General features: G+C 53.3%; 264 protein-coding genes, 5 tRNA genes, 1 rRNA gene and 2 CRISPR repeat arrays (1 of these 272 cut by a window edge). Of the genes, 128 read left to right on the top strand and 142 right to left on the bottom strand.

The window, feature by feature from the left end; translation table 11 throughout:
- Window positions 1-7 precede the first annotated feature (7 nt).
- The 3 genes from GAH_RS04800 to GAH_RS04790 are packed head-to-tail and all read right to left on the bottom strand — an operon-like array spanning window position 8 to window position 1,265.
- Window positions 8-406 carry a 30S ribosomal protein S9 gene (locus GAH_RS04800; protein WP_048095006.1) on the bottom strand — a complete coding sequence of 133 codons (399 nt, stop codon included), beginning with the start codon at window positions 404-406 and terminating at the stop codon, window positions 8-10.
- Window positions 403-876: a 50S ribosomal protein L13 gene (rplM, locus tag GAH_RS04795; protein ID WP_048095005.1), complete on the bottom strand. Its 474-nt coding sequence runs from the start codon at window positions 874-876 to the stop codon at window positions 403-405. Before rplM ends, GAH_RS04800 begins: the two co-directional genes overlap by 4 nt.
- An 11-nt stretch (window positions 877-887) precedes the next feature.
- Complete coding sequence (locus tag GAH_RS04790) at window positions 888-1,265, bottom strand: 50S ribosomal protein L18e (RefSeq protein WP_048095004.1); 378 nt, start codon at window positions 1,263-1,265, stop codon at window positions 888-890.
- Between the two features lie 149 nt (window positions 1,266-1,414).
- Here GAH_RS04790 and GAH_RS04785 point away from each other — a divergent pair, with 149 nt between their 5' ends.
- Entirely contained in the window at window positions 1,415-2,290 is an 876-nt protein-coding gene (locus GAH_RS04785) for a carbohydrate kinase family protein (protein ID WP_048095003.1), read from the top strand.
- On the opposite strand, the gene GAH_RS04780 is transcribed toward GAH_RS04785, so the two are convergent.
- The 4 genes from GAH_RS04780 to GAH_RS04765 all read right to left on the bottom strand — a co-directional run bounded on the left by GAH_RS04780 (window position 2,278) and on the right by GAH_RS04765 (window position 5,568).
- Complete coding sequence (locus GAH_RS04780; RefSeq protein ID WP_048095002.1) at window positions 2,278-3,513, bottom strand: ORC1-type DNA replication protein; 1,236 nt, start codon at window positions 3,511-3,513, stop codon at window positions 2,278-2,280. The two genes, GAH_RS04785 and GAH_RS04780, sit on opposite strands and share 13 nt — an antisense overlap.
- 110 nt (window positions 3,514-3,623) lie before the next feature.
- Window positions 3,624-4,385 (bottom strand): NAD-dependent protein deacetylase, encoded by a 762-nt coding sequence (gene cobB / locus GAH_RS04775; RefSeq protein WP_048095001.1) that lies wholly within the window; start codon window positions 4,383-4,385, stop codon window positions 3,624-3,626.
- A 23-nt stretch (window positions 4,386-4,408) separates the two neighbouring features.
- Complete coding sequence (cgi121, locus tag GAH_RS04770) at window positions 4,409-4,876, bottom strand: KEOPS complex subunit Cgi121 (RefSeq protein ID WP_048095000.1); 468 nt, start codon at window positions 4,874-4,876, stop codon at window positions 4,409-4,411.
- Window positions 4,873-5,568 carry an RAD55 family ATPase gene (locus GAH_RS04765; RefSeq protein ID WP_048094999.1) on the bottom strand — a complete coding sequence of 232 codons (696 nt, stop codon included), beginning with the start codon at window positions 5,566-5,568 and terminating at the stop codon, window positions 4,873-4,875. The genes cgi121 and GAH_RS04765 overlap by 4 nt, the downstream gene beginning before the upstream one ends.
- A 62-nt stretch (window positions 5,569-5,630) precedes the next feature.
- On the opposite strand from GAH_RS04765, the gene hisI reads away from it, so the two are divergent.
- From hisI to GAH_RS04750, 3 genes are read left to right on the top strand one after another with little or no spacing between them, the layout of a single operon-like run.
- A complete protein-coding gene (gene hisI, locus GAH_RS04760) occupies window positions 5,631-5,948 on the top strand; it encodes a phosphoribosyl-AMP cyclohydrolase (protein WP_048094997.1) in 318 nt (105 codons plus the stop codon).
- On the top strand, window positions 5,945-7,726 hold the full coding sequence (locus tag GAH_RS04755; RefSeq protein WP_048094996.1) for a PINc/VapC family ATPase: 1,782 nt from the start codon (window positions 5,945-5,947) through the stop codon (window positions 7,724-7,726). Before hisI ends, GAH_RS04755 begins: the two co-directional genes overlap by 4 nt.
- Entirely contained in the window at window positions 7,726-8,493 is a 768-nt protein-coding gene (locus GAH_RS04750) for a presenilin family intramembrane aspartyl protease PSH (RefSeq protein ID WP_048094995.1), read from the top strand. Before GAH_RS04755 ends, GAH_RS04750 begins: the two co-directional genes overlap by 1 nt.
- Here the strand turns inward: GAH_RS04750 and GAH_RS04745 are convergent.
- Window positions 8,446-9,402 carry an NOG1 family protein gene (locus GAH_RS04745; RefSeq protein WP_048094994.1) on the bottom strand — a complete coding sequence of 319 codons (957 nt, stop codon included), beginning with the start codon at window positions 9,400-9,402 and terminating at the stop codon, window positions 8,446-8,448. The genes GAH_RS04750 and GAH_RS04745 overlap by 48 nt on opposite strands.
- 129 nt (window positions 9,403-9,531) lie before the next feature.
- Here GAH_RS04745 and GAH_RS04740 point away from each other — a divergent pair, with 129 nt between their 5' ends.
- Window positions 9,532-10,434, top strand: coding sequence for a CBS domain-containing protein (locus tag GAH_RS04740; RefSeq protein WP_048094992.1), 903 nt, complete (start codon window positions 9,532-9,534; stop codon window positions 10,432-10,434).
- On the opposite strand, the gene GAH_RS04735 is transcribed toward GAH_RS04740, so the two are convergent.
- From GAH_RS04735 to GAH_RS04695, 10 genes are read right to left on the bottom strand one after another with little or no spacing between them, the layout of a single operon-like run.
- Window positions 10,431-11,432: an AI-2E family transporter gene (locus GAH_RS04735; protein ID WP_048094991.1), complete on the bottom strand. Its 1,002-nt coding sequence runs from the start codon at window positions 11,430-11,432 to the stop codon at window positions 10,431-10,433. The genes GAH_RS04740 and GAH_RS04735 overlap by 4 nt on opposite strands.
- A complete protein-coding gene (locus tag GAH_RS04730; RefSeq protein WP_048094990.1) occupies window positions 11,419-12,117 on the bottom strand; it encodes an RNA methyltransferase in 699 nt (232 codons plus the stop codon). Before GAH_RS04730 ends, GAH_RS04735 begins: the two co-directional genes overlap by 14 nt.
- Window positions 12,114-12,743, bottom strand: coding sequence for an MBL fold metallo-hydrolase (locus GAH_RS04725; RefSeq protein ID WP_048094989.1), 630 nt, complete (start codon window positions 12,741-12,743; stop codon window positions 12,114-12,116). The genes GAH_RS04730 and GAH_RS04725 overlap by 4 nt, the downstream gene beginning before the upstream one ends.
- The gene (locus GAH_RS04720) at window positions 12,740-13,006 is read right to left on the bottom strand and encodes an elongation factor 1-beta (protein WP_048096759.1); all 267 of its coding nucleotides are present in this window, start codon (window positions 13,004-13,006) and stop codon (window positions 12,740-12,742) included. The genes GAH_RS04725 and GAH_RS04720 overlap by 4 nt, the downstream gene beginning before the upstream one ends.
- A gap of 10 nt (window positions 13,007-13,016) precedes the next feature.
- Complete coding sequence (locus GAH_RS10550) at window positions 13,017-13,178, bottom strand: zinc finger domain-containing protein (protein WP_084632287.1); 162 nt, start codon at window positions 13,176-13,178, stop codon at window positions 13,017-13,019.
- A gap of 4 nt (window positions 13,179-13,182) precedes the next feature.
- A complete protein-coding gene (locus GAH_RS04715; RefSeq protein WP_048094987.1) occupies window positions 13,183-13,776 on the bottom strand; it encodes an amino acid kinase family protein in 594 nt (197 codons plus the stop codon).
- On the bottom strand, window positions 13,763-14,710 hold the full coding sequence (locus GAH_RS04710; protein ID WP_048094986.1) for a hydantoinase/oxoprolinase family protein: 948 nt from the start codon (window positions 14,708-14,710) through the stop codon (window positions 13,763-13,765). The genes GAH_RS04715 and GAH_RS04710 overlap by 14 nt, the downstream gene beginning before the upstream one ends.
- Complete coding sequence (locus GAH_RS04705) at window positions 14,694-15,446, bottom strand: MBL fold metallo-hydrolase (RefSeq protein WP_048094985.1); 753 nt, start codon at window positions 15,444-15,446, stop codon at window positions 14,694-14,696. The genes GAH_RS04710 and GAH_RS04705 overlap by 17 nt, the downstream gene beginning before the upstream one ends.
- 2 nt (window positions 15,447-15,448) lie before the next feature.
- A complete protein-coding gene (locus GAH_RS04700; RefSeq protein ID WP_048096758.1) occupies window positions 15,449-16,684 on the bottom strand; it encodes an AAA family ATPase in 1,236 nt (411 codons plus the stop codon).
- Between the two features lie 42 nt (window positions 16,685-16,726).
- The gene (locus tag GAH_RS04695; RefSeq protein WP_048094984.1) at window positions 16,727-17,506 is read right to left on the bottom strand and encodes a DUF7839 domain-containing protein; all 780 of its coding nucleotides are present in this window, start codon (window positions 17,504-17,506) and stop codon (window positions 16,727-16,729) included.
- Window positions 17,507-17,681: 175 nt separating this feature from the next.
- Here GAH_RS04695 and GAH_RS04690 point away from each other — a divergent pair, with 175 nt between their 5' ends.
- Window positions 17,682-17,957 (top strand): UPF0058 family protein, encoded by a 276-nt coding sequence (locus tag GAH_RS04690; RefSeq protein ID WP_048094982.1) that lies wholly within the window; start codon window positions 17,682-17,684, stop codon window positions 17,955-17,957.
- Here the strand turns inward: GAH_RS04690 and rimI are convergent.
- Window positions 17,916-18,374 carry a ribosomal protein S18-alanine N-acetyltransferase gene (gene rimI, locus GAH_RS04685; protein ID WP_052747767.1) on the bottom strand — a complete coding sequence of 153 codons (459 nt, stop codon included), beginning with the start codon at window positions 18,372-18,374 and terminating at the stop codon, window positions 17,916-17,918. The genes GAH_RS04690 and rimI overlap by 42 nt on opposite strands.
- Window positions 18,375-18,411: 37 nt before the next feature.
- Here rimI and GAH_RS04680 point away from each other — a divergent pair, with 37 nt between their 5' ends.
- The gene (locus GAH_RS04680; protein WP_048096757.1) at window positions 18,412-18,804 is read left to right on the top strand and encodes a UPF0146 family protein; all 393 of its coding nucleotides are present in this window, start codon (window positions 18,412-18,414) and stop codon (window positions 18,802-18,804) included.
- Here the strand turns inward: GAH_RS04680 and dph5 are convergent.
- From dph5 to GAH_RS04665, 3 genes are all read right to left on the bottom strand, one after another.
- Window positions 18,767-19,534 (bottom strand): diphthine synthase, encoded by a 768-nt coding sequence (dph5, locus tag GAH_RS04675; protein ID WP_048094978.1) that lies wholly within the window; start codon window positions 19,532-19,534, stop codon window positions 18,767-18,769. The genes GAH_RS04680 and dph5 overlap by 38 nt on opposite strands.
- Window positions 19,535-19,608: 74 nt before the next feature.
- Window positions 19,609-20,412: a hypothetical protein gene (locus tag GAH_RS10680; protein WP_218915481.1), complete on the bottom strand. Its 804-nt coding sequence runs from the start codon at window positions 20,410-20,412 to the stop codon at window positions 19,609-19,611.
- A gap of 219 nt (window positions 20,413-20,631) precedes the next feature.
- Window positions 20,632-22,076: direct repeats of the CRISPR family, unit length 30 nt; unit sequence CTTTCAATCCTATTTTAGTCTGATTTTAAC.
- Between the two features lie 232 nt (window positions 22,077-22,308).
- Window positions 22,309-23,571 carry a tryptophan--tRNA ligase gene (locus GAH_RS04665; protein ID WP_048094977.1) on the bottom strand — a complete coding sequence of 421 codons (1,263 nt, stop codon included), beginning with the start codon at window positions 23,569-23,571 and terminating at the stop codon, window positions 22,309-22,311.
- 78 nt (window positions 23,572-23,649) lie between these two features.
- On the opposite strand from GAH_RS04665, the gene GAH_RS04660 reads away from it, so the two are divergent.
- Window positions 23,650-23,973, top strand: coding sequence for a DUF4870 domain-containing protein (locus GAH_RS04660; protein ID WP_048094975.1), 324 nt, complete (start codon window positions 23,650-23,652; stop codon window positions 23,971-23,973).
- A gap of 53 nt (window positions 23,974-24,026) precedes the next feature.
- The gene (locus tag GAH_RS04655; protein WP_048094974.1) at window positions 24,027-24,314 is read left to right on the top strand and encodes a TM2 domain-containing protein; all 288 of its coding nucleotides are present in this window, start codon (window positions 24,027-24,029) and stop codon (window positions 24,312-24,314) included.
- A 51-nt stretch (window positions 24,315-24,365) separates the two neighbouring features.
- Here GAH_RS04655 and GAH_RS04650 read toward each other — a convergent pair.
- Window positions 24,366-24,436, bottom strand: a tRNA-Gly gene (locus GAH_RS04650).
- 47 nt (window positions 24,437-24,483) lie between these two features.
- Complete coding sequence (locus GAH_RS04645; RefSeq protein ID WP_048094972.1) at window positions 24,484-25,179, bottom strand: carbon-nitrogen hydrolase family protein; 696 nt, start codon at window positions 25,177-25,179, stop codon at window positions 24,484-24,486.
- Window positions 25,180-25,244: 65 nt separating this feature from the next.
- On the opposite strand from GAH_RS04645, the gene cobN reads away from it, so the two are divergent.
- The 5 genes from cobN to GAH_RS04620 are packed head-to-tail and all read left to right on the top strand — an operon-like array spanning window position 25,245 to window position 33,414.
- Window positions 25,245-28,715, top strand: a complete 3,471-nt coding sequence (cobN, locus tag GAH_RS10775; RefSeq protein WP_048094970.1) for a cobaltochelatase subunit CobN — start codon at window positions 25,245-25,247, stop codon at window positions 28,713-28,715.
- A complete protein-coding gene (locus GAH_RS04635) occupies window positions 28,712-29,491 on the top strand; it encodes a radical SAM protein (RefSeq protein ID WP_052747766.1) in 780 nt (259 codons plus the stop codon). Before cobN ends, GAH_RS04635 begins: the two co-directional genes overlap by 4 nt.
- A 25-nt stretch (window positions 29,492-29,516) precedes the next feature.
- A complete protein-coding gene (locus tag GAH_RS04630; protein ID WP_048094969.1) occupies window positions 29,517-30,416 on the top strand; it encodes a nucleoside recognition domain-containing protein in 900 nt (299 codons plus the stop codon).
- Entirely contained in the window at window positions 30,365-31,564 is a 1,200-nt protein-coding gene (locus tag GAH_RS04625; RefSeq protein ID WP_342667806.1) for an ABC transporter ATP-binding protein, read from the top strand. The genes GAH_RS04630 and GAH_RS04625 overlap by 52 nt, the downstream gene beginning before the upstream one ends.
- A 5-nt stretch (window positions 31,565-31,569) precedes the next feature.
- The gene (locus GAH_RS04620; protein WP_218915479.1) at window positions 31,570-33,414 is read left to right on the top strand and encodes a VWA domain-containing protein; all 1,845 of its coding nucleotides are present in this window, start codon (window positions 31,570-31,572) and stop codon (window positions 33,412-33,414) included.
- Between the two features lies 1 nt (window position 33,415).
- On the opposite strand, the gene GAH_RS04615 is transcribed toward GAH_RS04620, so the two are convergent.
- A complete protein-coding gene (locus tag GAH_RS04615; RefSeq protein WP_245604093.1) occupies window positions 33,416-34,378 on the bottom strand; it encodes a FecCD family ABC transporter permease in 963 nt (320 codons plus the stop codon).
- A 17-nt stretch (window positions 34,379-34,395) separates the two neighbouring features.
- Entirely contained in the window at window positions 34,396-35,481 is a 1,086-nt protein-coding gene (locus tag GAH_RS04610) for an ABC transporter substrate-binding protein (protein ID WP_048094968.1), read from the bottom strand.
- 71 nt (window positions 35,482-35,552) lie between these two features.
- Here GAH_RS04610 and GAH_RS04605 point away from each other — a divergent pair, with 71 nt between their 5' ends.
- The 7 genes from GAH_RS04605 to GAH_RS04575 all read left to right on the top strand — a co-directional run bounded on the left by GAH_RS04605 (window position 35,553) and on the right by GAH_RS04575 (window position 38,675).
- A complete protein-coding gene (locus GAH_RS04605) occupies window positions 35,553-36,230 on the top strand; it encodes a hypothetical protein (RefSeq protein ID WP_156967392.1) in 678 nt (225 codons plus the stop codon).
- 85 nt (window positions 36,231-36,315) lie between these two features.
- Window positions 36,316-36,576 (top strand): thioredoxin family protein, encoded by a 261-nt coding sequence (locus GAH_RS04600; protein WP_048094965.1) that lies wholly within the window; start codon window positions 36,316-36,318, stop codon window positions 36,574-36,576.
- A 13-nt stretch (window positions 36,577-36,589) separates the two neighbouring features.
- Window positions 36,590-36,913 carry a thioredoxin gene (trxA, locus tag GAH_RS04595; RefSeq protein WP_048094964.1) on the top strand — a complete coding sequence of 108 codons (324 nt, stop codon included), beginning with the start codon at window positions 36,590-36,592 and terminating at the stop codon, window positions 36,911-36,913.
- Window positions 36,910-37,578, top strand: coding sequence for a radical SAM protein (locus tag GAH_RS04590; protein WP_048094963.1), 669 nt, complete (start codon window positions 36,910-36,912; stop codon window positions 37,576-37,578). The genes trxA and GAH_RS04590 overlap by 4 nt, the downstream gene beginning before the upstream one ends.
- Window positions 37,575-37,952 carry a helix-turn-helix domain-containing protein gene (locus GAH_RS04585; protein ID WP_048094962.1) on the top strand — a complete coding sequence of 126 codons (378 nt, stop codon included), beginning with the start codon at window positions 37,575-37,577 and terminating at the stop codon, window positions 37,950-37,952. Before GAH_RS04590 ends, GAH_RS04585 begins: the two co-directional genes overlap by 4 nt.
- A gap of 4 nt (window positions 37,953-37,956) precedes the next feature.
- Window positions 37,957-38,130: a 4Fe-4S binding protein gene (locus GAH_RS04580; RefSeq protein ID WP_048094960.1), complete on the top strand. Its 174-nt coding sequence runs from the start codon at window positions 37,957-37,959 to the stop codon at window positions 38,128-38,130.
- Between the two features lie 5 nt (window positions 38,131-38,135).
- Entirely contained in the window at window positions 38,136-38,675 is a 540-nt protein-coding gene (locus tag GAH_RS04575) for a hypothetical protein (protein WP_048094959.1), read from the top strand.
- Here the strand turns inward: GAH_RS04575 and GAH_RS04570 are convergent.
- From GAH_RS04570 to GAH_RS04560, 3 genes are read right to left on the bottom strand one after another with little or no spacing between them, the layout of a single operon-like run.
- Complete coding sequence (locus GAH_RS04570) at window positions 38,668-39,921, bottom strand: coiled-coil domain-containing protein (RefSeq protein WP_048094958.1); 1,254 nt, start codon at window positions 39,919-39,921, stop codon at window positions 38,668-38,670. The genes GAH_RS04575 and GAH_RS04570 overlap by 8 nt on opposite strands.
- Before the next feature lie 34 nt (window positions 39,922-39,955).
- On the bottom strand, window positions 39,956-40,354 hold the full coding sequence (locus GAH_RS04565) for a secondary thiamine-phosphate synthase enzyme YjbQ (protein ID WP_048094957.1): 399 nt from the start codon (window positions 40,352-40,354) through the stop codon (window positions 39,956-39,958).
- On the bottom strand, window positions 40,351-40,797 hold the full coding sequence (locus GAH_RS04560) for a TIGR00725 family protein (RefSeq protein WP_048094956.1): 447 nt from the start codon (window positions 40,795-40,797) through the stop codon (window positions 40,351-40,353). Before GAH_RS04560 ends, GAH_RS04565 begins: the two co-directional genes overlap by 4 nt.
- A gap of 69 nt (window positions 40,798-40,866) precedes the next feature.
- Between GAH_RS04560 and GAH_RS04555 the strand changes: the two genes are divergently transcribed.
- Complete coding sequence (locus tag GAH_RS04555) at window positions 40,867-41,961, top strand: hypothetical protein (protein ID WP_048094954.1); 1,095 nt, start codon at window positions 40,867-40,869, stop codon at window positions 41,959-41,961.
- On the opposite strand, the gene GAH_RS04550 is transcribed toward GAH_RS04555, so the two are convergent.
- The 3 genes from GAH_RS04550 to GAH_RS04540 are packed head-to-tail and all read right to left on the bottom strand — an operon-like array spanning window position 41,958 to window position 44,546.
- The gene (locus tag GAH_RS04550) at window positions 41,958-42,986 is read right to left on the bottom strand and encodes an ABC transporter ATP-binding protein (RefSeq protein WP_048094953.1); all 1,029 of its coding nucleotides are present in this window, start codon (window positions 42,984-42,986) and stop codon (window positions 41,958-41,960) included. The genes GAH_RS04555 and GAH_RS04550 overlap by 4 nt on opposite strands.
- On the bottom strand, window positions 42,979-43,719 hold the full coding sequence (locus GAH_RS04545; protein ID WP_048094952.1) for a molybdate ABC transporter permease subunit: 741 nt from the start codon (window positions 43,717-43,719) through the stop codon (window positions 42,979-42,981). The genes GAH_RS04550 and GAH_RS04545 overlap by 8 nt, the downstream gene beginning before the upstream one ends.
- A complete protein-coding gene (locus tag GAH_RS04540; protein WP_052747762.1) occupies window positions 43,716-44,546 on the bottom strand; it encodes an extracellular solute-binding protein in 831 nt (276 codons plus the stop codon). Before GAH_RS04540 ends, GAH_RS04545 begins: the two co-directional genes overlap by 4 nt.
- 42 nt (window positions 44,547-44,588) lie before the next feature.
- Between GAH_RS04540 and GAH_RS04535 the strand changes: the two genes are divergently transcribed.
- On the top strand, window positions 44,589-44,999 hold the full coding sequence (locus GAH_RS04535; protein ID WP_048094951.1) for a Tfx family DNA-binding protein: 411 nt from the start codon (window positions 44,589-44,591) through the stop codon (window positions 44,997-44,999).
- On the opposite strand, the gene GAH_RS04530 is transcribed toward GAH_RS04535, so the two are convergent.
- On the bottom strand, window positions 45,000-45,917 hold the full coding sequence (locus GAH_RS04530) for a calcium/sodium antiporter (protein ID WP_156967391.1): 918 nt from the start codon (window positions 45,915-45,917) through the stop codon (window positions 45,000-45,002).
- A gap of 80 nt (window positions 45,918-45,997) precedes the next feature.
- Here GAH_RS04530 and rtcA point away from each other — a divergent pair, with 80 nt between their 5' ends.
- The 4 genes from rtcA (at window position 45,998) to GAH_RS10330 (ending at window position 50,396) form a co-directional block, all read left to right on the top strand.
- Window positions 45,998-46,999, top strand: a complete 1,002-nt coding sequence (rtcA, locus tag GAH_RS04525) for an RNA 3'-terminal phosphate cyclase (RefSeq protein WP_052747867.1) — start codon at window positions 45,998-46,000, stop codon at window positions 46,997-46,999.
- 118 nt (window positions 47,000-47,117) lie between these two features.
- Complete coding sequence (locus GAH_RS04520; protein ID WP_084632279.1) at window positions 47,118-48,185, top strand: hydrogenase small subunit; 1,068 nt, start codon at window positions 47,118-47,120, stop codon at window positions 48,183-48,185.
- The gene (locus GAH_RS04515; protein WP_048094948.1) at window positions 48,182-48,838 is read left to right on the top strand and encodes a formate dehydrogenase subunit gamma; all 657 of its coding nucleotides are present in this window, start codon (window positions 48,182-48,184) and stop codon (window positions 48,836-48,838) included. Before GAH_RS04520 ends, GAH_RS04515 begins: the two co-directional genes overlap by 4 nt.
- Window positions 48,822-50,396, top strand: coding sequence for a nickel-dependent hydrogenase large subunit (locus GAH_RS10330; RefSeq protein WP_052747761.1), 1,575 nt, complete (start codon window positions 48,822-48,824; stop codon window positions 50,394-50,396). Before GAH_RS04515 ends, GAH_RS10330 begins: the two co-directional genes overlap by 17 nt.
- A 9-nt stretch (window positions 50,397-50,405) precedes the next feature.
- Here GAH_RS10330 and GAH_RS04505 read toward each other — a convergent pair whose 3' ends face one another.
- From GAH_RS04505 to GAH_RS04420, 19 genes are all read right to left on the bottom strand, one after another.
- Window positions 50,406-50,954: an endonuclease dU gene (locus GAH_RS04505; protein WP_048094947.1), complete on the bottom strand. Its 549-nt coding sequence runs from the start codon at window positions 50,952-50,954 to the stop codon at window positions 50,406-50,408.
- Window positions 50,955-50,956: 2 nt separating this feature from the next.
- On the bottom strand, window positions 50,957-51,139 hold the full coding sequence (locus tag GAH_RS04500) for a hypothetical protein (RefSeq protein ID WP_048094946.1): 183 nt from the start codon (window positions 51,137-51,139) through the stop codon (window positions 50,957-50,959).
- A 3-nt stretch (window positions 51,140-51,142) separates the two neighbouring features.
- Complete coding sequence (locus GAH_RS10675; protein ID WP_156967390.1) at window positions 51,143-51,301, bottom strand: hypothetical protein; 159 nt, start codon at window positions 51,299-51,301, stop codon at window positions 51,143-51,145.
- Window positions 51,298-51,927 (bottom strand): V-type ATP synthase subunit D, encoded by a 630-nt coding sequence (locus GAH_RS04495; RefSeq protein ID WP_048094945.1) that lies wholly within the window; start codon window positions 51,925-51,927, stop codon window positions 51,298-51,300. Before GAH_RS04495 ends, GAH_RS10675 begins: the two co-directional genes overlap by 4 nt.
- Window positions 51,928-51,956: 29 nt before the next feature.
- Window positions 51,957-53,339 (bottom strand): ATP synthase subunit B, encoded by a 1,383-nt coding sequence (locus GAH_RS04490; protein WP_048094944.1) that lies wholly within the window; start codon window positions 53,337-53,339, stop codon window positions 51,957-51,959.
- Entirely contained in the window at window positions 53,340-55,076 is a 1,737-nt protein-coding gene (locus tag GAH_RS04485) for an ATP synthase subunit A (protein ID WP_048094942.1), read from the bottom strand.
- Window positions 55,067-55,372, bottom strand: coding sequence for a V-type ATP synthase subunit F (locus GAH_RS04480; RefSeq protein WP_048094941.1), 306 nt, complete (start codon window positions 55,370-55,372; stop codon window positions 55,067-55,069). Before GAH_RS04480 ends, GAH_RS04485 begins: the two co-directional genes overlap by 10 nt.
- Window positions 55,369-56,412, bottom strand: a complete 1,044-nt coding sequence (locus GAH_RS04475) for a V-type ATP synthase subunit C (RefSeq protein WP_048094939.1) — start codon at window positions 56,410-56,412, stop codon at window positions 55,369-55,371. Before GAH_RS04475 ends, GAH_RS04480 begins: the two co-directional genes overlap by 4 nt.
- A 6-nt stretch (window positions 56,413-56,418) precedes the next feature.
- Complete coding sequence (locus GAH_RS04470) at window positions 56,419-56,970, bottom strand: V-type ATP synthase subunit E (RefSeq protein WP_048094937.1); 552 nt, start codon at window positions 56,968-56,970, stop codon at window positions 56,419-56,421.
- A gap of 34 nt (window positions 56,971-57,004) precedes the next feature.
- Window positions 57,005-57,217 (bottom strand): ATPase, encoded by a 213-nt coding sequence (locus tag GAH_RS04465; RefSeq protein WP_048094935.1) that lies wholly within the window; start codon window positions 57,215-57,217, stop codon window positions 57,005-57,007.
- 17 nt (window positions 57,218-57,234) lie between these two features.
- Entirely contained in the window at window positions 57,235-59,181 is a 1,947-nt protein-coding gene (locus GAH_RS04460; protein WP_048094933.1) for a V-type ATP synthase subunit I, read from the bottom strand.
- The gene (gene ahaH / locus GAH_RS04455) at window positions 59,174-59,503 is read right to left on the bottom strand and encodes an ATP synthase archaeal subunit H (protein ID WP_048094932.1); all 330 of its coding nucleotides are present in this window, start codon (window positions 59,501-59,503) and stop codon (window positions 59,174-59,176) included. Before ahaH ends, GAH_RS04460 begins: the two co-directional genes overlap by 8 nt.
- Before the next feature lie 96 nt (window positions 59,504-59,599).
- Window positions 59,600-60,766: a molybdopterin molybdotransferase MoeA gene (locus tag GAH_RS04450; RefSeq protein ID WP_048096748.1), complete on the bottom strand. Its 1,167-nt coding sequence runs from the start codon at window positions 60,764-60,766 to the stop codon at window positions 59,600-59,602.
- Between the two features lies 1 nt (window position 60,767).
- A complete protein-coding gene (locus GAH_RS04445; RefSeq protein WP_245604092.1) occupies window positions 60,768-61,001 on the bottom strand; it encodes a MoaD/ThiS family protein in 234 nt (77 codons plus the stop codon).
- 13 nt (window positions 61,002-61,014) lie between these two features.
- Window positions 61,015-61,425 (bottom strand): hypothetical protein, encoded by a 411-nt coding sequence (locus tag GAH_RS04440; RefSeq protein WP_048094928.1) that lies wholly within the window; start codon window positions 61,423-61,425, stop codon window positions 61,015-61,017.
- Window positions 61,426-61,462: 37 nt separating this feature from the next.
- On the bottom strand, window positions 61,463-62,311 hold the full coding sequence (locus GAH_RS04435) for an SDH family Clp fold serine proteinase (protein ID WP_048094927.1): 849 nt from the start codon (window positions 62,309-62,311) through the stop codon (window positions 61,463-61,465).
- A 54-nt stretch (window positions 62,312-62,365) separates the two neighbouring features.
- A complete protein-coding gene (locus tag GAH_RS04430; protein ID WP_048094925.1) occupies window positions 62,366-62,773 on the bottom strand; it encodes a DUF61 family protein in 408 nt (135 codons plus the stop codon).
- Window positions 62,770-63,537, bottom strand: a complete 768-nt coding sequence (locus tag GAH_RS04425) for an SAM hydrolase/SAM-dependent halogenase family protein (RefSeq protein WP_048094924.1) — start codon at window positions 63,535-63,537, stop codon at window positions 62,770-62,772. The genes GAH_RS04430 and GAH_RS04425 overlap by 4 nt, the downstream gene beginning before the upstream one ends.
- A complete protein-coding gene (locus GAH_RS04420; RefSeq protein WP_048094922.1) occupies window positions 63,531-64,049 on the bottom strand; it encodes a nitroreductase family protein in 519 nt (172 codons plus the stop codon). Before GAH_RS04420 ends, GAH_RS04425 begins: the two co-directional genes overlap by 7 nt.
- Before the next feature lie 328 nt (window positions 64,050-64,377).
- Here GAH_RS04420 and GAH_RS04415 point away from each other — a divergent pair, with 328 nt between their 5' ends.
- The gene (locus GAH_RS04415; protein ID WP_048092726.1) at window positions 64,378-64,581 is read left to right on the top strand and encodes a histone family protein; all 204 of its coding nucleotides are present in this window, start codon (window positions 64,378-64,380) and stop codon (window positions 64,579-64,581) included.
- Window positions 64,582-64,622: 41 nt separating this feature from the next.
- Here GAH_RS04415 and GAH_RS04410 read toward each other — a convergent pair whose 3' ends face one another.
- Complete coding sequence (locus GAH_RS04410) at window positions 64,623-65,507, bottom strand: prohibitin family protein (protein ID WP_048094920.1); 885 nt, start codon at window positions 65,505-65,507, stop codon at window positions 64,623-64,625.
- A gap of 101 nt (window positions 65,508-65,608) precedes the next feature.
- Here GAH_RS04410 and GAH_RS04405 point away from each other — a divergent pair, with 101 nt between their 5' ends.
- The 12 genes from GAH_RS04405 to GAH_RS04350 all read left to right on the top strand — a co-directional run bounded on the left by GAH_RS04405 (window position 65,609) and on the right by GAH_RS04350 (window position 76,004).
- Window positions 65,609-66,826 carry an adenosylhomocysteinase gene (locus GAH_RS04405; protein ID WP_048094919.1) on the top strand — a complete coding sequence of 406 codons (1,218 nt, stop codon included), beginning with the start codon at window positions 65,609-65,611 and terminating at the stop codon, window positions 66,824-66,826.
- Entirely contained in the window at window positions 66,823-67,215 is a 393-nt protein-coding gene (locus tag GAH_RS04400; protein WP_048094917.1) for a hypothetical protein, read from the top strand. The genes GAH_RS04405 and GAH_RS04400 overlap by 4 nt, the downstream gene beginning before the upstream one ends.
- Window positions 67,216-67,241: 26 nt before the next feature.
- A complete protein-coding gene (locus tag GAH_RS04395) occupies window positions 67,242-68,114 on the top strand; it encodes a radical SAM protein (protein ID WP_048094916.1) in 873 nt (290 codons plus the stop codon).
- A 69-nt stretch (window positions 68,115-68,183) separates the two neighbouring features.
- On the top strand, window positions 68,184-69,440 hold the full coding sequence (locus tag GAH_RS04390; RefSeq protein ID WP_048094915.1) for a phenylacetate--CoA ligase family protein: 1,257 nt from the start codon (window positions 68,184-68,186) through the stop codon (window positions 69,438-69,440).
- A 93-nt stretch (window positions 69,441-69,533) separates the two neighbouring features.
- Window positions 69,534-70,955 (top strand): sodium:solute symporter family transporter, encoded by a 1,422-nt coding sequence (locus tag GAH_RS04385; RefSeq protein WP_048094914.1) that lies wholly within the window; start codon window positions 69,534-69,536, stop codon window positions 70,953-70,955.
- Window positions 70,956-70,974: 19 nt separating this feature from the next.
- Entirely contained in the window at window positions 70,975-71,439 is a 465-nt protein-coding gene (locus tag GAH_RS04380; protein WP_052747759.1) for an Lrp/AsnC family transcriptional regulator, read from the top strand.
- A 75-nt stretch (window positions 71,440-71,514) separates the two neighbouring features.
- On the top strand, window positions 71,515-72,549 hold the full coding sequence (gene radA, locus GAH_RS04375) for a DNA repair and recombination protein RadA (protein ID WP_169745339.1): 1,035 nt from the start codon (window positions 71,515-71,517) through the stop codon (window positions 72,547-72,549).
- A 50-nt stretch (window positions 72,550-72,599) separates the two neighbouring features.
- Window positions 72,600-73,574: a tyrosine--tRNA ligase gene (locus tag GAH_RS04370; protein ID WP_048094913.1), complete on the top strand. Its 975-nt coding sequence runs from the start codon at window positions 72,600-72,602 to the stop codon at window positions 73,572-73,574.
- A 1-nt stretch (window position 73,575) separates the two neighbouring features.
- The gene (gene eif1A, locus GAH_RS04365) at window positions 73,576-73,869 is read left to right on the top strand and encodes a translation initiation factor eIF-1A (protein WP_245604091.1); all 294 of its coding nucleotides are present in this window, start codon (window positions 73,576-73,578) and stop codon (window positions 73,867-73,869) included.
- 1 nt (window position 73,870) lies between these two features.
- Entirely contained in the window at window positions 73,871-74,653 is a 783-nt protein-coding gene (locus GAH_RS04360) for a serine protein kinase RIO (protein ID WP_048094911.1), read from the top strand.
- Window positions 74,654-74,658: 5 nt separating this feature from the next.
- The gene (locus GAH_RS04355) at window positions 74,659-75,207 is read left to right on the top strand and encodes a KH domain-containing protein (RefSeq protein ID WP_048096745.1); all 549 of its coding nucleotides are present in this window, start codon (window positions 74,659-74,661) and stop codon (window positions 75,205-75,207) included.
- 32 nt (window positions 75,208-75,239) lie between these two features.
- Window positions 75,240-76,004, top strand: coding sequence for an Mrp/NBP35 family ATP-binding protein (locus GAH_RS04350; RefSeq protein ID WP_048094910.1), 765 nt, complete (start codon window positions 75,240-75,242; stop codon window positions 76,002-76,004).
- Here the strand turns inward: GAH_RS04350 and GAH_RS04345 are convergent.
- Window positions 75,980-76,780: an HAD-IIA family hydrolase gene (locus GAH_RS04345; RefSeq protein WP_048094909.1), complete on the bottom strand. Its 801-nt coding sequence runs from the start codon at window positions 76,778-76,780 to the stop codon at window positions 75,980-75,982. The two genes, GAH_RS04350 and GAH_RS04345, sit on opposite strands and share 25 nt — an antisense overlap.
- A gap of 81 nt (window positions 76,781-76,861) precedes the next feature.
- On the opposite strand from GAH_RS04345, the gene GAH_RS04340 reads away from it, so the two are divergent.
- Window positions 76,862-77,344, top strand: coding sequence for a cation:proton antiporter regulatory subunit (locus GAH_RS04340; protein WP_048094907.1), 483 nt, complete (start codon window positions 76,862-76,864; stop codon window positions 77,342-77,344).
- 1 nt (window position 77,345) lies between these two features.
- Window positions 77,346-78,452: a cation:proton antiporter gene (locus GAH_RS04335; RefSeq protein WP_048094906.1), complete on the top strand. Its 1,107-nt coding sequence runs from the start codon at window positions 77,346-77,348 to the stop codon at window positions 78,450-78,452.
- Here the strand turns inward: GAH_RS04335 and mqnC are convergent.
- From mqnC to GAH_RS04305, 6 genes are read right to left on the bottom strand one after another with little or no spacing between them, the layout of a single operon-like run.
- Window positions 78,446-79,528 (bottom strand): cyclic dehypoxanthinyl futalosine synthase, encoded by a 1,083-nt coding sequence (gene mqnC / locus GAH_RS04330; protein ID WP_245604090.1) that lies wholly within the window; start codon window positions 79,526-79,528, stop codon window positions 78,446-78,448. The genes GAH_RS04335 and mqnC overlap by 7 nt on opposite strands.
- Window positions 79,488-80,231: a menaquinone biosynthetic enzyme MqnA/MqnD family protein gene (locus GAH_RS04325; RefSeq protein ID WP_048094901.1), complete on the bottom strand. Its 744-nt coding sequence runs from the start codon at window positions 80,229-80,231 to the stop codon at window positions 79,488-79,490. Before GAH_RS04325 ends, mqnC begins: the two co-directional genes overlap by 41 nt.
- Window positions 80,228-81,235, bottom strand: coding sequence for a radical SAM protein (locus tag GAH_RS04320; protein WP_048094899.1), 1,008 nt, complete (start codon window positions 81,233-81,235; stop codon window positions 80,228-80,230). The genes GAH_RS04325 and GAH_RS04320 overlap by 4 nt, the downstream gene beginning before the upstream one ends.
- Window positions 81,216-82,139, bottom strand: coding sequence for an S-layer glycoprotein N-glycosyltransferase AglJ (aglJ, locus tag GAH_RS04315; RefSeq protein WP_048094898.1), 924 nt, complete (start codon window positions 82,137-82,139; stop codon window positions 81,216-81,218). The genes GAH_RS04320 and aglJ overlap by 20 nt, the downstream gene beginning before the upstream one ends.
- A 1-nt stretch (window position 82,140) precedes the next feature.
- Entirely contained in the window at window positions 82,141-82,731 is a 591-nt protein-coding gene (locus GAH_RS04310; protein WP_048094897.1) for an orotate phosphoribosyltransferase-like protein, read from the bottom strand.
- The gene (locus tag GAH_RS04305; protein WP_048096744.1) at window positions 82,728-83,180 is read right to left on the bottom strand and encodes an NOB1 family endonuclease; all 453 of its coding nucleotides are present in this window, start codon (window positions 83,178-83,180) and stop codon (window positions 82,728-82,730) included. Before GAH_RS04305 ends, GAH_RS04310 begins: the two co-directional genes overlap by 4 nt.
- Window positions 83,181-83,279: 99 nt before the next feature.
- Between GAH_RS04305 and GAH_RS04300 the strand changes: the two genes are divergently transcribed.
- Window positions 83,280-83,423: a cupin domain-containing protein gene (locus GAH_RS04300; RefSeq protein WP_218915478.1), complete on the top strand. Its 144-nt coding sequence runs from the start codon at window positions 83,280-83,282 to the stop codon at window positions 83,421-83,423.
- Window positions 83,424-83,436: 13 nt separating this feature from the next.
- Complete coding sequence (locus GAH_RS10670) at window positions 83,437-83,595, top strand: hypothetical protein (RefSeq protein WP_156967389.1); 159 nt, start codon at window positions 83,437-83,439, stop codon at window positions 83,593-83,595.
- Window positions 83,596-83,876: 281 nt separating this feature from the next.
- Here the strand turns inward: GAH_RS10670 and GAH_RS10325 are convergent, their stop codons facing one another.
- Together GAH_RS10325 and GAH_RS04290 are read right to left on the bottom strand one after the other, a co-directional pair.
- Entirely contained in the window at window positions 83,877-85,673 is a 1,797-nt protein-coding gene (locus GAH_RS10325) for a protein kinase domain-containing protein (protein WP_052747757.1), read from the bottom strand.
- A gap of 1,564 nt (window positions 85,674-87,237) precedes the next feature.
- Window positions 87,238-87,311 (bottom strand) — tRNA-Lys (locus tag GAH_RS04290).
- Window positions 87,312-87,492: 181 nt separating this feature from the next.
- Between GAH_RS04290 and GAH_RS04285 the strand changes: the two genes are divergently transcribed.
- Window positions 87,493-88,599: a M24 family metallopeptidase gene (locus GAH_RS04285; RefSeq protein ID WP_048094896.1), complete on the top strand. Its 1,107-nt coding sequence runs from the start codon at window positions 87,493-87,495 to the stop codon at window positions 88,597-88,599.
- Window positions 88,596-89,453: a type II methionyl aminopeptidase gene (gene map / locus GAH_RS04280; RefSeq protein ID WP_048094894.1), complete on the top strand. Its 858-nt coding sequence runs from the start codon at window positions 88,596-88,598 to the stop codon at window positions 89,451-89,453. Before GAH_RS04285 ends, map begins: the two co-directional genes overlap by 4 nt.
- On the opposite strand, the gene GAH_RS04275 is transcribed toward map, so the two are convergent.
- From GAH_RS04275 to GAH_RS04255, 5 genes are read right to left on the bottom strand one after another with little or no spacing between them, the layout of a single operon-like run.
- Entirely contained in the window at window positions 89,443-90,384 is a 942-nt protein-coding gene (locus GAH_RS04275) for an FtsZ/tubulin family protein (RefSeq protein ID WP_048094892.1), read from the bottom strand. The genes map and GAH_RS04275 overlap by 11 nt on opposite strands.
- A 48-nt stretch (window positions 90,385-90,432) precedes the next feature.
- Complete coding sequence (locus GAH_RS04270) at window positions 90,433-90,981, bottom strand: NUDIX hydrolase (protein WP_245604089.1); 549 nt, start codon at window positions 90,979-90,981, stop codon at window positions 90,433-90,435.
- A gap of 26 nt (window positions 90,982-91,007) precedes the next feature.
- A complete protein-coding gene (locus tag GAH_RS04265) occupies window positions 91,008-92,033 on the bottom strand; it encodes a site-2 protease family protein (protein WP_245604088.1) in 1,026 nt (341 codons plus the stop codon).
- The gene (locus GAH_RS04260; RefSeq protein ID WP_048096740.1) at window positions 92,014-92,421 is read right to left on the bottom strand and encodes an aconitase X swivel domain-containing protein; all 408 of its coding nucleotides are present in this window, start codon (window positions 92,419-92,421) and stop codon (window positions 92,014-92,016) included. Before GAH_RS04260 ends, GAH_RS04265 begins: the two co-directional genes overlap by 20 nt.
- The gene (locus GAH_RS04255; protein ID WP_048094889.1) at window positions 92,418-93,548 is read right to left on the bottom strand and encodes an aconitase X catalytic domain-containing protein; all 1,131 of its coding nucleotides are present in this window, start codon (window positions 93,546-93,548) and stop codon (window positions 92,418-92,420) included. The genes GAH_RS04260 and GAH_RS04255 overlap by 4 nt, the downstream gene beginning before the upstream one ends.
- Window positions 93,549-93,631: 83 nt before the next feature.
- On the opposite strand from GAH_RS04255, the gene tatC reads away from it, so the two are divergent.
- Genes tatC through GAH_RS04240 form a run of 3 tightly spaced genes read left to right on the top strand, consistent with a single transcriptional unit; the run spans window position 93,632 to window position 97,079 of the window.
- Complete coding sequence (gene tatC / locus GAH_RS04250; RefSeq protein ID WP_048094888.1) at window positions 93,632-94,351, top strand: twin-arginine translocase subunit TatC; 720 nt, start codon at window positions 93,632-93,634, stop codon at window positions 94,349-94,351.
- The gene (gene trkA / locus GAH_RS04245) at window positions 94,348-95,649 is read left to right on the top strand and encodes a Trk system potassium transporter TrkA (protein ID WP_048094887.1); all 1,302 of its coding nucleotides are present in this window, start codon (window positions 94,348-94,350) and stop codon (window positions 95,647-95,649) included. The genes tatC and trkA overlap by 4 nt, the downstream gene beginning before the upstream one ends.
- Window positions 95,646-97,079, top strand: coding sequence for a TrkH family potassium uptake protein (locus GAH_RS04240; RefSeq protein WP_048094886.1), 1,434 nt, complete (start codon window positions 95,646-95,648; stop codon window positions 97,077-97,079). Before trkA ends, GAH_RS04240 begins: the two co-directional genes overlap by 4 nt.
- Here the strand turns inward: GAH_RS04240 and GAH_RS04235 are convergent, their stop codons facing one another.
- From GAH_RS04235 to psmB, 7 genes are read right to left on the bottom strand one after another with little or no spacing between them, the layout of a single operon-like run.
- Window positions 97,080-97,577: an ACT domain-containing protein gene (locus GAH_RS04235; protein WP_048094884.1), complete on the bottom strand. Its 498-nt coding sequence runs from the start codon at window positions 97,575-97,577 to the stop codon at window positions 97,080-97,082.
- Between the two features lie 2 nt (window positions 97,578-97,579).
- On the bottom strand, window positions 97,580-98,041 hold the full coding sequence (pyrI, locus tag GAH_RS04230; protein WP_048094882.1) for an aspartate carbamoyltransferase regulatory subunit: 462 nt from the start codon (window positions 98,039-98,041) through the stop codon (window positions 97,580-97,582).
- On the bottom strand, window positions 98,038-98,931 hold the full coding sequence (gene pyrB / locus GAH_RS04225; RefSeq protein WP_048094880.1) for an aspartate carbamoyltransferase: 894 nt from the start codon (window positions 98,929-98,931) through the stop codon (window positions 98,038-98,040). The genes pyrI and pyrB overlap by 4 nt, the downstream gene beginning before the upstream one ends.
- Window positions 98,932-98,956: 25 nt before the next feature.
- The gene (locus GAH_RS04220; protein ID WP_048094878.1) at window positions 98,957-99,658 is read right to left on the bottom strand and encodes a uroporphyrinogen-III synthase; all 702 of its coding nucleotides are present in this window, start codon (window positions 99,656-99,658) and stop codon (window positions 98,957-98,959) included.
- Window positions 99,655-100,137: a molybdopterin-guanine dinucleotide biosynthesis protein B gene (gene mobB / locus GAH_RS04215; RefSeq protein ID WP_048094876.1), complete on the bottom strand. Its 483-nt coding sequence runs from the start codon at window positions 100,135-100,137 to the stop codon at window positions 99,655-99,657. Before mobB ends, GAH_RS04220 begins: the two co-directional genes overlap by 4 nt.
- Window positions 100,134-102,044: a beta-CASP ribonuclease aCPSF1 gene (locus tag GAH_RS04210; protein ID WP_048094874.1), complete on the bottom strand. Its 1,911-nt coding sequence runs from the start codon at window positions 102,042-102,044 to the stop codon at window positions 100,134-100,136. Before GAH_RS04210 ends, mobB begins: the two co-directional genes overlap by 4 nt.
- Before the next feature lie 24 nt (window positions 102,045-102,068).
- On the bottom strand, window positions 102,069-102,704 hold the full coding sequence (psmB, locus tag GAH_RS04205) for an archaeal proteasome endopeptidase complex subunit beta (RefSeq protein ID WP_048094873.1): 636 nt from the start codon (window positions 102,702-102,704) through the stop codon (window positions 102,069-102,071).
- Between the two features lie 157 nt (window positions 102,705-102,861).
- Here psmB and GAH_RS04200 point away from each other — a divergent pair, with 157 nt between their 5' ends.
- The 3 genes from GAH_RS04200 to GAH_RS04190 are packed head-to-tail and all read left to right on the top strand — an operon-like array spanning window position 102,862 to window position 104,791.
- Entirely contained in the window at window positions 102,862-104,139 is a 1,278-nt protein-coding gene (locus GAH_RS04200; RefSeq protein WP_048094871.1) for a cobyrinate a,c-diamide synthase, read from the top strand.
- 35 nt (window positions 104,140-104,174) lie between these two features.
- Window positions 104,175-104,360: a ferredoxin gene (locus GAH_RS04195; protein WP_048094869.1), complete on the top strand. Its 186-nt coding sequence runs from the start codon at window positions 104,175-104,177 to the stop codon at window positions 104,358-104,360.
- Between the two features lie 59 nt (window positions 104,361-104,419).
- The gene (locus tag GAH_RS04190; protein ID WP_048094867.1) at window positions 104,420-104,791 is read left to right on the top strand and encodes a hypothetical protein; all 372 of its coding nucleotides are present in this window, start codon (window positions 104,420-104,422) and stop codon (window positions 104,789-104,791) included.
- On the opposite strand, the gene GAH_RS04185 is transcribed toward GAH_RS04190, so the two are convergent.
- Genes GAH_RS04185 through GAH_RS04170 form a run of 4 tightly spaced genes read right to left on the bottom strand, consistent with a single transcriptional unit; the run spans window position 104,781 to window position 106,878 of the window.
- Window positions 104,781-105,416: an RNA 2'-phosphotransferase gene (locus tag GAH_RS04185; protein WP_048094865.1), complete on the bottom strand. Its 636-nt coding sequence runs from the start codon at window positions 105,414-105,416 to the stop codon at window positions 104,781-104,783. The genes GAH_RS04190 and GAH_RS04185 overlap by 11 nt on opposite strands.
- Window positions 105,391-105,903 carry a DUF531 family protein gene (locus tag GAH_RS04180; protein ID WP_048094863.1) on the bottom strand — a complete coding sequence of 171 codons (513 nt, stop codon included), beginning with the start codon at window positions 105,901-105,903 and terminating at the stop codon, window positions 105,391-105,393. The genes GAH_RS04185 and GAH_RS04180 overlap by 26 nt, the downstream gene beginning before the upstream one ends.
- Window positions 105,900-106,370 carry a Mut7-C RNAse domain-containing protein gene (locus GAH_RS04175; protein WP_245604086.1) on the bottom strand — a complete coding sequence of 157 codons (471 nt, stop codon included), beginning with the start codon at window positions 106,368-106,370 and terminating at the stop codon, window positions 105,900-105,902. The genes GAH_RS04180 and GAH_RS04175 overlap by 4 nt, the downstream gene beginning before the upstream one ends.
- Window positions 106,354-106,878 (bottom strand): HD domain-containing protein, encoded by a 525-nt coding sequence (locus GAH_RS04170; protein WP_048094862.1) that lies wholly within the window; start codon window positions 106,876-106,878, stop codon window positions 106,354-106,356. The genes GAH_RS04175 and GAH_RS04170 overlap by 17 nt, the downstream gene beginning before the upstream one ends.
- 51 nt (window positions 106,879-106,929) lie before the next feature.
- Here GAH_RS04170 and GAH_RS04165 point away from each other — a divergent pair, with 51 nt between their 5' ends.
- Both GAH_RS04165 and GAH_RS04160 read left to right on the top strand, forming a co-directional pair.
- Entirely contained in the window at window positions 106,930-107,859 is a 930-nt protein-coding gene (locus GAH_RS04165; RefSeq protein ID WP_052747755.1) for a biotin--[acetyl-CoA-carboxylase] ligase, read from the top strand.
- Window positions 107,860-107,901: 42 nt separating this feature from the next.
- Window positions 107,902-108,333, top strand: a complete 432-nt coding sequence (locus GAH_RS04160; protein ID WP_048094860.1) for a GNAT family N-acetyltransferase — start codon at window positions 107,902-107,904, stop codon at window positions 108,331-108,333.
- On the opposite strand, the gene GAH_RS04155 is transcribed toward GAH_RS04160, so the two are convergent.
- Genes GAH_RS04155 through GAH_RS04150 form a run of 3 tightly spaced genes read right to left on the bottom strand, consistent with a single transcriptional unit; the run spans window position 108,311 to window position 110,270 of the window.
- Entirely contained in the window at window positions 108,311-109,054 is a 744-nt protein-coding gene (locus tag GAH_RS04155) for a branched-chain amino acid ABC transporter permease (protein ID WP_281173938.1), read from the bottom strand. The two genes, GAH_RS04160 and GAH_RS04155, sit on opposite strands and share 23 nt — an antisense overlap.
- On the bottom strand, window positions 109,051-109,371 hold the full coding sequence (locus GAH_RS11020; RefSeq protein ID WP_281173937.1) for an ABC transporter permease subunit: 321 nt from the start codon (window positions 109,369-109,371) through the stop codon (window positions 109,051-109,053). The genes GAH_RS04155 and GAH_RS11020 overlap by 4 nt, the downstream gene beginning before the upstream one ends.
- Window positions 109,353-110,270 carry a branched-chain amino acid ABC transporter permease gene (locus tag GAH_RS04150; protein WP_048094859.1) on the bottom strand — a complete coding sequence of 306 codons (918 nt, stop codon included), beginning with the start codon at window positions 110,268-110,270 and terminating at the stop codon, window positions 109,353-109,355. Before GAH_RS04150 ends, GAH_RS11020 begins: the two co-directional genes overlap by 19 nt.
- A gap of 49 nt (window positions 110,271-110,319) precedes the next feature.
- Here GAH_RS04150 and GAH_RS04145 point away from each other — a divergent pair, with 49 nt between their 5' ends.
- The 4 genes from GAH_RS04145 to GAH_RS04130 all read left to right on the top strand — a co-directional run bounded on the left by GAH_RS04145 (window position 110,320) and on the right by GAH_RS04130 (window position 114,201).
- Window positions 110,320-111,732, top strand: a complete 1,413-nt coding sequence (locus GAH_RS04145) for an ABC transporter substrate-binding protein (RefSeq protein ID WP_048094858.1) — start codon at window positions 110,320-110,322, stop codon at window positions 111,730-111,732.
- Window positions 111,729-112,469 carry an ABC transporter ATP-binding protein gene (locus tag GAH_RS04140; RefSeq protein ID WP_048094856.1) on the top strand — a complete coding sequence of 247 codons (741 nt, stop codon included), beginning with the start codon at window positions 111,729-111,731 and terminating at the stop codon, window positions 112,467-112,469. The genes GAH_RS04145 and GAH_RS04140 overlap by 4 nt, the downstream gene beginning before the upstream one ends.
- On the top strand, window positions 112,462-113,172 hold the full coding sequence (locus GAH_RS04135; RefSeq protein ID WP_048096736.1) for a branched-chain amino acid ABC transporter ATP-binding protein: 711 nt from the start codon (window positions 112,462-112,464) through the stop codon (window positions 113,170-113,172). Before GAH_RS04140 ends, GAH_RS04135 begins: the two co-directional genes overlap by 8 nt.
- Before the next feature lie 84 nt (window positions 113,173-113,256).
- Complete coding sequence (locus tag GAH_RS04130; protein WP_048094854.1) at window positions 113,257-114,201, top strand: transcriptional regulator; 945 nt, start codon at window positions 113,257-113,259, stop codon at window positions 114,199-114,201.
- Here the strand turns inward: GAH_RS04130 and GAH_RS04125 are convergent.
- Genes GAH_RS04125 through GAH_RS04100 form a run of 7 tightly spaced genes read right to left on the bottom strand, consistent with a single transcriptional unit; the run spans window position 114,116 to window position 118,230 of the window.
- Entirely contained in the window at window positions 114,116-115,009 is an 894-nt protein-coding gene (locus GAH_RS04125) for a hypothetical protein (protein ID WP_048094853.1), read from the bottom strand. The genes GAH_RS04130 and GAH_RS04125 overlap by 86 nt on opposite strands.
- Window positions 115,010-115,765 carry a hypothetical protein gene (locus GAH_RS04120; RefSeq protein ID WP_156967388.1) on the bottom strand — a complete coding sequence of 252 codons (756 nt, stop codon included), beginning with the start codon at window positions 115,763-115,765 and terminating at the stop codon, window positions 115,010-115,012.
- Entirely contained in the window at window positions 115,765-116,214 is a 450-nt protein-coding gene (locus GAH_RS04115; RefSeq protein ID WP_048094850.1) for a DUF6884 domain-containing protein, read from the bottom strand. Before GAH_RS04115 ends, GAH_RS04120 begins: the two co-directional genes overlap by 1 nt.
- Window positions 116,211-116,669, bottom strand: a complete 459-nt coding sequence (locus tag GAH_RS10320) for an N-glycosylase/DNA lyase (RefSeq protein WP_169745338.1) — start codon at window positions 116,667-116,669, stop codon at window positions 116,211-116,213. Before GAH_RS10320 ends, GAH_RS04115 begins: the two co-directional genes overlap by 4 nt.
- 12 nt (window positions 116,670-116,681) lie before the next feature.
- Window positions 116,682-117,014, bottom strand: a complete 333-nt coding sequence (locus tag GAH_RS10315; protein WP_052747753.1) for a hypothetical protein — start codon at window positions 117,012-117,014, stop codon at window positions 116,682-116,684.
- A 38-nt stretch (window positions 117,015-117,052) separates the two neighbouring features.
- A complete protein-coding gene (locus tag GAH_RS04105) occupies window positions 117,053-117,607 on the bottom strand; it encodes a DUF4352 domain-containing protein (RefSeq protein ID WP_048094848.1) in 555 nt (184 codons plus the stop codon).
- Between the two features lie 23 nt (window positions 117,608-117,630).
- The gene (locus GAH_RS04100) at window positions 117,631-118,230 is read right to left on the bottom strand and encodes a hypothetical protein (RefSeq protein WP_048094847.1); all 600 of its coding nucleotides are present in this window, start codon (window positions 118,228-118,230) and stop codon (window positions 117,631-117,633) included.
- A 55-nt stretch (window positions 118,231-118,285) separates the two neighbouring features.
- Between GAH_RS04100 and GAH_RS04095 the strand changes: the two genes are divergently transcribed.
- The gene (locus GAH_RS04095) at window positions 118,286-119,074 is read left to right on the top strand and encodes an HFX_2341 family transcriptional regulator domain-containing protein (RefSeq protein ID WP_048094846.1); all 789 of its coding nucleotides are present in this window, start codon (window positions 118,286-118,288) and stop codon (window positions 119,072-119,074) included.
- Between the two features lie 13 nt (window positions 119,075-119,087).
- Here the strand turns inward: GAH_RS04095 and GAH_RS04090 are convergent, their stop codons facing one another.
- Window positions 119,088-120,110, bottom strand: coding sequence for a (Fe-S)-binding protein (locus GAH_RS04090; protein WP_048094845.1), 1,023 nt, complete (start codon window positions 120,108-120,110; stop codon window positions 119,088-119,090).
- Between the two features lie 158 nt (window positions 120,111-120,268).
- Between GAH_RS04090 and thsB the strand changes: the two genes are divergently transcribed.
- The gene (thsB, locus tag GAH_RS04085) at window positions 120,269-121,915 is read left to right on the top strand and encodes a thermosome subunit beta (protein ID WP_048094844.1); all 1,647 of its coding nucleotides are present in this window, start codon (window positions 120,269-120,271) and stop codon (window positions 121,913-121,915) included.
- Window positions 121,916-121,918: 3 nt separating this feature from the next.
- On the opposite strand, the gene GAH_RS04080 is transcribed toward thsB, so the two are convergent.
- From GAH_RS04080 to GAH_RS04070, 3 genes are read right to left on the bottom strand one after another with little or no spacing between them, the layout of a single operon-like run.
- The gene (locus tag GAH_RS04080) at window positions 121,919-122,809 is read right to left on the bottom strand and encodes an LLM class oxidoreductase (RefSeq protein ID WP_156967387.1); all 891 of its coding nucleotides are present in this window, start codon (window positions 122,807-122,809) and stop codon (window positions 121,919-121,921) included.
- Window positions 122,778-123,290 (bottom strand): hypothetical protein, encoded by a 513-nt coding sequence (locus GAH_RS04075; RefSeq protein ID WP_048094839.1) that lies wholly within the window; start codon window positions 123,288-123,290, stop codon window positions 122,778-122,780. Before GAH_RS04075 ends, GAH_RS04080 begins: the two co-directional genes overlap by 32 nt.
- Window positions 123,287-124,288, bottom strand: coding sequence for a rod shape-determining protein (locus GAH_RS04070; RefSeq protein ID WP_048094838.1), 1,002 nt, complete (start codon window positions 124,286-124,288; stop codon window positions 123,287-123,289). The genes GAH_RS04075 and GAH_RS04070 overlap by 4 nt, the downstream gene beginning before the upstream one ends.
- 108 nt (window positions 124,289-124,396) lie before the next feature.
- On the opposite strand from GAH_RS04070, the gene GAH_RS04065 reads away from it, so the two are divergent.
- Complete coding sequence (locus GAH_RS04065; RefSeq protein WP_048094836.1) at window positions 124,397-125,734, top strand: multiheme c-type cytochrome; 1,338 nt, start codon at window positions 124,397-124,399, stop codon at window positions 125,732-125,734.
- Window positions 125,735-125,806: 72 nt separating this feature from the next.
- Entirely contained in the window at window positions 125,807-126,031 is a 225-nt protein-coding gene (locus GAH_RS04060; RefSeq protein ID WP_048094835.1) for a hypothetical protein, read from the top strand.
- Here the strand turns inward: GAH_RS04060 and GAH_RS04055 are convergent, their stop codons facing one another.
- Together GAH_RS04055 and GAH_RS04050 are read right to left on the bottom strand one after the other, a co-directional pair.
- Window positions 126,032-127,012 carry an isocitrate/isopropylmalate family dehydrogenase gene (locus tag GAH_RS04055; protein WP_048094834.1) on the bottom strand — a complete coding sequence of 327 codons (981 nt, stop codon included), beginning with the start codon at window positions 127,010-127,012 and terminating at the stop codon, window positions 126,032-126,034. It abuts the gene before it with no gap.
- Window positions 127,009-127,497 (bottom strand): 3-isopropylmalate dehydratase small subunit, encoded by a 489-nt coding sequence (locus GAH_RS04050; RefSeq protein ID WP_048094833.1) that lies wholly within the window; start codon window positions 127,495-127,497, stop codon window positions 127,009-127,011. Before GAH_RS04050 ends, GAH_RS04055 begins: the two co-directional genes overlap by 4 nt.
- 84 nt (window positions 127,498-127,581) lie before the next feature.
- Here GAH_RS04050 and GAH_RS04045 point away from each other — a divergent pair, with 84 nt between their 5' ends.
- From GAH_RS04045 to GAH_RS04020, 6 genes are read left to right on the top strand one after another with little or no spacing between them, the layout of a single operon-like run.
- Window positions 127,582-128,448 (top strand): MBL fold metallo-hydrolase, encoded by an 867-nt coding sequence (locus GAH_RS04045; RefSeq protein ID WP_052747752.1) that lies wholly within the window; start codon window positions 127,582-127,584, stop codon window positions 128,446-128,448.
- 20 nt (window positions 128,449-128,468) lie between these two features.
- A complete protein-coding gene (locus GAH_RS04040; protein ID WP_048096732.1) occupies window positions 128,469-129,014 on the top strand; it encodes an XTP/dITP diphosphatase in 546 nt (181 codons plus the stop codon).
- A 36-nt stretch (window positions 129,015-129,050) separates the two neighbouring features.
- Window positions 129,051-129,509, top strand: a complete 459-nt coding sequence (locus GAH_RS04035) for a 30S ribosomal protein S15 (RefSeq protein WP_048096730.1) — start codon at window positions 129,051-129,053, stop codon at window positions 129,507-129,509.
- Window positions 129,509-129,889, top strand: a complete 381-nt coding sequence (locus GAH_RS04030; protein ID WP_048094831.1) for a DUF1284 domain-containing protein — start codon at window positions 129,509-129,511, stop codon at window positions 129,887-129,889. The genes GAH_RS04035 and GAH_RS04030 overlap by 1 nt, the downstream gene beginning before the upstream one ends.
- Window positions 129,867-130,298, top strand: a complete 432-nt coding sequence (locus GAH_RS04025; RefSeq protein ID WP_048094830.1) for a DUF371 domain-containing protein — start codon at window positions 129,867-129,869, stop codon at window positions 130,296-130,298. The genes GAH_RS04030 and GAH_RS04025 overlap by 23 nt, the downstream gene beginning before the upstream one ends.
- A 35-nt stretch (window positions 130,299-130,333) precedes the next feature.
- Entirely contained in the window at window positions 130,334-130,747 is a 414-nt protein-coding gene (locus tag GAH_RS04020; RefSeq protein WP_048094828.1) for a hypothetical protein, read from the top strand.
- A 38-nt stretch (window positions 130,748-130,785) separates the two neighbouring features.
- On the opposite strand, the gene GAH_RS04015 is transcribed toward GAH_RS04020, so the two are convergent.
- The 7 genes from GAH_RS04015 to GAH_RS03985 form a co-directional block, all read right to left on the bottom strand.
- On the bottom strand, window positions 130,786-131,646 hold the full coding sequence (locus GAH_RS04015; protein ID WP_052747751.1) for a coiled-coil protein: 861 nt from the start codon (window positions 131,644-131,646) through the stop codon (window positions 130,786-130,788).
- A gap of 169 nt (window positions 131,647-131,815) precedes the next feature.
- The gene (gene glyA, locus GAH_RS04010; protein WP_048094826.1) at window positions 131,816-133,081 is read right to left on the bottom strand and encodes a serine hydroxymethyltransferase; all 1,266 of its coding nucleotides are present in this window, start codon (window positions 133,079-133,081) and stop codon (window positions 131,816-131,818) included.
- Window positions 133,082-133,150: 69 nt separating this feature from the next.
- Entirely contained in the window at window positions 133,151-133,918 is a 768-nt protein-coding gene (locus GAH_RS04005; protein ID WP_156967386.1) for a DUF1648 domain-containing protein, read from the bottom strand.
- Complete coding sequence (locus GAH_RS04000; protein ID WP_048094824.1) at window positions 133,902-134,243, bottom strand: PadR family transcriptional regulator; 342 nt, start codon at window positions 134,241-134,243, stop codon at window positions 133,902-133,904. Before GAH_RS04000 ends, GAH_RS04005 begins: the two co-directional genes overlap by 17 nt.
- A gap of 166 nt (window positions 134,244-134,409) precedes the next feature.
- Window positions 134,410-135,112: direct repeats of the CRISPR family, unit length 30 nt; unit sequence CTTTCAATCCTATTTTAGTCTGATTTTAAC.
- Window positions 135,113-135,348: 236 nt separating this feature from the next.
- A complete protein-coding gene (argC, locus tag GAH_RS03995) occupies window positions 135,349-136,350 on the bottom strand; it encodes an N-acetyl-gamma-glutamyl-phosphate reductase (protein WP_048096727.1) in 1,002 nt (333 codons plus the stop codon).
- Window positions 136,351-136,355: 5 nt separating this feature from the next.
- A complete protein-coding gene (locus tag GAH_RS03990) occupies window positions 136,356-137,009 on the bottom strand; it encodes an enoyl-CoA hydratase/isomerase family protein (protein ID WP_052747750.1) in 654 nt (217 codons plus the stop codon).
- Between the two features lie 39 nt (window positions 137,010-137,048).
- Window positions 137,049-138,827: an ASKHA domain-containing protein gene (locus GAH_RS03985; RefSeq protein WP_048094823.1), complete on the bottom strand. Its 1,779-nt coding sequence runs from the start codon at window positions 138,825-138,827 to the stop codon at window positions 137,049-137,051.
- 52 nt (window positions 138,828-138,879) lie between these two features.
- Here GAH_RS03985 and GAH_RS03980 point away from each other — a divergent pair, with 52 nt between their 5' ends.
- From GAH_RS03980 to ribB, 3 genes are all read left to right on the top strand, one after another.
- Window positions 138,880-139,629 carry an arginase family protein gene (locus GAH_RS03980; protein ID WP_169745337.1) on the top strand — a complete coding sequence of 250 codons (750 nt, stop codon included), beginning with the start codon at window positions 138,880-138,882 and terminating at the stop codon, window positions 139,627-139,629.
- Window positions 139,630-139,701: 72 nt separating this feature from the next.
- Window positions 139,702-140,349, top strand: coding sequence for a winged helix-turn-helix domain-containing protein/riboflavin kinase (locus tag GAH_RS03975; protein WP_048094821.1), 648 nt, complete (start codon window positions 139,702-139,704; stop codon window positions 140,347-140,349).
- A complete protein-coding gene (ribB, locus tag GAH_RS03970; RefSeq protein WP_048094820.1) occupies window positions 140,346-141,047 on the top strand; it encodes a 3,4-dihydroxy-2-butanone-4-phosphate synthase in 702 nt (233 codons plus the stop codon). Before GAH_RS03975 ends, ribB begins: the two co-directional genes overlap by 4 nt.
- Here the strand turns inward: ribB and rplJ are convergent.
- The 3 genes from rplJ to GAH_RS03955 all read right to left on the bottom strand — a co-directional run bounded on the left by rplJ (window position 141,044) and on the right by GAH_RS03955 (window position 143,222).
- The gene (gene rplJ, locus GAH_RS03965) at window positions 141,044-141,568 is read right to left on the bottom strand and encodes a 50S ribosomal protein L16 (RefSeq protein ID WP_048094819.1); all 525 of its coding nucleotides are present in this window, start codon (window positions 141,566-141,568) and stop codon (window positions 141,044-141,046) included. The two genes, ribB and rplJ, sit on opposite strands and share 4 nt — an antisense overlap.
- A 185-nt stretch (window positions 141,569-141,753) precedes the next feature.
- On the bottom strand, window positions 141,754-142,326 hold the full coding sequence (locus GAH_RS10310) for a class I SAM-dependent methyltransferase (RefSeq protein ID WP_052747749.1): 573 nt from the start codon (window positions 142,324-142,326) through the stop codon (window positions 141,754-141,756).
- Window positions 142,327-142,370: 44 nt separating this feature from the next.
- A complete protein-coding gene (locus GAH_RS03955) occupies window positions 142,371-143,222 on the bottom strand; it encodes a CAP domain-containing protein (RefSeq protein WP_048094818.1) in 852 nt (283 codons plus the stop codon).
- Window positions 143,223-143,270: 48 nt separating this feature from the next.
- On the opposite strand from GAH_RS03955, the gene GAH_RS03950 reads away from it, so the two are divergent.
- Complete coding sequence (locus GAH_RS03950; RefSeq protein WP_048090177.1) at window positions 143,271-143,420, top strand: 50S ribosomal protein L40e; 150 nt, start codon at window positions 143,271-143,273, stop codon at window positions 143,418-143,420.
- Here GAH_RS03950 and GAH_RS03945 read toward each other — a convergent pair whose 3' ends face one another.
- Window positions 143,421-144,320, bottom strand: a complete 900-nt coding sequence (locus tag GAH_RS03945; protein WP_048094817.1) for an MBL fold metallo-hydrolase — start codon at window positions 144,318-144,320, stop codon at window positions 143,421-143,423.
- Window positions 144,321-144,408: 88 nt separating this feature from the next.
- Between GAH_RS03945 and aroA the strand changes: the two genes are divergently transcribed.
- A complete protein-coding gene (gene aroA, locus GAH_RS03940; protein ID WP_048094816.1) occupies window positions 144,409-145,644 on the top strand; it encodes a 3-phosphoshikimate 1-carboxyvinyltransferase in 1,236 nt (411 codons plus the stop codon).
- Window positions 145,641-146,732, top strand: a complete 1,092-nt coding sequence (gene aroC / locus GAH_RS03935; RefSeq protein WP_048094815.1) for a chorismate synthase — start codon at window positions 145,641-145,643, stop codon at window positions 146,730-146,732. Before aroA ends, aroC begins: the two co-directional genes overlap by 4 nt.
- Here the strand turns inward: aroC and GAH_RS03930 are convergent.
- The 4 genes from GAH_RS03930 to GAH_RS03915 form a co-directional block, all read right to left on the bottom strand.
- On the bottom strand, window positions 146,729-147,208 hold the full coding sequence (locus GAH_RS03930; RefSeq protein WP_048094813.1) for a hypothetical protein: 480 nt from the start codon (window positions 147,206-147,208) through the stop codon (window positions 146,729-146,731). The genes aroC and GAH_RS03930 overlap by 4 nt on opposite strands.
- Window positions 147,209-147,305: 97 nt before the next feature.
- Window positions 147,306-147,629, bottom strand: coding sequence for a transporter permease (locus GAH_RS03925; protein WP_156967385.1), 324 nt, complete (start codon window positions 147,627-147,629; stop codon window positions 147,306-147,308).
- Window positions 147,629-148,357 carry an SLC13 family permease gene (locus GAH_RS03920; RefSeq protein ID WP_048094810.1) on the bottom strand — a complete coding sequence of 243 codons (729 nt, stop codon included), beginning with the start codon at window positions 148,355-148,357 and terminating at the stop codon, window positions 147,629-147,631. The genes GAH_RS03925 and GAH_RS03920 overlap by 1 nt, the downstream gene beginning before the upstream one ends.
- A 65-nt stretch (window positions 148,358-148,422) precedes the next feature.
- A tRNA-Glu gene (locus GAH_RS03915) sits at window positions 148,423-148,497 on the bottom strand.
- A 143-nt stretch (window positions 148,498-148,640) separates the two neighbouring features.
- Between GAH_RS03915 and GAH_RS03910 the strand changes: the two genes are divergently transcribed.
- The 9 genes from GAH_RS03910 (at window position 148,641) to GAH_RS10305 (ending at window position 156,324) form a co-directional block, all read left to right on the top strand.
- Complete coding sequence (locus GAH_RS03910; protein ID WP_048094808.1) at window positions 148,641-148,985, top strand: SCP2 sterol-binding domain-containing protein; 345 nt, start codon at window positions 148,641-148,643, stop codon at window positions 148,983-148,985.
- A gap of 145 nt (window positions 148,986-149,130) precedes the next feature.
- Entirely contained in the window at window positions 149,131-150,324 is a 1,194-nt protein-coding gene (locus GAH_RS03905) for an acyl-CoA dehydrogenase family protein (RefSeq protein WP_048094807.1), read from the top strand.
- A gap of 213 nt (window positions 150,325-150,537) precedes the next feature.
- Window positions 150,538-151,695 carry an ADP-forming succinate--CoA ligase subunit beta gene (gene sucC, locus GAH_RS03900; RefSeq protein ID WP_048094806.1) on the top strand — a complete coding sequence of 386 codons (1,158 nt, stop codon included), beginning with the start codon at window positions 150,538-150,540 and terminating at the stop codon, window positions 151,693-151,695.
- 3 nt (window positions 151,696-151,698) lie between these two features.
- Window positions 151,699-152,571, top strand: coding sequence for a succinate--CoA ligase subunit alpha (gene sucD / locus GAH_RS03895; RefSeq protein WP_048094805.1), 873 nt, complete (start codon window positions 151,699-151,701; stop codon window positions 152,569-152,571).
- 2 nt (window positions 152,572-152,573) lie between these two features.
- Window positions 152,574-154,280 carry a succinate dehydrogenase/fumarate reductase flavoprotein subunit gene (locus GAH_RS03890; RefSeq protein ID WP_048094804.1) on the top strand — a complete coding sequence of 569 codons (1,707 nt, stop codon included), beginning with the start codon at window positions 152,574-152,576 and terminating at the stop codon, window positions 154,278-154,280.
- A gap of 9 nt (window positions 154,281-154,289) precedes the next feature.
- Window positions 154,290-155,006 carry a succinate dehydrogenase/fumarate reductase iron-sulfur subunit gene (locus GAH_RS03885; protein WP_048094802.1) on the top strand — a complete coding sequence of 239 codons (717 nt, stop codon included), beginning with the start codon at window positions 154,290-154,292 and terminating at the stop codon, window positions 155,004-155,006.
- 5 nt (window positions 155,007-155,011) lie between these two features.
- Window positions 155,012-155,386: a succinate dehydrogenase gene (locus tag GAH_RS03880; protein ID WP_048096722.1), complete on the top strand. Its 375-nt coding sequence runs from the start codon at window positions 155,012-155,014 to the stop codon at window positions 155,384-155,386.
- 4 nt (window positions 155,387-155,390) lie between these two features.
- Window positions 155,391-155,741, top strand: a complete 351-nt coding sequence (sdhC, locus tag GAH_RS03875; protein ID WP_048094801.1) for a succinate dehydrogenase, cytochrome b556 subunit — start codon at window positions 155,391-155,393, stop codon at window positions 155,739-155,741.
- Between the two features lie 118 nt (window positions 155,742-155,859).
- The gene (locus GAH_RS10305) at window positions 155,860-156,324 is read left to right on the top strand and encodes an ArsR/SmtB family transcription factor (protein ID WP_052747748.1); all 465 of its coding nucleotides are present in this window, start codon (window positions 155,860-155,862) and stop codon (window positions 156,322-156,324) included.
- On the opposite strand, the gene GAH_RS10665 is transcribed toward GAH_RS10305, so the two are convergent.
- Window positions 156,321-156,482 carry a hypothetical protein gene (locus GAH_RS10665; RefSeq protein WP_156967384.1) on the bottom strand — a complete coding sequence of 54 codons (162 nt, stop codon included), beginning with the start codon at window positions 156,480-156,482 and terminating at the stop codon, window positions 156,321-156,323. The two genes, GAH_RS10305 and GAH_RS10665, sit on opposite strands and share 4 nt — an antisense overlap.
- A gap of 276 nt (window positions 156,483-156,758) precedes the next feature.
- Between GAH_RS10665 and GAH_RS03860 the strand changes: the two genes are divergently transcribed.
- The 7 genes from GAH_RS03860 to GAH_RS03835 all read left to right on the top strand — a co-directional run bounded on the left by GAH_RS03860 (window position 156,759) and on the right by GAH_RS03835 (window position 161,134).
- Window positions 156,759-157,583 carry a radical SAM protein gene (locus GAH_RS03860; protein ID WP_052747747.1) on the top strand — a complete coding sequence of 275 codons (825 nt, stop codon included), beginning with the start codon at window positions 156,759-156,761 and terminating at the stop codon, window positions 157,581-157,583.
- Window positions 157,583-158,050, top strand: a complete 468-nt coding sequence (locus GAH_RS03855; RefSeq protein ID WP_048094799.1) for a flavodoxin family protein — start codon at window positions 157,583-157,585, stop codon at window positions 158,048-158,050. Before GAH_RS03860 ends, GAH_RS03855 begins: the two co-directional genes overlap by 1 nt.
- Before the next feature lie 17 nt (window positions 158,051-158,067).
- A complete protein-coding gene (sfsA, locus tag GAH_RS03850) occupies window positions 158,068-158,742 on the top strand; it encodes a DNA/RNA nuclease SfsA (RefSeq protein WP_048096719.1) in 675 nt (224 codons plus the stop codon).
- A 55-nt stretch (window positions 158,743-158,797) separates the two neighbouring features.
- Window positions 158,798-158,870: transfer RNA gene (locus GAH_RS03845), tRNA-Gln, on the top strand.
- A 262-nt stretch (window positions 158,871-159,132) separates the two neighbouring features.
- A complete protein-coding gene (locus GAH_RS03840; protein ID WP_048094798.1) occupies window positions 159,133-159,672 on the top strand; it encodes a helix-turn-helix domain-containing protein in 540 nt (179 codons plus the stop codon).
- 36 nt (window positions 159,673-159,708) lie between these two features.
- Window positions 159,709-159,936, top strand: coding sequence for a hypothetical protein (locus GAH_RS10660; RefSeq protein WP_156967383.1), 228 nt, complete (start codon window positions 159,709-159,711; stop codon window positions 159,934-159,936).
- Window positions 159,929-161,134 (top strand): hypothetical protein, encoded by a 1,206-nt coding sequence (locus tag GAH_RS03835; protein WP_156967382.1) that lies wholly within the window; start codon window positions 159,929-159,931, stop codon window positions 161,132-161,134. Before GAH_RS10660 ends, GAH_RS03835 begins: the two co-directional genes overlap by 8 nt.
- An 87-nt stretch (window positions 161,135-161,221) precedes the next feature.
- On the opposite strand, the gene GAH_RS03830 is transcribed toward GAH_RS03835, so the two are convergent.
- The 9 genes from GAH_RS03830 to GAH_RS03790 form a co-directional block, all read right to left on the bottom strand.
- Entirely contained in the window at window positions 161,222-161,515 is a 294-nt protein-coding gene (locus GAH_RS03830) for a transcriptional regulator (RefSeq protein WP_048094796.1), read from the bottom strand.
- On the bottom strand, window positions 161,516-162,109 hold the full coding sequence (locus GAH_RS03825) for a hypothetical protein (protein ID WP_048094794.1): 594 nt from the start codon (window positions 162,107-162,109) through the stop codon (window positions 161,516-161,518).
- Window positions 162,110-162,208: 99 nt separating this feature from the next.
- Complete coding sequence (gene serS, locus GAH_RS03820) at window positions 162,209-163,564, bottom strand: serine--tRNA ligase (protein WP_048096718.1); 1,356 nt, start codon at window positions 163,562-163,564, stop codon at window positions 162,209-162,211.
- A gap of 2 nt (window positions 163,565-163,566) precedes the next feature.
- Window positions 163,567-164,613 carry a hypothetical protein gene (locus tag GAH_RS03815; protein WP_048094793.1) on the bottom strand — a complete coding sequence of 349 codons (1,047 nt, stop codon included), beginning with the start codon at window positions 164,611-164,613 and terminating at the stop codon, window positions 163,567-163,569.
- Window positions 164,610-165,722 carry a SufB/SufD family protein gene (locus GAH_RS03810; protein WP_048094792.1) on the bottom strand — a complete coding sequence of 371 codons (1,113 nt, stop codon included), beginning with the start codon at window positions 165,720-165,722 and terminating at the stop codon, window positions 164,610-164,612. The genes GAH_RS03815 and GAH_RS03810 overlap by 4 nt, the downstream gene beginning before the upstream one ends.
- Window positions 165,683-166,462: an ABC transporter ATP-binding protein gene (locus GAH_RS03805; RefSeq protein WP_245604100.1), complete on the bottom strand. Its 780-nt coding sequence runs from the start codon at window positions 166,460-166,462 to the stop codon at window positions 165,683-165,685. The genes GAH_RS03810 and GAH_RS03805 overlap by 40 nt, the downstream gene beginning before the upstream one ends.
- Before the next feature lie 53 nt (window positions 166,463-166,515).
- Window positions 166,516-166,980 (bottom strand): metallophosphoesterase, encoded by a 465-nt coding sequence (locus tag GAH_RS03800; protein WP_048094790.1) that lies wholly within the window; start codon window positions 166,978-166,980, stop codon window positions 166,516-166,518.
- Window positions 166,981-167,010: 30 nt separating this feature from the next.
- Complete coding sequence (locus GAH_RS03795; protein ID WP_048094789.1) at window positions 167,011-167,655, bottom strand: 16S rRNA methyltransferase; 645 nt, start codon at window positions 167,653-167,655, stop codon at window positions 167,011-167,013.
- A gap of 31 nt (window positions 167,656-167,686) precedes the next feature.
- Window positions 167,687-167,917 (bottom strand): 4Fe-4S dicluster domain-containing protein, encoded by a 231-nt coding sequence (locus tag GAH_RS03790; protein WP_048094787.1) that lies wholly within the window; start codon window positions 167,915-167,917, stop codon window positions 167,687-167,689.
- 46 nt (window positions 167,918-167,963) lie between these two features.
- Between GAH_RS03790 and GAH_RS03785 the strand changes: the two genes are divergently transcribed.
- Window positions 167,964-168,911 (top strand): AIR synthase related protein, encoded by a 948-nt coding sequence (locus GAH_RS03785; protein WP_048094786.1) that lies wholly within the window; start codon window positions 167,964-167,966, stop codon window positions 168,909-168,911.
- Here the strand turns inward: GAH_RS03785 and GAH_RS03780 are convergent.
- From GAH_RS03780 to ilvE, 4 genes are read right to left on the bottom strand one after another with little or no spacing between them, the layout of a single operon-like run.
- Window positions 168,903-169,643, bottom strand: a complete 741-nt coding sequence (locus tag GAH_RS03780) for an A24 family peptidase C-terminal domain-containing protein (protein ID WP_048094784.1) — start codon at window positions 169,641-169,643, stop codon at window positions 168,903-168,905. The two genes, GAH_RS03785 and GAH_RS03780, sit on opposite strands and share 9 nt — an antisense overlap.
- Window positions 169,618-170,616, bottom strand: coding sequence for a homoserine dehydrogenase (locus GAH_RS03775; protein WP_048094783.1), 999 nt, complete (start codon window positions 170,614-170,616; stop codon window positions 169,618-169,620). The genes GAH_RS03780 and GAH_RS03775 overlap by 26 nt, the downstream gene beginning before the upstream one ends.
- Window positions 170,613-171,119 (bottom strand): ACT domain-containing protein, encoded by a 507-nt coding sequence (locus tag GAH_RS03770; protein WP_048094781.1) that lies wholly within the window; start codon window positions 171,117-171,119, stop codon window positions 170,613-170,615. Before GAH_RS03770 ends, GAH_RS03775 begins: the two co-directional genes overlap by 4 nt.
- A 6-nt stretch (window positions 171,120-171,125) precedes the next feature.
- On the bottom strand, window positions 171,126-172,004 hold the full coding sequence (ilvE, locus tag GAH_RS03765; protein WP_048094780.1) for a branched-chain-amino-acid transaminase: 879 nt from the start codon (window positions 172,002-172,004) through the stop codon (window positions 171,126-171,128).
- Window positions 172,005-172,090: 86 nt separating this feature from the next.
- Here ilvE and GAH_RS03760 point away from each other — a divergent pair, with 86 nt between their 5' ends.
- The 7 genes from GAH_RS03760 (at window position 172,091) to GAH_RS03730 (ending at window position 177,472) form a co-directional block, all read left to right on the top strand.
- Window positions 172,091-172,579 carry an adenosine-specific kinase gene (locus GAH_RS03760; protein ID WP_048094779.1) on the top strand — a complete coding sequence of 163 codons (489 nt, stop codon included), beginning with the start codon at window positions 172,091-172,093 and terminating at the stop codon, window positions 172,577-172,579.
- Between the two features lie 88 nt (window positions 172,580-172,667).
- Window positions 172,668-173,474: a DNA integrity scanning protein DisA nucleotide-binding domain protein gene (locus GAH_RS03755; protein ID WP_048094778.1), complete on the top strand. Its 807-nt coding sequence runs from the start codon at window positions 172,668-172,670 to the stop codon at window positions 173,472-173,474.
- A gap of 52 nt (window positions 173,475-173,526) precedes the next feature.
- Window positions 173,527-174,759 carry an FAD-binding oxidoreductase gene (locus GAH_RS03750; protein ID WP_048094777.1) on the top strand — a complete coding sequence of 411 codons (1,233 nt, stop codon included), beginning with the start codon at window positions 173,527-173,529 and terminating at the stop codon, window positions 174,757-174,759.
- The gene (locus GAH_RS03745) at window positions 174,756-175,931 is read left to right on the top strand and encodes a (Fe-S)-binding protein (RefSeq protein ID WP_048094776.1); all 1,176 of its coding nucleotides are present in this window, start codon (window positions 174,756-174,758) and stop codon (window positions 175,929-175,931) included. The genes GAH_RS03750 and GAH_RS03745 overlap by 4 nt, the downstream gene beginning before the upstream one ends.
- A 2-nt stretch (window positions 175,932-175,933) precedes the next feature.
- Window positions 175,934-176,188 (top strand): SpoVG family protein, encoded by a 255-nt coding sequence (locus GAH_RS03740; protein ID WP_048094775.1) that lies wholly within the window; start codon window positions 175,934-175,936, stop codon window positions 176,186-176,188.
- A gap of 67 nt (window positions 176,189-176,255) precedes the next feature.
- On the top strand, window positions 176,256-176,669 hold the full coding sequence (nikR, locus tag GAH_RS03735) for a nickel-responsive transcriptional regulator NikR (protein ID WP_048094774.1): 414 nt from the start codon (window positions 176,256-176,258) through the stop codon (window positions 176,667-176,669).
- Window positions 176,666-177,472: a DMT family transporter gene (locus GAH_RS03730; RefSeq protein ID WP_048094772.1), complete on the top strand. Its 807-nt coding sequence runs from the start codon at window positions 176,666-176,668 to the stop codon at window positions 177,470-177,472. Before nikR ends, GAH_RS03730 begins: the two co-directional genes overlap by 4 nt.
- Here GAH_RS03730 and GAH_RS03725 read toward each other — a convergent pair.
- Window positions 177,460-178,014: a CDP-alcohol phosphatidyltransferase family protein gene (locus tag GAH_RS03725; RefSeq protein WP_048094771.1), complete on the bottom strand. Its 555-nt coding sequence runs from the start codon at window positions 178,012-178,014 to the stop codon at window positions 177,460-177,462. The two genes, GAH_RS03730 and GAH_RS03725, sit on opposite strands and share 13 nt — an antisense overlap.
- Complete coding sequence (locus GAH_RS03720) at window positions 177,998-178,306, bottom strand: transcriptional regulator (protein WP_048094768.1); 309 nt, start codon at window positions 178,304-178,306, stop codon at window positions 177,998-178,000. The genes GAH_RS03725 and GAH_RS03720 overlap by 17 nt, the downstream gene beginning before the upstream one ends.
- A 202-nt stretch (window positions 178,307-178,508) precedes the next feature.
- Here GAH_RS03720 and GAH_RS03715 point away from each other — a divergent pair, with 202 nt between their 5' ends.
- The gene (locus GAH_RS03715) at window positions 178,509-178,769 is read left to right on the top strand and encodes a hypothetical protein (RefSeq protein ID WP_156967380.1); all 261 of its coding nucleotides are present in this window, start codon (window positions 178,509-178,511) and stop codon (window positions 178,767-178,769) included.
- A gap of 68 nt (window positions 178,770-178,837) precedes the next feature.
- Complete coding sequence (locus tag GAH_RS03710) at window positions 178,838-180,034, top strand: potassium channel family protein (protein WP_048094764.1); 1,197 nt, start codon at window positions 178,838-178,840, stop codon at window positions 180,032-180,034.
- Here GAH_RS03710 and GAH_RS03705 read toward each other — a convergent pair.
- A complete protein-coding gene (locus GAH_RS03705; RefSeq protein ID WP_048094762.1) occupies window positions 180,009-180,713 on the bottom strand; it encodes a (5-formylfuran-3-yl)methyl phosphate synthase in 705 nt (234 codons plus the stop codon). The two genes, GAH_RS03710 and GAH_RS03705, sit on opposite strands and share 26 nt — an antisense overlap.
- Window positions 180,714-180,760: 47 nt before the next feature.
- Between GAH_RS03705 and GAH_RS03700 the strand changes: the two genes are divergently transcribed.
- Genes GAH_RS03700 through GAH_RS03675 form a run of 6 tightly spaced genes read left to right on the top strand, consistent with a single transcriptional unit; the run spans window position 180,761 to window position 185,518 of the window.
- Window positions 180,761-181,435 (top strand): HisA/HisF family protein, encoded by a 675-nt coding sequence (locus tag GAH_RS03700; RefSeq protein ID WP_048094760.1) that lies wholly within the window; start codon window positions 180,761-180,763, stop codon window positions 181,433-181,435.
- A 34-nt stretch (window positions 181,436-181,469) separates the two neighbouring features.
- Window positions 181,470-182,297, top strand: a complete 828-nt coding sequence (locus GAH_RS03695) for a ribose-phosphate diphosphokinase (RefSeq protein ID WP_048096715.1) — start codon at window positions 181,470-181,472, stop codon at window positions 182,295-182,297.
- 1 nt (window position 182,298) lies between these two features.
- Window positions 182,299-182,691 (top strand): acyl-CoA thioesterase, encoded by a 393-nt coding sequence (locus GAH_RS03690; RefSeq protein ID WP_048094759.1) that lies wholly within the window; start codon window positions 182,299-182,301, stop codon window positions 182,689-182,691.
- The gene (locus tag GAH_RS03685; protein ID WP_048094756.1) at window positions 182,688-183,695 is read left to right on the top strand and encodes an inorganic phosphate transporter; all 1,008 of its coding nucleotides are present in this window, start codon (window positions 182,688-182,690) and stop codon (window positions 183,693-183,695) included. Before GAH_RS03690 ends, GAH_RS03685 begins: the two co-directional genes overlap by 4 nt.
- On the top strand, window positions 183,692-184,372 hold the full coding sequence (locus tag GAH_RS03680; protein ID WP_048094754.1) for a TIGR00153 family protein: 681 nt from the start codon (window positions 183,692-183,694) through the stop codon (window positions 184,370-184,372). Before GAH_RS03685 ends, GAH_RS03680 begins: the two co-directional genes overlap by 4 nt.
- 3 nt (window positions 184,373-184,375) lie before the next feature.
- On the top strand, window positions 184,376-185,518 hold the full coding sequence (locus GAH_RS03675) for a cofactor-independent phosphoglycerate mutase (protein ID WP_048094753.1): 1,143 nt from the start codon (window positions 184,376-184,378) through the stop codon (window positions 185,516-185,518).
- Window positions 185,519-185,631: 113 nt separating this feature from the next.
- On the opposite strand, the gene GAH_RS03670 is transcribed toward GAH_RS03675, so the two are convergent.
- Complete coding sequence (locus GAH_RS03670) at window positions 185,632-187,578, bottom strand: beta-propeller domain-containing protein (protein WP_048094752.1); 1,947 nt, start codon at window positions 187,576-187,578, stop codon at window positions 185,632-185,634.
- Between the two features lie 107 nt (window positions 187,579-187,685).
- Between GAH_RS03670 and rbcL the strand changes: the two genes are divergently transcribed.
- The 3 genes from rbcL to speB all read left to right on the top strand — a co-directional run bounded on the left by rbcL (window position 187,686) and on the right by speB (window position 190,316).
- Entirely contained in the window at window positions 187,686-189,020 is a 1,335-nt protein-coding gene (rbcL, locus tag GAH_RS03665; protein ID WP_048094751.1) for a type III ribulose-bisphosphate carboxylase, read from the top strand.
- Window positions 189,021-189,099: 79 nt separating this feature from the next.
- Window positions 189,100-189,483: a translation initiation factor IF-5A gene (eif5A, locus tag GAH_RS03660; protein WP_048096714.1), complete on the top strand. Its 384-nt coding sequence runs from the start codon at window positions 189,100-189,102 to the stop codon at window positions 189,481-189,483.
- 2 nt (window positions 189,484-189,485) lie between these two features.
- Window positions 189,486-190,316 (top strand): agmatinase, encoded by an 831-nt coding sequence (gene speB, locus GAH_RS03655; protein WP_048094750.1) that lies wholly within the window; start codon window positions 189,486-189,488, stop codon window positions 190,314-190,316.
- Here the strand turns inward: speB and GAH_RS03650 are convergent.
- Window positions 190,294-191,481: a sodium:calcium antiporter gene (locus tag GAH_RS03650; RefSeq protein ID WP_048094749.1), complete on the bottom strand. Its 1,188-nt coding sequence runs from the start codon at window positions 191,479-191,481 to the stop codon at window positions 190,294-190,296. The genes speB and GAH_RS03650 overlap by 23 nt on opposite strands.
- A gap of 91 nt (window positions 191,482-191,572) precedes the next feature.
- On the opposite strand from GAH_RS03650, the gene purD reads away from it, so the two are divergent.
- Window positions 191,573-193,009: a phosphoribosylamine--glycine ligase gene (gene purD, locus GAH_RS03645; protein ID WP_048094747.1), complete on the top strand. Its 1,437-nt coding sequence runs from the start codon at window positions 191,573-191,575 to the stop codon at window positions 193,007-193,009.
- Between the two features lie 4 nt (window positions 193,010-193,013).
- Window positions 193,014-193,511 (top strand): orotate phosphoribosyltransferase, encoded by a 498-nt coding sequence (gene pyrE, locus GAH_RS03640; RefSeq protein WP_048094745.1) that lies wholly within the window; start codon window positions 193,014-193,016, stop codon window positions 193,509-193,511.
- Here the strand turns inward: pyrE and GAH_RS03635 are convergent.
- Complete coding sequence (locus GAH_RS03635) at window positions 193,488-194,408, bottom strand: MarR family transcriptional regulator (RefSeq protein ID WP_048094743.1); 921 nt, start codon at window positions 194,406-194,408, stop codon at window positions 193,488-193,490. The two genes, pyrE and GAH_RS03635, sit on opposite strands and share 24 nt — an antisense overlap.
- Window positions 194,409-194,471: 63 nt before the next feature.
- Here GAH_RS03635 and GAH_RS03630 point away from each other — a divergent pair, with 63 nt between their 5' ends.
- Entirely contained in the window at window positions 194,472-194,921 is a 450-nt protein-coding gene (locus GAH_RS03630) for a UPF0179 family protein (protein ID WP_048094740.1), read from the top strand.
- Window positions 194,870-195,502, top strand: coding sequence for a tRNA sulfurtransferase (locus GAH_RS03625; protein WP_084632267.1), 633 nt, complete (start codon window positions 194,870-194,872; stop codon window positions 195,500-195,502). The genes GAH_RS03630 and GAH_RS03625 overlap by 52 nt, the downstream gene beginning before the upstream one ends.
- A gap of 19 nt (window positions 195,503-195,521) precedes the next feature.
- On the opposite strand, the gene GAH_RS03620 is transcribed toward GAH_RS03625, so the two are convergent.
- Window positions 195,522-195,788, bottom strand: coding sequence for a type II toxin-antitoxin system RelE family toxin (locus tag GAH_RS03620; RefSeq protein WP_048094738.1), 267 nt, complete (start codon window positions 195,786-195,788; stop codon window positions 195,522-195,524).
- Window positions 195,789-196,079: a DUF7557 family protein gene (locus tag GAH_RS03615; RefSeq protein ID WP_048094736.1), complete on the bottom strand. Its 291-nt coding sequence runs from the start codon at window positions 196,077-196,079 to the stop codon at window positions 195,789-195,791.
- A 45-nt stretch (window positions 196,080-196,124) separates the two neighbouring features.
- Here GAH_RS03615 and GAH_RS03610 point away from each other — a divergent pair, with 45 nt between their 5' ends.
- From GAH_RS03610 to GAH_RS03600, 3 genes are all read left to right on the top strand, one after another.
- Complete coding sequence (locus GAH_RS03610) at window positions 196,125-196,637, top strand: hypothetical protein (protein WP_048094733.1); 513 nt, start codon at window positions 196,125-196,127, stop codon at window positions 196,635-196,637.
- 75 nt (window positions 196,638-196,712) lie between these two features.
- Window positions 196,713-197,123, top strand: a complete 411-nt coding sequence (locus GAH_RS03605; protein WP_048094731.1) for a hypothetical protein — start codon at window positions 196,713-196,715, stop codon at window positions 197,121-197,123.
- 1 nt (window position 197,124) lies between these two features.
- The gene (locus GAH_RS03600; RefSeq protein WP_048094730.1) at window positions 197,125-197,397 is read left to right on the top strand and encodes a hypothetical protein; all 273 of its coding nucleotides are present in this window, start codon (window positions 197,125-197,127) and stop codon (window positions 197,395-197,397) included.
- On the opposite strand, the gene GAH_RS10300 is transcribed toward GAH_RS03600, so the two are convergent.
- On the bottom strand, window positions 197,394-198,020 hold the full coding sequence (locus GAH_RS10300; RefSeq protein ID WP_052747744.1) for an ArsR/SmtB family transcription factor: 627 nt from the start codon (window positions 198,018-198,020) through the stop codon (window positions 197,394-197,396). The two genes, GAH_RS03600 and GAH_RS10300, sit on opposite strands and share 4 nt — an antisense overlap.
- Window positions 198,021-198,140: 120 nt before the next feature.
- On the opposite strand from GAH_RS10300, the gene GAH_RS03590 reads away from it, so the two are divergent.
- From GAH_RS03590 to GAH_RS03570, 5 genes are all read left to right on the top strand, one after another.
- Entirely contained in the window at window positions 198,141-200,069 is a 1,929-nt protein-coding gene (locus tag GAH_RS03590; RefSeq protein WP_048094728.1) for a PPC domain-containing protein, read from the top strand.
- A 29-nt stretch (window positions 200,070-200,098) separates the two neighbouring features.
- Complete coding sequence (locus tag GAH_RS03585; RefSeq protein WP_048094726.1) at window positions 200,099-200,650, top strand: hypothetical protein; 552 nt, start codon at window positions 200,099-200,101, stop codon at window positions 200,648-200,650.
- A gap of 179 nt (window positions 200,651-200,829) precedes the next feature.
- Window positions 200,830-201,873, top strand: a complete 1,044-nt coding sequence (locus GAH_RS10295) for a zinc metalloprotease (RefSeq protein WP_169745336.1) — start codon at window positions 200,830-200,832, stop codon at window positions 201,871-201,873.
- Between the two features lie 48 nt (window positions 201,874-201,921).
- Entirely contained in the window at window positions 201,922-202,338 is a 417-nt protein-coding gene (locus tag GAH_RS03575) for a hypothetical protein (protein WP_048094724.1), read from the top strand.
- A gap of 107 nt (window positions 202,339-202,445) precedes the next feature.
- Window positions 202,446-203,129: an ArsR/SmtB family transcription factor gene (locus GAH_RS03570; RefSeq protein ID WP_052747742.1), complete on the top strand. Its 684-nt coding sequence runs from the start codon at window positions 202,446-202,448 to the stop codon at window positions 203,127-203,129.
- Here GAH_RS03570 and GAH_RS03565 read toward each other — a convergent pair.
- Entirely contained in the window at window positions 203,126-204,253 is a 1,128-nt protein-coding gene (locus tag GAH_RS03565; protein WP_048094722.1) for a formate--phosphoribosylaminoimidazolecarboxamide ligase family protein, read from the bottom strand. The two genes, GAH_RS03570 and GAH_RS03565, sit on opposite strands and share 4 nt — an antisense overlap.
- Window positions 204,250-205,653, bottom strand: a complete 1,404-nt coding sequence (locus GAH_RS03560; protein WP_048094721.1) for an NAD(P)/FAD-dependent oxidoreductase — start codon at window positions 205,651-205,653, stop codon at window positions 204,250-204,252. The genes GAH_RS03565 and GAH_RS03560 overlap by 4 nt, the downstream gene beginning before the upstream one ends.
- An 88-nt stretch (window positions 205,654-205,741) precedes the next feature.
- Between GAH_RS03560 and GAH_RS03555 the strand changes: the two genes are divergently transcribed.
- On the top strand, window positions 205,742-206,497 hold the full coding sequence (locus tag GAH_RS03555; RefSeq protein WP_245604084.1) for a heparan-alpha-glucosaminide N-acetyltransferase: 756 nt from the start codon (window positions 205,742-205,744) through the stop codon (window positions 206,495-206,497).
- A 4-nt stretch (window positions 206,498-206,501) separates the two neighbouring features.
- Window positions 206,502-206,939, top strand: a complete 438-nt coding sequence (locus tag GAH_RS03550; RefSeq protein WP_048094720.1) for a Mov34/MPN/PAD-1 family protein — start codon at window positions 206,502-206,504, stop codon at window positions 206,937-206,939.
- Here GAH_RS03550 and GAH_RS03545 read toward each other — a convergent pair.
- From GAH_RS03545 to GAH_RS03525, 5 genes are all read right to left on the bottom strand, one after another.
- Window positions 206,896-207,165, bottom strand: a complete 270-nt coding sequence (locus GAH_RS03545) for a PRC-barrel domain-containing protein (protein WP_048096707.1) — start codon at window positions 207,163-207,165, stop codon at window positions 206,896-206,898. The genes GAH_RS03550 and GAH_RS03545 overlap by 44 nt on opposite strands.
- A 58-nt stretch (window positions 207,166-207,223) precedes the next feature.
- A complete protein-coding gene (gene cbpB, locus GAH_RS03540; protein WP_048094719.1) occupies window positions 207,224-208,459 on the bottom strand; it encodes a peptide-modifying radical SAM enzyme CbpB in 1,236 nt (411 codons plus the stop codon).
- Window positions 208,460-208,619: 160 nt separating this feature from the next.
- Window positions 208,620-209,234, bottom strand: a complete 615-nt coding sequence (locus GAH_RS03535) for an MBL fold metallo-hydrolase (protein WP_048094718.1) — start codon at window positions 209,232-209,234, stop codon at window positions 208,620-208,622.
- Window positions 209,231-209,995 (bottom strand): exodeoxyribonuclease III, encoded by a 765-nt coding sequence (gene xth, locus GAH_RS03530; RefSeq protein ID WP_048094717.1) that lies wholly within the window; start codon window positions 209,993-209,995, stop codon window positions 209,231-209,233. The genes GAH_RS03535 and xth overlap by 4 nt, the downstream gene beginning before the upstream one ends.
- Complete coding sequence (locus GAH_RS03525) at window positions 209,992-210,639, bottom strand: hypothetical protein (RefSeq protein WP_048094716.1); 648 nt, start codon at window positions 210,637-210,639, stop codon at window positions 209,992-209,994. Before GAH_RS03525 ends, xth begins: the two co-directional genes overlap by 4 nt.
- A 99-nt stretch (window positions 210,640-210,738) precedes the next feature.
- Here GAH_RS03525 and GAH_RS03520 point away from each other — a divergent pair, with 99 nt between their 5' ends.
- Genes GAH_RS03520 through GAH_RS03510 form a run of 3 tightly spaced genes read left to right on the top strand, consistent with a single transcriptional unit; the run spans window position 210,739 to window position 214,261 of the window.
- Window positions 210,739-212,277, top strand: a complete 1,539-nt coding sequence (locus tag GAH_RS03520) for a transporter substrate-binding domain-containing protein (RefSeq protein WP_048094715.1) — start codon at window positions 210,739-210,741, stop codon at window positions 212,275-212,277.
- A 37-nt stretch (window positions 212,278-212,314) separates the two neighbouring features.
- Window positions 212,315-212,935: a hypothetical protein gene (locus tag GAH_RS03515; protein WP_048094714.1), complete on the top strand. Its 621-nt coding sequence runs from the start codon at window positions 212,315-212,317 to the stop codon at window positions 212,933-212,935.
- A gap of 24 nt (window positions 212,936-212,959) precedes the next feature.
- Window positions 212,960-214,261 carry a phenylacetate--CoA ligase family protein gene (locus GAH_RS03510; protein WP_048094713.1) on the top strand — a complete coding sequence of 434 codons (1,302 nt, stop codon included), beginning with the start codon at window positions 212,960-212,962 and terminating at the stop codon, window positions 214,259-214,261.
- A 116-nt stretch (window positions 214,262-214,377) separates the two neighbouring features.
- Here the strand turns inward: GAH_RS03510 and rrf are convergent.
- Window positions 214,378-214,499 (bottom strand): 5S ribosomal RNA (gene rrf / locus GAH_RS03505).
- 78 nt (window positions 214,500-214,577) lie between these two features.
- Window positions 214,578-214,787 carry a hypothetical protein gene (locus tag GAH_RS03500; RefSeq protein WP_048094712.1) on the bottom strand — a complete coding sequence of 70 codons (210 nt, stop codon included), beginning with the start codon at window positions 214,785-214,787 and terminating at the stop codon, window positions 214,578-214,580.
- A 147-nt stretch (window positions 214,788-214,934) separates the two neighbouring features.
- Between GAH_RS03500 and GAH_RS03495 the strand changes: the two genes are divergently transcribed.
- Window positions 214,935-215,007: transfer RNA gene (locus GAH_RS03495), tRNA-Thr, on the top strand.
- Window positions 215,008-215,095: 88 nt separating this feature from the next.
- Here GAH_RS03495 and GAH_RS03490 read toward each other — a convergent pair.
- Complete coding sequence (locus tag GAH_RS03490) at window positions 215,096-215,434, bottom strand: hypothetical protein (protein ID WP_048094711.1); 339 nt, start codon at window positions 215,432-215,434, stop codon at window positions 215,096-215,098.
- A gap of 125 nt (window positions 215,435-215,559) precedes the next feature.
- Between GAH_RS03490 and GAH_RS03485 the strand changes: the two genes are divergently transcribed.
- Window positions 215,560-215,562 carry the start of a DUF488 domain-containing protein gene (locus GAH_RS03485; RefSeq protein WP_048094710.1) on the top strand. 522 nt of this gene lie beyond the right edge of the window, so only the first 3 of its 525 coding nucleotides appear in the window; it begins with the start codon at window positions 215,560-215,562; the stop codon falls past the right edge of the window.

Below are 215,562 nucleotides of genomic sequence, written 5' to 3'. Positions count from 1 at the left end.
GAAAAAATCACCTGTATGAGGTCTGCCTCCTCTTTCTCGCTCCCCTGCCTCCCTGTTTCTTCGGCTCCTTCCTTCTAACGTCGTTGACGAGCAGGGTTCTGTCGTACTCGAGGAATGCCCTCTTGAGCTCCGGATCTCCAGAGAACTCGAGCAGAGCCCTTGCGATTGCTGTTCTCGCTGCCTCTGCCTGCCCCATCACTCCGCCGCCCTCAACCTTGACATCGATGTCAACCTGATTGACGAGATCCTTGGCGATCATGATGGGCTCCATTATCTTGAGTCTGATCATCTCGGGCTGAATTATCTCCACAGGAACCTTGTTTATTCTTATCCTGCCCTTTCCGGGCCTTGCAGTTGCCCTCGCTATTGCTGTCTTCCTCTTTCCGCTCGTAACCACTACCTTCACGCTCTCACCTCGTAGCCCAGATACCTGCTGACGTCCTCAAGGTATACGTACTTCTCGGTTTTTGAAACCTTCTCATACAGCGCGACATCAACCTTCTCGAACTCCCTGTCCTTGAGCTGCTCGGGCACGCCCATGAACACCCTGAGCCTTCTGTAAGCCTCTCTACCCCTCCTGCTCTTCCAGGGGAGCATCCCCCTGACGGTTCTCTTGAAGATCTTCTCCGGGTGCCTCGGGAAGTACGGGCCCTTCTCCTTGCTGCCCCTGTCGTACTTCTCCTTGTACCTCTCGAACACGTTCTCCGGGCTGCCCGTGATTATCGCCTTCTCCGCGTTCACCACCACTATTCTCTCACCCTCAAGAAGCCTCTTGGCTATGTAGCTGGAAAGCCTGCCGAGAATGTGCCCCGAGGCATCTATAACCCTGTAATCATCACCAAGAGTTCTGAGAACCCTCTCCACATTAACGCTCATTAAGGTTCACCTCACACCATTATCCTGACCTTCTTACCCTCAGGATTTTCCTTTAAAGCCTCGTGAAGGGATATGCACCTGCCACCAGCGGCCTCTATCTTCCTCCTCGCAGACTCGCTGAACCTCCAGGCAGCAACAGTCAGAGCCTTGCTGATCTCTCCGCCTCCGAGCACCTTGCCGGGAATGATGACCATCTCGTCCTCCCTCGCATACCTCTCGAGCTTGCCCACGTTCACCTCAGCGTAGTTCCTGAGTGGCTTCGCAAGCCTCTCTGCGATGTCCTTCCACACCTTGGCCTCCTTTTCTGCCGATGTCTTCAGCAGGTCGTCTATCAGCCTGACGAGATTCGGGTTGCTCTTCCTCCTCTGCAATCTCCTAATCCTGCTCATCTTCTATCACCATTACTGCCAGCTTTTCAGCGTGAGAGCAAGGTTATTTAAAAGTATCTGCTCAGACAAGCTTTCGAAATATAAGGATTTTGATGGGCAGAAGCGTGAGGTGATAAAAAGTTTTAAAGGTCTGAAGCAAGAGTTCCGCGATGATCTCCGGCGTTGGGCCAGCCCTCGTGGACAGGATATGCCTGATAGACGATTTTCCCCCGAGAGGTGGGCAGGCGATAGTGAGGAGGTCTGAGAAGCACGCAGGGGGCGCTGCAGGGAACGTGATCTACGGCCTGTCCCTCTTTGGTGTCAGAACCAGATTTTTCTCGACCATAGGGGATGACGAGGACGGAGAGTTCTACAGGACGGAGATGGAGAGGGCTGGGGTTGAGTGCGTTTTCGAGGTTCTGGAGTGCGAGACCGGCAGGGTGGACGTGTACGTTGACAGGCATGGAGAGAGGACGTTCTTCGTCTTCCCAAATGCAGCCGGGAGGTTTTATCCCTACCTAAGGGACGAGCACTACAGCTGGGGTGAGTACTTCTACCTCGACCCGTTCCCGTTCGAGGGTAGCCTAAACGCGCACATCACAATAGCTGAGAGGGCAAAGGAGCACGGGAAGACTGTTGTGCTGAACCCGGGCTACCCCTACTCAAAGCTCGGGCTTGAGGCGCTCTCACCTCTCCTGAAAAACACGGACATCGTCTTCCTCTCAAGGGACGAGTACGAGATGCTCAGAGGGATAGAGCAGATGGTTGAGCTAACGGTCATAACGCTCGGCAAGGAGGGAAGCATGGCGATTCGCAATGGTGAGAGAACAAGGGTTCCAGCGCTCGAGTGTGAGGTCGTGGACACAACAGGGGCTGGGGATGCGTTTGCAGCCGGATTTCTCTACGCCATGATGTCCGGGCACGGGCTGGAAGTCTGCCTTGCAGCGGGGAACTTCACGGCCTGCCACAACATACAGAGGCTGGGGGCGAGGAACTTCCCAAAAAAAGAGGATCTGGATGAATTCATTGAGAGCTACCCGAAGTAGTCGAGGGAGGAGTTCGCGAACGCCCCCTCGTACCTCCTAAGCACCTCAAACCTGTAGTCGTCCAGAATTACCTCCCTGACCGCGTCGATGGGGATGTCGAGCTTTATCTCCCTCGTCCTGCCGTACCTCCCCTTTGAGATTATTATGGAGTTTATTATGCCGAGCATGTCAAGCTCAGATATGAGGTCGCTCACCCTCCTCTGGGTCAGCACGTCCATCCCGATCTTTCTGCAGAGAGACTTGTAAACCGCGTAGACCTCTCCCGTCGTGAACTTCCTCTTTCCGCTCGTGTGCAGGACTATCATGGCGTAGAGGACGAGCTTGCTCTGGTTGGGGAGGGTCTTGACCGCCTCGATTATGTGGTCACACTCCATCTTCCTGACTGCCTCCTTGACGTGCTCCTTGGTCACCACGCTGTCGTTGTTCGCTTCAGCGATCTCTCCGCTTATCCTTAGCAGGTCGAGGGCTTTCCTCGCGTCTCCATGCTCCTGCGCGGCAAGAGCGGCGCAGTATGGGATGACTCCTTCATCAAGAACACCCTCGTGAAAAGCAAGCTCTGCCCTCTGGGCAAGTATGTCCTCAAGCTGGGTGGCGTTGTATGGTGGAAAAACGATCTCCTCCTCGCTGAGGGAGCTCAGAACTCTCGGATCCAGAAAGTTCTTGAACTTCAGGTCGTTTGATATGCCTATCAGACTTACCCTCGCGTTCTCGAGCTCTGAGTTTATCCTCGACAGGTTGTAGAGAACGTCATCGCCCTTCTTCACGAGCTTGTCTATCTCGTCCAGCACAATGATGATGGTCTGATCCCTCGCGTCTATCGCCTCCTTGAGCTCCTCGTAAACTTGATCCGTCGGCCATCCGGTCATGGGCACGCTCTTACCGAGAACCTTCGCGAGTGTGGCGAGGACTCGGTACTGCGTGTCAATGATCTCGCAGTTGAGGTAGTGCACGTAGCAGTGCACATTCATCTTCCTGCTCGCTTCCTCCAGCTGCCTCCCCACAAACTTTACAGTCGCGGTCTTTCCGGTTCCGGTCTTACCGTAAATCAGAATGTTTGAGGGTGTTTCGCCGTGAAGGGCCGGGAGAAGAATGGAAGCTATCGCCTCTATCTGCTCCTTCCTGTGGGGCAGATACTCGGGGGTGTAAGAGTGCCTCAGCACATCCCTGTTTTTGAAAATCCTCGTTTTTCTGAGCATCTTCTCGAAAATATTACTGTCAATCATAGGCACACCTCTTGAAACAGAAGTGTTTCAAGTTTGAGAGCATAATTTATGAACTTTGTGATTGCAGAGTGATAAATTTTTAAAAAACTTTAATTTTTCTCAATCTATTTCTAATCCCCATTTAATCCCCTCAGCCTCCTGACCTCCTCCACCACCTTCGGCAGGATTTTGCCAGCCATGCCGTGTATGACCACGTCGAAGAGGTGGTCAGCGTGGGTTTCCTCAGCATTAATAATGATGAGCCTAGCGCCGCTGCTCTTAGCGTAGACAGGGAGGTGTGCCGCAGGATAGACCACGAGGGAGGAGCCCACGACCACGAAAACGTCGCTCCTCTTGCTCTCCTCTATTGCAGCGCTTAGAGTGGCTGCCGGAAGCTGCTCCCCGAACAGCACAACCCTCGGCTTGAGATAGAGGCTGCCGCACTCGCACCTCACCTCTCCCTCGACGAGCATCCCCTCGATGTCGTCCCACCTGTAAACTCTCCCGCAGTCGAGGCAGTCAACAAGCTCCATCGAGCCGTGAAGCTCGTACACCCTGCTGCTTCCAGCCCTCTGGTGGAGCATGTCTATGTTCTGGGTTATAACAGCCTTCACAATGCCCATCCTCTCCAGCTCAGCTATAGCGTGGTGAGCTGGATTCGGCTCAGCCTTCACCTTAACCATCAGCTCCCTTGCAAAGTCCCAGAACGCCTTGGGGTTCCTCTTGAAGCCGTAGATTGACGCGACCTCTTCCGAATCGTACCTCGACCAGAGCCCGTCGCTCCCCCGGAACGTCGGAATCCCGCTTTCAGCACTCACTCCAGCTCCTGTGAACACGACCGCATGCTTTGCCCTCGCAAGGAGCTCCGCGGCCCTCCTGATGGAGTCCTCCATTGAGATCACCTCAAAAGAAAAGATTACTTCGAAATTGCGAAAAGCGCCATCCTCTCCCTCACCAGCAGCCCGAGTTTCTCCACTCCGGCTATCTCAAGCTCCTCATCGCCAATGTCGTAGAACTCGCATACTCTCCTGACCTTCTCCTCGTCAAGCTCGAGAACGTCCTCCTCTCTAAAGCCAAGCCCCTCAAGAGATGCCCTGCACCCGGAAACGTCCACGACCACGACCCTGTTCTCTCCCTCCCTCAGCCCGAGTTCGAGGGCCTGATTTATCTGCCTCGTGGCCGCAACGTGGAGGAGAATCTCCATTGAGAGCGTCTTGGCGACCCTCTTTCCAGCCTCCCACATCTTCAGCGCCTTTTCCGCAGCAAACCTGACTGAGTCGAGGTCGACAACGTAGTCAGCGTTTACCAGCACGCACCCGTCCGGGAGCTTTGATAGGAATTCCCTCACGTTCTCGACTTTCACCCTGCCCTGATAGACCCTCATAGGACTCTCGTCACCGACTCCATCCTGATTCCCCTGTCGGTTATGTCGTACCTGAACACAGCCTTCGGCACGAGGGTTCTCTTCAGCTTTATAATCTTCATCCTCCTCTGAATCTCCGTCTCGGCCTCCCTTATGCTCAGCTCAATCACGCCATCAACAACCTGCTTCACAGCAGTCTCAAATGTCGATTCGAACATTCCCTTCGTGAAGAGGACGAGGATAACGGAGCTGTTCTTTCTCGCGCTCACCGCCATTGACTCGAGCATCCCGATTACTGCCTTCCTGTCGTAATCCTCGGCAAAGTACCAGAGGTTGTTGAGAACCACCCTCTTGTAGTCCTTCGAGCACTCGGTGATTACCCTGTTGTACGGGTCGCCGGAGAGGGTGATGCTCTCCCTCAGGCCAAGAGTTCCGACCCTCGCCCCCATGAAGTCGATGAACTTGACCTTCTCCAGATCCTCGTCGGTCAGGTTCAGGTACAGCTTCATGCTCTCCTTTACCTCGTCGCTGGTGTCGTTCGTGGAGATGTAGAGGGACTTCTCACCCCTCTTTATCCCCTCGTGAATGAAGTGGTACGAGAACACCTCCGCTCCCGCACCGGGATCTTCGAGAATGAGTATGACGCTTCCCGCAGGAAAACCGCCGCCGAGCTGAGAATCAAGGTTGAGTATGCCCGTGGAAACTCTCTCCATAACTCCCACCTGAAGATTAATGTCCAACTAAATTTATAAACATTTCCTGTTAAAAGTGGGTGATGGAGCTGAAGTTCGACGAAAGGGGGCTCATTCCCGTGATAGCTCAGGACGCGGAAACAAAGGAGGTGCTCATGCTGGCCTACGCAAATGCAGAGGCCGTGAGAAAGACCCTTGAGACAGGGAGAGCTCACTATTACAGCAGGAGCAGAAAGAGGCTGTGGATGAAGGGGGAGGAGAGCGGAAACGTTCAAGAGGTAGTTGAGATCAGGGTTGACTGCGACGGGGATGCGCTCCTGTATGTTGTGAGGCAGAATGGTGTTGCCTGCCACACCGGGAACTACTCATGCTTCTTCAGAAAACTGGAGGGTTATGAATGAAGTACGTTGTTGATACAAGCGTCATAATTGACGGAAGAGTTTCGAAGATGATTGAGAGTGGAGAGATAAAGGGCACGATAATAATACCCGAGGCCGTTCTGGCAGAGCTGGAGGCTCAGGCCAACTTCGGCAGGATGACCGGATTTCAGGGCCTCGAAGAGGTCAGAAGAATAAGGGAGCTTGCCGAGAGGGCTGGGTTCGACGTGCTGTTTCTCGGAGAGAGGCCGAGCCTCGAGCACGTGAGACTTGCGAGGGGTGGAGAGATAGATAACCTCATCCGCAAGGTCGCTGAAGAGGAGAGGGCCGTGCTCATAACCGGGGACAGGGTTCAATACACCGTGGCGGTATCGAAGGGAATAGAGGCGATATACGTCAGGAAGGAGACCATAAGGCCCGAGGAGACGAGGATAGTGAAGTTCTTCACTGAAGACACTGCCAGCGTCCACCTGAGAGAGGGCGTTCCAGCTTACGCAAAGAGGGGCAAGATAGGCCAGCTTGAACTCGTGAAGATCACGGAAGAGCCCCTGAGCCTCGAGGAGTTGAAGGAAATAGCCCACGAGATCTTAGAGGCCGCAAGTCAGGACGAGGAGAGCAGCATAGAGATCGAGAGGAAGGGCGTAACAGTCGTTCAGATGAGAGATCTGAGGATAGCCATAGCAGAGAGGCCATTCGCCGACAGGATGGAGATCACTGCGGTGAGGCCGATAGCGAAGGCCACGCTCGACGACTACGGGATAAGCGAGGAGCTGAAGAAGAGGTTCATAGAGAGGCAGAGAGGGATTCTGATATCCGGGCCTCCCGGAGCCGGTAAGTCCACATTCGCGGCGAGTGTTGCCAACTACCTGATGGAGAACGGGTATATGGTCAAGACGATGGAGAGCCCGAGAGACCTGATGGTCAGGGACGAGATCACGCAGTACGCTCCCCTCGAAGGGGACATGGGGCTGACTGCTGACGTGCTGCTGCTCGTCAGGCCAGACTACACGATCTACGACGAGGTCAGGAAGACCTCTGACTTTCAGGTGTTCGCCGACATGAGGCTGGCAGGAGTGGGGATGATCGGCGTCACTCACGCGACAAGGCCGATAGATGCGATACAGAGGATGATAGGCAGAGTGGAGCTTGGAGTTATACCGCAGGTAGTGGACACGGTGATATTCATAGACGCCGGAAGGGTCGAGAAGGTCTACGAGCTGAGCTTCACGGTCAAAGTCCCATACGGAATGACCGAGGCGGATCTGGCGAGGCCTGTGATTGAGGTCGTGGACTTCGAGACAAAGAAGCTTGAGTACGAGATATACACCTACGGTGAGCAGGTAGTCGTGATGCCCGTTGAGGAGACGTCAGAGAACAAGCTGCTCGTCTATGCCATAGAGAGCAAGATAAAGGACCTCGTCTCTGTCTACGAGATAGTCCCGGTGAGCGACAGGAAGGCAATCGTCAGAGTGGCTGAGGACGAGATCCCGTACCTGATAGGAAGGAAGGGGAAGAGGATAAAGCTGATTGAAGAGGAGCTGGGAGTGAGCATAGAGGTCGAGCCGCTGAAGGTTGAGAAAGGAAGCGAGGTGGAGACGTACGTGGAGGAGAAGGGCAAGCACTACGTGATACACGCGGAAGGGCTTGAGGGCAAGAAGGTGGATGTGTACGCTGGCAGTAAGTACCTCTTCACGGCTGAAGTGGGCAGGAAGGGCGTCATAAGGGTCAGGAAGGACAGAGATGCTGGAAAGGAGATAAAGCTCGCGCTGGCAAAGGGAGAGAGAATAAGGTTGAGATACTGATGAAAAGCAGATACCTGCTCTCAATATTTTACCTGCTGACCGGCGTTCTCGCCCTCGCTCTCGCACCATACTACGCGAGCGCCGGGATGCAGGCCTTCGAGGACACGGGCAGCGTCTCCAACTCGGTCTACTACATGGGCATGATCCTCGGGTTTACCGCTGTTGTGCTCGTGCTGGCAAAGATGAGGAAGAATCTCCTGAAGTTCATCTTCTACGCCTTACTCGCAGTCACGTACTTCTACGCGTTTCTCCCGTTCCTCGGAATTCTTTCAGCCATCCCTTCACTAATCCTGCTCGCAGCACTCGTGAAGAGCAGACACTGGATCGTCGTGAACATTTCCGCGATTCTCGTTGGCGCTGCCATAACCGCGATATTCGGGATAAGCATGGAGCCCCTGCCTGTCATCGTGCTCCTCGTCGCTCTGGCCGTTTACGACTACATAGCAGTCTACAAAACCGGCCACATGGTCACCCTCGCAGACAGCGTCTCGGAGATGAACATACCTGTGGTCTTCATCATACCCGGGAAGGAGAGGGATGCGGTCATGGGGGTTGGAGATGCGGTGATGCCCAACATACTCGCCGTCTCAGCTCTAACCTTCAACGGCTGCATTTACCAAGCTGCCCTGACTTTTGCTGCCGGCTATATTGGCCTGCTAATCCTGCTCAGGATGGTCGAGAAAAAGAAGGGGGCACATCCGGGCCTGCCGATACTCAATTCACTCGCCATTGCCGGATTTCTCGCCGGACTTCTGCTCTGCAAGTGATTTTATTGTATCTACAAGCTCCTCGATCCCCTCTCCTGTAACAACCGAGACCGCACGCCTGTCCCTGAAGCTGTGGAGATCTGCCTTGCTGTAAATCTCGATTACTGGCAGATCGAATTCCTCTCTCACCTCCTCAAGCAGGGAAAGCTGCTTTTCGAGCTCGAAGCCACATGACTCCGTCGGATCTATCACGAACACCACAACATCCGCCAGATGCCTGAGGGCAAGCACAGCCCTCCTCTCTATCTTGTTCCTCTTCTCGAACGGCCTGTCAAGGAGACCGGGGGTGTCTATGACCTGAATTCTCCCAGCTGGAGAGTCAAGGTACCCCACGAATATCTTCTTGGTCGTGAACGGGTAGCTCGCCACCTCCGGCTTGACGGTCGAGATTCTCGAGATTATGCTTGATTTGCCAACATTCGGATAGCCTGCGAAAACAACCGTGAAATCGTTTGTGAGGGACGGGATCTCCCTCAGCCTCATCTTGGCCTCATTCAAGAACCTCAGCTCATCATCTATCTGCTCGATAATCGAGGCAACCCTTCCATAAACCTCCTTAAGCGTCCTCTCAGGATCCCTTCCACCCTTTATCCTCCTGATCCCTTGAGTTATGACCCTCTGGGTCATCGAGTCCGCCCACGACAGAGCTGCGAGGCTCTTCTTGATTCTCCTCAGCCCGACGACTATGTCAACCATCTCCCTGTAGAAGTCGTCGAGGTTGTCGTAAGACGGGTGAGAGGTTATGATCCTCGTGAAGTAATCCCTCAGGACGTTGGACATCGTGGAAAGCTTGTTCAGCGCCTTCTCCCTTCTGTTTCTCCCGGTGACCTTGGAGGCCCTCCTGAAGGCCTTCTCAATCAGCTCCTCTGCGGTCAGGACGGTCGGGAGTCTTCTGGCATCAAACGTCATCCCGGAAGTTGGATGCCAAAGTTTTTAAAATCTACCTGCCTACGGACTAATCTGGTGGATTTTGCAATTTAAATGTAGGAAAAATATATAAACTAAGCAAGGCGAGAATTTAAAAAGGAGGGGTGAAAAATGGAACTTGAACTCACACAGATCCAGAAAGACATCCTGTACGCGCTGATAACAATCTACAAGAACAAGGGAGGAGGCTCGGTCAAGGGAGAGGAGATTGCCGAGCTGATAAACAGGAATCCGGGAACCGTCAGGAATCAGATGCAGGCTCTAAGATCACTGGGCCTCGTTGAGGGTGTGCCGGGGCCGAAGGGAGGATACAGGCCGACTTCAAAGGCGTACGAACTCCTCGCGATCACCAAGTATGATGAGGCCGTTAAGGTTCCCGTAATCGTTAATGGGGAGATTCAGGAGGATCTCTCAGCTGAGGAGATAGTTTTCCCGACTCTTTCCCACCCGAAGGTCTGTCAGGCCAGAATCAGGATTCTCGGAAACATAAAGAAGATCTCACCAAACGACAGGATAATTGTTGGCCCCACGCCCGTTAACGAGCTGCTGGTTTACGGAAAGGTCGTGGGGAGGGACGACACGGACAACATGGTCGTCATAGACATCGAGAAGATCGTGGCCCTGCCGAAGGACAAGGTTGGGGAGCACATGTCGAGCCCCATAATAACCGTTGATGCTGACGAGGTCGTTGAGAACGCTGCCAAAGAGCTTGCGAAGAGGGGAATTTACTGCATGCCCGTCGTGAAGGGAGATGAGTTCGTCGGGATATTCACCCTCGATCACGTTGCAAAGGCTGTGGAAGAGGGGAAGCTGAAAGCCAAAGTGAGCGACGTCATGAGGCCGAAGATCGTCTCGGTAGAGAAGGACATCTCTCTCGGCGAAGCGCTGAGGATAATGAACGATGAGGACGTGAGGATTCTCGTTGTAAAGGACTCAGGAAAGCCTGTTGGAGTCATAACGGATCAGAAGATTTTGAAGCTGCTCGCACCCGAGCACATAAAGATGGAGCACTAAGCTCCATCCTCTGTCTCTTTTCTCTCCCCTGCGTAGTAGTTGTAGAGAGCAGTCAGCACCGCAGCAAGCATCGGCGTGAGGAAGAAGCCGCTAACACCTGCAACAAGACCCCCACCTATGAAGGAGAGCATCAGGACGAGGGGGTGAACCTTGGAGGTGTAGCCAACAAAGTATGGCCTTAGAATCAGCTCAGGGATTATGTAGAGGAAGAACGCCCCTATTGCCAGGAACCACGCGGCCTTTATCCCGTCTATGAAGAAGAGATAAACCGCGACTGGTAGGATGACCATCCACTCTGCAAAAACAGGAATCAGCGCTGCAAGGAACATTAGCCCGCTGAGGAGGGGGGCATAGGGGATCTCGAAGTACAGGAAGTAGGGTATGCTTGCCATGCCTATGAGCAGCGCCGCCACGAAGTTTCCGAACCAGAGCCCGGTGAATGTTCTGTCCAGCTCATCGAAGAAGCCCCTCGCATCCCTGCTGGAGAATACGGCGTCTATTATCCTGTCGGCCACCCTCTTGCCGTCGAGAATCGCGTAGAAGCAGACGATCGACGAGATGAAGAAGTTCATTATGAAGAACACGAACTTGGTCGTCACGTTGATGGCCATATCCCCTATGCTCGTATTCACGAAGTCCGTGAACTGTGTCAGGATGGAGCGGACGATGCTCGCGGTTTCAGGATCAAGGCTCGAGATGAAGGTGTGTATCTGGCTCATGTACCCCTGATAGTTCCTGAGAAGGAAGATCAGCTGGGTTATTCCCTGAAATATTCCGTAGAAGAGGAAGAAGAAGAGGGGTATGGCAATTATCATCGTCGAGAGGAAGGCCGAGGGTGCATCTCCGATACGGGTTTTGAGCCGGGAGTGAATTGGCCTCGCGACGTAGGCAAGAACAATCCCGAGTATTATGCCGTCAAGGAGCGGTGAGAGCAGGTAGAGGAACGTGAAGATGAGCGTGATTACCACTGCGAACAGCAGCAACTTACTTCGCTCCATGCTCCTCTTTCAGGTGCTTTATGTATAATACTGTTTTCCTTATAATGCCAGCGATGTGGTTCATCTCGTATTTGCTCATTCCGGCCCTTCCAAAGGCCCGTTTGAGCAGCACCCTCGATTTCTGTATCCTGTGCCTCGGATACCAGACCTCGTGCATCAGCTGGTCAAAGTAGTCCACAAGCACGTCGACATCCCTCTGGGTTGCCCAGTCACCTCTCTCGGGCTCGGTCTTCGACAGCTCGTACAGGATTACCGCCGCTGCGTGGCTCACGTTCATCACCGGGTACTCCTCGCTTGTCGGTATGCTGACAACCACGTTGCACAGCCTGAGCTCCTCGTCAAAGAGCCCGAAGTCCTCCCTCCCGAAGAGTATGGCCGCGTTGCTTCGCATGATTTTCCTGAGCTCCTCAGGAGTGACCGTCTTTCGAATGTAGCTGCCCACGTTCCTGCTCCTTATTCCGGTCGTCCCGATTACGAGGCTCTTCTCCCCCAGATAGTCCTCGAGGGAGTCGATGATTCTCGCGTTCTCGATTAGATCCCTCGCGTGAGAGGCGGTTATGAGGCTCACCCTTCCAACGTTGCAGTTGTAGAGAACGAGGTTTCTGAAGCCGAAGTTCTTCATTACCCTCGCTATGAAGCCTATGTTCTCGGGTATCTTGAGCTCGACAAGAACCACATCAATCATAAGAACATTCTCGCGAGCCTGTATGCGGTGCTTATGTGGTCTCTCGCGTTCCTCACCGGTTCATCATGCCCGGGGTACATCCACTCGACCTCGATCTCGGTGAGCCTCCTGAGGGAGTTCAGGAGCTGTATCGCGTTACCTCCAGGAAAGTCAACCCTCCCAAAACCGCCGTTGGGAAAGACTGTGTCTCCGGTGAAGATTAAGCTCTCCTGCCTGTCGTACAGGCAGATGCTCCCCGGCGTGTGGCCGGGAGTGTGGATGACCCTGAGCTCGAGCTTTCCGAGCTTTAAAACATCTCCCTCCTCGACGAGCACATCCGGCTCGAATGGAGGGAAGTGTATTCCGAAGAAGCTCGCAGAAAAGTTCTGCTCCCTCGCGAACTCGTACTCCCTCGAATGGATAACAACCTCTGCACCCGTCACCTTCTTCAGATCTGCCGTCGCGGAGGCGTGGTCGAAGTGGGTGTGGGTCAGGATTATGTAGTCCAGACTCTCAGGGTCTGCGTGCCTCGAGATTGCGTCGTAAATGAACCTAAAATCCCCGCCAACATCAATCAGCGCCGTCTTTTTATCCAAAATAAGGTATGCGTTCGCCCCGAGGGGCGGGGTAACAATCCTCTCAATCATACAAGCTCCTGAGCCTCGATCTCCACACTCTCAACGTCCTCGAGGCCCTGAATTGCCTCAACAAGCCTGTCGCCAATACCCTCCTCGTCGGGCATCACCGCTGCGACAAGGAGTGCCTTAAGGCCAAAGGCGATCGGCTGAATTCCGAAATCGGCGATCTCAACCTTCTCAGGTGCAGCCTCTTTAACCTTCTCTTTCAATGCCTCCAGATCGACCTCAACATCCTTCGGCATCACCCTGAGCCTCATGTACACCTTACCCATCTCAACCACCTCATGGTCCCTCAAACCCGCAGTTCTCACATACGTACGGGTTACCGAGCTTCCTGCACTTCTTACACCTGTAGATCGTCTCCCCACATGACGGACACGGGAACGCGACGTAATTCGTACCGATCAGATTTGCGTTGCACGTGATGCACCTGTAGATCTCCATTTCATCACCTCCCGATTACTGCGGTGCCCTTAGCTCGGCCTTTCATTATATAATCTTTTACCCTTCCCTCTGCCAGCCCGTTGCATATAAACATGTCCCTGCCATAATCCTGAAGGAGCCTTGGGGCGTAGGGGTCAAGGCACGTCTGACCCTCAATCTCGCTCGCCCTTATCCTCTCCACAAGCCTCCCGTTGACGAATATCCCGTCAACGTCCGTGACCTTCACAATCTCCTCCGCTCCGGTTCTCTCCGCAACCCAGATAGCAATGCTGTCTGACGTAACGTCCCAAGAGTGGGGCAGCTCGTCGTTTCTTCTCATAAGCAGATAAGGGAGGAGTATCCTCACCCCATCGACCTCGAAGTCAAAGCTCTCCGGCTCTATAACCTGTGCGAACCTCGAGAGGTAGAACCCGTACATGTTCATCCCGAGAACCGCCATCCAGTGCGCCTCATCCCCGTCGAGAGACAGCTCCCTGACCGCATCGGCGAACCTCCAGCCTCCGGGGACGATGAGCACGTCTTTCCCCGTCTCCTTGAGCTCCGCGATTACTCTGCCAGCAGAGAAGGCAACGCTGCCTCCGAGCTTAACCACTATCATACCTCTCTACCAGCCTGGCTATCGCGTAAGCCGGAAACGCCTTTGAGACCTCCCCGAATTCCTTTGAGACAGAGACGTAATCCAGCCCGGCTCTTTCTGCTGCCATCTCGAGAACCGCCTCACCAATCCCGCAGCCCACAACCAGATCAACGCCGTACTCTGAGCTCTTCTCCTCGAAAGCTGCTGAAACCCTCCTGACCATCTCCTCTACAACCTCTCCAGTCTTCTGCCTCACAAAATCCTCACCAAGCTCCTCCAGATCTGCGCAGAACTGCCTTGCGATCCTCTGCATGCACTCCCTCTCGCTCCTCCCCCTCCCGTCGGGCGTGTCACAGGTGTAATCACTCTCCCTTATCAGGCCCGCAACAAGCGTTACATCAGCGGTTATCGAAAAAAGCTCGGAGGAGCAGTTATCCTTAAGAAGGAAGAACGTGGGCGTTCTGAGCATTCCGAAGTAGAGCAGCTCGTTTCTCCTTAGCCTCTCGTAGTCCGTCCTTCCGGCCATGATCTGCCCGTCCACCACTGGAACGATGTCTGTTGTTGTCGAGCCCATGTCGGCGAATATGAAGCTTTCGTAGGACTCCGAGAGGAGCTTCACGCTGGCAACCCAGTTGTTTGCCGCAAACCTCTCAGGCTCGTCCACATCCCTCCTCAAGTTTCCGTCAACGTCTATGAACACCACATCCCCAAAAGCCCTCTTCGCAGCGTTTGCCACGTATTCAACTCCCTCTGCTTTTGAAGAGAAGGAGTCTGCAAGCTCGGCCGTAAGAACCACGCCCACCCTGCCACCTATCCCAAGGCTGGAGAGGAAGCCCTCCAGCTCCCTCCACCTTCTCCACATGGGAAAGTAGTGTATCTCAACCTCTCCAGAGTCTCCCCTGTAGACCTTCACGTTCGCCCCGCCAACGTCAACCCCGCTATATGAAGTCCTCAAGGCTCACACCCCTGAACTCAAAGCTCTCGAAATCCTTCGCAAGGGGATACTTGGAGCTTGGCTGGTAGAAGTGGCCCACGTGCACGAACAGCGTCTTCCTCGCGTTAACCTTCCTCGCGAAGCTAAGCGCGTCCCCAGCGTTCATGTGCTTCCTCAGCCTGTAGCCCTCGGGGGCTATGGCATCCACGAGCAGCAGATCCGGGCGAAGCATCTCGTCAACGCTCCTTTCCGGAATTCTTGGGTTCGTGTCTCCGGTTATCACGACCTTGGAGCCACCATATTTAAGCACAACGCCATGCGCCCTCCTCATCGGAGGGTGGGTGACGTCAACCAGCGTTATCTCCACCCCGAAGAGCTTGAAGGGCTCGTAGGGTTCGACCTGCCTCTCCCTGTACTTCATGAAGTACATGAAGCGCCCAACGTCCTCAAGCACCTCGCCGGAGCTGTAAACGTTAACCCCGCTCTGCACCCTGTAGAAGTCCCCGAAGCCCGCGAAGTGGTCGTAGTGAGCGTGAGTCCATATAACCGCATCCACCCTGTCAACCCCGGCTCTGAGAAGCTGCCTCCTCATGTCCGGTGAGGTGTCTATCAGTATGTTCTTGCCCTCATTCTGGACGAGAATCGAGAACCTGAGCCTCTCCCACCCGTTCTTCCTCGCGTTCTCACACGTCCTGCAGTGGCATCCGATCACCGGGGTGCCGGGAGAGTCCCCTGTGCCGAGTATGGTCACCCTCATGCTCAGTAGGAGTTCTTAAGGTCGAGCCTGCCCTTCACATCCTGCACGGCCTTCACGAGATCGTCCATCGTCAGCTCCTTCCTGCCCTCAACCAGAGCGGAGAGCACGGCCTCCCTCACAACGAGCTTTACCTCAGCACCGGTGAAGCCGGACGTCATCTCGACAAGCCTGTCTATGTCGTAGTTCCCCGGAATCTTGCTCAGGGTGATCTCGAATATCCTCCTCCTCACGCTCTCAGAGGGCTCGGGGAACTCAACGATCTTGTCGAACCTCCTCCACACGGCCGAGTCGAGAAGGCTCGGGTGATTTGTGGCGGCTATGAGAAGCACACCATCATCAACGAGGTTGATCTCGTCTATGGACTTCAGGAGGGTGTTCACCGCCCTCTTAACCGCAGCGTGCTCATCACTCGTTCTCGTCTTAGCGACGTAGTCGAACTCGTCTATGAACAGTATGCACGGAGTGAGCTTCTTCGCTATTTCGAACACCTTCTCGATGTTCTTGGATGTCTCGCCGAGAAACTGGCTGGTTATCATGGACAGCTTGACCTCCACAAGCGGCATGGACAGCTTCTTGCTGAGCGCCCTCGCCGTCGTGGTCTTGCCGGTCCCTGGAGGGCCTATGAAGAGGAGCTTGCCCACCTCCCTCAGCCCGACCTTCCTCAGCCACTCCCTCTCCTCTATCGCGGTCTCAATCTTCCTTATCTCGTTGAGCTGGTACTCCTCGAGCACCACCTGACTGAAGTTATCCTCTATCTCCTCAGGAGAGAAGATCCTGACGAGGTCGAGCATCTCCGCCGTGCTCTCGTCCTTCCTCAGCTCCTCGATCATGCTCTTCAGCCATTCGGCATCGCTGTGCTTCGGTTTGTTGTACTTCCTCGCCTCGCTGTATGAGACGCCGAGAGAATCGTAATTCTCGTAAAAGTAAGCGAGAACGGGATTTCTCCTTATCAGCTCCACCCCGTTTTTCGCCATCCACTTGACGGCGAGGTCAAACGAGGTGATCTTGATCTGCCTGTTGAAGTTGTTTATATCGACGAACGGGAGCTTCTTGAGTTCCCTGTCGTCATAGTTGACCGCAGCCTTCAGCAGGTTCTCCCTGACGACGAGTGGCCTCCTTATCCCCCCATTGGTGTAGAAAATCTTCCTGATCTCCTTGGGGATGTCGTCCTCTGTGAGGTTCTCGTTTCTGTTGAATATCTCTGCGGTAAGCAGGAGCTCGACTACCTTGGCAATCATCGGCAACACCTCACAATCCCTACCCTTCGGCGGAGAAGATTTTTAACTTTTTTGGATTATTCCCTCTATCACGTCGAAGCTCAGGCCCTCGTCAACGAGAGTTCTGATCAGATCCTCTGAGAGGGTTTCAGTAACCACAGCTATTACCCCGCTCCCGTGATGGGCTGCCTCGACGCAGACGTTCTTGGCTCCGAAGAATATCGGCTCGACACCTGCCTTTCTGCACGACACTAAAGCTTCGATGCCAAGGGCCACGACTATGTGCCTCCTCTTCTCCTTCAGGAGCCTCTTCAGAAGCTCTATGTCTGTGCTTCTGCTGCCACCCCTCTCGATCATCGGCACCCTGAATATCACGATCTCCCCTTTGCCCGGAGGGTTGAACATGCCCGTCGGCTTCACCAGCACGTCCTCGCCATCCTCTGCAGATGTCAGAGCCACTCCGTTCCCACCCTCCTTCTCCCTCGCGAATATGTAGCCGTCCTCGAACCAGTACTCCACCTCGCTGCCCTCCGAGATTCTGCCCTTGGCTATCACAACTATCGATGAGGAGTAGATCTTGCTAAGAAGCTCCTCGGTAAACAGGTGCAGGTCAAGCAGGTTCTGGTTCAGCCACTCCCTGCCCTTCTCGGTAACCTCGTAGAACCCCTTGTGAAGAACCCTGACGTATTCTTCAGCTATGAGCTCCTTGAAATGCTCCGAAACTGCCTGCGGGGTTATCTTGAGCTTTCTCGCTATGTCCCGCTGGTTGCACTCGGGATTCCTCATGAGCTCGGAAAGAATTAATAGCTTCACGGTATCTTTCCTGCTCAGGAGCACTTTCATCCCACCTAAATCTCCTGAAAAGTATTAAAAATTTGCCCGAAATCGCTGATCATTCAAGATTTGTTTTATCTAATCGTTGAAAATCTGCCAGTTTGTATTGATACGAATCCAGCTTTATTAATGATAAATAAAACTTTTATAGTGTATGATGATGAGAAATAATTGGTGGTGCTGAATGCACAAAGAAGAGCTGGTCTTTCTGCATTTAACCCTGTTTCACGTCAAGAGATTTCTCGAAGAAGCTGGATTGACCAACGGTTATTTCAAGGAGTATGAGGACCTTGGCGTGCAGCCTGTACACATACATAAAAGCAAGAACGACCACAAGAAGGCAATATTCCTCCTCTGCAGGGGGCTCAACGAGTTGCTTAGTGAGAAGGATCACGGAGACCTGCTTGCAAACCCCAGGCTAAGAGAAGTCATCAGCTTGGTTGAGGTCCAGGCTCATTAAATACGCGGACTCCCCGTCGCTGTAGTAGGAGTCAAGGACTCCTACCACACTGAACCCAAATTTTTTGTACAGCTCCTGTGCGGCAACGTTCGAGACCCTCACCTCGAGGAGGAGTCTCTTTGTCCCCTTCTCCTTTGCCCTCTTTATCGCCTCTCTGAGGAGCATCGAGCCTATTCCCTTCCTCCTGAACTCCTTCTTGACAGCTATGGACATGATCTTGGCCTCGTCCTCCCGGTAAACGAGCACCACGTAGCCCACGACCATTGCACCGATGTCGGCCACAAATATCTCGCTTCCGTAGGCCAGGTAGACGAAGAGGTCGTAGGTGGGGTTCTGGGTGCTGAACGACTCGGCGTCTATCCGTATTATGTCTGAGGAGTCCCGTGGCTCGAAGGGCCTTATCAGCACTGAATACACAGAAGGCTTATAACCAAGCTTGTTTATAAAGAAAACTGTGGAGGGGCTCACGGACTACATAGCCAGAAACTACTCGGGAAAGGTCGTAGAGGTGGGAGTTGGCTGGAACTTCTCGACTTCTGACGAGCTCGAGGCGAGGAGTCTGGAGGTCGTGAGAACTGATGTCAGGAGAACGAGAGAGGATGTTCTTGTGGACGACATATGCAACCCGAGGCTTGAGGTGTACAGCGGCGCTTCGCTCATATACTCCATCCGCCCCCCTTACGAGGTTCAGATCTGCATCCTGAGGGTTGCAGAGGCTGTTGGGTGCGATGCAATAATTTTGCCCCTGAAGGGTGAGATCGTGGAGGGAGGGAGGCTTGTCAGCTGGAAGGGGTCGAGCTTTTACATCTTCACTCCACGATCTCGTAAAGCTCCTCGGGAGCGTTAGCAAACTCCCTCAGGAACTCGTACTCGGTTATGTGGATGGTTTTGGCCAGAAACACGATGGAGTGAAGCGGGTCACCAAAGTCGTGATGTTTCAGCCTGTAAAATTTGTCACAGATTGTGACCGAATCTCCTCCGACCCTCGCAACTCCAACGGCGAAGTGGTCGAGGGTGCCGTCATCAACCCTCTCAAGCAGCTCCACAGCGTAGCCAATCGTCATGGGCTCTGGGTTCAGGTCGAGCAAGAGGAGGGTGTGAGCGTTTATTGAGAGGTTCTGCTTGATGACATCTAGGGGCGTTCTCGAGACTACATTTCCGTAGGGGTAGCTGACCGTCGCTATCTTCCCGAACCTGTAGATGTGGAGGCCAGTAACTCCAGCGATTGCCGAGACGATGCTGGCGTTGTGGACAATCTCAACCTCAACACCCCTCGCCTTGGCCTCGACCATTATGCTGGAGTGTGTTGTTGCGATCATTGGATCTCCGGCAACAAGGACCACAATGTTCTTTTCCTTGGCCTCCTCCACCAGCCTTCTGCTCTCCTCCTCAAGGTGCTTCCTCTCCAGAACCCGGATTTCCTTCCCGAGAACCCGTTCAAGCCTCTCAACGCTGGTGGAGAGTCTGGAGGTGTAGAACTCGGCGTAAACGACATCTGCATTCCTGACAGCCTCAATCCCCCTGAGTGTGATGTCCTTCTCATCCCACAGGCCGAGGCCGACAAACGTCAGCGTCATTCAGACCTGCTGCCAGAGGGAACAATTTAACCATTTCGCTGTGAGAGAGCAGAAAGTGAATCTCACGTGACCTGCTAAAGCTCAAGGAATTCGAGGATCCTGTCCCTGACCAGCTCCCTATCCATCAGGGCGATCCCCCTGAGGCTGAATTCCGTCTCGAGCCACTCAACGAATCGGTAGCCAAGGTAGTACCCCAAAAACCGCCTTCCAAAAACCCGGTACCACGAACCGAAGAAGCGATTCAGTGGCTCGTTCGCCCTGAGCCTCCTGAGGAACTCCTTCTTTATGAGCCTCTCGTTTTCCACGCACCACTCAAACCAGCCCTCTGATTCGAGGTGCCACGGCCTTCCGGTTACGATGTCCTCGATCCTCTGGGCAAAGCCCTCTGTGTATAGCCACATGATCTCCTCATTCTCAAGTTCCTCTATGCTCCCACCCCTTACGACCCAGTGAACGAGGTGGCCGAATTCGTGAGCTACCAGCCCTCTCACGTTATCATGCCAGCCGAGCTCAGCTATGGCCTCGAGGCCGAAGAGGATCGAGGGCTTCCCCATGAACTCGGTTACCCAGCCAGCTCCGTTTTCGAGACCCACGTAAATCACAATATTGTAATCCTCCTGCTCAACACAAAAAAGCTCCTCAATCCTCACCCCAACTTCCGGAATGGCCTCCACAAGACGTTCGTGTGCCCTTTTCAGCTCTGGCAACTCCCTCTTGCTTAGAAGCCTGAGGTAATCCCTCCAGTCGTTCCCGTATTTTTCGTAATCCATCCTGATTTTCTCGAAAAGCTCGGGAAAGTCCCTGATGTACTCGAGCCAGCTTTCTTCATCGCCATTCCAGCGCTCCAGAAATGCCGGAAACGTGTCTACCAGCACCACATCCACCCACTCCATAGAGCCAAGCGGCCAGTGACAACAATTCCTGTTCAAGTTCAGATTAGGAAGTTTGTAAAGAGAACGAGGGTGATAAAGGTTTTGTCATGAGTTTTAGGGGTGAAGTCCGTACTTTGAGGGTCGAATCTTTACAATTGAGGATGCAACACCTTAGTCTGATTTTAACCTGTTCAATCTGCTTTTGCTTCTCCTCCTCAGCTTCCTCTTTCAATCCTATTTTAGTCTGATTTTAACAAACTTGTAATCAGCAGTTATTGCAGCACCACTTGCCTTTCAATCCTATTTTAGTCTGATTTTAACCCAGTCTTCGTTTACCTTGCCATGAACGATGATACCGGCTTTCAATCCTATTTTAGTCTGATTTTAACCTCTCGACGTTGAACGTAGCCGAAGCACCGTTTATCTCTTTCAATCCTATTTTAGTCTGATTTTAACACTACGCTGAGTACAGCAGGGACGAGCCAAGATGGGGACTTTCAATCCTATTTTAGTCTGATTTTAACTCCTTCATTGATATGAAGTCCCAGATTTCCATTACTATCTTTCAATCCTATTTTAGTCTGATTTTAACTCGACCTCTACGCTCCTGACGAGATAAAAAACAAGCTGCTTTCAATCCTATTTTAGTCTGATTTTAACAACTCTTCTCTCATCTCCGAATACCTCAGCTCTTTCTGCTTTCAATCCTATTTTAGTCTGATTTTAACCGGCATAGCCTTCGCAATCGCCCTCCTCGACATCGTCACTTTCAATCCTATTTTAGTCTGATTTTAACGAGTAGCAAGTCGTAGTGCACGTCATCACCGTCTCTTCTTTCAATCCTATTTTAGTCTGATTTTAACGTCCTTGACGTTGAGCAGGAAGCCCCTGACATTCATCCTTTCAATCCTATTTTAGTCTGATTTTAACTGCTGCCATGAAGCTGTCAGCCTCCTGTGACATGACGCTTTCAATCCTATTTTAGTCTGATTTTAACGACGCTGAAGTGTTGGCAAAAGAGATAATGAGGAGACTTTCAATCCTATTTTAGTCTGATTTTAACCCGGCTCGACGTTCAAGTAGTACCTGTCGAAGTAAACCTTTCAATCCTATTTTAGTCTGATTTTAACCGGCAATGGTTTTAACCGCCGACGTAGAGTAACACACACTTTCAATCCTATTTTAGTCTGATTTTAACTCTGTCAGGAGAGGGTCTGTGACAATCCGGAGTGCACTTTCAATCCTATTTTAGTCTGATTTTAACTCATGCTCTCTGCGAGAATCGTCATCGTCTTATCATCTTTCAATCCTATTTTAGTCTGATTTTAACGCGTTGTGCACGCAGCGCTGAACAAGAGCAACGACTCAAACTTTCAATCCTATTTTAGTCTGATTTTAACGATATTGCCAAGTCAATCACACCGTACGTCATAGAGGCTCTTTCAATCCTATTTTAGTCTGATTTTAACACCACTTCAAATACTCTTCTGCAATCTCAATAATATCTTTCAATCCTATTTTAGTCTGATTTTAACTTGTACGGATTCCATCCGCTGTAGAGGTACTCCCCGCTTTCAATCCTATTTTAGTCTGATTTTAACTACCAAATCTCTCAGCCTCCCAGACGAGCTCTATTACGGCTTTCAATCCTATTTTAGTCTGATTTTAACTACCACTAATATTCCTCCCAATCCCTATAAAACGCTTTCTCCCGCCTTTTTCAGTTTAAATACTGCAGCGAAAGTTGAGTAATGCATGGAGTATATAAAGGTGCGCGGAGACCCACCATAACCTGAGAAGAGACAATGTCAGAAAATAAAACACCACAGCCCTGCAAATCCATCTGCAAAGACCGTAAACAAACCTCACAGGTTCTGCAGATTGACGAAAGAAAAATACAAACTACGAGATTATATTGTACATATCCAGCCTGCCCTCCACCTCGTCCATTCTCTCCTGAAGCTCTCTGAGGAAGCTCTCTACCCTCTCCACTGCCATCTTCTTGCACTTCCCGCAGAGGAGCCTGCCCTCCCTGCAGTCCCCCTCAACCTCCTCGAGCTCCCTGTCGTCCAGCAGGTGTATCGTGTAGAGCTCGAAGATCACGCACTTCTCCGGCTGTCCACCAAGCCTCCTCTGCTCCTCGGCCGTTGCCCTTCCACCAGTCAGAGCGCGCTTAACCTTCTCGCCAGCGACTTCCGGAGGGTCGAGAAGAGATATGAAGCTCTCAGGCTTTGACGAGCTCATCTTCCCGCCCTGCAGGCCGGTGATGAAGCGGTGGTATGTGGAGGAGGGAGGAACGAACGCATAGCCACCGATGCTGACCTCCAGCTCCCTCACCCTGCTCTCGACCTCATCCGGAGGGGCAAACACGTCCACATGCTCCTCGTAGAACTTCATCTCAAAGTCCAGATCTTTCAGCCTCTCCAGATACTCCCTCCCCTTCCTGCTCCTTATCCTGACCCCGTTATCCAGCCTCTCGAAAGCGAATATGGACACCCTCGCCGCCAGATCCCTCGTCAGCCTGATGTGGGGATCCTGATCTGCTCCGACGGGGACAACAGTAGGCTTGGGGCCACCATAAAACGCCAGCTGAGGGAGGAGAATGTCGCCCGCCTGAACAGATGTGACGAACATCTTTGCGAGAGTTGTTTCTCCATCAAACCCGTAGATGGCCTTCAGCTCGCTCCAGTTGACCTCCTCGGCCAGCTCGAAGGCGAGGTTCTTAACCCTCTCGTTGGCGCTCTGGAAGTAGATGACAGAGTTCTCGTCGAGACCGAGGGCGATTATTGCCTTGATGTACTCCATTCCAATCTCCCTCGTCTTCTTCCAGCTCAACCGCCTTACGGCATGAGCCTCCATATCTGCTATGCCAACGAACGCCATGCCCCCCATGCGGTTGTGCCACACGATCTCATCCATGGTCATCTTGTGGCCAAAGTGAGGTAAGCCGGAGGGCATGAAGCCGGACATGACTGCGAATTTATCGCCATTCCTCATCGCCTCGACAATCCTGTGGTAATCGCGATGCCCGAAGATTATGCCCCTTTTCATGAGGTGCATGGGATTGTCAATCTGATCGAGAAGGGGTTTGAACGGCTCAATCCCGAATTCCTGAATGAGCCTGTCGTAATCAACCTCTCCGCTTACCTCCCAGGGAGTGATCATGGCAGGAGATTTTCGTGGCTTAATAAAAATTTGTCCCCGCGGCAAAAACTATTTATCTGCCCGGGAGAGTAGGAAGTTATGACGAAAACATCCCTTGGTCTTGAGGAGAATGTAGAGGCCGCTTTGAGCTACGTTCTCGGATTTCTAACCGGAATCGTGTTTTACCTGCTTGAAAAAGACAGCGAGTTCGTAAGGTTTCACGCGATGCAGTCAATAGTCGTATTTTTTTCAATTACAATAATCCAAGGAGTGCTGATGTTCATTCCATTTCTTGGTTGGATACTCTCATGGCTTTTATGGATATTCAGCATTGCGTTGTGGATAGTTCTAATAATCAAAGCATATAATGGTGAAAAATTTAAAATACCATTTGTGGGAGAGCTTTCGGAAAAATATATTTGAATCAACAAATACTTTAAATAAAGGCTAATTTAGAATAAAGATAGGGTGATACAATGGATAGAGCAGAGATGACGCAAATTAAAGAATTTGTAAGAGACATGGATAAAAATCAAAAAGTAATGTATTTTGAGCAAAAAAGAAAAAGTGTTGGGATGGCAGTAGCGCTTAGTATTTTAATTCCAGAATTAGGTCAAATGTATCTGGGAAAAGTTGGAAAAGGAATATTAATACTTCTGTTTTCATGGCTAATTATACCATGGATATATGGAATCTATGACGCATACAAATATTCTAAAGACTACAACGCACTGCTTTATACAATAATTTTTGATAGCAACTAAACCATAATTTAAATTTAATACACTACATATTTTCACAAGAAAAAATGTCAGTGCGGCCGCCGGGATTCGAACCCGGGCAACGGGCTCGGGAGGCCCGTGTCCTACCGCTAGACTACGACCGCACCCTCACCAAAGTAGTGGGTCGGGTAATATATCCCTTTCGCTGGGTTCAGATTTCGACGACGAAGAGCTCTTCCCGGCAGCAGCTTGACGCCTCCCGGACTATCCCCTCAGGTGACATGACCACACTCTTCACGCCCAGATTCCTCGCAACTCTGGACACCTTGACGACGAAGACACCGTATTCTCTTGCAATCCTTTCCGAGACCGGGTGACCCTCCACCTTCGGGTGAGACGGATCCGTGAGGGATATGGGCAGGAACAGCACGTCGCACTTTCTGGCGACCCTGTCAACCACGCTCTCGCTGAGGCAGTCCGCACATATTATGACTCCAATATTTCCGAATTCGGTTTTCAGAACGGTGATCTCCCTTCTCGGGCGTATGCCCATCTCCAGCTCCTCCTCAACAGGGCTGATTTTTCGATATTTGCCAACAACGCTCCCCTTCCTGAATATGTAGCAGGTGTTGTAGTACCCATCCGGCCCCCTCTCCACGACCGAGCCGCCTATCACGTAGCCGTCGAAAAACAGGGACTCCTCGGCAATCATGCTCAGCGTGGGCAGGCTGATCTCCCTCCACGCGTCCTCGACGGTTTTACCGAACCTCTTGTAATCCGCAGGTATCGTGAAAAACTCCGGGAAGCATATGAAGTCCGCATTTACACTCCTTATGGCCACTCTGGCAGCCTCTATGTTGCCACCCACACTTCCCCTATCCTCTATCTGGTAAAGGGCGATCCGCATGAGTTACGCTCAGCTTCAAAGAATTTAAAGTTAACTTTAAATTTCATCAAGATTATTTGACTACAATGGCTCGAATAGGATTCATCACGAACGTGTCTGCAGATGTGCTGATGCTCGAGAAGGCCAGAGAGCCCCTGAAAAACATAGGTCTGTTCATTTACGATCTGAAGAGCGAGGTGGACGAGCTCAGGGAGTTCTGCGCCAACGCTGACATCGTTGTGGCCAAGCTCATGGGTGGAAAGGACGTGTTTCCTGTTGAGGAGTTTCACAGGTTTCTTGTAGAGAATGGTGTGCACTTCTGCCCATTCCCCACGCTCTACGAGGAGCGCAGTGAACTGGAGGAGTACTCCACGGTCAGCAGAGAGGACAGAGAGATCATATCGAGGTACCTCGCGTTCGAGGGTGTGGAGAACTACAGAAACCTGCTGCTGTTTCTGGCGAACAGGTTCGGTGGAGAAGATGTGCGCTTTGAGCCCCCAAAACCCGTTCCGTGGCAGGGAATATATCACCGCGGGAAGGTTTATGGCAGGGAGTATCTGAGCAGGCTGAACCCGGAAAGACCAACTGTGGGCGTGCTGTTCTACAGGAACTGGTGGGTGAGCGGAGACATCAGACACGTGGATGCCTTTGTTGAGGAGGTGGAGAGGTACGCCAATGTCATACCTGTATTCACCGAGAGAAACCCCAATGACCTCGGATCGTGGGGAGTGGAGAGGAGCGTGAAGGAGTTTTTCGCGAGAGACGGCGAGGTGGTGATAGACGTCCTCGTCAACATGACGATGTTCTCGATAACCTCGGGCCCCCTCGGAAAAAACAGGGAGAGCTTCCTCAGGTGGCTGGACGTTCCCGTGCTTCAGGCGATAGTCGGCCTCGTGGAGGTCGAGGAATGGGAGAAATCGAAGCAGGGGCTGAGTCCGGTTGATGTGATAATCAGCGCCGCGATGCCCGAATTTGATTCGGCCATCATACACTTCCCCATAGCGTGCAAGAAAAGAGTCAGGGTAGGCGAGACAGAGATTACTGTCATAGAGCCAATACCCGACAGGGTCGCCAAGCTCGCGAGAGTGGCAGCGAGGTACGCCGAGCTCAGGAGGAAGAAGAACGATGAGAAGAGGGTGGCGATAGTCCTCCACAACTACCCGCCCAGAAACGACAGAGTGGCATCGGCATTCGGCCTCGATTCTGCAGAGAGCGTGGCGAGAATTCTGAGGAGGATGAGAGAAGAGGGATATGCGATCGACTGGGTTCCTGAGAATGGGAACGAGCTGATAGACAGGATTCTGTCTGAGGTAACGAACGACCAGAGGCACATGACACTCAGGCATGCGGAGAGGATGAGGAAGGAGGTCGAGCTCAACATTCCGGAGAAGGCGAGGGAGGAGATGCTGAGGCACTGGGGAGAGGAGCCCGGGAATGCGTACGTACTGGACGGCAGCTACCTCCTTCCGGTTGTGCAGAACGGCAACGTCCTGATCGGCCTGCAGCCGGCGAGAGGGTTTGGCGAGAACGTGGACAGCGCTTACCACAGCCCGGATCTGCCACCCACATACCAGTACATAGCATTCTACAGGTACATTTCCGAGGTCTTTAGAGCTGACGCGATAATTCACGTCGGAAAGCACGGAACGCTGGAGTGGCTTCCCGGAAAGGGATTCGGGCTCTCGGAGAACTGCTTTCCGGACATATGCATGGACGTTCCTCACTTCTACATATACATAGTCAACAACCCGGGAGAGGGGACGCAGGCCAAGAGGAGGAGCTATTCCTGCATCATCGACCACCTGCCTCCCACCTTCACCACCTCCGACCTGTACGAGGACTATCTCAGGCTCGAGAAGCTGATAGACGAGTACTACGAGGCCACGAGGTACGGCAGGGGAGAGCAGTACAGGAAGGAGATCCTGAGGCTTGCGAAAGAGCTCAGGCTGTCGAAGGGTAATGAGGATGTGGAGGAGATACACAACGCCCTGCTTGAGCTCAAGACGTCCATGATAAACCTTGGACTCCACGTCTTCGGAGAGGGTCTCAGCGGTGATGAACTCGTGGAAACGATAGTCTCCATACTCAGGATAAGGCATGGAGACAGCAGGTCGATTCTCGAAGTTGCTGCGGAAAGGCTCGGGTATGATTTGAGCCTCGACAACGAGCGGTGCGTGGAGGTGTACGGAAAGACGAGGTCGCGGATCGTGGAGGAGGTGATGGACGCCTGCAGAGAGTTCGTGAGGAGCGCAATAAACGGTGAGGGAGGAGGTGAGCTCGAAGACAGGATTCTCGACCTGAAGGAGAAGCTTGAGATCAGCGAGGAGATGGACTGGCTGATGAAAGCCCTTAGCGGGAGGTACGTGATACCGGGAATGAGCGGGGCCATTACGAGGAACCCCAGAGCACTGCCGACGGGCAAGAACTTCTACTCCTGCAACCCGTGGGAAATCCCGACGCCACAGGCCTACGAGACGGGGAAGAGGCTCGCTGAAGAGCTGCTCGACAGGTACGTCAGGGAGGAGGGGAAGTTTCCGGAGACCGTGGCGATGGTCATCTGGGCCTCACCGACCATGAGAACTCATGGAGAAGATGTTGCGCAGTTCCTTTATCTGCTCGGGGTGAGGCCGAAGTACGACTCAATAGGCCGCGTTTCCGGGCTCGAGGTGATCCCGCTGGAGGAGCTGGGAAGACCGAGGATAGATGTGGTGGTCAGGATCAGCGGGATGTTCAGGGACTCCTTCTACAACCTCGTGGAGCTGATGGACGATGCCGTGAGGCTCGTCTCATCTCTCGACGAACCCGAAGACATGAACTACGTCAGAAAGCACTCAGGCGACGGGGAGGTGCTCAGGGTGTTCGGAGACATGCCCGGAGCGCATGGGGCGGGAGTGAGCCACGTGCTGGAGAACGGGAACTGGGAAAGCATAGACGATTTGGCAAGAGCCTACGTAAAGTGGGGCGGCTACGCTTACGGACGTGGGAAGTACGGTGTGGAGGCTGAGGAGGAGTTCAAGAGGGTGCTGCGGATGGTAGAGGTTACGGTGAAGAACGAGGACAGTCAGGAGTGGGACATTTTCGAGGGGGATGACTTCAACAACTACCACGGCGGCCTCATAGCCACGATAAGGTCACTCGGCGGCAATCCCAAGTCCTACGTTGGTGACTCCTCAGACCCTGATAACCTGAAGGTAAGAAGCCTCGAGGAGGAGGGGAAGAGGATATACCGGGCCAAGGTGATGAACCCGAAGTGGATAGAGGGCATGAAGAGGCACGGGTACAAGGGAGGCGAGTACTTCTCCAAGTATGTCGACCACATCTACCAGTGGGACGCGACGTCCGACATTATAGAGGACTGGATGTACGAGGGAATAGCGGAAAGATACGTGTTCGACGAGGAGATGAGGGAGTTCTTCAGGAAGAACAACCCCTACGCCCTCATGAACATCGCGGAAAGGCTTATGGAGGCTGCGGAGCGCGGAATGTGGAACGCCAGCGAGGAGACGAGGGAGAGGCTGAGGAGGATATACCTCGAAATGGAGGCCGAGCTGGAGTGAGGCTGCTGATTCTCGCCCTCACCGAGGACTGCAACCTCAGGTGCGTATACTGCTACGCACGCGGAGGGGAGAGGAAGAGGTACATGAGCTACTCCACCGCCAAGAGGGCCATCGAGAGGCACTACCACCCCGGCATGAAGGTTCAGTTAACCGGCGGAGAGCCGCTGCTCAACTACAAGGTGGTGAGGAGGGTTGCCGGGAGGTATGATGTGAAGTTCTCCATCCAGACGAACGGCACGCTCCTGGATCACGAGAAGGCAGAGGAGCTGCACGATCTCGGAGTGAGGATCGGGATCAGCATAGACGGCCCACCAGAAGTGAACGATGTGCTTAGGCCATACCCGAGCGGCAGAGGGTCGACGAGAGACGTGCTTAGGGCGATGATGGTGCTGAAGAGTCTGGGGATACCTTACGGCATAACGTGCGTCGTCACGAGAGTGAACCAGAGCAGACTGAGGGATCTCGTCGACATTGCCTGCGCTTTCGGGGCGAGGAGCATCAGCTTCGACCTGCTGAAGAGGGTGGGAAGGGGCAGATACCTCAGCCCGCCAGACCCGTCGAGCGTTAGAGATGCAGTACTCTACGCCGAGAGGATGGGATACCCTATCAGGTTCAGGAATGTCCTTCAGCAGACCCTCAACCTCAGGTGCGCCGCTCTCGAGGGAAAGAGTGTATTCGTTTTCCCGGACGGAAGGGAGATGTCTGCATGCGCCACCCTTGCATCAGCGGAGATCGAAAATCCGGAAAGCTGTCCGTTCAGATCGCAAGGTTTATAATCAAGTAAATTGGACAAAAAGTAAGATGGATTTGAACATTGACGCTGCGGTGATGTCAACAGCAAGGTTCCTCATCCACACCCTGCCAGTGGTGGCAGCGGCGAGCATAGCCACCTCGCTCATGATCAGAAAGGGAATCATGAGCAGGATCTCTAGGGCAGCAAGGCCTGTTCTCAGGAGGCTCAGCCTGAGTGAGGTGACGGCAACCTCAGTTGCGGTTTGCTTTGTGAGCGCGACCGCATCGTACTCCATGCTCGCCCAGGCACACAGAGACGGAATTGTGGACGAGAGGGAGGTTATAGCCGCATCGTTCGTGAATTCCTTCCCGTCCGCGATCTCGCACACCTACAGATTCTTCATTCCCTACGTCATACCTGTTCTCGGCTGGACAGGGGTTATCTACACCTCACTTCGCATGCTGGTGGCAGTCGTCAAGTCGGCGATGGGTGTGGCGATGGCCAGAGCGTGGAGGACTGAGATTTCCGAAGAGCCAGAAGCGATTGAGCCCGTTCTGCACTCGTCCGGGTCACTCCTGTGGAGGGTTGCGCTGATTATGGCCGTCACATACTTTCTCGTTCAGATAGCATCTCAGCTCGGCGTGTTCAGAGTGGTGTCTGATCTCCTCTCGTTTCTGCCGGTCAGCTCGTCCGTCATTGCGGTAACCGCGACTGAAATGATAAGCACGAAAGCAGCAATCGCCATGGGGGCGGGAATGCTGGAGAGCGGGGAGATCAGCGCAAAGTGGCTCCTGATAGCGCTCATGCTCGGAAACGTCATAACCCTCTCCACGAGTTATGTGAAACACTCCCTTCCATTCCACGTTTCCCTTTTCGGGAGGCTCGGAGTGAAAATAGTCGCGCTGAACGCGCTGGCATCGCTTGTGCTCGATATAATCGTAATTGCGGGGGTGATAGCGTTCCTCTGAAGACCAGAAACCTGAGTGTCGGCTACTCCTTCCCGATTCTGAGTGACATCACTTTAGAGGTGCAGAGGGGAGAGATACTGGGCATACTCGGGCCCAACGGCAGCGGGAAGAGTACGCTGCTGAAAACGCTCATGGGGGCGCTTAAGCCGATTGACGGCGCTGCCTACATAGACTCGCTCGACGTGTTCTCGCTGAAGCCCGGTGAGCTCGCAAAGAAGATGTCGGTCATGCTGACCGAGAGGAGCGACGCCGGATTCCTGACGGGGTTCGAGATCGCGGGGCTCGGGAGGTACCCGTACGTCGATGCATTCGGACGGCTGAGGGAGGAGGACGAGCGAGTTGTGATGGAGTGTCTTAGGATGGTAAACGCAGAGTACCTTGCCAGCAAGCTGTTCTCCGAGATGAGCGACGGGGAGAAGCAGAAGATTCTGATAGCGAGGGCCCTCGCTCAGGAGCCCGAGGTGATACTGATGGACGAGCCGACGAGTTTCCTCGACGCCAGGCACAAGATAGAGATAATGCTCCTGCTGAGGAGAATCGCGAACGAGAAGAACGTGGCGATAATACTGACAACCCACGACATAGAGCTCGCCCTCCGAATCTGCGACAGGGTCGTGCTCGTCAAGGAGGGCAGAATCGTTGCCGAGGGGATTCCCGAGGAGGTTCTGACTCCAGACGTGCTGTCTGAAGTGTATGAGGTGGAGAACGCGAGGTTCGAGTCGGAGCTCGGATCCTTCGAGGTCATGGGCAGGAGCGCTGAGGCCAAGGTGCACGTTGTCTGCGGTGGAGGGACGGGAGCGAACATAATGAGGTTTCTGGCAAAGAAGGGCGTGCCGTTCACAGCCGGAGTCGTGCACAAGAACGACGTTGACTACGTCGTTGCGCGGAGCACCTCATGCGGGGTGGTGGGTGAGGCTGCATACAGGAGCATATCAGATGAGAGCCTTGAAGCTGCGCTGAGGCTCATTGAAGGCAAAGCCGTGATCGACTCCGGGTTTCCGATTGGGGAGATCAACCGGAGAAATCTGGAGATTCTGAGGCTTGCAGAAGAGGTCATCAGCTTCAGAAGTCGTGAGGAGCTTCAGAAACTTGGGATAAGATCCACATCTGTGAGAAGCCTTTCCGAGATTCTGGAGGTGGTTTTCTGAATCACGTGTATCCGTTCTCCGCGATAGTCGGGCAGGAAAAGATGAAGAAGGCCCTGATCCTCAACGCAATAAACCCGCAGATTGGCGGTGTGCTGCTCAGGGGTGACAAGGGCACGGGGAAGTCGACAGCGGTCAGGGCCCTCGCAGAGGTTCTGCCCGAGATCGAGGTATCCGGCTGTGCGTTCAGCTGCACCCCGGACAGGCTGTGCCAGGAATGTACTGAGAAAGCCAGGAAAGGGGAGCTGAGCTTCACGAAGAGGAGGATGCGGGTGGTGGAGCTCCCTCTCTCGGCCACCGAGGACATGGTGGTCGGGACAGTTGACGTGGAGTCGGCCCTGAAGGAGGGTGTGGTCTCCTTCCGCCCCGGGATTCTGGCCGAGGCCAACAACAGCATACTCTACATAGACGAGGTCAACCTGCTCGACGACCACCTTGTTGACACGCTGCTTGACGTTGCCGCGAGCGGGTGGAACGTTGTGGAGAGGGAAGGAGTTTCGGTGCGCCACCCGTCAAGGTTCATCCTCGTGGGCACAATGAACCCGGAGGAGGGCGAGCTCAGGCCCCAGCTGCTGGACAGGTTCGGCATGGTGGTGGATGTCAGGGCAATAACCGATCCCGAGCTCAGGGCGGAGGTTGTAAAAAGGGCCGAGGAGTTCTCTGAGGATCCGGAGGGGTTCAGGAGAAAGTTCGAGGGGGAGCAGGAGGCACTCAGGAGAAGGATACAGATGGCCAGAGAGCTACTCAGGGAGGTCGAGGCTGGAGACGAGATCGTCATGGCCATATCTAAGCTCTGCGGTGAGCTCGGCATAGAGACCCACAGGGCCGACATAACAACCCTCAGAGCCGCCAAGGCCATCGCAGCCTACAACGGGCGGAGGAGGGTGGAGGTCAGGGACGTTGTTGAGGCGGCAGAGCTCACACTTCCCCACAGGGTCAAGTCGAAGCCCTTCGAGAGCCCCCGGATCGAGTTCGACAGGGTTGAGGAGCTCCTGAACGAGTTCCTTGATGGAGAGGATGACGGGGGTGAGGGGGACTCAGACCGCGAGGTACCCGGGAGGAGCGAGAGGAGATTCGACGCCTCGAACGCGAGCATCCCGAAGTTCGAGGTCAGAAGCAGGAGAGCGGGCTGGAAGGGAAAGAGGGTGAAGTCGCCGTCACCGAGCGGCAGGTACGTGAGGTTTGGCCTTGTTGGCGAGAGCCTGGCGATTATCCCAACCCTCAGAGCCGCATTCTCAAGGGGGAGACGTGCGGTGCTCCCCCACGACTTCAGGTACTGGAGGTGCTCCGGTAAGTCGGTGGCCAGCATAGCTCTCGTCGTTGACGCGAGCGGGTCGATGGCAGCGCTCAGGAGGATGCAGATAGCAAAGGGCGTGCTGATGAGCCTCCTTCGAGACTCCTACGTCAGGAGGGACAGGGTCTCCCTAATCGTGTTTCGGAACGGCTCGGCCGAACTCGTTGTCCCTCCCACGACTTCTCCGCAGCTTGCAGCCAGCAAAGTGGATGAGATGCCGGCCGGCGGGAAGACTCCACTGTCCGCAGGGCTGTACAGGGCATACGAGCTGCTCAAGATGGAAAAGAGAAGGGGCTACGTCCCCATTCTCGTTCTGATCAGCGACGGAAGGGCAAACGTGTCCCTTTCCGGTGGAGACATCAAGGAGGAGGTTGTGAGCATCTGCGAGGCGATAGCCAGAGAGGACATCTCAACCGTCTTGGTGGACGCTGACGATCACGTCTCCCTCGGATTCGCGAGAGAGATAGCCGCGATAACCGGCGCCGTTCACCACAGGCTCAGGGATCTCGATGCCGAGAGCATTGCCAGAGTGGTAAATGATGTGAGAAGGGCTGTGTGAATCAGCCAACACGTCTTCGTTTCATTATCAGCAGCACGACTATCGGTGCTCCGAAGAGGGAGGTCACAACGCTTATTGGAAGTTCCACGGGAGATGCAATTGTCCTCGCCACGATGTCACAGATTACGGTTATCAGGGCACCGCACACGGAAACTGCGGGAATTAAAACCCTGTGGTCTGAAGTCCTGAAGAGCATGCGGACGATGTGGGGAACTGCAAGCCCTATGAACGCGACTATTCCTGCAAATGCCGTAACCAGAGCGGCCAGAAAGCTCGACATGGTGACAACAGCCACCCTCACGGCCCTAACGTCAACACCCATGCTCCTCGCGTATTCCTCCCCGAGAAGCATGGCATTGAGCGGCTTTGCGAGAGCCACAGAGAGCATTAGGGAGACGAGAACGAGTGCCGAGAATATCCTCAGATCGTCCCACGTCACCCCGGAAAAGCTGCCAAAAGTCCAGAGAACGAACTCGTGAACCTGCCGGCTCTCGGCAAAGGTTATCAGTATCCTCTCCACCGCCCCGAAGACGTACCCGAACATCAGTCCGGCTATGAGCAGGGTTACCGCGCTCCTGACCCTGCTCGCAAGGACGAGGACGAAGAGTATCGCGACGAGAGAGCCGAGCATCGAAGAACCCACAAGGCCGTAGTAGCTCCAGCCCACCCCCGCGAGCACGTAAAGCGCGACGCCGAGAGATGCTGCAGAGGATATCCCGAGCACATATGGGCCGGCAAGGGGGTTTCTGAAGTACGTCTGGAGCATCAGACCACTCAGAGCGAGGGCCGCACCTCCAATGTAAGCCCCAAGCGTCCTCGGAACTCTGACGTTGAGAATTATGTAGCCCTTTATGTTGTCTTTCCCGCTGATGGCATCGAGGAGATCCTCAAGTGACGCGGCAACCGACCCGAGCATGAAGCCCGCGAGCACTGAGGCGAGAGAGGCAAAAAATAGGAAGAGCAACAGCGCTGATCTCATACCTACTCGAGCTTTACAAAGAACCTCGGCTCGTAGTCCGGGAACTTCTCCGGATGAGCTATCGCCGCGAGGTCTTTAACCACAACGTCGGTGTACAGCAGGCCAAGCTGCCAGTAGTCATCGGAGATCCTGTAAACGTTTCCGTTCTTCACGGCCTTTATTTCCGAGAGCCTGCTGTCCACGCCGAGCAGGTCATCGATGCTCTTCACCCTGTACGAGGAGTAAACCATGAGGTCCGCCTCACTTCCCCTCAGCAGCAGCTCCTCGAGAGTTACCGTTGCACTCCCAGTCCCAGAGACGTCCTTGAAGAGGTAATCGGCGTTTGCGTACTCTGCCATCCTGGCCACATAGCTCTCACCCTTGGGAACGTACACCTTGCCCTTGTAAATCGAGCACCAGAGGAGCTTAGGACTGTCGAGACCCTCTACAGCCTTCTTAACACTCAGGACGTTCTCCTCCACCCTGTCAAAGTACCTGTCGGCCTGCCCCTCCTTATCCATGAGGGCTGCAAAGAACTTCACCCACTCTGCCCTCCCGAGGGGGTCGTTCTCGAGCCACTCGCTGTCTATGACATACGGAGTGCCAAGCTCGTCAAGCTTCTTTTTGACCTCCTCGTTGTACGGGGTCACGTATATCACAACCAGATCTGGCTTCAGCTCGAGGATCTTCTCGTAGTCCGGCGCCCTTGAAGAGCCCACGTCCACGATCCTGCCGTCCTCGAGGGCCCTCTTCACATCCTCGAAGTAGATGCTGTACCTGCCACCCCACATGAACCCCACAATGCTGTCTGTGGCGTTTATCGCCTCAAGCTGGGCGATGTGGGTGGAGGACATCACAACCAGTCGCTTCACTGGGATTTTCACCGGAATTCCCTCAACGTCCGGCTTTTTGTCCCTGTACAGAACGTACGTCACCCATTCGTTCCCCTGCTTCACCTTCAGTATCTTGTACCCGTCGTGGTACTCGAGCTGGAAGTTCTTGGCGTACTTCACGGTCGTCTGCAGCGCGGGTTTCTCTTCCTGCTGCGCGCAACCCGTGAGGAGGAGCGCAGCAGCGATAACCAGCACCAACATTAAATTCGACTTCATTGACAAAAAGTCAAATAAATTTGATTTAAAAACGTTTCGAATGGAAACGCTTATTGAGATCTACACAGAAGATGAACGTGAACCTGCTGAACGAGCTGGAGCGCATCGAGACTGAGCTGAAGGAGGGAAAAGAGGTCAGGAGAGAATTCTGGAGAGTTGTCGGCAGGATAAAACGAGAAAGCGTTAGGGATGAGGAGGTGCTCCGCAAAGCTGCTGAGATAAGAGACAGGATCTTTGGAAGGAGAATTATAATTGGATTCTGGCCCGGATTTCTCGCGTTCCTGTTCCTCTTCACCCTCTCAAACATCCTGCTCTACACCATTGCGACCAGCCCCGTGTCTGAAGGTCTGAAGCTCGCGGGGATTGTTGTTGCAGAACTTCTAACGCTGTACTTCACCTTCCTCGTGGGCAGGTGCATCTCCGCGCTTCTCGCGGGCATAAAGGTGGAGGGGTTCTACAGGTACTCCCCGCTGGAGTTTGGAGTCAAGGTGGACTACCTGAGCTACCTGAAGGCCACCCAGGAGAGGAGGGTTCTGCTGTACTCCGGGGCAATAGTCCTCGAGCATCTTGTGATGCTCATTCACGCCGTCTTCCTGTACGGGGTCGGATCTTACTGGATTGTTCCGGCACTTTTGCTCCTCGCAAACCTGCCGTTCTCCTACGTAATCCACAGAACTGCCAATACGGGAGAGCTCCACAGGCTGATCAGGGAGCTCAGGATAATGAGGGAGATAAAAGCTAACGAATAATCATTTGGTTTTTACCACATTTGTCAAAACCACTCTCAGCTTAAATACCACATTGGAGATAAAGGAGTACTGGAGGTGATGTGGTGTGATCACGATAAAGCTCCTCACGTCCCCAACCTGTCCGTACTGCCCGAGAGCGAGGGAAGTCGTCAGGAGGTTTGTTGAGGAGGAAAAGGACGTCATGGCGCTCGAGCTGAGCGTCACGACAGATGAGGGATTGAGAGAGGCGATGAGGTTCGGGATCTCGGGAGTGCCAGCCCTGATAATAAACGACAGGGACGTGCTCCTTGGAGTCCCGAGCATCTCCGAGCTGAGAAGGCTCGTTAGCAGGTACAAATACAACTGAGGAGGTGTTGTGTGTGAAGGTGCTGAATGAGAACACGTTCGATGAGGAGATAAACAAGGACAAGCTCGTGATCGTGGACTTCTGGGCCGAGTGGTGCATGCCCTGCAGGATGCTCACCCCGATACTCGAGAAGCTGGAGAAGGAGTTCACGGATGTTGAGTTCGCGAAGCTCAACACCGACGAGAACCCGAACGTGGCGTTCAAGTACGGGATATTCAGCATACCGACCGTGCTGATGTTCTACAAGGGCGAGGTCGTCAACAGCTTCGTCGGGGCTATGCCGGAAAGCGTGGTCAGGAGAGAAATAGAGAAGGCCATTGAGAAGATTAAGGCATGAGGGTCATCAGCTACGGGGGTTGCAGGGTTGATGTGGGGCTCTGCAACCTCCGGTGCCCCTACTGCGTCCACCTGAGCGAGGAGACCGAGGAAGTTGACGTTGAGAGGATAGCCAGAGCCCTGAAAGGCTGCAGGCACGTTTACGTTGGTGGGGCCGAGCCAACAGTCCACGGAGACCTCGTGGATCTGCTCAGGCTGCTCAAGGAGAACGGCTCTGAAGTTACGCTCAAGACGAACGGCCTCCTGCCGAGGAGAGTGGAGGAGACGTTGCCATTCGTGGACAGGTACGTGTTCGAGCTCAAGGGAGACTTTGACGACGTGAGGTCAGTGGCGCTGCTGTCCGGGCTGAGCGAGGAGAGGGCAAGGAGATACGTGGAGAGCCTGATGAAGAGCATCGAGATCGCAAGGAGTGCAGGGAAGAAGATCAGAATCTGGTTCAGGGCCATACCGGAGTACATTGACGAGAACAGGTTCAGGAAGATGATGGGCAGGATAGGGAAGGTGGACGAGGTTCTCGTTTACCAGTTCCTGTCGAAACCAGAGTGGGACAAGCCCTTTGACGATGCAGAGATGCCGAGCTACGAGTTCGTGAGGAGACTTGGAGAGATAGCGAGGGAGTATGCCGACAGGGTCATAATGGTGGGAGAGAGGAGGGAGGAGCTGTGAGGGGCCTCAAGGAGTCGATATCCAACCTAAGCTGCGAGAACATCCTCGAGTGCTTCTATGGACTCAACGAGAGTGACATTCAGACCTACAAGCTCCTGATAAGCAGAGGGGAGCTGAGGATAGAGGAGATAAGCAGGGAATCTGGGAAGAGCGAGAACACCGTGTACAAGTCCCTTCAGAAGCTCATGATAGCAGGAATAGTGCTGAGGGACAAGAAGGTCATCAGAGGCGGGGGGTACTACTACACCTACAAGGCCCTCTCTCCACCTGAAGTGGCTGACGACATGGAGAGAATCCTGAGAGAGTGGTGTGTCAAGGTCAGAAACACGATTGAGGAGTTCAGAAGCAAGTATGGTGAGGTTGTGAGGAGGTGATGTCATGCCGCCGGCAGTTCTCGGCTGTCAGGGGTGTGGAAGGTGCATACAGGTCTGCCCCACCGGAGCCCTGATAACCGAGGGGGGCAAGGTCGTCAGGGTGGATGCGAGCAAGTGCCTCGAGTGCTACAAGTGCGTTGAGGTATGTCCGTACGGTGCGCTCATCAAGATGGACTGAAGGATTTGTTCGAGGACGAGGTTGCTCAGCGAGCTTTCTCGCTCCTCGAGAGGTATGCAGATAGCGGTATCATCCCGAAGGAGGAGCTCGACGAGGAGCTCGTTCTGTTTTTTGACTCCGAAAAGCTCGCCTTTCCTGTATCATCAAGCAGAGATTCGCTATCCTGGGGAACCCGGCTGATAGGCGTTCAGGATCTCGAGATTCCCTACATAATAAGGGTTCTGTTCAAAAGCGGGTGCGACTGGCAGGTGGCGGTGAGAGAGTACTTCACCGCGATCGGCGAGGAGAGGGTCGAGGATTTCGTTGAGATCGCGAGGGAGATTGTGAAGAGAAGACACAAGTTCCTGATCTCAGGAGACGAGATCGTCGAGATATGCGAGAGGTACGGGAGGGATGGAGGGGTCGTGATAGCAGAGCTGAAGGGGGCGGGGATAATAAGCCCCTACGCGGGATGTGGCAGAGCTGCCTCAAAGCTCGAAAAAATTTACGGTTCTCCCCTGTACGAGGTCAACAGGTTCTTTGCGAGGCTCGTTGAGGCTACTTGAGTTCGTCCCACTTCCTCCTCCTCATGTAGGCCTTAACACCCCTGTAACCGACGAAGCCGAGCAGCGCGAGGACGACAACCCCTCCCCCGTACAGCAGTATCCTGTCCCTGTTCTCAGAAAGCCAGCTGGCTATTCCGGAGAAGAACTCCGATACCCTCTCACCTATGCCCGGGCCCTGAGGTGTCTCGGTTTCCTGAGGTGTGGGAGTCTCCTCGACCTGTGGGGCCACCTCATCTATCAGGCTATTTATTTCCGAGGTTCTCTCGTCAATCTGCTTTATCGCATCGTTTACGGTGTTTTCTGCGTCATCGTAAAGGCCGTTGTTGAGGTAGTCCTCCGCCTGCGAGATCTTCTTGGCTATTTCAGAGTAGCTCTGCTTGAACTCCTCAAGCTTTACCTCGTAGTTCAGCGTGCTCTTGTCCTTTGACTTGAGCTTCTGAATGAGCAGCTCAAGCTCAGTCATTTTGTTGAACATTATGTCAAGCTTATCCTTCGCAGTTTCGATGAGCAACTCAACCTCAGTCTTTCGAATCAGGTTCTCAGCCTCGTTGAGGTATTCCTCAGCCTGTGCAAGGGACGTGTTCGCCTCTCCGTACTTGCCCTCGTTGAAGTAGGTCTTCCCGTCGTCTATCCTCGTTTTCGCAGAGTTGAGTTTGACTATTATGTCCGCAACCGCCACACCCTTGCTCTCCAGCTCGGTGGCCTTTGCGCTGAGGTTGTCGTACCTCTTCTCCAGCGAGGAGATGTACTCAGAAAACAGAGCGGTGTTGACCACATTTATGACAACGGGGCTGATTGCGTCGCCCTCGGCATCCTGAATATCGACACCGATCACGACGATCCTTGCAATCCTCTGGCTGACCTCCGGAACCTTTCCGCTCACTTCCACCACGATCCTGCTCAGCCCGCCCTCCCAGTCCTTGACGTCCACCTTCACATAGTCCTTTCCGGGTGTGACGATGCCTCCTCCACCGAAGCCGGCGTACTCCACCGTAACGAGCATGGAGGGATCGTCAAGAGACGTGTTGAACTCGTACACCCTGCCATCGATGATTTCCGCATCGTCACTCGTCTTGGGCTCTATGGTCATGTTGACTGACAGGCTTTCGCCGGGCAGGTAGTAGTCCTTGAGCTTGGGCTCTATGACGGGTTCCGCGTAGTTGTCCTTGGTCACCGTCTGAGCAGCATGGGAGATTCCGATGAGAGTGAGCAGCGTGATGACGAGAATGAGCAGTTTCCTTGACATGGTTAAAAAAACGAAGCGTGAAATTTAAAGTTTGCTAAAGAACCTGCAAAACCACCTTCCTCTTCCTCCTTCTCGTGTCAAAGTTTATCAGAACGATCTGCTGCCACGTTCCGAGCAGCAGCCTTCCGTCCCTGAAGGGAACCACAACACTGGGGCCGATTATCGCAGCCTTGACGTGGGAGGAGCCGTTGTCGTCGTTCCACGTGAGGTGGTGGTCGTAGTGGTCGGAGTAGGGGGCGATCCTGTCCATGATTCTGGGAAGATCCTTTTTCAGCCCCGGCTCGTACTCCAGGGTGGTCACGGCACCGGTAGAGCCGACTGAGAAGACGAGGACCGCTCCCTCCCTTTCACCGCTCTCCTCCACGAACCTCTGCACGTGAGGTGTCAGGTCGAGCACCTCATCCCTGTCCATCTCGAACTCGAGCACCTTCATTCCAGACCCTCCAGAGCCTTGCTTACCGCCTCCTCCGGAGTTTTCACCACAATCAGGCCTTCAAGCTTTACCGCAGGTTTGTAGGCCACGACCCTCTTCCCCTCCTTGAGGGCTATCGCCATCTCGGATACCGTACCGTACCCCCCGCCCACAGCCACCAGAACGTCGCTGGAGTGGACGATTATCATGTTCCTCGCGTGGCCCATGTTGGTGGCTATCACGTACTTGCAGTACGGGTTAGCGTCCCTCCTGTCCTTTCCGGGAACGATGCCGATTGCAACACCTCCCCTGCTCGACACCCCCCTGCTGACCGCCTCCATCACACCTCCGAGCCCTCCGTTGATCACAACACACCCTCTCTCCGCGAGCAGCTGTCCCAGCCGGAACGCAAACTCGCAGACGTCGTCATAGCACGAACCGCTGCCGATAACGCCAACCTGCATGACACCACCTCTGACGGGCTGTGCAAAAACCCGGTCAGATATTTATCGGGCTGACACAACTTAAATGATATGATCGAGAGGTTTGTGGATCCGGACAAGATTGACGTTCACGCTGACTGCATCGAGATGGATGAGCTGTTCTCAGGAGAGAGAGTCAGGGAAGGCAGGGAGCTGAAGGGGTTTGAGCTCGTGGAGGTAGGAGAGGTTGAGAGCGAGGGGATAGAGGTCGTCGGGGAGTGCAGCGATCTCCTCGGCATCCACGTGATCGTCTCTGGGGTTAGCGATGACGCGGCTCAGGCGATAGAGAGCATATTCTCCGAGGTAATAAACAGAATGAAGGGTGTGGAGTACAGGTTCAGGAAGGAGAACGTGAGGATCATTGTTTCGAGGGATGCGGAAGGCAGGTTCACCCCCGACTGCGTGGGCAAGGTTGTATTCGACGCGGTAAAGGCAATACCCGCCGTGGAGAGGGTGAGGGTAAGGATAGTGTGCGACGAGGAGGAGTTCGAGCGCGTCTTGAGCAGGAGCTCGAGAGTGCATGCAGAAAGGGAGGAGAGGGCGAGCAGGCTGAGAGAAAGGGACGTGGACACGTTCTACGGCTGCATCTCGTGTCAGGTCTACCTTCCGAACCACGTCTGCATAATCACGCCCGAAAGACCTTCGCCGTGCGGCACGCTCTACAATGAGGCGAAGTCTGCTGAGGAACTCAAGCTCGTCCACTACTACTTCCCGGTGGAGAAAGGCGAGGAGATAGACGGGGAGAAGGGAGAATACGAGGGCGTGAACAGAACCGTTCAGGAGAAGAGCGACTTCAGGATAGAGAGGGTGAAACTCCACTCTGCCCTTGAGAACCCGCCGTCAACTGGCAACTACGCCGAGGCGATAGTCTTCTACATCCCGGAGGAGAACGGCTTCGGAATCGTTGACCGCGGGTATAAAAAGAAGACGCCCATAGGCCTGACGTTCGACGAGATGGAAAAGCTGATAGTGGGGCAGCAGGTGGAGGGGTTCGTTGGTGTGAGCTTCGCCTACATGAAGTCCAAGAGCTTTCTGAAGGGAGATGGCGGATGGGAGAAGGTCAGGTGGGTCTCGCCCAACGTTTACGACTTCATAATGGAGTTCCTGCCGGATGATGTTCTGAGGAGGATAAGGACGTCGAGCTAAGGCCTGAACACCCTGATCCTGTTCCTCTTGAACCCTATTTTTATCTCCTCCCTCCTCTCGATTTCGAGCCTGTGATAGGCGTGATCGGGGATCACCACGACAACCCTCTCCTTCCCCAGGCTCACGAGAACCTCGTGGGCCGGGCCCACCTTCATCCTCGAGACTATCCTCCCCGGGAACACGTTGCCCTCGAGGTTTCTCCCGAGCTCCTTGCCCTCCCTGATCACCATCACGTATTCGGGTCGTACAGCGAAGAACACCTCCTCCCCCTCCTCGAACTCACACTTTCCAGCATGCACCACGCCCTCGCTCCACTCTATGACCGTCCCATCGCTCCCCTTCTCGGCAATCTTCCCTCTGAAAACGTTTTCGAAGCCCGTGAACTCCGCAACAAACCTGTTTCTCGGATACTCGTAGACCTCCTCCGTCCTTCCCTTCTGAACTACCTCCCCAGATCTCATGACGGCTATTTCGTCCGCCACCACAAGCGCCTCCCTGATGCTGTGGGTGACGTAGATCACAGGGACGTCGAGGGTTCTCAGCACCGCCGACAGCTCAAGAGTGAGCCTCTTTCTGAGGAACTCGTCCACGCTGCTCATGGGCTCGTCCAGAAGGAGAACTTCAGGGTTTCCGGCGAGTGCTCTTGCGAGGGCCGTTCGCTGCTTCTCCCCGCCGCTGAGCTCGTGAACCTTTCTGTCGAGGAGGTGGTCTATCCCCAGCATCTCCGCGACCTCCAGATTGTCCCCGGCGTAGAGTATGTTCTCCCTTACGGTCATGTGCGGGAAGAGGGCGTAGTCCTGAAAGACGTACCCGACTCTCCTCTTCTCCGGCGGAAGGCCGGTTATGTCCCTTCCGTTGAGGATTACCCTGCCCTTCTCGGGCCTGACGAGTCCGGCGATGATGTTGAGGAGCGTCGTCTTTCCGGAGCCGCTGGGTCCTATGAGGGCGGTGATCCCGTCAAACACCTCATCCACGCTTACTGTGAACTCTCCGAGCCTCTTCTCAATGCCCCTGAGCTCAAGCAACTCTACCACCCTCCCTGCGAAGCATCAGTACGAAGAGGAGCGAGACGAACCAGAACACAACCGCGACCGCAGAGGCCTTCTCCACTCCGCCGGAGAGGAAGTAGGTGTAGAGCTCTATTGGGAGCGTCTTCGGGTGGTAGGCGAGCATGAACGTGGCGCCAAACTCCCCGAAGCTCCTCACAAAGCACATCATCACTCCGGCGATTATGCTCCTCCTCGCGAGTGGAACCGAGACCCTCAGAAAGGTCTGAAACTCGCTCTTGCCCATCAGCCTGCTCGCGTACTCGAGCCTCCTGTCCACCGCATCGAATCCGGCCTTGGACGAGATCACGAGGAAAGGGGAGGCAACGATTAGCTGTGCGAGAACCACTCCGGCGAAGCTCCTCGTCAGCTTGAGCCCTGCAAGATCTGATACCGAGCCTATGAGCCCAGAGGGAGAGAGGAGCTTCAGCATGAGCAAACCGGATGCTATCGGCGGGAGGACTATGGGGGTCAGAACGACGGCCTCGAATATGGGCCTGAACTTCCCCTCCATCCTCGAAAGCCTGTAGGCCAGCGGAACCCCGAGGACTGTGGCTATGGCGGTCGTCAGCGTGGCGGACAGAAGAGAGGTGAGCACGGGCGAGGGGTCAATCGTGGAGATTTCGGCAGGCGAGAGGCTCATAAGGGCTGAGATCGCTGGAAGAGAGAGGTATAGGAGGAGCAGCAGAGATAGGGCATAAACGACTCTCATGCTCGCACTTCCCTCACAAACGTCTTCAGTCCGGACTTCCTGAGCAAAGGCAGGCCGTCGCTGAGCACAAAGTCAACGAACTCCTTCCCCCTCATCCCCTTCAGCCCTGCGATCCCGTAAGCGATCGCCTTCCCCCTGTAGACCCTCTCCCCTACCCTGACAGAGACGGTCGAGTACAGGCTCTCAAAATCCGGGTTGCTGAGATCGATCTCCTCCGGCAGCTCGAGGAAGTTCAGGCCGTGATTGACGGCCATGTTCCTGTAGAGAAATCCAATGTCAACCGTTCCGGCAGAGAGGTTTGCCGACAGGTCGGTTTCGAGGGCGAACACCTTCACCTTACTCACGAGCTCGTCGTAGAAACTCTCCCCGTAGTACTTCTCAGCGAGCCTGAACATGAGCAGCGTTCTGTAGCCGAGCGGGTCAACGGCCGGATCGCTCATCCCCGCAGACACCTCTCCGCTCAGGATCGCGTCTATCCAGTTTTCCGGAACGCCCCTTTTTCCGGCAACCACCAGACTGTTGGAGGCGAAGATGTAGTACCTGTCGAGGAACTTGGGAGCGAGCTCGTTCAGGAGGGTGTAATCGGCCGAGATCACCACGTCAGGCCTCCTCAGCCCGTCCTTTACCATCTCCACTATGGCAACAGACCCCCTCGCCTCTGACGACACCCCATAGCCATATCTCCTCTCGAACTCAGGGATTATCAGCTCCTCCATTTCCCTCACCAGACTGCCCGCGTACATTACCTCGATCTGCCTTTTCGATGAGCACCCGGCAAGTGCGATCGCACACGCGAGGGAGAGCCTGATGAAGTCCCTCCTGAGCATCGAAAGGTTTAACAATTCAGTTGTATTTTAACGTTTGGTTAAATGAAAGTGGTTGACTCACTGCTGACGGAGAGGCAGCTCGAGGTGTACCTCAGGAGGTTGAGGGGCGAGAAGCTCGAGGAGATAGCGAGAGACCTCGGCACGACCAAGAGCAACATCTCGGCGATAGAGAAGAAGGCGAAGAGGAAGATAGAGCTCGCGTACAACACCGTCAGGCTTGTGGAGCAGCTCGTTGACGCGCAGATAGTGTCCATACCGCCGGGAATTGATCTCTACGAGATACCGGGGATAATCTACAGGAAGGGTGACGAGATGGGAATAAAGATCAGGTACAGCGGCCCCGAGCTGATAAAGCTGCTCGTTGAGAGGTGCGGTCACAAGCTCAGGAACAGAGAGGTTACGAGGCAGATAACCGTCGGAATAAAGGAGAACGGAGAGATCAGCCTGTTTTAGCTAAAGAACTCCCACCATCCTGCCGAGGTAGAAGGCGTAAAAGGTCAGCAGCATTCCGCCCTCCCAGCAGGTTAGCTGGCGATCCTGAGTCATGAAGAAGTACAGGAGGGTGGCGACCACCATGAAGGGCAGGGCGAAGGACGTTATCGTTTCGGGGAATATGACCGTGCCAAACAGGGCAGGGATGCCTATCACGCCAAAGGAGTTGAACACGTTTGAGCCGAGCACGTTCCCGATGGCAATTTCAGCCTTCCTCCTTCTCGCTGCCACCATGCTCACCGAGAGCTCTGGAAGGGACGTGCCGAACGCAACAACCGTGGCGGCGACAATCTCTGTCCCCACTCCGAGGGCCTGCGAGATCTCCACAACCGACCTCACAGTGTACTCGGCACTCAGGTAGATCAGGATCGCGCTTCCGGCAAGCACCGCACCATCAACCACCCCGAACGTCCCCCTCTCGCCATGCACGTCTTTCGAGGATGTTGCTGCATAGCCCAGATATATGACAAGCCCGACAAGGGCTATCAGCCCGTCAAAGATTGTGAACGATCCATCGTAGGCGAGGATCAGGAGCATGAAGGCGGAGGCCATCAGGAGGGGGAGATCCACCTTCAGCAGGTCGTAGCTTATGTCTATCCTCCTGCCCGCGATGCCCACAAGGCCGATGATCAGGAAGATGTTGGTTATGTTCGACCCCACCACGTTTCCAGCGACGATCTCAGACGAGTCCGCAAAGACGGCCGCGATGGAGGACGCGAGCTCAGGGAGGGATGTTCCGACGGCAACAATGGTCACTCCGACGATGAAGTGGGGCAGCCCGAGACGAATCCCGAGCTTCTCAGCTGAGCGGGTGAAGTGGTCCGAGGACTTCACCAGCACGGCGAGGCTCACCGCGAACACCGCGAACCAGAATATCACGAGGTTGCTGATGACCTGTCACCTTTTATAGTTTACCTGCAGTGTCAAATACGGGGGAGAGCGATCACGGGGTGAGGATCATGATACGGGTAGATGGCAGCTACGGGGAGGGTGGTGGCCAGATTCTGAGGAGCGCCATAGCTCTGTCGTGCGTTACGGGTGAGGCGGTGGAGATATACAACATAAGGGCGAACAGGCCGAAGCCGGGGCTGAAGGCGCAGCACATGAAGGGCATCGAGGCTGCAAAGCTTTTGTGCAACGCAGAAGTGGAGGGGCTCAGGCCGGGCTCAACGAGGGTGATTTTCAGACCCGGGGAGGTGAGGGTGAGGGATCTGAGGATAGACATAGGCACGGCCGGAAGCATAACCCTGCTCCTCCAGACGATTCTCCCGCCCCTCCTCCACGCCGGAAAGGAATGCAGGCTCGAGATCACAGGTGGGACTGACGTGAGCTGGAGCCCGAGCATAGACTACTTCAGGTTCGTCACTTCCTCTGCACTGAGGGAGCTTGGGGCAGATCTGGACATTGACGTGATCAGGAGGGGATACTACCCCAAGGGAAGAGGAAAGGTCGTTGTGCACATCAGAGAGAGCGAGCTGGAGGGCAGGAGGTTTGAGGAGGTTAGATGCGAGGCTGTCAGGGGCGTGAGCCACTGTTCCAACCTCCCGGCCCACGTAGCGGAGAGGCAGGCGAGAGCTGCAAGGAGGCTGCTCGAAAGCAGCAACTACAGGGCAGAGATAGAAACAGAGGTCAGGAGGGACTACTCTACCGGCTCGGGGATAACCATCTACTGCGGGTACAAGGGAACTGTGTCGCTCGGAGAGAAGGGAAAGAGGGCAGAGAAGGTTGGAGAAGAGGCAGCCCTCGAGCTTCTGAGGGAGCTCGGAATGAGTGGTGCGTTCGACAGGCACCTCGCGGATCAGGTTATGATAGCCGGCGCAATAGCGAGGGGGACGACAGAGTACACGACCACAGAGGTGACGATGCACACGAGGAGCAACGCGTACGTGATAAACAGCTTTTTCCCTGACTCGGTTGAGATAGATGGCAACAGGCTCAGGATAAGGGGCACGAGGGACTGAATAAAGAAATTTTATTTTTTCTCAGAATTAACAGCGAAAACTTTAAATATTTGGATTGTATTTATTAATCATGTCAAAAAATATAAATGATTAATTGTTGAAAACTGGAGGGGTTTTGATGCGGTTGAGCAGGAGGGAGTTTAACAAAGCCCTCGCAGCGCTCGGAGCGACCGGGTTTCTGATGAGGTACAAGACAGATGTCGTCAAGGCCTTTGAAGAGGCAAAGAGCTCCGGTGTAAAGCTGTTCTGGCTGCAGGGGCAGAGTGACTCGGCCTGCACAGTTTCGCTCCTGCAGGCCAGCGATCCCGATCTGTATGATGCGGTGGAGGAGCTGAGCGTCGGGATCTCGTTCCACCCGACCATCATGCCGTCCTTCGGTGATGAGGCGATAAGGGTTCTCGAAGAGGAGGATCCGGACGTTCTCGTCCTCGAGGGGTCAATTCCTACTGGCAAGATGGAGAGCGCGTGCACATTTGGAGAGAGGAACGGAAAGGAGATCACGCTGGTCGAGTGGCTGAATGAGCTGATTCCGAGGACCAAGGTTGCAATAGTGGGATTCGGAAGCTGCGCAGCTTACGGTGGAATCCCGTCGGGAAAGGACTTCGATGGAAAAAGTCCAACGAACGCTGTAGGTCTCTACCAGTTCCTGAAGGGGAGAAATCCACCGGTTCCGGTTGTGCTCCTTCCCGGGTGCCCCGGCCACCCTGACTGGCTGATGGTCACGCTTGCGAGCGTTCTGCTCGGGATAGTACCAAAGCTTGATGACTACTGGAGACCAGAGGTCTTCTTCTCCAGCCTCATTCACGACAACTGCGCAAGGAGGGGGTTCTACGACGAGGGCTGGTTTGCCGAGAGCTTTCACGAGAGCGACATGAGGCACAACAAGTGCCTGTTCAAGCTCGGATGCAGGGGGCCAATGACTTTCTCTGCCTGCAGCGAGACGAAGTGGAATGGTGGCATAAATGTGTGCATGAACGCCGGAGCGCCGTGCATAGGCTGCATGCACCCCAACTTCCCGGACGAGACCTCACCATTCTTCAAGGCCCAGAGCAGGCTTGAGATCGACCTCACCAAGACAGTCTTCACAACGCTGACCGGCGCGGTTCTGATTGGTGCTGGCGCGTACATAGTCACACACGCCATAAGGGAGAGCAAGGTTGAGAAGGAGAGGAGGAAGGAAGAATGAGGTACGTGGAGAGGTTTGATGTCCATCAGAGGCTCCAGCACCTTCTGCTTCTGACGAGCTTCATAATTCTCGCCGTAACCGGCCTGCCGCTCCTCTACAGGTACACGGACTGGGGAATGTGGATGATAAACGCGATGGGGGGCGTGGAGGAGGTCAGGGGCTGGCACAGGCTGGCGAGCTTCGTCATGATTGGAGCAGGAGTTTACCACGTGCTCTGGGCGCTCGCCAAAAGGCCGACTACAATGATCCCGAGAAAGAAGGACTTTCAGGACTTTGTAGCCGACGTAAAGTTCGTTCTCGGAATGTCGAGCGAGGTGCCGAAGTACCACAAGTTCAGCTACGTCCAGAAGTTTGAGTACTGGGGGGCCTTCTGGGGGATGGTCATCATGATCTCAACAGGTCTCGTGCTGAGCTACCCGGAGATATTCTCCCCATCAGGCGAGTGGTTCGCTGCTTTCAGAGTTGCCCACTGGGAGGAGGCGATTCTTGCGGTGGTGTTCATAGCGAGCTGGCACATGTACTTCAGCCATCTCCGCAAGAAGTTCTTCCCGTTCAACAAGGTCATCTTCACGGGCAGGATGGAGCTTGAGAAGGCGAAAGATGAGCATCCGCTCTGGGTTGAGGAGGTGGTGAGGAATGGAAGTGGTAATTGATCCCGTTACAAGGCTTGAGGGTCACCACGGAGTCAGGCTGAACGTGGAGGGTGGGGTTGTCAGAGAGGCGAAGGCTCTGGCAACCATGTTCAGGGGCTTTGAGAGGATTGTCGTTGGGAGGGACATAAGAGACGCGCCGATAATACTGCAGAGGATCTGCGGAGTGTGCCACAACGACCACAGGCTCGCGAGCCTGTTCGCCATAGAGAACGCTGCAGGGCTCGGAAACGAGTGGGGTCACGGGATACCGGAGGCTGCGCTGCTTATGAGGAACGTGATAGCGAGCCTCCAGTTCGTGTTCGACCACCCGGTGTGGGCCTACGCGCTGACAGGGCCGGACTTCTGCGACCAGATCCACAGGACCGGGCTCAAGAGGTTTGACCCGCTGGTGGGTCAGGGGGTGAAGGAGGCAGTCTTTGCCCAGCGCAGGCTCCATCAGGCCATGGCCTACATAGGAGGGAAGGTTCCGCACATAATGACGCCCGTGCCCGGCGGAGTCACCCTTGAGATAGACGAGAAGGTGATAAGCAGGCTGATAAGCATTGTCCTCGACGTCAAAAAGTGGGCGATAGGTGTCGGGCTGAGCAAGGGCACGCTCGAGCACACGGCAGACGTGGCGGGGTACATAATCGACGACGTTTCGAGGAAACTTGAGGAAGGTAAGGAGATTGCCCCTCCAAGCGATCCGGAGATTGGTAGAGGGCTTTACGACCTCGTGTCGCTGATAGTCGTAATGGCCAGAATGGGGCTGGCGGACATGGGAGAGAGGACGGCAACTATGCTCGCCTACGGGTTCCTGAGTGACGCGAACGGAGAGCTCTTCTTCCCGTCGGGCTTCTTCAACGGAAGCGACCTCGAGAAGTTCGACTACAGGAAGATAGGCGAGGACGTCACCCACTCCTACTACTCGGACGACGCTGGTGGAGAGTACGTGGGGAACGAGGACACCAGAAAGCTCGTTCCGAAGTACGGAAAAAGCGGAGCCTACACGTGGGCAAAGGCTCCCAGGTATGACGGCAAGCCAGCAGAGGTGGGGCCCCTTGCAAGGATGGTGGCCAAGGGCTTCAGGGACGGATGGGAGTACGGCGATCCGCTCGACCTCCGAAAGAGCCTCGCCGGAGGAAGGACTGCAAGCAATGCACTCGCGAGGAACATAGCGAGAATTCAGGAGGAGCTGCTCACGATAGACTACCTCGAGAGCCTGCTGCTGCAGCTCAAGGAATATGCCGGTAGGAAGACGTACATAGAGTTCCCCGACAACGTGACCGGTGAGGGTGTGGGGCTGCGAGAGGCTCCGCGAGGAGCCCTCGGCCACTGGATGAGGGCAAGTGCAGGAAGGGTGGAGAACTATCAGGTTATAGCGCCAACCACGTGGAACGTGTCACCGAGGGATTCTAAAGGAAATCCGGGGCCACTTGAGGAGGCCCTCGTCGGAACTCCGATGGAGAACGGAGACCAGTGGAACGTTGTGAGAGTCATTCACAGCTTCGACCTATGCCTCGCATGCACGGTGCACGTGTTCACCAAGGATGGAAAGAGGTGGGAGTTCCTAACCTGATTTTTTATTTCACACCCTTCCCCTGCTTTCCCCGTGTATCACAGCCGAGGCAACCAGATGAGCAAGCCTAAGACACTCAGGAACGTTTCCCTTAAGCGTGGCTGATTTGAGGAGCGATGCGGCCTCTTCGTAACCGCACCCCTTGAACTGAATGAATACTCCGTCAACCTCGTGAACCTCACCTGCCTTCCTTATCACCTCCATCCTCCTTTCAGCATCACCCACGTTTTTCAGCGCGTCCTGAATGGCCAGAAAGTCAGGCCTCTTCCGCATCACGGCAATTACCGGGACTGAAAGGGATGAGGAGATCACCTCGATGTCAGCGACGTTGAACCCGCCGAAAGTTACGCCGTTGAGGAATATGCACCTCACCTGCTCCCTGAACTTCGACCTGCGAACCATGCCTACGATCTTCTCTGTCACGTCGAGGCCGTCTACTGTTATCTCCTCAACCATCACTCCCTCAACGTAGCAGTTGCCCTCGGTGACAACACCGGCAACTATCGCCCTCTCTCCCGAGAAGCTGTCGTCTATCCCCAAAAACCTGAGCTGTTTCATCTTCAGCAGTCGTAGTGGCGCCTCACAAGCTTTACGCCATCTATGCTCATCAGCTCACTCTCGCTGTTGGCGTTGACTATGTAGTGGTAGTCGTAGAAGGCCTCGTAAACCTCAATGAAGCGCTCCCTTAAGGCTTTCTCAACCTCCTCTTTCCTCGAGAGGTCGATCCAAATCTCGAAGTACATCCTTCACCTCAGTCCGGCAAGGTCGTAGACCCCAAAAACGATAATGAAAAATAGAATTGTTCCTATCGCCACCCTCAGGGTGCTTATCACCCACCAGTACTTGAGTATCCTCACCAGATTCTCTTCGTCCGTCAGCCAGCGGAATATCCTCTCGGAGATCATGCCTCGGCCTGCTCTTTCTTGCTCTTGATCTTCTTCAGCCTGATGATGTTCTCTCTGTCCATCTCCTCGAGCTTGAAGGTGATGTACCTCGCGGCCTCCTCCATCTCCGGAATGACCTTGAACTCGAGGGCGTTAACCCTCCTCTTCGTCCTCTCTATCTCGTCTATGAGCTTCTTCAGCGTCGTTTCTATCTCTGCCACCTCAAGGATTGCGTCAATCAGCGCCTCGTATGCCTCAACTGCCTCATCCACCCTCGCGCTCGTGCCGATTATTCCATAGTTCCTCTCGGCAAGAGACTTCCTCACGACCTCCCTTTTGATCACCGGCACAACCACGCCCATTATGTTCTTCCTCTTAAGCGTGAAGGTTGGGCTCTTCTCAACAGACAGGGCAATGGACTTCACCGCGATGACACCGTCTGCGGCCATGGCGAGGGCCAGCTTCTCCTGAGCCTCCTTGTACCTCTGAACCATCTCGTCTATGACCTTCTTTGCATCCTCGAGGATCGTTCTGAACTCCATGATGAGGCCGTCTCTCTTCATCTTGAGGAGCGCGTGACCCTTTTTGGCCATCGCTATCCTTCTTCTGAGCTTTATCAGCTCCATTCTGGTTGGCTGTACGTCCATTGTATCACCCGTTCAAAAAATGAGGGGAATTACTCGGCCTTCTTCTTGTAGGCCGGGTGGTACTTCTCGATGAACTTCCTCTCGATCTTCGTCAGCTCGCTCTCCGGGAGCATCGAGAGCAGTTCCCAGCCGATGTCGAGGGTCGTCTCGATGTCTCTGTCCTCGTACTTGCCCTGCTGGATGAACCTCCTCTCGAACTCGTCCGCGAACTTCAGGTACCTCCTGTCCCTCTCCGACAGTGCCTCCTCACCGACGATGGCAACGAGACCTCTCAGGTCGACACCCTCTGCGTATGCTGCATACATCTGGTCGTTCCACTGCACGTGGTCGTCCCTCGTTCTGCCCTCACCGATACCCTCCTTCATCAGCCTGCTGAGCGATGGCAGGACATTGATGGGCGGGTAAATACCCTTGGCGTGGAGCTCCCTGCTGAGCACGATCTGACCCTCGGTGATGTAGCCCGTGAGGTCGGGAATCGGGTGGGTTATGTCGTCGCCGGGCATCGTAAGGATGGGCATCTGGGTGATCGTACCCTTCCTGCCCCTGATTCTCCCTGCCCTCTCGTAGATCGTGGCGAGGTCTGTGTACATGTAACCCGGATAGCCTCTCCTTCCGGGAACCTCCTCTCTCGCCGCGGAGATCTCTCTGAGAGCCTCACAGTAGTTGGTCATGTCAGTCAGGATGACGAGGACGTGCAGGTCGTACTCGTAGGCGAGGAACTCTGCCGCGGTGAGGGCCATTCTCGGAGTGAGCAGCCTCTCAATAGCCGGATCATTTGCGAGGTTCAGGAAAACCACGGCCCTCTCAAGAGCTCCCGTCCTCTCAAAGTCCTTCATGAACTGGTGAGCCTCCTCGTGGGTGATACCCATGGCCGCGAACACGACAGCGAACTCCTCTCCCTCTCCCCTGACCTTGGCCTGCCTCGCAACCTGCAGGGCTATGTCGTTGTGCGGGAGACCTGAGCCAGAGAATATGGGCAGCTTCTGTCCCCTGACGAGCGTGTTCATTCCGTCAATGGCCGAGATACCGGTCTGGATAAACTCCCTCGGGTACTCCCTCGCGTAGGGGTTTATGGCCGCACCAATGATCTCCCTCCTCTCCTCAGGAACGATCTTTGGTCCGCCGTCAATCGGGTCTCCAGATCCGCTGAGAATTCTTCCGAGCATGTCGTAGCTGACGTTGAGCCTGATGATGTCTCCGGTGAACCTCACGGTCGAGGAGGTGTCAATACCCCTCGTTCCCTCGAAGACCTGCACGACCACAACGTCCTTGGACGTGTCGAGCACCTGTCCTCTCCTCGTTGAGCCGTCGGGCAGGGTTATCGTGACGAGCTCTCCGTAGCCAACGGGCTCGGTCTTCTCAACAAAAACAAGGGGACCGGAAACTTGGGTGATCGTCTTGTACTCCTTCATTCACTCCACCCCCAGATTCTGCTTAATCTTCTTGATGGCGTTCTCAAGGGCAGTCTTGTAGTCCTCCTCGAACTTCGCCCTCGCAAACTCGTCGATGCCCTCGACGCCGATGATCTCCTCGACGAGCTTTCCTGACTCAAGAGCCCTGAAGAATATGTCGTTGATCTCCTTGATTCCCTTGAGCAGATCGTACTGCTTCTTCAGGTCACAGTAGGTGTCAACCGGGTGGTATGCGTACTGCTGGAGGAAGACCTCTCTCACCAGCCTCGCGACCTCGAGGAGCAGCCTCTGGCTCTCGGGCAGGGCATCGCTACCAACGAGCTGCACGATCTCCTGGAGGTTGGCCTCCTCCTGCAGAACGGTCATGGCCCACTTCCTGAGCTCGCCCCAGTCCGGAGCAACGTTCTCGTTGAACCACTCGGCGAGCGTGTCTGCGTAGAGGCTGTAGCTCTGGAGCCAGTTGATGGCCGGGAAGTGCCTCCTCGCAGCGAGCTTAGCATCGAGCGCCCAGAAGACCTTCACAATTCTGAGCGTGTTCTGAGTAACTGGCTCGGAGAAGTCACCGCCTGGTGGCGAAACAGCACCGACAACAGTAACGCTTCCGATGTTTCCGTTCAGCGTCCTCACTCTCCCAGCTCTCTCGTAGAACTCTGCAAGCCTTGATGCGAGGTAAGCAGGATAGCCCTCCTCACCGGGCATCTCCTCAAGTCTTCCCGAAATCTCTCTCATTGCCTCTGCCCACCTGCTCGTCGAGTCGGCCATGATGCTCACGTCGTAGCCCATGTCTCTGAAGTACTCGGCTATGGTTATACCTGTGTAAACGCTCGCCTCTCTCGCAGCGACGGGCATGTTTGAGGTGTTGGCTATGAGCACGGTCCTCTCCATGAGCGGCTTTCCGGTTCTCGGATCCTCGAGCTCCGGGAACTCCTCGAGAACCTCTGTCATCTCGTTGCCCCTCTCACCGCAGCCGATGTAGACGACGACGTGCGTGTCACTCCACTTGGCAAGCTGGTGCTGGGTGACAGTCTTTCCAGAACCGAACGGCCCCGGAATGGCAGCCGTACCACCCTTCGCTACGGGGAACATCGTGTCGAGAATCCTCTGTCCGGTTATGAGGGGTATCGTCGGCGGGAGCTTCTCCTTGTACGGCCTCGGAATTCTGACCGGCCACTTGTGAGCGAGCCTGAGCTCCGTGCCGTCCTCGAGAACGGCAATCGTGTCCTCGACCGTGAAGCTTCCCTCGTATATCTCGCTCACAACGCCCGAAACGTTCGGAGGTACGAGGATCTTGTGCTCTATGAACTCCGTCTCCTGAACGCTTCCGAGGATGTCTCCGCCGTTAACCTTGTCCCCCTTCTTCACGAGGGGCTTGAACTCCCACTTCTTGCTCCTGTCGAGAGCCGGTGCATCAATGCCCCTCCCTATGAAGTCTCCGCTCGCCTCCTTCAAAGCTGGCAGCGGTCTCTGAACTCCGTCGTAGATGGACTTGAGCAGTCCCGGCCCGAGCTCGACGCTCAGCGGCATTCCCGTGTTCTCAATCTTGTCTCCCGGCTTTATTCCGGATGTGTCCTCGTAAACCTGAATCAGTGCCTTCTCTCCCACGAGACCTACGACCTCACCCATCAGGCCCTCTTCTCCGACCTTGCACACGTCGTACATCCTCGCTTTCAATCCCTCGGCAACCACCAGTGGCCCTGATACACGATAAACCTTCCCAATTAACTCCTTCACTTCCATAAGTCAACACCTATCGCCTTTCTTATCTTTTCTCTAATCTCCTCAACTCCACCCTCCTCGCCCACGGCAACGAACGTTGGCTCCACGCTCTCGTCAACCGCCCTCTTCAGGGCGAGGGGGAGCTTCTTCAAAAATTCATACTTGATGACCGCAACACCGATCTCGTCACTCTCGAGAACCTTCTCAACCACGCTGATCAGCTCATCGTCGCTCGTAACGTCGAATATGTCCCTGACCCCGGCCAGCCTGAAGCCGAGGTTGAAGTCCGGGTCGCCAATCACAGCCAGCCTCTTCATACTATCACCAGCTGCTCCTTAATCTCCTCAACATCCATTCCGCTCGCCTTGCCCCTTGCGATGAGCCTCAGGTTGTCCACCTCAATCCTCTTGAGGAGCATGTACGCGAGAACCGGCAGAACCGAGAGCGGGTAGTAGTTGGACTTCCTTATGGTTCTCTGAGCCCAGACTCCCATGAGGGCGTTCTCAACCTTTGACATCAGGTGGGTGGCGATGGCTTCCCTGAGATCGTCGATGAACCAGTAGTTCTCGAGCGCCTTGTACAGCTCCTCGAGGTCCATCGCAGCAAGTTTTCTCGCCTCGTCCTCGGTTAGCTGGTAGCCGTACGGCACGATCCTCGACATTATCTCGTCCGCCGGCACGCCCTCCCTCTTGAGCCTTATGATCGTCTTTATGTTCACTATGTCGATCTCCATCCTTATGAAGTCGATGAAGTACTTCGTGTCAAGGCTTTCAGCGGACAGGCTGGCTATGGAGGTGTAGTAGAACTTGTCAAGCTCGTCCTCAACCTCGGAGAGCTTTGCCCCGTGGAGAAGCTTCTCGAGGATCGCATGGAAGGGCTTGCCCTTAAAGGCATCGACGATCTCATCAACGGTGTCCCTTGCAAGCAGGGACTTCAGGAACTCCTCGTCCAGCTCTCCGGCAGGAACGAGCGTCGCCTCGATCTCCTCGTTGCTGAACCCGAACATCTTGCCCCTGATTATGTTCTTGATGTTCCAGAAGTCCCACTTCCTGAGGTAGAGGACTATGAGCTCCCTCGGAAGGCCCTTGGATATGTTTATCAGCTTCGTGTAGGTTCTCGAGAGGTTCAGGGAGAGGGCGTGATCTATGAGGTCCATCCCCGAGTACTTGTACGCGAGCTCATCAATCTCCTTCTTGTACTCTGTCTCCTCGAGGTACCTGATTATCTCGTTGAGGTCCATGTTGAGGAGCTTCGCGTACTCCTCCTTCGGGATGAGCTTTCTCTTCATCACTCGTACTCTGGCGACTATGTACGCCCACTCGGAGATCTTTGTCTTCCTAATTATCTTGGAGATCATCAGCCCTCACCCAAAGAGCTTCTCGTAAATGTCCTTCATCTTGGACTCGTAAACTTCCTGGAGAAGTGTGTCAAACGTGAGGTTTATCCTGAACTCACCATCCTTGCTCTCCAGCACCACACCGCCGATGCAGTCCACATTGCCCGCATACTCGAGCTTCGTCAGCTTCTTCACGAGCTCCTCGTCCTTCTTGTTGGAGTAAACCACGTAGTCCTGCCCCTCATACTTGGACAGGAGCTTCTTGAGGAGCTCCTCCCTCTCCTTTCCGTCGAGGTTCGCGACCTTCTCCACGAGCATCTGGTAGACATTCTCCACAACCTCTCTCTTCCTGTTGAGCTCCTCCTTCTTCATCTCGAGGTTTATGCTCGATATCTCCTGTCTCCTGAGCCTCTCCGCTTCTTTCTCGGCCTCCTCCCTCGCCCTCTTGAGAATCTCCTTGGCGTTCTCCTTGGCCTCGAGAATTATCTTCTCCGCTTCCTCCTCAGCAGAGCTCTTAATCTCGGCTACCTGCTGATGTCCCTTCCTGACGATCTCCTCGATTATTGGCTCCAGTGGCATTTTGGATCCCTCGTAAAAAAAGGAATGGTGGTTTTCACATGAACATCAGCAGGAACGACACGACCAGTCCGAAGATGACGATTGTTTCCGGAATAACGGTCATCAGCAGGCCCCTACCGAAGAAGCTCGGATCCTCAGCCATCGCTCCTACTGCCGCAGCACCAATTCCCTGCTCACCAAGACCAGCACCAATTCCAGCCAATCCGACAGCCAGACCAGCACCAATCGCCACAAACCCATCCACCATTTTCAACACCTCCTTTTTTAATCCTCCTTTGTGTATTTCCTCTTCCTACCAAAGGGGCTGTAAAGCCTGCCCCCACCCTCAAAGAACTTCACAAAAAACTCCACATAGTGCAATCGGAGACTCTGCAACCCCGGATCAAGGATTCCGAGGAGAATGTTAATCACGTGCCCGAGCGCGAAGACGATGATTGCCGCTATTATCCCCACAGGCCCGGAGGGCCAGAGCATCTCGAACGCCATGTAGTTGAAGGCAACGGCAAAGCCGACACTGGCGAGACCCACAGCGAGCAATCGAGCGTAGCTGATCGTGTTGCTGAGCAGCGTCAGGTACTCGATGAGGAACATCGGACCCTCGCCGATTATCGTCAGCACAGCCCAGATGATTATGAACGGCACTGCCGCGATGTATGCTAAGTTGAGCTCAAAGGCTGTCTTTCCGGCCATGTTGTTCAGGATGAAGCCGGTGATTATCAGCGCGATGCTGATCAGAGCCATCAGCCAGTTGAACTTCTCCTCAATCGCGTGCCTCCACCCGTGCTCCTTCGCCACGTTCCTGATTCCAATCACGTAGGCCATGGCCATGTGGAAGACACCTATGGCAATCGTCAGCACGAGAATTGCCGGCGCTTTCTCAAGCCTGTTGACGTGGGGCATCTCGGCAAACATGTGGGCTATCGCACTCTCGTGACCGAAGAGCTTGGCGAACAGCGTTTCGTGACCGAACAGCTCGAACCCGAAGAACTCGCCATACACCAGGCCAAACACTATCGTGGAGATTGCAGAGTAGTTGAGGACTCTGAGGAGTGCCTGCCAGCCCTCGGTCTTGAACTTGGTCGAAAGCCAGAGCCCGAGGGCGAGAATGACGATACCGTAACCAATGTCTCCGAGCATGAAGCCGAAGAATATCGGGAAGAAGATGGACATGATGAGCGTCGGGTCGATCTCCGTGTACTTGGGGACTGCGTAGGAAGTTGTCAGCAGCTCGAATGGCTTTGCAAACGCGGGATTCTTCATTGCGGTTGGTGGCTCGAACTTCTCGTCCTTGATCTTCACGGCAACAACCTTCCCGTTGGTCTTGGCCTTTACCGTGCTCTCAAACTCCTCGTAAGACTCCTCGGGCACGTAGCCTACGAGCACGAACGCGTATTTGGATGTGGCAGCCCTGAGCGGAAGCTCACTTTTCTCGAGCTCTATGCTCAGGTGCTCCTCGAGCGCAAGCAGGAGGTCGAGGTTCTCGCTCTCATACCTCTCAATCTCCTGATTGAGTTTCTCCAGCTCAGACCTCAGCCTCTCCTCTTCCTCGTCAAGCTCCCTGAGCCTCGTGTCGTAGTCAACGTCAATCTCGGGAACGGAAATCTCCCTGAAGGCGAACTCCTGAAGAACCTTGAAGACCTCCTCAGCGTAATCCTTCTTCACGAGGACGGCTACAACCAGCTCGCCCTCATACTCGGCGGTGAATATCTCGAACTCCTTGGTGACCTCCATTATCTTCTCAAACGGGTTCGCCTTGGCGAAGCCCACATAGACCTCGAGGGTCTTGTAGCCCCTGAGGAGGTTGGCCGGAACTCCGAGAGCCTTCAGGGGGAGGATGCTCCTCCTCTCATCTCCAATTTTCCTGAGTCTGTCCTCGATCTCCTTGATCCTGCTCACTCTCGAGTTTATCAGCTCCTCAAGCTCCGATACCTTCGTGTCGAGCTCCCTGTCAAGCTCCTTTACGCTGAACACCTTCTTCGGCTCGTAGCCGTCCTTAACCCCGGCATGAGCTAGAAGAGACCTTACAGAAACGAGGAACTTGGAGAGTTTCGAAGCTTTCTCGAGCGGCTCCCCTATTTTGAAGTACTCGTCCTCCTCCCCGTAATCCTCAATGTGAAGCTTGTTGAGCCTGTAAAGGATGTCTGAAGTAACCTCGAGGTACTCCTTCGGCCCCACTACGGAAACCTTAACCATCCTTACAGGCTCAAGCATTTTCGATCATCCTCACAAACTCGTTGTAGAGCTCCTCAACGACCTCTCCAATCCTCGACTCTCCCTTTCTCACCATCTCGTTGATCTCTGCGAGTTTCTGCTCCCTGATCTTCTCCTTCTCCTTCTCAACCTCTGCCTTGGCCTTCTCTATGATCTCCTGCTTTATCTTCTCGGCCTCTTTGTTCGCATCCTCGATGATCTTCCTTGCCTCCTCCTTGGCGGCGAAAATCTTCCTCTTTTTCTCCTCTTCAGCCTGCTTTATCTCTTCCTCGATTTTCTGCTCGGTCTCCTTTATTTTCCTAAGGATCTCTGTTTTCTCCATGCCGTTTCACCCCATAAAAGATGATACTAAGGAACTCAACCACTCGTGAGTGAAGTGATATTTAAGGATTTTCTTTTTTAACGATTGATGTGTTTGCTAAAGAGGATAAACTCTGACCATTTCGCCCGCTTCCACGACTTCGGTGTTCTCGTCAATTATCGTATAGCAATTCGCCTTTGTGATGCTGCTGAGTATGCCAGAGCCGTAGGATGACACCGGACGGGCGAGCATCGTTTCGAAGTCAACCGAGAGCCTAACAAAGCTCGTGAAGCCCGGCTTTGAGTAAACGCTGTCCGAGAGCTTCGCGAAAAACGAAACATCCCCATTCACGTGGAGCATCCTGCGTATCGCGGGCCTTAGAAGGAGGTACGCCGAGGCCACGCATGCCGCCGGAAATCCGGGAAGTGCGAGAACCGGGGTTGAGCCAACAACCGCCCCCACTGTCGGCTTTCCCGGCCTGAGGGAGATCCCCCTGAAGAGCACCTCACCAATGTCCCCGAGAACGGGGTAGATGATGTCCCTCTTCCCTACCGACGTCCCGCCTGTGGTTACAACGAGGTCGTAGCTGTCAGCGAGATTTAGAATGCTCTCAAGCTCGTCCCTGCTATCCGGCACTATGTCCGTTACTTCCGGGCTCGCACCCCACTCCTTCAGGTAGGAGGAGATCATGATCCCGTTGCTCTCGTAAACCTTCCCCGGGACGAGCCTCTCCCCCGGCCTTACGAGCTCGTCTCCCGTTGGGATCACGAGGACTCTCGGCCTTCTGAATACCTCAACCTCCTCCACCCCGGCTGACCTCAGGAGGGCGAGGTGATGGGCTCTGAGGAGCGTTCCCTTCTCGGCAATCCTGTCCCCTGCCCTCAAGTCCTCTCCGGCAAGGCCAATGTTCTCGTACTTCCTCACGGGCTTGTAGACTGCCACAAGGCCGTCGAACTCCTCGGTGTCCTCCACCTTCACAACCGCGTCGAAGCCTTCCGGCACAGCATCTCCAGTGTGAACCCACCTCGCCTGCTCTCCCAGCCTCAGAATGACGGGGTTCGTTCTGCTTGCCCCTGAAACGTCCGCACTTCTGACAGCATAGCCATCCATGGCCGCCCTGCTGTAGTGCGGGATGTCGATCTCCGAGCTAATATCTTCTGCGAGAACCCTTCCGTGGGCAAGCTCAAGCGGAACGCTCTCGACATCATCTCTGCCAAACTGCCTGACCCTCGAAAGCAACCTCTCTCTCGCCTCGTCAACACTCATCAGGTTCGTGAACAGCATCTCAACCACCGCTCACTGGTGGGAGCAGAGCCACCACGTCGTTCTTCTCAAGCCTGACGCTGAAGTCATCTACGCTCCTGCCGTTCACCATCACTATCGCGTACTCGTAAAGCCTCGAAAACTCCGGGTAGGACTCTTCGAGCTTTTTCAGGAGCTCCTCAACGCTCTCCGCATCAATTTCAAGCTCTCTCGTGCCCGCGATCTCCCGGAAGTTTGCGAAAAGCTTTACCCTCACCACCCAACATCACCTACGAGCATATGGCCCGCATCATCTCAGCCAAGATGCTTTCAAGTGTTTCGCGGTTTTTCAGCATGAAGTCCTTCCCCTGCACCTCAACGAAATCAGCAACCTTCAGCCTCTTTTCCAGCTTCTTCATCCCCCTCCTCATCTCGATCTCGAGGAACGGGAACTCGTGCTCCATCTCAACATGAACGAGGCCGCACTCAGCCCTGTAAACGAAGTTGTACTCCGACTCGCTCTCGAGGCTTATCCCAGCAACCGTCACGGGCCTCCTCTCCCTCACCTTCTCCCAGCTCTTGGAGAGCATCTCGTCTATCCTCTCAATCAGAAAGTCATCGGCCTTAGCGTAAGCGGCAGCGCTCTCGATTGCCTCTCCAACAGCATCCTTAACATTTCTGAGCTTGTCGAACAGACCCATAAAGAAGAGTGGAAAGAGCCTTTAAAAAAGTTGTTTTCTACTTTCCAGCCCTTCCCCTGTCCCCGTGGCTCGGGACGAACTCCACTCCGGGGTGCCTCTGCATTATGGGCTGCGGATAGAGATCCATGAGCTCGTAGACCTCCGGAGGGACGTCTGTGGAGACGTTCAAACCGAACTCCTTCACAGTCTCGACGGTCAGGGGGTAGTCGTGGGTCCACCTCCCCTCGGTGAGAGTCTTCGCGACCTCCTTCGCCCTCTCTTCACCAAGCTTGTCCCTGAGCAGCGAGACCACAAAATCCCTGACCTGATTTATGGCCTTCTCAGCTATGTCCGCCATTATCAGCGTCTGGTCGTCTATGTCCTTCGGATCCTTCCTCTCAACTGCCCTCAGGATTGATGGAGCGGGGTAGTTCATGAGCTGCGGGTCAACGGGCCCGAGGACTGCATGAGGGTCCATTATTATCTCGTCTGCTGCGAGAGCTATCAGCGTTCCGCCACTCATGGCGTAGTGGGGAACTATAACCGTCGTCTTCGCCGGGTGATCGTGGAGGGCCTTGGCGATCTGGGTTGCTGCAAGCACAAGCCCGCCGGGGGTGTGGATTATCAGGTCTATGGGCTTGTCCTTGGGTGTGCTCCTTATCGCCCTGAGCACCTTCTCGGAGTCGTCAATGTCTATGAACCTGTAAATCGGAATTCCGAGGAATCCAACGCTCTCCTGCCTGTGGATCATTGTTATGACGTTGCTGCCTCTCTTTTCTCCGATCTTCTCCATGAGCTTCCTTCTCGCCGAGACGAGCATCTGGTGCTTCATCTGCGGCATGAAAATCAGGTACAGGAAGATCAGCAGCCAGAATATGCCGCTCAGAGAGTAGGGATCGTACGCCATGTTCGAAAATAAAGAATCAAATATTATAAAAATCAATCGCTACCCGGCAGTTACTCACACCCTGAACATAACCTGACTGGCAGTTTTCAGCCTCCTGCGTATTCTCTGCATCTCGTAAACGTAGAGGAGCATTACATCGTCAACATACCTGTCAAAGCCGAAGGCCTTCTCTATGAACTCCGCATGCCTCCTGTCCCTCACGTAAATCACGTACTCGCTCCCGAGGTTTCTCATCTCCAGAATTATCGGTATGGAGAAGCGATCCCACTCGTACTCATCAACGTACCTCGCTATGAACTCCAGCTCGTCCCTCTCTATGTCGTACTCCTCCCCGTCCCTCGCCCTGATCGCGGGGCTATCCATTTCCAGCAGAGTCTTCAGGCTGACCCTGCGCTGCGGAAGGTGCCTGTTTATGGACTCCACAAGCTTCGCGAGCGCTCTATCGCTGAAGCGATCCCTCATCGTATCCACCTCAGGCTGACCGGGCCGAACCCAACGCCAAACTCAGATGCGAAGTCCCCCTCCCTGATGCTGAGCTCAAGGGTGTTAAAGCTTCCTATCAGCGCGAGGGGTTCACCCACCTCAACGTCCTCGTACCTCTCAACAAGCGGAATCTCAAGGCCGTTGAAGATCACTCCCTCAGGGGACGCTCTCTCCACGAGTTCCCTCCTGACGTTCGTCACAACGTTCCCGAACCTGTCTATGTGCACGACCATCGCCCTTACTCCGCTTTTGGAAATGGTGAGGTCAAAGAGGTCGAGCTCGACAATGGCATCGGTGAGAGGGGAGAAGTACCTCTCCTCCAGCCGTCCCTCCTTGAGGAGTGCTCCGGCAGGGGCGAAGATGTCCCTGCCATGGAACGTGGACGACAGCTCTCCGACGAGCTCGCTAACAGCCTCGTTTATCCGGTAAACCTCAACCACCCCATCTCCAGAGGCTGAGGGGTAGGCTATTCCGTTGTCGGGGCACACAAACCAGTAGTTTTCAGTCTTTATGGCCAGCGCCTTCCTCCTGCCACCCACCCCCGGATCCACAACGGCAACAAAGACCGTGTCCCTCGGAAAGAACCTGTAGGCGTTGTACAGCAGAAACGCCCCTTCCAGAACGTTCTGCGGTTTGACGGAGTGGGTGATGTCAACTACCTCCGCTCCGCTGATCCTCCTGATCACTCCCTTCATCACTCCCGGGTAGTAGTCCCCGAAGTCGGTGAGTAGCGCTATCACCATGTCTCCCAGTGGGTTATCTCCTCCAGATCGAACCTCCGCCTCGGCCTCGGCGTTTCTGCCGGGTAGCCTATTGGGAGTATCGCCGCCGGTCTTGCATAGCTCGGGATGTTTAGAATCTCGGAAACCTGCTCGTCATCGTAAGCGCCGATCCACACAGAGGCGAGGCCCATGCAGTGCGCGGCAAGCAGGATGTTCTGCACCGCTGCGGCTGCATCCTGCTCCGCGTAAATTCTCCCCCTATCTCCGTAGACCTTCATGCTCCGCGGGTAGTTTGCCACCACCACGATTATGACCGGAGCCTCGGCGATGAACATTTGCCTGAGAGATGCGACCGCGAGCCTGAGCTTCGTCTCCTCGTCCCTGACGACTATGAAGTCCCTCGCCTGCAGGTTGCCTGCCGAGGGTGCAGCATTTCCAGCCTCAATTAGCCTGAGGATCGTCTCGTCATCGACATCCCTCTTCTGAAACTTTCTGACCGACCTCCTCGTGAGAATTGCCTCAAGGCACTCCATGGTAGTAAGAGAAAGAGAAACGATAAAACGTTTTCGAGCTTTCACACCCCTTTCCCGTCAGAGGGTGTAAAAAGTGTCTGGAGTGGGCCGGGAGTGTGTAGACTCATCCAGCACAACCCAAACCAAAAACAGCATCACATCATATGACGCATGGCCCATACCCACCACCTCCACATGATATGTGGGACGCTAATTTTATCCCATGATGATATCACCCCCAGAAATATCCAGAGTATCCAGAATTGCCCAAGTTTCGTGCTGAGGAGGCTTCACAACAGAATAAAATTTATATACCTCCAATCAGTGAAAGAAGAAGTGAGGTGATAAAATGGCGGAGTTGCCACTTGCACCAATTGACAGATTGATAAGGAAGGCAGGTGCTGAGAGAGTAAGTGAGGATGCTGTCGAGAAGATGGCTGAGGTCCTCGAGGAGTACGCACTTCAGGTCGCCAAGAAGGCTGTCGAGATTGCGAAGCACGCAAACAGGAAGACGGTCAAGGCCGAGGACATCAAGCTCGCTCTCAGCATGTAAACTTTTTTCAAATTTTTTATTTTGCAGAAAAATAAAATAGGTCACTTCTGTGCCGGCAGTATCAGCGGGATGTTCGCGCTCGCGTTCCTGTCAACTCCCGGGTAGAATGCTGACGGCACCGGCACGACTATTACGGCGTTGTTGTTCGATTTCGCAAACTCGTCGAGGACTTGCAGGTAGTACCACTGCACGTACTCAGGGTTGTTCCTCAGGGACTCGCCGATTATCTGGTTCGCCCTCGCTATTCCCTGAGCCTCGACCTCCTTCCTCTTCGCCTCGAGCTCCTCCTTCTGAACTATGAACTGCATCCTCTCAGCCTCCTGCTTTGCCTCTATCTTCGCCTGTATCGCCCTCTCCACGCTCTCCGGAAGATCTATGTTCCTTATCAGGACTGCGGTTATCAGAATCCCGTACGGCCTGAACTCCTCGTCCAGCCTCCTCTCGAAGTCGCTCTGGATGAACTCCCTCTTCTCGGTGTAGAGATCCTCGGCCTTGTATTGAGCCACGATGTCCCTCGCATGTGCCCTTATCCTGCTCTCCATCCACACCTCGTAGTTCTTCAGGGTGGAGTAGACCTGCGGGGCCTTCATCGGGTCTATCTTGTACTGCACGGCCATGTCGAAGAAGACCGGCAGACCTTCGGAGGTGAGAGCCTTTATGTGCCTCTCCCCAACCATCTCCATCGTCTTCTCATAGGTCGGCATCCTCACGACTTCAGTTATGAACGGTGTCACGAAGTGCAGTCCGGGCTGGAGGGGCTCGTCCTGAACCTTTCCGAGAACCTTAACAACGCCAACCTCCGTCTGATCCACCACCACAACTGAGGAGGCAAGGGTTATCAGCAGGAGCACCGCAATAAACACTGCAGCTGCCAGCAGCCTGCCCCTCCTCTTTCCAGCCCTTCTTACTGGAATTTCCCCGTTCATGAACAGAACAGATGAACCTGTGAATAAAAATTTTATCTAACGCTTTTCAGACCCTGCCACTCCAGACAATAATTTAAACCAGAGTTGTCAGAAGAGCATTCATGCATGGTAAAGGCAAGATAGCCTGGGCCGAGAAGAACATGCGCGTTCTCGCCAAAATTCGCGAGAGGTTTGAGAGCGAGAAGCCGTTGGAGGGTCTGAAGGTCGGAATGGCCCTTCACGTTGAGGCAAAAACAGCTGTTCTCGTCAAAACCCTGATTGCCGGAGGTGCTGAGGTCGCGATAACCGGATGCAATCCCCTCACCACTCAGGATGATGTGGCGGAGGCTTTGAGGGAGGAGGGCGTGAGGTGCTTCGCGAGGAGGGGGATGAGCAAGGAGGAGTACTACTACGCCTTAAACGCTGTTCTGGACTTCGAGCCCGACATAATCATAGACGACGGGGCCGACCTCATCTACCTGATACACGAGAAGAGGAAGGTGATAGCCGACAGGATTCTTGGGGCGTGCGAGGAGACCACAACCGGCGTTCAGAGGCTCAGGGCTATGGAGAGGGACGGAGTTCTGAAGTTCCCGGTGATTGCGGTAAACGACGCGTACACAAAGTACCTGTTCGACAACAGGTACGGGACGGGGCAGTCAACGTGGGACGGAATATTCAGGGCAACAAACGTTCTCGTTGCTGGCAAGAAGGTAGTCGTTGCCGGCTACGGGTGGTGCGGAAGGGGAATAGCGATGAGGGCGAGGGGGCTGGGAGCGAAGGTGATAGTCACAGAGGTGGACGAGATCAGGGCGCTCGAGGCAATAATGGACGGCTTCGAGGTGATGAGCATGGACGAGGCCAGCAAGGTAGGGGACATATTCATCACCGCAACCGGCAACAGGGACGTGATCACGAGGGGGCACTTTGCATTGATGAAGGACGGGGCGATTCTGGCAAATGCCGGGCACTTCAACGTTGAGATTGCGGTTAACGAGCTGGAGGACATGGCCGTTAGCGTTAGGGAGCTGAGGCCGAACCTCAGAGAGTACGACCTCGGAAACAAGAAGCTGTACCTCCTTGCAGACGGGAGGCTCGTCAACCTCGTTGCTGGAGACGGGCACCCGATAGAGGTGATGGACATGAGCTTCTCGAATCAGGCCCTTGCCGTCGAGTACATCGCCAAGAACGCGGACAGGCTTGAGAAGAAGGTCTACAGGATGCCAGAGGAGCTCGACAGGCTGGTTGCGAAGCTCAAGCTCGAGACGATGGGGGTGAGGATAGACGAGCTCACGGAGGAACAGAAGAGGTACCTTTCCGACTGGAGGGAGGGAACGTGATCTGGATCTACAGGCCCTACAGAAACCCCGTGGCAAGGAGGAGGTACCTCAGGACTGCGGCCGTTCTGTATGCCATAAGCTTGACCCTCATAGCCTACAGGTACGTCCAGTTCGGGTTCACGTCAGAGTTTCTCATCCCGTCGCTGGCGTTACTGCTAACCGTAACGTTCTTCTCGGCGCTGATCCTCAGGAAGCCGAGGTACTGCTACACCGACGTCATGCACATCTACGTCGGAGGGAAGAAGATAAGGAAGGACGAGGTCAGCTACAACCCGGACTTCGAGAACCTCGTGGTTGAGCTGGAGGGTAAGGTCAGGAAAACCCTCTACTTCGAGAAGAGGGAGGATCTGGAGAAGTTCCTGAGAGAGGTGGGCTTTTCAAAAGATTGATATTTCCTGCTCCAGAGCCTTCTTTTATGTTCGAACTCTACGACATGCCCCTTTTCAGGCCTCCCAGCGAGGCCAACAGCCTCATCGTTCAGGCGACCATAGGATGCTCACACAATAAGTGCACGTTCTGCGGAATGTACAAGATGAAGAAGTTTCGCGTAAAGCCAGTTGAGGAGGTGAAGAGGGAGCTCGAGATCTTCAAGAAATACTACGGAGACGTCAGGAGGCTGTTCCTTGCAGACGGAAACGCGATGTGCATGAAGACCGAGGATCTCGTCGAGATCGTCAGATACGCGAAAAAGCTGTTTCCATCCCTCGAAAGGGTCTCCACCTACGCAACTCCAATGGATTTGCTTGAGAAGAGCGTGGATGAGCTCAGGTGGCTCAGAGAGGAGGGGTTGAGCCTCGTTTACCTTGGGGTGGAAAGTGGTGACGACGAAATTCTGAAGGAGATAAGGAAGGGCGTGGACAGCAGGGAAATGATCGAGGCGGGAAGAAAGGCGATAAGGGCAGGAATGACTCTCAGCATCACGGCGATAACCGGGCTCGGAGGGAAGGAGAGGAGCTTCGATCACGCGAAGAACACCGCGAGAGTTTTGAACGAGATGAAGCCCCACTACACCGCGTTCCTGACCCTCATGATAGTCGAGAACACACTCCTCTACCTGAAGCTGAGGAGGGGCGAGTTCACCCCGCTCAACCACCTCGAAATTTTAAGGGAGCTGAGGTGGGTAATAGAGGATCTGAGATACAGGACGGTTTTCAGGGCAAATCACGCGTCCAACTACCTGCCAATCAGGGCAAACCTGCCGGAGGACAGGGAGGAGGTTCTGAAGCTCATAGACTACGCGATGGAGCACCCGGAAATTCTGAGGCCTGAGCACCTCAGAGGATTGTAATCCCATTTTTTGAGCATAAACCTCGAAAACAGGAAAAGTTTATATACCTAATGCACACTCCCTTCTCCAATGAGCGATGTCTACGATGTGGCAAGGAAGGGCATTTACCTGTCAAGGAGGGAGATCGAGGAGCAGAGGGGCGAGAGGCTGAGAAGAATCGTCAGGTACGTTTACGAGAACTCCCCGCTTTACAGAAGAAAGTTCAGAGATGCTGGAGTTGATGTCGAGAGGGTGAGGGGAGTTGAGGATCTGTCTAAGCTTCCAATCACAACAAAGCAGGAGCTGAGGGAGAGCTACCCTCTCAAGGCTGCGTGCGTGCCCAGAGAGAGGATAGTTAGGATCCAGATGTCTGGAGGCACGACAGGCCAGCCAGTCATAATCCCCTACACGAGGCACGACGTGGAGCAGTGGAAAGAGATGATGCTCAGGGCATTTTACCTCGCAGGAATAACGAGCGAGGACGTCATCCAGATTACTCCGGCCTTCGGCCTGTGGAACGGAGGCTTCGGATTCCACTTTGCGGCAGACGCAATAAACGCGTTCGTCATACCCATCGGCCCCGGAAACACGAGGAATCAGGTCAGGTTCATGAAGGACTTCGGCACGACTGTTCTCGCGGGAACTGCCAGCTACCCACTGAGGATTGCCGAGGTTGCCGAGGAGATGGGGATTGACGTTGCCGAGCTGAGCGTTGAAAAGCTGATCCTTGGGGCTGAGCCCTGGAGCGACGAGATGAGAAGGCAGATAGAGAAGACATTCTCAGCGAGGGCATACGACATACCCGGTCTAACGGAGATGGGGGGCGTCGGAACGGTCGGTTTTGAGTGCCCTGAAAGGAACGGCCTCCACATCTGGGAGGACAACTACGTGGTGGAGATAATTGACCCTGAAACAGGAGAGGTTCTCGAGGACGGGGAAGAGGGAGAGGTCGTCTACACCGCCCTGAACAGGGAGGGCATGCCCTTGATAAGGTACAGGAGCGGTGAGATCAGCAGGATAGAGAGCAGGGAGAAGTGCGAGTGCGGAATAGAGCACCTGACCATCAGGAGGATCAGGGGAAGGACTGACGACATGGTGATCTACAAGGGGGCGAAGTTCTACCCCTCAGACGTGGAGAGCATTTTGGCAGAACACGGGGTGAGGCACTACAAGATCGTGCTCTCCAACGGGTTGCTCGAGGTCCTGTTCGAGGGCGATGAGGGGCTTGTTCCAAAGATCTCCAAGGATCTGGCCGAGTTTGTCGGAATAAGGCCGAGGGTAAGGGCCGTGAGGGCTGGTGAGATTGAGAGGTTTGAGGGTAAGGCAAGAAGGCTATTCAGGGTGTGAGGTGGTTGAGATGGGTGCGATAGCCGTTATCTACGCGGTGAGTGTTTTGATGATGGTTGCCGGGGCAATAATGGCCTACAGGAAGGTTGAGATATGATAATCCAGACGGTTTTTGCAATTTACATAATACTGATGCTCCTGATAGGCATTCTGGAGTACAGGAGGTCAGGGGGACTGCTCGACTACTACCTTGCAGGCAAGAGGCTCAGCGCAACTCTCGTGAGCTTCTCATTCTTCGCAACGTACTTCAGCACGTCCGCGTTTCTCGGAGGTGGGGGTTTCGGATTCCTTGCCGGGTTCCAGTGGTCCGCTTTCCTGACATTCTTCCACATCCTGTTTGCCATAATGGCCTGGATGCTGATAGCCCCGAGGCTGAAGAGGGTTGCAGATGAGACCGGGGCACTTACGATACCCGAGATGTTCGGCGAGAGGTTCGGCAGGGAGGTTCGACTGATTTCATCCCTCGTGATAGTGTTCTTCTTCGCGTTCTACATGGTCTCCATCTACAAGGGGGCCGGAAACCTCCTGCAGGTGATGATGAGCATCTCATACAGGGAGGGGTTGCTGATAACGGCCGTTATCGTCATGCTCTACACGGCAATAGGCGGGTTCAGAGCGGTGGTGTACACAGACCTAATTCAGGGGGTGCTCACGTTCTTCGGAGGTGTTCTGCTGTTCACGGCCCTGCTCTACTACCTCGGAGGCCTTCAGGCGTTCGAACAGCTGGCGAACACGAAGATATTCGCCGGAAGTGGAGAGCTGCTTTTCGAGATAGGCAAGCTCGGGCCCCCGCCAGTCATGAAGGCCGGCCTCGTCGTGCCGTTCATCCTGAGCCTGACGTTTGCAATAAGCATCGCCCAGCTCTCATCACCCCAGCTCATAATCAGGTTCGTCGCTGCGAGGGATGAGAGGGTGATAAGGAGGGGGATGCTGCTCACCCCGCTCATCATCGGCATCTTCGCCATCTGCGTGTTCAGCATCGGCCCCTTCGGATGGCTGATAATCCCCAAGTACGACGATCCCATCAAGTACCTGAAGGATGTGGATCTGGTGGTGCCGTTCATAGCCATGAAGGTTCTGCCCGAAGGCATAAACGCGCTCCTGCTCACGGCGATAATTGCCGCCGCGATGTCAACGATAAACTCACTGCTGCACATGATGGCCACCTCATTTGCAAGAGACGTTCTGCGGAGCGAGAGTGTTGGGCTGACAAGGGCGCTCGTGGTGGTGTTCGCGGCAATCCCTCTTGCTGTCGCAGTTAACCCGCCTGACGTGATTGTTGCGATCGTTGGTGTGAGCTTCTCAGTGATAACGTCCGTGTTCCTGATCCCACTTCTGGCGATGCTCTACGGAGATCCGTCCAAGAAGAGCGTTCTCGCCTCGATGATTGCCGCGCTTATAGTCTCGGTCGCGTGGTACATGCTGTACTACAGGGTTTACTGGATCTACCCGGTCGTCCCGGGTCTGATTGCCTCAGCCACAGTTTTTGCAATGTTTGAAAAATTTTTTAAATAACTCCGTTTTATTTTAAGCAATGGAAAAGATTGACAAGATGGACCTAAAGATTCTTTCGGAACTTCAGGAAGATGCAAGAAAGAGCCTCAGGGAGATTGCCGAAAAGCTCGGAGTTACAGAAGCGACGATCTACAACAGAATAAACAAGCTGAAGAAGCTTGGAGTCATAGAGAGGTTCATTCCTGTCATAAACTACTCAAAGCTCGGCTACGACCTGATAGCCGTCATAGGGATCACGGCGAAGGGCGGAAAGGTTGTTGAGGTGGAGAAGCTGCTTGCCGAGATGCCCAACGTAACCGCGGTTTACGACGTGACCGGGGAGTTCGACGTCATCGCGGTCTCGAAATTCAGGGACAGGGACAGCCTGAACGAGTTCGTAAAGAACATAGGAAAGCTCGAGTTCGTGGAGAAAACGTACACGATGCTCGTCCTGAATGTCGTGAAGGAGACCCACATGATCGACCTGAGCGAGCTGATAGAATAACTTTTCACGCAAACTTTTTTGCTTACATTCTGGACGGGCAAAACATATTAAAGTGCTCATTCAATGCTACCCCCGATGGCGAAGAAGAAGAGTGAGGAGAAGAAAGAGGAGAGCAAGGAAGCCAGCCAGCCTCAGGCTGAAGAGGTGGAGGAGAAGATTGTTGACATCGAGGATCTCCCGTTTGTCGGGCCAGCCACTGCTGAGAAGCTCAGAGACGCGGGGTACTACTCCATAGAGGCTATAGCGGTCGCGTCTCCGCAGGAGCTGAGCAGCGTTGCCGAGATCGGTGAGGCAACCGCGTCGAAGATAATCGCGGCCGCGAGAAAGCTCGCGAACGTCGGAGGGTTTGAGACGGGAGATGTCGTCTACGAGAGGAGGAAGAAGATCGGTAAGATCACGACTGGAAGCAAGGCCCTCGACGACCTTCTGGGCGGAGGTGTGGAAACTCAGGCGATAACCGAGCTCTTCGGTGAGTTCGGCAGCGGAAAGACGCAGATCTGCCACCAGCTCGCGGTAAACGTTCAGATGCCGAGGGATCAGGGAGGCCTTGAGGGCGCGGTCATAGTCATAGACACGGAGGGGACTTTCAGGCCCGAGAGGATAATCCAGATGGCCGAGGCGAAGGGGCTCGACCCGGACAAGGTTCTGAAGAACATATACGTCGCTCAGGCCTACAACTCAAACCACCAGATGCTGCTCGTGGACAACGCAAAGGAGCTGGCCAACAAGCTGAAGAGGGAGGGGATAAACGTCAGGCTCCTCGTCGTTGACAGCCTCACGGCCCACTTTAGAGCAGAGTATGTTGGCAGGGGCACGCTGGCAGACAGGCAGCAGAAGCTGAACAAGCACCTCCACGACCTGCTCAGGTTCGGAGAGATATTCAACGCCGCGATCGTGGTGACCAATCAGGTGATGGCGAAACCCGACCAGTTCTTTGGAGACCCGACAAAGCCCGTTGGAGGGCACATCGTCGCCCACACCGCAACTTTCAGAGTGTACCTGAGGAAGAGCAAGGGAGAGCTGAGGGTCGCGAGGCTCATTGACTCCCCGCATCTGCCGGAGAGTGAGGCCATATTCAGGATAACCGAGAGGGGCGTTGAGGACAAGTAGCCCCTCGTCACCTGCATTAACCTTAAAAATAGCCCCGACCACAATCCTCCATGGACATTGAGGATAGGCTTAGACTTGCAACGAGGAACGTGGAGGAAGTGGTGACCGTAGAGGAGCTCAGGTCGCTCCTTGAGAGCGGAGAGGAGCTGAGGGCATACGTGGGCTACGAACCGAGCGGAGAGATCCACCTCGGCCACATGATGACCGTGAACAAGCTGATGGATCTTCAGGAGATTGGTTTTGAGATTGTGGTTCTCCTTGCGGATGTTCACGCTTATCTGAACGAGAAGGGTGATTTCGAGGAGATAAGGAAAACCGCTGAATACAACAGGGCCGCCTTCATCGCCCTCGGGCTTGATGAGAGCAGGGCAAAATTCGTTCTTGGCAGCGAGTACCAGCTCGAGAGAGACTACATGCTCGACGTCCTGAAGATGGCGAGGATGACGACGATAAACAGGGCGAGGAGGAGCATGGACGAGGTCAGCAGGAGGAAGGAGGATCCGATGGTGTCCCAGATGATCTACCCGCTGATGCAGGCCCTCGACATAGCCCACCTCGGCGTTACAGTGGCAGTGGGAGGAATGGATCAGAGGAAGATCCACATGCTCGCGAGAGAGAATCTGCCGAAGCTCGGCTATAAGGTGCCCGTCTGCATGCACACACCAATCCTGCTTGGCTTAGACGGGGAGAAGATGAGCTCGTCCAAGGGCAACTACATATCCGTCAGGGATGACGAGGAGACCGTGAAGAGGAAGCTCAGGAAGGCGTTCTGCCCGGAGAGGCAGGTCGAGAACAACCCGGTTATCGACATAATGAGGTACCACATCTTCCCGAGGTTCGAGAAGGTCGTGATAGAGAGGGACGAGAAGTTTGGCGGGGATGTGGAGTACAGCAGCTTCGAGGAGCTCGCCAAGGACTTTGCCGAGGGCAAGATCCACCCCCTCGACCTGAAATTCAACGCTGCAAGGTATTTAAACATCCTTCTCGATAATGCAAGAAAGAAGCTTGAAAAAATGGGGTGGTGACTTGAGTGAGGGTGAGGAGGTAGTAAGGGTAAGGCTCCCCGACAGGAACAAGGGGGAGATGTTCGCGATCGTCACGTCAATGCTCGGAGCGGGCCACATAAAGGTGAGGTGCGAGGACGGAAAGGAGAGGCTCGCGAGAATTCCGGGCAAGATGAGGAAGAAGATCTGGATACGAGAGGGAGACGTCGTTATCATCGTTCCCTGGCAGTTTCAGGACGAGAGGGCAGACGTTATCTGGAGATACACCAACCCGCAGGTTGAGTGGCTTGAGTCGAGGGGCTACCTGAAGTTCTGAAATGAAGAGAGACGTCGAGAGAATAGAGCGCCTGCTGGACAGGCTGAGGATCAAGGAGAAGGACAGCGAGGCGAGGAAGATTTACGCGGAGGTATTCGACGAGAGGACTCTGAAGACCTTGTACAAGCTCTCTGCAAAGGGCCTCATTCAGGCTCTCGGAGGGGTCGTGAGCACGGGCAAGGAGGCGAACGTGTTCTACGCCGACGGCAGAATTGATGGGGATGACAGGCCGCTGGCCGTGAAGATATACAGAATCGAGACCACCGAGTTCTTCAAGATGGACGAGTACCTCTTCGGCGACAAGAGGTTCGACATGAGGAGGATATCGAGGAAGGAGCTAATCTTCATCTGGGTGGAGAAGGAGTTCAGGAACCTTGAAAGAGCACACAATGCGGGAGTGAACGTGCCCGAGCCCTACGAGTACCTGAAGAACGTGCTGCTCATGGAGTTTCTCGGAGAGGATGAGAGGCCCTACCCGACGCTGTTTGAGCTGAAAAGAGAGCTCCCGGAAGTCGTGAATGTCGAGGATCTGTACGCGAAGGTTAAGGAGAACCTGATCAGACTCTACCGGAAGGCCGAGCTCGTTCATGCAGACCTGAGCGAGTACAACATAGTGCTGAAAAATGATGAGCCGTACTTCATAGACATGGGCCAGTCGGTGCTCGCAGACCATCCGCTCGCCAGCGAGTACCTCGAGAGGGATGTCAGGAACCTGCTCAGGTTCTTCTCGAAGTACGGCGTGAAGGAGAGGCCTGAAGAGGTTGTGACGGAGATAAAGGGGTGATTGTTATGGAGAGCATAGAGATCAGGATTCCGCCCGACAGGGTGGGCGTGCTGATCGGGAAGGAAGGCGAGGTGAAGAAGAGGCTCGAGGAGAAGACGGGTTGCAGGATAAGAATAGACAGCAAGAACGGTGTCGTGGAGATAACGAGGGGAGAGGATGCGGTTGGATTTTTAAAGGCGAAGGATGTTGTAAACGCAATCGCGAGGGGTTTCAACCCCGATGTTGCGATGAGGATTCTTGACGATGACTTCACGATCCTCGAGAGCATAGACCTCAGCCAGTACATCTCCCCAAAGGCGATGGAGAGGATAAAGGGCAGGATAATAGGCAAGGAGGGCAAGATGAGGAGGCTAATAGAGGAGACCCTCAACGTGCACGTCTCGATCTACGACAAGTACGTCTCAATCATCGGCAATGTGGAGAACGTTTCGGCGGCGAGGGAGGCGATAATGATGCTCATAGACGGGGCCCAGCACTCTACAGTCCAGAGGTTCATGGAGAGGAAGAAGAGAGAGATAGAGATGCATAGTATGGACTGGCACATGACCGCGTAAAGAATATTTATTCATAACCGCAAGATGGGTTCATGCACCAGACCGTTAGCGATCAGGAGATTGAGGAAAAGCTGAGCAGCGTGAAGAAGAAGATTGCAATAATGAGCGGAAAGGGTGGGGTTGGAAAGTCCACCGTCACCGCCCTTCTCGCGATCCATCTCGCCAAGAAGGGGAACAGGGTGGCAATTCTTGACACCGACTTTCTCGGGCCGAGCATACCCAAGCTCTTCGGCCTTGATTCCGCCAACGTCGGCTTCACCGATAAGGGGATAGAGCCGCCCGTGACCAAGAAGTACGGCATAAAGGTTCTCTCCATCCAGTTCCTGCTCCCGGACTCCTCCACGCCCGTTATCTGGAGGGGGCCGATGATTACAGGAGTGATGAAGGATCTGCTCGGGAAAACAGACTGGGGCGAGCTGGACTACCTGCTCTTCGATCTCCCACCCGGAACCGGCGACGCACCCCTCACACTCATGCAGACGGTTAAGCTCGATGGGGTTGTGATGGTGGCCTCGCCAACAGAGCTCACGTCGCTGATCGTGGAGAAGGCGCTTAACATGGCCAGGATGATGAACACGGAGGTGAGCGGAATCGTGGAGAACATGAGCTACTTCCGCTGCCCCCACTGTGGAGAGATCTCGTACATCTTTGGCAGGGACAAGGCGAAGAGGCTTGCCGAGAAGTACGGGCTGAAAGTGATTGCAGAGATTCCCGTTGATCCCGAGCTGGCAGAGCTTTCGGATGTGGGAGAAATAGAGAGCTATGAAAGGGACTACTTCGAGGACGTCAGCCTCTGAGCCACCTCGTACAGGTCTCTGAAGACGTAATCCGGCTCCACTCCTACCTCCTCTACCTTTTTCCTGTAGTTCGACTCGTCCGTAACTCCCGAGAGGACGAGGATCGTCTTTATCCCCGCATTCTTGCCCGCGAGCACGTCAACGTCTATCTGATCCCCAACTATGGCCACCCTATCCCTGTCCAGCCCGAGCCTCTCTATGGCCTGCTCCATTATGATCTTCGATGGCTTCCCGACTATAGCATCTGGCATCCTGCCCGTCATCCAGTAGAGAGCGCCGATTATCAGCCCTGTTCCGGGGATCGGCCCGTCCTCAGCCGGAAAAACCTTGTCCGGGTTGACTGCAACGTACCTGATGTTCTCGTTAAGGGCGAGCCTTAGTGCTTTGGTGAAGATCTCGAAGTTTATTCCCCTGTTTGACCCAACAACGAGGAACTCCGCCTCTCTGTAATCAACGAGCTCGTGTCCAAGGTTCTGCAGCTCTTCCTGAAGCCCCGGCTCCCCGGTTGTGTATATTCTGGCCTTCCCGTGTTCTCTCGCGATGTAAACGGCGGTTGCGTGGGTGGCGATTATCAGGTCCTCTTCCTCAGCATCTATGCCGAAGCTCGCGAACCTCTCGAACATTATCCTCCTGCTCCTCGTCGAGTTGTTGGAGACGAAGACGACCTTTATCCCCGCATCCTTCAGCATCCTGTAGCCCTCTATGGCCCTCTCTATGGGCTTCCTGCCCCTCGATATCACGCCGTCTATGTCGAGAATCAAACCGTCGATCTCCATCGCGCCTTTCTTGTAGAAACTAAAATATAAGGTTTCTCAAACTCCCGGAAAGGTTTTTACTGCAAAGGGAAAACAATACGCATGGTCAGATTCATCGGCATGGAGGGGATAGGCACAAAGTACGAACTCGAGACTGCCAGTGGAGATAAGATAGCCGTCATATTCCTGCTCAACAAGAGGGTTCAGCTCTACATTCAGGAGAAGTCGTGCGGGAAGCCCTGTTCGGTCGAGCTGACCGACAGCGAGGCGAAGAGGCTCGCGACCGTTCTCTCCGGAGCCCCGGTTGAGAAGGAGAAGGAGAGCATAGAGGTCGACTTCATGGGCATCCCCGATCTGACCGTTGCTATGCACACCTACACTGTGGGCAAGAACTTGGCTGGAAAGACCATAGAGGAGCTCGCGATAAGGAAGAGAACGGGGGTTAACATAGTCGCCGTTTCGAGGAAAGGTCATACGATCATCAGCCCGCCACCCCACTTCATATTCGAGGAGGGAGACATGATCGTGGTCATAGGCGATAAGGATCAGATAAAGAAGTTCGAGGAGGAAATTCTGGGGATATAGCATGGATCTTGTCATAGCTGGGATAATCTGCTCCGTACTTGCGCTGATAGCCAAGAGAATCTCCTTTCCAGCCATACCCGCGTACATCATCGTCGGAATTCTACTCGGCAGCTCTGGGCTCGGGGTGATTAGGGGAGACGAGGTCTCGAGGAGCATAGCCGAGATCGGGGTCATCTTCCTCCTGTTCTACATAGGCCTTCACATAAACCCCAAGGAGATCTCAGAGAAGAGAAGAACCATTGTCTCGGCAGGAATATACGACTTCGTCGTGAACTTCTCGCTAACGTTCATCTTCGCGATGCTTGCCGGCTTTTCGTTCCAGCAGTCCTTCCTGCTCGCCTCAGCAATCTACATCTCCAGCTCGGCCATTGTCATACAGTCCCTCATCGAGAACAGGAAGCTCATAATGAGGGAAGCTGAGACGGTCGTGTGGATAATGGTCTTCGAGGACATAGTCATAGCCATCCTGATCATCCTGAACAGCCTCGACCCATCCACGCTGCTGCTCTTTGCGGTAAAGCTCTCCGTCTTCACGGCCGCGATCTACATCCTCTCCAACTACACGCCCAAGTATGCCGCTGGAGTTTTCAGCCGGGACGATGAGGTTCCGGCCCTCCTCGCGTTCTCGCTCGCGATGCTCGGGCTTGCGTTCGAGGAGTTCTTCCACATTCCTGCTGCCTATGCCGCACTCATGCTCGGAATGATGCTCTCAGGCATAAGGAGGGTTGAGGAGATAATCCTTCCGTTCAAGGATGTGTTCCTGATACTATTCTTTTTCTTCTTCGGAGTTACGGCGGAGATCTCGGGTGAGGCGGTAACTCTCGGCATCATCCTTTCCGCTTTGGCAATAGTGGGAAAGGTCACCTCGGGGATCATCACTGGGATGAGGGTATTCGGCTCGTGGAAGTCCGGGATAGAGATAGGAATAGACACGATCGCGAGGGGAGAGTTCTCTGTGTTCCTCGCGTTCGCGTTTGGAGACGAGAGGATAGTGTCTGCGATAACCACAGCCGTGCTCATCACCTCCGTTACCGGTGCCATAATGTCGAAGCACTCGTTCGCAATAGCTGAGAAGCTGGAGAAAATTGTGGAGAGGAGGGGTCAGTAGTACTCCAAGATGTTGTAGTACGTGTCCCTTCTCACGGGAACCCTGCCCGCAGACCTTATCCTCCCCACGATCTCCTCCACCCTCGCCGGGGTGAAGGGTTTGCCCGTCGCCCTGACGACGTTTTCCTCCAGCATGACACCGCCAAAGTCGTTTGCACCGAAGTCGAGGGCGAGCGTGGCGATGTCCATTCCCTGAGTGAGCCACGAGACCTGAAGGTTCCTGATGTTGTGCAGAACTATTCTGGAGATCGCGACTATCTGCAGGTACCTTACAGGTGGTGCCGGCTCCTTAACAGCCCTGTAGAGCTCCGTGTTTCCGGGCTGGAAGCTCCAAGGGATGAATGCCGTGAACCCTCCAGTTTCCCTCTGCAGATCCCTTATCCTGAAGAGGTGCTCCACAATGTGCCTGTCCTCCTCCACATGCCCGAACATCATTGTTGCCGTGGTTTTCATGCCAAGCTCGTGGGCGGTTCTCATCACCCTTATCCAGTCGTCGCTCGTTCCCTTGCTGCTTATCCTCAGCCTGACCTCATCCGAGAGTATCTCCGCCCCTCCCCCCGGGATGGAGTCGAGGCCCGCGCTCCTGAGCCTTGAGATGACCTCCCTGACGCTGACCCTCTCCTTCTTGGCGAGGTAGATTATCTCCGGAGGGGAAAGGCTATGCACATCAACGCGGAACCTCCTCTTTATCTCCCTGAACAGCCCCTCGAACCACTCTATCCCGAGCTCCGGGTTCATCCCGCCCTGAAGCATTATCTGGGTGGCACCGAGCTCGACCGCTTCCCCCACCTTGTCCAGTATCTCCTCATAGCTGAGGAGGTACGCATCCCCCTCACCTCTGGCATAAAAGGCGCAGAACTTGCACTTGGACACGCAGACGTTGGTGTAGTTTATGTTCCTGTCGATCACAAAGCCAACAACGTCTCCGCACCTCTCCCTCCTTATCCTGTCTGCTATCAGCCCCACGTCCTGCAGGGGCAGCTCAAACAGCTGCAGGGCTTCTTTAAACGTGAGATCCTCTCCGCTCAAATTCTTTTCAAAGTAGTCCGTGCTCATGACACATCTCCTCGAAGACATCGAGGCTCCTCAACTCCCTCTTTCCCGCAACGTGGACGAGCTCGGAGAAGTAAACCCTCAGGAACTCTGCAGGCATCCTGAACTTCATGCTCGCAATCTCGACTACCTCGTCGAGGGTCTCCATTCCCTTTCTGTAGGAGCTCACCAGATCGTCATCCACAGACCTCGCGTCACCTCTCCCCCTCTGAGATGCAGAGATCCCGAAAACTGCCGGAAGGCCGGTTATCTCCCTCCACTCCTCTCCTATATCCATCACAACCCGGAACACCATCCTCGCCTTTATCGCCTCATCCCCGATTACGAGGGCGTGGTCGTAGCTCTCAAGCATTTCAAAAAAGCTGCCATCAGCGGGGACGAGCCTGTTTATCATCCCCTTCTCCCTCACGATTATCTCCAGCATTCTCGCCGAGGTGACGGACTTCGTCGTCACGGCAATGGGGGAGTCGTCGAGCCTCTTCCTTTTCGACACCACGACGACGCTGTACACCTCTCCATCCGAAGCTACGCAGAATGAGTGGGCCTCAAGCCTGTCCCGGTTCGCGAGGTAGAAGAATGAGGGGACTGGAGCGTAGTCGATCTCACCGCTCTGGAGCATTCTGGCGAGGTTCTTGGGAGAGTCCTCGACGATCTCGTACCTCCCCTCCTTTTCGAGGTGGTAGTAGGGGAGGAAGTTGTTCACCAGCCCGAACTTGCCGACCCTCATTCGTAAACCTCCAGAACGTTGAAGTACGCATCCCTCTCAGCTGGAGTCTTCCCAGCACCCCTGAGGAGCTCCACGAGCCTCTCCTTGGCCATCTCGAGCGGCGTCTTCGCTCCTGCAGAGTGGGCGATCCTCTCGCCCATGACTGTGCCGTCCACGTCATTCGCTCCATAGTTGAGGGCCACCTGAGCCAGCTTCTCCCCGAGCATCACCCAGTAGGCCTTTATCCCCCTGAAGTTCGACAGCACTATCCTCGACACGGCTATGGTCTTCAGCACGTCCTGAGGACTGGCTTTGCTTAGATGGCTGAACGAGGTGTTCTCGGGATGAAACACTAAGGGAATGAAGGACAGAAAGCCCCCAGTCTTCTCCTGAAGCCTCCAGATCCTGTAGAGGTGCACCGCCCTGTCCCTGTAGGACTCCACATGCCCGAAGAGCATGGTGGCGTTGCTCCTTATGCCGAGGCTGTGAGCGATCTCCATTACCCTGAGCCACTCCCTCGAGTCGGCCTTGTGGGGGGAGATCCTTTTCCTCACCCGCTCCACGAGGATCTCCGCACCTCCCCCGGGCATCATGTCGAGCCCTGCATCCCTCAGCCTGCTGAGAAACTCCCTTACGCTCATCCCTTCCTTTCTGGCGTAGTAGCTGACCTCCGTGGCCGTTAACGCCTTTATCACCACCCCGTTTCCAGCCCGCTCCTTTATCCTCCTGAAGATCTCCTCGAAGTACTCCACCCCTATCTCCGGGTTGTGGCTGCCCACTATGTGGAGCTCCTTTGCCCCCAGCGAAACCGCTGACAGAGCGGAATCAACAACCTCATCCACGCTCATCACGTAGCCTTCCGTCCTGTAGTACGCGCAGATCGGGCATTTGGAAACGCAGACATTGGTGTAGTTGATGTGCTTGTTGATGGAGAACGTAGCGATGCCACGATTCAGACTGTCGGCCCGCTTTCCCAGCTCGTGCAGGTTCTCCTCAAATAGCGCCTCAATCTCCCTTACGTTCAATCTCCTCTAACCTCCTTCGGATTTCTCTGAGCTCTCTCTTGAGCTGAACGTTTATCCTGAAGAGGGAGTCGCTTAATAGCCCAACCGCGATTATGAGCAGCCCCGACACAATCAGCATGGTGACGAGGTTGACGAGCAGGAAGTGGGAGACCCTCCTGAACCACTCGTAGACGACGTATAGCCCTCCCACAAAGCCAAGCGCGACCATAATCGTCCCGAGGAGGTAGAAGTACCTCCCGGGGCTGTACCTGCCGAGGAGGCTGTAGATGGTTGAGATTATCCTGTATCCATCCGAGAACGGCCTGAGCTTGGTTCTTCCGGCCCTCCTCCTGTACCTGACGGGCACCTCAAGCATCCTGAACCCATTGGCTATCGTCTCAACAGTTAGCTCCGTTTCAACCTCAAACCCGCTTTTCTGGAGCTCTACTGTTTTGTAAACCTCCTTCGTTAAAGCTCTGTAGCCGGAAAGTATGTCGTGGAGCTCCACCCCGTAAAAGAAGCGGAAAATGAAGTTGATGATCCTGTTCCCCAGAAGGTTGAGCCTTGTGAAAGCGCCTTTTTCAAAGTTCACCAGCCTGTTCCCAACAACGTGGTCTGCCACACCCCTCCTGATCGGCTCGAGGAGGAGCTCAACATCTTCAGGCAGATACGTTCCGTCAGCGTCGATCATCACGACAACATCGTCATCCAGAATCTCGAAGGCCTCGCGAACCGCCTGTCCCTTCCCCTTCCCGCTCTGAACCACCACCTCGGCCCCTTTTTCCCTCGCAATCTCCCTCGTCCTGTCAGTGCTGTGTCCGTCTATCACCAGAATGTTGTCGTAGCCGAGCTTCCTGAATCCGTCTATCACGTCGCCTATGCTCTCCTCCTCGTTGAGGGCCGGGATGAGGATTCTAACCTTCATTTTACAGCCTGAAAACCCTTAGAACGCTGAGAACGGGAATTCCACTCAGATCCTCCTGACTACGCTTGTCCACGAGGACGGCCGAGGCGAGAACGTTGCCTCCTCTCTTCCTGATGCTTTCGGCAACTTCCAGAACAGTGTTCCCCGTCGTGATTATGTCATCAACAATGACGCAGGCCTTTCCCGCAACGCTGGCGAAGTTCTCGCTGAAGGTCCCCCTTACGTGGCTCTCCTCCCCGTCCCACTTCAGCTTTCTTGGGTAGTAGATCGCGAGCTCGCAGCCGAGCTCCTCGGCAACCATCGTGGCGACCGGGATTCCGGAGGTTGCAACGCCGACGATCACATCAGGATCGCCGTGCTCGATTATCATGTCCGCGAGAATCCTCGCCATCCCCCTGAGCCTCATGGATGAGGATGAAACGCTCTTCATCTCGACGTAAACGTCTGAGGGTGGCCTCTCGGTCTTGGCCTTGGTGAGGAGCCAGAGAGCGGTCTCTCTCGAGACGTTGAGCTCGTCAGCAATTTCCCCTGTTGTCAACCCCTTCTCCTTGAGCTGCCTCGCCCTCTCCATCAGGTCGTCAATCTTGCTCATCTTTTCACCACCCTTTTCAGCCTCGTCTCACTCCCGCAAACCTCACAAATCTCGTAGCGGGTTTTTCTACCACAACCCCTACATACACGAATCCATTTAAATTCTTTTTCTATGCCGCGCTGAATTATTTCCTCAAAGCGCAGTCCGAGCTTTTTGGCCACGTTCTGAATCGCGTAGTCGTCCGTGACGATCACAGCACCGAGCTCCAAAGCCTTGGCGATGAGCTTCATGTCCGTCTCGCTCAGCTTGTAAACATCCCCCGTGGCTTCTGCAGCTCTTCTGACTCTTTTGATGAACTCCTCCCTCGCCTCCTCCACCCTGAGGTCTATTACCTCTAAATACAGGCGGGAGCTCTCGTCCCTGACCTCCTCCAGCACCTCCGGCACTGTCACCATGTCCTCGTACACCGCCTTCCTCAGCAGTATCACCGAGGTGTCTATCACATGCACGTTGGAATTCAGGCGCACCTGCATAAATTTGTTGGGCTGAACATCTTAGGGAAAATCGTGATGTTCTGAAGGCAGGAAGGATCTGCTGAGGTGTTTGCCGTGAGGATAACCTACTGGAAGGACGAGGAGGTTAAGGATAACCCCCACGGAGTTGATGTGAGAAAGCTGTACGACAACGAGCACGCACAGGTCATGCACATAACCCTAAAGCCGGGAGAGAGTAGAAGTACACTTATATCCTGAGAAAAATAGCAGAATGGCTGGGAAAGGATTTGATAAAGCGAATGAGGATGATCTTAAGAGAGTTATCGCGATGATAAACACCTCTCCGTTTACCGAATGGGCAAAGCACGATTACAAGCGTTCGATCAAGGAATTCTTCAAGTGGCTTGGAAAGGAAGAGCTCGTTTCCTAGATAAAGTGTACAGGACCGAGAAACAGAAAGCTGCCTGAAGTAGTTCTCACAGAAGAGGACATAAAGAAGGTAATAAACTCTGCCCAGAATGCAAGAGATAAAGCAATTGTTTCTGTTCTCTACGAATCCGGATAACAACTGTTGAACTTATCTGCACCCAGTTTTATCAATCTACCGGGGATTAAAACCCTCAACCTTTTATTTTTCAGCAGAGCAAATAATTCCGGTTACTTACACTATTCTAGAGTCAAGTCTTAAAAATTCTTAAAAATAAGTTTTTGCTATCGGTGACTCTTCTGAAATTCTTGAAATTTAATATAAAATTCTTTAGGCTCTTTCCAATCGGGCGCAATTTGAATAGCCATCTTAACGTTTTCAAGTATAGATTTCTCTATAATTCTCCTTTTCTCACCATTTAATTCTTTTTCTAAAAGATCCATCATACGAAGATATTGATCAGTCCATAATGCTTTCATGTAGTAGAATACTGCTTCTTTGGGATTTAGTTCAATACATTTATCTAATGTCTTTATGGCTTCTTCATGTAATCCTCTAAAATGGTATTCAGATGCTATACTATAGAAATATGCTGATTTTGTGTAGTTATCTAATTTTTCAAAAATTTTTTTAGTTTCTTTTTCTCCTTGCACTTTTTCTAAAAGTTTTCTACTGTAACCTATTAGTTCAGCATAAATTTCAAAGTCTCTAAAAGATGGTGTAGTGATTATGGGAAATCCCTTAAACTTTAATTCTGGGTATTTGTGATAGGTTTTAATCTCTGTTTTCCATTTAACAGCAGTTAATATTATCTTCTCGGCTAAATCTTTGACCTTTACATCATCACCTAGCTTTTGTCGCTTTAAAAGTAAATTGGAAGTTATATAACAAAGTTCACAAAAGTATACTGCTTTACTTGACGAATCTATGTGTTTTTCTACTTTAGATATTTCCTCCAAAAGTTGTTCGATTACAACGTCTAACTGTTCTGGAAGTTGAGTAATTTGAGCAAGAGAACGTAACCAATCCCTATCTTCGCAGTATCTTGCCAAGCTGTCATAGTATTCAAATAGCAGTTCGAGTTGATTAGCTATAGGCTTATTTATTTTACGTAAAATATACATAGTTTTATCAAAAGCTTGCTCAATAGAGATTCGTTCATTACTGTTCTCACATAACATCTGTTTGATAAATTCTTCTAATTCTATACTTAGCTCATTATCCCCAACCTTAATATCCTTATCAGGAGATTTAGCCCATTTTTTCCATTTATCATCTTTTTTCCATCGCTTCGAGAAACCTTCCCTAGGTTCAGGCCAAACATCAGATATCCTTACACCTACTGGATGTTTGCCTGTAAGTAACTCATACAAAATAATACCTACTGCAAATACATCTACTTTTGAAAAGTTTTTACTTCTATTAATTATTCGCTTATATTTATCATATTCTTTTTTTGCATTCCATTGTTCCGGAGCCATATATGGTTTTGTTCCTCCTGGTTTACCAAGTTCTCTCCATGCATTGGCTGATCCAAAATCGGCAATTCTAACTTTCCATTTAAGTGGCTCCAGACCTTCCGGTGGCCAATCAACAAATTTTTTGCTTAAATCTTCCAGTAAGATGTTTTCTGGCTTCAAATCTTGATGAGCTTCAATACCTTTACTTTTGGCAAAAATTAGTCCTTTAAGTAATTGGGCGACAATTACTAAAGCTTCTATTGGATCTAACTTTCCTCTTTCTTCCAAATAATCTCTCAAACTCTTTTCACAGTAAGGCATACAAATTAATGGCCGATTCTTGAAATATGTTATATAAAATGGTGTTAGAATTAGTGAATGTCCTTTTACCTCAAACCAGATTTTTGCCTCCCTTACAAAGGCTTTTAGTTTTTCTTCATCATAAACATCCTTTGTAGTTTTGTAGGCAACACATCTTGGATATCCCCTCTCCTTGTCTACTATATACACAATCCCGTATGCACCTCCCTTAATATCATCTATTTTTCCCTTCAGGTGAAATTCAAGCAAGGACTTTTCTAAGTTTTTGACTTTGTTATCTTTAGGGTCGTCATGCCTCATACTTTAAACACCTCTAACTAATTTCTAAACTAATTCAATTCTCAACAAAATAATACGGTGCTTTGGTGAATATAAAGTTTATAGTACGAGATAGCATAGCAATAAATATACAAAAAAACTTCTGCACTCTTCTCTCTTCTGCTTTTTCTATCTACACAACATAAAAACACAGCATGAAGGAAAAAACCCTTTCCCTTTGGTGCTCTTGAAAAAATGAGCGCAGAAACAGCGGTTTATTCAGCTTTCTGTTTGCTCCTTGCCCTGCTCACAGTCGTTCAGAGAATGACAGGTAATATCATAAAAGCTCCCCAGCTCGAAATATTCCCCTGAATCTTCCTGACACTCTACAAACACTAAATAACCAAGAAGATAACAAGACAAAGATAAGGAAGAAATGAACGAGCCCGTTTTGCCTTTCTTGCAGCATTTTACTCGGATTCCTGATAAAGACCTTTGCAAGATCGATCTCAGGCTTTGCAGCATTTACATGTCTGTCTTTACGGGTGTCCACATCAATACCCAGCGATCTGACTACATTGCTTATGATAAAGATCAATCACCGTGCTTGGTTTCCCCAGAAACCTCATCAATCACACTCACTTCTTTTTTGCCAAAAAATTCAAAATACGTTTTGTGATATGGTTGTAGAAGTGTATTTTTCAGTTGCATTAAGAAGTCTTACTAATTTCTTTCCTCTTGGATTAATCTGTACCTTTGAGAATTTCCTCAACAAGTCCAGCTTCTACGATCTAGTGTATTAATCTCTGGTTCAAGATCTCTTTATAATATTTCAAATCTCTCGCTATTTTTGCTCTGGTATAAAAGATTTTTGATAACTTTTCCTTTATGATCAAAAATTCTTGTTACCTTTATTACAAACTATTCAAATTATAAATGCCAATCAGAAATCCTCGAAGATGACCAAAAGAAAAATTGGAGAAAAGTGAGACAATTGTTAACAGGAAAAATAATTAGAAACAATAAGACAAAAACTATAAAAGAGAAGCTTGAGCTTTACAATACCATATCCTGAAGGTTAGAGAGCTTAGCAAAAATCCTCCGAAATCATCATTCAGGATTGAACGCGAACGATACGAGCATGAGCTTGATGGGCCCCATACGGATGTAGGAATATATAAAAGATCGCTAAGCAAAACCCTTGACAGAATTCTCAAAAGCTTGAAGAGAACAAGATTGATTGCGCATGCAAGAGATTACTTCAAGCTGTTCAATTTTAAAGATCCAAAGAAAAAATCTCCAGAAATAAACACAATTGAGAGGATTTACATACTTGAAAAGTATTTAACGGAAATTCTCTCGAAAACTTACTGATTTTCCAGATAGAAAGAGTTTGATAGATTTTTTGCTAAGTTTTTCATGGTTCGAAATTTTGTGATAATCTCAGCTGAAACAATTTGAGTGACATCTTGTCTTTGAGCTTGTTTCTTCAAGGAGGCATTCAGAAGTCATTGTTTTGTGACATAGAGTCAGTTTTTTAACAAATTTTCAGAAATCTCCTCCCACAAAAAATCTGAAAACACTTATGAGCGAAAGTGTATTAGCACGGGCCGGAGGGGATTTGAACCCCCGACACCGGGATTAAGAGTCCCGTGCTCTGCCTGGCTAAGCTACCGGCCCTCAACCCTTTAAGCACATTACCCTGTTTATCAATTTTTTGGTGGTGTTGTGAGGCGGAGAGAGGTGAGAGGAGAATTACCGCTCATTCCACCTTCCACCGCACTCCTTTCGGTTATCTGGGAGATGAGCGCCTAAAATCAACCTACCGAAAGTTTATAACCCTCCTCACCTATTCCTGAGCATGATCCAGTCACTGCTTTCAGATAAAGGCGCTCAGTTCTTCATAATGTACGCAAGCTCAAGAGACCCCAACTTTTACTACGCCACAAGGTTCAGGATTCCAGACCCAGCGTTCTACATGATCGGAGACGATGGCACAGAGCTGCTCGTCGTCCACGAGATGGAGAAGAAGAGGGCCGAGAGGGAGAGCAGGGTCAGGGAGATCGCCTCGCTCAATGATCTCGGATACTACGAGAAGATCAGGGAGGGCGTGAAGCCGAAGGAGGCTCTTGTTGAGACCGTGATCGAACTCCTCAAAACCCACCACGCCAGAAAGGTTCTCGTTCCGGAAGAGTTCCCAGCATTCCTGTACGAGAGGATAGCGGAGCACATTAGCGTTGAGGTTGTGGAGAACCCCTACTCAGACATGAGGGCCGTGAAGACCGGGAAGGAGATAGAGCACATAGCAGAAACGAGCAGGGCGATAATAGAGGCGTTCGAGCACTTCCTAAAGCTCCTCAGGAAGGACAGGGACTCCGACTCCCTGAGGATGGCGGTTGAGAGCTACCTCTACGGAAAGGGGTATCTCGCGGAGGACACGATAATAGCCGGCGGAAAGAGGAGTGCTGACCCCCACTACATAGGACACGGGGAGATCAAGGGGCACGTCATATTCGACCTCTTCCCGAAGAACAGGACGACCGGCTACTACTCCGACTTCACGAGGACTGTGATCATCGAGGAGAGTCAGGAGGTGAAGGAGATGCTCAGCACGTGCATAGAGGCCAAGAGCAAGGCCATAGAAATGGTCAGGGAGGGTGTGTCAGCCGGAGACGTTCACAATGCCGTGTGCGATGTGATTGAGTCATACGGGTACTCGACACTCAGGCAGAAGGCAAGGGAGGGGTTCATACACTCCACCGGCCACGGCGTTGGCCTCGAGGTGCACGAGAAGCCGAGAGTCTACGAGGGTGGAGATGAGCTCAAAGCCGGGATGGTCATAACCATAGAGCCGGGACTGTACTACGAGGACGTTGGTGGGGTGAGGGTGGAGGACACCGTAGTGGTTAAGAAGGGTGGCTGCGAGATTCTGACCAAGTACGACGACTGGGTGAGGCTGGTAAGATGATCGAGAAGCATATCGAGGCTGGAAGGATTCTCAGACAGGTTAAGGAGGAGGCGGTAAAGCTCGTGAAGCCGGGAGTGAAGATGCTCGAGGTCGCAGAATTCGTTGAGAGCAGGATAGTGGAGCTCGGAGCCCAGCCAGCGTTCCCCTGCAACATATCCCTGAACGCAGATGCCGCACACTGCACCCCCTCAAAGAACGACGAGAGGGTGTTCAGGGAAGGAGATGTGGTGAAAATCGACATTGGGGCGCACATTGACGGCTACATAGCCGACACCGCCATTACGGTGGACTTGGGCGACAACGAGGACCTCGTTAAATGCGCGGAGATTGCGCTCGAGAGGGCGATAGAGGTGATAGAGCCCGGAATCTCGACCGCAGAGATCGGAGAGGCGATAGAGAGCACGGCGAAGGAGTTCGGCTTCAAGCCCGTCTACAACCTCACTGGCCACGGATTTCTGCCCTACATAGCCCACGCGCCACCCACAATCTACAACTACAGGGTTGAGAAGGGTGTAAGGATCGAGGAGGGGATGGTGTTCGCGATAGAGCCTTTCATAACCAACGGGGCCGGGAAGGTCACGGACAGGAGGGAGGTGGAGATATACTCCGTCGTCTCCGCAAGGCCGGTGAGGATGAAGATGGCGAGGGAGCTTCTGGCAGAGGTTGAGAAGTACAGAACCCTTCCGTTCGCCAAGAGGTGGCTCTCCAACCCGAGGGAAATCATAATCTCAAAGCTCGTGAGGGATGGTGTGCTCAGGGCATACCCGGTGCTCACGGAGGTCAAGAAGGGACTTGTGAGTCAGGCAGAGCATACAGTGGTGGTTAGGGAGAGCGGAGCGGAGATCATAACCTGAACTTCTTTATTCCAGAGAACAGCACCACCACGTTCAGCTCCCTTGCATTTGGAACAGGATAGTCGCCATACCTCACCAGTATGTCGGGATTCATCCTCTCCACAGCCTTTATGCACTCGAATATCCCATCCATCGTTATCTCGTCCGGGTCGCCCGAGAAGACGATCAGGGCCTTCTTTGCCGACTTCAGCTCCCCCCTCGCGCTCGTGTTGAGGAGAGAGGAGTCGAACATCCTCACCATCCTCTCAGTCCTCTCAGCCACCGTTTCGCTGTAGCTCTTCCTCTTCAGCCTCCTGAGGATCTTGAGGGGCAGAACCTCCCTGTTGAACGCAACCACCGTTACGCCCTCCCTCGACAGGGAGTTCAGGAAGTCGCTTGTGTCGACAACAACCTCCCCGCTCACCCTCCTCCTCACGTCGATCTCTCCCACCAGCGACAGGACGTTGAACGCCTTGACGAGCACATCCTCGAAGCCGTCCCTTGTCTCGAAGAGGAACAGGCTGTCATACGCTTTGAGGAGAGACTTGACGCGCATGAACGTCAGGTTCACGTTTTCAGCGCTCTCGAGGGGGGGTGCGAGGGCGAGGCACAGCTTTGGCTCCTCGGTCGTCCTGTAGAGTTCCTCCGCAAGCCTCAGGGTCGTGTAGTAGGAGAAGTCGTCCTGAAGGTCGCAGATTATGAAGGAAGCTTCGAAGAGCTCGTTAAAGGAGAGGATGTTGTTGAACGCGCTCCTTACGTCCACCTCACCGTCCCTGTAAACCGCGTAAAACCTCCTCTTGTCCTCAACGTGCCTCAAACTCTTGAGGGAATCAATGGACTGGACGATCGCGAAGGTCTTGAAGAGGTTGACGTTGTTCACCCTCGCCCCCTTGCTGGCAAAGATGTCAGCTATCCTGCTCGCCCTCCCTGTGCCTATGGTAAGGAGCTTCATTCGATTTGACTTCTGAACGGTTATTTAAATCACTTTCCAAACGCAAGTCTACCGCTGAAAAAAGGAATCTATGCTCCCGAACCTGTCCAGAATCCTCATGTACAGGTCGTCGATTATCCTGCTCGACGCCCCCCACACCAGCTCTCCCGCACACTCGAAGTTGGGCCCCCAGTCCGCGATTCTCCTCGACTTCAGCACGAACTCCAGCCTGTCCACCAGTATCCTCTCAACCTCGTAATCGTTCCTGACGAAGTCCTTGGAGAATATCACACCCACAACCGGGTGAATCTTTATCCTGTGCTCCACAACCTCCTTGGGCGTCAGAAACCCGAGAACCTCAACATCCTCTGCCCTGACGCCGATCTCCTCTTCCGCCTCTCTCAGAGCCGTTTCGAGTGGCGTCTCGTCCTCATCCCTCATACCACCGGGAAAGGCTATGTGGCCCGCGCTCCTGCTGAGGGTCTTCTTCCTCTTTATCATGACGATCTCCGGCTCATCTGAGAGGACGATCGGGACAAGGACCGCAGCGATCCTCTCGTTCCTTATGTACTCGAGCGTTGAGTCCAGCACGGCAACAAACTTCTCCTGCCACCTCACCGGTTTCACCATATTTAATTGTGATGTTATAAACTTTCCGCGATCGTGAAGGGTACCGGCGTAAAGCACAGCACGCCAATTGCAAATGTCAGCACCCCAAGCAAAACGTGGCTCGCAGGCAGCGGAGAGTCGTCTGCAGGCTTTGGATGCCTCTGCATGGAGAAGAACAGGGTGAGGAGTCCCCAGAAGAACCACACTCCCGACTCCCTGAAAACAAACCCTATGCCGAGGAGCACGAACGGGAAGATTCTCGAAACAACCTCGGCCCTCTCACCGATCATTGCCCTCATCACGTGCCCTCCATCAAGCTGGCCAACCGGTATGAGGTTGAGGGCGGTGATGAACATCCCGACCCAGCCGGCGAATGCAACAGGATGGATGAACTGACCGTCAAAGCCTGCAAGACTTGCAACAAACCTGAAGAGCAGCGGCTCTCCGAGGAGGATCGCACCCTCAACCCTCTCAGGGGCGACGGGCACGCTCATCCTCAGCCCGAGATAGGTGACGAAGATGGAGGCCACTATGCCAGCGAGAGGCCCGGACGCGCCGATCTCCATGAGGGCCTTTCGGTTCTTTATCACCCCCCTCTGCTTGATTATCGCACCGAGCGTGCCGATTATCGTTGGAAAGGGGATGAAGTAGGGGAGCGAGGCCTTCATCCCCCACCTCTTCGACGCGAGGAAGTGCCCCATCTCGTGGCTGCCGAGGACGAACATGACCGCCACGGCAAACTGCAGGCCGAGGAAGAGATCGAACGAGCCGTAGAACATGCTCCCGGTGAACGTCACGCTCAGGAAAGTCAGGATGAATAGGATGACGTTGAGCCTGTGGCTCTCCCTCCTCGGCTTGACCTCGAGGACGATTTCCCCGTACCTGCTGTACACCCTGACGTCGTAGTCAGCGGAGAGCTCCTGAAGGAAGAGCTGCAGGTTCGGGTCGTTCAGGCTTACGAGGGGCATCACGTAGTACCTAACCACGTCCCCCTGAGCCTCCTTGTAGTACACGTGGAAGAATCTGGAGAGTGTGCTCTCATCAACGCTTCTCAACTTCAACCCACCCTTCCCTCTCGGCAAACACCCTGACGTGGTCTCCACTCTCAATCACTTCGAGCACGTCAGCTTCAGGCATATCGACCAGCGGAATTCCGGCGATTATCGCCCCGACTGCCACGATTGCCTCGCTCCTCACCATAACTATCCCTGCCGGAGCACAACCGGCCTTCTTCATCCTGAGGAGGGTGTAGGTTCCAACGGTCGAGCCCCTCCCCTCCGGAAACACGAAGATTTTGCCCGCAACACTCTCTCCAAAGATGTCGCTCTCCCTGTCCCTGATCACCCCGCTCTCGGGATCAACGTCACCAAGGAACGAGACGGGCTTCCTCGAGACTATCGCCTCTCCCTCAGCATAGCCCCTCGAGATCACTCTCGCCCTGAACCTCATCTCGTCGCCCACCTCACGCACTCCTCAAGATCGCCGAACCTCGCATTTACTCCCCTCAGCTTCGGCAGGTACTCAAAAGCCTTCCCGCTGTTCACCATGACGCACTCGAACCTCGAAGAGGCTGGAGAGACGACCATGCACGTGTCCGCAAACACCTTGGCCCCCATCTCCTCTATTTTCTCGACGAGCTCCCTGTTCTGCTCTATAACCCTCCTCGAGCTGAAAATCCACATCTCCCTCCTCACCTTACCGTACTTCCGCAGAAGGCTGTAGACTGTTCGGAGCTCCTCTGCGGACGTGTGGGGACAGCCTATTGCCACCAAGTCCGGCTCGCAGCCCGAGTCCACGTCCCCCTTTTCCACCACAACGCTCTCCTCTGGGATCTCGAAGCTGTCCCACTCGGGGGTGAGCTCCTTTGCGTGGAACATCCCCGCCCCACCGCTCGCCGCAAGACTTGCTCCAAACCACTTCAGCTCGTCCCTGCTCAGCCTCTCCGGAAACTCCACGAGCGGAATCTTACCTCCAATCAGCTTTCCCGCATGATATCCCGCCATCGCAGGGTTCACGCCCTCCTCGACGATGACCCTGATCTGAGGTGCCCTGTTCTCTTTCAGGTGAAGCCCGTACATCGGGGTCTTCCCGATTATCGCCGCAGCGAGGGCGGATATCCCGCTCTCCCTGTTCGTCCTCGCACCGATAACCGAGTTGGCGTAAACGACAGCAGAGCTCTCCGCCCAGGCCAGATGGTCTCCGAAAGAAGGGGTGTCGAGGTAGTAGGGGGTGCAAGTGAGCGTGATCTCAACGCCCAGCCCGTCAAGGGCTCTTATGATCCTCATCTGCTTCTCGTAAAACTCGCTGTCGATGCCCATCTCCCTCCACCTGACAGTGTCGAGCCCTGCGGGGTTGGCATACGCCCTGACGACGACCTTAGCCTTCAGGCTCTCGAGCCACTCAAGGCCCGCATCTCCAATGTTGTCATAGGATATCCCGGATATCTGGGCCGACCTGATCTCAACAAGCCTCTCAGCCCCGTATATCTCCCCAAGAGCCACAAGGATCTCCATGCACTTTCTGACGGTCTCGTTGTCGCTCTCGAGAAGTCTCTCCTCCTCCTTGGTGAGATGCATCGAAGGTGAGTTGTCAGGGCAGGATAAATCATTTTCCTTGCAAGCTACGGAACAGTTTTATTTCCCGTGCACAAATCCGGGCTGTGCAACCCCCCGAGGACAGGGACATGGAACTCAGGGAGCACATAGCCGAGCTGAGAGACAGGGTTATCAAGGGGTTCGCCCCCTTTTTCCTCGTCCTCGGCCTGATATTCCTGAAGTCGGATCAGGTGATCACCTACATCTGGAACGACCTGTTTCCGGGAAAGGAGATGGTTGTTTACTCGCCCACGGAGTACATGATAACGAGGATCCTCGCCTCAGCGTTTCTCTCATTCTTCGTAACCTACCCCTGGATCATCTACCAGATATACCTGTTCATGAAGCCCGGCCTCTACCCCCACGAGAGGAGGTTTCTCAAAATCTTCCTCCCCTTCTCATACCTCGTCTTCGTGCTTGGAGTGGCGTTCTCCTACTTCGTGATCCTGCCCAAGCTCTACAGCACGACGGTGGTGGAGTACTTCGGGGCAGAGCCCTACCTGTCCGTCAGGAAGTCCCTGCAGAACTCCGTTAAGCTTGCCCTCTCAGTTGGGCTTGCCTTCCAGATCCCTGTTGTTGCGGCCATAGCTGCGAAGCTCGGCCTCATCACGTCCAAGTGGCTGAGGGACAAGAGGCTGATAATCTACATAGCGGTCTTCATCCTCGCCACAAACGTGTCCTTGGACATAACGGGGATCACCCAGATCATCGTGCTGTCGGCTGTCGTTGTGATGTACGAGATAAGTATTTTAATAGCAAAGTTGTTCGAGGGTGGAGCGAAATGAGGATAATCGTCGCCGGCTCCGGAGAGGTTGGCTACAGCATCGCGAAGGAACTCGCTGAGAGGTATGACGTCACAGTGATAGAGGTCGACGAGGGCAAAGCGAATGAGATGGACAAGCTGAACGTTGAGGTTATCCGGGGCAATGCGGCAAACGTTCAGATTCTCAGAAAGGCGGGGATAGACAGGGCGGACATGTTCATAGCCGTCACCGGCAATGATGAGGTCAACCTGCTTTCAGCCCTTGCCGCGAAGAAGCTGGGGGTGAGGACGGTCATAGCGAGGGTGGGTAACCCGGAGTATGCTGACAGGCCGGTCATAAGGAACCACCCCATTGGGTATGACGTTCTCGTCTGCCCCGAACTCGTTCTTGCATCAGACTTCGCCAAGCTCGTCACGATTCCCGGCTCCATAGAGTTTGCCGAGCTTGAAGACATAATGCTGGTCGAGATGGTGGTCAAGGAGACCTCTCCAGTGGCGGGGAAGAGAATAGCAGAGGTGGGCTTCCCGAAGAACGTGATAGTGGCCGCGATACACAGAGGGGACAAGATAATTGTGCCGAGGGGGGATGCGACAATAGAGCCGGGCGACAAGCTCGCGGTCTTCGGAAAGGTGGAGGGGATACAGGCTATCAGGAACCTGATAGGGGAGCAGGTCGTGAGGAACGTGGTCATAGTGGGGGCGGGGACTGTCGGCATTTACACGGCCAAGCTCCTCGAGAAGGCCAACCTCCACATAAAGCTGATAGAGAGGGACGAGAAGACGGCTGAGAAGGCGCTGAAGGTTCTCAGGAGGACGAAGGTGATCATTGGGGATGGAACTGACATGAACCTGATGATGGAGGAGGAGGTTGGAAAGGCGGACGTCATAATAGCCACGACGGACAGCGACGAGAAGAACCTGCTGGTCGCCCTCCTCGGAAAGAGCCTTGGGGCGAAGAAGGCGTTCGTCAGGGTGGACAAGAAGGAGTACGCCCCGCTGTTCGAGAAGGTCGGTGTGGATGCTGCACTCTCTCCAAGAAAGTCCACGTACCTTGAGGTAATGAAGATCCTCCGGATGATGAAGATAAGGGCGGTCGGCGAGATAAAGGAGGGAATAGTGGTCATCGAGATAGAGAGCGGAATTGACAGGAAGAGGGTTGCGAGCATCAAGCTCCCGGAGAACACCATCATAGCCGCAGTGAAGAGGGATGGGGAGATCGAGGTCGTGAAGGGGGACACGGTGATCCACAGGGGAGACCTGCTTTACGTTCTCACAACGTGGGAGAACGTTGACGAGGTGGAGAAAAGGCTGAGAGCATGAACACAAGGCTCGTTGTGAACTACCTGTCCCAGATAGTGCTCTACTTCTCGCTCGTCTTTACAATCCCGCTCGCAGCTGCGATACGCTACCATGAAGATGTCTACGCGTTCGCAATCCCAATGGCGGTGTGCGCCTTTCTGGGAAGCATTGTCTACGTGATCTCCAAGCCCGAGAGCGATGTGGCGAAGTACAAGGAGGGCTACGCCATAGTCGGCATCGGCTGGCTCCTTATTGCCATCGCGGGGAGCATCCCCTACGTGTACTACAGCATCTCTCCTGTGGATGCGTTCTTCGAGGCCATGTCCGGGTTCACGACCACTGGGGCCACGATAATAGACCGCATAGAGGACCTTCCCAAGTCCCTCCTGCTGTGGAGGAGCCTCACCCAGTGGCTGGGCGGGATGGGGATAGTGGTGCTGTTCGTCGCCATATTCCCCACCCTCGCGAAGAAGAGCGAGACCCTCCTTCAGGCCGAGGTTCCGGGCTTGAAGGTGGAGAAGATCAAGCCGAGGCTGAAGGACACTGCCCTCAGGCTGTACGCCACGTACATGCTTCTCACCGTGCTCGAGATCGTCCTGCTGTACATCCTCGGGATGAGCCTCTACGATGCTGTGAACCACACCTTCACCACCCTCTCCACCGGAGGTTTCTCCACCCACACCGAGAGCATTGCGTACTTCAACAGCCCGGCGATAGAGTTCGTCATCTTCATCTTCATGATCCTCGGAGGCATGAACTTCGTGCTGATATACCTCCTGCTCAAGGGGCAGACCAAGTTTCTGAGAGATACAGAGTTCAGGTTCTACATGGCAATCCTGCTTCTGGCAGGGGCAATAATGACCGCGATAAACCTCGAGAGGTTCGAGCTGGGCGAGTCTCTCAGGTACTCCTTCTTTCAGGTGGCGAGCATAATGACCACCACGGGCTACACGACCTTCGACTTCGACACGTGGAGCGACTCCGCCAGACTCCTGCTCCTTATGCTCATGTTCGTTGGCGGCTCGACTGGCTCTACAGGTGGAGGAATAAAGGTTGTCAGGATATACCTGCTGACAGTCTACTCCCTCGGGCAGATTCTCAAGAGCGCCGAGCCGAGGACTGCCAGAATAGTCAGGCTGAATGATGAGGTCGTTGACAAGGAGACACTCCACAACATAACCGCGTTTTTCACCCTTTACGTGCTCATATTCGTCCTCTCCACGTTCCTCGTGTCCCTGACGGGGCTCGACATGATCTCCTCAATCTCGGCTGTCTCGGCAACAATAAACAACGTCGGTCCGGGGCTGGGAGCGGTGGGTGCGGCGGAGAGCTACTCCTCCCTCTCCGCTACAGCAAAGCTCATACTCGCGTTCAACATGTGGATCGGCAGGCTTGAGCTTTTCACGGTCCTCTCCCTCTTCATCCCATCGTTCTGGAGGGAGAGGTGGTAATCAGCTGATGACTATCTTCTCCACCCCGGGAACGTTCAGGAATTCGTCCACAAGCCTTCCCGGTATCTTGGTCTCCGTCACTATGGTAAGCTTGCTCTCAACGCTAAGCTCAGGGTCTTCGGCGAGCATGTACCTTATCGATATCCCCTCCCTCGCCAGAATTCCCGTTATGCTCGCCACTATCCCGGGCTTCTGGCTCTCCGCGTAGACCTCCAGCACCCCGAAGCCGAGAATCCTTGCCACATCGGCTATGTAGGCCACCGGCCTTAGCGAGGAGAAAACCCTCTTGAGCTCCTCGTCGCTCTCTATGTTCTGGATCGCCATCACCACAACCTTCCTGTCCACCCCCACGGCCTCGGCAATCTTCGTCGGCACGAGCTCTATGTCCCCGCAGTAGGTCTTGCCGTTCCTCACCGCAATGCCGAGCTTCAGGAACTCCTTCGCAACTGCTATCTGGGAGGGATACTTCTCGAACTTCTCCTGAATCTTACCCCACATACTCACACCAGATACTTCTCAACATCATAAACCTTCTTCCCGCAGAACACGCACCACGCGACTACATCCCCATTCAGCTCCTCCACCCTGAACTCGGAGGTCGCCGGCTCCTTCGGATCGTTGGATATGCAGTTCTGGTTGGGGCACCTGAGTATCCCCTCGACCCTCTGCGGAATCGAGACCCTGAACTTCCTCGAGATCTCGAAGTCCTTGACGATGTTTATTGTGGCCTTTGGGGCAATTAGGGCAATCCTGTTCAGCTCCTCGTCGCTTATGAACTTCCCCTCTACCTTGACTATGTCCTTCCGCCCCATCTTCTTGCTCTCAACGTTCATCGCCATGCTCACCCTCTCCCTGCTCCCGCTCTTTATGCCGAGGATCTTGAGAACCTCCAGAGCCTTTCCCGCTGGAATGTGGTCTATCACGGTCCCGTCCCTAATCTTGCTTATGGTGAGCACGTTCATGACATCACCTCGCTCAGAATCGCCATTCTGACCGGAACCCCGTAAAACGCCTGTCTGAAGTAGACGGCGTTCTTCAGCCCGTCAACGTCGTAGGAGATCTCGTCAACCCTCGGGAGGGGGTGCATAACTATCGCATCGCTGTTCTCAAGCATCTCGGCCGTCAGCCTGTAGCTTCCCGCTACCTTTCTGTACTCCTCCTCGTCCGGGAACCTCTCCCTCTGAATCCTCGTGACGTAAAGCACATCCGCATTCTCTATTGCCTCCTTCAGGTCGCACTCGACAAAGGTCACGTCAACATCCATTATCTCCTCGGGAAGCCTGAGAGTCTCTGGAGAGACGAGATATATCTCGGCGTTGAAAAGGGCGAGGGCCTTTATCAGGGAGTGCACAGTCCTTGAGTACTTTAAGTCGCCAATAAGGGCGATTTTCAGATTGTTCAGCCTTGCCTCCTTCCTTATCGTGTAGAGGTCGAGCAGGGTCTGGGTCGGATGCTGACCCGCCCCATCTCCAGCGTTTATCACCGGCACATCACATATCTGGCTCGCGAATCTGGCCGAACCTTCCCTGTAGTGCCTCAAAACTATGCAGTCCGCATACTGCTCCACAACCCTGAGAGTGTCTGCGAGGCTTTCCCCTTTAGCTACACTCGTCGCCTCGAGGGTTCCGAGGTTGATCACCTCCCCTCCCAGCCTCTTCATCGCTGACTCGAAGCTCATCCTCGTCCTCGTGGACGGCTCGAAGAACAGGTTGGCAAGGATTTTTCCCTCAAGAGTCCTGAGCCTCCTCTTCCCCCTCGCAACGTCAAGAAAATCGTCAGCCCTGTCGAGAAGATACTCAATGTCAGACTTTGACAGATCGTCAATCGAGATGAGATGCCTTATTCTCGACATCAATTACTGATTGAGGAGGTTATATTTAAGGGCTGCGCAGACTTCTGAGAAGGACAAGGACGCCCTCAAACGTGTATTCCTCAGGCAATTCAGCTGAAATGCCGTACTTCGAGAGTTCGTCTGCGGTTGGGGGGCCAATGGCAACGCTAACAATTTCGTTCAGCCTCTCCACAACTTTTTCCAGCAGCCCTGCCCGCTTTGCATTCTCCATGAACGCCCTGACGATCATCCTGCTCGAGAACACGGCAGCATCAACCCTCCCGGAGGCCACCTCCTCCACGGCTTTCCTCTGCCTCTCCCCAAACGCAGGGACGATCCTGTAGAGCACGTACTCCCTGAGATCGCAAACTTCAGAGAGCTTCAGCAGAACCGAGTCTCCTTTGTCGCTCCTCAGCAGGTTCACCCTCTTTCCGGCAAGAACGTCCCTGAACTCCCTGTAAAGCGTGGAGGAGTCGTACTTTGATGGCATCGCCACCTCGTACCTTTCCCTTAGCGGCTCAGCCGTTTTGGGGCCTATGGCCACAACTTTCCCCCTCACCAGTCCCCTTCTCAGCGCGATCCTCGCCGATGTCTGGCTCGTGATGATTGTAAAATCAGCGTCCTCAACCTCAACGTCCTGCTCCTCAACCTCGATCATGGGGGCGTGAAGAACCTGAAAGCCCTCCCGCTCGAGCAGCTTCGCAGTCTCTCTGGCGTACTCATCAGGCCTGAAAATCGCTACCCTCATTCCTTCACCAGAGAGTAGATGAAATCCGCTATCCTTTCCACCTCATCTCTCCTGAAGTTTGGATATCCCTCAACCGGCTCGTCGCACACAACGGCCAGAATTTTGCCGTGCTTGAAGTACTCCAGCTTCTCGGGCCTGTCGAGGACGACTATCCTGTCCTTCCCTGCCCTGCTGTAGCCCTCGGTTATTACAAGGTCGTAATCGCCCTTGAGGTAGCGCTCGTAAACGTAGTCCAGGCTGTCCTCGCTCGCCCTCCTTATGAACGCCATTTTTACTGGCGATGAGATGAGCACGTCAGCGCCGCTGTTGTACAGCTTCCACGAGTCTTTGCCCTCCTTGTCTATCTCGAAGTCCCCGTGGGCATGATGTTTGACCACAGCAACCCTCAAGCCCCTCTCTACGAGGATCGGGATGACCTTGGTGAGTATGGTCGTCTTGCCACTGTCCGATGTGCCCACGAAGCTTATCAGAACCGTCATAGGAACCTCACCGTCTCGAGATTCATCGGTGCCCTCGTCTCAACCCTGTAGGTCTTGTAAAGGGCTGAGGCGAGCTCGATGCACTTGTTCTCGTCTCCGTGGATGGTTATTATCTTCTCGGGCCTCTGCTTGAGGGATCTAACGTAGTTCAAAAGCTGCCTCCTGTCGGAGTGACCAGAGAAACCGTCGACAGTCTCAACCTGCATGTTGACCTCCACCACATCCCTCTTCCCGCCAGCAGATGGGAGTGGAACCTCCTTCCAGCCCTTCTGTATCCTCCTTCCCAGCGTGCCCTCAGCCTGATAGCCGACGAAGACTATCGTGTTCCGCTCATCAGGCGCGAGGGCCTTGAAGTACTCCATCACAGGCCCGCCGTTCAGCATTCCTGATGTCGCGAGGATGACTGATGGAGAGTCGTCCTCGATTACCTCCTGCCTCTTGCTCGACGAGTCCACCCTCACGAAGCTCTCGCTTATGAACGGGTTTATGCCCTGATGGAAGATCAGATCCCTGAGGTTGGAGTTCAGGTATTCGGGATAGGCGGTGTGTATAGCCGTGGCCTCGTAAATCATCCCGTCGAGGTAGACGGGAATCTCCTCGATGCGCTTGTTCCTTATCGCCTCCTCGAGAACAATCATGACCTCCTGACTCCTTCCAACAGCAAACGTCGGTATCAGAACCTTCCCACCCCTCTCTATGGTGCTCCTGATCACCTCGAGCAGCTTCTCCTCGGCCTCCTTTCTTGACGGCTGGAAATCTTCGGAGCCACCGTAAGTCGCCTCCATTATCAGCCCCTCGAGCCTCGGGAAGTGCGTGTGGGCTCGGTCGAACAGCCTCGTCTTCTCGAACTTGAAGTCTCCCGTGAAGGCTATGTTGTACAGCCCCTCGCCTATGTGGAAGTGGGCTATGGCCGAGCCGAGGATGTGGCCGGCATTGTAGAAAGTGAGCCTTATGTCCGGGGAGATGTCAGTCACAACCCCATAGTCGAGGGTTATCGTGTGCTTCAGCGCCTCCCTCACGTGCTGGGACTCGTAGGGTGTCGGGTTCCCCTCCCTTCCGGCAACCTCGATGAAGTCGAGCTGGAGCAGAACCATCAGGTCTCTTGTGGGGGGTGTGAGGTAAACCGGGCCTCTATAGCCGTACTTGAAGAGGACAGGCAGCAGTCCGCAGTGGTCGAGGTGAGCGTGGGTTATCACGACAGCGTCTATGCTGTCGAGGGGCTGGATCTCGGGAACGTACAGGTAGGGGGACTGGTGGATGTTCCCAACGTTCACACCGCAGTCTATCAGGATCTTGCTCTCCGGGGTCTGGAGCAGGTAGCAGCTCCTCCCGACCTCCCTCGATCCTCCGAGGAAGGTCACCCTTACCCACTTGTCCTCGTAGATTGTGCCCCTGTGAATCCTCTCCCCAATCCTCTTGAGTATCTCCTTCCTCTCCTCCCTTGAGGCGAGCAGGAAGTTCCTGACATTCTCTATGGTCTTCGACTTTATCGGCGCCGTCCTCACGGGGCGGGGGCTCCACCCCACGGCCTTCATTATCTCTCTCAGTGTGACCCCGTTCTTCCCTATGACCACCCCCGGCTTCTCTGCCTCTATGATGACCTCACCGTTCTCCTCGTCAAAGAAGAAGCCGGTTATCTGGGCCTCCTCTGGAACGATCTTCTTGATTATCTCCTTGGCCTCTTCAGGCGGCTTGAGGCTTTTCGGGTCAGGCCTGACGATTATCCTTTTCCTGAGATCCTTGGCCAGCTTCCTGATGATGTCTCCGCTATCCGCAAACTCCTGAGGGTTCTCCACGTAGATTACGAGGAGCGGGCCCTCAAACTCGATGTTCTTGATCTTGATGTTCTCCGGAACGAGCTCAACGATCTTCTCCTTGAGCTGCTTGATATACTCCTTGCTTGACATAACTACCAGATTCCGAAAAAGGGATTATTTTCTGAACTTCGAGATAATCTCCTCAACCTCATCTCTGCTGAGCTCGCGGTACTCGTCCTCGGTTATCTTCACAACATCAATACCGTCTCCACTTGCAGAATCCCTGCGCATGGCGGAGTGTATTGCCCTTACGGCAAGCTCCACAGCCTCATCTGTGGTTATGCCCTCCTTGTAAGCATCTTCGAGCACTCCGTAGGCCATGGGCGATCCAGATCCGGTGGCTACTATGTCCGTCTCCTCAATAGCCCCTCCTATGGGGTCTATGGAGTATATGCTCGCTCCCCTGTCATCCACACCGCCGATCAGCAGCTGAACGAGGTACGGGAAGTACCTGACGGAGTTGAGCAGGTTTGACGTCATTGTCGCTATGGCCTTCACGCTCGGCCTCTCCTCCTTCTTTATCTCGTAGAGGTTCATCTCAACCTTTATGAGCCTCACGAGGAACTGTGCATCTCCAACGCTTCCTGCAGTCGTCATCGCAACCCTGTCCGAGATCCTGTAGATCTTCTTAGCCCTCCTGCTGGCTATGAAGTTGCCCATCGTCGCCCTCTTCTCGGTGGCCATCACTACTCCGTCCTTACAGACTATCCCCACCGTTGTGGTTCCCTTATACACCTTATCCTGCAGCATTTCTGACACCGTAACATCTCCTTTTTGTTTATTCTTCAGAAAAGCCAGTGGCCAAGAAGAATGAGGCCACATATGTTTTTAAGCTTTACGTTGTTTTGCGTTTTTCGTGCGAGCCAGAAGGGCAGGGTTATAAACCCGCATGCAGTAGAGGCGAGAGATGCACGCGTTCGTCGTTGCCGGAACCCACAGCGGCACGGGTAAGACGTCCGTATCCATCGCCATCACCGCGGCCCTCATGAAGAGGGGGCTGAGGGTTCAGCCGTTCAAGGTCGGCTCGGACTTCATAGACCCCTCACACTACTCGTTCTGCGAGTGGGCGGTGAACCTCGACGCGTTCATGATGGGAGAGGATGGGGTGAAAAAATCTTTTCTCAAATGGACTGCAGGCAAGGACGCTGCTATCATTGAGGGAGTGATGGGGCTCTTTGATGGATATAAGCTAAGCGACTTCTCCTCAACCGCCCACGTCGCCAGAATTCTCGACGTTCCCGTCGTGCTCGTCATGGACGTTAGGGCGATGTCCCTCTCCGCACTCGCGCTCTTTGAGGGCTTCAAGAACTTCGACCCGAGGGTGAAGGTGGTGGGTGTGGTCTTCAACAACGCCACACCATTCCACGAGAGGCTCGCGAGGGTGTTTGAGGATAAGGGATACAGGGTGTTCGGGGTTTTGCCAAAAAACGATATGCTCAGGGTTGAGAGCAGGCACCTCGGCCTTCACCTCGGCATGGAGGTAGAGAGGGACTGGAGGAAGATAGCTGAGTTTGCCGAGCAGCACATCGACATAGACGGCCTCCTTGAGGTCTCGGAGGTCGAGTTCGAAGGTTTTGAGGAGGAGCCAAAGGAGGAGGGCAGGGGGTTCAGGATCGGGATTCCCTTCGACGAGGCGTTCTCCTTCTACTACCGGGACAACCTCTCGATCCTCTCCAAGTACGGGGAGCTCGTCTTCTTCTCACCCCTCAAGGGTGAAGCAGTTGAGTGCGACGCCTACTACATTGGTGGAGGATATCCTGAGCTCCACGACCTCTCAAAGTTCGCGAGGTTCATTGGGAGGGAGGCAGTGGATGAGAAGCCAATCTACGGGGAGTGCGGCGGGATGATGGTGCTCTCGAGGAAGATAGTCGTCAACGGGAAGGAGAGAAGGATGGCGGGCGTGCTTGACGTGGATGTGGAGTTCACGCCAAGGCTGCAGGCCCTCGGGTATGTGAGGGGAGAAGTCGTTAGAGACAACCCGTTTTTCCACGGCTCCTTCAAGGGCCATGAGTTCCACTACAGCAGAGCGTACCCGGATCAGGACGTCAGGTTCGCGTTCAAGACTGACGGAAAGGGGATGGTGGATGGGTGGGATGGCGCCATGGCCTACAGGACTCTCGCGGGCTATGCGCACATCCACCTCTACTCGACTGTGATGCTCGATAAATTCAGGGAAAAAGTTTAACTTTGTCGAAATTCTTTGTATTAGCTGGTGATGCTATGAAGGCTGTGGTAGATGAAGATGTTTGCACCGGCTGTGGGACATGCGCGGACATCTGTCCCGAGGTTTTCGAGCTCGGAGATGACGGTATCGCTCACGTCGTTGGAGACTGTGGAGAGTTTGCAGACTGCTGCACCGAGGCAGCGGATAGCTGTCCTGTGGGGGCAATAACCATAGAGGACTGAACCGGCCCCACCATTTTTTTCGGAAAAAGTTTAAATTCTTTCAGTGCGCATCTTAGCCAATGCTCAGGATTGCCATAGTGGCAGTGATTACGCTGACGCTAATTGGAACAGCTTCCGCATGGAGCGTGGAGGAGGTAAGATACAACGCCACAACAGACGTTCTCAAGGTGTGCCTCGAGCTGAGCCCGATTGAGAGGCTCATCTCGTTCTTCGTTGGTGGAGACTACACAAAGACGCTGGTGGAGGATCTTCTGGAAGGAAACTACTCGTTCGTTTACGCGGGATACGACTGCTCCTACATCAGGGTAAACGGCAGCGTGACGTTCAGGGAGCCCGTGGACGTAATCGTGGAGGGGATGAACGAGACACTCGTCCTGCAGAACGTTACCATCTTCTTCCCGGGCAACCACACGGGCTGGGCTAAAGTCTGATTTCCCTCAGGATGTACTCCGGAGGAATCTCCTTTGCGAGAACTATGTGCTCGTTAACCTTTATCAGCCTGATCCCGTCATCCCGCGCCTTTCTCGCGTCCACCTCAAGGATGATCGGCTCGTCCGTCCTGAGCCTCGCAACCTCCTCGCTCTTCTCGAGCGTCGTGGAGAGGTGAACGAAAGTCTGGTTGACCGGCTTTATTCCGAGCTCAAGCAGCCTCACCGACTCCTCCTCGCTCGTCCCGTAGTAAAGCAGATCCTCCTCGGCTTCAGGCATGTCGTTCAGCTCCACGGGAACGCTGTGGCCGTACCTCGCCCTTATCCTGTCGTCCTTCAGCTCGTACCTCCCCTTCCTGTCGCTGTAGATGAGGGCCTTGACCACCCACCTGTTCGCCCACCTGTACCTCCTGCTCACGATTCTAAGGAGCCTTTCGAAGTCAACCCACCCGTTCTCGTCCATCTCAAGACCAAACTTGTCGGGAAAGTGTCTGAGAACTCCGGAGATGAACTTTCCAAGCCTCTCAACCCTGTCCTTTGGTATCACGACCTCTCCAACATACCCGCAGGTGTCGCAACTCTCACCCCTGTAGAAGCCGTGTTCAGGGCATATTCTGACGTCCTCCATACCTTACCACCCACACCAACGACATTATGGCGCCCATTGCACTGCAGGTCTCCAAGCTGACACCCTTGAACGTGATGTCAAGGTTGTGTCTCGCTTTCTTTATTAAATCTTTTGGGAGCCCCTTCCTGCCGAGGCCTATTAAAAAACAAGCGGACCTCATCCTCCTGAGCTCGTCCATTGTGAGCGGTTTCTTCTCCGGTTTGGAGGTGGTGGCGATTATCTCGCCGAAATGGGATGGTATTCGGTCGATGAGATGCAGGCGATTCATCTCGTCCAGCATCCTCAGATACCTGCCCCCCTCGCCTATGGTCGTGTAACCTGCCACCTCCTCAACCATCTCCTCCCTGCTTTCCCAGAAGTTGAAGTCGAGGAGGGCGAGGTGGAAGTCGTAGGCATAGCAGAGAGGAGCGGCACGGGCTATTGTTCTGAGGTGGATCTCGTGGAGCTTCAGCTTGTCGTATGTGTTCACGAGGCACGCGACCATCATCCCTTCAGCCCCTCCAGAAACTTCACCATGTTCCTGTAATGGCTTCCGAGCCAGTACAGCTTCTCGCACCTCTCACAGTACCAGAGCTCGTACCTCTCCATGAGGTTCTCCTCGATCCCCTCTTTCTCCATAACCCTCCTCGCCTCCTCCTCGCTCGGCTTTCTGAGCGGCATGTTGCAGACGCTGCACCTGTCCATCCTGATCTCCGTCCTTACTCCAATCCTCCTCATCTCTGCTATCTGCTCGAGCACGCTGTCGCTGTTCACGAAGATTGCCTTCCTGCCCCTCCTAACGCATCTTTCGTATAGCTCCTTGTCCCTCGTGAGCAGGACTCTGTCGGTGAAGTTCTCGAGCAGAAACGTGTCCTCGTCTTCAACGTCGAAGTCCCCTATGTAGAGGGTATCGTAACCGAAAATTCGCAGCCATATTGCAAGCTTCCCCAGCATCCTGTCAGCGATGAACCTCAAACCTGAGCCACCACCTTGGATCGGTCTTCTTCAGCTCCTCAAGAAGCGCCTTGGCCTCCTCGCTCTCAAGGCTTATGCTGTCCCCGTAGAGCATGGCGTCCTCACACCTCCTGCCGTAAACCCTGCTCTGGATGAAGAGCTCGAGCCTGTCTGCGTCGCGAACCAGATCTCCGTACCTATCGAGGAGTTCCCTCACAGCCTCGCCCTCCGGGAAGTCAAGCTGATCCTCCCTCGCCCTTTCCTCGTCCACATCCGCGTACCTCTTCGCGAGCCTGTGGAGGTCGAGCGTCCTCACCTCATGCAAGTCGTGGAAAAGGGCTGCGGTGGCGCACTTACACGCCTCCTCCACGCTGCCAAACCTCCTCATTCCGAGGAAGAACGCAATCACGGCCGTGAGAAAGGAGTGCTCCGCCACGCTCTCGGGGTTTTCGATCCCCACCTTGAACCACCCGGATCTTGGCACGTTCTTGAGGGAGCATGACTCGTACAGGAAGTCAGGAAGACCCATGAAACTCCTTCCCTCAACCTTTAAATAAAGCTTTGCCCCTCCTGAATCTGAATGAAGGTCGAGAGGGGAGACAGGAGGCTCCTCATGTTTCAGGAAATCGAGAAAGGCGGTAGCGGAGAGGAGATTGCCGAGAAGGCTGGCGTGAGCAGGACGGCTGTCTGGAAGTTCGTCAGAAGGCTCGAGGAGCTCGGATACGAGGTGGAGGTTGACAGGAAGAGTGGCTACAGGCTCGTCAGCTCCCCCGACCCCTCCCCGTTCCACATGGCCCTCGCAGCCCTGAAAATACCCGGGGTCGAGAGGTACTACCATTTTGATGAGGTCGACTCCACGAACAGGTTCGCCAAGGAGGTTAGCAACGCAGTGGTTTTCTCCGAATCCCAGAGCTCCGGGAGGGGGAGGCTCGGCAGGAGGTGGGAGAGTGAGAGAGGGGGAGTGTACATGTCGCTGTCCCTGAACATGACCATCCCCGTTAGCGAGATCCCGAAGGTAACCCTCCTCTCTGGACTTGCGGTGTGCAGGGCTCTCGAGGACTATGGGGCGAGGATAAAGTGGCCCAACGACGTGCTTGTTGGCGGGAAGAAGGTTTCCGGGATTCTGAGCGAGTTCGTCGGCGAGGAGATGGCCGCGAAGGTCGTTGTGGGAATAGGCGTGAACGTCAGGAACAGGGTGCCCGATGCTTTGAGGGACAGGGCGATCTCGCTGCACGAGGTTGATGAGAACGTGAGAATAACGGAGATATTCACCCGAATCTGCGAGCAGCTCTCAAATCTTCTGAGCGCGTTCCCGCAGAAATGGGGCGAGATTCTGGAGGAGTGGAAGAGGCTCAGCGACACGATCGGCAGGGAGGTGAGGGTCAGCCTGTACGGGGAGGAGGTGGTGGGGAAGGCCGTGGACGTTGATGCGGACGGTGGGCTGATAGTGGTGAGCGGAGAGGGCAGGAGGAAGGTTATCTCGGGCGAGTGCTTTTACACAAACTACTGAAAACACGAAAAAGTATAAATACTCCATCCTGCATGGTGGAATGTGCTTTCGGGCTACCTCGTTAGAGAGATGAGAGACGACGAGGTCGAGGAGATTATACTGACCGAGTACGAACACTTCGGCTACAGCGTTTTTGCCGACCTTTCCACGAGCGACTACAGGAAGAAGGTTGTCGTTTGTGAGGAGGACGGAAAAATAGCGGGCTTCGCTGTGCTATACTGGGACGACGAGAACTTCCACATAGGGAGCCTGATAGTGAAGGTCGAGTTCAGGAACAGGGGGGTTGGAAGAATGCTCATAGAGAGGGCGAGCAGAGAGGCCTACAAGCTCGGATTTCCGAAGGTGTATGCAGATGTTTCGGTGAGCAGCGACGCCCTCGAGTTCTACATGAGCAACGGTTTTGAAATAGAGGAAACAATAAGGCACTACTACGGAATCTCGAAGCACGCCTTCAGGCTTTCTCTGACTGTTTAGATTTTTTGGCCCTCAACTCCTTTATCGGCGGGGTCTCAATTGGCTTCTCCCTGAGTATACCCTCGGGCTTGTAGTACAGTATTGCGATCATCAGCACGCCGAAGATTATGTACTGGAGCCAGTTGACGTCGAACGGCAGGTTGAACAGGCCCATGATCTGGTGTTTATAGCCATCAATCAGTCTCCATATCACCACGAACGAGAAGACACCGGCAAGAACGCCCCTGTTGTTCGCCATGCCCCCAAGCAGAACCATGAGGAACGGGAAGAACGTCCAGTTGACCCTCGCGAAGAGGTTGACGATTCCGACGACGTTTCCGGCATAGTAGGAGTAAAGGACGCCGACCATTGAGGCTATGGCCGAGCTGAAGGCGAGTGTCTTGATCCTGAGCCACATCACGTCCTTTCCTGAGAACTGGAGCGCTGTCGGATCCTCCCTCATCGCCCTCAGAACCCTGCCGTATGGAGAGTTGAGGGTTCTTTCGAGGAAGACGTATGTGAGGAGGGCGAAGAAGAGGATCAGCGCGACGAACGCCCATTCCCTGTACTCTCCCGGAACGAACGCGAGGACGTTGGGCACGGGAGCGCCGTAGTATCCTCCAACGAGCTTGGTGTCGTAGTACGCGACCATGAACATTATCTCCGCGATCGCGAGGAGAGTTATGGCGAGGTAGTCGCTCTCGAGCTTGGCGCTCGGGAGAATGTAGAGGGCGCCTATCACCCCCCAAACACCGCCGCAACCGCGAGTGAGAAGAGCAAAAGGGCTATTCCGTACGCCGGGTTGCTGGCGATGATCTGGTCGACCGTGCTCTTCATGAATCCGCTCGCCTGAGTTATCGTCCTCCCCTCGACCGAGTACACCGCGATCAGTATCCTGTTGACTATCGCTCCAGTCGTGAAGGCTCCAACAAGAACCGCCAAGGCCTTTCCGAAGTTGGGTATTCCTCCGTACCCGTACTCAATGTTCAGGCTGAGGGAGAGTATCGAGTACAGCCCGAACCAGAGCAGTATCGAGCTTATCAGGGTTTCGAGCGCCATATGTACCTCCTCCAGTTAATTGTAGCGAGGCCCTGAGGTATGACGAGCAGGGTCACGATCAGGATCGCGAGGGAGATCGCCTTGCTGTAGACGAGAATGGACGTGCCGAAGAACTTGCTCAGCCAGAACGTCACGAGGCTCTCGGAGAGGCCAACAAGGTAGCCTCCGACTATCGCCCCGTACAGGGTGGAGAGCCCGCCAACAATGCTCGCGGCAAATATCGAGACTATGATTATCTGCCCGGTCGCCTGAACGATCTCCTGCTTGAACGGCAGCAGCGCACCTGCAAGGCCTGCAAACGCACCGGAAAGGAACCACGAGAAGAGCCTTGTCGTCTCAACGTTCACACCCATGATCTCAGCGAGGGACGGGTTTTCCATCGCCGCCCTCATGGCGATGCCGAACTTCGTTCTGTAAAGCAGGAAGAGCAGGATCGCGAGGGATACAATGATCGCAAGGGTTGAGGAGAAGAAGATGCCCTGAATTCCGAAGAGCTTGTAGTCGAGGTAGTAGGGGAAGATGAACTTCGAGGCATATGTGCCGAGAAGCTTGGACATCGTCTCGGAGAATATTCCGATGAGGCCGAGCAGGATGAGATCCCAGGCGAGGGTGGCGATCATGAGGATCAGAATCGACGCCTCCCTCTTTATCAGGGGCCTGAGGACCGCAACATACGTGACCACTCCAATCAGCCCGCCAAACAGAACGGCGAAGGGAACGGAGAGATAAGGTGTGGCGTTAAAAATTTTGTATATGAAGTACGCGAGATAAGATGAAAACACAGCAAAACTCCCCTGAGCGAAATTGGGGACAGAAGTCGTGATGTACGTGAGCGTAAGCCCGAGAGCGAGCAGAGTTAGCAGATTAGCGTATGTTACAGCCCCTTCCAGCACACCCATGGGGGAAGTTACAGTAAACTTTATAAAAAATTAATGGTCATTATCCATCATGACCTTGAGAAGCTTTGTCATAGCTCTGATGGTCGCAGGGCTGCTGCTGATCCCGGCAGTCTCTGCGGAGGAGATAAAAATCGGAGTTCTTGTGGATCTATCCGGACCACTGACGACATACGGGACAGACATAAAGAATACCCTGAGCATCGCAGAGGAGGACATCAACAACTACTTCGCCAGCCAGGGCAAGGACTTCACGGTAAAGTTCTACGTTGAGGACACGAAGGTTGACCCAAACGTCGCGCTGCAGAAGGTTCAGTCCCTCTACGGTCAGGGGATCAGGCTCATTATCGGCCCAATGGGTAGTGGTGAGGTCGCCAACATTAAGGACTACGTGACTTCCAACAAGATAATAATTGTCTCGCCATCCTCAACCGCCCTGCCGTCAATCATCGGTTTTGCCAAGCCCGAGGACAAGAAGTTCATATTCAGGTTTGTCGGAACCGACGACCTGCAGAGCAAGGCGATTGCCAGCATGCTCAGAGATGCGGGCATCAAGGGCGTCGTGATCACGTACATCGGAAACGCGTGGGGCAAGGGGCTTTACGAGGCAATAGAGCCGCAGCTCAAGGAGATGGGCATCGAGGTCGCCAAGGTCGTTGAGTACCCCGAGCAGACCCCGGCAGACTTCTCACCGTACATAGCCAACCTTGAGGACGGTGTCAAGCAGCTCGCAGACAAGTACGGCTACGACAAGGTTGGAGTTGTGACGTTCTCCTACGAGGAAGTCTACACGATGATTGCCCAGACGCCAGAGGACTCACCGCTCCTGAACGTGATCTGGTTCGGATGTGACGGAAACGCGCTGAGCGGGAAGATAACCAACGCCCTCGACAAGGTGGAGAGGGTTGGCACCTACTCGACCCTCTTCGAGTCAAAGGGTCCGGCATACGACGAGCTGAAGAAGAAGTATGAGGAGAAGGGATTCGGTGATGCACCGTACCAGTACGCGATGAATGCTTACGATGCTGCATGGGTCCTCGCTTTGGCTTATGCAGAGGTTGTCGAGGAGAAGGGCAGCTATGATGCCGACGCAATGGCGGAGAAGATTCCTGTCGTGACCGAGAAGTACAGCAACGGTGACTACGGAGTCGAGCCAGTCAGCGGAAAGATCGTGCTGAACGAGTGGAATGACAGAGCGAGCGGTGACTATGCCATCTACTACGTGAGCGACAAGGGCAAGTGGGAGACCGCTGGTATCTGGAAGTTCGCAACCCAGAGCGTGGAGTGGTACCACAAGCCCGTGCCACCGAAGCCCGTGACCACTGAGACGAAGGAGGAGGCCAAGGAGACTGCAACGCCAGCCAAGGAGGAGACCAAAGAGGAGGCAAAGGGAACGCCCGGGTTTGAGGTAGTGCTTGCCCTTGCGGGAGTGGCGCTTGCAGTTGGTCTGAGAAGAAGAGCATGATTCTGAAAACCTACAACCTTTCCAAATTTTTTGAGGGTCTTCGAGCGCTTGACGGTGTCAGCATTTCTGTGCCCAGAGAGTCACTGACTCTTATTATCGGCCCCAACGGCAGCGGGAAGAGTACATTCATCAACACGGTCACGGGATTCTACAAGGCCGATGGAGGGAGAGTGGAGTACGAGGGGAAGGACATAACCAACCTGCCACCGCACAAAATATTCAGGGAGGGAATAGTCAGGACATTCCAGATACCGAGACCCTTCAAGAAGCTGACCGTCATAGAGAACCTGTTAATGCCCCTCGACAACCCCGGAGAGCAGATAAGGAACGCGATTATGAAGAACTGGGTTGACTTTGAGAGCGAAGCTGTTGAGAAGGCGTACGAGATACTGGAGTTCCTGAACATCGATCACCTAACGTTCGAGAAGTCAGAGAACCTGAGCGGCGGGCAGCTGAGGCTCCTCGAGATAGGCAAGGCCCTGATGACTGATGCGAAGCTCATAGTCATGGACGAGCCTCTCGCCGGCGTGGCACCGGCACTTGCACACGAGATCCTCAGGAAGGTCAAGGAGCTCTGCGACGCTGGAAAAACGTTTTTAATCGTCGAGCACAGGCTGGACATAATCCTTGAATACGCTGACAAGGTGTACGTGATGGGCAACGGAAAGGTGATCGCGGAGGGAGGAAAGGAGGTCATAGAAAAGCCAGAGGTCGTGGAGGTGTACCTTGGTGCTTGAGACGAGGGGGCTTTACGCTGGATACAAGGAGCTGCACATACTCTTCGACGTGGACTTTAAAGCGGAGAGGAACAAGATCACGGCAGTTGTCGGGCCAAACGGCAGCGGGAAGAGCACGCTGCTGAAATCCATTTTCGGTTTTACCACGATATACGACGGACAGGTCGTCCTCGAGGACAGGGACATCACCAAGCTCCCGCCCCATGAGAAGACGAGGCTCGGAATAGCCTACCTGCCGCAGACGGACAACGTCTTCACCGAGCTGACGGTCAGGGAGAATCTCGTCATAGCAGGCTATATACTCGACGAGAGCGAGTATCAGGACAGGCTGGAGCTTGCGCTGAGCGTGTTTCCAGAGCTCAGGGACAAGATGGACAGAAAGGCCGGGATGCTGAGCGGAGGAGAGAGGCAGTTCCTAGGCATAGCCACCGCGTTGATAAGGAAGGCCAAGGTTCTGATGCTTGACGAGCCCACGGCGATGCTCTCGCCGAAGTTTGCATCGCAGATATTCGAGAGGATAGTGAACCTGAGGGACGAGCTGAAGCTGACGATCGTTCTGGTGGAGCAGAACGTGATAAAGGCCCTCGAGATCAGCGACAACGCCTTCATGCTTATAAGCGGGAAGGTGGCTTTCAGCGGGACTGCAAGAGAGTTACTCGAGCACGAGAAGTTCGAGAGGTTCGTGGTCGGATACACCCTCTGAGCGAGTTGAAATTACTATTTTCCCCACTTTTTGCCCATAAACCGCAAAAGATTATATACTCTCCTGTAGGAGATATTCTCTGAGATGCAGGGACTGCTGATAACCAACGTCATCAAGATTCTGGACAAGGCCGGGTATGTCGTGACGGACTTAGCGGAGACCAAGCCGAGGTGCTTTGATGTTGTTGCGAGGAAAGGAGAGACCGTGCTATTCCTCAAGGTGCTCTACAACATAGACTCCTTCAAGCCAGAGATGGCGAGGGAGATGAAGATAATCGCCAAGACTCTCAAGGCGAGCCCGATGGTTGTCGGAGAGAGGTACAAGATGGACTACCTCGACAGGGGAGTGGTCTACACGAGGTACGGCATCCCCGTGATAAACACCGCCACGTTCTACGACATGATCGTCGAGGGAGAGATGCCCCTGATCTACTCCGCTCCGGGCGGGTATTACGTGAGGCTCGACAACGAGAAGATAAAGAGGGCGAGGGAGAGCCTCGGAATCTCCGCCGGTGAGCTGGCCAAGATGCTCGGTGTGTCGAGGAGGACCGTGATGCTCTACGAGGAGGGCGTGGACACCAACGTCGAGAACGCGATAAAGCTCGAGGAGATTCTCGGGGAGTGTGTGGTGAAGGAGATTGACGTTCTGAACTTCGTCAGCGACGAGGAGGTTGAGGAAGCGGAGAACGTGAGGTACGGGGAGAAGGAGAGCGAGATTATCTCCCAGCTCCAGTACATTGGGGTTGACGTCATCCCCGTGAAGCACGCACCCTTCGACGTGATCTCCAAGCCAGACGAGGCTCCGGTTCTCACGGGAATAAAGCAGGTGAGGGAGATAGAGAAGAGGGTCGACCTGATGGGAAGGATAAGCAGGATAATCTCCACCATGGCTGCTTACATAGTCGAGAGGAAGGTCAAGGTTCAGAACGACAGCGTCGTCATAGTCATGAAGGACGAGCTGAGCTGCGTTTCAAATCCGAAGGACTTCTACAATCTGCTGGAGGAGAAGAGGGACAATCAGGCTGAGTAGCAAGATAATTTGATTTGGATTTCGTTTTAAACCTGTAGAGATTGGATTCCTGCGTAATAGACATCACTTTTGCGGTATTCACAACAACATCTCCCACATCGCCCTTTTTAGTAAAAACAAGAACGTCGTCGAATTTCGACCTCTCGCCATCCTCCCTGAAATAAACGCTCGACGAGGCGTAGTGTTTCACCGATGGCAGCAGCTTCTCAAGATTCTTCCACGCTGCAAGCCAAGTAAACTTCGAATCTGTGAAGTGTGGATGATGCAGCACAACATCAGGTTCAAAGCTCTCAGCTAAGCTCAAAAACCGTTCAATGGTCTCCCTTCTCCAGCCCTTAGCAGCAGCCTTCGCCCTTGGATTGAAGATTGTCAAATCGTGACATCCAAGAACCATAACCTTATCGCTAAGCTCCATAAAATGCGACTCCAAACTTGTCCTGATTAACCCCCTCTCCTGACCTACTGTAGGATAGCTTTTTCCGGTAAAGTGCCAATCCCCGTCGTAAACACCAACGAGTTCAACGTGCGGTTTCCTTAAACTCGAGCTGCTATACGAATCCACTCCAACGGTTATACAGTTTGCATCAATTTCAATCCCTCTAAGGAGCTCTTCAGCTCGCCTCTTCGCTTCCTCTACCGCTTCGCTGAAGCTGTTGAACTTCCAAGGAATGTTGATGAAGCCACCGGGAGTCATAAAATAATCGCAATTAATGTCCAGCTCCGAAACGTTCTCAAGCACACTCCAAGCGTCTTCTAAGCTTCTGCTGAAGTTCCCTTTTATGAAAAGTCTGCAGATTTTGGTTTTCATTCAGAATTCCACCTCACTTTCTGTATGTTCGATAAAGAAATTTGATAAGATTTTACTCACCACTTCTGCTTTATCCCCATATCCTCGCTCGATTAAAACTTCACGCTGCTTTTTCAAGTAGTTTACGACGACTTTATCGCTTAAATACCTAAACAATCCCGTTCCCCAGAAGATTGATCCGTCCGAGTTTCTGTAAAAGTCCCAGAATTCAAGTCTGGAATCTTTGGGGATTTTCAATGTGTATTCCGGATAACCAACGATCCTTGTCGCCCCCTCTTCGTCGGTGTAGTGGTCTCTAATGACGAAAAATCCGAAGATCAATCTTTCACTTTCAGGTTTGTTCGGTTCCACTGTCGTGAAGATCGCGAGTTTTCCCGGAACCACATACTTTATCTTTCTTCCCGTTCCCTTTCTCGGTCCACTGTGATCCACTCCAGCCCCGAACTCAGATTTTTTGAAGATCATTGTTTCGTAGCACGGAAACTCTGGGATGTCATTCCTGAAACCGTTTTCATATTGGTAACACGGATTTTCCGGTTGCGTGCACCACGGAAATCTCTTTCTGTAAATGTTCCACATTCTCCCAGCTCTCCCGCACGGTCCCTCGTAGTCCGAGTCGAGCCAGTTGCACTTGAAAGCAAGATTTCTGTCTTCGACAAACACTCTTGGCGAGGCAGGAAACGAGGGTTTCACAGTTTTCGGAGAACAAACTCTGCACCTTGTCACAAGCTTGCCGTGTTCACAGAACACGGACATCAGAGCTCCCTCCCCTCGGCTATCGCTTTCTTCATGGCAGAAATCATGGAACCCATCCCCCCAAGTCCACGAAGTGGTGTCAAGATTTTCTTCCCGGCAAAAACCCTTTTGACCACCCTAACATACTTGCTTCCAGCCACCACCACTATTTCCTCGTATTTCATCAGTCCTTTTTCCTCAGCCTGCTTCCTCAACTCTTCCACACTTACTGGATTGGTTTTCGGGTCGTTAAACGTCACGTTGTAGTTTTCCGGAATTATTTCATCGGGGAATAGAAATCCGTATTTAGCTGAAAGTATGACGTACGAGTTTGGATAGAATTTTTCAGCGTATTCAATGCATGTTTTCGCGAATGAGCCAATATAAACATCCTTAGCTTTTGTCGGACCTGCATCAGGTTTTACATCCCAGATTTTGAAACTCCCGCACGGAACGATGCAAAGTCTCACACTACCACCTCCGCAAGCTTTTCTCCAACCTCTTTCAGACCGAGTCTCGAAAAATACTCCACAATCTCGTGTTTTTCCAAAACCCCAATCTGCCAGATTAGAGAGTCGAGGTGTATCATGTTCACATCCACACTTTTCCTGAGTTCTGCCAAAACATGGCTCCAGAATTTTCTGACTTCGCCGTCGCCATCAAATGTCACTCCAATCCTCTTTGTGAACTCTCTCACCCTGTAGTCTACAGGAATCGAGATTTTCTCGAAACTGAATTTGCTCTCTCCTGCCATCAAAAGCGCTATTCCAAGGCATTTCATCGCGAACGTGATGGTTTTCGCTTCGCCGTCCTGCCTCATTGTCCCTGCAAGCCCATGCCATATCTGGACGAAGTTCTCCGAAACTTCATTGGGAGTGGATGTCCAAAGCCATCTTGCAAGGTTACTTGACAGAAACCTGTCCAATCTCCTCAATTTCTAGTCTGGAAGCCTCTCCCTTGAATAAAACACACTCAAGATGTTTTTCAGTTCTTCTGGCGTTTCTGGCACCGGTTTGTTCTCAAGAAGCTCCTTGATCTTCGGCCAGTATGCAATCTCGGCTTTCCCCTTTAGCTGATAATCGTTTAGGCCCAGCATAACCATTAACGTCGCAAACTTTCCAAAGCCATATCTTTCGAGGAATGTGTGTATGTGTTTCCACTCCGGCTCCTCTTTGACTATTCTGTTCCAGACTTCGAGCGGGATTTTGGAAAGGATGTGGGAAATCCTTGAAGCTTGAATTTCATTTTTGGTTAAATTCGGCCAGACCATATCTCAAAACCTCCAATATAATTCTCAAATTCACAAATTTAAATTTTGATAAAACACACTGGCTCGAACATATATTCGTAGGCTATCAGAACATCTTTACCCTTTGGAACAAGGAAGGTTATCCACCCCTCCGTTTCGCCTCCCGGCATTAAGTCAACATCCTTGAACTCAGGAAAGTCATTGGGCAGAATTACGAAGCTCGGTGAAAATCCAACCCCGTCTACGTAAGCTTTAAAGCTGTAAGCCGAGACGAACTGGGAAACCCTGCCAGAAGCGTACTTGAACCTCACCTTCACGAGTAGGTACTCGTAACCATCCTCTGGATCTGGATTGAACATGTTGCCTCTCTTAATAACCTCGTAAGCTTCTTCTCCCCTCACGTAATCCAAAATCGTAACTTCAAACGTTCCTGCAAGAGTTTTGACGACGACTGTTTCTTTTATAGACGCTGGATTTCCATAACTACCCTTCGGCTCCTTTGTGGGGGTCGTTACGCTCTTCTGCACCTCCGCCGGTTTTGTGGAAACTTCCGACGCGCAACCAGCCATTATAACTCCAACCAAAACCAAAAAGACAAGTGCACGGCCCATCATTTCCACACCCCTCCCTATTAAGCTTACCAGCAGCCATAGGAGTTGTTGATCTTCCTTCTTAGCTCGAGACCAAAAGGGTGGACGGTGTATGGTTTTGTTTCCGTCTGCGTTTTACTCTCCTTTCTCCTCCCAAATATTTTCGATCCAAGACCTTTAACCCAGCCAACACAGATTCTCAGATCTGTAAGATATACCCAGACCATTTTTCCATCCATCCTGAGGAAAATTGAGTTTTCGAATCTCTTCTTTTCCGGATCCCATATTTCACATATCTCTTCCAACAGAGATTCGTCAGGTTCAAAACAGGAGATCTTCCAAGTCTTGCCATCAAAAAGAGGTTTACCCACCAATATTTCACCACTCGAGTCAGAAGAGCTTGCTCTCTTCCATCTAACGTAAAAACCGACGTCTTTCAGAAAAACCACGCAGTACTCGGCATTGCCACATATGAATCTTCCATTCCTATACTTCCTTGTAGTCGCATCCCACTGTGAAAGCGCGAGTCTATGAACCTTCAGATATTCATCGAACGTGGATCCAAGTATCCCGTTGCTGGCGAAGTATGTAGACAGTTCCAGTTCCACTTGCCTTTTCAAATCCCTACTTTCAATTTGAGCAATCATAGCTGTAGAGTGTATGTCGAAAAATTTTTACTTTGTTATGATAACAAAGATAACAATGAGAACAATAGAAGTTGTCCACATCATACCCCTTGGATTCGAGAGGAGTGTCGTCACAGAGCCGATCAAAGTATTAGGTGGTGTGAGAGCGCACGTAATAACTATTGGAAAGGAACATGCAGAGAAATACGATCTGTATGAGATACAGTCTTTTTTCGAGGCTGCGGTCACACATGATCTGAAGAAAATGGGGCTGGAAGTTGTCATTAGCTATGCTGACCTCTTTGACTTTAGAGAGGCGCTCAGAGAAATTTCAAAAGCCGTAAGAAAAGAAAAGGAGAGGGGTAGTAAAGTCTACATAAACCTATCATCTCATGGAAGACTTGTTTCAATTGCATCGGCGCTTGTGGGGTGGTATCACGGAGTGAGGATGTATTACGTTATGGCCGACAGGTATGCAGAAAACGAAGAAGAGATAAAGAAGTACGGGAGGAGTGTGTGTCAAAAGGCGAGGGTGTTGGAAGTCCCAAGAGTAGAGATGGTAAGATTAAGTGAAGAGGAGAGGTTTGCAATTTCCCAACTGTATTTGAGTGAAAGAAAATACATGAAGCTCGAAGAGCTCGCAAAAGAGTTCTGTAAGCGATTCCCACAGGACTACAGGTGCGAGTACAAGAAGGAAGAAGTAATGACGCGTGAAAGCAGGCAGAGAGTTCTCACGAAATTGCACAGGAGAGTGGTATCTAAGCTCGCGTCAAGAGGACTCATAACTCATGAGAAAATCGGCAGAAATGTTATCTTGAGGCTAACAGAAGACGGAGAAACTCTGGCATTACTCGATGGATGTTAAAGAAAGTCACAACCTAAAACATCATAAACGGCTCCTCCCCTATCGCCATCTTGCAGAGCTCGCTGACCATTATCGGCGTCAGGCCCATCTCCCTGACCTTCTTTCCGAGGGTCAGGTAGCACATCGGGCAGTTGAAGGCGACGTGGCTCGCTCCTGAATCTGCCATATCCCTCAGATTTCTCTCCTGCAGCCTTCTCGCGGTCTCAAGGTCCCCCTTGAACTCGAATGACGCGCCGCAGCAGAGGGCGTTTCTTCGGTCGTACTCCCTCTCCACCCTCTCAACGCCGATCAGCTCGAAAATCCTGTCCAGAGTTCTGTCAGTTTCCGGCGAGAGCCTGTTGCTGCACGGCCTCTGGTACGCGACCTTTATACCAAGCTCCTCAACACCATCCTCGAGCTCTTTAAGCCGGGAATAGAGGTGGTCGAAGAGGTGCACCGCTTTAAACGGCACCTCGATTCCGTAGGCCTCTGCAAATGAGGTGTAGAAGCCGTAGCACTCGTCGTGGTACATCACCACCTCATCAACCCCGAGCTTCCTGAAGTTCTCGATCGTCTTAGCTGCCCTCTCCTTTATCACCGAGATCATGCCGTAGTGCAGGTAGATCAGGTTGCAGAACAGGTGCCTGCCCCTCACGACATCATACCCCTCAAAGAGCCTCCCGGTTATCGCGTCCCTTAGCTGAGGGAACAGGCAGATGTGCACAACTTTATTTCCAACCTCCCTCGGCCTGAACTCTCCGTCAGCACGGTAGCGTTCAAGCAGGTGGGAGAGAAAAGTGTCATCAGCCACCTTCACGCCAAACCTCTCCTGCAGCTCAACGATCCTGTAGAAAGGATGGTTGCCATGCTCGCAGTACTCCTCACAGCCATAACACGTGAAGCACTCCTCGAGCACCCTGCTGTACTCACCCCTCGCAAGTTTGAGTCTCTCCTCCCTCGCACCGTCAAAATCGTAGCTCAGATAGCTGCATTCCGTCAGGCAGGAGAAGGTCTGGCAGCTGAAGCAGAGGTCGGGATTGAAGCGGAGCTCATGCATGACAGAATATCTCCGGATCCACTTAGATAACCGTTTCGGAATCTCGTCGGGGCATTTGAAGAAAGGAGTTCGACGAGCCACCTTCAGCTTACCAAAATTCTTATATAGAAGTTCCATTCCACTAATGCCAGAAATCCCCGGGAGGAGGTGGTCTGGGGATGGCGGTGCTGCAGGGCCAGCCTGTCCTGATTCTGAAGGAGGGTACCCAGAGGACAGTTGGTAGGGACGCGCAGAGGCTCAACATAATGGCTGCGAGGGTTATTGCCGAGGCTGTGAGGACGACCCTCGGGCCGAGGGGAATGGACAAGATGCTGGTTGACAGCCTTGGCGATGTTGTGATAACGAACGATGGTGTAACAATCCTCAAGGAGATGGACATCGAGCACCCGGCTGCCAAGATGGTCGTGGAGGTCGCGAAGACCCAGGAGAACGAGGTTGGAGATGGAACCACCACGGCTGTTGTAATCGCCGGAGAGCTGCTGAGAAAGGCCGAGGAGCTGCTTGACAACGAGATTCACCCGACGATAATTGCCAAGGGTTACAGGCTTGCGGCCGAGAAGGCGATGGAGGTTCTCGATGAGATTGCGATAAGCGTTGACGTCAACGATGAGGAGACTCTCAGGAAGATTGCCGCTACCGCGATAACAGGAAAGCACGCCGAGTATGCGATTGAGCACCTGAGCAAGATAGTGGTCGATGCGGTAAAGAGGGTGGCGGAGCAGGAGAATGGAACCTGGACGGTCGACATCGACAACATAAAGATCGAGAAGAGGCAGGGCGGTGGAGTAGAGGACACCGAGCTTGTCGATGGCATAGTCATCGACAAGGAGGTCGTCCATCCGGGAATGCCCAAGAAGGTGAAGAACGCCAAGATCGTGGTGCTGAAGGCCGCCCTCGAGGTCAAGGAGACTGAGACTGACGCGGAGATCAGGATCACCGACCCTGAGATGCTCCAGAAGTTCATCGAGCAGGAGGAGAAGATGATCAAGGACATGGTCGACAAGATCGCTGAGACTGGAGCCAACGTGGTCTTCTGCCAGAAGGGAATTGATGACCTGGCCCAGTACTACCTCGCCAAGGCCGGAATACTCGCGGTCAGAAGGGTCAAGCAGAGCGACATCGAGAAGATCGCAAAGGCAACAGGAGCGAGGATAATCACCGACCTGAGGGATCTGAGCAGCGAGGACCTCGGTGAGGCTGAGCTGGTCGAGGAGAAGAAGATCGGCGACGAGGAGATGGTCTTCATCAGGGGCTGCAAGAACCCGAAGGCCGTGACGATCCTCGTTAGAGGAGGGACTGAGCACATAGTCGATGAGGTCGAGAGGAGCCTGACCGACTCCCTGAAGGTTACGAAGGCTGCGATCGAGAACGGCAAGGTTGTCGCCGGCGGTGGTGCTCCGGAGATCGAGCTTGCGCTTAGGCTGAAGGAGTGGGCACCGAGCCTTGGTGGCAGGGAGCAGCTCGCTGCAGAGGCTTTCGCTGCAGCGCTGGAGGTCATACCGAGGGCTCTGGCCGAGAACGCCGGACTTGACCCGATCGACATACTGGTGGAGCTCAGGAAGGCCCACGAGGACGGCAACGTCTACGCTGGCGTCGACGTGTTCAGCGGAAAGGTCGTGGACATGAAGGAGAAGGGTGTCCTCGAGCCGCTTAGGGTCAAGAAGCAGGCCATAAGCTCTGCAACAGAAGTGGCGATAATGATCCTGAGAATCGACGACGTCATCGCCGCCAAGGGACTCGAGAAGGACAAGGACAAGGGCGGAGAGGACTTCGACAGCGACTCCTCAAGCTCGGATGACGAATAACCCCTAAATTCTTTTCTTTAACTCTTTCAAAAGATCTGCAAGCTTTCTGTGGAAATTCTCGTCCCTGAAGAACGGATCCCCGAGAACCACGTGGTCGCAGACTTTTAAGAGTTCTGCGATTTTATCGGCCACGGTCTGCAGGTCTCCCGAGAGCGTGAACCTGTCGAGCAGAAAGCTTTTGTACCTCATCAGCAGCCTGTAGTCCTGAACGTCGCTCAGATCCTCGCCCTTCTGCCTGCGCTCTATGAGCGACATGAGGTCTATTCTCTTCAGCTCATCGTAAACGCTCAGGTAGCCCATCTCTCTGAGGAAGCCCACGCTGCTCCCCATAACAAGTACAGCTGCAAGCAGGAGATCCTGCTCGAACTCTGAGGGCAGGATTAACGCGGGCCCGTAGGCTGCGTTGAATCTTGAAGAACTCATCCCAACCGCCCACCTGACGTGTTGCGGGGAGACGTGGTTGAGCAGCATCCCGTCTGCAACCCTTGAGAGCCTGTCAATGCTCCTCCTTCCAGTTCCGCCTCCGAGAACGGGAAACGGGAGCTTCTCCTTCAGCAGCCTTATGCACTCAAGGGCGTGTGAGATTCTCCCCCCATCCCCTGCAGCTATTCCAACGAAAACCCTGCCCTCATAGCCCAAAAGCTCCTTCAGGCTTTGAAGAGCCCTTTCACACCCTCCAGCCCTGAGAATGCCGAACCCCACGTTTAGGTTCGTGTTCTCGAGGATCAGCCTTGCCACATGGAACGGGCTCCTGAAGAAGTCCGACTCCCCCACCCATACCGTGTCCACGCGCCCCTCAACCCTCTTCGCCTTCTCGATCAGGACGTCGTCCTCAAAGTCCCCGTTTATGTTGACGCTTACCCTACCAATCCTCAACGAGCTTCCTGATGTCATCCCTCTTTATCTCCCTCTCTTCCTTTTCAATCTTCATCTTCGGCCTGTACCCGAGCTTGTCCCCGAACTCCTTCACGATTATCTGTGCAGCGAGCTTGGCCATTTGGTAAGCTTTCTCCGCGTCCTGAGCGGTTACCTTAACATCCTTCTTCTCCTCCAGCCTCCTGTCCGAGAAGTAGCTGCAGAATAGACAGTTGTAGGGATGCAGGGGCTGGGGCTCGGCATCTATGTCGAGCCTCGCGTAAGTTTCCAGCGCACAGAACTTGCCATCGCTGTACCTGCACGCCTTGGCCTTCTCCACGCCCTTCTTTCTCGCGAAGTTGACGAACTCTATGACCTCCTTCGGGATGTCTCTCTTCCTCTTGAAGAAGTACCACTCGAGCAGCTGGACTATGAACTCCGATGGGGAGATGTCGAGCTCCTCACACTTCCTCAGCAGGGCTCTCTCTATGTCTGCGGGGAGGTCAACTCCGACCCTCATCTCTTCTTCTTACCCTTCCTGCCTTCCGGCTTCTCCTCCCTGACATCCTCTGTCTTTTCCTCTTTACTCTCCTCCCCGGCAAACAGCTTTGCGAGCCTGTAAAAACCCCTCGCATTTGCAGTTACAGGATCGTCAGGCACCTTTATCTCGCCTATGTCCTTGAAGTGCTCCCTGAACTCCTCGTAAACTCCCGGCAGCCTTGCACCGCCACCGCTCAGAATTATGTTCTCCACAAGCGAGACTGACAGGCCCTCGAGGAGCAGGTTCACCCTCGTGACTATCCTCTCTACCCACGACCTCATCATCTCGTTGTAGTCTTCCATGACGTCCTCCCTTTTCACCGAGACTCTCTTTCCTCCCCTCACCCTGCCGACCTCGAAGCCCTCCTCTGCGAGAAGCTTCGTCATCTCCTCGGGAGTTATCGTTATGCCGAACTTGTTCCTGATTGCCATCTCCATGCCCTCGTAGATCTTGTCAACCCCCACAAGAAGTGTGTCTCCCTTCAGGTACTCCATGTCCGCGAGCACAACCACGTCAGTCGTTCCAAAGCCTATGTCTATGCACACACCTGTGTTGACGCCCATGTAGGCCATGGAGCCAACCGGCTGGGGGAGGAGGAGGACATCGCAGTTCAGCGCCTGCTTCAGCTCACTAACCAGCTCTGCCCTCTCCTTCTTGGAGCTCTTCACCGGCAGGCCGGTGGCCACGAACTTCTCACCCTCTGCGTTCAGAAGGCTGAGCGCATGCTTCGCGAGCTCGATGTATGAGTTGTGCATCAGCCTGCCCTCATGCAGTGGCCTCAGCACCTCAACGTTCTCCATGTTCTGCGCCATGTATGCTGCCTCATCGCCGACGTAAACCTCCCTCTCCTCCGACCCCTTGAGGCTCCACTCCTTCTCCTCACCGTAAACAACAAGACTGGGGAAAATCGTGACCTTCTCACCATCAGCCGTGGCCTTTGTGTAATTCGTACCGATGTCGAGACCGATGTACCTCATGAACCTACCATTCCAAATTATTCGTTAAAAATGTTTGCATGACCCCGAAGATCTTAGGGTTAATCATTAATTATTACAGACCCGTGAGAAGATTTAGGGTGAATTGCCATGAGACGAGCGGTTTTGCTGGTGCTCCTGCTCGCGGCCCTGACCTCGCTCGCAAGCGCGAGCGAGTGCATAGACTGCCACAAACAGGTTACACCGGGCATAGTCGACCAGTGGCTCTCTGGAAACATGAGCAAACACATAGGGTGTGAAGCCTGTCATGGTGTTGGGCACAGAAGCTCGGACGACTGGCAGAACGCCAAGATGCCAACCCCGGACACGTGCAAGGCCTGCCATCCGAAGCAGTACGAGCAGTACGCAAGCGGAAAGCACTACTATGCCTGGATTGCGATGAAGGCGATGCCGGCCATACAGCACATCCCAACCCCACTGAAGGATCTCGAGGGCTTCAAGGGCTGCAGCGGGTGCCACAAGATTGGAGTCATACAGGACAAGGACGAGGCCTACAGGTACGGCTCTGCGGCCTGCGACTCCTGCCACACGAGGCACAAATTCAGCAAGGAGGAGGCGAGGAAGCCTGAGGCATGTCTGCCGTGCCACATGGGCTTCGACCACCCGCAGTACGAGATGTGGTCAACAAGCAAGCACGGAGTCATTTACAGCATTGAGGGAGACACAGGCAGGGCACCAAAGTGCCAGACCTGCCACATGGCCAACGGAAATCACAGCGTCATGACCGCGTGGGGCTTCCTCGCCCTGAGGGTTCCCGAGGATGACGATGAGTGGTGGAAGGACAGGGTGACGATACTGCAGGCCCTCGGAGTGCTGGACGAGAACGGAAATCCGACAGAGAGGTTCGAGGTCGTTAAGGCAGGCAAGGTCGCGAGGCTGAGCAAGGAGGAGTGGCAGGCTGAGAGGGAGAAGATGATCGAGATCTGCAGCCAGTGCCACTCAGAAAACTTCGCCAGAGAGCAGCTTGAGGCGGGAGACAAGATGATCAGAGAGGCCGACAGGGTGTTTGCAGAGGCCATAAGGACTGTCAAAGAGTTGTACGACCTCGGAATACTCGAGAAGCCGGAAGGGTGGAAGTATGCCCCGGACCTGCTTCAGTTCTATGAAGTCAAGACACCAATAGAGGAGGAGCTCTACCTGATGTTCCTCGAGTACAGGATGAGGACGTTTCAGGGAGCGTTCCACATGAACCCGGACTACAGCCACTGGTACGGATGGGCACCGATGAAGGCAGCTCTGGTGAAAATAAAGTACGAGGCGGAGAAGCTGAAGGCTGAAAAGCTCGGAGAAGAGGGAAGCAAGGCTACGCCGACACCCACAGCTGAAAAGACCGAGAAGCAGAGCGAGTCAGCGCCGGGGTTCGGATTGCTCGCCGGTCTTATTGCAATATCTGCTGCGGTCGTTACATGGAGGGCGAGAAGGAGATAACCCCCATTTTCTTATTTTTCTTTTTACGGCACAAAACCCGAACTTTTAAATTTTAGACGCCCAACTACGACCATGTTCGATAGGAAGACGAGGATGATGCTCATAATGGGCGTGCTCAACGACTGTTTTGGAGACATAAGGACGACGATAACGAACCTCTCCGACTTCGTGGGCTCTCACCCGGACTTTGAGGAGATAGACGAGCTCGAGCTGAGGGAGATACTGAACATGGCTATGGAGCTCGAGAGGAAGATACTCGATGCGATGGACAAGGCCAAAAAAGAGATATACGGCTGATCAGAGAAGCTTTGCTATCTCTTCTGCCATCTCCATTGTTTTGAGGCTTCCCCCCAGATCGGGAGTCGTCCTGCCCTCGGCTATGACTTTCTCCACAGCCCTCTCCACCCTCTCAGCCTCGCTTAGGTAGCCGAAGTGCCTGAGCATCATGCATGCGGTGAGGATCATTGCCGTCGGGTTGGCTATGCCCTTCCCCGCGATGTCGAAGGCTGCTCCATGCACCGGCTCGAAGATAGCATGCCTCTCTCCAATGTTTGCCGACGGGGCCAGACCGAGTCCGCCAACCACCCCCGCTGCGAGGTCTGAAACGATGTCGCCGAACATGTTGGTCGTGACGATCACGTCGAACATCTGGGGCCTCATGGCCATGTACATGCACGCCGCGTCAATGTAGTAGTCGTTCGCCTCAATCCCCTCATACTCCCCAGCAACCTCGTAGAACACTTGCTTGAACAGCCCGCAGGTCTTCTTCATCACGTTTGCCTTGTGCAGGGCCGTCACCCTCTTCCTCCCCTCCCGCTTCGCAAGCTCGAAGGCATACCTCACAATCCTCTCGCTCGCCTCCCTCGTTATTACCCTCACAGCTTCAGTTACACCATCAGCGACCTCAAACTCAAGGCCCTTGTAGAGGCACTCGGTGTTCTCCCTCACGATGACCATGTTCACGTCGCTGTGGATGGACTCGACACCCCTGAACGTCCTCGCTGGCCTTATGTTGGCGAACGTGTTCAGCTCCTGCCTCAGCCTGACTATCACGTCCGCAGCGGTTTCGCCAGCCGCACCGAAGAGCACTGCATCGCTCTTCCTGACCTCCTCAAGCGTTTCGTCAGGCAGGGGTTTTCCGTACTTTTTCTCAGCCTCATCCCCCGCCTCAAGCCAGACATACTCGAACGGCATCTCAAGCCTCTCAAGGATGAGCATCGCCGCGTCCATGACCTCCTTCCCTATGCCGTCCCCCGGAATCACGGCCACTCTCTTCATCTCGACTCACCGTAGAGCTTCTTCGCGTAGCTAACGAGCCCGCCGCTGTCGAGGATCTCCTTCAGGAAATCCGGCAGGGGGGTGAAAGCATATTCCTCACCCTTCGTCCTGTTGATTATGACGTTCCTCTCGTAGTCTATCTCCAGCTCATCCCCCTCCTCAATTCTGTCCGCTTCTCTGCACTCAATCGCCCTGAGGCCGATGTTTATGGCGTTCCTGAAGAATATCCTCGCGTAGCTCTTCGCGATGACCGCCTCAATCCTGCAGGCCTTCAGAGCTATTGGCGCGTGCTCCCTGCTCGAGCCACAGCCAAAGTTCTCCCCCGCGACGACGAAGTCACCTTCCTTAACCTTCTCGGCAAATTCGGGCCTGACGTTCTCAAATACGTGCTTCGCAAGCTCCTCGGGATCGTTTATGACCAGATACTTTCCCTGGATGATAACGTCAGTGTCAATGTCGTCTCCAAACTTCCAAGCTCTGCCCATGCTGTATTGTGGCAGTGGGGAAGTTATAAAGTTTCCCGATGGCTCAGGAAAGCTTTTTATCCTTCCGGCTTTTTAAAAACCAGCATGAAAATTAATGAGGTTTTTGACAACGTGTACTGCGTGGACGTCATGGTCGCCGGGGAGGAGAGGGTCATCTCGTCATACATCCTCGACTTTGAGAGGAAGGCCGTCATCGAGCCCGGCCCCCAGAGTTCCATAGGGAACGTGATCGAGGCTCTCGAGGAGATTGGGGTGAGAGAGTTAGATTACGTCTTCGTGACCCACGTTCACCTCGACCACGGTGGTGGGGCCGGAGGGCTCGCGAACAGATACGGTGCTAAGGTGGTCTGCCACGAGAGGGGCAGAAAGCACATCATCAACCCTGAGAAGCTGTGGAAGGCCTCGCTCGAGTTCAGCCCGAAGTCCAAGGTCTACGGGAAGCCGGAGAGCGTTGAAGAGGGGAGGGTTGTGGTCGGGAAGGATGGAGATGTTTTTAGCCTCGGAGACGTTGAAATAGAGGTGATGGAAACTCCCGGTCACGCGCCCCACCACCTGAGCTTCTTCCTGCGTGACTTCAGGATGCTGTTTCCCGGAGATTCTGCCGGGATGTGCATTGACGGCGTTGTTATCCCCACCACGCCCCCACCCTTCGACCTCGAGCTGTGGAGGGAGTCTGTGAGGAAGATGATGTCCGCAGACCCCCAGTACATAGCCTACACCCACTTCGGGATGTACGATGCCGACAGGCTGCTCGAAAGCGTTCTTGAGACACTCGAGAGGTGGGTAGATCTCGCAGAGAGTGCCGGGAGCTTCGATGAATTCGTGAGTGCTGTTGAGAATGGGGACGAGCGGTTCAGGAGGTTCATGGAGCTGTACAGCCACTCCGAGATAATGAGGGAGTGGGCGATCCACGGCTTCAGGGGCATCTACGAGGCGGTGAGAAATAAATAGCGAGGCATTCATGGATGGGCATGAAGGTCAGGTTCATAACGTCCAACAGGGGGAAGTTCGAGGAGCTTAAAGAGATCGGGAGGGGCTTTGGCGTCGACATCGAGTGGGTAGAGATGGAGTACCTCGAGCCACAGGGAAGCGATCTCGAGTTCGTTGCGAGGAAAAGCGCTGAGATGCTCTCAGGAGCCGTAGAGCCGCCATTCTTCATCGAGGACAGCGGTCTCTTCATAGACGCGCTTCATGGGTTCCCCGGAGTCTACTCATCCTTCGTGTTCAAGACCATAGGCAACGACGGTATTCTGAAACTCATGGAGGGAGTTGAGGATAGGAGAGCCAGATTCGTCTGCGTCATCGCGTTCAGCGATGGAGAGCAAGTCAGAACGTTCACGGGCGAGGTTGAGGGACAGATAGCGAGAGAAAAGAGGGGAGAGCATGGATTTGGCTACGATCCGATCTTCGAGGTCGACGGTAGGACGTTTGCCGAGATGGGGGAGAAGAAAAACGAGCTGAGTCACCGCAGGAGGGCGGCGGAAAAGTTTTTCAGCTGGCTGGCAAAAAATTTTTAACCGAGCCTTAGTCGTTGAGGGCAGGGGTTGATAAAAATGGCAAGGATTCACGCAAGAAGGAGAGGTAAGTCAGGATCAAAGAGGGTTTACAGGGACGCTCCTCCAGAATGGGTAGACATGAAGCCGGAGGAGGTTGAAAAGCTCGTCCTGAAGCTCTACAACGAGGGATACGAGCCAAGCATGATCGGAATGATCCTCAGGGACACCTACGGAATCCCGTCGGTCAAGCAGGTCACGGGTAAGAAGGTCGTCCAGATTCTGAAGGAGAACGGGGCGGAGATGAAGCTGCCGGAGGACATAAAGTCCCTCATAAGGAAGGCCATCAACCTCAGGAAGCACCTCGAGGTGCACAGGAAGGATCTGCACAACAAAAGGGGGCTGCAGCTCATCGAGGCAAAGATACACAGGCTCGCGAGCTACTACAAGGAGAAGGGCGTGCTCCCCAAGGACTGGAAGTACGACCCGGTTAAGCTCGAGATAGAGCTGTTCAGGTAATGTCCCGGCTGAGAGGCCACCACCTGATCTGCCTAAATTTTTTTAAGGGTGAGGGCTACAGCGAGGATTTTGTCGAGAACCTGCGCAGGGTCGTTTCCGATAGCGAGATAGAGGTCGTTTTTGGAGCAGATGATGTTTGTGAGAGATGTCCGTACCTGAAGGACGGCGTGTGCTCCTACTCTGAAAGCGCTGAGGAAGAGGTCACCGAACTGGATCAGATGGCGTACAGGCTCCTCAGCACTTACCCCGGGCAGAGAACCACGTGGCATGAGGTTAAGGAGAAGCTCCCGGAGATCATGAGAACATGGAAGGAGTTCGCCTGCAGTGAGTGTGACTGGAAGACCGTGTGCGAGGAGCATGAGGAGTGGAAGAAGTACTGATGAGATTATTGCTTACGGGCACGAGAACATAACCGCGAGGCATAGAACGACCCTCGAGGTAACGAAGGATAAAGAGGTTACGCCGAGGGGCGACTGCATAATCGGAGTGAGGGCGAGCAAGTCCGTCAGAGACCTGAACGACGAGGTGAAGGAGGGCATTCTGGCAGGGAAGGAGATGACGATAGAGCTCGAGCTTCCCGACTACGGGATGAAAACGTCCTTCCAAGCGTTCGGGAGTGAGAAGCTCACTCTCAGCCATGAGAGCGACGTGGTTGTGAGGAAGAGCACGTACACCTGCAGCAGAACCCTCGCGATAAGGTCGGAGCTATCAGCCTCGGACTTGGACAGGGAGTTTGTCGAGCTGCTGAGGGACAGAAAGACAGTCCTGATAATGAGGATTCTCGTCTAAAAAAATTTATATTTTTGTCATCAGAAAGTAAAACGATGATTTCGGGGAGCGAAGTTCTCAGGAGAGTTTATATCAGCCTCGCCATCTCGTTCATCTTCGGCCTCATCCTCTACTTCATGCTGACCGGCCTGTACAGCATAGCAACGACGATGAAGACCTTTCTCAGCATATCCTACATCCTCCTTGTCTTCGCCGTGACGTTTGTCACAGCCTCGGTGATAATAGAGCACAGGAGCATGTCTGAAAGCGGGAGGCCGTACTACCTGATAGGCGGCTTTGTTGTTGCGAGCATCGTGACCTTCCTTTTCGTATGCGCATCCAACGGGGTGATGATGGCCGTGAAAAGCGGCCTTCCGCCCGTTGAGGAGTTCCTGCTGTACATCTCCGTGCTGTCTGCCGTGGCTTTCACGATTCTGAAGCTCATAGAGAACTCAATGAAGAGGTACTGAGAGAAGGCTGCCGAAAAGAGGCTGAGGCAAAATAAAAATTAAATCAAACCTGCCCTCTGAAGCAGCAGAATATCTTCCGTCTCGAGCTTCTCGCCCTTCTTGAACATCTCGTAGATCTCCCTTGCCCTCCTCATCAGCTCTTCCTTCTCCCTCTGCTCCCTGCTCTTGCTCTGCTTTGCCTTCAGAGCCTTGATGACCTTGTCGAGATCCTTTATGTCCTTCCTCGCCTTGATGATCTCCGCGTGATACCTGTCCGCCTCCTTCCTCGTCTCGACGAACTTCTGGTGCATCTCGTCTGCCTGCTTCCTCACCTCGTCAACCTGCTTGAGGATCTCCACGATCTCCGCGTGCACCTTGTCCGCCTCGTCCTGATACTTCTTCAGTTCCTCGGTGAGAACCCTTACCTCCTCCTTGAGCTTCTTGATCTCCGCTATCAGCCTCTTGAACTCCTCGTGCTTCTCAAGCTGCTGCTTCCTCTCCTCGAGCTCCTTCTTGAGCTTGGCTATCCTCTCGACCAGAGCCCTCTCCTTCTCTATGGTCAGGACGGCGGTCTGCTGCTTGAACTCGAGCCTCCTGATCTCCTTCTCGATCTCTCCCAGCGGCCTTCCACCCCTGTCTATGTTTCTCCTGAGCTTGTCGAGCTCCTTGTAAAGCGCGTCCACCTTCTTGTGCAGTTCCTTCCTCTGGTTCCTGATCTCCCTCGCCTTGGCGTTAAGCTCGTCCCTCGTCTTCTTCATCTCCCTTACCTTGGCCAGAAGCTCCTTGGCCTTGGCGTTAAGCTCGTTCCTCTTTTCGGCGTACTTTCTGGACTCCTCGTTGAGTTCATCCCTCTTCTTGATAAAATCCTTGAGATCCCTTTCGAGCTGTTCCTTCCGCTCCACCAACTTTTCCAGCATCATGGTCTCACAACAGCAAGCTTTGTGGTTGCTTAAACGCAGAAAGCTGACGGGAATTTAAACTTTATGCTGTCCAGTTCTGAAATATGAATATAAAGGTTTCGGGATTTTGCCTGATCCAGCAAAGGAACGATTTCGGAGAAAAATAGTGACAGATGTTGGAGGTTCGGGTTTAGCAGAGGTCTGGGAACTCGTAGGCGGGGTGCTCCTCGAAAGTGTACTTGATCGTGCTGAACTCCGACTTCAGCTCTCTAACTCTCTCCCTCGCTTTTTCAGCGGAGATCCGGTCGGTCATGACTCCGTGGATTATCCCCGCTATCTCCTCCATCTCCCCCTCCTTCATCCCGAGCCTCGTGAGCTCCTGAACACCCATTCTTATGCCCGAGGGGTTTGCGGTGTCCTTCAGGGTGTCCCAGGGCAGGAGGTTCTTGTTGAGCACTATCCCGGCGCTCTCAAGCTTCTCCGCAACCTTCGCACCGCCGCCGAACTCCCTGACGTCGGCCGCAACCTGATGGGACTCCGTAAACCCTCTGTTCTCACCCACCACATTCACACCGAGCTCGCTCAGCCTTTCTGCAAGCCTCTTGGCGTTTCTGACGACCTGATCAGCATAATCCTCGCCAAAGAGCTTCATCTCAATGGCCGAGATCGCATAGCCGGCGAGGGTGTTGAGGTGGTGGTTGCTCACAACTCCCGGGAAGACCGCTCTGTCGATGTCGTCTGCCAGCTCGCCTGTGGACAGTATCACAGCCCTCTGGGGCCCGAAGAAGGTCTTGTGGGTCGAGCCCGTCATCACATCCGCTCCTTCCCTCATTGGCTGCTGGAATTTCCTGCCGGCTATCAGCCCAAGCACGTGGCTTGCATCGTACACCACCCTCGCCCCTATTTCGTTCGCAATCTCGCTGATCTCCTCCACCGGCTGCGGAAAGAGGATCAGGCTCGATCCGAGGATGAACAGCCTTGGCTTTTCCTTCATGGCCAGCTTTCTCGTCTCATCTATGTCAATCTCGAACGCCTCGTTGTCGAATGGGTAGTAGCTGACCCTCAGGCCCCTTATGCCTGCGGAAGAAACAGTATCGTGGCTTATGTGCCCTCCGCATGGGACTGAGAGGGCCATCACCCTGTCTCCCGGTTTTGTTAATGCAAAGAATGCGGCGGTGTTTGCAACAACCCCGCTTATGGGCTGAACGTTGGCGTGCTCAGCTTCAAAAAGCTCCTTTGTGAGGGAGATTGCTATGCTCTCAATTTCATCAATAAAAGTGCAGCCCTGATAGTACCTCTCACCCACCTTACCCTCGGCATACCTGTGACCGAGGTCGGAAACATAACACCTCCTGACGAACTTGCTGGTTATGTTCTCGCTGGCAATCATGGGCAGGGAGTCAGCGTAAAACCTGTGATGCCTGCCTATTATTTCGAAGATCTGACCGTAATCCATGGTCATCAGGTGTTGCAAATACTTTTTAAATTTTTGCGCGGTGCGAGGATGTGCCCTGAAGGCACGAGATCAGCCGGAGCTTCTTGAGAGCCACACCACAACCAGCAGGACGAAGACAAGTCCAGAAAATGCCGTCACGAGCACGGCCTTTCCAGAAACGAGCCCAAGGTTGTAGATGAGGGTGACCGTGAACACTGCAGCAAGAAGCATCTGCATTGCCAAGAAGGCCACCTGAGGCCTATCCACCGGAAGTCTGAGTATCAGCGGCTCCCTCGCCGAGAATGCTGTCAGAACCACCATCGCAAGCATCATGGCGGTGGGAATCACCAGAATCCCGACGACCTTGCCTGCAAACCCGTCTGGCGTTCCATCCATGGCAAAGTGAATCGCGACAACATCCGGAAGGGAGTTCCAGGAGAGGGCCGCGATGAGCAGATATGCGAGCAGCGGGATAGCCTGAAGCAGGACTGGCTTCCTCACACTTCCTGCAGTGAAGGGCTTCATTTCCCTTGGAGGCGAGGACATGTCCTCCATCTCGTACGTCTTCTTGGCTATCCGGTAGCTGACGTACACCAGGGGAAACAAGGAGAGAAAATAGACGACGATGAAAACGTGGATAGGGGGGTTGAGCAGTAGGACAGCAAGCAGCATGACCGCTCCGACGAGCACGCTGTAAACACCGGCAAACGTGTTGGCTTTCCTCCACGCCTCCCTCGAGAGGTAGGTGTATCCCATTCTCACTCCCACGTATGGGTTCGGCCTGTCCCTCACAAGCAGCGTGACTATCCCCATAAAAACCAGCAGCGGAGAAAGGAACATCTCAATCCCCACCCTCACCACCTCCGAGAACCCTCAAAATTGACCGCACATCAGACTCAAGCTCAGTCAGAACCTCCCTGCCAAGGTCCGTGAGCCTGTAGCACTTTCTCGGCCTGTTATCCATCACCCAGAACCCCTCCACCAGACCGAGCTTCTCCAAGCTTTTGAGCATGTCGTACATCGCCCCCTCGCTCGGAGCAAACCCCATCTCCTCGAGCCGCTTTCTGATAAAGTACCCATGCATCTCCCCGTCCCTCAGCATGGAAAGGATCAGGTAGGAGTATATACCAGACCTTATGGCCTTCCTGAGCTTCTTCAGTGCTTTGCTCTTCTTGTCGAACATACCTCTTACTTAGAGGTATCGGAGTTCGAGGTATATAAAAGTGATGGTTACGTTAGAGATAAGTGCTGGAGATTTAGAGGGGCGATTGTTTTTCGAGAGATATGATGAAAAGAACGGTGAAGGGGTTCAATTTTGCCCGGCAGTCCAGTCTAATATGCGTGACCATCTTCCAATTCTATTTTAGTTTGATTTTAACCTGTGGACATGTACGTGAACTTCGTCGCAACAGATATACTTTCAATCCTATTTTAGTCTGATTTTAACTTTCAAGCATTCTTCCGAGTTTGCCATACTGAATATCTTTCAATCCTATTTTAGTCTGATTTTAACGTATGAATTGATATGCCGCACCACCAAAATCAATTATCTTTCAATCCTATTTTAGTCTGATTTTAACTGTAGCGTATGTTTCTACTAGTAGGTTATCTGTTAGGCTTTCAATCCTATTTTAGTCTGATTTTAACTTCTCCACGGCAAGTATGGAGGAGATTGAAAAACTCGCTTTCAATCCTATTTTAGTCTGATTTTAACATGCTAAAATTATTAAAAATGCTGTTTTAAATAATAGCTTTCAATCCTATTTTAGTCTGATTTTAACTTCAGCAGAAGACTAGCACTACTGGTTCCAGATTGGTACCTTTCAATCCTATTTTAGTCTGATTTTAACACATTCAGGAGAGTGAGTTCTGCTCTGGAGGAATCGCTTTCAATCCTATTTTAGTCTGATTTTAACGTCATATGAGGGTGCCCCTTTACGTGTCCTATTACTCCTTTCAATCCTATTTTAGTCTGATTTTAACGCCCTCGTCCGGTATCCCGAAGTACTTCACCCTGACCTTCTTTCAATCCTATTTTAGTCTGATTTTAACAACCGATAATATTCCTCCCAATCCCTATAAAACGCTTTCTCCTGCTTTTTTCAGTTTAAATACTGCAGCGAAAGTTAAGTGATGCATGGAGTATATAAAGGTGCGCGGAAAAATCCTGAGAGAGACATGCAAACTTGTAAACATCAGCAAGCCTGACAGGCCACTCTTCGAAAAATTATGGATATAAAACAGCTAAAAAAGAATTTGACAGACTCGCCAAAAAACCATTAAAAAACCTAAGGAAACAGCGGCGGGTAGTCCAGTCCCAGCCTCTCGTCCAGTCCGAGCATCACGTTCATGTTCTGCACGGCCTGTCCGCTGGCCCCTTTCACGAGGTTGTCTATTGCTGAGACCACAACCACCCTGTCCCTGCCCTTATGCACAGAGATGTCCACGAAGTTGCTCCCCCTGACGTAGCTCAGTCTCACACTCCTCTGCATCCTGATGAAGTAGCAGCCGTCGTAGAATTTCCTGTAGATCTCTTCAAGCTCGTCCTGCTCGAGCTCCCCCCTGAGGAAGACGTGAGCGTTGGTCAGTATGCCCCTCGACCCGGGGAAGACCTGAGGGGTGAAGGATACGCGAATATCCTCCTGAAACCTCCTGAGCTCCTGCTCCATCTCGTGGTAGTGCCTGTGCTCGGTAATCTTGTAGGGCACAATGGCCTCGTGGAGGTTCGGGTAGTGTGTGAACTCCGTCGGACTCGCCCCAGCCCCGGTTATTCCGCTCTTTGAGTCGAAGACCACCCTCTCAACGAGCTCGAGGTCTGCGAGGGGTGCGACGGCGAGTATCGCACCTGTGGGATAGCATCCGGGGTTTGCGACGAGCTTTGCACCCCTTATCTCGTCCCTGTGGAGCTCGGTCAGCCCGTAAACTGCATCTATGTACGCCTCGTGCTCCTTCCCGTAAACCTCCTCGTACTTCTCCTTTGAGAGCCTGTAGTCTGCGGAGAGATCCACAACCCTAACTCCAGCCTCGTACAGCTCGGGAACATACTTCATCGCCTCTCCATGGGGAACGGCCGTGAAAACAACATCACACTCCGAAAATACCGCAAAGTCTGGCTCCACAAACTCGAGGTCGTAAAATCCTTTGAGGTGCGGGTGCACCTCCCACAGCTTCTTCCCCTTCTCCTTTCTTGAACTAACGGCCGCAATCTCAGCTTCAGGATGCCTCGCGAGGATTCTGAGGAGCTCAGATCCAGTATATCCCGTGCCTCCAATTATCCCAACCCTGACCATGCACCTCACCCCTGCTCGAATCCCCTCAGCTCCATAATGGATCTGAGGGCAAGCTCCTTCTCATGCTCCACGTGCTCGGCCATATCCCTGTAGACGAGCTCCTTTATGTACCTCACCGAAGGGCCATTAAGCTCTTCCGCCATCCTCTTCGCATCCTCAAGCGTTCCGAACTCTGACACGATTCCGAGCTCGAGCGCTTTCCTTGCGTCAAATCTCTCCGCGGAAAAGAGTAGCTTCAGCGCCCTCTTAAGCCCCACAGCTCTCGGCAGAAGGTAGGACACGCCCATATCCGGGGCGATTCCGAGCTTTGCGAAGCCCGTTGAGAACACCGCACTCTCCTCAGCTATTATTGCATCGCATGCGAGGGCAATGCTGAAGCCCGCGCCAAGAGCATAGCCCTTGACGAACGCCACGACTGGCTTTGGATAGCGGCATATGTCGAGAATGAAATTGTTAGCGAGCTCGGCAAACTCGAGGATCTCGTCCTTGCCTGCAACACCCACATAGTCAACATCTATGCCCGAGCAAAAGCTCGGCTCCCCGTATATGACCACGGGATTCTCACAGGACCTGAAGCGCTTGTAAACCTCCTTCAGGTGGTCGAGGTTGAGAGCGTTGTGCTTCTCGGGCCTGCTGAATGTGACGACATCAACAGCCATGCAGGTTGTTGACAAGGAGAATAGAAAAAGTTTTGTCTTTCAGACGTACTTTGAGTAGATCGTCGGGAAAAGCTCGTATTTACCGGGCAGGGCGAGAGCGGCGTTGTACTCCTCCATGAAGTTCGCATCCGTGCTCAGGTCGAAGTATGTCATCAGCTTCGCCATAGTCTCCGCGAGCTGCCTCTTCTTCCTGGACGTTAGGGCGAGGTAAGCTCCGGCGAGGGAGCCGTTTCCTATCTGCCTGACCTCGGCGTTAGGAAGCTCGGGGAAAAGCCCTATGATCACCGCGTTTTCGAAGTTTATGTAGTAGCCGAAGCCGCCAGCGATGTAAAACCTGTCAACATCAGCCGGAGTTATGCCGGCCTTCTTTATCAGCACCGCTATTCCCGCGCAGACTGCAGCTTTCGACTTTATCAGCGTGTCTATGTCGTTCTGGGTGAAGACGATGTCCTCTCCCGTTTCCGTCTCGCTTCCCTCCACCACAACAAACTCGTAGCCGTCCTCACCCCTCCTGACCCTCGGGTGCTTGGTGTCGAGGTTGCCCTGAAAGTCCACGATGCCGTTTTTGAGCAGCTCAGCCAGCAGATCTATGAGCCCGCTGCCGCATATGCTCCTCGGCTTCTTGTTGCCTATGACGGTGTACTTCACCTCCCCATCCACGATCTCCACATGATCTATCGCGCCCTCCACAGCCCTGCTGCCGTGCTTTATCTCATAACCCTCAAACGCCGGGCCGCTCGCGACGCTCGTGGATATCGCCCAGCCCTCACTGCCGAGCACAATCTCTCCGTTCGTGCCGAGGTCGACCATCAGCGAGAGGTATGGAGAGTCAACCACGCCGCTCGCGAGCACATCTCCGACTATGTCACCACCCACATACCTGCCAACCGGAGGTAGAGCGAAGACGAGAGCGTTTTCATTAACCTTCAGCCCGAGCTGTGAGGCAAGGGCGGTGTAGCCCTTCTTCTCCACCCTCACGTTCGACGACTTGAAGAGGTAGTTGATGTCCATGCCGAGGAAGAAGTGGGTCATCAGAGTGTTTCCTGCCGCAACCACATCGTATATCTTCTCGGGGGAAGAGTAACCCTCAAGAAGCCTGTCCACAAGCTTGTTTATCGACTCCACAACTGCCTTCTGCAGTATCTCCAGCCCGTCCTTCCGGCTGAAGACGAACTCAACTCTCGAGAGCACCTCCTCGCCGTATATGATCTGGCCGTTGTAGTCCGAGGCTATGTTCACCACGTTACCAGTATTGAGATCAACAAGCGCCGTGACGAGTGTGGTTGTGCCTATGTCTATCGCCAGTCCGTAAAACTCGTTCCTCGTGTCCCCCTCCTCAACCGCTATAACCTCATTTCCCCTCAGAACGAGGGTCAGATCCCCGTCCTCCACCTCAGGGGAGCAGGACAGCCTGTAACCGTTCTTCGAGAGAACTTCAGGCAAGAACGCGTCAGCGTAAAACTCCTTTCTGACGTCGGGCTGAAGCTCCTTCCCCGACACGATGAAGTCCTTCAGAATCTGCTGCTTTTCAAGTCTCGACTCGAGCGGGATGTATATCTCAGCATCGCTCATCAAATAAGTCTGACACGCCAGAACGACACCCTTCTCCCTCTCCTTCTTGGAGACGAACTTCTCGTGCGGCTCAGGGTTTATCTCGTACTCACCGTTCCTGACGATGACCTTGCACTTCCCGCAGCTTCCCTTGCCACCGCACAGACTCCTTATACCCTCACCAACACTCTGAGCGATTTCGAGAATGGATTTCCCCTTTTCAGCCTCCGCTCTTTTTCCTGAAGGGAGAAAAACGACCTTTACCATCAATCAGAGAAATCCGCAAAAATTATTTATTAATTTTCCCGAAAAGGATAGTATGGGAATTGCAATAATTTATAATAAAGATATGGCGTCAGAGTGGCTCGGCGCGTCAAAAAGGTTTTCCGGATTCAGAGAAAGGCACATTTCCTCGGAAATCACACCAGACGATTACATTCTCAGATTCCACACCCCAGAATACTTTGAGAGGGTTAAGAACACCCCCTTCTTCAGGCCAGCCTACGAGTCCATAAAATGCGTGCTCAAGTCGGCGGATGAGGTGGAGGAGCATGAGGTCGTGATAGTCCCGACGGTTGGCACGGGTCATCACGCGGAAAGGGACAGGTGGAGGGGGTACAGCTTCTTCAACGACCTCGCGATACTCATCGAGAGGCTGAAGGAGAAGGGGTTCGAGAAGATTGCCGTTCTCGAGACCGACACCCACCACAGTGAGTCCTACAGGGTTTGCGACGCCAGATTCTTCTGCATCTCCGGGGAGAATAAGTGCAAAGACGTTGTGGACATGAAGTGCAGGATCTCCCGCAGCTCTGAGCCTGAAAAGTACCTGAGCAGGTTCAAGGAGGTCGTTGAGGGCATAGCCAAGGCAAATCCGGATGTTGTCGTGTGGTACCTTGGCCAAGATCTGCATGTTAGGGAGTACTCGGAGGGGAACCTCGATGGTGAGGCTCTGGAAGAGATGATAAAGGCCTTCCTCTCAATTCCGGGCAAGAAGATCGTTCTCCTCAGCTCCGGATCGAGGGAGGACGTTTTTGAGGAGGTTATCTCCGCCTTCAAAAGGCATTCCTGACCCCACTATTTTTGCACACCCCCCGCAACAAACCAACAGATTTATAACGAGAAGCTTCTCATTTTTGAGAAGATGATCGATGCGCTCAAGAAGCTCGCACTGATGAACGCGACAAGAAAGGTCGTCAAGCTCAGCTCAAAGGAGTTCGCCGAGAAGATAGACCAGAGCCTTCAGACTGCCGCGAGAAAGCTGAAGGAGCTTGAAGACAACGGGCTCATCGAGAGGATACTCGACAAGGACGGACAGTACATAGTCATAACCGAGAAGGGAAAGGAGATGCTCTACAGGGAGTACCTCGACCTGAAGAAGATCTTCGAGGGAGAGGACAAGGTCTGCATCAAGGGGAGAGTCATCAGCGGTGTTGGGGAGGGGAAGTACTACGTCAGCCTCGATGGGTACAGGAGGCAGTTCGAGGAGAAGCTCGGCTTCACGCCCTACCCCGGCACCCTGAACCTGAAGATCCCGAAGGAGCAGATGTACTTCAGGAGGATGCTTGACGAGGAGGAGGGAATTCTGATTGAGGGATTCAAGACTGAGGACAGGACGTTCGGAGAAGTTAAAGCGTTCAGGTGCAGGATTGACGGAGTTGAGGGCGCGGTCATAATGCCGAAGAGGACGCACTACAGCAAGGACGTGCTCGAGGTTATCGCCCCGGTCAGCCTGCGGGACAGGCTGGGCCTTAAAGATGGTGATGAGGTGGAGGTTGAGGTGCTGCTATGATTGAAGATGCGATAAAGGCGTTCAGGAAGGGCAAGCCCGTTCTGATTTACGATTTCGACGACAGGGAAGGGGAGACGGACATAGCCATCCCCGCCCTGAGCGTTGAGCCCGAAGATGTGGCGATGATGAGGATAGATGGCGGTGGGCTTATCTGCGTGTCGATCCCGTTCAGCGCCGCGGAAAAGCTCGGACTGCCGTTCATGCACGACATCCTGAGCTTCTCGGCCAGAATGTTTCCTCAGCTTGAGAGGATCGCTCACTTCGACATAAGCTACGACTCCCGCTCGTCTTTCAGCCTCTGGGTCAACCACCGCGACACGTACACGGGCATAACCGACGTGGACAGGAGCCTGACAATAAGGAAGGTTGGTGAAGCTGTTAAAAGCGTTCTGAGCGGTGAGGACTTCGACTTCGGCAGGGAGTTCAGAAGCCCGGGACACGTGGCAATTCTGAAAGCGTCTCAGAAGCTCGTTTACGAGAGAGTCGGGCAGACCGAGCTGAGCATAGCCATAGCGGAGCTTGCCGGCATCACACCAGCTGTCGCGATATGCGAGATGCTCGACGACAAGAGTGGGAGGGCGCTGTCGAAGGAGGATGCGATGAAGTATGCCGCCGAATACGACATTCCGTTTGTAGAGGGCAGAGAGGTGGTCGAGTACTACAAAAAGAGAGCGGAGGAGCTTAAAATAAGGGTTTAAACCTTTCCCTTCAGAAGCTCCCTTCCCTTTTCAACAACTATGCTGACCGGGGTCGGCATCTTCTGCCCGGCCCTCTTCAGCGCCTCCTTTGCGACTTCAAAGTGCTCGGGCTTCGTCCAGATGCTCATTATCTTCGTTCCCGGCTTCACCCTCGCCGCAAGCCCCACAGGCTTTCCGAAGGCCTTCCTCATTCCCTGCGAAATTCTGTCCGCTCCAGCTCCCGTAGCCATCCTGTGCTCCCTCAGAACGTGGTGCGGGTAGATCCTGACCTTCAGGAAGTAGTTGCTCGAACCGGCTCTCCTTGCTATGTACTTGTTCGCAGCAATTCTCGCGGCTTCCAGAGCGGTATCCCTAACCTGAACAGCCTCTTTTGCGACAAGGGTGAGCATGACGGGGAATTCGGCCTTTTTATTGCCCATCTCGAACTGCCTGAGCCTTGTACCCGGTGCACCATCAATGTACTCCTTTCTCGTGTAGGGTCTCTCGAGCCTCCTCCACATCCTCGCTGGTCTCCTCGCCATAGTGGTGAGGGTGGTGGAAGGGTATTTAAGTTTAACCTGACCCGTGCAAAACCGGACGAATTCGGGATTCAAGAAGTCCCTGAAAGAGCAGGTACATAGATTTTACCTATTCCCCTCGGAATTATTCTCCAGAGAATAGGTCAATAGAATACGATAATTACGCAAAAACCACACAAACAAAACGTTCAAACCTCCTTCACAGCAATCCCAGAAACCATCAGTGGGAACCTCCTCCTGACCTCAATTTTACCAGCGTTCTCGAGGTTTTCAAAAAACGATTTAAACTCGTAGAAACTCAGACCGTGCCCCACAAAACCCTCCCTTCTCGCATCGAGAATGTAAAGCACCCCTCCCGCTTTCACCATCCTCCACAGATTCTCCAGCCCCTTTTCCGGGTTTTCCCAGTGGTGGAGTGAGAACGTGGAATAGACGACGTCAAACTCGCCAAAGTAGTCTCTCTCCACATCCCCAACCACGAACCGAACACTCACGCCCGCATCTCTCGCCCTTTTCCTTGCGATCTCCACCATGCTCCCCGAGATGTCGAAGGCAACAACCTCGACTCCAAGCTCCTTCGCAACCCTGACTGCGAGAATCCCGGGCCCGCATCCTGCTTCCAGGTATTTCCCCTTAACGCCGATCCTCTTCAGATCCCTGAGAGCGTGCCAGTAAAGAATGAACGAGAACCTGCTCACAGCTCTGTCGTACCTCCTCGCACCCTCTCCCTCAAACTGCTCGAACTTTTCGAGAATGCCCATTATAACCACTCAGGTTTAAAAACAAATAAACTCTTCTTTCACAATTACACGTCCAGATACTCAATAACCACCCTTCCCCTGCAGCTCTCCAGCACCCTGACCTCTACGAAGTCCTCCCTACCGGCGTATTCTGGATACGTCAGGGAAAAGCACCTGTCCGGGTGTGCTCTCACAGCAATCCTTGCCTTTCCGTCAAACTCCTCGTCCACGGGCTGAAGGAGGAGCGTCTGGCCCTTGGTGAATTTGGACTCCACCACGACTCTGTTCAGCGTTGCAATCAGCGTTATGTAAACGTCCTTCTGCCTTGCGTAAACTCCAACCCCGCAGTGGGTGAACTCGGAGAGCATAACCTTTCTGTGTCCCCTGCTTCGCTTCCACCCCTCAACGCACCTCTCCGCAATCGCCTCCTCTCCAACGCTCGACTTAAGCCCTGCAATCCTGTAGATGTTCTCCCCAACGGCAACGAAGTAAATACCTCTCTCCCTGAGCAGCCTGTATGCGTTCTTTCCGCCTGCGTTGTGACTGAACTCTTTTTCAAGGAGAGCGCTCTTCTCTCTCGCGATTTTTGCCAGCCTCTCGCTCCACCTAATACTCTCAAGCCCCTTCTCCTCCCTGAACCTGTTAATCCCGGAAAAAACAAGCTGCTCGATGAGCTTCAGGTCGAGCGAGGAGGTGTCGTAAAGCAGCTCCCCCTCGGATATCAGAACCTCGGAAAACGGCTCGTCAAACCTGTACTCGAACTCATGGCCCAAGTACTCACCAACGAATACGAAACCGCTTTTGAGAAACTTCTCAGGGATATCAGCACACCCATCGACGTAAAACTTCCTGCCTCCAGAGAGAACGTAGCCTCTCAGCGGGTTTCCGTTTTCCCGAACTCTGAAGCAGATCCTCATCAGACCACCATCGCAAGTATTAAATACACTCACCTGATTGCAGCCACTATGGCAAGATTCCCAGAGGCTGAAGCGAGGCTTTTCAACGTCAAGATATGCATGAGGTGCAACGCAAGGAACCCCATCAAGGCAAAGGTCTGCAGGAAGTGCGGCTACAAGGGCCTGAGGCCGAAGTCAAAGGAGAGGAGAGGCAAGTAATCAAATTCTGTTTTCTTTAACGTACTCGTAAATCCCCCTTATCGTGTTCCCTATGAAGTAGTCCTCCCTCTTTCTGATGTCCCTATCCAGCTTCAGGTAGCCCGCGAACCTCGCATCCCTTTCCAGCAGATCCCTCACCACCCTATCCCTGATGCTGTCGAAGCTCTCGTCGGACGTGCAGCAGATGGCATCCGTGACCGCGTCAACCCACATTCTGAGCTGCCTCTCCGCATACTTCGCCACATCTCCGGAATTCTCGTAAACGCCGAAGTGTCCGAAGCAGGCGGTTTTGTTTCCAAGCTTCTTCAGCTTTCTGATGGACTCATCTGCAACCTCGTAAATGAATCTCGGCGGAGTTGCGGGCCTCTGATAGATGTCCTCCTTTATCGCGTGGAAGACGCCCAGAGCCTCCCCCACAAACAAGTAGTCTCCAATCAGGTAACTCTGGTGGTGCACAGCATGTCCCGGGGTCGGGATTACCTCCACTCCTTCCACACCGTCAGCGAACCTCGACTCGTCAACCGGGACGATCTCCCCGTACGCCTTCGCGATGTCCCCGAGAACCTTGAGGCTGCCCTTCCACAGCCTCTCCGGGTTAACAAGGTGTTCCTTTCCCCTCTCGCTCACAACGAGCTTTGCACCTTCGAAGTATTTCAGAAACTCTCCAACTCCCCCAGCATGGTCTATGTGAATGTGGGTAAGGAGCACGTAGTCCACGTTCCGCACACCAATCTCCCTGAGGGAGTTTACGAGCACCTCTATGGTACTTTTCGGCCCCGGATCCACAACAGCAGTGAACTCCCCGGTGTAAACCCATGAGCTTATGAACTTCCTGAACCCCTCTATTTTTTGAGGGAGATCGATGAGATACAGGTCGTCCCCGAACCTGTATATGTTCATAAAGAAGCTCTCCCGAAAACCATGAAAAGCTTTGTGATTTTTGCCAGCGGTGGAAACTGTAATATTCCAGAAAGTGTAGAAAAGGGATGTGGACGTGAGAATATCGAAAAGTGAGGTCAAAGGAGAGCTGGTGGCTCCACCCTCAAAAAGCTACACCCACAGGGCGTTCTTCGCCTCGGCCCTCTCGAAGAAGAGCGTGGTTAAGAACCCCCTCATCTCAGACGACACCCTCTCAACGCTCTGGTCATGCATAGGGATGGGGGCGAGAGTGTCGAGAAAGGCCGGCAACCTCTACTTCAGGGGGACTGAGGAGATAAGGCCGGGGTACTACTACGCCGGCAACTCGGGCACGACCCTTAGGATCCTTATCTCGCTGCTGAGCCTCAGCGAGAGGGCGTCGCTGGTGGATGGTGACGAGTCCCTGAGGAAGAGGCCCAATCTGGAGCTCGCAGAGGCTTTAATGAAGCTCGGGGCAAAAATCTCTGGTGGTGACAGGTTCACAGCCCCTCTCTCAGTCAGAGGCCCAATTCGCGGAGGTGTTGTTAGGATTGCAGCGAGCAGCTCCCAGTTCGTCACATCACTACTCTTCGCCCTACCGCTGCTCGACGAGGAGTCCACGGTGATAGTTGAGGAGACGAAGTCCCGGCCGTACATAGACGTGACGCTCGACGTGCTTGAGAGGAGTGGTATGAAGGTAGAGGCTGACGGGAAAGAGTACCACATCCACCCATCCGAGTTCGACCTGAGGGAGTTTCAGGTGCCGCCTGACTTCTCGTCCCTCAGCTACATAGTCTCGGCGGGAGTCATCGCAGGAGAGGTGAAGGTCAACGGGGTTGTGGACTCCAGACAGGGAGACAAGGTGTTTCTGGATGTCGTGAGGGAGATGGGGGGCGAGGTCAGCTGGAAAGGAGATGTGGTTGTGGCAAGGAAATCGGAGCTTGAGGGCATAGAGTTCGACGCCCGCGACACCCCGGATCTCGTACCAACAATAGCCGTGCTTGCTGCGCTGGCGAAAGGGGAGACGAGGATAAGGAACGCGGAGCATCTGAGGATAAAGGAGACCGACAGAATTCGGACTGTCGTGGAGAACCTGAAGAGGTTGGGAGTGGATGCGAGGGAAACGAGAGATGGCATGATCATAAGGGGTGGCAGGATTGAACCCGGCACCATTGACAGCTTCGGAGATCACAGAATCGCGATGGCGTTCTCGCTGCTTGGCCTTGTGGGGGAGGTTGTGATCAGAGACGCGGAGTGCGTTGGCATCTCATATCCATCCTTCTTTAGGGATTTGATGAGAATAGAGGCGAGGGTTGAGGTGCTATGACGGGAAACACATTCGGGAGAGTCTTCAGGGTAACCACGTTTGGGGAAAGTCACGGGTATGCGGTTGGCTGCGTCGTTGACGGGTGTCCTGCGGGCGTGGAGCTGAGCGAGGAGGACATAAACAAAGAACTCAGGAGAAGGAGACCGGGAGGGAGGCTCGCTTCTCCAAGAAAGGAGAGGGACGAGGTCAGGATCCTCTCGGGGGTCTTTGAGGGAGTGACTCTCGGAACGCCTATAGCAATGATGGTCGAGAATAAGGATGCGAATCCAAAGGCCTACGAGAGCATAAGGGATCTCGCAAGGCCGGGACACGCGGACTACACGTACTTCGCCAAGTTTGGGGTTAGAGACTGGAGGGGCGGAGGGAGAGCCTCCGGAAGGGAGACCGTGGCGAGGGTTGCCGCAGGTGCGATAGCCAAGAAGGTGCTCTCCAAGCTCGGAGTGAGAGTGTACGGGTTTGCGAGAGAGATAGCGGGAATAAGGGCTGAGGTTGAAGGGGACATTGAGGAGGTGTTCGAGAGGGCAGAGAGGAGTGAAGTGAGGTTTCCGGACACTGAAAGGGAGGGAGAGGTCATAGAGAGGATAGAGTCAGCCATCAGAGAGGGAGATAGCGTTGGCGGGGTTGTCGAGGTAGTTGTCAGAGGTGTTCCGGCCGGGATTGGAGAGCCGGTTTTCATGAAGACCGATGCGTACCTCGCCTACGCCCTCATGGGCATTCCTGCGGTGAAAGGTGTTGAGGTTGGAGCGGGCTTCGAGGCTGCGAGGATGAAGGGCAGCGAAATGAACGATGAGATGTATGCAGAGAAGGGTCGGATAGGGTTCTACTCGAACAACGCAGGAGGAATTCTGGGTGGAATCACCACCGGGCAGGACATAGTCGTGAGAGTTGCTGTGAAGCCCACGCCCAGCATTTCCAAAAAGCAGAGAACCGTAAACCTGAAAACGCTGGAAAACGTTGAGATCAGCGTGAGGGGGAGGCACGACCCCTGCATAGTGCCAAGGGCTGTTGTCGTCTGCGAGGCAATGGTGGCCATGGCTGTGCTCGACCTGATGATGATTCAGGGAGTCGTTCCGAGATTTTTCGGTTAGTAGGCCTTCCAGACTTCCGATACGAGCCTGACGTGCCTCTCCTTTTCTTCCACGAGAAACTCGAGGCACGGAATTACTCTCTTGGTCACTGCTGGATCGATCTCCTTCTCAACATCCGCACGCTTCAGATCCTCCAGCAGGTACCTGTAGTAATCCCTGAGAACGACCTTGATCTTGCGGAGAATTGCCGCCTTCTCCGCGTAGAACATCTCCTCAAAATCGTAGTGCTTTGTAAGATCTGGCTCAGGGATCTTGCTGCCCTTGAGCCCCTTCAAACACTCAATCAGCTTCGTCTTGTGCAGCTCGGAATCCCTGAGCAGGTCGTACAGAATTCTCCTACCATTTTCATCGTCTTCAGCCATAAAAAGTTTCAGCAACATGTTCACGTTGCTCTCCTCAATTTTTATTGCTTTCTCTATAAGGTGGGCCAGAACCTCCTCATTTATTACCATCTTCCTGTTCACCTCTCCACCCATACAACTAAAACATCTGAAAGAAATAATTTAAAACTTTTCAAAAATTACCATTGCTAATAAACAACGTTGAAAGAGAATGTCAGGAGATCTGCATTCACTAAAAGACGAAATGGTAGATCAACAAACTTGACACCAGCACAAAGGGAATGGAGTAGCTGTGGTAAACCCTGAGAAACCTCCCGTCACCAACCATCCGGTATGCGATCAGGTTCGCGAAAGAGGCTATGAGCAGACCGCTCCCTCCAACGTCAACTCCGGCCGCAATCGCGGCGTAGTCACCACTCACGTCAGACATCAGTATCGCTGCAGGAACGTTGTTCACGATCTGGGACAGCAGCACGGAGGCCAGAAACGCTTCACCACCCGAAACACTCACGTCGAGCTGGAACACGCTCGTTATGGCCCTGAAGTCGATGAACATCACCGCGAACATGAGTATGAGAGGCCAGTCGGAGGTCTGAGAACGCGCCTGAAGAAGATGGCGTAGAACAGAACAACAAGAGCGAGCGAGTGGTGCATTCTCAGCTCAAGAGATGCCACAAAAAGGATCAGGAGGATGAAAGACGATGCCGCCAGCCGTCTGTCAACCGTGAACTCCCCATCCCTGACCACAACACTCCTCCCGCTCACAGAGGTCACGAGAGCCAGAAGAACGAGCATCTGAATCAGAAACGGCAGGAGCATAGATGCCACGAACTCCGTAAATGAGACGCCCCACTGGTGCCAGAGCAGGAGGTTCTGAGGGTTTCCGATTGGTGTGAGAGTCGAGCCGGCGTTGGCAGATATCGCTTCGAGCGTAACCGCCCTTCTGACATCAACCACTCCGCTAAGACTTACGGTGATCGGGACAACGACGAGGATTGCTGCGTCATTTGTGACCGTCGCCCCCAGAAGTGCTGAAAGAAGGCACAGCCTCAGCACTATGCCCCTCTCGGTTCCCGAGCTCTTCGCAAGCTTCTCGGCTATCTCGGACAGATAGTCGCTCTCCCTGAGGCCGGTCGTAATGACCAGAAGTCCAGCAAGACCGGAAACTGCTCTCCAGTCAACAAATCCCGGGTACTCCCTGACCTTCTCCGGGAAAGCGATGCTTATGACCGCAAGCAGGAACACAAACACCACGAGAGGGGCGTTCCGTCCAACCCTGTTCACGTTAAGTGGTAGCGGTTGTGAGATATATTTGTTTCCCGAACCGAAAACCCAGAAAAGTTAAATCATGCTCCGGCCGGGATTTGAACCCGGGTCGCCGGCTCGAAAGGCCGGAATGATTGGCCGGGCTACACCACCGGAGCCTAATCATAGCCAGTTTAAATTCAGTTTATAATACTTTTGCCCTGAGAAGCTCCTGAAAGGAGTGTGCTCGACTGAGCGAGAAAGAGCGACCAAAACTGCAAAATTTTTAAGGTTTCGGGTCAAGAGGAGTAGTGGTGATAAGGTGAGCGAGGCGAAAGAGCTTATAATAAAGATGTGCGAGCTCCAGAACAGCTCGGAGGACATAAAGAAGGAGCTCGCTGGCTGGAGCGGAGTGGTTCAGTACAGGCTCGGTGACGAGGAGTTCTACGTCGTGTACAGGGAGGACGGGTCGTGTGAGTTCGGCGAGGGTGTGCACGACTCTCCAAACTTCACAGTCATAGCGTCTCCGGAATACTGGGTCTCCGTGCTCAAAGGGCAGGAGGACCCCATCATGGGGTTCATGATGCAGAAGTACAGGATCGAGGGCAACATAATGGAGGCGCAGAGGCTTGCCGGCATTCTGAAGAAGTTTGCAGGAAAACTCTAATTATTTTTTGCCAGAAATATATAACGATTGAACATTTCAATTTTGAAAATCCCTTATAACGGTTTCTATTTGGGAACAGGGAGATGAGGATGGAATTTACCGGGAAAACCGAAAGGTTTATACATTTTTTTAACTATAATCAAATATGCTGGCTGAAAATCTTCTAACTGACGAACAGAAGGCAATTAAGGAAGCTGCAAGAGAGTTCGCGGAAAAGGAGTTTCCCAATTATTCCGAGGAATGCGACAGGGAGGAGAAGTTCCCCTTCGAGCTGTGGAAGAAGGCCGCAGAGCTCGGCTTCATCGGAATGAGCATTCCCGAGGAGTACGGCGGACAGGGGATGGGCATCCTCGACACCTGCCTCGTCGTGGAGGAGTTCTGGAGGGTAGACGGCGGTCTGGGAATGATAATGGCCTCCACCTTCGGCTCAGAGCAGATCCTGATGTTCGGCAACGAGGAGCAGAAGAAGAAGTACCTCCCGCCCCTCGCTCAGGGCAAGGCGATTTGCGCTGCGTGCTATACAGAGCCCTACGCGGGGAGTGACGTCGCTGGAATAAGAACGAGGGCCGACAGGGATGGGGACGAGTATGTGATAAACGGAACCAAGATGTTCATAACCAACGGAACGATCGCGGACTACTACATAGTCCTCGCCAGAACCGATCCAAACCCGCCGAAGAGGCACCTCGGCATGAGCGTATTCCTTGTGGAGAAGGACACTCCGGGAGTTGAGGCCAAGAAGCTCACCAACAAGCTCGGAATCAGGGCGAGCGATACTGCTGAAGTTGTTTTCAAGAACGTGAGGGTGCCGAAGGAGAACCTCATCGGTCAGGAGGGTCAGGGATTCTACCAGACGATGATGTTCTTCAACGTCACCAGAATTCCCGTCGCGTTTCAGGCCGTGGGTCTTGCAACCGGAGCATTTGAGCTCGCGTTTAACTACGCGAAGAACAGGGAGCTTTTCGAGAGGAAGCTGATAGACTTTCAGGTCACGCAGGAGAAGCTTGCAAAGATGAGGACGGAGCTTGAGGCTGCGAGGCTGCTGGCGTATCAGGCCGCATACTTCCAGGACAAGGTAGGCATGCCCGACCCCGGGCTCACGGCAATGGCGAAGTACTACACCGCAAGGGTGGCTCAGGAGATCGTGCACGAGGCGCTGCAGATATACGGCGGATATGGCTTCATGGGCGAGCAGGCAATCTCAAGGATGTACAGGGACGCGAGGATCCTCGAGATCTACGAGGGTACGCGAGAGGTGGAGCTCGAGGTCATCGCAAGATCCCTCACCGGAAAGGTTCCGTCCGTGCTCGGAAACGTGAGAAAACACCCGTTCATGTAACCTTTCCAATTTTTTGTCTTTTTTGGGCAAACTGTTCCCCTTTTCTCAGAACCAAAAATCCTGTCACGCTCAAACCCTCCTCCACCGCCTCTTTTTCAGTAACAACCGGTAATAACATTTCTTAAGGCTGAATAAGGCCATTGCACGAAAAAGCGGAAACTTTTTTATCAATAATAATGAATGTTGGAAAAACATTTTACGGAAGGTGGTAGATTGAGGCTGCACGAGTATCAGGCTAAACAGATTTTCAGGCAGCACGGGATTCCGACGGCAAGAGGGGAGCTCGCGCTAACTCCAGAGCAGGTTAAAGAAATCGCAGAAAAGCTCGGAGGAAAGGTCGTGCTGAAGTCGCAGGTCCTCGTTGGTGGGAGAGGGAAGGCCGGTGGGATAAAGCTGGCCAACAGTGCTGACGAAGCCTACGAGCTTGCGAAGCAGATGTTCGGGATGGTCATTAAAGGGCATAAAGTGGAAAAGCTGTACGTCGAGGAGCAGCTTGAGATTGAGAGGGAGATGTACGTTGGCTTCACCATAGACAGGGCAAGCAAGGGCTTTGCCCTGATCGTGAGCAGCGTGGGCGGGATGGATATCGAGGAGATAGCCGCAAAGCACCCGGACAGGATCGCAAGAGTCACCGTCGACCCCATCTACGGGCTGTGGGACTACCAGATAAGGGAGGTGCTGTACAAGTCCAACATGCCCAAGGAGTACCACAGGGAGGTCACGAGAATAATCAAAACCCTCTACAGCATCCTCGTACACAATGAAGCGGAGCTGACAGAGATCAACCCACTTGTCGTCACGAAGGATGGCAAGATTATCGCCGCAGACGCAAGGCTGAACATAGACGACAACGCCCTCTACAGGCATCCAGAGCTTAAGGAGCTGAAGGACTACACCGAGGTCGATCAGACTGAGAGAATAGCTGAGGAGAAGGGGTTGAACTTCGTCAAGCTTGATGGCAACATAGGCGTGATAGCAAACGGCGCAGGGATGAGCATGGCAACGATGGATCTGATCTACCTGGAAGGCGGGAAGCCGGCCAACTTCCTCGACGTTGGCGGTGGAGCGAGCAGCGAGGTTGTGAAGGAGGCAGTGAGCATCATTCTGATGGATGAGAACGTGAAGGTCATCTTCATGAACATCTTTGGAGGGATAACGAGGTGCGATGAGGTTGCGAGAGGCCTGATCACGGCATTCTCGGAGATGGAGATTCCCGTGCCTGTGGTTCTCAGGCTTGCCGGCACAAACGAGGAAGAGGGCAGGAAGCTCATAGAGGAGTTCATCAGGGAGAAGGGCATCGAGAGCATCTTTCTGGTAGAGACGATGGAGGAAGGAGCCAAGAAGGCGGTTGAACTTGCAAAGGGGGTGTGATGTATGGCGATAATTATTGACGAGAACACCAAGGCGATAGTTCAGGGCATTACCGGCTCACAGGGGAGATTTCACGCAGAGAGGATGATGGCCTACGGAACAAAGATTGTTGGCGGAGTTACTCCCGGCAAAGGGGGCAGCGAGGTTCTTGGAGTTCCTGTTTTCGACACTGTGAAGGAGGCTGTTGAGGAAACAGATGCCAACGCGAGCGTGATATTTGTTCCCGCAGCCTTTGCGGGAGACGCGATAATGGAGGCCGTTGATGCCGGAATAGAGGTGATAGTGGCCATAACTGAGGGAATTCCGGTTTACGACGAGCTGAAGGTCTACAAGAAGGTGAAAGCTGAAGGAAGAATCCTCATCGGCCCCAACTGCCCCGGAGTTATGAGCGTTGGGAAATCACACCTCGGCATAATGCCGCCCCAGATATTCAGCGAAGGCAATGTTGGAATTGTCTCGAGGAGCGGAACCCTGACGTATCAGGTGGCATACAACCTGACGAAGCTCGGAATAGGCCAGTCAACGGTAGTTGGCATCGGAGGGGACAGGATAATCGGCACAAGCTTTGTTGAAGTGCTGGAGATGTTCGAGAAGGACGATCAGACTGACTTGGTCGTGCTCATCGGAGAGATCGGAGGCACGGACGAGGAGGAGGCGGCGAAGTTCATTGAGAAGCACATGTCAAAGCCCGTCGTTGGGTACATAGCAGGCATCACAGCACCTCCGGGCAAGAGGATGGGGCATGCGGGAGCGATAATCGAGGGCGGAAAGGGCACTGCAGAGTCGAAGATCAAGGCGCTGAACGAGGTTGGAGTCGAGGTAGGCAGGACACCAATGGAGGTTGCCGAGCTGGTTAAAAAGAAGCTGAAGGGATGATTATGGAGGTAATCAGGCACGATATCGTCATAATCGGTGCAGGGCTCGCTGGCCTGAGGGCTGCGATAGCCGCGGCTGAGAAAAGCAAGGAGGTCAGCATAGCCCTGATCTCCAAAACCTACCCAATAAGGTGCCACTCCGTCTGCGCTGAGGGTGGTACTGCGGCTGTGCTCAGAGAGGATGAGGGGGACAGCTTCGACCTGCACGCATGGGACACGATAAAGGGGGCTGACTTTCTCGCAGATCAGGATGCCGTGGAGTTCTTCGTCAGGGAGATTCCGAAGGAGATTCTCAGGCTGGACAACTGGGGGTGCCCCTGGAGCAGGAGGGAGGATGGGAAGATAGCTCAGAGGGCATTTGGAGGGCAGAGCTTCAACAGAACCGTCTTTGCAGCAGACAGAACAGGCTTCCATGAAGTACATACCCTCTACGAGAGGAGCCTGATGTATCCAAACATCGTCCGCTACGACGAGTACTTCGTCACCAACCTGTTCATCGAGGACAACGCGGTCAAGGGAGTCTCGGCAATCCACCTCAAGACCGGAGACCTTGTGTTCTTCAACGCGAAGGCTGTTATTCTCGCAACCGGAGGGGCCGGGAGGCTGTACGGCTTCACAACCTACAGCCATCAGGTCACGGGAGACGGGCTGGCGATAGCCTACAGGGCTGGCGTGCCCCTGAAGGACATGGAGTTCGTCCAGTTCCACCCAACCGGCCTGATTCCGTCGGGAATTCTGATGACCGAGGCGTGCAGGGGTGAGGGAGGCTACCTGAGGAACAGGAACGGCGAGAGGTTCATGGAGAAATACGCGCCCGAGAGGATGGAGCTCGCCCCGAGAGATGTGGTTGCGAGGGCGATGTGGACCGAGATAATCGAAGGGAGAGGTTTCGAGGGGCCCTACGGCCCGTACATTGCTCTGGACTTAACCCACCTCGGAGAGGAGAAGATTGAGGAGAGACTTCCTTTAATAAGGGATGCTGCAAGGAAGTTTGCAGGAATTGACCCGGTCGAGGAGCCGATTCCGGTAAAGCCGGTGGCGCACTACACGATGGGTGGAGTTCACACAAACATGTGGACTGAAACACCTGTAAAGGGCCTTTACGCGGCAGGAGAGGTAGCTGCAGTGAGCATCCACGGAGCAAACAGGCTCGGAAGCAACTCTACAGCAGAATGCTTAGTTTTCGGCAGGGTTGCTGGAGAGAAGGCCGTGGAATTCGTGCAGGGGAAGAGTTTCTCGGAGATAACCAAGGAAGAGATGCTCGCAGAGGAGAAGAGGCTCTTCGACGAGTTCCTCGGCAGGAGTGGAGATGAGAACCCGTACGAGATTAAGAAAGAGCTGAACGAGACGATGGACAAGAACTTCTGGATATTCAGAACCGGAGAGGAGATGAAGGAAGGAATAAAGAAGATTCAGGAGCTGAAGAGAAGATATGAGAACATAGAGATCGTGGACAAGAAGAGGGGGTTCAACACGGACTTGATGCAGGCCATGGAGATTGGATTCATGTTAGATCTGGCCGAAGCTGTCGCTGTTGGCGCGTACGCGAGGATGGAGAGCAGAGGAGCGCATTACAGGCTCGACTATCCGAAGAGGGACGACGAGAACTGGCTGAAGCACACCCTCGCGTACTACACCCCAGAGGGACCAAAGCTGGAGTACATTCCGGTGACGATAACCAAGTGGCAGCCTGTTGAGAGGAAGTACTGAGGTGAGGGCATGGAGAGGGAGGTCCTCTTCAGGATAAGGAGGTTTGATGGAGAAAAAGAATACTGGCAGGATTTCCGCTTCACGGCCAGAAAGGGAATGACCGTGCTGGAGGGACTCTACTTCATAAAAGAGAACCTTGACGGTTCCTTGGCCTTCAGAGCCTCGTGCAGAATGGGGATATGCGGGAGCTGTGCGGTCAAGATCAACGGCAAACCGAGGCTTGCCTGCGAGACGCAGATATTCGATGTTGGCGATGTTCTTGAAATCGAGCCGCTCGATAACATGCCCGTCCTGAAGGATCTGATCGTAGACATGGACGGGTTCTTCAGGAAGCATGAAGCTGTGAAGCCCTACCTGATCAGGAAGGATGACGACTACGAGAATCCGAAGGAGCTTCTCCAGACTCCAAAGGAGTTGCACGCTTACTACGACTTCTCGCTCTGCATTAAATGCGGAGCGTGCTATTCAGCCTGTCCCGCAAGTGCGACGAGGAGCGACTACCTCGGGCCTGCTGCAATAACTGCAGCCTACAGATTCTGCGCTGACAGCAGGGATGAGGGCAGGGAGGACAGACTTGCTCTCGTCTCAGGCTCCGAGGGTGTGTGGAGGTGTCACTTCAACGCGGAGTGCAGCGAGGTCTGTCCGAAGAGCATAGAGCCGGCAAAGGCAATTCAGAAGATGAGGCTGATGAGCGCGATCCACATGATTAAGAGCATCTTCAGGTGATTGAGATGAAGGGAGTTTCGGGATGGTTTACGCTGAAGGGAAAGTCCGTTAACAGCATAGCTTACTCATTCCATAGGCTCACGGGCATAGTGCTTTTGCTCTACCTCATAGCTCACCTCAGCTTCCTGACGAGCCTCAGGATTGGAGAAGAGACTTACACGGCATTCATATCCATAACCGTTAGACCTGAGACTTTACCCTTGGACTCTCTGCTGTTTCTGGCGACCTTCTATCATGCGTTCAACGGCCTGAGGGTTGTGCTGAACGAGTTCGGACTGCTGTATGAGGCGAGAAAGGTGCTGATATACCTGATGACCTTGCTTGCGCTGCTGTTCTGGCTGTACAGCACGTACATGATGTATGTGTTCCTCACGGGGTGATAGAATGAGTGAGTCCCACACGAGAAGGGTTCTGGAGCCGTTCGGCTGGATATTCCAGATGATCACAGGACTTTTGCTCTTTGCCTTCGTCATATTCCACCTGTACATCACCCACCTCACGTCCCACGACGCTTTGGAGTATGCTAAGGTCGTGGAGAGGCTGTCCAACCCGGCGATAAAGGCATTTTACTGGCTGTTCTTGGCCTCAGCATCATTCCACGCCTTCAACGGGCTGAGGGCTATACTGCTGGACACGGATTTTGGAGGGAGAAACGAGAGAGCAGTAAATGCGATGACGATGCTGCTGTTCCTGATTGCTGTGGTTTACGGTGGGTTGCTTTTGATTACCTTTTGAGGGCAATTATTTTACTTGACCCTTATTTTTAGCCGCAGTACAGGCTAGAAGCAAGAGGATTTTGGCCATCTAATTAAGAGCAAAATTTAACATAATTGTCACGTAAGTTTATTCAAGGATGAGTGACCCAAAAGAGGGCGAAGTTTCAGTGGAACATCTAAAGGTTCTGAGCAACGATACAAGAATTGAGATACTGAAGAATCTGTCAAACAGGAGATATACTGTTTCGGAGCTCTCCAAGATTTTGGACGTTAAAAAACAGCTTATCAATTACCACATGAAAGTACTGGAAAGCTCTGGACTGGTAAAAAGAGTTGAAAACGGGAGAAAGTGGGTATATTACGAACTAACCGATCTGAGCCGTAAAATTCTGGCTTCATGGAAGATCAGAATAATTCTTTCATTCCTTGCTGCATACACAGCATTCACTGTACTTCTGAAAGAGGCTCTGAAAAATGATCTCGAGCCCAAACCTCTCGGTGGCCATGACATCTTCTCGATCATTTTCACAGCAATTCTGCTGATGCTGGCTGTTGCAGTTTTGATGCACTTCCTTGCACTGTGGTGGCGCAGAGAGATTTAATGCGGCGTCCTCATCCCAGGGCTGGTAATCTGAAAGATCATGAGCCATACGAGGGTTGCTATTATTATCGTCATGCCTATTAAAAAAAGAGCTTTACCCACTCTCTTTTTTCTCAGCACCCATCCGGCAATCGCCGTTGGAATTGCTCCCCAGAACATGTAAGCGTAAACCTTGCCCAGAATGTAAAAAATTAAATCGAGGATCAGATTCTCACCCCCCGCATCAACTACTGTTGCTACCAGTATGTGAGAATGTGCCAAATAATTTAAAAACACCGATTTAGTCAAAAATTCGTTTGACGTTCTCGAAATTTTTATAAAAAACTCTGCTGCCCTGTCTGAGAAAGATTAAATCGAAAGTTTATTGGAAATCATCACTTTTCTGATAGGCAGTAGCCAGCAACCATTTTAAACCCCCCATCTTAACACCGTTTTATGTTTCCAGCGACTCACTGCACCCACTGTCAGGGAAGCGACGAGAGCATACCCAACCCGGTACACCACCCGACCTACGAGGTCACGCCCAGATGCAACCTGAACTGCATCTACTGCTACTCCAACGTGGCCCTGAAGAAGGGAAAAGCTCCGCTGCCCGGGTACTATGGCGACACTGAGGACGTGAGGTCGATAACACTCTCCCAGTACGGAGAGCCGCTTGTTGCGGGAATAGACGAGGTGGAGAGGATAGCGAGAGAGCTGAAGAACATGTTCCCGCAGGCGAGGCTCGATCTGCAGACCAACGGAATCTTCCTGAACGAGAAGGCGATAGAGAGGCTCGAGAAGTACTTCGAGCTTGCGATGGTGAGCCTGGACGTCTCCTCAAGAGAGAAGTACGCGAGAATAACGGGCTTCGACGGGTTCGACATCCTGATGGAGAACCTCAGAGCGCTGAGCAGATCCTCGATCAGGGGCGTTATCAGGACGATTTACATGCCCGGAATCAACGATAAGGACGTTTTTGAGCTTGCGGATCTCGCTAACAAGCTGGACATGGAGATGTTCCTCCAGCCCCTTTCAGTCTACGACAGAGAGCTTATGGAGAGCCACAGGCTCGACATGGAGAGGACTGAGGACATTGTGGAGTTTCTCGATGTGACCGAGAGGCTCAGGGAGATTGCGGACGTCAGAATCCCGGGATGCTTCATAGTCAACGTGAGAAGGATTGAGAGGGAGTTCGGAAGAGAGTACCTGAAGCTCATAAGGAGGAACGCGCTGGCTGAAGTTCCGGAGATGAAGAGGGAAAGGAAGTTCGTCCTGTGATGGCGGAGGTTCTCTTTTTCTCGTACACCGGGAACTCCAAGCGAATTGCCGATGCTATTGCTGAGAGGTTTAACCTGAAAGTCCGGGAGATAGTCCCGAAACTCAGTCTGCCATATCCTGCGTGGCTCCTCCTCTCGTTCATACCCAACCTCGGCGTTCCGGTTAAGGAGGTCGAGGTGAGGTCGGACAGAGTTGTTCTCTGCTTCCCGAAGTGGACGTTCAACTGCCCGCCCGTTACATCCCTCATAAAGTCCGGCACGCTGAGGGGTAGGAGGGTGTTCCTGATCACCACCTACGGCGGGTGGAGGGGCGAGCAGTATCTGAGGGGCTATGCGAAGATGCTGGAGAGAAGAGGGGCAAAAGTGGAAGGAATGCGGCTGGTGAAAAGGTCTGAGGTCGAGGACGTTCTGTCCGACGGCGGTTTTTTCGATGACCTCGAGAAGTTTTTAGGGCAAAGGGTTAAGTAAGCCCTGACAGAAGGTTGATGGTGGAAATCTGCAATCTGGTGGAGGGCAGGCTTGTCAGGAGGCTCAACAGGTTCGTTCTCGAGGTCGAGGTGAACGGGAGAGTCGAGAGAGCACACCTGAGGGACTCTGGAAGACTGACAGAGCTGATGAAGCCCGGAAACAGGGTGCTCATGAGGCCGAAGAAAAGAGAGAGGACGAGCCACGAGGTTTTCGTGATATACGACGTCCACGTTCCGGTAGTTGTTAACTCCTCCCTCCACTCGGACATTGCGGCCGAGATACTTGGAGGAGAGGGTTACAGGATCGAGGGCAGGGAGGTGAAGGTCGGCAGTAGCAGGATAGACCTTCTTGTCAGCAGAGATGGTGCTGCAAAGCTCGTCGAGGTCAAGGGATGCACGCTTGTTCGAGATGGCGTCGCCCTCTTTCCGGACGCTCCGACAGAGAGGGGAGTGAAGCACGTCAGGGAGATTGCTGAGAGAGGAGGAATGATACTCTTCCTCGTCATGAGGAGCGATGCGAGGATATTCATGCCAAATCACGAGACACACCCAGAATTTGCGAAAGTTCTGAGAGAGGCTTACGAGAGCGGTGTGGACGTGAGGGCTGCGCTGCTCCGCCCCGAGGTGCAGGGGGACTGCCTGACGATAGGATTCGAGCGCTACCTGCCTGTAGAGTTTCCTGACGTGAGTTAGAGGCGCCAGTCCAGCACCGCAACCTTCATAAATCGAATGTCAAAATGAGCCATGAAGCCCCGTAGGGTAGTGGTCAATCCTGCGGGACTCTGGATCCCGCGACCCCGGTTCGAATCCGGGCGGGGCTACTCTCATCCAACAGATATGCTTTCTCGAATACCTCGATTCTCCTTTTTGCCTCCTCTAAAATAGCATTTTCGGCAATCTGCGACATGTTTAGGAGCTGAAGATAATATCAGTACTTTATTATTCATAATAATTAATTATATAACCAAAATACATGCCCCCCAATGCTTGGGTTGCAATGAGACTAATAAGGCAATTTAGCATGGTGCTCATTAACAAATCTCGAAATAAATTTATTCTACAATCTATCATAACTATGAGTACATGAGAACCAAAAAGAACAACTACGAGGATTTCATAAAAGAGGATGCTGAAGAGATGTCATATTATGACAAACTCACACTAATAACAATAAAAAGCGAAGGTGGAAAAAGCAGAGCCACGAGAATCCAGAAATTGGGATTGATTATCAATGCTATCAAAGAAGGTAAAACGCCTAGTTCACACGGTCCGTATTTCTATGGTGGGTTTTCAGACGATATCGAGGAATCTCTTAATTATCTTCTTGAATCAGGTATGATAAAAATTGAAAATGGAGAATATGCTTTAACAGAATATGGTAGAAAAATACTTGAATATCTAGAAAAAAAATTAGATGATGACTACAAAAAATTAAAAGAGATAGTGGAGGATATCACACCACCGCTTAAAAAACTAAATGACAGAGATTTAGTAACACTTACATATTTGCTCTTTCCAGAGTTGGCTAAAAACTCACTGATTAAAGAAGAGATAGAAAAGATTTTAGAAAGTGGAAAGTTTAAAAGTTTTAAAATATACATTGAAGACGTAAAGAAAAAATAACGTCCATCTGAAATCAATAATTCAGGAGGATTGGTATTGACTGAAAGAGATAAAAAGAGGCTAAAATTTGATCCAGCATCTACGATAGATCTAGAATTCGAAAAGATAAAAAAAGATATGACACCCGGAAGTATAAGGATTGTTAAAGGAGGAAGTTTAATAAAAAGAAGAATACTATTAGTCGCATATACAACAGACGAAAGAATAATTGTAATAGATCTAGATAGTGGAGCAGAAATTTACAGGAGTGATAAAAATGAGTAGAAGTTATAGTATTAAGAAAGTCGAGATCGTAGATGACCCGGTTTTTTTAAAAGTAGCTAAACTTGAAGTTTTTGATAAAAAAATAGAAAATTTCACAAGATCTGTCGACAGATATACTTACAAAAAAACATTAGAATGTTCTTTACGTGAGTTTGACTCGTTAATTAACGAAATTCATATTCGAATGGATTTAGAAACTTTAAGAAAAATAGACAACGATCCTGATGAACAGAAGAAATTTATTTATAGAAATGTTCGTTTTTTAGATTATAAAAAATTAATTAATATTTTTCTATTAAAAATAATAATTAAAAAGAATGAAAAAATTGAGAAAAAAGATTTGGAGTATATCAATTCATTATTATTATATCAACTAAATGACATCTATGTTGTTCCAATACTCGAATTTGAAGGTGAAATAGATAAACCCACTCGAGTGCAAATATACAACAAATTTGTGGAAGAATTGCTGAAAGAAAAAAATACAGTAAACCCGAACCTCAGAATAGCTATTTCCATACCATCATACTACCCAAGAAGAAGACTTGACAGCTTGTTTTCATTATATGAAATCGAAAACAAAGAGCCCACATTCATAGTAGTGGACTTTGCATACCAAAGAGCAACCGATCCAAGCAGAATAGGAATAATACCTACAATCAACAGCTATTTTTTAGAAAATAACAACGAAAAATACTTTATATATGGATTTAATGTTAAACCTTACAAGAAAGGTGAACAAACACCATTATCTGAAGAAATAATGTTAATCGAATCAGGATTTAACGCTGTAGGGGCACCTTATAAAAACAAGAAGATTAAATTGGCATTCTCACCAAGAACATGGGATCACCTAAACAAAATATTCCAAAATACAGATTACAAATACCATCCCCTTTCCGAAAAAGATAAAAGGTTACTTTTGGAGAATTGGCTTCAACAGTTCTTAGAATTTAACGTAAATCTAAAAGAAGTTAAAAGCACAGTTAATAAATATGTGAGACAATATAATTTTTATTCACTAAATAAAGAATTTTTACAAATTTCAGAAAAAATATGGAAATCTGAATTGGAAGTATTGGAGGAGCAAATATTAAATAAAGAGGTTACACTGAAAGCAAACGAACTTGCCAAAAAAATCTTAAAAAATAAACCCAAATCGAATAAACACGACATAACACTTGATAAATTTATTTAAAGAATTTTTATTATATTATAGAAGAATAAATTTCTAAAACTTTTAGATAAATGACATATCCCAAAAAAATAAAAACCCTATAAAAGCTCACAACCCTTCCAACACCTCCTTCAGCCTTCTAACGTAATCTCGAGTTTCATCCACGCCCTTCTCAGTTATCTCGACCACAGTCCTCGGCCTGTCGGCAATGACCTTGCCCACCTTAACCATTCCGGCCCTTTCAAGCACCCTGAGGTGAGAGTCGAGGTTTCCGGGTGTTAGCTCGAGAACCTTCTGGATCTCGCTGAAGGCTGCCCTCCTCCTCGAGAGGAGGTACAGCATGACTCCTAACCTTACGGGATTTCCGAGGATTTCGTGCCTGAGCCTGCTGAGAGGCTCCATTCAATCACCGATTGTTCTGAACGCGCTGTAGAGGTAAAGCAGTATCGTAATCGAGAATGCCGCTGCAATCACGAAGCCCGCCCAGACCGTTGCATCTTCAAGCTGGAGTGCTGCAAGAGATCCAAGGGAAGGTATCGCAAACGCGGGGATCATTTCCAGATCGAACCTCTCAGAGAATCCGAGCGAGAGCCACATGCCGAAGATGGACACTGCTATGAAGCTGAGCAGGGCCACGCCGAAGTTCTGGGTCAGCAGAGCAGGAATCGCGTAAAAGCCGATTATCGCTCCGGCGATCCACGATGCCGCTATTGCGATTCCCACACCCTTCCTCCACTCCTTCTCACCTCTCAGCCTCGCTATAACCATTATCTTCCTGAATAGGGCTCCTGAGACTATAACGCCCACCACCATCGCCCCTATCCAGTAGGTGATGGACACGAGGCCTGAAGGGCCGAAGAACGCGAGTATCGTGTAGAACAGGCTCATGACCGCGAGCCAGTAGGCGAAGTTCATCGCAGAGTAGATCTTTCCGGCGGCAAGGATCTTCCTCTCGACCCTTTCGAGAACCTCCCTGAGCTCTTCCGGCTGCTCCATGTTAAAGACTGGTGGCTCATGCTATATATACCCGGAAGAAGCTCTGTGGGGCAGAGCCGTGCGGTTTGTAAAAGAGATGTTACCAGAAAAAAAAGAATGTTACTTTCTCGGCTCGATGTACTCCTTGGGCGCGCTCTCTATCGGCTCTAAATACCTTCTGAGCACCCTGGGAATCTCCACCCTGCCATCTTCGAGCTGGAAGTTCTCGATTATGGCCGTTATCGCTCTGGTCGTTGCTATTGCTGTTGAGTTCAGAGTGTGGACGAAGCCCTTCGACGGCATTCCCCTCTTCTCCGCATATCTTATGTTCAGCCTGTAGCTCTGCCAGTCGGTGCAGTTGGAGCACGACACCATCTCTCTGTATCTGCCCTGAGCCGGCATCCAGGCCTCGAGGTCGTACTTCTTGGCTGCGACAATCCCCAGATCTCCCGTGCAGATGTTCACGATCCTGTACGGAATGCCGAGGCCCTGCCACAGCTCCTCCACGTTGGCTATAAGTCTTTCATGCCAGTCCCAGCTCTCCTCGGGCAGGCAGTAGATGAACTGCTCCACCTTGTTGAACTGGTGAACCCTGAATATGCCCTTCGTATCTTTTCCATGTGCTCCTGCCTCCTTCCTGAAGCATGGGGAGACGCCAGCATAGAGCAATGGGAGCTCATCCTCCCCAAGCGTCTCGTTCATGTGCATTCCGGCTATTGGATGCTCGGAGGTTGCGATCAGGTAGAGATCCTCGTCCTCTATCTTGTAGAGAACCTCCTCAAAGTCGCTGAAGGCGGTAACTCCAGAATAGGCCCTCGAGTTCATCATGTACGGGGGGGAGAGAATCGTGAAGCCCTTCTTTTTCAGGAAATCGAGTGCGTACATTGCTAAGGCAAAGTCCAGCCACACGAGGTCGTCGAGCAGGTAGTAGAACCTCGATCCCGCGACCTTTGCAGCCCTCTCGATGTCGGCCCACCCGAACTTCTCAACGGCATCTGCGTGGCCTATAACCGGCCTGTCAATTACCTCGTAACTCGCCTTGCCCTCACTCTGCTCCAGAAAAGACTCGAGGTGCTCCTTGTAAACCCTCGCCTTCCCCCAGAACCTGATCGGGACGTTCTCGCTGTCATCCTTACCGACAGGCACGCTCTCGTGAATTATGTTCGGGATGGAGAGGAGGGTTGAGTTCAGCTCCTCCTCAAGCTTCCTGAGCTCCTCCTCCCCCTTCTTGACCATCTCCGAGATCTCCTTGGCCTTTTCTATCAGCTTCCTCTTCTCCTCACCCTTGGCCTTCTTCACCATCTCGGAAAGCTGATTTCTCTCTCTCCTGAGCTGGTTGAGCTTGAAAAGCTCCTCCCTCCACCTTTTGTCAAGCTCTATGGCTCTGTAAACCACTTCAACGTCCTCCCCTCTCCTCCTCTGGGACTCTATGAGAATCTCCGGGTTCTCCCTCAATGCCTTAAGGATGCTCCACATCTTCATACCTCCAGAAAGTGGGAAATGAGCATTACAGTATTCCCTTCCCTCACAACCTTTATTTTTTGCGGAAGGTACTTCCCCTCGAGCACGTAATAGCCGTCCTCTTTACCGCCGAGCTTGTCGAGCATGTTTATGCAGGCGTAGGTGAACTCGTTTGCATCCTTCTCGCTGTCGAAGGCGATCTTCCACGCCCACCCCGTCTCGTTCAGAACATAGGCATCTCCGTTCCAGCCCTCCGCCGCAACCCTCGCTATGACGTCATCCACGTGTGCCGCAAGGAAGAAGAACAGGAAGAGCTCTCCGAGCCTGTTCTTGTCTCCCGGAACGTTCAGGCTGACCTGCTCGAAGCCCTCGTGGGCGAAGTACTTCTCCGGGTGCATGACCTGCTCCATGCTCACCGGAGGGTTCTCAAGCATCTCCTTGGTGTCACCAGTTCTGTTGTAGACCTCTATGGCGAGGTTGAAGCCGTAAAGGTAGGGGGCGTAGCCCAGAAGGAAGTAGGCGTTCTCTTCGCTCACCTCGCTCTGCCTCTCCTTCTCGTAACTCTCACCCGCGATGATTCTGGAGATCAGCTTCGCATCTCCCTCTATCGTTGATGCCTTGGCCTTCTCACCATCGAACGTGCCATCGGAGGTTATGTTGAACCTCTCCTGATACAAATGTTCGAGTTCGTGGTAGATCGTCCTCTTGAAGGTCTTTGGGTCGTAGTTGTCCCTGACCACGTAGATCTTACCCTCCCAAGTGAACGCCACGAAGCTCGCCAGATCGTGCTCCTTCGCCTTCTCAAACGTGTAGTTTGCTGGAAGCAAAAGCATGGCCTTGTAGAAAAGCTCCTCCTTTGGCTGGTAGCTGCCCCACCTCTCCACCACCCACTTGGTGTCAACCACCTCGAGAGGCGGGTTCAGATCCGTACCTCTGAACTCGTTGAACGTCTTGAGGGCATCCTCGTAGGCCTGCTTTATCTCCCTGTCCCCGTCGAGGAAAGTGCAGCCCGACAGCGAGATGACAAGGATCAGGAGGAAAAAAACTGCAAGCCACTTCCTCATAACAGGTCCTTTTCAACTAAGCTTATAGCCTTATCTATCTCCGCCTTCAGGACATCCGGGATGCCCTTTATTTCGAGGTCGAGGAAACCCCTTATGATCGCCGCCGTGGCCTCATCCCTCGAGAAGCCCCTCGCCATGAGGTAGAATATCTCCTCCTCCGCTATCTTCCCTATCGCGGCCTCGTGGCTGAGGTCCACGTTGGGGTAGTTGGCCTCAAGCTCAGGAACGGCGATTATGCTCCCGTTGTCGGAGAGCATCAGCCCCCTGCACTCCAGGTGCCCCTTGACTTCAGGCGCGTTGCCGACAAGATGTCCCCTCGCGACTATCCTTCCACCCCTGCTTATAGTCCTCGACACTATCTCAGCACTGCTGTTCTCGCCGTTGAGGATCGCCCTGCTGCCGACATCCACGTTGCTCCCCTCGAGCCCGACGATTATGCTGCTGAAAACCGCGCGGGAGTTCTTACCGTTCAGGTGAGCCGTGGGATACATCTGCACGAGCTTGACGGGGTTCATGAGGACATAGTTGCTGATGAAGACGCCGTTGTCCTCCACTATCGCAGCGCTCCTCGGTCTGACCTCTATGTCGCTCTCCCAGCTGTGGATCATGGTGAAGGTGAGCTTCGCATCCCTCTTCACGAAGAACTCTGATATTCCGATGTGCATGCCCGCCGCGACGCCGGGATGGGATGTGCAGCCGGAGATTATGTTGAGCTCACTCCCCTCCTCAGCGATGATTATGTTGTGAACCCTCTGCCTGTGGCCTTGAGTTCTCAGATACAGGCAGGCCTCGACCGGAAACTGAACCTTCGCTCCCTTCTTTGCCCTGATGAAGTACCCGTTCACGTCCGGAGAGTCCGCTTCCCTCGTGTAGTCGTCCTGCTCCTTCTTCACGGCCTTCCAGAAGTAGTCCTGAAGCCAGTCGTACTTCTCGAGGGCCTGCTTTATGCTCATCACCTCTACGCCCTCGTAGAAGCTCTCGGCAGCAACAGCGTCCTGATCAACCTGAACGAAAGTCGCGCTCCTCCTGCTCTCGTCCAGCTCTATGCCGACGCTCTCGAGCCTTTTCCTCACTTCCTCTGATTCAAATTCTGGAATTCTCTCAGGCATTTCTTAACACACCCCTCATAACCATATTTCCTAACATCCTCCAAAATCTCGTACGGATTCCCGATGCAGGCCAGCCTGCCCTTGTAGAGGATAACTCCGTAGTCTGCATCCACGTAATCCAGAATGTTGCCTGTGTGGGTGATTATGACCCCCGACTTCCTCCTCTCCTCCTTCGACCTGTCCCTCTCAAGAAGCTTGCTTATCGCCTCGCCCACCAGAGCCACGTTTTCGATGTCCACTCCGCTGTCCGGCTCGTCGAGCATGACGAAGTCCGGGTTCATGACGAGCAGCTGCAAGAGCTCGCTCCTCTTCACCTCTCCACCCGAGAAGCCCTTGTTTATCTCTCTGCCGAGAAAGTCGGTCATGTTCAGGAACTCCGCGTACTCGTAGATCTTCTCCTCCGGAACGCCACGCTTCTCCGCGATTTTCCTGAGCACGTCTATCAGCTTCACCCCGCTTATTGCCGGAGGTGTCTGAAAGGCTATCCCCATCCCGAGGTTTGCCCTGAAGTCCGCGTCCTTGTCGGTTATGTCAACCCCCTTGAAGATTATCCTGCCGTCGTAAACCTGATAGTTCGGGTTGCCGATGAGTGTGTTCATCAGCGTGCTCTTCCCGCTCCCGTTCGGGCCGAACAGGGCGAGGGTTTCGCCCCTCTTGATGTACAGGTTGATGTTCTCCAGCACCTTCTTGCCAGCGACCCTCACTCCAAGGTTCACAACCCTCAGCATGTCCTCCTCCATACTCACCACACTCCTAACTCGGTTAACGGCGATTAAAAACCAGTGGAGTTGTGTCAGAACTCCACAATACTGATCTCACCATCCTCGTAGATCGCGTATGTTCTCCTGCCTGTCAGGTACCCGCACACCTCCCCGGGGTTGAGCAGCCTTGCCCTCCCCTCTTTTCTGACCTCAGCCCTGTGGGTGTGCCCGCACACGACAAGCTCGAACCTGCTGCTCAAAGCCCTGAGCACCTCCTGACTCGTGCCGTGGTAAACTGCTATGCCTTCAACCCTCAGCACGTCCCCAAACACCCAGCCCTTGGACACAGCTATCTCCATCAGCTTCTGCCTGTCACCATCGTTGTTGCCGAACGCGAGGTAAAGGCTGTCGAGCTCCAGAAACTCCTTTAAAGCGAAAGGCGAGATCACGTCGCCAGCGTGAACGTAAAAGTCCACCTTCTCCCTGCTGATCTCCTGCAGCAGATCCCTTATCGCCTGAACATTGTCGTGCGAGTCCGAGAAGGCGATGAACCTCATGAAGGAACCTTGTTCGGGTGAAATAAAAAGCTAACTGAATCCCTCGAGAATGCAGACCGTTTTATACGTGACGTAAAGGCTTGTTCTTGGCCTATCACCAAACCCGGCGAACCTGACGCCTTTCTCCTCAAAAATTCTCCAGAGCTCGTCGTCAAAATCCCCGTGGGGGAATGCACCTATGCAGACCACGAGACCCTCACTCCCTGCAGCTTCGAGCAGTGGCCTGACGTCATACCCCTCGTGCATTACCACGGCGTTTCGTGAGATCAGCTCATCAATCCCCACATCCACAATCTCCAGCAGCACATCTCCTCCCGCCGAGATCTTCCCCTTCCTGAACAGATCCTCCATGAGGCCAACAAACCTGTTGTAGTTCCTCGGCAGCCTCGTTTTTCTATTAACGCGTATCACCTTCCCAGCCACCGTGTGGACGTAAACCTCAAAGTCCTCGAGGGAGGAGTCGAGGAGGGCGAGCAGGCACTGGTGGACTATGTCGGGCCTTCCCCTCTTCTCCCTGTTCTCAAGGCCCTCCATTGCCCTGTGATGTTTAGAGTCGTCCAGAAGGATCTCCTCCGGTCTCTTCCCCCTCCTCTTGGCATCCCTCCTCACAACCTCGTGGTCTGCGATCTCGGGAGGGATTGTCTCAAGCGATGCTTCGAGGAAAACGAACCTCATCGAGATGGGGTGGAAAGGAAGGTAAAAAGAGTTACGCCTCCGCCTTCACCACACTTATGCAGCCAGTCGGGCAGATCCTCTCGCACTTCTTGCAGCCAACGCACTTCTCCTGATGCGTCGGAAAGGGCATCGGTCTCCTGAACCTCCTGCCGAAGAACTCGAACTCCACCATCTTCCACTCCCACACTCCCTTGTCGCAGACATCTATGCACTCTCCGGCACCACCGCACCTTCTCGCGTCAAACTCGACCCTGTACTTCATGGAGAGCCCGAAAACTCTATTTGAATAAAAGGGGAGAGAGGTTTTGATGGCAGATGATGAAACCGACCTGATAGGCATTGTTGCCGAGCTCAAAAGCTATCCCGGCCTGACGAGGAAGAGGTACGCCGGAATCTTCAGAGATCTTGTCGGAGAGTTTTTCGGTGAGGATGCGGGCTTTCACAGCCTTCAGGACTGTGAGATCGTTCTGACCTCTGACGGTGTTTGGCACAGGGTTCTTGAAGCAGACCTCTACTGGGGAGGCTTTGTCTCAATCCTCGTTAACGCTCACGATGTTTACGCGATGGGTGCGAGGCCTTTGATGGCGGTCAACGTCATCTCTGCAAGGAGCGCTGAGGAGCTTGAAGAGATGAAGAGGGGAATGGAGGACGCCCTCAGGCTCTTCAGGGTTAGGATGGTCAAGGGGCACATCCACCCCGACAGCCCCACAAACACCATAGATGTGGCGATGGTCGGGATAGCGAGCAGGGGGAGGGTGATCAGATCGTCCACTGCCAAGCCGGGGGACAGGATAATCATTGCCGTGGACACGGACGGAAGGCCGCATGAGAAGCTTGTCCACAACTTCGACTCCACGAACAAAGACCCGGATCAGCTTATCTCCCAGTTCGAGTCGATGGTGGAGCTGGCTGAGAGGGGCATCCTGAGTGCGGGAAAGGATCTGAGCAACGCCGGCATTGCAGGCACGGTGGCTATGCTGCTCGAAACAAGCGGGGCAGGAGGGTGGATGGACGTGAACAGAGTTCCGAGGCCGAAAGGAGTTGGTCTGGTGCAGTGGCTCAAAACGTACCCTGCCTGCGGTTTTGCTGTGACGACGCGCAATGAAGAGGAGGTTCTCGAGGTGTTCAGGGAGAGAGGACTTGAGGCTGAGGTTGTAGGGGAGGTGGATGGTTCCAAGAGGATGAGGCTGAGAATGGATGAGGTGGAGGAGACGTTCTTTGACTTCAGCAGGGAGAGCGTTTTCGGTTTAAGGTAAGAGGAGGGTTACCGCGTAGCTCAGCACGTCGCCGAGGAGGAAGGCCATCGCATAGCCAAGAGTCATGAAGACTATGAAGGGTATCTGGGGGGTCACCCAGACCCTCTCGACCTTTCCCCCCTTCTTCGCCTTTTTCAGCCTTTCCAGCATCTTGCTGTCGGGCTCAACGCCCCTCTTAAGCCTGACGATGCCGCCCCTCTCGTCAACATACTCGAGGAGGGAGTGGTGAGGGGGGATGGAGGAGGCGTCAACCCTCCTGCCGATGAAGAAGTAGAGCTTGGATCTCCTGAACTCCGACACCCCCTCCCGCAGGAGGTTTGTGAGGAAGAAGTAGGCCGCGAATAAAGGGGCGAATATGACCGCATTCGCGAGGGTTGAGAAGGCGAACGAGAAGCCCCTCATGAGGATCGGAAAGGGTGGGAAGGAAGGGTAGAAGGGGAACGTGAGCGCGAGAACCATCAGCGCCTTGGCATCAGCCCCACCGTAGAGGCCGAGGTAGTAGAAGATGAACGCGAGTGATATCACGAACACGGCCTGAAACAGGGCGAGGTAAAGTTCGAGGGTCGAGTGGGGAAAGAGCAGGAGCTCAGCCAAGGTGAAGGGAAGAAGCGCGAGAAACATGAGCTTCCACACTCTGTTGGGAATGATCCTGCTCCTCAGATCCATCCTGCTGGCCCATAAGAGAAACAGAAGGCCAATCAGGAACTTAGTTACCGCTACTTCCCCCTCCATAGATATCAACGAAGTCCGATATTATGGCGCTCGCCGTCTCGCTCCTCCCGGCACCTCTGCCGATGACGAAGACCTCGCCGGCCAGATCAGTCTCAACCAGCAGGGCGTTCAGCGTTCCGTAGATCGCCAGCGGATGGGTGAGCTTGACGAGGCGTGGGGATACCTCGAGCTTTCCGTTCTCGTCTGCCTCTGCGATCAGCCTTATCGTGTACCCCCTCTCACCGGCCACCTCGAAGGCTTCAGGGGTGATCCCCTCTATGCCCATTATCCTGACGTCCTCGAACCTCGCGTCCATTCCGAAGACCGAGTTGGCCAGAATCACGAGCTTCGCCCCGACATCAATGCCCTTCACGTCGTAGCTCGGGTCAGCTTCCGCAATCCCCAGCTCCTGAGCCTCGCTCAGAATCTGAGAGTATGGCATCCTCTCCTTCTCCATCCTCGAGAGGATGTAGTTGGTCGTTCCGTTCAGTATCCCCCTAACCCTCTTCACCCTGTTTCCTGCGAGATCCTTCCTCACCAGCTTTATCACCGGCATCGCTCCGCCCACAGTCGCCTCGTAGCCGACTTTCACCCCATGCCTCTCCGCCATCTCCATGATCTCCCTGAAAGCAACCACGAGCGGGCCCTTGTTCGAGGTTATGACGTCAATTCCCCTCCTTATCGCCTCTTTGATGTTGCCCAGCCCCGGCTCTCCGGTGAAGACGTTCGTGGGGGTTGTGTCGATCAGAAGGTCGAAGTCCACGGCGTCGAAGAGCTCCTCCGCTCTCACATCTCTGGGCAGCCTTCCTCTCTCGCTCTTCTCCCTTATCGCATCCAGAACATCAAAATCGCCGTAAATGGAGCTCCTTGAGTCTGCTACTGCCACGATCCTGTACTCTCCAACCTCTCTCTCAATCTGGGGTCGCTTGAGCTCGAGAGTCTCAGCAACCCCCATCCCAACCGTGCCGAACCCGAAAATTGCTATCCTTATCATAGCAGATCCTCGTTCAGCGGCTCTATGACGAGAATGTCCTTTTTCTCGCAGACCTCCCTCAGAATCCCGACAGCCTTCCTCAGCTCATCCTTTCCTTTTGCGGAGATCGTGATGAGAGCTGTCGAGGGCTCGTTGAGCTTCGGCATGGTTATGTGGAGCTCGACCACCTCAGCAAACCCGGTCTCGTCAATCCTGTTCACGGTGTCGCTCAAATCTGTGTGGATTATGTGGCCGATGAGCAGGAAGCTTGCTGTCGCGAGCAGCCTGACCTCATTGTAGCTCCTGATGTGGATTCCCGCATCCCTTATCCTCTCAACAAGCTGAAGGAGTTTCTCTGAGTCTATGTCCACAACAAACTCAACGGGGATTCTCTTCATCGGCGTGGTCTTGTGCCTGTCGTGGACGACGCTTATGATGTTTCCTCCCATTTTGGATATCGGCTCTATGACCTTCAGAAGCTGTCCGGGCTTGTCCTCGAGCTCAACCACGAGCGTTACGATCATCTGCCATCACTTGTATATCTCCACGCCCTCCCTTGCGGTTATCTCGTTGAACTTCTCAATCAGCCTCTTCGTCACCTCTCCCGGCTTTCCGTCTCCAACAGTCCTGCCGTCTATGTATGTGACGGGGGCAATCTCCGCCGCAGTCCCGGTGACAAAGATCTCGTCAGCAGAATACAGGTCGAAAAGGCCGATGTTCGCCTCTTTGAACGGGATTCCGAGCTCCCTTATTATGTCTATGACCACCGCCCTCGTGATGCCCTTGAGGTTGTTTATCGTTGGAGGCGTCGTTATCTCGCCGTTCTTGACGACGAAGATGTTGTCCCCGCTGCCCTCGGAGACGTAGCCGTTGTGGTCGAGGAATATCGCCTCGTCCCCTCCCTTGGCATTGGCCTCGATCTTGGCCAGAATGTTGTTCAGGTAGTTTAGAGACTTTATGTTGGGAGGGAGGGAGTCTATCGCGTTCCTCCTGACCGTGACGGTGACCGCCCTGAGGCCCTTCTCGTAAAGATCGCCGTAAAGCCTGCCCCAGGGCTTGGTTATGATGATTACAGCCGGATTCGAGCACTTTCTCGGGTCGAGGCCCAGATCCCCAATCCCCCTCGTGACTATCGGCCTTATGTAAGCATCCCTCAGCCTGTTCCTCCTGAGAGTCTCGAGAATCGCCTCAGCGAACTCCTCCTTGCTGAGAGGAATTTCCAGATCGATGACCTTCGCGCAGTCGTAGAGCCTGTCTATGTGCTCGTACAGCTTGAAAACCCTGCCATTGTATGCCCTTATCCCCTCGAAGACTCCGTCGCCGTAGAGGAATCCGTGATCGAATATGCTTATCTTCGCCTGGCTCTCGGGAACGAACTCTCCGTTCATGTAGACCAGAAGCTCCTCCATCCTACCCCCCGCCATGCTTGACATTTAGTATCAAATAAATCTTTCGAATTCGAAAGTGTTATTTTCTCGCCCCGTACATTAATAGCATGAAGCTGGAGGTCGTAAAGATCGAGAACCCGGAGAACAGATATCAGGTGATCGTCGGGCAGGCGAACTTCACGATTTTCACGTGCGACGACATATTCAAAACGCTTCTGACCACAGTCCCGGGGATAAAGTGTGCCGTAGCGATGAACGAGGCGGCACCAAAGCTCACGAGGGTCACGGGAAATGACGAGAACCTGAAGGAGATCGCTGCCAAAAACGCCCTCAGCATAGCCGCAAGCCACGTTTTTGTTGTGATGGTGGAGAACGCCTTCCCGATCAACGTGCTCAACGCCATAAAGTCCCACCCGGCTGTCTGCAGCATTTACGTCGCCTCTGCCAACCCCATTGAGATAATAGTCGCCGAGACCGAGCTCGGAAGGGCAGTTCTCGGAGCTGTTGACGGACAGAAGGTCGAGAGAATAGAGACCGAGGAGGAGAAGAGGGAAAGGAGAGAGCTGGTGGAGAAGCTCGGTTACAGGATTGAGTGATCCTTACCTTTCCCACCTTTTCCATTTTACGGACAATTTTATTCTTCAGACCTAAAATATTTAATTCCGCTCCAACATATATGAGAACATGATAAACCTCATGATCGATTTTATCACCACTCTCGCGGAAAAATACGGGATAGAGAGGGTAATCCTCGTCTCTGACGTTGATCTTGAGTTCGACAACCTCGAGGTCATCAAGGCCCCGAGGAACTACATAGAGACTGTGAAGAACACCTTCGCGATAACCGGATCCTGCGGGCTCACAGAGAGCATAATGTCGATCCCCGGAATAGCTGAGTTTGTCGAAGCGTACCTCGAGGTTTCTGGAGTTGAAGGAAAAGCTCTCGTGTGCGTTTACCTGCCAAACCTCAAGGGAGTGTTCATGATCGACGGTGAGAGCAGGCTGAGTAGGGTTCTCAAGGAGTGCTCGGAGTACGTGAACCCCGAGGCTTTGCGAGCCACCCTTGCGGTCGCGCTCTCCATAGCCTACAAGGGGAGGGAGGGCAAGAGCATAGGAACCGCCTTCGTTATTGGCGATGCCGAGAACGTGCTTAAAAAATCGAGGCAGGCGATACTGAACCCATACGAGGGGCATCCGAGAGAGAAGAGAGACATCAAGGATCCCAACAACTGGGAGAGCGTGAGGGAGTTCGCCCAGCTTGACGGGGTGTTCATCCTCGACTCGGAGGGATACATCCTCTCCGCAGGCAGGTATCTGGACATTGAGGGGGAGATAGTGCTCAAGTACGGGCTCGGAGGGAGGCACATCGCGTGCGCCTCAATAACGAAGAGCACGAAGAGCGTTGCGATCGTCGTCTCCAGCAGCGGTGGGGACATAACGATTTTCAAGGACGGGGAGGCGGTCATAGAGATACCGGTCTCGCTGATGTGAGGTGGGAAGAAACCTCAAAACCCTTAATAATTTTTCCGGACAAATTCCACCCATGAGCTCGGGCATCCCCTTCAGAGACGACCCGGTTCAGAGGTTTCTGTACTCCCACGACATATCCTCGCCCCCCATCATCTCCCGATTCTTCAGGCTCGCAGACGGAGTGTTTCAGCCGGAAAGTGAGGATCAGGTTCTCGAGATCCTTGAGCTCGCGAGGAGGGAAAGGAGGCCCGTGATTCCCAGAGGGGCCGCAACTTCCGGGTATGGTGGTGTCATCCCGGTCAAGGGAGGGTACGTGGTTGACTTCACGAGGATGGACGGGTTCGAGGTGGATGAGGACAGGAAGGTGCTAATAGCTGAGCCGGGGGCAGTTTGGTGGGAGGTGGAGGAGAGGATCAACAGGCTCGGGCTGTCGCTCAGAGTGTATCCAACGAGCGCCCCGTCCTCAACCGTCGGCGGGTGGATCGCTCAGGGGGGCTACGGGGTCGGGAGCCTGAGGTACGGGAGCATAGGAGACAATGTAGAGAGGCTGAGGGTTGCGGACTTTTCTGGCATCAGGGAGACGGAAGAGGTTGGGTACTACGTGGGAATGGAGGGGACGACGGGGATAATAACGAGGGCATGGGTCAGGCTGAAGGAGCTTGAGGAGATGAAGTACTACGCGTTCCACGTTTCTCCCGAAAAGGCTGTGAAGCTCGTCTACTCCGGAGACCACTACTCCGCACTCTACCTAGACAAGAGTTACGTGGAGATGAAGAACAGAGTTTTTGACCACCAGATTCCGGAGAAGGACACGCTCGTCATCGCAACATCAGAGAGGCTGGACGGAGACGATTCTCTCGGAGAGGAGATCTGGGAGAGCAGGTTCTACCCGATGAAGATCAAGAGACTGGGGCCCGGGATTGTGCCCGCAGAGGTGGTAGTGGGTAGAGACGTGCTGCCAGAGTACCTGAAGGGGCTGTCGGGCACGGGGATGGGAAGTGAGGTCTGGTTCTCCAGAAACGAGTGCTCAGTCCTCTCCTTCCTACCGCAGGATGAGAGGAGGTTCAGCTACGCCCTCGCATGGAGGCTCAGCATGAAAGCTCTGAAGCTTGCAAAGAGGCTGGGAGGGAGGAGCTACTCATCCGGCCTCTACCTGAGCAAGGAGTCAAGGAGGCTGCTTGAGAACTACGAGGAGCTTCTCAGGTTCAAGAGGGAGGTTGACCCCCACAACCTCCTGAACCCCGGGAAGGTGTTCCCTTCCGGCATCATCCCATGGCTCATGCGCGTCGCGGAGGTGTTCGCATGAAGCTTTCAAGCAAGTTCATAGAGGATGAGGCTTTCGTGTGCGTGCAGTGCCACTACTGCAGGGTCTGTCCGGCGTTCCAGTCCCTCAAGTGGGAGAGCGTTTCGCCGAGGGGCAGGATGTACCTGCTGAAGGGAATAGCCAAGGGCCAGATAGAGCCAGACTCGATTGCGGTTGAGGACTTTTACAAGTGCACCACATGCGGCGCATGCGAGGTGGTCTGCCAGACGTCCATCCCCCTCATAGAGGTGTGGGAGAGGGCGAGAGCAGAGTTCGTTGAGGCCGGGAAGGCACCGCTGCCGGCCCACAGGAAGATGAGGGAGGTTGCGGAGAAGAACGGGAATCCGTACGGTGAGAAGAGGGGAGAGAGGAGCAGGTGGGCCGAGGGCTTCCAGTTCAAGGATAAAGCCGAGACGATCTACTTCGCGGGATGCACAGCAAGCTACAGAATGTACGAGCTCGCCAGAAACACCGTGGAGTTCCTGAACAAGGCCGGAATAGACTACACCTACGCCGGTGAGGACGAGTACTGCTGCGGCTCCCCGTTCCTGAGGACAGGGCAGAGGGACATAGCCAAGAAGTTTTTCCTGAAGAACTACGAGGAGTGGAAGAGGAGAGGGGTCAGGAGGATCCTCACAACCTGCTCAGGATGCTTCAGGACGATAGCCAAGGACTACCCGGAGATTTCAGAGGAGTTCGGCCTCGAGTGGGACTTCGAGGTCGTGCACACCTCCCAGCTGATCCACCAGCTCGTTGAGGAGGGGAAGGTCGAGTTCGAGGAGTGGAGCGAGAGGGTGACCTACCACGACCCGTGCCACCTCGGAAGGCACATGGGCGTTTACGAGGAGCCGAGGGTCGTTCTTGAGAAGATGGGAGCGGAGATCGTGGAGATGGAGCACAGCAGAGAGAACGCGCTGTGCTGTGGTGCAGGTGGAGGGGTGAAGTCCCAGTTCAAGGAGCTTGCGATGGACATGGGAAAGAGGAGGATAGAGGAGGCGAAGGAGACGAAAGCGAAGTACCTCGTCTCATGCTGTCCGTTCTGCAAGCTCCACCTCAAGCAGGCCAGCGAGGGGGAGATGGAGGTAATAGACCTGATTGAGCTCGTCAACAGCAGGGCAAAAGTTTTAAATAATCCCGGAACAAAGGCGGGAGAACAGACAGACAGGAGGAGTTGAAGTTGGTAGAAATTACGGAAGTTAGGATATACAAGTCGAAGGGCGAGGGTGCCGTCAAGGCGTATGCTTCTGTCAGCCTTGATGGTGAGTTCGTTGTGAAGGGCCTTAAGGTTCTCGAGAACGAGAACGGGCTCTGGGTCAGCATGCCGAGCAGGAAGGCAAAGGATGGGAGCTACCAGGACATATTCCATCCAACCAGCAGAGAGGCGAGAGACAAGATCGTGAACGCCGTCCTTGATGCGTACAGAAAAGCCTGAAGTCTGGAGAAAAGACTCAGGAGAAAAGCTCGGTTAGTTTTTTATATTGCCATTTTATCCTATTTTCATGGACGAGCACGTCACCAGAATTGGCGTGAGCCTTCCAAAAAACCTGCTCGAGGAGTTCGACTCGATAATTCTCAACAGGGGTTACTCTTCAAGGAGCGAGGCAATTAGAGATGCGATCAGGAACTACATCCTCGAGTACAAGTGGATGGAGAGGGAGGAGGGTGAGGTGGTTGGAGTCGTCAACGTGCTCTACAACCACAGCGTGAAGGGGATAAATGACGCGATCATAAGCCTGCAGCACGACTTCCACGACGTGATAACCACCACCCTCCACATCCACCTGAACGAGGAGATGTGTCTGGAGATGATCCTCGTAAGGGGGGAGATGAGCGTGATAAAGAAGCTGGTGGACAGGATCTCATCGACGAGGGGAGTCATAAACGTCAAGCTGATAACAGCGATGAAAGAATGATAGACCTTGTTCTGATCGCCCTCTTCTTCAGCCTCCACCAGATATTCATAAGAAAGGGAGTGGAGTACGGTGATGCGAACTACGGCGCCTTCGTTAGCCTGCTGACCACCTCCGTGATCTTCTCCGTCCTCTCGATTGGGAGGGCTCATTTCGAGCCGAAATTTCTCGCGCTGATGGTGATCGCCGGAATCATGCACTTCCTGCTCGCGAGGACTGCATTCTACAACGCCATAAGCAGGATAGGCGCAAACTCTGCCGGGAGCATATCTGCGACGAGGGTGTTCTTTGCCGTGATCATAGGCCTCATGCTTGGGGAGAGGGTTGGGATAAACGTCCTCGTTATGGCCCTGCTCATCTTCCTTGGCATCTACCTGATCTCATCGCCGAGCGGTGCTGGTGACTGGAAGGGCATAGTGCTGGCCCTCTTCACAGGCCTCATCACCGCGGCGTCCTCTGGAGTAGTGAAGATGGGCATGGAGGTTCACGCAGACCCTGTCTTCGGGAGCGCCATCGGGTACGTCACCTCCACCCTCCTCTTCCCCCTCTTCTTTAAATACGAGAGGAAGGGTGGGGAGAGGTTCTTCATCCCGGCCGGGATCTTCGTGGGGCTCGGCCACTTCCTGAGGTACAGGGCGCTCATAAGCTACCCTGTGAGCGTTGTGGAGCCGTTCCTCAGCATATACCCCCTCTTCACGCTGATTCTCACAGCATTCGTCTTCAGAAGCGTGGAGAACGTGACGAGGAACATAGCCATAGGGTCGATTCTGATAATAGCCGGCGTTGAGAGCTACTACCTGCTCTGAGAGTATGTGTGGTAGATCCTGTGTAGGGCCGTGAGGTGCGAGATTACGGCGATGATAACGAGAGAGTAGTAGACGTATCCGCTCAGAAGGCCTGCTATCAGGATCAGTGTTCTCTCGCCCCTCTCGGCTATGCCAACGTCGCACTTCTCGATTATGTGCTCGGCCCTCGCCCTCGTGTAGCTGACCAGCAGCGCCCCCGCCATCGCAATCGAGGAGACCAGCAGGCTTTCGGTGTAGATGCCGACTGCAAGAATCACCGCCACATCCACGTACCTGTCGAGAACCGAGTCGAGGAAGCCACCGAAGTCGGACTTCATTCCCTCATTCCTCGCGAGAGCCCCATCGAGTGCGTCGAAGGCCGCGCTTACGGCGAGGAACAGGGCACCAGCGTATGGCCTCCCGGAGGATATCAGGTAGGCTGCCAGAAACCCGCTCAGAAGGGCAAGAAAGGTAACGTGGTTTGGCCTCACACCAAGCTTCCCGAGAAGGGAGGTAACCGGAACGAGCTGTTCAGAGACTGTGAGTTTAAATCTGCTTAACATCCAGTTCCCTTCTTACGAAGGAACAGAGCTCGCAGAGCTTGGCGACCAGATCGTCGTCCTTCAGCTTTCCGCTCTCAATCTCGTCCACGACCTCCTTGACCTTCTCTTTAAGGAGCTGGTTGTCGCTGACACCTCTCTTCCCGTGAGTGTACTGGCTGACCGCAGCAACGGTTATGCCGAGAATCTCGGCTACCTCCTTCTTGGAGTGTCCTCTCGCCACGAGCTCCCTTGCGATCTCCCCCCTGATTACAGGGATCACCTTCGAAGCTATTACCTCGCACGGAGACTTCATATTAGCACCGTTTAATCCTACGTTGTTAAGTCTATTTAATGTTTCTCAAATGATTCGGAGAGCATGCACTCTGGCGCTGATGAGCTGAAGAGGGAAAGGTACAAATACCCGTCAAACAGATTCTGAACTGCAGAGCTGTCGCGCTGTTTTGCGGATGGTTTTGCGCTGGTGTGACGTGAGTTTCGATTCGCAGAGGTGGAGCATGAAGAGGGTGATATCTGCACTCCTAGTAATCGTGATGGTCTCGGTGCTGTTCTGGGCCACCGGCGTGCTTGTGGGAGACAAGATTGCCCCGGAGCATTCCGCCAGCGTGGGCTGGCTGTTCTTGGCAGTGGGGCTGGTCGTCAGCGTAAAGGTGCTCAGCGGGCAGGGGTGGAACATCGAGGTGACGAGCGGAAGTGGTGAGAGGGAGGAGTACTTCGAGGATGACGACGACTTCGACTGGGACGATGACGGAGACTGACGCTCCGATTTCAGCGAGGAGTTTGTAGCTGCATCCCGCAAAAACCTTAAATATGTTCGGAGAAATGTATGGACGAGATGCCTCGTACCGTCAAGGATTTGCTCGTCGAAATCAAAGATACGACTGAGCTGATGGTGGATCTCGCCTATTCTGCAATCCTCTTCGACAACGAGGATATAGCCGAGGAGGTGCTCGACCTCGAAGAGAAGACGGAGGAGCTCATAAGGCAGCTCAGAGTCGTCTCCATTCTCGCCGGAAGGAGGGTGGAAGAGGCCGAGATGGTATCCTCCATTCTGCAGATTGCCTCCGCTGCACAGAAGATTGGTGAGGCTGCTGGAGACATAGCCACGCTCGTCCTCAGGGGCTTCAAGCTTCCGAGGGAGATGGTGAACGAGATTCTGCTGGAGAGCGAGGTCACCCTCGTCAGGGCGGAGGTTGCGGAGGACTCGGAGATTGTGGGCAAGACGCTCGGAGAGGTCAGGCTGCACACGAGGACGGGCATGAGGGTGATTGCTATAAAGCGAGGCTTCGACTGGATATTCGACCCGGACAGAGACACGAAGATTTTGAGAAATGACGTGCTCTTCGCCAGAGGAGACATAACCGGCGTTCAGGAGTTCTTCAGGATCGTTTCCAACAAGGAGGTCAAGATGGAGAGCACGGAGATAAAGGACAAGAAGCTTGAGAAGTCGGTGGACATCCTGATAGAGATCAAGGATCTCTCGGAGCTTTCAGTCGATCTCGGGTACTCGTCGATCATCTACTACAACGAGGACATAGCCCAGGAGGTCTACTACCTCGAGGAGAAGATAGACAACCTGAAGATCGAGCTCGTCAAGTGGGTGCTTCAGGCGGGGAAGAACGTCAGCGACGATGAGAGCTACAAGGTTCTGATGTCCCTCATAGACATTGCCTATTCCTCCGAGATAATCGCAGACGCTGCAAAGGAGATGGCAGGGATAGTCATAAAGAAGCTCGAGATTCACCCGGTCTTCAGGAGCGCGATGATGGAGAGCGACGAGATCCTGACGGTGATAGAGGTCAGCGAGATGTGCGAGCTCGACGGAAAAACGCTCGGAGAGGCGAGAGTTGAGACGAACACCGGAATGCACGTCATAGCCATCAAGAGGGGTAACAGGTGGATAACCAAGCCGAAGGCGACGACGAGGGTTCAGGCTGGAGACCTGCTCTTCGCGAAGGGAACGAGAGAGGGAGAAAAGCTGCTGAGAAAGATGTGCACTATCGCACGGAAGCCATTAGCTTAGCCACGAGCTCGCTCCTGATCATCGAGTTTCTTCCGTTTTCGCAGACCATCGTTCTAACGCCTATTATGTCCGGCTCGAGGGACTTCAGGATGTCCATGTGATTCCACGAGAGCGAGCCTGCGAGAGCGCAGAACATCCCCCTCTCATGGGCAGATGAGATGAACCTCTCAAGCGCCTCGGCATCCATGAACTCGAAGAGGTTCTTCCCGTCCTTTATGGCCGTGTCCACCATTATCCCGTCACACCCGGCCCTGTAGGCAGGCTCGGCGATCTCGAGAGGTGAGACCGCACCAACCCTCGAGTGGTCGGCATAGGCAGCGGCAACGACCATCGCAGAGGGGTTGAAGTCCTTCACAGCCCTGACCACCTTGCTCATCATCTCGTAAACCTGCTCTGCAGTCTTCACGCCATAAAGCCCGACCTTTATGTAGTCCGCTCCGGCATATGCTGCTCCGAGAGCAGCGAGGCTTGCGGTTCCGGGCTTGAAGTCCAGATCCCCGACAGTCGCGCTGAGGAGCTTACCCTCCTTCTCCACAAGTTCCTTAACCTGCCTTATCACCCACGGGAAATTTGCCCCGAGCGAGCCCTCGGCAGGATTTTTAACATCGATAATATCCGCTCCGCCCTTCAGAGATTCCACGGCTTCCTCAATGCTCATGGGGGAGACGAGCACCTTCATCACACCGCGTTGCGCAAACCTGTATATATAGGTGTTGAAAATTGCTCATGAAGGTGTACCTCGCGATGGACATTAAGGGCGGGAGAGTGGTGGCAGGCAAAGCGGGTAGGAGGGACGAGTACGAAGAGATCCACAGAAGCAGCAGGATCGCATCCACGAGCGTTCCCGCCAAGCTTGTCGAGGAAATAGGGCCGAGGAACGTTTACATCGCCGACCTCGACAGGATAGAGGGCAGGGGAGATAACTCCAAGGAGATCGAGGAGGTCTGCAGGGCTGTGGAGGAGGCCATCGTGGATGGAGGGTTCAGGGAGCTTGGAGAGGTTGAAAATGCAGGATACATACCCGTGCTCGGCACCGAGACCTTCGACCTGAGAAAGCTTGAGGATGGAGAGTACATAGTCAGCATTGACATCCGCGAAAGGCTGCTCGACAGGAGCGGAATGTTTGAGAGTGTAGAGGACGTGGTGGAGTACCTCAACTCCTTCAGAATCCGCGCCATCCTCGTTCTGCCAATCCATCAGGTTGGTACCATGAGCTTCGACTTCGGTGTCGTGGAGAGGGTTCTGGGGCTCACGAGCCACGACGTGCTCACCGGAGGAGGGATGAGGAGCATCGAGGATCTGGAGAGGGCCAAAGAAATGGGGCTGAGCGGTACCATAATCTCGACCGCTCTTCATTTGGGCAAGATTGACGTCGAGGTTGTGAGGAGGGGGAGAATATAGAAAAAGTCATAATACCCCTCGCAGAACGGTGGACATGAAGCTTATTGTCGGGCCTTCTTCACCTCTGCTCGGCAAGAGAGTCTCGGACGCTTCTGGCATACCGATCGCAGAAACAACCTACAGGAAATTTCCGGACGGAGAGATATACGTGAGGGTTGAAGACGCAAAAGATAACGAGTTTGTGGTCGTGAACAGCCTGAACTCCAACGACGACCTCGTCTTCACGATGCTCGTTCTGGACGCCCTGAGCGGGAAGGAGGTTACGCTCGTCATACCCTACATGGGGTACGCGAGGCAGGACAGGGCTTTTCTTGACGGTGAGGCTGTCAGCATCAGGGCCATAGCGAGGCTGCTGGAGAGCTACGCCTCAAGGGTCGTTACGGTGAACATACACAGCGAGGAGGCGAAGGGACACTTCAGGAAAATGGCTGAGGTGGATGCCATGGGCCTCATCGGTGAGCACTACAGGGGGGAGGACGTGGTGATGCTCTCCCCCGACAGGGGATCACTGGAGAGGGTGAGGAGGGCAGCTGAATCCGCCGGGTGCGACTTCGACTACCTCGAGAAGACAAGGATTGACGCGGAGACTGTAGAGATCAGGCCCAAGAACCTCGACGTGTCGGGCAGGAAGGTGATAATCGTGGACGACATAATAAGCACCGGAGGGACGGTCGTCACGGCCGCGAAGCAGCTTAAGGGGGATGCTGAGAGCGTTGAGGCGGCCTGCGTCCATGCAGTCCTTGCAGGAAACGCGCTGAACAGACTCTACTCTTCCGGAATCTCGAGAGTTATCGCAACAGATACCGTGGAGAGGCAGGTGAGCGTGCTGAGCGTGGCACGGCTGATAGCAGGGGTGCTGTGAGATGAGGCTGGAGATAGAGATCTGGTTTGGGGATGTCGATGCCTTCGGCCACGTGAACAACGTGAAGTACGCGAGGTTTCTTGAAACCGCAAGAGCGAAGTTCTTCCTCGAGAAGTTCGGGAAGCTCGAGCCGACCTTCGTGATCAGGCGCCTTGAGATGGACTTCCTCGTCCCGATGTTCCTCGGAGAGACTGCGGTTGTTGAGATGTGGGTCGGAAACATAGGAAACACGAGCTGGGAGTTCCTGTACAGGATCACCGACAAGGCAAGCGGGAGAGAGGTCGTGAGGGCGAGGAGCGTTCAGGTGTGGGTTGATCTCAGGACCAACACGAAGATGCCGATTCCCGAGGACGTGAGGAAGGTGCTCGAGGCGGAGAGGAGGGATGAGGAATGATCGAGATATTCATCCTCTTCACGATCGCCGTTGGCCTCTACATGGCGTGGAACATCGGCGCGAATGATGCTGCAAACTCCATGGCCACATCCTACGGAAGTGGAGCCCTCACCCTCAAGCAGATAATCGTCATCGCCTCGGTTCTCGAGTTCGCCGGAGCGGTTCTCTACGGCAAAAGGGTCACACACACCATAGCGAAGGGGATCGTCCCGATAGAGTCCCTCGACCCCCACCTGGTCGCCCTTGGAGCACTTTCAGCTATTCTCGGGGCAAGCCTCTGGATAACCGTCGCGACATACTACCAGCTTCCCGTCTCGACGACCCACTCCATCGTCGGCGCAATGGTGGGCTTTGGACTCGCGGCAGTGAGCCAGAACTACCTCTCCATCGGAGACATACAGTGGGGTGTGCTCTACAAGATCGTGCTGAGCTGGATCCTCTCCCCGATAATGGGGGCTATTCTGGCGTTCCTGATTTTCACGGTTATCAGGTACGCGATACTCATGAGGTTTGAGGTCTCTGCTGTAGAGCACATCTTCAAATACCTGCAGATCCTCACCGCATGCTACATGGCCTTTGCCCACGGAAGCAACGACGTCGCAAACGCTACAGGTCCAATGGCCGCTGCAATGGGGTACATAGGGGCAGAGACCCCTCCGTGGGTGCTCGTCATAGGCGGTCTTGGAATCGCGGTTGGTATAGCGACGTGGGGGTACAGGGTCATAGAGATGGTCGGAAAGCGCATCACGGAGCTAACACCAACAAGGGGCTTTTCTGCAGAGTTCGCAACCGCAACGACCGTTCTGTTCGCCTCCTCGCTCGGAATGCCCATATCCACCACCCACACGCTCGTTGGCAGCGTCATAGGAGTGGGATTTGCTGGAGGTCTTGCGAGCGTTGACCTGTCTGTGGTGAAAAGGATTTTAGCCTCCTGGCTGCTAACAGTACCGATAGCAGCGGGGATAGCGATAGTGCTCTACACCCTGATGGTGGTGTTCGTATGAAGTTCGTCAGGAGCGTTACGGACGTTTTCGGATACTCCCCCTTCGAGGATCTGCACAGGCACGCGGAGCTGTGCGGAAAGGCCGTTGAGAAGCTCACCGAGCAGTTTCAGGCGTGCATAGACAACGACTGCGAGAGGCTGAAGAAGCTGGAGAAGGAGATAGACTCGCTCGAGTATCAGGCTGACATAATCAAGCACGAGATTAGGGGACACGTCACCAAGTCCCTTCTGATGCCTGTTGACCGGCACGACCTCCTCCACTTCCTCAAGATGCAGGACAACATAATCGACCACTGCGAGCACGTGGCCCACATGATCTCCTACAGGCCCATAAAGGCGGATCAGGAGATATGGGACCTGATAATGGAGCTCCTCCCCAAGATTCAGGAGACCGTTAACGAGTACGAGAAGATGGTTGACCACATAAAGAGGCTGATTGCCTCCTCATTCTCCAAGAAGGAGATCGTGGATGCTCTCGAGCACGTTCCGATTGTCGAGGAGCTGGAGCACCAGTGCGACAAGATCCAGATAAAGATCCACAAGAGGATATTCAACTCCCAGCCCGAGAACCCGCTCGACCTCGTCCTGCTCAATGAGATCGTTGTCAAGCTGGGAGAGATCGCCAACAGCACCGCAAGGGCTGCCGACGCGTTCAGGTCGATGATTCTGGGGAGGTAGCGGATGAAGTACCTCATCCTCATCCCCGACGGGCTTGCAGACTGGGAGGTGGAGAGCCTCGGGAACAGGACGCCATTGGACTACGCGGATCCTGAAAACATGAACTACCTCGCAAGAGAGGGAGTTTGTGGTGTGGCGAAAACCATTCCGGACGGCTTCGAGCCGGGGAGCGACATAGCCAACATGACGATCCTCGGGGTTGATCCGAGGAAGTACTACACCGGCAGGGGGCCGATAGAGGCAGTGGCGATGGGCGTTGAGGGCGAGATCTTCTTCAGGTGCAATTTAGTTTACGTGGAAAGGGGAGTGATGGTGGACTACAGCGGGAACAGGATTGGCGACAGCGAAGCGAAGAGGGCTTTCGAGGTCCTCAACAGTGCCTGCAATTACGACTTCGTCAGCTTCCATCACGGCGTGAGCTTCAGGGGAATACTCGCGCTTCACAAAGATTTCGACGAGATTCCGAAAACCTACCCTCCCCACGACATCATGGGGGAGAGGTACGAGAAGTACCTTCCCTCGAACGGTCCTTTGGCCAAGCTGCTCAACGAGCTGATGGAGTGGAGCGTTGAGGTGCTTGCAGAAATTGAGAGCAGGGCGAACATGATATGGCCGTGGAGCGGCGGGAAGAAGCCGGAGTTTCCCAAGTTTTCAAAGAAGTACGGCCTGAGGGGGGCGATGATCAGCGAGGTTGATCTGCTCAAAGGCGTGGGGAAGGCGATGGGCATGGACGTTATAGACGTGCCGGGAGTCACTGCGTACGTGGACACCAATTATCGAGGACTGGCGAGAGCGACGCTCAGAGCCCTGAAAAGCCATGGCGCTGTCGTGCTTCACACAGAAGGCATAGACGAGGTCGGGCATGAGGGTGAGGTGGAGAAGAAGGTTGAAGCGATCCTGATGTACGACGAGAAGATTGTTGGCTACCTGCTGGACAGGCTGGATTTGGACGAGACCAAGATCATGCTCATCCCAGATCACCCAACGCCGGTGAAGCTGAGGACACATGTGGCTGAGGAAGTGCCGTTCGTGATCAAGGATGGGAAAAAAGACGACGTCAGCAGGTTCACGGAGAAGGAGTGCAGAAGGGGGAAGCTGGGGAGGGTCGACGGGCTGAGGCTGATGGAGATTCTGATGAGCATCTGACTCCCCTCGATCTTTTCCCAATTCACAAGATTGAGGGGTGTTCTGCCCCGCCTCATGTTGTTTTAAGGCCGAAATGGTAGCACCTCAAAAAATTGAAAAATCTGGGAAATTTGTCACTCGAACTTGAGCTCCGCAACCCTCTCCCACGTGTTCTCGTCGTAAACTGCGATCGAGTCTCCGAGGATGTAGAGGAAGTCGTCTATGTAGATTGCCCTGACCGCAGGCACGTCTATCGCCTTCACGAGCTTCAGGCCGTCCTTGTAGCTGAACACGTAACCATGGTTTCCGGCCGGCAGGAAGAATATCCCGTGCTTGCTGTCCATCAGGAAGGCGTGGTGGTTGTACAGCACCTCGCTCCAGTACTCCTTCAGCGTGTACTTGCTGACCTCCTTCGGGTTTGCCGCGTCACTCACGTCAAAGAGCGAGAGCTTGACGTAGCTTCCCTCTCTCCCCACTCCGAGGATTAAGTGATCCTCAACTGGATGCAGGTATGAAGAAAAGCCGGGTATCTTCAGCTCGCCCTTTATCTCCGGCTTTCTCGGATTGCTCAGGTCGATGACGAAGAAGGGGTCTGTCTCGCGGAACGTGACTATGTAGCCCCTGTCCCCTATGAACCTGACCGCGTAAATCCTCTCGTCCTCGCCAAAGCCTGTAATCTTCCCAACAACCTTCAGATCTTCGTCGAGCACGTAAAGATCGTTCTCATCACCGAAGGTCGTGGCAAGCCTGAGGTAGCCCCTATATTCATCCATCGAGAACTGGTTGAGCAGCCTTCCCGGCACCTCTCCATCTGCGAGGGGCTCGAGGTTCAGGCTGACCTTGACGATGTACGTCCTCTGAATCTCCCTCTTGTGCTCCTTCCTGAAGTCCTGCATCCTGTTCCAGAAGTCGTTCTCGAACTTCAGCCTCTCCTCCTTATCGAGGGTGAGCAGGTATTTTGAGATCAGGGTCTGGATCTCGATGAACTTGGCCTGATTGCTTATGTCGTAACCCATTACCTTCTCTATCCTGCTCAGCACGTCATCTGGAAGAAGGTCTCTGTTCTCCTGCAGGAATTTGAAGTAGATCTCGTCCTCGCCCATCCTCTTGGTGTAGGCGATGTAGATGGCGTTCTCCGACATGTAAACCGTCGAACCGTAGCTGCCCATGAAGCTGAACGTCTTCTCGATCTCCCCGCTCTCCGGGTTGACCTTCATCACCGTGTAGAGCACTTCAGAGCTTATGCCCCTCGGGAAGTAGATGTCCGTGCACTTGACCTCCAGAGCCTCCCCGTTAACCCTAACGGGCTCTATCGGGCAGGGGTCGTAGTAGTCGAGGTAGCTCCTCGTGATGACGAAGATGTAATCCCCGTAGAGCCTTGCCGTCACAATGTTGCCGTCGACATCAATCCTCCACATGTTCTTCCCGTTCTCCTTGTCGTAGCCGGAGATCTCGTTGTACCTCAGCACCACCAGCCTGTCCTTGTAGAGGAGCAGGTTCCCGTCCTTCGGTATCTCGAAGCTGACACTCATGTTGTCTGGCGGGAATGCAAGGACGGAGAGGATCTTCCCGTAGTACTCGGGCATTATAACCCGCGGCATGTAGATTCTGGCCATGCCGATTGAGTAGTAGATGTTCTTTCCGTCCGTCTTGACTATGTCCGGCTCGTCTATGCCCTTAACCTGCACATTCGTCTCGGAATACCTCTCCGCAGCTTTCTCCACGATACCGCGATCTCCTACCAGCGTTGGCGTTGGTATGGGGGTTGGGGTGGGTGTTGGAGCCGGCAGCGGCATCTCCGCAGTCTCTGGCATCCCCTTCTGCACCGCGATGCCGAACATCGGATAACCGTAGAAAACCTCCCTCATCGCAAGGTATTCCCTAAGCTCCTCCTCCGACTTGAAGCGGGCGAGGTTGCTCAGGCCGGAGACGTTCTCCCCCACGACCTCAGGGCTTTTCTCCGGAAGGGGTGTAGGGGTTTCTGCGGGGGTTGGTGTGGGCTTCACCTGATTCTCCGAATCGATGCATCCCGCCGCCACCATGACTGCGATCAAACTCAGAATCAGCACGATTTTTTTCATGTTTCAACTTCTTTTCTTTATTACTAATAGGTTTTTGTTTCGTTCGTTTTTATAATTGGTTTTTGATTTTCAAAAGGGTTTTTAATGAGCAGCGCCTACAATACACCATGTCGGAGCAGTTTGGAGAGATTTACGACTACTACGTGGACAAGGGCTACCAGCCCAACTTCAAGAGGGACATCGTGGCTGTTTTCAGGATAACTCCCGCTGAGGGTTACACAATCGAGGAGTGTGCCGGGGCTGTAGCTGCTGAGAGCTCAACAGGCACGTGGACGACACTCTACCCATGGTACGAGAGGGAGAGGTGGGAGGATCTCTCAGCCAAGGCATACGAGTTCTCCCAGAGCGAGGATGGTTCCTGGATTGTGAAGATCGCCTACCCACTCCACGCGTTTGAGGAGGCTAACCTGCCGGCTCTGCTCGCGTCAATAGCCGGAAACGTCTTCGGGATGAGGAGGGTCGCTGGGCTCAGGCTCGAGGACCTCTACTTCCCGGAGAAGCTGATAAGGGAGTTCGGAGGGCCGTCAAAGGGAATAGACGGAGTAAGGAAGATGCTCGAAATAAAGGACAGGCCGATCTACGGTGTCGTGCCCAAACCCAAGGTTGGATACTCGGCCGAGGAGTTCGAGAGGCTCGCGTATGACTTGCTGTCGTCTGGAGCGGACTTCGTCAAGGACGATGAGAATCTGGCGAGCCCGTGGTACAATCGCTTTGAGGAGAGGGCTGAGACGGTCAGCAGGATAATAGAGAGGGTCGAGAGCGAGACGGGCGAGAAGAAGACCTGGTTTGCGAACATCACGGCTGACGTGAGAGAGATGGAGAGGAGGCTCGAGATTCTCGCGGAGCTCGGGCTCAAGCATGCGATGGTTGACGTCGTGATAACGGGATGGGGAGCACTCGAGTACATAAGGGATCTCGCAGAGGATTACGGGCTCGCAATTCACGGACACAGGGCAATGCACGCTGCGTTCACGAGGAACAGGAGCCACGGGATCAGCATGTTCGTCCTCGCCAAGCTCTACAGACTCATAGGGATAGACCAGCTCCACGTTGGCACGGCAGGAGCAGGAAAGCTGGAAGGCGGAAAGTGGGAGGTCGTGCAGAACGCGAGGATTCTGAGGGAGAAGGAGTACGTGCCAGATGAGGGAGATGAGATACACCTGCCCCAGAAGTTCTACGGGATAAAGCCCGCTTTCCCGACGAGCTCCGGTGGTCTGCACCCGGGAAACCTCCCGCTGGTCTTCGAGGCCCTCGGAACGGACATAGTGGTGCAGCTCGGAGGAGGGACCGTGGGTCACCCGGATGGCCCGGCAGCTGGAGCCAAGGCTGTCAGGCAGGCGATAGATGCAATAATGTCCGGAGTTCCGCTTGAAGAGTACGCCAAGTCCCACAGGGAGCTTGCGAGAGCCCTCGAGAAGTGGGGAACCGTTACGCCCATCTGATTCCTTTCCCACTCTTTACTGGACTTTGGAAAAGCTTATATTGACCACTTGGGAGAGTGGGCTGAAGGAGGTAATGCTCATGAGGCAGCAGGTTGAAGTGAGGCAGCTGAGAGAGGGAGGATACGTTATAATTGACGACGAGCCGTGCGAGATTCTGAGCATCTCTGTCAGCAAGCCGGGAAAGCACGGGGCTGCGAAGGCGAGAATTGACGCCATAGGAATCTTCGACAAGCAGAAGAGGAGCATCGTCCAGCCCGTAACCGCGAAGATATACGTGCCCATAGTCGAGAGGAAGAGGGCGCAGGTGATCAGCGTAACCGGCAACGTTGCGCAGCTCATGGATCTCGAAACGTACGAGACGTTTGAGATTGAGTTTGGAGATGAGGTGGCTGACAAGGTTCAGCCCGGTAACGAGCTCGTTTACATCGAATCTCTCGGCAAGAGGAAGATCGCGGAGAAGTAAGCATGCACATTGACAATTTTTTTGCAACCTCCAATTCTGCCGTTAGCGATGCCGATTACGTGATTTTTGGAATCCCGTATGATGCGACGCAGTCATTCAAGCCGGGCTCGAGGTTCGCCCCAAATGCGATAAGGGAGGCGAGCTGGAACCTCGAGAGCTACTCTGTCTACTTTGACTACAACCTCGACTTTGCAAGGATTGCTGATGCTGGCAACGTGAACTGCGACGGAAACTTCGAGGAGGTCTCAGAGAGGGTGTCGAAGCTCTTCGAGGAGATAAACGGCATCCCCATAGCTCTCGGAGGGGAGCACTCAATCAGCTACATGGTCGCGAGGAACCTCGAGGACTTCGTCTACGTGGTCTTTGATGCTCATCTCGATCTGAGGGAGGGCTTCGACTCAAACCCCTACAACCACGCATGCACGACGAGAAGGGTCATGGAGATTGCCGATGAGGTGATAATAGCGGGAGCGAGAAGTGCGACTAAGGAGGAGAGGGAGTTCGCGGAGAACTCGGGCATAGAGGTTCACTACTCGTGGGATCTGCTCGAGTACGGATTCGACGACCTTCTCGACACCCTCGAGTCGAAAGACAGGATTTACCTCTCCCTCGACATGGACGTCTTCGATCCCGCCTTCGCTCCCGGAGTCTCCACCCCAGAGCCCATAGGCATCCACCCATACGACTTCCTGAGAGTCCTTGACGAGATTGGGGACAGGATAATTGCATTCGACGTCGTCGAGGTTATTCCCGATGTGAACAAGGTCACACAGACCCTCGCGGCGAAAATGGTGAACGAGTTTATCGCGTCTAACGCCTCGCTAAGGTTCTGACGTACCTGACAGTCTCAATCAGCTCTTTTCTGTGTCTGTAGAGCATTGGAAGCGCGAGAGCGAGGTAGATGACGCTCAGGATGTTTCTCGCGTGAACTGTGGGGAAGACGAACTGCAGGCAGAACAGCGAGAGAAGGGCGAGTGCCTCGACAACTCCAACCTTTCTGTCAAGGATTATGGCGGTTGCAAAGAGGGACTGGGCGGCTGTGAGAAACACCTCCTCCCTCTGCCTCGCGTCCAGTGGCAAGGGCTGCACGTGCATGCCCGCGATGCTGAAGACTATGGCTATCGTCCCTATTAGCAGGGTCCACTGGTTGACCTTCGAGGAGATCAGGGCGTTCAGACCCGCGGACACCCTCATCTTCCTGACCAGATACATCGCCACTATGAACTCCGGAGACTCGCTGGCAAGCGGGGCGAGCCACTGAACCATGAGGAAGCTGTCTATCCCGAAGTTTTCAGCAGTCCCGAGCAACCCCTCGCTGAACGCCTCCACGCTTATGAAGATCATCGCACCGGCATACAGCATGTAGGCAACTACGTTAGCCCTCCTCCTCTTAGCTGGGAGGGAGCAGAGGTATGCGGGAACTCCCTCTGGCGTGAAATCCTCGTGTGGGGCTTTGGTGATCATGTAAGCGTAACCAGCGTACATGGAAACGAAAATCAGGCTGTCAAAGACCGAGATGCTTCCCTTCAGCGGCAGGATGAACGCGTAGATGGTTGCGATCAGCAGGAAGAACATCTCGAGCCTCAGCCCCTCGTCGAGCTCCACCTCCCTCTTCCTGCTCTTGAAGATCGCGATGAGCATTATAAGGCTCCAGCCGACGCCTATGAGCAGCCTGTTTGCCCCGGTCATGTTCGCCGTGGCGTAGTGAATGTAATCTCCCCCGACCTTCCCGGCCATCCACGCGAAGTACGCATCTACTGCATACTCCGGCAGCACGGCAAGCAGGGCGACTGCTGCGAGGCTCACGCTCCTCGGCACGTCCATCTCGGCAGTCTCAGCGGCCCACGATAGGAGAAATGCGGAGCCGAGAACTGCAAGCCCCGAGAGGAGGGCCTCGATGTGGGGAGGGTAGTGAAAGCCGAGCAGGTAGGAGATGAGCCATGGAAGGGTGAGCGTGAAGGCGAAGAGAATCTGAAACCTCTCCCGGAGATAGCCCATGCTCCCACAGGGAGGGATGAGATTAAAACGTTACCTCTCTTCCATCAGCAAGGGATGAAACATTTATTTACTCCCGCAAGACTCACACCTGATGAAAGTCCTCGTTGTTGATGCCGGCGGCAGGGGGAATGCGATAGCCCACGCTTTTTCAAGAAGCAGGAACGTTAAAGAGGTTTACGTTGCTCCCGGAAACGGTGGCTCTCTCCTCTTTGAGAAGTGCAGGCTCGCTGAGCTGGACGGGAAGAGAATCCCATCAATAAGGGCTGTTGACGAGATCGTCAAGTTTGCCGTGAAGAAGGAGGTGGACATCGCCTACATCGGGCCTGAAGAGCCGCTGAGCCTTGGGCTGGTGGACAGGCTCGAGGAGGCAGGTATCCCGGCAGTTGGGCCGAAGAAGGAGGCCACGATTCTCGAGGCGAGCAAGTGCTGGGCGAAGGACTTCATGAGGAGGATCGGAGTCCCCATTCCGGATTACTGGAACTTCGACGATCCGGATGAAGCTAAGGCATTCGTCAGGGACTACTACGCCAGCAACCCCGGAAAGAACCTTGTCGTTAAGGCAGACGGGCTTGCGGCCGGAAAGGGCGTGTTCGTCTGCGACTCTGTGGAAGAGGCTCTGATGGCAGTGGATGAAATAATGGTGAAGAAGAGGTTCGGCAGGGCTGGAGACAGGATTGAGATTGAGGAGAGGCTCTACGGGATCGAGGTCGCGTTCACGGCCCTGAGCGATGGGAAGCACGTCGTACCTTTTGGACATGCAAAGGATTACAAGAGGGCGTTCGACCCCGATGACATCGAGGGTATGAGGAAGTTCTACATGGGCTACTTCGGGAAATACATCACTCCCGAGGAGGCGAGGAGGCTCTACGAGAAGGGGATGCTGATCAACCCGAACACAGGAGGGATGGGTGCCGTCTCACCCCACCCGGCCGTGAACGAGGAGATTGAGAAGAGGATAATGGAGATGGTCGTCGAGCCCATAATCAGGAAGTTCAGGGAGCTTGAGGGCAAGGAGTTCAAGGGCGTGCTATACCCGGTCATAATGCTTGTTGAGGAAGAGGGAGAGGTCGTTCCAAAGGTTCTCGAGATAAACGTCAGGGACTGCGATCCCGGGGCTGAGGCGAAGCTCCCGAGGCTCGAGAGCGACATTCTCGAGCTCTCATGGGCAGTTGTGGAGCAGAGCCTCGACGAGGTTGAGGTGAGGTTCAGCGAAAAGCATGCAGTGGCGGTCTGTGCAGTCTCGGGCCCGATGGTCGGAAGAGAGGGGTTCAAGCCCGGCTACCCGTCAGACCACTACACCAACCAGCCGATCAGAGGAATAGAGAGCGTCAGGGACGCGGTGATATACGCAAACGGAATAGCGAAGACCGACGGGGGCTTCGAGACCACCGGAGGTAGAGTCCTCACCCTGACTGCCCTTGGAGAGAGTGTGGAGGAGGCGAAGCAGAAGGTCTACAGCGAGATGGAGAAAATAACCTTCCCCGGGATGAGGTACAGGAAAACGATCGGTCTCGACGTTCCGGAGTGACACCATGAGCCTGCTGGAAATGCTGAAAGATGCAGGAGCGATAAAGTTCGGGGACTTCGTCCTGTCCTCGGGGAAGAGGAGCAGGGTTTACATAGATGTCAAGCAGGCGATCACCAAGCCTGAGGTTCTTGAGGCTATAGCCAGCCAGATGGCCGAAAAGCTGAGAAACGTCGAGTTTGACAGGATAGCGTGCATAGAGCTCGGTGGCGTGCCGATAGCTGTTGCTCTCTCCCTAAAAACCGGAAAAGAGCTCGTGATTTTCAGGAAGAAGAGGAAGGAGTACGGAACGGGAGACGACAGGATCGGAGAGATTCGGAAGGGAGAGAGGGTTGTTGTTGTCGAGGATGTCATAACGACCGGAAAGTCTGCAAGGAGCGTCATAGAAAGAGTGGAGGAGCTTGGCGGGGAGGTCAAGGCAGTGATAGCGGTTGTAGACAGAGAAGAGAGTGATCTCGAGGTGATCTCACTTCTGAAGCTGTCAGAGATACTCAAAAACACCTGAGAGGCTCTCCCTCGATATCTCCACCCCTCCCCTTTTCAGGTACCTCTCAACCTCCTCGATCGTGTAGCTGGGAGCGAACCTGTAGCTGCTCAGGCTTCTCTCAACCACCTGCCTGTCGAAGTCGAGGACGCGCGACACCTTGTTGAGATCCACGCTCGCCCTGCTCATCCCCCTGACGAGGTTCTCCACCTCTCCCTCATTCTCCCTCAGAAAACCGGCATTTACTGCGAGCGTGCAGCACGGAAAGTCTCCAACGATTTCGCTGAACGGAAGCTTCTCCCTCTCGATCTGGGTGAAGTACGGCTCCCATATCGCTATGCCCTCCACCCCTTCAAGGCTGGAGAGCAGGCACTCTGGGCTGTCGCAGTACCTGAAAGATCTCACTCCCAGCTTCTCCCTTGTCGCCCTTAAGTTCATCTCCATGGCCGACATCTCAGTTGTGGCGAAAACTCCGTTCTTTTCATCCCCAAAAACAACACCGCTCCCGTTCTCGGCAACCACGCCCACTATCTTTATGTTCTTCATCATCACCCCGAACATGATCTGGGTGACAAGCGGGCTCGCCCCGAACTCTATCTTCCCGAGGGCGAGGTCTCTCGTCAGGTCTATGGCGTTTCCGTAAACGATGAAGCTGTACTCTCCAGCACTTATCAGCTTCGCGTACTCGCTCGCCCTCAGAATCCCCACCTTGACCCTCCTCGCCGAGTACTCTGCCAGCCAGATTCTCAGGTTCTTCCCTGCCTCCCTTTCCCTCACTATCAGGCCATTCTTCTCCAGAACCCTGAGCACCTCAGAGACCCTCGACTTGGAGGCCTTCAGAAGTCTGACGAGATCGCTCTGCAGTATTCCCTCGAACCTCCTCTCCTCCAGAACCCTGAGAATCTCCTCTTCGAGCATCCGATAATTACTTAGTCAAAGCTTAAATATTGTTTATGCATTAATTCAATAAGGTGAAAAATTATGAGCGATGAGGTTAACAAGATAATCACTCTCTGCAGCAAGGACTGGGCTGTTACTGGCCTCGAATTCACTTTCCTCGGTGGTAAAGAGGAATGCGAGTCCTGCAAGCTCAGAAAGGTGTGTCTCAAGCTCAGAGTTGGTTCGAAGTACAAAATTGTTGGCCTCAGAAACGGGGAGACGCACCCATGCCCCATACATGATGAAGGCGTAGTTGCTGTGGAGGTGGTGGAGCTCCCGATCCTGCTGGCAGTTGATGCAAAAACGGCCGTCGAGGGGGCAAAAATCACCCTGAACGGCAGGTGCGCGAGGGTGGACTGCAGCTTCTTCAACCTGTGCAACCCGGCTCAGATACTGCCCAACGAGAGCGTGATAATCGAGAGCGTGGGAGAGTCGTTTGAGTGCCCCAACGGAAGGACGATGAAGGTCGTGGAGGTGAGGAGGGCGGATTGACGGACAACTCCGCGATCTCGCTGATATCGGGAGGCATCGACTCCCCCGTCGCCTCCTACCTCATGCTCAGAAAGGGAGTCAGACTCAGCTTCCTCCATTTCTACAAGAGCGAGAGCGATCTCGAGAAGCTCAAAAAGCTCGTCAGTGTTCTGAAGGACTACGGCAGGGTTGAGAGAGTGTATGTGGCGAGGCACTCTGACCTCTTCCCGAAGGACTTCGGAAGGTACAACTGCGTGTACTGCAAGATACTCATGCTCAAAACTGCGGAGATGCTGTGCGAGAGAGAGGACATGCAGGCGATAGTCATGGGCGACAACCTCGGTCAGGTGGCATCCCAGACGCTCGACAACATGCTGGCGATCTCTAAGGCGGTCAGCTACCCCATCATCCGCCCCCTGATCGGGTTCGATAAAGAGGAGATCATCGCAATCGCCAGAAGAATTGGCACGTACGATATTTCAACCAGGGAGCAGTACTCCTGCCCATTTCTTCCGAAAAGGCCGGTTACCAAGGCGAAAGTGAACGAGATAGACTACTCAGTCGAGCCAGAGGCGAGTGTGGAGGTGCTTGAGATCCTCTGATAAATAGGGTCTGGAGATTTTATTTCCTATACCCTCTGCTCCTCTTAAATGCTTCAACAACGTAGACGGAATTTCCTTCAACAAAGTATTCAAACCTGTAATCTCCAATTCTCAACCGATACATCACCCTCTTCTCTCCTTTCAGTTTTTTGATGTCTACGCCAGAGCGGGGAGTAAAAGGATCCTCTTTTAGCTTCTTCAAAACATCCACACACCTTTTTCTATCCGGCTCAGCTAATCTATCGAGAAACTTCACAACATCTGGATGAAGAGAGACCGAAAACATTCAGAGTCCTCTCGAGCCCTCGTACTCATCTATGGTAATGAATTTGCCCCTATCCTTAACCACCTTTTCCCATTTTTCTTCAATGTAATTTTGGAGTTCTTCGTATGACTCAATCAACCTCTCAATAACTTCATCTATTGGTTCATCATTCCTCCTAAGCTTCTCGAGCTTTCTAAATGTGCCCTCCCTGAGAGTAATAGAGGCCATCAAACCATTTTTCGCAAAAGAGCTATTTAATTTATTCTCAATGGCAACAATAAATGCCCATACCAATTTCGAAAATCTTTCCATTTATTTGACAGAAAAAGTTAATATTTAGCAAGTGAAGTTTCAGCAATGGCCAGTGCGAAAATGAAGCACATCGCTTCACTGCTGGTGATGGGAATTCTCGTCGGCACGGCAAATCTGGCGATAATGGAAAGGCTCGAAAGCATCAGGAGCCCGGGTCTGCTGATTGTCTTGCTGCTCATCACCTGCGCAATCCTGACCGCGCTGTACTACCGCGCCTCCGGCAGAGGACTCGCTTCAGCTGGCTTTCTCGCCTCGCTTGCAATTGTGTCTGTCATTTCGATTGCAACGTTCACGCTAATACTCGGTTTCGCCCTCATGTCCGAGTACTCCGCGTACCTCTTCGTCGAGAAGGTGGAGAGTGAGTCGAACTGCATCACGCTGACGGAGGAGGACATGTCGAGAATGCCTTTCCTCAAAAGGGCACTTGAGGAGGCGGAAACGACTGGAAAGGAGATTGTGAAGATTGACGCCAGCGAGGTCAAAGCGCTCAGCGGCCTTTACGGGAGGTGTGTTGTGTACAAGGGAGAGAAGTACCTGATAAACGTCGCGACGACTTAGGGATGTGCTCGAAATAAAAAACAAAAATAAATCTGTACCGGAAATTTTAAGTATTTAACCAAGATTTTTGATTGTATGTCCTCAGAGAGGAAAACCGAACTTTTCAAGCTCAGCTCGGTGATATTGGCAATCGGAGTTCTGCTCATAGGCATAGCTGCAATCGGCTTTTACCTTGAGCTGAAGAAGAGCATGGAAAGGGGAGGTGGAGTTCAGGAGCCGCTCTGGGCAAGGTGCGTTGAGGACGCGATAATAATCACCGCGAGAGAAGACCTGAAAGACGTTGTGGTGAGTGCAAGGGGAGAAGAGCTCTGCAGGTTCGACAGCATTGGCAAGGGCAGCGAGGAGGTGTGCTACATTAACACCAGCATCCTCAACGAAACGAGGGTCTTTGTGGTCAGGGCAGGAGACCTCAAGAAGGCTGTTGTCTGCTATCAGCCCGTGAAGCCCGTTCCTCTGGGGACTTCTGTGCCGGTGGGAGGTGATTAGAGTGGTCTCTTTCGGGGCAAACGAGATGATAATAGTTCTGCTCGTGGTATTCATAATCGTCCTGCTGCTGTCGGTGCTGAATCCCGCAAAGAGCCTTGAGGAGAGCAGGAGAAACCGGGTGAAGGACCTGATCGTCGTCGGGCTCATCCTGTGGTTCTCTCCATCCGTAAAGGTTGCAGGCATGGTCGTCTTCCTCTACGGCTTCGGAGTCCTGCTGTACGAGAAGTATCAGGAGGGGAAGAGGGAAGCTCTGGGGCAGAAAGACTCTGGCTAATTCCGTTTTAGAATGAAAATGATTACCACAAAATTGGCCATGGCAGTGATAAAACACACAATAAAAAAGATCACGAAGATGTGTCCGACATCAACTCCACCAGCACCGCCGGCTACATTGTCTCGAAAAACTGCAAATTTGCTTTCAATAAACCTGCGGATTGCCACGCTTCCAGCAAGACCGAAAACCAACCCCAACAAAGAAGATATCGTCAAAACTGCTGGTAGTTGTCTTTTCACATAATGCACTACAAACATTTTCAGCAAACGTTCAAATTCGTGCTTTTCCATTGATGAGAGAAACACTATGCTCTCTTTGTCATAAACATACATTTTCACATCCCTCATTCTTCTACCAAGCCTTTTTCTGGCTATTTTAATCACGCCAAGCTCCATCAGCTTGTTGACGTGATACTGTACGGTTGACACGGGCATATTCAGTCTCTCTGACAAATCTGTAATGGACAACGGATTCCTGTACAACTCTTTTAGTATTCTACAAGCAGTATCGTTGCATATTTCCGAGGCGAGTAGCTTAGCTTTTTCCGAATGCAGATGCTCAATATAAAAAACGTCGTCTAAGCGCTCTGGAAAGTTAGAATCTCCAGTTATCTGTTTATCCATATTTCAGTTTCTAAATTGATCTAAATGAATTTTTCGATCACTTCAATCTGGATTGAAACAGTAAGAATTCTTAAGTAAATGCTAATCCAACTGATTAGAGGAAGGAGGGGGTGATTTAAAGTGTGGAAGAGCGCCATAATAGTGTTGGTAACTTTGATTATGCTCGGAAGCACTGCAACAGCAACAGTCGTAAATAACGAAAATATGTACTGGAATGAGATTCCAAAGGATTCGCTTAGGAAAATTTCTGAACTTTACGGAAAGGGTCGGAGTGTTAAAGAAATTGCTGAAGAACTCGTTATTCCACTAGAAATTGTTGAAAAATATCTTAGAGGGGAGTACTCCATAAATGCAGCAAATACTGTATCTACTGTAACTGAAACTAGTGATAAAGTCGTCAAATCCAATAAAAGTGAAAAGAGTACAGTTATTGGAGGTGCAAAAACAGCTGGATCCCAAACTATCGATTTTACAACCGTTGGTGTGGAGGAATATGGCAATGTTACCGTTCCGAAGGAATATGTGAAGAAAGTAGGAGAAAAGATAGAGATCACAGTAAACTCCACTTCTGGAAAGTTAATAACACCTGTAATAGAAAGACTGCCCTCAGTAAAATGGACTACTGTAAAAACACCTTATGGACTTATACAAACACCAGCTGGAACTTTAGAAAGATTGGGTAAAGAAAATTTCATGAATATTCAGAAGAAGTTCTTTACTGCCTTCCGAGAAATCAAAGAAAAAGAGTCGGGTGTAAAAAATATTGAAACCAAAAAACTAGACTCGTATGGGCTCCCAGTCACAACTGTAACCGTGAAATCCAGCACTTTTGTCGGCGAGTGGGCAAGCTTTTATCGAAAAGATAACTCTCAAAAACCATACTGGATTTCTGGAAAAATTGATCCCGCACCGCCTTACAACACTGGTCAGAGTTTTACAAGCTACCACGAAAGAGAAGTATATCTTGGTTACGGTACTGGAGATACTGTAGAATTCATAAGCCACCATTTACAAGATGGGAAAAGGAACATATGGGTCGCAGTCTACGATAATGATACGTGGATGACGAATTTCACTTTGTATATCCAGAACGTGAGCGGTCCAGTCGAGTATTATTTTTACATAGATGAAACTGGCAGAAAATACCACATGTGGTTGGTATACGGAGAAATAACGAGGTATAACTACTACGACGATTCAGACGATTTCAGTAGTTACATAAACTGTTTTATGGGCTCAACAGAGCTTTATTACGACAGTTTAAGTAAGGCTTTCGATCTATTCACTGAAATACAAGATGACTGGACAAAAGTAGGCGACAAGTGGTATCGTCCTGCTGAAATCTTTGAATTCAAACAATACTCGGAAGAGAAACCGTACGTTGAGATTAACGCAACGTGGAATAGCGATGGGATAACGCGCACAGAGCACGAAACAAAATACCCAGAACCAGGGATTATACTTAAGAGTGAGAGCGGTACACTTTCCAGCAGTGGCGAAACTTATACTTTCTCAGTTTACGTATCTACCCAGTCGAATGTTACAGTTGTCATGGCAGGCAATGAAAACGCTGATTTCGATTTATATGCAAAGTGGGGCTCACCACCTACAACGAGCGATTACGATGCACACGGATACTCGGTAACGTCTTTGGAGTACTTTACGCTTGAGGGTTCTGGAACACTGTATATAATGGTACGTTCATACAGTGGTAGTGGCCATTGGAAAGCTTGGGCGATATCTGGATTTCCCAAAGTGGATAGTGGCAGAAAAACTGGTAGTCTGTCTGGTGGAGGAGACACAGAAGCGTACTCCACAACTCCGAGTTTTGGCAAGGGATACGCCTTCTGTTCTGGTCCTGACGATAGCGATTTTGACCTCTACCTCAAGTGGAACTCCCAACCTACCACCACAGATTACGACGCCTACGGCTATTCTTCTTGGTCACAAGAAGTTGCTGGACCAGCTGAGGGGTCCGGAAAAGTGTATTTCATGGTGAGGTCTTTCGCAGGCAGTGGTGAATATACAGTACTTGGCCTAATTTTTTAAATTTTTTGCTCTGTTAGAAAAGATTATAGGTGGTAAAGATGAAAGCGTTAAAAACTTTCCTAACTCTCTTGATCATTCTGTCCATTACCGCTCTGATTATTTGGTATCGCACACCAGAACTTTACGAATCTAAAGATTTCAGTAAGAAAGTCGATGAACCCCACAAATTAAATCGAACACATGAATACCAGCTCCCGTCAAAGGGAGGATATTATCTAAAAATTTCAGACACTGAGCAAAGTAAGATATACCTCGTTAATGTAAGTGCCAAATTCGGCAAATACGATCGAAACCTCTGGCAGTATGTGGAGAAAGGCGACACCTGCGTAATTATCAGCGGGGTGATTAGAAACGATTACGATGAGGACTATTACATCCCCCTCAGTGCAGTGCTATACAATTCTGAAGGAGAAAAAACTGGAATGGTTGTGCAGCCAGAAAGACCAGATCGTTTCACTGTAGTTCACGTGAAAAGTGGAGAAATTGCTATTTTCAAGCTGTATGTGCTCTGTAATGAGTGTGATGCGGTTGATTACGAAGTTTTCATTCCGTTTAAACCCTCTAAAATTCCACCACCGTGATGGTGTTCACTCCTGACAACTTACCGTTACTATAGAGGAGAGACTTTAGAGTTCATTTTTATAAATGCCTTTTAGAAATCTAAGTTAGCAGACCAAGACCCAAAATAAACCTTTCTATTACTTCAATTTGGGTTGAAACAGTCGGAATCGTTATGTAAGCGTAAAGAAATTTATGAGTGGTGGTAAGTATGAAACCTGCTTCAATTGCCTCAGCAGTTTTAAGCGCAGTCCTCATAGGCATAATAGCGGTTTCAGCACTAAACATTGGTGAAGAACTGAAACCCCCAGAAAAGCTCACGAAAGAAGAGTTGACAATGTTGTACGACAAGTACAATGTAACAGAAAACGACATAAAATTCGCAAAAGGAGAGCTGCCCCATTACCTCGCCGGAACTGCTCTTGATGGCAAGGTCATTACCATGGGAAAAGTGAAGGTGGAGAACGGAAGAACTGCTGTAGAGGATTGGGTTGATCCAGAACTCTACAAATGGGCTTTGAAAAATGGATACAGGATAATAAATGCAACCAAATGGTTTGAAATAGAAGAAAAAGCCAGAGAGGAGTACATGAGAAAATACGGTGTCGACCCGCAAAATCCCAAGGTTGAGATTGTTGATGGCGTACCACTTCCAGTAGAGTATGTGAGAAAACTCGTAGAGAGAGGAATACTAAAACCATCAGATGGTGGGGCAATGGCTACATCTGTTGCCACAGGACCATGGGCAAAAAATGATGTGCTCTATTTATGGATTTTTGAGGCTATAGATCAAAAACATAAACCTATTGAAGCATATTTACAAGATACAGTCAATGCTTATTCGAGATTCTACCAGTTCAATCCTGGAACACTCTATTACTATCACATAACCGACTACTGGGACGCAAGCGATGTTTCATCAGACATTTCCGAAGACCTTTTAGACGACCTTGCACAGGATACGGACTGGTGGAGAGGAGAATACAACGACAGAGATCCCGTGAACGACATAGTTATTGGTTGGGTAAAATACGCCGACCGCAACGGAATGGCAAAAACAAATGGCTTTTTCAGCATAGGTGCAACACAGGCAGCCGGAGTGGATTGGCAGCATGACAGCATCGCTCAACATGAAATCTCACACAACTTTAACGCCAATGATGCTGGGATGTGGCCATGGGAGCATCCCGAATGCATTATGAATTACTATTATGCTGGGGGCAGGAACAGATGTGTGGTGCAGTGAACACTGGGATATCGTTAATGTAAACATCAACGGACTGGGAGATCAACCATGAAAGGAATAATTGAAAATTCAGCACTACTTTTTTCCGGCATATTTTCTGGAGTTGTTGGAATCCTGCTTTCCGAAAGCTACCCGATGCTCCCCTCAAAAAGCGAAATTGTGTACGTTCTCCTCATATGGTCAGCAATTACCACAATAACTGTAACAGCCAGAGTGGGTAAAGCCGGTTTATCCTTCATCCTGCCATTTTCCATGATAGTGCTGGGAAACTATTACTACCTGAACCCGGTGCTCTCTCTGATTTTGGGCCCAGTACTGCCAGTAATACCAGCAGTGCTAATTCCCGCCATATACCTCGCAAAAAAACGAGGGTATGAACGTTTAGAGTTTGGCTTGCGAGCAACGGCAATATCATTCACCGGCGTATGCATTGTTTTTGATTCATGGATTTACATGCACATTTAGTTCCACAAAATGTCCCAAAAAAGCATGACGTGGCTTGAATATTGGCAGAAATTTATAAAAACTAACGTTTTCAAATCCTTTAAATTCTCTCCCGCGGAGGCATTGAGGTGAAAATCAGCCTTGATCGAGAGGCGCTTCTCCTGCTTTCGTCGGAAACGAGAGTGGAGATTCTGAAAAGGTTATCAGACAGAAGGAAAACCCTCAGCGAGCTTTCCAAGGAGGTCGGGGTGTCGAAGTCGTCTGTCAAGGAGCACCTCGAGCGCCTTGAGAGGGCTGGGCTGATAAGGAGGGTGGACGAGGGCAGAAAGTGGATATACTACGAGATCACGCCCAAGGGTCTGAAGGTCGTGATGCCGGAAAAGGCAAGGAGGCCGGCAATAGAGCTCTTCGCCTCCATAGCAGCTTTCATTTCTGGAATCGTCATGCTGCTGCTTTCGTTCATGAGCGGAACGAGGGTACAGAAGGAGGCTCCAGCCTACGAGATCGTCAGAACTCCCACACCAGAAGTGGCCGAGAAGGCTGTTCCCCAGCCGACAATCTCTCCAACTCCCGCACCAACGCCAACACCCACGCCCACACCCGTTCCAACGGCGACGCCCACTCCCACGCCGGTGCCAACCCCAACCGCCACACCGAGCCCAACACCGGCCTTAATGCCCACACCAGCTAAAACCCCTGCAGTTGAAGCTGCTAAGGCTCTGGGTGGCGCGGAGGTTATGTTCTACGCGGCAGTAGCCCTTATAACCATCTCGTTCATCTTGCTCCTGATACACATAAAAAGGAGGAGTTAGGTTACCGTTTCGCTCAGCCGTCCCGCTTCGAGGGCTTTCTTAAGCTCCATCATCGTCAGGTCGAGCGGATCCTCAATCCTGATGCCGTGCTTAAGGCTCAGGTTCCTCATCTCAGGAGACGTGGGGCCTATTGCCGGATCTCCAGGGACGCGCATTGAGACGTCGAAGATCACGAACTCCAGCCTTGTCTCATCTTCAGGAGAGTACGCGATGGCCCCCTGCAGCCCGAACATGCCGATTATCCCGGGAGGGTACTCCCTCATGCACGCATCTATGAACCTCTCTCCAGCCTCGTAGACCATCTCCTGCTTGCTCTCCCTCATCGTGACGCCAAAGTGGCCGATCTCCTCGTTCTTGACCGGCACGTCTATCTTGAGCTGCTCTCTGGCTGGCAGATTCAGGAAGCCCTGCAGGTTTACCTGCCTTCTGTCAGAGAAACCAACGAAGTCGAAGTTGCCGAAAACGTCCTTGAGAGCGTAGCTGTGGAAGTTGGCGTTGAATCTCGCTCCAAGGACGTACTCCTCGATCCTCGCCTTCTCCAGCCCCTCCTCGTCTATAACGCCTTCCTTCAGGAGCTTCTCCGCCTGCCTGTAGTAGTCTTCGGGAGAGTTCGCGTAGAAAAACGCCCTCTCGAGCGGATTCTTGGCCTGCTGAACCTTGACTATGACGAGCCTGTCAATCTCCTCCGGGCTTTTGAACTCCTTTGGATACCTCAGACCCGCCTTCTCCAGCAGATAGTACTGTCCCCTCTCGTAGTTCCTCTCCTCAGCCCTCAGCAGGTACCTGTTCCCGTAAATGGGCACCCTGAACTCCTTTTCTATCGCGTCATATCCAACGTAAACCGCAAAGCTCCTGTTGGGGATGAAGACGGTGTTCATCTCGATGAGAGTCTCCTGAACCTCCTCGTTGACCAGATCCCTGAAGCTGTCCAGCAGAATCACCTCGTCGAACAGGTGGCGGTTGTACTTTGTGTAGAGCTTCTCCCTCCCCTTCTGGACCACAACCACCGTCTTCAGTCCGAATGCCTTTGCGGCCATTCCCGTCTCCTTGGCAGAGTGGGAGCCGAAGATGCCTATGGTGATGTCCTCGTAGCTCTCAGCAATCTTCCTCGCCTCGTCGATCATTTCTTAACCCTCCTGAGGATGCTCTCTGCAGCAATCAGCCCTGTGACCGCTGCACCAACTATTCCCCTGCTTATCCCCGCTCCGTCTCCTATGGCGTAAATGCCGGGGATGTTTGTCTCCATCTCGGGGCTTATCTCGAGCTTGAGCGAGTAGAACTTGATCTCCGGAGCATAGAGGAGGGTTGAGTCGTCCGCAACTCCAGGAATAACCTTGTCGAGCTGCTCGAGCGCGTCAATGATGTCGTCAACAACCCTTCCCGGATAGGCCAAGCTTATGTCTCCCGGTACCGCTGTCTTGAGCGTGGGCTTGAGGAGTCTGTTGTTCTTTATCCTCATCTCCGTGCTCCTCCTTCCGAGCCTCAAATCCTTGAGCCTCTGAACGAGCGGATTTCCTCCGCCGAGCTTCGTTGTTATCTTAGCAAGATCCCTGCCCCACTCGTTTGGCATGTCGAACGGCTCGGTGAAGACGTAGTGTCCGAGGAGGGCGAAGTTGCTGTTGTTGGTCTTCTCCTTCGCCTTGCTATGGCCGTTTACGAGGCTGAACTCCCCGTAGTCCTCCCTTATCACCCACCCCCTCGGGCAGGTGCAGAAGGTACGCATGTAGTCGTCGTGCTTCTTCGTCGTTATCCTGAGCTTTGGATCGTAGATTATCGACGTTATCTCGTCCATTATCGTCGCCGGCACTTCGACTCTGACTCCCACATCTATTGCCTTCGCCTCCTTGCTCACCGCAAAGCCGTAGTCCCTGACCCACTTCTCGAGCCACTCAGCCCCCCCTCTTCCAACGCCAATGATGAGGTAATCGTAATAGTACTCCTTCCCGTCCTCGGTTACCACCTTCTTCTCGTCCGGCTTTATGTCCACCACGGTTGTGTTGGTGAATATCTCGATCCCGTTGCCGGTGAGGTAGTTCTGCATGCTTCCTATGACCTTCGGAAGTTCGTCACTCCCAACATGCCTCTGCCTGAGCGGCACAAACTCTATTCCGGCCGAGTTCGCCTTCCTCATCAGAGCCAGAAGCTCGTCCACGTTATCCCCGTAAAGCTCATCAGGAGCGCCGTGCTCGAGGAATATCCTGTCAACCTCCTCCATCTTCTCCACAAGGTAATCCTCATCCACCAGTCCGAGAAAGTCTCCACCAACCGTGAAGCTCTCCGGAAACTGGGGATGGACGTAGTTCAGCTTCCCGTCTGAAAGGCCACCAGCCCCTCCCACTCCAGCGGTGACGTTGCAGGGATCGCACTTGAGGCAGAAGCTCTCTGAAAGATCGCTCGGACACTTTCTCCTCTCTATCGCCCTGCCCATCTCAAAAACAGCGACACTGAGCTTTCCTGCAAGCTTGTAAGCCGCGAACAGCCCACCGGGTCCTGCTCCGATTATAATCACGTCATATTTGTTCATACATTTGGACGCTCTAACTACCGTTAGTATTTAAGGGTTTCCTTATGGCTCCGCAGACGTTAAAAGTGCATCCGCAAAACATGAAAACGTGAGCCTGAAGAGAGACGTGCAGAGTTTGCAGACGCACCCGAGGTACGTGGAGATAGACCTTGTCAGGGGCACAGCACTGCTCATGATGCTGGTTTCCAACTTCGTAACAGACCTGCAGTTCTTCCTTGGATTCAATCAGCACGAGTGGTTCTGGAGGGCATTTGCCTACACGACCGCCGGGCTCTTCGTCGCCGTGTCTGGAGTTTCTATGTGGGTTGCCCACTTCAAAACGAAATACTACAGAAGGTACCTCTTCAGGTTTGCAAAGCTGTTCGGTCTCGGAATGTTGATAACCCTCGTAACCTACCTTCTGCTGAGTGAGGGAACAATATACTTCGGAGTCCTGCACTTTTTGGGAGTTGCGAGCATCCTCGTGATCCCGTTTTACAGGCTCGGATGGAAGAACCTGCTCCTCGTTCCAGTTTTCTTTGCGGGAAAGCTGCTCCTCGAGAACGTACACTCAGACAACCTCCTGCTACTTCCACTCGGCATAACTCCTGTTCCGTTTTTCACGCTCGACTACTTCCCGGTATTCCCGTGGTTCGGGGTGTTTCTGCTTGGACTTGGAGTTGGAGCACTCGTCTATCCTGAAGGTAGAAGAAGGATGAACCTTCAGCTGAATTCCAGAATCGCCCACGCAGTTGCAGGGATTGGGAGGCACACCCTCGAGATCTACCTACTACACCAGCCCTTGTTTGTGGGAATACTTCTTCTCGCAACTGGTGGGCTGCCCAACCTCAGGCTCCCGTGGTGATGCTATGGCCAAACGCGTTATCGTGGATGAAAATGTGGAGAAGTTCCTGCAGAGCGTTGCAGAAAATCCCGGAGAAGTTGAGAGGTGCGGCCTGCTCGTCGGAAGGGCCGGGAAAGATGTCGAGGTTGTCGAGGCTCATGAGGTCGAGAACGTGAAGGCCTCGGCAGTAGAATTCGAGCTCAACCCGGTTGAGGTGCTTAGAGTTTTCGAGCGCGCCGAGCAATCAGGCCTCGATGTTGTGGGAGTGTGGCATACCCATCCAGTTGGCTATGCTAAACCATCCGGGAAGGATGCAATGGGGGCGAGCGTGTTTCCGGGGGTTTGGGTTATAATAGCGAGAGGGGAGGTCAGGTGGTACCTTGCAGGGGAAAAGGGTTTTGAGGAGGCAGAAGTGGAGGTCAGGTCTCCTCGGTCTGCTCCTTCTTCCTCTCCATCCTCTTGAACACGTCCTTGATTATCACGATGTCCCCGACGGCCTTCACGAGCCTGTAGGGAATTATCACGCCATTCGCCCTCGTGTCTATCAGCATCCTGTTAACATCAACAACCGCTATTCCCTTAACCTGCCTCGTGTCTATGTCTATGGAGAGGTCGGCTATCCTGCCAACGTATCTTCCCTCATCGGTGTAAACCCTAAGTCCGAGAATCGATGAGACTTCTCCGATCATTCCACCCACCAGTAATTCCTTGAAGACACCTATATATTAAACTTTCACTGACCCATCATCACGCCCGGATCTCGTAAACCCGTTTCAGGGCCCTCAGGTTCACCACGTGCTCCAGATCCCCTCTGTGGATCACCTCGAACGCCTTCTCTATGACTGCCTTGTAGAACTCGCAGAACGGGGCCTTCTCGAACATCGTTCCCTTCTCCGCGTAGACTTCAGCCGGACACGGCGCTCCGCAGATGTTTCTGTACTCGCAGTCCCTGCACTCCTCTATGCGCTCCACGACCCTCTCCCTTACCTCGAAGAACTTCTCGCCCGCAAGCTCGAGCTCGTCAAGGCCAATTCCAAACTCCTCAAATCCTATGAACTCCCCGCACGGGAAAATGCCCTCAGGAGTTATTGAGATGAACCTCCTGCCCGCCCCGCATGGAGAGATGTCGCACTGCAGAACCCTCGAGTAGGGGGCAACTATGCCCAGCAGGATGTTGGCAAAATCGCCTATCACGATTCTCCTTCCGTTCTTTGTGTGCCATATCGCCCTCTCAACGGCCCTCAAGAAGTGCTCCGCGGCCTTCACTGGATCGGGTCTCAGCCTTCTCCCACCCTCGCTCGTCCCCCTCACGGGGTTCATCAGAACGAGCCTCACCTTTCCCGCGAGCAGATCAACCATCTCCTCAAGCTGGGTGTAGTTGTGTTTGTTTATGGTTGTTATCACGTTCAGGTTCGCGTACCCGTCAAACCAGTCGAGAATCTGCATGATTTTGTCATAATGTCCCTTCCCTCTAAGAAAATCCTCAACCTCCCTGAAGGGTGAATCGAAAGAGATGCCAACGTTCGCGTTCATGCTTTTCAGGAAGTCCACGTCCTCTTCCTCGAGCAGAAATCCGTTGGTCTGAATGCCGTAACGGTAGTCAAACTCACCCATCACCCTGAAGATTGCGCCCTTCACCAGAAGCGGCTCTGCACCGTGGAATATCACGTTCCTCACTCCAAGGCTCTCGAGCCTCTCGAGTATGTCTCTGAGCGCTTCATAGCTCATCTCCCTGCCCCTTCTCCGGATCTCAGGAGGGATGTAGCAGTACTCGCAGCTGGCGTTGCACCTCTCGGTCGGGTTTATGTAGGCGGTGTTGAAGTCCACCTCGAACCTGTACCTCCTCATCCTCTCCTCAAGCACACTCCTGTTCTCCTCGTAGAACCTCAGAACGTTCTCCGGAAGCTCGCGCTCATAAATCGCCCAGAAGTTTGTGTCGGGATCGAGAATGACCCTGAAGCCGTCGAACTCCAGCTCCTTCATGAGATCACCTCAAAAAATTAAAACGGGGACTCCTCGCCCGGCATGACGTAGTGGGTGAGTCCCCCGCCAACCTCGCACTCGTACATGAAGCTGTAGGCCATGTTTGAGGGTCTGCTGGAAAAGAATAAAAGGTTAATTTTTGTGTTACAATGGTAATACATCAGTAGTGGGTCACAATCTCTATCGCCTTCTCAACAAGCGCGGCTATCCCCTTCCTGCCCTTCATCACCCTCCTGTGTCCGGGCAGCAGATATTCAGGCTCCAGACTGACAAGCCTCTCGAGCGATCTTATGAACTCCCGCCTGTCGCTGCCGTACAGGTCGAACCTCCCGGGAATTCCGTTCTCGAAAATCAGGTCACCGGTTATCGCAACACCGTGCTCCTGAACGAAGAACGTCAGGCTTCCGGGGGAGTGCCCGGGTGTCCTGACCACCTCTATCTCCGTCTCGCCAACAACGAACACCTTTCCGAGCCTGAGGTCGGGGGAGTAGCTGAACTGGCTCACCACCCTTTCCCTCTCGTCAAAGCCCACGAGCGCTCCCTTCCGCATGAACATCTGGTTGCTCTCGCAGTGATCCTTGTGGAGGTGGGTGTTGAGCACGTAGTCTATCCCCTCGATTCCGTCGTTCCTCAGCAGGCCGAACAGGTTGGTGTAGCTCTTGTACGTGCCGGGGTCGATGAGAACAGCTTCGCCATCCACAATAACGTAGCTGTTGGATGAGTCGTAGAAGGCGCTTCCCCACGTGTAGGCGTAGATGTTCTCCAGCAGTCTCATAGGTCAAACTCCGCTATTAAGGGCAGGTGATCGCTCGGCCTCTCCATCAGCCTCGGCTTGATGTCTATGTAGCAGTCCCTGCACTTTTCTGCAAGCTTTGGGGTCGCGAGTATCGCGTCAACCCTCCACCCCAAGCCCTTCTCTATCGCGTTTCTCACCCTGTAGTCGTAGAAGGTGTAAACCCTCTCCTCCGGGTGGAACTTCCTGAGGAGGTCGACGAAACCCAGAGACAGCAGCTCCCTGTAAGCGTTCCTCGCGTCAATGTGGAAGCACACGTGGTTCCTGAGCCTCTGGGGGCTGTGAACGTCTATCTCATCAGGTGCAACGTTCATGTCACCGCAGACGGCATGATAGCCGTTGAAGTCCACAATTTCCCTCAAATAGTCCCTGAATCTCCTCAGGAAGTCGAGCTTGTACTGGTACTTCTCGGACTCTATGCTCTGCCCCTGCGGAACGTAGACGTTCGTTACTGCAAGCTTCTCGAACTTCAGGGTGATGACCCTGTCCCTCTCCTCCCCGTTCATGCCGATGATTATCTCTTCCGGCTCGTGAAGTGTGGCTATGGCGACACCGTTCCTCCCCTTTATGCCGGAGAAGTAAACCTGATATCCAGCTCTGGAGAACTCGCTCTCGGGAAAGTTCCTGTCATCCACCTTTGTCTCCTGCATGCAGAATATGTCCGGCCTGTTCTCCTTGAGCCATGGAATGACGATGTGCAGCCTTGCTCTGATTGAATTGACGTTGAAGGTGACGATTTTCATCTCTCAGCCCTCCTGAGAGCGGTTATAACGCCATGGCACCTGCAGGCTGTTGCCACGAGGGCGTTCTCCCTCCTCTCTGCCCACTCCACCATCTCCCTCAGCCTCTCACCCCTTATCGCACCAAGACCGGGCTGCAGGTAGTGGCTCTCTATGACGAACCCATCGGGTATCGCGAACCTCACGAGCTCGTACATCGGAGCGGGCTTCTTTATCCCTGTAACAGGACAGACGTCCGGAGCCCTGCACTTCGGAAGGCAATCCCTGTCCCTGTTGTAGCTCACAACCACGCTCCCCCTGCCTGCTGAAACGACGACCTTCATCGGTATTCCTGCCAGAGCAAGGTCCACCCCCTCGTACCACACCTCAAAGCCGAGGTGCTCCATGAGAAACGCCCCGGCAACGTGGATGGGGGCGGTGGGGAAGACGTATTCCGGCTGGAGGTCGAAGAACAGCCTCACGAGCTCCTTTATCCCTCCCCTGACGAAGGCGCTATCCTCAACCCCCTCCCTGTACTCAGGAAGGTTTAGCTCTCTCCTGACCAAGCAGTTCTCATCCTCGTCGATCACCACGAACTTCTTTCCCTGCGAGGCCAGATACTCTGCCGCTTCCAAGCCGTACCTCCCACCACCGAAAATGATGTCCACAAAAGTTGTCCCGCAGTAAACGTAATTAACCTTTTGCTTTTCTCGGCCCCATCACCAGAGAGAAAACTAAAAATAAACGGGTATCGTACCATCGGGTTAGTGACAAAAACATACTATGCATTGCTGCTACTGCTGCTTCTGGTATTTCCAGTGAGCGCACGGGACGTTACCGTTGGAGTCTACAACAACTCCCCCCTTGTGTTTTACGAGAACGGTCAGGCAAAGGGGCTCTTCATAGACATTCTCGAGGATGTGGCCCGCATCGAGGGGTGGAGGCTGCACTACGTTGCAGCACCCTTTCCCGAGCTGATGTCCGCCCTCGAGAAGGGAGAGATAGACATACTCCTGGACGTCGCATACTCCGAGGAGAGGCTCGACAGCATAAGCTTCAACAACGAGACCGTGCTCTCAAACTGGGGGGTCGTGTGCTCGAGAGACCAGCTGGACTCCATCCTCGACCTCGATGGCCTGACCGTGGCTGGGGTCAGGGAGGACATATACTTCGAGAGTCTCCGGGAGCTTGCCGTGGCGTTCAACATCAGGTGCACGTTTCTGGAGGTGGACGGCGATTACGGGGACGTGCTTGCCGCCGTCAGGGACGGGAGAGCTGATGCTGGAGTCGTGTCGAGGCTCTACGGTGAGCTGCACGCCAAGGACTACAACACGAAGCTCACACCAATCGTCTTCTCCCCGGTTGAGCTGAGGTTCGCAAGCCCCAAGGGGAACGAGGAGCTCCTCGCATCCATAGACGCGTACCTGTCCGAGGCGAAGAGCGTCAGGGGTTCCGCGTACTACACGTATCTGGACAAGTGGATTGGGGAGGAGGAGAGAAAGGTTCCGAAGTGGATCTACCCCATCCTCGCCCTCCTTGCCATCATCTCCCTTTTCGGGATTTACAGGGAGTTCTACCTGAAGAGGGAGCTCAGGAGAAAGGAAGAGGAGCTCTACAGGGCCCACACGCTTCTCATGAGAGTCAGCAGGATCAACGAGATCATGCTGAGGGAGAGGGATCTTGAGTCGCTCGCCACGATGTCCGCCAGCGTGCTCGGAGACTACCTCAACACGATGGTGGCGATATTCAGGCGGAATGGTGATGCCATCATCAGGGGAAACGTGCCCCACAACGTGAGGGGTGTTGAGGACCTGCTCGGTTACAGGTGCATAAGGAGGGCAGTAGAGTCGAGAAGGATGACGTACTTCCCGCCGGGCACGCACCCAGAGGAGTGCATCCACTCCAGGGACGGCAAGGAGCTCCACAGCTACGTTTTCCCCCTCACCTACGGAGATGACGTGAAGGGGATCCTGTTCATTCAGAGCGCGTTCAGGCTGCTCAGTCAAGAGGTCAAGCTCCTGCGGGTTCTTGCGGAGGACATAGCCTTCGCAATACACAGCATCGAAATGGAGAGCGAGAAGGACGCGATGCTGGAGAGGCTGGAGAGGAACATAGGCGACATGATGGCCCTCGTCGACAGAATAAAGAACCCCCTGTCCATAATAAGGGGGTACTCCGAGATGTTCTGCAGGGACGCGTACGAGAAGATCGACGAGCAGATTGAGAGGATACTGGACATAGTCAGGCGGGTCGAGAGGAGCTGGAGGGAGTCCGAGGGTCTGAAGGAAAAGCTCAAAAAGTTTTGACAGAAACAATTAAATGTTTCACGTAGTAAAAAAGCTGATGATTGTCAGCGAGATTGCATACAAACTCGAAACAAAGCACAAAATTGCCCTCCTCATTTCATTCTCCACTTTCACTTTTACTGGTGTTTTAGTCATCCTCTCCTCACTGTCAGACTCACAGGCTGAGGTGCTTCCACCAATGGCGCTGTTCATCTCCTCTCTGCTTGTGCTTGTGGCAGTAACCATTATTGTCAGCAAAAAGTCCACCGTGATAGAGTTTGTCGAAGTTACGCCCATCAAGGCAGCAAGGGTCGAACCGAAAGAAGTTTTTGCAGCCATTATCAGAAACAGGCTGTTTCAGGCAGTAGCAATCACATACACAATCTCTATCCCCCTGATGATTCTAAGCAGAAGTCCACAGTCACTTCCAGTTTTTCTAACAACTTTACCGGCGTTTCTCACTGCAATAGTAGCAAGACTCTGCCGGGAGGTCATAATCGCAAGAGAGGGTCTCGTGGTAGGGGACACGCTTACGAGATGGGATAAAATCGGCAAGATTGACTTCTGCAGAAATTCGGTTGTTCTCCAGAACGGTTCAGGTGTTCCAATCGCGGTTCTGCCGCGCACGCCTGAGATAGAGGAGATTTTGAGAGAACGGGTGGGAAAACAAAACGTTTAAATTGTGCTAATATTTGGCAATATCATGTACTGGAACTCGTTCGTTGAAACGATGCCTGCCAAGGATCTGAAGGATCTGCAGGAGAGAAAGCTGAAAGCTCTCGTCAATTACGTTTACGAATACTCACCGTTTTACAGGAAAAGGTTTAAGGAGGCTGGAATTCACCCTTCTGAGTTCAAAGGGCTCTCAGACCTGTCCAAGCTGCCGTTCACGAAGAAGCAGGATCTGAGGGACAACTACCCAACCGGAATGTTTGCAGTCCCCCTCTCACACGTCGTGAGGTTTCACGCATCGAGCGGAACCACAGGAAAGCCGACGGTCGTCGGATACACCCAGAACGACCTCGAGGTGTGGGTCGAGAGCCTCGCAAGGAGCCTCGTGGCGTGTGGGGTTGGTAGGGAGGACGTGATGCAGATAGCCTACGGATACGGCCTATTCACAGGAGGCCTCGGCTTCCACTACGCCGGGGAGAGGATAGGTGCGGCGGTGATCCCGATCTCGGCCGGAAACACGGCAAGGCAGATAGAGCTGATGAAGGATCTCAAGACCACGGTCATAGCCTGCACCCCGTCGTACATGCTCTACCTGACCGAACAGGCCGAGAAGATGGGAGTAGACATAGCAAGCGATACCCACCTCAGGATGGGGATTTTCGGCGCCGAGCCTTGGAGCGAGGAGACGAGGAAGAGGATAGAGAACAAAACCGGGATAGATGCGTACGACGTCTACGGGACTTCGGAGCTGAGTGGGCCCCTCTTCACCGAGTGCACGGAGAAGCAGGGGATACACATCTGGGGAGACCACTTTCTGGTAGAGGTGATTGACCCTGAGACTGGAGAGCAGGTCGGAGAGGGAGAGAAGGGGGAGCTTGTGGTGACGACGCTGAGCAAGGAGGCTCTTCCGCTCGTGAGGTGGAGAACAGGAGACATAACGATACTTGAAGAGGAAAAGTGCGCCTGCGGAAGGACGCATCCGAGGATAATGAGGATCCTCGGCAGGGCAGACGACATGATCATCGTCAGAGGAGTTAACGTGTTCCCGAGCCAGATAGAGCACGTCCTCATGCAGATTCCGGAAATAGGGGAGCACTACATGATCATCCTCGACAGAGCCAAGAGCGGGCTGGACGAGATGACGATTCAGGTTGAACTGAGCGAGAACGCCAAGATCGACACGACCACAGACATCCTCAACCTCGAGAGGGAGATTGCGGAGAGGCTCAAGAGCGTCCTGAACGTGTGGGCAAAGATCGAGGTCGTCAACCCCGGAACCCTGCAGAGGTTCGAGGGCAAGGCGAAGAGAGTTATAGACAGGAGAAAAATCTGATTTCCTCCTCTTTTTTGTCCATTTTCTCGATTTTAAATTTCATTCATGCCGGAAAACATAAACCCAACAAAACTCGCGTTTGCGCTTAAAATCAGTTCAGAAGGGAGGGGAGGAGGTGCCGACAGTTTCCGCGCTTCCCGCCCCCTCTCGGAAGGCAGTACAACGCGGAACGGGACAGGGCTTAACTTCCGGGTTCGGAATGGGTCCGGGTGTTTCCCCCGTCCCTATGACCGTCGGCATCTCTACCTTGTCCCTGATCGTTATTTAAGAATTTTGGTCGTAAAGCGCACAAAAAATCTTGAAAAACTGGAAGAAATCAAGCTCCACGGGGCCTGATAGCGTTTCTGAACACCTCTTTCCACTGTGGTTTTGTGTATACGAGAGCGTAGAAGCAGAACATCCTTGCTGAGAGCTTCAGCGTTGCGAGTGTCCCGAAAACCTCCCCCTTTTCCGCCCTAAAAGAGGTTTTCGAGAGGTGAAAGCTCCCGAGCGTTTTGGATATTTCGTTGACTTCGAGTGCGGGCATCGACTTAAGCCTCATACCTGTTAATTAAAAATTTTCCCATCATCAAATTACAAAAGCAAAAGTCAAAAATCTACATTTCGATACCGTTGCACGCCAACCTGCACCACCGTAAATTTATTAAAAACTGCCCCTCAACAATCCACTGCTGCCACGGTAGCTCAGCAGGTAGAGCGCGTGCTTGGTAAGCACGAGGTCCCGGGTTCAAATCCCGGCCGTGGCTCTTTTACTTTTGGTTCAAAACTTATCGAAAGAATTACAAGAACCTCCACAAACCAATTGTAGGGTCCACAAACGGTACATTCAATATCTCATTTCCGTAAGACGTCTCTTATAAAACCTAAAACCTCTTTTAACAGTTGCATAATCGATTTCCTTTCTTCTAATTTGAGTTTTTCGTTTTTTAACTTATATCTGCTTTCAGCAATATTTAGAGCGGCTTCAAGCTCAGATTCAATTAAGGATACGTCACGTTGGCGAAATTTAATACCCATTCTTTTTGAATCAATTATCAAAAGAAGCACGTCTTCTCTAAAATTAAGCCTAATTTGCTCCGCCCCTCTCTCATCCAACCCATCCTGCGCTTTATTGACATACTCGATAATTTTGTTCCACTTTTTGGCAAACTGTTCAAATGAATCGTCCCTCATATTAATCTTTATGTTTTCTGAAAAAAGTTATATCTTACTCCTCAAGTATAGAACCTCTAACAAAAACAAACAACTTTGTCACCCGTCAAAACATTTAACCCCCTTTGGCTATCACTTTTTAAATTATG

This window comes from Geoglobus ahangari (assembly GCF_001006045.1).
Taxonomy (GTDB): Archaea; Halobacteriota; Archaeoglobi; order Archaeoglobales; family Archaeoglobaceae; genus Geoglobus; species Geoglobus ahangari.
Note: the sequence above shows the minus strand (reverse complement) of the source record. Positions and strands in the feature narration are given on the sequence as shown.

Excerpts from the sequence above, each read along its gene's own strand:
- rplM (WP_048095005.1), bottom strand. The coding sequence starts at position 876 with ATGAGCGTTAATGTGGAGAGGGTTCTCAGAACTCTTGGTGATGATTAC.
- GAH_RS04790 (WP_048095004.1), bottom strand. The coding sequence starts at position 1,265 with ATGAGCAGGATTAGGAGATTGCAGAGGAGGAAGAGCAACCCGAATCTC.
- GAH_RS04785 (WP_048095003.1), top strand. The coding sequence starts at position 1,415 with ATGATCTCCGGCGTTGGGCCAGCCCTCGTGGACAGGATATGCCTGATA.
- GAH_RS04780 (WP_048095002.1), bottom strand. The coding sequence starts at position 3,513 with ATGATTGACAGTAATATTTTCGAGAAGATGCTCAGAAAAACGAGGATT.
- cobB (WP_048095001.1), bottom strand. The coding sequence starts at position 4,385 with ATGGAGGACTCCATCAGGAGGGCCGCGGAGCTCCTTGCGAGGGCAAAG.
- cgi121 (WP_048095000.1), bottom strand. The coding sequence starts at position 4,876 with ATGAGGGTCTATCAGGGCAGGGTGAAAGTCGAGAACGTGAGGGAATTC.
- GAH_RS04765 (WP_048094999.1), bottom strand. The coding sequence starts at position 5,568 with ATGGAGAGAGTTTCCACGGGCATACTCAACCTTGATTCTCAGCTCGGC.
- hisI (WP_048094997.1), top strand. The coding sequence starts at position 5,631 with ATGGAGCTGAAGTTCGACGAAAGGGGGCTCATTCCCGTGATAGCTCAG.
- GAH_RS04755 (WP_048094996.1), top strand. The coding sequence starts at position 5,945 with ATGAAGTACGTTGTTGATACAAGCGTCATAATTGACGGAAGAGTTTCG.
- GAH_RS04750 (WP_048094995.1), top strand. The coding sequence starts at position 7,726 with ATGAAAAGCAGATACCTGCTCTCAATATTTTACCTGCTGACCGGCGTT.
- GAH_RS04745 (WP_048094994.1), bottom strand. The coding sequence starts at position 9,402 with ATGACGTTTGATGCCAGAAGACTCCCGACCGTCCTGACCGCAGAGGAG.
- GAH_RS04740 (WP_048094992.1), top strand. The coding sequence starts at position 9,532 with ATGGAACTTGAACTCACACAGATCCAGAAAGACATCCTGTACGCGCTG.
- GAH_RS04735 (WP_048094991.1), bottom strand. The coding sequence starts at position 11,432 with ATGGAGCGAAGTAAGTTGCTGCTGTTCGCAGTGGTAATCACGCTCATC.
- GAH_RS04730 (WP_048094990.1), bottom strand. The coding sequence starts at position 12,117 with ATGATTGATGTGGTTCTTGTCGAGCTCAAGATACCCGAGAACATAGGC.
- GAH_RS04725 (WP_048094989.1), bottom strand. The coding sequence starts at position 12,743 with ATGATTGAGAGGATTGTTACCCCGCCCCTCGGGGCGAACGCATACCTT.
- GAH_RS04720 (WP_048096759.1), bottom strand. The coding sequence starts at position 13,006 with ATGGGTAAGGTGTACATGAGGCTCAGGGTGATGCCGAAGGATGTTGAG.
- GAH_RS10550 (WP_084632287.1), bottom strand. The coding sequence starts at position 13,178 with ATGGAGATCTACAGGTGCATCACGTGCAACGCAAATCTGATCGGTACG.
- GAH_RS04715 (WP_048094987.1), bottom strand. The coding sequence starts at position 13,776 with ATGATAGTGGTTAAGCTCGGAGGCAGCGTTGCCTTCTCTGCTGGCAGA.
- GAH_RS04705 (WP_048094985.1), bottom strand. The coding sequence starts at position 15,446 with ATGAGGGTGACCATACTCGGCACAGGGGACTCTCCCGGCACCCCGGTG.
- GAH_RS04700 (WP_048096758.1), bottom strand. The coding sequence starts at position 16,684 with ATGATTGCCAAGGTAGTCGAGCTCCTGCTTACCGCAGAGATATTCAAC.
- GAH_RS04695 (WP_048094984.1), bottom strand. The coding sequence starts at position 17,506 with ATGAAAGTGCTCCTGAGCAGGAAAGATACCGTGAAGCTATTAATTCTT.
- GAH_RS04690 (WP_048094982.1), top strand. The coding sequence starts at position 17,682 with ATGCACAAAGAAGAGCTGGTCTTTCTGCATTTAACCCTGTTTCACGTC.
- dph5 (WP_048094978.1), bottom strand. The coding sequence starts at position 19,534 with ATGACGCTGACGTTTGTCGGCCTCGGCCTGTGGGATGAGAAGGACATC.
- GAH_RS04665 (WP_048094977.1), bottom strand. The coding sequence starts at position 23,571 with ATGATCACTCCCTGGGAGGTAAGCGGAGAGGTTGATTACGACAGGCTC.
- GAH_RS04660 (WP_048094975.1), top strand. The coding sequence starts at position 23,650 with ATGACGAAAACATCCCTTGGTCTTGAGGAGAATGTAGAGGCCGCTTTG.
- GAH_RS04655 (WP_048094974.1), top strand. The coding sequence starts at position 24,027 with ATGGATAGAGCAGAGATGACGCAAATTAAAGAATTTGTAAGAGACATG.
- GAH_RS04645 (WP_048094972.1), bottom strand. The coding sequence starts at position 25,179 with ATGCGGATCGCCCTTTACCAGATAGAGGATAGGGGAAGTGTGGGTGGC.
- cobN (WP_048094970.1), top strand. The coding sequence starts at position 25,245 with ATGGCTCGAATAGGATTCATCACGAACGTGTCTGCAGATGTGCTGATG.
- GAH_RS04630 (WP_048094969.1), top strand. The coding sequence starts at position 29,517 with ATGGATTTGAACATTGACGCTGCGGTGATGTCAACAGCAAGGTTCCTC.
- GAH_RS04610 (WP_048094968.1), bottom strand. The coding sequence starts at position 35,481 with ATGAAGTCGAATTTAATGTTGGTGCTGGTTATCGCTGCTGCGCTCCTC.
- GAH_RS04605 (WP_156967392.1), top strand. The coding sequence starts at position 35,553 with ATGAACGTGAACCTGCTGAACGAGCTGGAGCGCATCGAGACTGAGCTG.
- GAH_RS04590 (WP_048094963.1), top strand. The coding sequence starts at position 36,910 with ATGAGGGTCATCAGCTACGGGGGTTGCAGGGTTGATGTGGGGCTCTGC.
- GAH_RS04580 (WP_048094960.1), top strand. The coding sequence starts at position 37,957 with ATGCCGCCGGCAGTTCTCGGCTGTCAGGGGTGTGGAAGGTGCATACAG.
- GAH_RS04570 (WP_048094958.1), bottom strand. The coding sequence starts at position 39,921 with ATGTCAAGGAAACTGCTCATTCTCGTCATCACGCTGCTCACTCTCATC.
- GAH_RS04565 (WP_048094957.1), bottom strand. The coding sequence starts at position 40,354 with ATGAAGGTGCTCGAGTTCGAGATGGACAGGGATGAGGTGCTCGACCTG.
- GAH_RS04560 (WP_048094956.1), bottom strand. The coding sequence starts at position 40,797 with ATGCAGGTTGGCGTTATCGGCAGCGGTTCGTGCTATGACGACGTCTGC.
- GAH_RS04555 (WP_048094954.1), top strand. The coding sequence starts at position 40,867 with ATGATCGAGAGGTTTGTGGATCCGGACAAGATTGACGTTCACGCTGAC.
- GAH_RS04545 (WP_048094952.1), bottom strand. The coding sequence starts at position 43,719 with ATGAGAGTCGTTTATGCCCTATCTCTGCTGCTCCTCCTATACCTCTCT.
- GAH_RS04540 (WP_052747762.1), bottom strand. The coding sequence starts at position 44,546 with ATGCTCAGGAGGGACTTCATCAGGCTCTCCCTCGCGTGTGCGATCGCA.
- GAH_RS04535 (WP_048094951.1), top strand. The coding sequence starts at position 44,589 with ATGAAAGTGGTTGACTCACTGCTGACGGAGAGGCAGCTCGAGGTGTAC.
- rtcA (WP_052747867.1), top strand. The coding sequence starts at position 45,998 with ATGATACGGGTAGATGGCAGCTACGGGGAGGGTGGTGGCCAGATTCTG.
- GAH_RS04520 (WP_084632279.1), top strand. The coding sequence starts at position 47,118 with ATGCGGTTGAGCAGGAGGGAGTTTAACAAAGCCCTCGCAGCGCTCGGA.
- GAH_RS04515 (WP_048094948.1), top strand. The coding sequence starts at position 48,182 with ATGAGGTACGTGGAGAGGTTTGATGTCCATCAGAGGCTCCAGCACCTT.
- GAH_RS10330 (WP_052747761.1), top strand. The coding sequence starts at position 48,822 with ATGGAAGTGGTAATTGATCCCGTTACAAGGCTTGAGGGTCACCACGGA.
- GAH_RS04505 (WP_048094947.1), bottom strand. The coding sequence starts at position 50,954 with ATGAAACAGCTCAGGTTTTTGGGGATAGACGACAGCTTCTCGGGAGAG.
- GAH_RS04500 (WP_048094946.1), bottom strand. The coding sequence starts at position 51,139 with ATGTACTTCGAGATTTGGATCGACCTCTCGAGGAAAGAGGAGGTTGAG.
- GAH_RS10675 (WP_156967390.1), bottom strand. The coding sequence starts at position 51,301 with ATGATCTCCGAGAGGATATTCCGCTGGCTGACGGACGAAGAGAATCTG.
- GAH_RS04495 (WP_048094945.1), bottom strand. The coding sequence starts at position 51,927 with ATGGACGTACAGCCAACCAGAATGGAGCTGATAAAGCTCAGAAGAAGG.
- GAH_RS04490 (WP_048094944.1), bottom strand. The coding sequence starts at position 53,339 with ATGAAGGAGTACAAGACGATCACCCAAGTTTCCGGTCCCCTTGTTTTT.
- GAH_RS04485 (WP_048094942.1), bottom strand. The coding sequence starts at position 55,076 with ATGGAAGTGAAGGAGTTAATTGGGAAGGTTTATCGTGTATCAGGGCCA.
- GAH_RS04480 (WP_048094941.1), bottom strand. The coding sequence starts at position 55,372 with ATGAAGAGGCTGGCTGTGATTGGCGACCCGGACTTCAACCTCGGCTTC.
- GAH_RS04475 (WP_048094939.1), bottom strand. The coding sequence starts at position 56,412 with ATGATCTCCAAGATAATTAGGAAGACAAAGATCTCCGAGTGGGCGTAC.
- GAH_RS04470 (WP_048094937.1), bottom strand. The coding sequence starts at position 56,970 with ATGCCACTGGAGCCAATAATCGAGGAGATCGTCAGGAAGGGACATCAG.
- GAH_RS04465 (WP_048094935.1), bottom strand. The coding sequence starts at position 57,217 with ATGGTGGATGGGTTTGTGGCGATTGGTGCTGGTCTGGCTGTCGGATTG.
- GAH_RS04460 (WP_048094933.1), bottom strand. The coding sequence starts at position 59,181 with ATGCTTGAGCCTGTAAGGATGGTTAAGGTTTCCGTAGTGGGGCCGAAG.
- ahaH (WP_048094932.1), bottom strand. The coding sequence starts at position 59,503 with ATGGAGAAAACAGAGATCCTTAGGAAAATAAAGGAGACCGAGCAGAAA.
- GAH_RS04450 (WP_048096748.1), bottom strand. The coding sequence starts at position 60,766 with ATGCTGTTCACGAACCTGATGAGTGTTGACGAGGCGAGAGAGAGGTTG.
- GAH_RS04440 (WP_048094928.1), bottom strand. The coding sequence starts at position 61,425 with ATGGGTCTGTTCGACAAGCTCAGAAATGTTAAGGATGCTGTTGGAGAG.
- GAH_RS04435 (WP_048094927.1), bottom strand. The coding sequence starts at position 62,311 with ATGGCGTACGATCCCTACTCTCTGAGCGGCATATTCTGGCTGCTGATC.
- GAH_RS04430 (WP_048094925.1), bottom strand. The coding sequence starts at position 62,773 with ATGAGGGATCGCTTCAGCGATAGAGCGCTCGCGAAGCTTGTGGAGTCC.
- GAH_RS04425 (WP_048094924.1), bottom strand. The coding sequence starts at position 63,537 with ATGGTGATAGCGCTACTCACCGACTTCGGGGACTACTACCCGGGAGTG.
- GAH_RS04420 (WP_048094922.1), bottom strand. The coding sequence starts at position 64,049 with ATGGAGTGCCTTGAGGCAATTCTCACGAGGAGGTCGGTCAGAAAGTTT.
- GAH_RS04415 (WP_048092726.1), top strand. The coding sequence starts at position 64,378 with ATGGCGGAGTTGCCACTTGCACCAATTGACAGATTGATAAGGAAGGCA.
- GAH_RS04410 (WP_048094920.1), bottom strand. The coding sequence starts at position 65,507 with ATGAACGGGGAAATTCCAGTAAGAAGGGCTGGAAAGAGGAGGGGCAGG.
- GAH_RS04405 (WP_048094919.1), top strand. The coding sequence starts at position 65,609 with ATGCATGGTAAAGGCAAGATAGCCTGGGCCGAGAAGAACATGCGCGTT.
- GAH_RS04395 (WP_048094916.1), top strand. The coding sequence starts at position 67,242 with ATGTTCGAACTCTACGACATGCCCCTTTTCAGGCCTCCCAGCGAGGCC.
- GAH_RS04390 (WP_048094915.1), top strand. The coding sequence starts at position 68,184 with ATGAGCGATGTCTACGATGTGGCAAGGAAGGGCATTTACCTGTCAAGG.
- GAH_RS04385 (WP_048094914.1), top strand. The coding sequence starts at position 69,534 with ATGATAATCCAGACGGTTTTTGCAATTTACATAATACTGATGCTCCTG.
- GAH_RS04380 (WP_052747759.1), top strand. The coding sequence starts at position 70,975 with ATGGAAAAGATTGACAAGATGGACCTAAAGATTCTTTCGGAACTTCAG.
- radA (WP_169745339.1), top strand. The coding sequence starts at position 71,515 with ATGGCGAAGAAGAAGAGTGAGGAGAAGAAAGAGGAGAGCAAGGAAGCC.
- GAH_RS04370 (WP_048094913.1), top strand. The coding sequence starts at position 72,600 with ATGGACATTGAGGATAGGCTTAGACTTGCAACGAGGAACGTGGAGGAA.
- GAH_RS04360 (WP_048094911.1), top strand. The coding sequence starts at position 73,871 with ATGAAGAGAGACGTCGAGAGAATAGAGCGCCTGCTGGACAGGCTGAGG.
- GAH_RS04355 (WP_048096745.1), top strand. The coding sequence starts at position 74,659 with ATGGAGAGCATAGAGATCAGGATTCCGCCCGACAGGGTGGGCGTGCTG.
- GAH_RS04350 (WP_048094910.1), top strand. The coding sequence starts at position 75,240 with ATGCACCAGACCGTTAGCGATCAGGAGATTGAGGAAAAGCTGAGCAGC.
- GAH_RS04345 (WP_048094909.1), bottom strand. The coding sequence starts at position 76,780 with ATGGAGATCGACGGTTTGATTCTCGACATAGACGGCGTGATATCGAGG.
- GAH_RS04340 (WP_048094907.1), top strand. The coding sequence starts at position 76,862 with ATGGTCAGATTCATCGGCATGGAGGGGATAGGCACAAAGTACGAACTC.
- GAH_RS04335 (WP_048094906.1), top strand. The coding sequence starts at position 77,346 with ATGGATCTTGTCATAGCTGGGATAATCTGCTCCGTACTTGCGCTGATA.
- mqnC (WP_245604090.1), bottom strand. The coding sequence starts at position 79,528 with ATGTCTTCGAGGAGATGTGTCATGAGCACGGACTACTTTGAAAAGAAT.
- GAH_RS04325 (WP_048094901.1), bottom strand. The coding sequence starts at position 80,231 with ATGAGGGTCGGCAAGTTCGGGCTGGTGAACAACTTCCTCCCCTACTAC.
- aglJ (WP_048094898.1), bottom strand. The coding sequence starts at position 82,139 with ATGAAGGTTAGAATCCTCATCCCGGCCCTCAACGAGGAGGAGAGCATA.
- GAH_RS04310 (WP_048094897.1), bottom strand. The coding sequence starts at position 82,731 with ATGAGCAAGATTGACGACCTGATGGAGAGGGCGAGGCAGCTCAAGGAG.
- GAH_RS10670 (WP_156967389.1), top strand. The coding sequence starts at position 83,437 with ATGGCTGGGAAAGGATTTGATAAAGCGAATGAGGATGATCTTAAGAGA.
- GAH_RS10325 (WP_052747757.1), bottom strand. The coding sequence starts at position 85,673 with ATGAGGCATGACGACCCTAAAGATAACAAAGTCAAAAACTTAGAAAAG.
- GAH_RS04285 (WP_048094896.1), top strand. The coding sequence starts at position 87,493 with ATGATCCAGTCACTGCTTTCAGATAAAGGCGCTCAGTTCTTCATAATG.
- map (WP_048094894.1), top strand. The coding sequence starts at position 88,596 with ATGATCGAGAAGCATATCGAGGCTGGAAGGATTCTCAGACAGGTTAAG.
- GAH_RS04275 (WP_048094892.1), bottom strand. The coding sequence starts at position 90,384 with ATGAAGCTCCTTACCATAGGCACAGGGAGGGCGAGCAGGATAGCTGAC.
- GAH_RS04260 (WP_048096740.1), bottom strand. The coding sequence starts at position 92,421 with ATGAGGTTCAGGGCGAGAGTGATCTCGAGGGGCTATGCTGAGGGAGAG.
- GAH_RS04255 (WP_048094889.1), bottom strand. The coding sequence starts at position 93,548 with ATGCATCTCACCAAGGAGGAGGAGAGACTTCTCGAGAGCGACAACGAG.
- trkA (WP_048094887.1), top strand. The coding sequence starts at position 94,348 with ATGAGGATAATCGTCGCCGGCTCCGGAGAGGTTGGCTACAGCATCGCG.
- GAH_RS04240 (WP_048094886.1), top strand. The coding sequence starts at position 95,646 with ATGAACACAAGGCTCGTTGTGAACTACCTGTCCCAGATAGTGCTCTAC.
- GAH_RS04235 (WP_048094884.1), bottom strand. The coding sequence starts at position 97,577 with ATGTGGGGTAAGATTCAGGAGAAGTTCGAGAAGTATCCCTCCCAGATA.
- pyrI (WP_048094882.1), bottom strand. The coding sequence starts at position 98,041 with ATGAACGTGCTCACCATAAGCAAGATTAGGGACGGGACCGTGATAGAC.
- pyrB (WP_048094880.1), bottom strand. The coding sequence starts at position 98,931 with ATGTCGAGAATAAGGCATCTCATCTCGATTGACGATCTGTCAAAGTCT.
- GAH_RS04220 (WP_048094878.1), bottom strand. The coding sequence starts at position 99,658 with ATGAGGGTAGCGATTTTCAGGCCTGATGAGTACGCCAGAGAGACTGCG.
- mobB (WP_048094876.1), bottom strand. The coding sequence starts at position 100,137 with ATGACGGTTCTGATAAGCTTCGTGGGCACATCGGACAGTGGCAAGACG.
- GAH_RS04210 (WP_048094874.1), bottom strand. The coding sequence starts at position 102,044 with ATGTCAAGCAAGGAGTATATCAAGCAGCTCAAGGAGAAGATCGTTGAG.
- psmB (WP_048094873.1), bottom strand. The coding sequence starts at position 102,704 with ATGCTGCAGGATAAGGTGTATAAGGGAACCACAACGGTGGGGATAGTC.
- GAH_RS04200 (WP_048094871.1), top strand. The coding sequence starts at position 102,862 with ATGCACGCGTTCGTCGTTGCCGGAACCCACAGCGGCACGGGTAAGACG.
- GAH_RS04195 (WP_048094869.1), top strand. The coding sequence starts at position 104,175 with ATGAAGGCTGTGGTAGATGAAGATGTTTGCACCGGCTGTGGGACATGC.
- GAH_RS04190 (WP_048094867.1), top strand. The coding sequence starts at position 104,420 with ATGCTCAGGATTGCCATAGTGGCAGTGATTACGCTGACGCTAATTGGA.
- GAH_RS04185 (WP_048094865.1), bottom strand. The coding sequence starts at position 105,416 with ATGGAGGACGTCAGAATATGCCCTGAACACGGCTTCTACAGGGGTGAG.
- GAH_RS04180 (WP_048094863.1), bottom strand. The coding sequence starts at position 105,903 with ATGATGGTCGCGTGCCTCGTGAACACATACGACAAGCTGAAGCTCCAC.
- GAH_RS04170 (WP_048094862.1), bottom strand. The coding sequence starts at position 106,878 with ATGGGTCTTCCTGACTTCCTGTACGAGTCATGCTCCCTCAAGAACGTG.
- GAH_RS04165 (WP_052747755.1), top strand. The coding sequence starts at position 106,930 with ATGAAGGTCGAGAGGGGAGACAGGAGGCTCCTCATGTTTCAGGAAATC.
- GAH_RS11020 (WP_281173937.1), bottom strand. The coding sequence starts at position 109,371 with ATGGCGCTCGAAACCCTGATAAGCTCGATACTGCTCTGGTTCGGGCTG.
- GAH_RS04150 (WP_048094859.1), bottom strand. The coding sequence starts at position 110,270 with ATGGGTGTGCTGGAAGGGGCTGTAACATACGCTAATCTGCTAACTCTG.
- GAH_RS04145 (WP_048094858.1), top strand. The coding sequence starts at position 110,320 with ATGACCTTGAGAAGCTTTGTCATAGCTCTGATGGTCGCAGGGCTGCTG.
- GAH_RS04140 (WP_048094856.1), top strand. The coding sequence starts at position 111,729 with ATGATTCTGAAAACCTACAACCTTTCCAAATTTTTTGAGGGTCTTCGA.
- GAH_RS04130 (WP_048094854.1), top strand. The coding sequence starts at position 113,257 with ATGCAGGGACTGCTGATAACCAACGTCATCAAGATTCTGGACAAGGCC.
- GAH_RS04125 (WP_048094853.1), bottom strand. The coding sequence starts at position 115,009 with ATGAAAACCAAAATCTGCAGACTTTTCATAAAAGGGAACTTCAGCAGA.
- GAH_RS04120 (WP_156967388.1), bottom strand. The coding sequence starts at position 115,765 with ATGTCCGTGTTCTGTGAACACGGCAAGCTTGTGACAAGGTGCAGAGTT.
- GAH_RS10315 (WP_052747753.1), bottom strand. The coding sequence starts at position 117,014 with ATGGTCTGGCCGAATTTAACCAAAAATGAAATTCAAGCTTCAAGGATT.
- GAH_RS04105 (WP_048094848.1), bottom strand. The coding sequence starts at position 117,607 with ATGATGGGCCGTGCACTTGTCTTTTTGGTTTTGGTTGGAGTTATAATG.
- GAH_RS04100 (WP_048094847.1), bottom strand. The coding sequence starts at position 118,230 with ATGATTGCTCAAATTGAAAGTAGGGATTTGAAAAGGCAAGTGGAACTG.
- GAH_RS04095 (WP_048094846.1), top strand. The coding sequence starts at position 118,286 with ATGAGAACAATAGAAGTTGTCCACATCATACCCCTTGGATTCGAGAGG.
- GAH_RS04090 (WP_048094845.1), bottom strand. The coding sequence starts at position 120,110 with ATGCATGAGCTCCGCTTCAATCCCGACCTCTGCTTCAGCTGCCAGACC.
- thsB (WP_048094844.1), top strand. The coding sequence starts at position 120,269 with ATGGCGGTGCTGCAGGGCCAGCCTGTCCTGATTCTGAAGGAGGGTACC.
- GAH_RS04080 (WP_156967387.1), bottom strand. The coding sequence starts at position 122,809 with ATGACATCAGGAAGCTCGTTGAGGATTGGTAGGGTAAGCGTCAACATA.
- GAH_RS04075 (WP_048094839.1), bottom strand. The coding sequence starts at position 123,290 with ATGAGGGTCGGAGTTGACCTCCCCGCAGACATAGAGAGAGCCCTGCTG.
- GAH_RS04070 (WP_048094838.1), bottom strand. The coding sequence starts at position 124,288 with ATGAGGTACATCGGTCTCGACATCGGTACGAATTACACAAAGGCCACG.
- GAH_RS04065 (WP_048094836.1), top strand. The coding sequence starts at position 124,397 with ATGAGACGAGCGGTTTTGCTGGTGCTCCTGCTCGCGGCCCTGACCTCG.
- GAH_RS04060 (WP_048094835.1), top strand. The coding sequence starts at position 125,807 with ATGTTCGATAGGAAGACGAGGATGATGCTCATAATGGGCGTGCTCAAC.
- GAH_RS04055 (WP_048094834.1), bottom strand. The coding sequence starts at position 127,012 with ATGAAGAGAGTGGCCGTGATTCCGGGGGACGGCATAGGGAAGGAGGTC.
- GAH_RS04050 (WP_048094833.1), bottom strand. The coding sequence starts at position 127,497 with ATGGGCAGAGCTTGGAAGTTTGGAGACGACATTGACACTGACGTTATC.
- GAH_RS04045 (WP_052747752.1), top strand. The coding sequence starts at position 127,582 with ATGAAAATTAATGAGGTTTTTGACAACGTGTACTGCGTGGACGTCATG.
- GAH_RS04040 (WP_048096732.1), top strand. The coding sequence starts at position 128,469 with ATGAAGGTCAGGTTCATAACGTCCAACAGGGGGAAGTTCGAGGAGCTT.
- GAH_RS04035 (WP_048096730.1), top strand. The coding sequence starts at position 129,051 with ATGGCAAGGATTCACGCAAGAAGGAGAGGTAAGTCAGGATCAAAGAGG.
- GAH_RS04030 (WP_048094831.1), top strand. The coding sequence starts at position 129,509 with ATGTCCCGGCTGAGAGGCCACCACCTGATCTGCCTAAATTTTTTTAAG.
- GAH_RS04025 (WP_048094830.1), top strand. The coding sequence starts at position 129,867 with ATGAGGAGTGGAAGAAGTACTGATGAGATTATTGCTTACGGGCACGAG.
- GAH_RS04020 (WP_048094828.1), top strand. The coding sequence starts at position 130,334 with ATGATTTCGGGGAGCGAAGTTCTCAGGAGAGTTTATATCAGCCTCGCC.
- GAH_RS04015 (WP_052747751.1), bottom strand. The coding sequence starts at position 131,646 with ATGATGCTGGAAAAGTTGGTGGAGCGGAAGGAACAGCTCGAAAGGGAT.
- glyA (WP_048094826.1), bottom strand. The coding sequence starts at position 133,081 with ATGGATTACGGTCAGATCTTCGAAATAATAGGCAGGCATCACAGGTTT.
- GAH_RS04000 (WP_048094824.1), bottom strand. The coding sequence starts at position 134,243 with ATGTTCGACAAGAAGAGCAAAGCACTGAAGAAGCTCAGGAAGGCCATA.
- argC (WP_048096727.1), bottom strand. The coding sequence starts at position 136,350 with ATGGTCAGGGTTGGGATAATTGGAGGCACGGGATATACTGGATCTGAG.
- GAH_RS03990 (WP_052747750.1), bottom strand. The coding sequence starts at position 137,009 with ATGGCTGTTGATGTCGTCACATTCAGCAGGCCCGAGAAGCACAACGCT.
- GAH_RS03985 (WP_048094823.1), bottom strand. The coding sequence starts at position 138,827 with ATGGTAAAGGTCGTTTTTCTCCCTTCAGGAAAAAGAGCGGAGGCTGAA.
- GAH_RS03980 (WP_169745337.1), top strand. The coding sequence starts at position 138,880 with ATGGGAATTGCAATAATTTATAATAAAGATATGGCGTCAGAGTGGCTC.
- GAH_RS03975 (WP_048094821.1), top strand. The coding sequence starts at position 139,702 with ATGATCGATGCGCTCAAGAAGCTCGCACTGATGAACGCGACAAGAAAG.
- ribB (WP_048094820.1), top strand. The coding sequence starts at position 140,346 with ATGATTGAAGATGCGATAAAGGCGTTCAGGAAGGGCAAGCCCGTTCTG.
- rplJ (WP_048094819.1), bottom strand. The coding sequence starts at position 141,568 with ATGGCGAGGAGACCAGCGAGGATGTGGAGGAGGCTCGAGAGACCCTAC.
- GAH_RS10310 (WP_052747749.1), bottom strand. The coding sequence starts at position 142,326 with ATGGGCATTCTCGAAAAGTTCGAGCAGTTTGAGGGAGAGGGTGCGAGG.
- GAH_RS03955 (WP_048094818.1), bottom strand. The coding sequence starts at position 143,222 with ATGAGGATCTGCTTCAGAGTTCGGGAAAACGGAAACCCGCTGAGAGGC.
- GAH_RS03950 (WP_048090177.1), top strand. The coding sequence starts at position 143,271 with ATGGCAAGATTCCCAGAGGCTGAAGCGAGGCTTTTCAACGTCAAGATA.
- GAH_RS03945 (WP_048094817.1), bottom strand. The coding sequence starts at position 144,320 with ATGAACATATACAGGTTCGGGGACGACCTGTATCTCATCGATCTCCCT.
- aroC (WP_048094815.1), top strand. The coding sequence starts at position 145,641 with ATGACGGGAAACACATTCGGGAGAGTCTTCAGGGTAACCACGTTTGGG.
- GAH_RS03930 (WP_048094813.1), bottom strand. The coding sequence starts at position 147,208 with ATGGGTGGAGAGGTGAACAGGAAGATGGTAATAAATGAGGAGGTTCTG.
- GAH_RS03925 (WP_156967385.1), bottom strand. The coding sequence starts at position 147,629 with ATGTTCATCGACTTCAGGGCCATAACGAGCGTGTTCCAGCTCGACGTG.
- GAH_RS03905 (WP_048094807.1), top strand. The coding sequence starts at position 149,131 with ATGCTGGCTGAAAATCTTCTAACTGACGAACAGAAGGCAATTAAGGAA.
- sucD (WP_048094805.1), top strand. The coding sequence starts at position 151,699 with ATGGCGATAATTATTGACGAGAACACCAAGGCGATAGTTCAGGGCATT.
- GAH_RS03890 (WP_048094804.1), top strand. The coding sequence starts at position 152,574 with ATGGAGGTAATCAGGCACGATATCGTCATAATCGGTGCAGGGCTCGCT.
- GAH_RS03885 (WP_048094802.1), top strand. The coding sequence starts at position 154,290 with ATGGAGAGGGAGGTCCTCTTCAGGATAAGGAGGTTTGATGGAGAAAAA.
- GAH_RS03880 (WP_048096722.1), top strand. The coding sequence starts at position 155,012 with ATGAAGGGAGTTTCGGGATGGTTTACGCTGAAGGGAAAGTCCGTTAAC.
- sdhC (WP_048094801.1), top strand. The coding sequence starts at position 155,391 with ATGAGTGAGTCCCACACGAGAAGGGTTCTGGAGCCGTTCGGCTGGATA.
- GAH_RS10305 (WP_052747748.1), top strand. The coding sequence starts at position 155,860 with ATGAGTGACCCAAAAGAGGGCGAAGTTTCAGTGGAACATCTAAAGGTT.
- GAH_RS10665 (WP_156967384.1), bottom strand. The coding sequence starts at position 156,482 with ATGTTCTGGGGAGCAATTCCAACGGCGATTGCCGGATGGGTGCTGAGA.
- GAH_RS03860 (WP_052747747.1), top strand. The coding sequence starts at position 156,759 with ATGTTTCCAGCGACTCACTGCACCCACTGTCAGGGAAGCGACGAGAGC.
- GAH_RS03855 (WP_048094799.1), top strand. The coding sequence starts at position 157,583 with ATGGCGGAGGTTCTCTTTTTCTCGTACACCGGGAACTCCAAGCGAATT.
- sfsA (WP_048096719.1), top strand. The coding sequence starts at position 158,068 with ATGGTGGAAATCTGCAATCTGGTGGAGGGCAGGCTTGTCAGGAGGCTC.
- GAH_RS03840 (WP_048094798.1), top strand. The coding sequence starts at position 159,133 with ATGAGAACCAAAAAGAACAACTACGAGGATTTCATAAAAGAGGATGCT.
- GAH_RS03835 (WP_156967382.1), top strand. The coding sequence starts at position 159,929 with ATGAGTAGAAGTTATAGTATTAAGAAAGTCGAGATCGTAGATGACCCG.
- GAH_RS03830 (WP_048094796.1), bottom strand. The coding sequence starts at position 161,515 with ATGGAGCCTCTCAGCAGGCTCAGGCACGAAATCCTCGGAAATCCCGTA.
- GAH_RS03825 (WP_048094794.1), bottom strand. The coding sequence starts at position 162,109 with ATGGAGCAGCCGGAAGAGCTCAGGGAGGTTCTCGAAAGGGTCGAGAGG.
- serS (WP_048096718.1), bottom strand. The coding sequence starts at position 163,564 with ATGTGGAGCATCCTTAAGGCATTGAGGGAGAACCCGGAGATTCTCATA.
- GAH_RS03815 (WP_048094793.1), bottom strand. The coding sequence starts at position 164,613 with ATGAGGAAGTGGCTTGCAGTTTTTTTCCTCCTGATCCTTGTCATCTCG.
- GAH_RS03810 (WP_048094792.1), bottom strand. The coding sequence starts at position 165,722 with ATGCCTGAGAGAATTCCAGAATTTGAATCAGAGGAAGTGAGGAAAAGG.
- GAH_RS03805 (WP_245604100.1), bottom strand. The coding sequence starts at position 166,462 with ATGGAGGAGGACATGCTGAGGGTTGTGAACCTTGGAGTGAGGGTCGCT.
- GAH_RS03800 (WP_048094790.1), bottom strand. The coding sequence starts at position 166,980 with ATGAGGTTCATCGCCTTCTCGGACTCGCACGACAATGTTCAGGCGATA.
- GAH_RS03795 (WP_048094789.1), bottom strand. The coding sequence starts at position 167,655 with ATGAGGTTCGTTTTCCTCGAAGCATCGCTTGAGACAATCCCTCCCGAG.
- GAH_RS03790 (WP_048094787.1), bottom strand. The coding sequence starts at position 167,917 with ATGAAGTACAGGGTCGAGTTTGACGCGAGAAGGTGCGGTGGTGCCGGA.
- GAH_RS03785 (WP_048094786.1), top strand. The coding sequence starts at position 167,964 with ATGGCAGATGATGAAACCGACCTGATAGGCATTGTTGCCGAGCTCAAA.
- GAH_RS03780 (WP_048094784.1), bottom strand. The coding sequence starts at position 169,643 with ATGGAGGGGGAAGTAGCGGTAACTAAGTTCCTGATTGGCCTTCTGTTT.
- GAH_RS03775 (WP_048094783.1), bottom strand. The coding sequence starts at position 170,616 with ATGATAAGGATAGCAATTTTCGGGTTCGGCACGGTTGGGATGGGGGTT.
- GAH_RS03770 (WP_048094781.1), bottom strand. The coding sequence starts at position 171,119 with ATGATCGTAACGCTCGTGGTTGAGCTCGAGGACAAGCCCGGACAGCTT.
- ilvE (WP_048094780.1), bottom strand. The coding sequence starts at position 172,004 with ATGGAGGAGCTTCTGGTCTACATGAACGGAGAGTTCGTTCCCGAGAGC.
- GAH_RS03760 (WP_048094779.1), top strand. The coding sequence starts at position 172,091 with ATGAAGCTGGAGGTCGTAAAGATCGAGAACCCGGAGAACAGATATCAG.
- GAH_RS03755 (WP_048094778.1), top strand. The coding sequence starts at position 172,668 with ATGATAAACCTCATGATCGATTTTATCACCACTCTCGCGGAAAAATAC.
- GAH_RS03750 (WP_048094777.1), top strand. The coding sequence starts at position 173,527 with ATGAGCTCGGGCATCCCCTTCAGAGACGACCCGGTTCAGAGGTTTCTG.
- GAH_RS03745 (WP_048094776.1), top strand. The coding sequence starts at position 174,756 with ATGAAGCTTTCAAGCAAGTTCATAGAGGATGAGGCTTTCGTGTGCGTG.
- nikR (WP_048094774.1), top strand. The coding sequence starts at position 176,256 with ATGGACGAGCACGTCACCAGAATTGGCGTGAGCCTTCCAAAAAACCTG.
- GAH_RS03730 (WP_048094772.1), top strand. The coding sequence starts at position 176,666 with ATGATAGACCTTGTTCTGATCGCCCTCTTCTTCAGCCTCCACCAGATA.
- GAH_RS03725 (WP_048094771.1), bottom strand. The coding sequence starts at position 178,014 with ATGTTAAGCAGATTTAAACTCACAGTCTCTGAACAGCTCGTTCCGGTT.
- GAH_RS03720 (WP_048094768.1), bottom strand. The coding sequence starts at position 178,306 with ATGAAGTCTCCGTGCGAGGTAATAGCTTCGAAGGTGATCCCTGTAATC.
- GAH_RS03715 (WP_156967380.1), top strand. The coding sequence starts at position 178,509 with ATGAAGAGGGTGATATCTGCACTCCTAGTAATCGTGATGGTCTCGGTG.
- GAH_RS03710 (WP_048094764.1), top strand. The coding sequence starts at position 178,838 with ATGGACGAGATGCCTCGTACCGTCAAGGATTTGCTCGTCGAAATCAAA.
- GAH_RS03705 (WP_048094762.1), bottom strand. The coding sequence starts at position 180,713 with ATGAAGGTGCTCGTCTCCCCCATGAGCATTGAGGAAGCCGTGGAATCT.
- GAH_RS03700 (WP_048094760.1), top strand. The coding sequence starts at position 180,761 with ATGAAGGTGTACCTCGCGATGGACATTAAGGGCGGGAGAGTGGTGGCA.
- GAH_RS03695 (WP_048096715.1), top strand. The coding sequence starts at position 181,470 with ATGAAGCTTATTGTCGGGCCTTCTTCACCTCTGCTCGGCAAGAGAGTC.
- GAH_RS03690 (WP_048094759.1), top strand. The coding sequence starts at position 182,299 with ATGAGGCTGGAGATAGAGATCTGGTTTGGGGATGTCGATGCCTTCGGC.
- GAH_RS03685 (WP_048094756.1), top strand. The coding sequence starts at position 182,688 with ATGATCGAGATATTCATCCTCTTCACGATCGCCGTTGGCCTCTACATG.
- GAH_RS03680 (WP_048094754.1), top strand. The coding sequence starts at position 183,692 with ATGAAGTTCGTCAGGAGCGTTACGGACGTTTTCGGATACTCCCCCTTC.
- GAH_RS03675 (WP_048094753.1), top strand. The coding sequence starts at position 184,376 with ATGAAGTACCTCATCCTCATCCCCGACGGGCTTGCAGACTGGGAGGTG.
- GAH_RS03670 (WP_048094752.1), bottom strand. The coding sequence starts at position 187,578 with ATGAAAAAAATCGTGCTGATTCTGAGTTTGATCGCAGTCATGGTGGCG.
- rbcL (WP_048094751.1), top strand. The coding sequence starts at position 187,686 with ATGTCGGAGCAGTTTGGAGAGATTTACGACTACTACGTGGACAAGGGC.
- eif5A (WP_048096714.1), top strand. The coding sequence starts at position 189,100 with ATGAGGCAGCAGGTTGAAGTGAGGCAGCTGAGAGAGGGAGGATACGTT.
- speB (WP_048094750.1), top strand. The coding sequence starts at position 189,486 with ATGCACATTGACAATTTTTTTGCAACCTCCAATTCTGCCGTTAGCGAT.
- GAH_RS03650 (WP_048094749.1), bottom strand. The coding sequence starts at position 191,481 with ATGGGCTATCTCCGGGAGAGGTTTCAGATTCTCTTCGCCTTCACGCTC.
- purD (WP_048094747.1), top strand. The coding sequence starts at position 191,573 with ATGAAAGTCCTCGTTGTTGATGCCGGCGGCAGGGGGAATGCGATAGCC.
- pyrE (WP_048094745.1), top strand. The coding sequence starts at position 193,014 with ATGAGCCTGCTGGAAATGCTGAAAGATGCAGGAGCGATAAAGTTCGGG.
- GAH_RS03635 (WP_048094743.1), bottom strand. The coding sequence starts at position 194,408 with ATGCTCGAAGAGGAGATTCTCAGGGTTCTGGAGGAGAGGAGGTTCGAG.
- GAH_RS03630 (WP_048094740.1), top strand. The coding sequence starts at position 194,472 with ATGAGCGATGAGGTTAACAAGATAATCACTCTCTGCAGCAAGGACTGG.
- GAH_RS03620 (WP_048094738.1), bottom strand. The coding sequence starts at position 195,788 with ATGTTTTCGGTCTCTCTTCATCCAGATGTTGTGAAGTTTCTCGATAGA.
- GAH_RS03615 (WP_048094736.1), bottom strand. The coding sequence starts at position 196,079 with ATGGAAAGATTTTCGAAATTGGTATGGGCATTTATTGTTGCCATTGAG.
- GAH_RS03610 (WP_048094733.1), top strand. The coding sequence starts at position 196,125 with ATGGCCAGTGCGAAAATGAAGCACATCGCTTCACTGCTGGTGATGGGA.
- GAH_RS03605 (WP_048094731.1), top strand. The coding sequence starts at position 196,713 with ATGTCCTCAGAGAGGAAAACCGAACTTTTCAAGCTCAGCTCGGTGATA.
- GAH_RS10300 (WP_052747744.1), bottom strand. The coding sequence starts at position 198,020 with ATGGATAAACAGATAACTGGAGATTCTAACTTTCCAGAGCGCTTAGAC.
- GAH_RS03575 (WP_048094724.1), top strand. The coding sequence starts at position 201,922 with ATGAAAGGAATAATTGAAAATTCAGCACTACTTTTTTCCGGCATATTT.
- GAH_RS03565 (WP_048094722.1), bottom strand. The coding sequence starts at position 204,253 with ATGATCGACGAGGCGAGGAAGATTGCTGAGAGCTACGAGGACATCACC.
- GAH_RS03560 (WP_048094721.1), bottom strand. The coding sequence starts at position 205,653 with ATGAACAAATATGACGTGATTATAATCGGAGCAGGACCCGGTGGGCTG.
- GAH_RS03550 (WP_048094720.1), top strand. The coding sequence starts at position 206,502 with ATGGCCAAACGCGTTATCGTGGATGAAAATGTGGAGAAGTTCCTGCAG.
- GAH_RS03545 (WP_048096707.1), bottom strand. The coding sequence starts at position 207,165 with ATGATCGGAGAAGTCTCATCGATTCTCGGACTTAGGGTTTACACCGAT.
- cbpB (WP_048094719.1), bottom strand. The coding sequence starts at position 208,459 with ATGAAGGAGCTGGAGTTCGACGGCTTCAGGGTCATTCTCGATCCCGAC.
- GAH_RS03535 (WP_048094718.1), bottom strand. The coding sequence starts at position 209,234 with ATGAGACTGCTGGAGAACATCTACGCCTACACGTGGGGAAGCGCCTTC.
- xth (WP_048094717.1), bottom strand. The coding sequence starts at position 209,995 with ATGAAAATCGTCACCTTCAACGTCAATTCAATCAGAGCAAGGCTGCAC.
- GAH_RS03515 (WP_048094714.1), top strand. The coding sequence starts at position 212,315 with ATGATTGTCAGCGAGATTGCATACAAACTCGAAACAAAGCACAAAATT.
- GAH_RS03510 (WP_048094713.1), top strand. The coding sequence starts at position 212,960 with ATGTACTGGAACTCGTTCGTTGAAACGATGCCTGCCAAGGATCTGAAG.
- GAH_RS03500 (WP_048094712.1), bottom strand. The coding sequence starts at position 214,787 with ATGCCCGCACTCGAAGTCAACGAAATATCCAAAACGCTCGGGAGCTTT.
- GAH_RS03490 (WP_048094711.1), bottom strand. The coding sequence starts at position 215,434 with ATGAGGGACGATTCATTTGAACAGTTTGCCAAAAAGTGGAACAAAATT.